Origin of the sequence: Streptomyces sp. TRM68367 (genome assembly GCF_014495685.1) — a bacterium.
GTDB lineage: Bacteria > Actinomycetota > Actinomycetes > Streptomycetales > Streptomycetaceae > Streptomyces.
Genome location: NZ_JACTVI010000008.1, coordinates 1 through 185,067, shown reverse-complemented (window position 1 = coordinate 185,067; position 185,067 = coordinate 1). Strand labels below are relative to the sequence as shown.

The following is a 185,067-nucleotide window of genomic DNA, read 5'->3' as shown; positions in this document are numbered from 1 at the left end:
AATCCCAAACAGGACAGTCGAGACGTCAGTCAGGCGAGGGGTCAGACCCACCAGCGGCGTCACCACGTCACATCCTCACTGTCAGGCGTCGTTGAGGTGCGGATGACCGGCTACGACGTGCTCAAGCAGGTCCAGATGCCCGCCAAGACGGACACGTGCCCGATGCGGGTTCCGGTCGCGCTGCGGGAGGACGGCTCGGTGCACTACCGCGACTACCGCGCCGTCCCCCACGGTCTGACCCTTGGCGCGACGGAGTCCGGCAAGTCCGTCTATCAGCGCAACCTGGTTGCCGGGCTCGCCCCGATGGACGTCGCCTTGGTCGGCGTTGACTGCAAGCAAGGCGTCCAGCTGTTCCCGCTCGCGCGCCGGTTCTCCGCTCTGGCCGACAACCCCGACACCGCCCTGGAACTGCTGGAAGCGCTGGTGACGCACATGGAGGAGGTCTACCAACTGATCCGGGCTGAGCAGCGCATCAGTGTCGCGGTGCCGGATGCGGAGATCGCCGCCGATATCTGGGACCTGCCCGACGACATTCGCCCGGTGCCGGTCGTGGTTCTGGTCGACGAGGTCGCCGAACTCGCCCTGTTCGCCAGCAAGGAGGAGGAGAAGCGGCGTGACCGGATCATCACCGCGCTGGTCCGTCTTGCCCAGCTCGGCCGCGCGGCCGGCATCTACCTGGAGATCTGCGGGCAGCGCTTCGGCTCCGAACTCGGCAAGGGCATCACCATGCTCCGCGCCCAGCTCACCGGCCGCACCGCCCACCGCGTCAACGACGAAACAAGCGCGAACATGGCCTTCGGCGACATCTCACCGGACGCTGTCCTGGCCGCGATCCAGATCCCGGCCGAGACTCGCGGGGTGGCCATCGCCGGTGACTCGACCGGGGGCTGGCACCGCATCCGCGCCCCGCACACCTCGCTGCGCCAGGCCGTGAACACCTGCAACAGGTACGCCGACCGCACCCCCGATCTGCCCGCCCTGGCCGCCTACCGGCCCGCGGTCGCCGCGCTGCCCTCGGACCGGGTGCCGCTGTCCAAGACAGCCCCCGCCACCGCCTGACCTTCCCCTGCTCCACCGGTCGGCGTGACCGCTTCGCGCCAGGTCCCTACCCCCGCCATGCCTCACGACAGGAAGGAACCGTGATGACTCGCCCCGCTCTCCGCGTCGACGCCGTCCTGGTCCAGGCCGTCATCGCCGGGGCGCTGTCCTTCGCCCACCTGCACGACCTGGCCGCCGCTGCCGGACAGGACGGCTGGAAAGCCTGGGCCTACCCGATCAGCGTGGACCTGCTCCTGGTCGCTGCCTGGCGGCGGCTGCGCTCCGACGGGCCGTCCCGGCTGGCCTGGTGCTGGTTCGTGATCGCCCTGGTGGCCTCGCTCGGCGCCAACGTCGCCACCGCCGGACTCCTCGACCTGACCGACGTCCCGGCCTGGCTGCGCATCCTCGTCGCAGCCTGGCCCGCCCTGGCGTTCATGGGCGGCACGCTTCTCGCCCACTCCGCCACAGACCCGGTGCCGGAACCGCCGGCACCCATGGCCCCGGTCACCGAGCCGGACCCTGAGCCGGTTACCGAGACCGAACCCGAGCCTGTTCCTGAGCCGATTCCGGCGGGTGACGACACCCCGGCCCTCCCCGCCGTCGAGCCCGCTCCGGCCGTGCCGGTCCCGGCCGCGCTGGTCGACCATGCCCGCAAGGTCGCCGACGACCACCGCTCCCGCACCGGTACGCCGATCGACACCGACACCCTGCGCGCCCGCCTCGGCGTCCCGCCCCAGCTCGCCGATGCCATCGCCGCCCAACTCGCCTGACATCGACGGGAGACACGCCATGACCAGTGACCCGGCCGACCTGACCGCCGCCGACCACCTCGACGCCGCCCACGAGATGGCCGCCGCGAACCGGCCCCTCCTCGCCCACCTGCTCGCCGAGGAAGCCGCCCGCCGCACCCCTGACCCTGCCACCGCCGCCAGCATCCGCGCCGCCTTCCCCAACCCGGCCCTGACCCGAGAGGAAACCGACTGACATGCCCGCCCGCGACCACTTCCACTCCGTGATGCGAATCGGGCCGGTGCAGATCGGCACCCACCGCGACCGGCGCGGTCAGACCAAGTACGCCGCCGTGTGCACCGCCGACCGGTGCGGCTGGTCCTCCGACTACTCCAGCCAGTCCGCCGCCCAGCTCGCCGCCCGCACCCACCGCTGCCGCGTCCGCTAGGAGGCCGTCCGCCATGGAAGTTCCGCTCTGGCTCGCGCTGCTCGTCGTCGGCTACCTCGGCGTCAAGCTCATCCGCCCGCCCGCCTGGCTCATCGCCGTTCTGCTGCTCGGTGGCTTCCTCCTCGCCGACAGCGTCCTGGCCCCCGCCATCGACACCTTCGTCAAGTAACCGCCCCGGAAGGGAGAACCGCTGATGTTCCGTCCGAAGATCCCGACCATGCCCACGCCGACCGGTCAGGTCACGCCGCCTGTCGTGGTCGAGCCGACCACCGTTGTCCCGGCCGCTCAGACTCCGCCGCCCGCACCGGTTGCCGCGGCCTCGTCCCGGCCGATGGTGCAGTTCACCCCCGGCACCGCGCTCGCCCTCGTCGGCGGCGGTACCGCCGTGGTCCTGGTCGTCGGCGCCGTCCTGGTCTCCATGCTCCTGGCGGTCGCCATCACCGGCGCCTCGGTCGCCGTCTGTGCCGTCGTCCTGCGCTCCCTGCTCGCCTCGGAGATGAAGCGGCGCTGACCGGCCCCCGGAGCGGCCTCAACCGCCAAGTCTCGTCCGCTCCGGGCGCCGTCCCTGTCCGATCTCGCAACCGGAAGGAACACCCAGCATGACGCACCGCACCACATCGACGGCCCGCATCTGCCCGAACTGCGACGGCTTCGCCATCGCCGCCATCACCACCGGCAGCCGCGACAGGCACGGCCACCGGCACACCATCACCGCCAACTGCCCGGCCTGCCACGGCCAGGGCACCGTCCCCGCCCGTGCCCGGGAGAGTGCGCGTGTCTGATGTGCTCGACCCGACCACCCTCGGCGACCTGCTGAGGGTGGCTTCGGCCTCTGACTACGACCGTTGGCATGAGCAGATCCGCCGGACCGGCGGCTGCGCCGACCCCATCCACCTGACCGGCTGGTCCCTGCACAAGGACAAGACCACCGGCGAGACCCTGCACCACTACTCCACCGCGAACGAGCCGGGCGGCCGTCTCCGTGTCGCATGCGGCAACCGCCGCGCGTCCCGCTGCCCGTCCTGCGCCTGGACCTACGCGGGCGACACCTACCACCTCATCCGCGCAGGCCTGGCTGGCGACGACCGCCGCGACATCCCCGCCACTGTCCGGGATCATCCCCGGGTCTTCGCCACCCTCACCGCCCCCTCCTTCGGCCCGGTCCATAACCGGCCCGATCGAGGAGCCTGCCGCTGCGGCACCCACCACGCCGCAGACGCCCCGCAACTCGGTACGGCCCTGGACCCGGCCACCTACGACTACGCGGGCGCGGTGCTGTTCAACAACCATGCCGGGCAGCTTTGGCAGCGCTTCACCAACCGGCTCCGCCGCGAGATCGCCGCCCGCGCCGGCATCACGCAGCGGGAGCTGAAGGAGTGCGCCCGCCTCTCCTACGGAAAGGTCGCCGAGTTCCAGAAGCGCGGCGCCGTGCACTTCCACGCCGTCATCCGCATCGACGGCCCTGACGGACCCGAGACCGCCCCGCCGTCCTGGGCGACGGTCGATCTCCTGGCCGACGCGATCCGTGCGGCTGCCGCGCACTCCTACACCTCGGTCTCCGTACCGGCCGCCGAGGACCAGCCCGCCCGTACCTTCCGCTGGGGCACTCAGCTCGACGTCCGCCCCGTGAAGGCCTTCGGCGACGGCTCCGACATCACCGAACAGGCCGTCGCCTCCTACGTCGCCAAGTACGCCACCAAGGCCGCCGAGAACACCGGCACCCTTGACCGCCGCATCGGCGAACTCGCCGAACTCGACCGCCACGGCGTCCCCGACCACACCCGCCGCCTCATCGAGGCATGCAAGCAGCTCGACCCGCTCTACCCCGACCGGCGCCTGTGGGCCTGGGCTCACATGCTCGGCTTCCGGGGCCACTTCTCCTCCAAGTCCCGCCGCTACTCCACCACCCTTGGCGCCCTCCGCCAGGTTCGCGCCGACTACCGCGCAGCCCAGGAACACGCAGTCCTCGGCCTGGACGACCGGGAGCCGGACACCGTCCTGGTCCTGGCCGACTGGCAGTACGCCGGACACGGCCACACCCCCGGCGAATCCGCCCTCGCCGCCACCATCGCCCGGGATCTCCAAACCAACCGCGAAACCGCCCGCGAAGCCCTACGCGATCAACTCGCTCAGGAAGGAGCCGCAGCATGACCGCTGCCACCCCCGAACTGCTGACGGTGTCGGACGTCATGACGCGGCTCAAGGTCGGACGCTCCAAGGTCTACGACCTGATCCGTACGCACCGGCTGGCCTCCATCAAGATCGATGGGGCTCGTCGCATACCTGCCGACGCCGTGCACGACTTCATCCAGCACCAGCTGGAGGAGGCTGCCTGATGACCAAGCGACGCAGCCGCGGTGACGGCGGGCTCCACTGGGACGAGAAGCGACAGCGTTGGATCGCCACGGCGAACCTCGGCTTCGATCCGAGCGGCAAACGGATTGTGAAGCGGGGGAGTGGCAAGACCAAGACAGAGGCGAAGACCAAGCTCAAGGAGGTGTTGCGGGATCACGAGGATGGCCTTGCGATCGCGCCCACGGGCTACACCGTCGCCGACGCTGTGAACGACTGGCTTGCTTACGGCCTGGCGGGTCGTGAACCGGGCACCGTCGAGAACTGCACCATCCTGAGCCAGAACCATGTGATCCCGGCTCTGGGCGCCCGGAAGCTCCGCGACCTCAGCGCGGAAGACGTCGACCGCTGGCTGGCTGCCAAGGCCCAGACACTCAGTACGCGCACTCTGCAGGCCATCCACTCCTGCCTGAACCGCTCGGTCAAGCGGGCCATGGCGCGGGACAAGGTCAAGCGCAACGTGGTGGAGCTGTGCTCCGTGCCGCAGGGGCAGAAGGGTCGTCCCTCCAAGGCGCTCACCTTCGCCCAGGCCGAGGCGGTGCTCAAGGCGGCCGAGGGGACCTCGATGCTCGCGTACATCGTCGTAGCCCTGCTGACCGGTGCCCGCACGGAGGAACTGCGAGCCCTCACCTGGGACCACGTCTTCCTGAAGGGCCAGCCGGATGCCGACCTGCCGCAGCTTCCGCACATCGCAGTGTGGCGCTCGGTCCGGCGCGGCGGGGACACCAAGACCCGGAAGTCCCGGCGAACGCTAGCTCTGCCGGCGCGTTGCGTCGAGGTCCTGTGGCAGCAGTTCGAGGACCAGGGCTGGGAGCGGCTCGCCGCTGGCGACAGCTGGGAGGAACACGGCTTGGTCTTCTCCTCGGCCGTCGGCAAGCCGCTCGACGCAACCAACGTCCGGCGGGCCTTCCGCCAGGCGCTCAAGGACGCCGAGGGGATCAACGCCGACGAGTGGACGCCCCGGGAGCTCCGGCACAGCTTCGTGTCCCTGCTCTCCGACCGTGGGGTTCCCCTGGAGGAGATCTCCCGGCTCGTCGGCCACTCCGGTACGGCCGTGACCGAGGAGGTCTACCGCAAGCAGATCCGCCCGGTGATCCAGACCGGTGCCGTGGTCATGGACGGCATCTTTAAGCGCGGTCCGGAGCGCTAGAACCTGTCCGTTGGGTTGCGTGACCGCAGGTAGACGCACGTTCGGGGGATCGCGCGATCAGGTTGCGTCGCATGCCTCGGCGACTGACAGCCCCGCGACCGGACACGCTATGAGCATGACCACTCTGCGCTTGCGCTACATCCTCGGACGTTCCGCTGTCGTAGCCGCCCTTGGCATCACCACGGCCATCATGACTGCCACCTCTGCCTCAGCTCTTCCTCAACCTCCCCCGCCTCCTGGCTCCAGTGACTGCGTGATCACCATTGCCCCCAAGTCAGGCGTTCAAGGGCTCTTGTGGGGAGCCGCGTACGGACCCGCAGGGTCAGCCAACTTTCACGCACTCTGCCCATCGAGCTAAGGCGTGTCCGATGAGTGCGGAGGCTGACCCATCGGACAGGCCTCAGTCACGCAGATAGACACGCAGACCAAACAGGTCAGGCACCTACTCACTTGAGTAGGTGCCTGACCTGTTGTTTCTCTGTCGGGGTGGCGGGATTTGAACCCACGACCTCTTCGTCCCGAACGAAGCGCGCTGCCAAGCTGCGCTACACCCCGATCGTCGCTGCTTGTCGCGGCGACGTCGTTTACTTTAGCCCACTGGTGGCTGTAGACGAAATCCCGTTTTTGAGCGGTGGCGGGTGGGGCTGCCGAGGAGGAGTGTGATCGTCACGCCGGTGATCGCCGCCAGGGCGGTCAGCAGGCGGAAAGTGGCGGTCAGGGGATGGCGTACGGGTGCCACCACCGCCGTGGCCGGGACGGGGGACGGCGACAGCGCGGGTGCGCCAGGAACCGCGGGGAGGTCCGGGATGTCCCTGGGTATCGGGGCGGTCATGCCCTCACGCTAGGCAGAATGGGGCATATCGGACTATTTGAGTGGGGTGTTTGGGTGATCCGTCATCACCGCCCGCCGGCCCCCACCGTCGCCGCCCCCCGATCACGCGTCCCGCCCCACCAGCGTCAGCAACGTCGCCTCCGGCGGGCAGGCGAAGCGCACCGGTGTGTAGCGGTTCGTGCCGCAGCCCGCCGAGACGTGAAGGTAGGCCGTGCGGCCCTCCGCCGTGTGCGTGGACAGGCCCTTCACGCGGTCCGTGTCCAGGTCGCAGTTGGTGACCAGGGCCCCGTAGAAGGGGACGCACAGCTGGCCGCCGTGGGTGTGGCCGGCCAGGATCAGGGGGTAGCCGTCGGCCGCGTACGCGTCCAGGACGCGGAGGTACGGCGCGTGCACCACGCCCATCGAGAAGTCCGCGCCGGCCGACGGACCGCCGGCCACCTGCTCGTACCGGTCCCGCTTGATGTGCGGGTCGTCCAGGCCGGTCAGCTCCACCGACACGCCCTCGATCTTCAGCGTGCCCCGGGTGTTGGTGAGGTTGAGCCAGCCCGCGGCGTCGAAACTGTCGCGGAGGTCCTCCCAGGGATTGTGGACCGCTCCTACGGCGGGCGCGTTGCCGTTCAGGCCGTGGCGGCCCTGGGCCTTCTCGATCAGGTAGCGGGCCGGGTTGCGCAGCTTGGGGCCGTAGTAGTCGTTGGAGCCGAAGACGTACGCGCCCGGGAACTCCATCAGCGGGCCCAGCGCGTCCAGGACCTCCGGGACGCCCTCGGGGTCCGAGAGGTTGTCGCCGGTGTTGAGCACGAAGTCGGGGCGCAGGCCGGCCAGGCTGCGCAGCCAGCGCTGCTTCTTGCGCTGGCCGCCGACCATGTGGATGTCCGCGACCTGCAACACGCGCAGGGGGCGCATCCCGGCGGGCAGGACGGGGACCGTCACCCGTCGGAGGCGGAAGGATCGGGCCTCGAAGCCCGCCGCGTAGACCAGTCCGGCGGCGCCAACCGCCGCGATTCCCAGGGGCACTCCGTATCGCGCGCGCATACGCCCCATCGTGTCAGACCCCGGCCGCCGCCTGTGCCGGGCCGCCTCCCACGGTCACCGTTCCCCGAGCCCCTCCGCACGCCCTTCAACCCACCGCCCCAGGGACCTTTCCGCACGCCCCTCAACCCACCGCCCCACGGACCCTTCCGCACGCCCTTAAACCCACCACCCCAGGGACCCTCCCGCACGCCCCTCAACCCACCGCCCCACGAACCCCGCATCAAATCAACAGGCACCTTTCTCCCCGCACCTGCGACAATCGCACCCATGACCACGCTCAAGTCGAAGCTGCAGGATGACCTCAACTCCGCGATCAAGGAGCGCGACGAGCTCCGCTCCTCGACGCTCCGGCTGACGCTCGCCGCGATCACCAAGGAGGAGGTCTCGGGCAAGGCGAAGCGCGAGCTCTCCGACGACGAGGTCCTCAAGGTGATCACCAAGGAGGCCAAGAAGCGGCGCGAGGCCGCCGACGCCTTTGCGCAGGGTGGTCGGGCCGAGCAGGCCGAGCGGGAGAAGGCGGAGGGCGAGGTGCTCGCCGCGTACCTGCCCAAGCAGCTGTCCGACGAGGAGCTGAACGCGATCGTCGCCCAGGCCGTCGAGGAGGCGAAGGCGGCCGGGGCCGAGGGGCCGCGGGCCATGGGTGCCGTCATGAAGATCGTGAACCCGAAGGTCGCGGGCCAGGCCGAGGGCGGCCGCGTCGCCGCCGCCGTGAAGAAGCTGCTGGCCGGCTGACCGACACCGGTCACCGCACCAAACCGGTCACGCACACACCGATCGCCTCACGACACCGGTCGGCCCTACGGCGCCGCCCCCTGCGCAACGCCGGTCACCGACCCGGCCCCACACGGTCACGCCACAACAAGCGGCCCCTTTCCCCTCGTACGCCCACACGGCCGTACGAAGGAAAGGGGCCGCCCGCGTCACCGCGTCGGCCGTCAGCCGCGCCGCCCGCCGTTCCCGTTGCCGCCGCCGTTCCCCTGGCCCTGGAAGAAGCCTTCCGGGAATGTGAACTCGGGCGCCGGGGTGGCGCCGTCGCCGCCTCCGTTGTTGCCGCCGATCAGGCCGCCGATGAAACCGTCGTTCCTGTCGCCGTTGTCGCCGTCGTTGCCCCCGTTGTCGTTCCCGCGGTCCCGCTTGGGCGGGTCGGGGATGTCGACGAGGTTGAAGTCGGGGGCGGGCTTGCCGTCCAGCGCGCCGGTCATCATGTCCCGCCAGATCGGGCCGGGAACCTGGCCACCGAACACCTTGTCGTGCCAGACGCCGCCGATGGTGATGTCGGTCATCTTCCGCTTGTGCGCCGGGTCGCCGACCCACACCGCGCCGGACATGTTCGGCGTGTAGCCCACGAACCAGGCCGCGTAGCGCTCGTCCGTCGTACCGGTCTTGCCGGCGCTCGGGCGGCTGCCGAGGCCCGCTTCCTTACCCGTACCGTCCTCGACAACGCCCCTCAGCAGCGTATTGACGGTGTCGGCGGTGGTCTCGGACATCGCGCGCGAGCAGGTCGACTTCGGCACCGGGAGCGACTTCGTCCGGTCGCCGACCCGCTGGCTGATCGACTCGATGGCGACCGGCGTGCAGTACATGCCGCGCGAGGCGAAGGTCGCGTAGGCGTTCGCCATGGTCAGCGGGGACATCTCCTGGGTGCCCAGGGCGATGGACGGCACCTGCGGCATCTTGTCGCCGTCGGCCCGCTCGACGCCCATCTTCTGCGCCATCGTCGTCACCGGGCAGATGCCGATGTCGCTGATCAGCTGCACGTAGTAGGTGTTGACCGACTTGGCGGTCGCCTCCTTCATGCTGTACGGGCCGACCTCCGACTTGTTCTCGTTGGCGACCTTGGCGGGGTTGTTCCGGTCGTTCACCCACCTCTTGCCGTCGCAGGTCGAGACCGGGCTCGGGTACGCCATCTCGTACGGCGAGGGGTACGACTTCGTCGCAGGCATGCCGTCCTCGATGGCGGCGGCGGCCACGATCGGCTTGAACGTCGAACCGGGCTGGTAGCCCACGCCGCCGCCCATCCTCCGGTCCACGGAGAGGTTGATCTGCGTCTCGTTCTTGCCGAAGCCGTACGGCCGTGACTGCCCCATGGCCAGGATCTTGCCGGTGCCGGGCTCGACGATGCTGGCGGCGGTCGCCACGTCGTCGCTCTTTTTGACGTGGTCCCGGACCGACGCCTGCACCGACTCCTGCGCCTTCGGGTCGAGCGTCGTACGGACCGTCAGGCCGCCCTGGTTCCAGATCTTCGCCCGCTTCTCCTTGGTCTTGCCGAAGACCGGGTCGTTCAGGAAGACCTCGCGGACGTAGTCGCAGAAGAAGCCCGCGCCCTCGACCGCCGTGATGCAGCCGTTCCTGGGCTGGCTGACCTTCAGGCCCAGCGGTGCCTTCTTCGCCTCGTCGGCCTCGGCTTGGGAGACGTCGCCGAGGTCCGCCATGCGCTGCAGGACGACGTTGCGCCGCTTGGTGGCCTCCGCCTCGTCGTTGACCGGGTCGTACCGGCTGGGCGACTGGACGATGCCGGCCAGCAGCGCCGATTCCGGGAGGGTGAGGTCCTTGGCGGACTTGGAGAAGTAGCGCTGGGCGGCGGCCTCGACGCCGTAGGCCTGCTGGCCGAAGAAGGTGATGTTCAGGTAGTTCTCGAGGATCTTCTTCTTGCCCAGTTCCTCCTCGACCTGGATCGCGTACTTCAGCTCGCGGATCTTGCGGCCGATGGTCTGCTGCGTGGCCTGCGCGACCTTCGTCGGGTCGTCGCCGGCCTCCTCGACGAAGACGTTCTTGACGTACTGCTGGGTGAGCGTGGACGCGCCCTCCTGGACGCCGCCGCTCTGCGCGTTCCGGTTGAGGGCGCGCAGGACGCCCTTCAGGTCCACCGCGCCGTGCTGGTAGAACCGCGCGTCCTCGATCGCGACGATCGCCCTCTGCATGTACGGCGAGATGTCCTTGAGGCCGACGACCGTGCGGTCGCGCGAGTAGACCGTGGCGATCTGGCCGCCGTCGGCGTCCAGGATCGTGGTCCGCTGGCTCAGCGGCGGGGTCTTGAGGGTGGCCGGGAGCTCGTCGAAGCTCTCCACGGATCCCTTGGCGGCAAGGCCCAGCGCGCCGACGGCGGGCAGTGCGATGCCCGCCAGCACGGCTCCCGCGAGCACACTGACACCGAGGAACTTGGCGGCCTGCTGCGTGGGCGACAGCCCGCCGCCCGAGCGCTTCTTTGGCATGGGGGCAGCCTAAACCGTACTCATGAACGTTCCGAGGGAACGGTTGTCCGTCGGGGTGGCCCGGCGCCGGATCAGGGGCTGACCGCACGCACCTTCACGGCATGGCAAAGAGCGTGGCCGACCTTCCCGTTCGCCGGACAGGCGTGCAGGCCTTGGCCTAAGCTGCTGTCAACTGTCACAGCAGTGAGGCCACGTATCAATACGTCCGGCGGCCCCGAAACGTTCCGGACTTTCGCTATTTTTTTCGGCGGGACGTGTCCGAATCCGCCTTGTGTGTCATCCGGCGTCCGTTGTGACGCAAGAGGACTGTCCCGGTTTGCCGGGAAAGTTCTCTATGTCGTCAGCTCACTCCCGCGGGTGATCTGCCGCTTACCCATAGTCCGTTCGGGCCATTCAAGATTGGGCCCGAAGGGGGTGTTGCGCTGTGCCCACCTTCCGTAACGTCCTCAACTGGCGGCGGTGAATATGCCGCTGCCGCCGTGGGGGAGCCTCGATTCGGGAGAGGACGGCGCCGGTATGGGCTGGGTAACCGACTGGAGTGCGCAGGCGGCCTGCCGCACTACCGATCCGGATGAACTGTTCGTTCAGGGAGCAGCGCAGAACAGGGCCAAGGCGGTGTGCACCGGATGCCCGGTGCGTACGGAGTGCCTGGCCGACGCGTTGGACAACCGCGTCGAGTTCGGCGTGTGGGGAGGCATGACGGAGCGGGAACGCCGCGCACTGCTGCGCAGGCGGCCCACCGTGACCTCGTGGCGCCGGCTGCTGGAGACCGCGCGCACGGAGTACGAGCGGGGGGCCGGGCTGGTAGCCCTCGACGACGACGAGATGTACGAGAACTACGCGGCGGTCGGCTGAGACCCCGACGGCATTACGGCAGCTCCGGACAGCCGGCCGGCTCGCCCCGGGTCCACGGCGACTCCGGTCCAGGACTGAGGGTTACGGCAGGTCTACGGCGACTCAGGTCCGTCGGTCTGCGGTGTCCGTCGGTCTGCGACGACTGCGGTCCCGCCGGTCTGCGGCGACTCGTTCCGCCAGGTCTGATGCGGCGGATCCGTTCTGTCCGATGTACGGCGGCGGCTCTGGCTTGCCATGACCTGTGGCGGTTCTGGCGGACTTGCGACGGTTTCGCTGGATCTGTTGCAGTTTGGCGGGCACTACGGCAGCTCACGTCCGCGCATACCCACGGCACGGGCCGTCAGTCCCTCGGCAGCTCCGGCCTGTTCGCCGCCAGGCGGCTGCCGATGTTCCGCAGCCCCGCGAGGTCGTGCACATCGCCGGGCAGCGCGGCCACCTCGGTCACCGCGACCTCGGGGTGCAGCGAGGTGAAGCGGTCGCGCGTGCGCTGCTCGCGGGAGAGCAGCTGCATACGATCCGCGTGCAGCCTCAGCAGTCCTGCGGTGAGCCGGTCGACGGGCGGTGCGGAGTCTTCGGCGGCGGGGGAGCCTCCGTCGGGGTCCGCTGGCCCGGAGCTGGGAGATGAGCGGGGGTTTTCTGAACTTCCATACGTGTCGGGGGAGTTACGAAAATCAGCTTTCCCGCTCTCCTGATCCACAATGCGGGACTCCTCAAGATTTTCCGCGGCGGCGAGCGCCCGCTCGGCCGACAGCCGGCCGGCGCCGCTGCCGTGCACCCGGTTGAGCACCAGACCGGCGAGCGGCATGTCCTCGGCGGCCAGCCGCTCCACGAAGTACGCGGCCTCCCGTAGCGCGTCCCGCTCCGGGGCCGCGACCACCAGGAACGCCGTCCCGGGCGCCTGGAGCAGCTTGTACGTCGCGTCCGCGCGCGTGCGGAAACCGCCGAAGGTCGTGTCCATCGCGGCCACGAACGTCTGGACGTCCTTCAGCAGCTGACCCCCGAGCAGCTTGCCGAGCGTGCCGGTCATCATCGACATGCCGACGTTGAGGAACTTCATCCCGGCCCGGCCGCCCAGCTTCGCCGGGGCCGTCAGCAGCCGGATCAGCCGCCCGTCCAGGAACGACCCCAGCCGCTTGGGCGCGTCGAGGAAGTCGAGGGCGGACCGGGACGGCGGCGTGTCCACCACGATCAGGTCCCACTCGTCCCGGGACCGCAGCTGGCCCAGCTTCTCCATCGCCATGTACTCCTGCGTGCCCGCGAAGCCCGCCGAGAGCGACTGGTAGAAGGGGTTGGACAGGATCGCGGCGGCCCGCTCCGGGTCCGCGTGCGCCTCGACGATCTCGTCGAAGGTGCGCTTCATGTCGAGCATCATCGCGTGCAGCTCGCCGTCGCCTTCGATGCCCTTCACCCGGCGCGGGGTGTTGTCGAGCGAGTCGATGCCCATGGACTGGGCCAGCCGGCGGGCGGGATCGATGGTGAGGACCACCACCTTGCGGCCCTGCTCGGCCGCGCGCAGCCCCAGCGCCGCCGCGGTCGTGGTCTTGCCGACCCCGCCCGAGCCGCAGCACACCACGATCCGGGTGTCCGGGTCCGCGAGCAGTGGATCGACGTCCAGCACGCGCGCGGGGGAGAGGTGGTGGGGGCGGGCGGGGTCGTGCGCGGGACCCCGGGGGGAGGACCTGGCCTGGGCCGGGTCCGGACTCATGGCATCCCTTGCTTCCGGACTCATGGCATCCCCTGCTTCCGACTCGTGACGGGCCCGCGCTTCCGGCCCGTGCCGGGCCCGGCCGGGCCGCTCATGACACGCCCTGCTCGCGCAGCTCGGCGGCGAGGTCGTACAACCCCGCCAGGTCCATCCCCTCGGTGAGCAGCGGCAGTTCGTGCAGCGGCAGGCCCAGCTCGGTCAGGGCGGACCGCTGCTCGTGCTCCAGCGCGTACCGCTCGGCGTACTCCTCGGCCTGCGCGAGCAACGGGTCCACCAGCCGCTCGGCGTGCCCGCCGCGCCGCGCCCCGCCGAGCCCGGCCGCCGACAGTGACCGGGCAATGGCTGAACGTGGCAGCCCCCGTACGAGTTCCAGGCCGTCGCCGTCCAACACCTCCGGGCGCACCATGTTGACGATGATCCGCCCCACCGGCAGCCGCGCCGCCCGCAGCTCGGCGATGCCGTCCGCGGTCTCCTGGACCGGCATCTCCTCCAGCAGCGTCACCAGGTGCACGGCCGTCTCCGGCGACTTCAGCACCCGCATCACGGCCTGCGCCTGATTGTGTATCGGGCCGATCTTCGCCAGGCCGGCGACCTCGTCGTTGACGTTCAGGAACCGCGTGATGCGGCCGGTGGGTGGCGCGTCCATGACGACGTAGTCGTACGCGAGCCGCCCGTGCTTGTCCTTGCGCCGGACCGCCTCGCACGCCTTGCCGGTGAGCAGGACGTCCCGCAGACCGGGCGCGATGGTCGTGGCGAAGTCGATCGCGCCGAGCTTTTTCAGGGCCCGGCCGGCGCCGCCCAGCTTGTAGAACATCTGGAGGTAGTCCAGCAGGGCCAGTTCGGGGTCGATGGCGAGGGCGTACACCTCGCCGCCGCCCGGGGCCACCGCGATCTTCCGTTCCTCGTACGGCAGCGCCTCCGTCTCGAAGAGCTGCGCGATGCCCTGCCGGCCCTCGACCTCGACGAGAAGCGTCCGCTTCCCCTCCGTGGCCAGGGCCAGCGCGAGGGCCGCGGCCACCGTGGTCTTGCCGGTACCGCCCTTGCCGCTGACGACCTGGAGCCTGCTCACGCCTTCGAGCCTAACCAGTCCGCGTGCGGGCTACGCGGGAGGCTGTGGACAACATGCGTCCGCAGGCTGTGGACAGCGCGGCTGCGGGCGGCCGCATGAGCCGTTCGGGAGCGGTGCCTGCCGGGGCACTAGAGTCGGCCGCATGACCAAGTGGGAATACGCAACCGTGCCACTGCTCGTCCACGCCACGAAGCAGATTCTGGACACCTGGGGCGAGGACGGCTGGGAGCTCGTCCAGGTCGTGCCCGGGCCGAACAACCCCGAGCAGCTCGTGGCCTACCTGAAGCGGGAGAAGCAGGCATGAGCGCGGTCGAGGCGCAGCTGGCCGAGCTGGGCCTGACGCTGCCGGAGGTCGTGCCGCCGCTCGCCGCGTACCAGCCCGCCGTGCGGACCGGGCCGTACGTCTACACGGCCGGCCAGCTTCCGATGGTGGACGGCAAGCTGCCGGTCACCGGCAAGGTGGGCGCGGAGGTCACGCCCGAGGAGGCCAAGGAGCTGGCCCGGACGTGCGCGCTGAACGCCCTGGCCGCCGTCAAGTCCGTGGCGGGCGACCTGGACCGCATCGCGCGCGTGGTGAAGGTCGTCGGCTTCGTCGCCTCCGCCTCGGACTTCACCGGCCAGCCCGGCGTCATCAACGGCGCGAGCGAGCTCCTGGCCGAGGTCCTCGGTGACAAGGGCGTACACGCCCGCAGCGCGGTGGGCGTCGCGGTCCTGCCACTGGACGCGCCGGTGGAGGTCGAGGTCCAGGTGGAGCTGACGGAGGCGTAGCCCGGAGCGGGGCGGCGAAGATGCGTCGTCGACGAAACTCGCCCGCGCCGCCCCGGTCCCCGGAGGATCGCCAGCCGGTGCCCGTCCGCAGCGGCCGCCCGGCCGTGCCGGTGCCGGAACAGCCGTACGCGCGTACCCGCCCGGGAGGATCCATGCCGCAGACGCCCGCGACCGGCCTCACCCACCGGCTGGTGCCCTCGCCCGCCGGGCGGGTCCACCTGGTGGAGCAGGGCACCGGCCCACTGGTGCTGCTCGTCCACGGATTCCCCGAGTCCTGGTACTCCTGGCGTCACCAGCTGCCCGCCCTGGCCGCCGCAGGCCACCGCGCCGTCGCGATCGACGTGCGCGGCTACGGACGCTCCTCCCGGCCGGACGCGGTGGACGCGTACCGGCTGCGCGAGCTGGTGGCGGACAATGTCGCCGTCGTCGAAGCCCTCGGCGAGAGTTCCGCGGTGATCGTCGGGCACGACTGGGGCGCAACCGTCGCCGCCACCTCCGCGCTGCTGAGGCCCGACGTGTTCCGCGCGGTCGCCCTGCTGAGCGTGCCGTACACCCCGCCCGGCGGGCCCAGGCCGAGCGAGGTGTTCGCGGCGATGGGCGGCGCGGAGGAGTTCTACGTGTCGTACTTCCAGCAGCCCGGGCGCGCCGAGGCGGAGATCGAGCCCGACGTCCGCGGCTGGCTCGCCGGCTTCTACGGCGCCCTGTCCGCCGACACCATGCCCGGCCCCGGCGCCCCGGACCCCCACTTCGTCACCCCTGGCGGCACCCTGCGCGACCGCTTCCCCACCGGCCCGCTCCCGGCCTGGCTCGGCGCGCACGACCTCGACGTCTACGCCGGGGAGTTCGAGCGGACCGGCCTGACCGGCTCCCTCAACCGCTACCGGAACATGGACCGCGACTGGGACGACCTCGCCGACCACCACGGCGCTCCCGTCACCCAGCCCTCCCTGTTCCTCGGCGGTGCCCTGGACGCCTCCACCACCTAGCTGTCCGAGGCGATCGCGGCGTACCCGCGCACACTGCCCGGCCTGACCGCCGCCCACATCCTCGACGGCTGCGGCCACTGGCTCCAGCAGGAGCGCCCCGAGGAGACCAACCGCATCCTCTCCGACTGGCTCGCCGCGCTCCCAGCCTGAGCCGCGCCCCCGCATGACACCCCCGATCAGCACCGGGTGCCACTCGAACATCCGCCCGCCACGGGATAGCCTCCGCCCATGGCGAACGGTCAGTGGTATCCCCCGGAGTGGCCCGACCGCATCCGCGCGCTGGCGGAAGGCACCCTCACCCCGGTCACACCCAAGCGCGCCGCCACGGTCATGCTCCTGAAGGACACCCGCACCGGACCCGTCGTCCACATGCTGCGCCGCCGCACGTCCATGGCCTTCGCCGGAGGCGCGTACGCCTACCCGGGCGGCGGCGTCGACCCGCGCGACGACGACCACCAGGTGCGCTGGGCGGGCCCCACGCGCGCGTGGTGGGCGCGGCGGCTCGGCGTCGACGAGACTGCGGCCCAGGCGATCGTCTGCGCGGCCGTACGGGAGACGTACGAGGAGGCCGGTGTCCTGCTCGCCGGGGCCACCGCCGACTCCGTGGTCGGCGACACCACGGGCGCGGACTGGGAGGCCGACCGCGCCGCCCTGGTCGCCCGGGACCTGTCCTTCGCGGAGATCCTGCACCGCCGCGGGCTGGTCCTGCGCTCCGACCTGCTGGGTGCCTGGACCCGGTGGATCACCCCGGATTTCGAGCCACGCCGCTACGACACGTGGTTCTTCGTGGCCGCCCTCCCGGCGGGCCAGCGCACCCGGAACGCCTCCACGGAGGCCGACCGCACGGTGTGGACCGCCCCGGCGGAGGCCACGGCCGGGTACGACAAGGGCGAGCTGCTGATGATGCCGCCGACCATCGCGACCCTGCGCCAGTTGACGTCGTACGCCACGGCGGCCGAGGCGCTCGCCGCGGCCCCCGAGCGCGACCTGACGCCCGTCCTGGCCACGGCCCGCCTGGTGGACGGCGAGATCGTGCTCTCCTGGCCGGGCCACGACGAGTTCACCAAACACATCCCCACCGGTGGAGCCCCCGCATGACGGACGCAGCAGCCCTTCCCGGCCAGCCACGCGGCGGGGTCCTCTCGGGCCCTGCCACGCCCCGGGCGGTCAACGTCCTGGCGCCCAACGCCTCCGCGATGACCCTGGACGGCACCAACACCTGGATCCTGTCGGAGCCGGACTCCGACCTGGCCGTCGTGGTCGACCCGGGCCCGCTGGACGAAGGACACCTGCGGAACGTCGTCGACACCGCCGAGCAGGCGGGCAGACGCGTCGCGCTGACCCTCCTCACCCACGGCCACCCCGACCACGCCGAGGGCGCCGCCCGGTTCGCCGAACTGACCGGCACGCGCGTGCGTGCTCTCGACCCGGCGCTGCGGCTGGGCGACGAGGGCCTGGCCGCCGGGGACGTGGTGAGGGTCGGCGGCCTGGAGCTGAGGGTCGTACCCACCCCCGGTCACACGGCCGACTCCCTGTCCTTCCACCTCCCCGCCGATCAGGCGGTCCTGACGGGCGACACGATCCTCGGCCGCGGTACGACCGTCGTGGCGCACCCCGACGGACGCCTGGGCGACTACCTGGACTCGCTACGACGCCTCAGGTCGCTCACCGTCGACGACGGCGTCCACACCGTCCTCCCCGGCCACGGACCCGTCCTGGAGGACGCCCAGGGCGCCGTCGAGTACTACCTGGCCCACCGCGCCCACCGCCTCGCCCAGGTCGAGACGGCAGTCGAGGACGGCTACCGCACGCCCGCCGAGGTCGTCGCCCACGTCTACGCCGACGTGGACCGCTCCCTGTGGCCGGCGGCGGAGCTGTCGGTGCGGGCGCAGCTGGACTACCTGGAGGAACACGGCCTCATCTAGTTGTACTGACCCGGGAGGTTGTGGACGCGGCCGGCGGTGGTTGGCCTTTCAGCGCGGTGTGTTCGCGGTGGTGATGGTAGGTGTGCAGCCAGTCGGTGAACGCTTCGCGTCGTTCGGTCTCCGGCCGGCAGGGGCGGGCGCAGCCCCAGGAACTCAGCGCGAACGCTTGGCGAGCCGCTCCACGTCCAGCAGGATCACGGCCCGCGCCTCCAGGCGGAGCCACCCGCGCTGTGCGAAGTCCGCCAGCGCCTTGTTGACCGTCTCGCGGGACGCGCCGACCAACTGGGCCAGCTCCTCCTGCGTCAGGTCGTGGACGACGTGGATGCCCTCCTCGGACTGCACGCCGAAGCGGCGGGAGAGGTCCAGCAGGGCGCGGGCCACACGGCCGGGGACGTCCGAGAAGACCAGGTCGGACATCGCGTCGTTGGTCTTGCGCAGGCGGCGGGCGACGGCGCGCAGCAGCGCGGTGGCCACCTCGGGACGGGCGTTCAGCCAGGGCTGGAGGTCGCCGTGGCCCAGGCCCAGCAGCTTGACCTCGGTCAGCGCGGTCGCAGTCGCCGTCCGCGGGCCCGGGTCGAACAGCGACAGCTCGCCGATCAGCTCGCTGGGTCCGACCACGGCCAGCATGTTCTCGCGGCCGTCGGGGGACGTGCGGTGGAGCTTGACCTTGCCCTCGGTGACCACGTAGAGCCGGTCGCCGGGGTCGCCCTCGTGGAACAGGGAGTCGCCGCGTGCCAGGGTCACCTCACTCATGGAGGCGCGGAGCTCCGCGGCCTGCTCGTCGTCAAGAGCCGCGAAGAGCGGGTTGCGCCGCAGAACGTCGTCCACGAGTTCTCTCCTTGTCGACCTGCTCAGGGGATCTTGCTCCCCGCGTACCAGGGGACCGTGCTCCCCATTTTGCCGGACGGTCCAAACAGTGTGATCTGTCACAAGGATGCCGCACACGTGTCCCGGGGTAAGCGGCAGGGGTCCAATTGGGGGCCGATCGTCAGGGGCCGGGGCGGATGTCAGTGCCGGGCCTTAGGCTGGCCGGGTGTCCAAATCGCCGGTGAGAGCACAGGCCGAGGGGGCTGCGCGGGTGGTTGTACGTCGCGATTCCGCTGTGGGCGAACAGGGCCCCGATGGCGGTAGCAAAACCGCGAAAGAGACAAAGAAGGCGCCGGTGAAGCAGGCGCCGGCCAAGAAAGCGGCCGCTTCCGGGAAGGCGCCCGCGAAGAAAGCGAGCGCGAAGAAGGCGCCCGTGAAGACGGCGGCGGCCAAGAAGGCCCCGGTCAAGTCGGCGGCGCCCGCCAAGAAGGCCGTCGTCGCCCCCAAGAAGGCCACCGCCGCCGTCAAGGGCGTCCCTCCAGCGAAGACCGTCGTCACGCCGCGCAAGGAAGAGTCCCGCACGGCGCTGGTCCGCCGCGCCCGCCGCATCAACCGCGAGCTCGCCGAGGTCTATCCGTACGCCCACCCGGAGCTGGACTTCGAGAACCCCTTCCAACTGGTGGTCGCCACAGTCCTGTCCGCCCAGACCACGGACCTGAGGGTCAACCAGACGACCCCGGCGCTCTTCGCGAAGTACCCCACTCCCGAGGACCTGGCCGCCGCCAACCCCGAGGAGGTCGAGGAGATCCTCCGCCCGTGCGGCTTCTTCCGGGCCAAGACCAAGTCGGTGATGGGACTGTCCAAGGCGCTGGTGGAGGACTTCGGCGGCGAGGTCCCCGGCAGGCTCGAAGACCTTGTCAAGCTGCCCGGCGTCGGCCGCAAGACCGCGTTCGTCGTGCTCGGCAACGCCTTCGGCCGCCCCGGCATCACCGTGGACACGCACTTCCAGCGCCTGGTGCGCCGCTGGCAGTGGACCGAGGAGACCGACCCCGACAAGATCGAGGCCGCCGTCGGCGCGCTGTTCCCCAAGAGCGACTGGACGGACCTCTCGCACCACGTGATCTGGCACGGCCGCCGCATCTGCCACGCCCGCAAGCCCGCCTGCGGCGCCTGCCCCATCGCCCCGCTCTGCCCGGCGTACGGCGAGGGCGAGACGGACCCGGAGAAGGCGAAGAAGCTGCTCAAGTACGAGAAGGGGGGCCTGCCCGGCCAGCGACTGAAGCCCCCGCAGACGTACCTGGACGCCGGCGGCCGGGCGGCGCCGCCGCTGGGCGCAGGATGACGGGCCGGTGGCGGCCGCGCCGGGCGCGGGAACGATCTCGGGGCCGCCGGGCGTTGGATCCGGCAGGACGACGGGGGTGGCGATGACACGCGCGAGCCATACGCGGGGCGCTCCGGTGACGCTCAGCAAAGAAGGCCTGCCGGCCTGGCTGGATCCGGTGGTGCACGCCGTGGAGACGGTGCGGCCGGGCCAGCTGAGCCGCTTCCTGCCCCCGGCGAACGGCGCCGGGCGGCAGTCGGCCGTACTGATCCTCTTCGGGGACGGCGAGCGCGGGCCGGAGCTGCTGCTCATGGAGCGGGCGAGTTCGCTGCGGTCGCACGCGGGGCAGCCGTCCTTCCCCGGCGGTGCCCTCGACCTCGAGGACGGCGACCCGAAGGCCGACGGGCCGCTGCGGGCCGCTCTCCGCGAGGCCGAGGAGGAGACCGGGCTCGACCCTGCCGGCGTCCAGCTCTTCGGCGTCCTGCCCGCGCTCTACATCCCGGTCAGCGGCTTCGTCGTCACGCCGGTCCTGGGGTGGTGGCGCGAGCCGAGCCCGGTCGGCGTCGTCGACCCGAACGAGACCGCGCGTGTCTTCACCGTTTCCGTGGCGGATCTCACCAATCCGGACAACAGAGCCACCACCGTGCACCCAAGCGGTCACCGAGGCCCGGCATTTCTGGTCGAATCGGCCCTGGTGTGGGGATTCACGGCCGGCGTCATCGACCGGTTGCTGCACTACGCGGGCTGGGAGCGCCCCTGGAACCGCGACAGGCACGTCCCGCTCGACTGGCGGTCATGACAGGGTGGGCGCCGTGAACGTGCTGGACATCTTGCTGCTGGTCGCCGCCGTGTGGTTCGCGATCGTGGGCTACCGCCAGGGGTTCGTCGTCGGCATCCTTTCGGTGATCGGGTTCCTGGGCGGCGGCCTCGTCGCCGTCTACGTGCTGCCCGTCATCTGGGACGCGCTGACCGACAACGCGGAGGTGAGCACGACCGCCGCCGTCGTCGCGGTCGTCGTCGTGATCGTCTGCGCCTCCATCGGCCAGGCCCTGACCACCCACCTCGGCAACAAGCTGCGCCGCTACATCACCTGGTCCCCGGCCCGCGCCCTGGACGCGACCGGCGGCGCGCTGGTGAACGTCGTGGCGATGCTCCTCGTCGCCTGGCTGATCGGCTCGGCCCTGGCCGGTACGACGCTGCCGACGCTGGGCAAGGAGGTCCGGGGCTCCAAGGTGCTCCAGGGCGTCTCCAGAGCGCTGCCCGACCAGGCGGACACCTGGTTCGCCGACTTCTCCTCCGTCCTCGCGCACAACGGCTTCCCGCAGGTCTTCAGCCCGTTCTCGAACGAGCCGATCACCGACGTCCAGCCGCCCGACCCGGCGCTCGCCAACAGCGCGGTCGCCACCCGCGCCCAGCGCTCCATCGTCAAGGTCATGGGCACCGCCCAGAGCTGCGGCAAGGTCCTGGAGGGCACCGGATTCGTCTTCGCCGACCGCCGCGTCATGACCAACGCGCACGTCGTGGGCGGCGTCGACGAGCCGACCGTGCAGATAGGCGGGGAGGGCCGCAAGTACGACGCGAAGGTAGTCCTCTACGACTGGCGGCGCGACATCGCCGTACTCGACGTACCGGACCTGCACGCGCCCGCGCTGCGGTTCACCACCGAGGACGCGGGCAGTGGGGACGGCGCGATCGTCGCGGGCTTCCCGGAGAACGGCGCGTACGACGTCCGTGCCGCGCGCGTACGCGGGCGTATCACGGCCAACGGCCCGGACATCTACCACCGCGGCACGGTCCGCCGAGACGTCTACTCGCTGTTCGCGACCGTCCGTCAGGGCAACTCCGGCGGCCCGCTGCTCACCCCCGAGGGCAGGGTCTACGGCGTGGTCTTCGCCAAGTCCCTCGACGACGCCGAGACCGGCTACGCGCTCACTGTGGACGAGATCCAGGCGGACATCACCCGGGGCCGCACCGCCAACCAGCAGGTGGGCAGCGACAGCTGCGCGCTGTGAACCGTACGGGTGTCGTACGACGGGGGAAGGCTCAGCTGCGCGGGTGACGCAGGCGTACCGAGACCCAGCGGGCCCGGCGGCGCAGAATGCGCGGGATGCCCACCCGGAGGTCGCTGCCCGGCAGTTGCGGGGCGCCGCTTCGTTGGTGGGATTTCACACCGCCCGCCGAGCGGCGAGTGCGGCTTGCGTCACTGTAGTCGTGCGTCCAGCCCATACCCCGACGTCTGCCCCTGGCCCAAGGTCGATAACCGCTTCCGGGACGCCCAATCGGCCTATGCGTCAGGCATGTGGCCGTTCGTAGGACAATCGTTCCCGTCCGGATGCCGGGCGCATTGGCGCGGTCACCGAACGGGTTCGCGCCCTTTCGGCCAGGTGAGACGACCAAGTCCCGGGCCGACCGGAATCACCGGTCGGGTTCCGGATCCTTGAGCCAGTTGATGAGCTCGGCGGAGAACGCCACCGGGTCCTCCTCGTGCGGACTGTGCTGTCCGGGGGTAGCCCCCGGGCCCCCGGTCCCGCGCAGCTCAGCCGCGTTTCATCGGTCGGGTTCCGGGTCCCTCAGCCAGTTGATGAGCTCCGCGGAGAACGCCACCGGATCCTCCTCGTGCGGGAAATGCCCGAGGCCGTCGAACAGGCGCCAGCGGTACGGGGCTTCGACGTACTCGCCGGAGCCGGCCGCGCTGCGGGTGCGCAGCACCGGGTCGAGCGAGCCGTGCAGATGCAGCGTCGGCACGCGCACGGGCCGCTTCATGCGGCGGTTGAACTGGATGCCGTCCGGGCGGGCCAGGGACCGCACCATCCAGCGGTACGGCTCGACCGCGCAGTGCGCCGTGGACGGGATGCACATGGCGCGGCGGTACGCCTGCAGCGTCTCGTCGTCCGGCAGGCGCGGGCCCGACCAGTCCTGGATCAGCTCGGCCACGAGCGCGCCGTCGTCCGCGGTGAGCTGCCGCTCCGGGATCCAGGGCCGCTGGAACCCCCAGATGTAGGAGCCCGCGCGGGTCTGTCTGACGTCCCTCAGCATCGCCGCGCGCCAGCGCCGCGGATGCGGCATGGACGCGACCGCGAGCCGCCGGACGAGCTTGGGGCGCATCGCGGCCGCCGTCCACGCCAGATAACCGCCCAGGTCGTGGCCGACCAGCGCGGCGTCCGGCTCGCCCAGGGAGCGGACCACGCCGGTGATGTCGAGCGCGAGGTTGGCGGGGTCGTAGCCGCGCGGGGTGCGGTCGCTGCCGCCGACGCCCCGCAGGTCCATGGCGACGGCCCGGAAACCGGCGTCGGCGAGCGCGACGAGCTGGTGCCGCCAGGTCCACCAGAACTGCGGGAAGCCGTGCAGCAGCAGCACCAGCGGCCCGTCGCCCCGCTCGGCGATGTGGAACCGGGCACCGTTGGCCGCGACGTCCCGGTGGATCACCTCGCCGCCGCCGGGGACGTCGAGCCGTACGACCGAAGCGGGTTGCGCCCAGGGGGTGGTGGCGGGGTCCGTCATGAGGACGAGCGTGCCACAGCCTCGATGGCTTCGGGGGCCCGGTCCTCCAGAGCGGGCGCCGGACGCGGGTGCGGCCGGGCCTTCTGCAGCACGCCCGCGCTCTCCTTCATGGACGCGGCCACCTTCTGCGGGCCCCGGCCCTTCTTGGCCTTCTTCGCGAACACCCGGCCGATCAGCGCCAGCACGCCGGCGACCAGCGCGTTCGCCAGGAAGGACAGCAGGAAGCAGAGCGCGAGGTTCCAGTCGCTCCAGGTGCGGATGCCGTACGCCAGCGCGAAGTTCAGCATCGGCAGCGAGAACACCAGCAGCACGAGGGCCACCGTGAGCACGCCGCCGCTCGTCGCGCCGCGTTTGACGTCCTGCTTGAGCTGCGCCTTCGCCAGCGCGATCTCGTCGTGCACCAGCGCGGACATCTCGGCCGTCGCCGAGGCGAACAGCTGTCCGATGCTGCGTTCGGCGCCGACCGGGCTGCCGTCGGGTGCGCTCATCGCGGTCTCCCTCTTCTGCCTGACTTCTGACTGACTGGGAACGGTCCTGCTTTTGTACCGTTCCGTCAGATCATGCCGGACCGGCGTTCTCATCGCCTGCCCCGCCCGCCACTTCGGCAAGCGCGCGTCGCTCGGCGGCCTTCTCCTCGGCGATCCGGCGGTGCTCGGCGGCCTTGTGCTCGTGGATGACGGCCATTCTCAGGTGGTACTCCGGCTCGTCCTCCTCGTAGATGTCCGGGATGCCGTCGAGGTCCTCGTCGCGCTCCTCGGCCTCGCACAGCTTGCGGTACTTGCCGTTGCGTATCTTCAGCAGCACCGTCGCCAGCAACGCCGCGATCAGCGAGCCCAGCAGCACGGCCGCCTTGACCTCGTCCGTGAGCACCGCGTCGCCCTCGAAGGCGAGTTCGCCGATGAGCAGCGAGACGGTGAAGCCGATGCCGGCGAGCGCCGCCACCGCGAACACGTCCGCCCAGGCGAGGTCGTCACTGAGCGCGGCCCTTGTGAACCGTGCCGTCAGCCACGTGCCGCCGAAGATGCCGAGCGACTTGCCGACGACCAGACCGAGGACGACGCCGAGGGTCTCCGGCTTGGTGAACACATCGCCCAGCGCGCCGCCCGAGATCGACACGCCCGCGCTGAACAGCGCGAACAGCGGCACTGCCAGGCCGGCCGACAGGGGCCGCACGAGGTGCTCGATGTGCTCGCCGGGGGAGTGCGCCTCGCCCTCGTGGCGGTGGCAGCGCAGCATCAGGCCCATGGCGACACCGGCGATGGTGGCGTGGATGCCGCTGTTGTACATCAGCCCCCAGATGACCAGGGCCAGCGGGACGTACACGTACCAGCCGCGCACGCCCTTGCGCAGGAGCAGCCAGAAGACGGCGAGGCCGGCCAGCGCGCCACCGAGCGCGGCGAAGTTCAGGCTGTCCGTGAAGAAGACCGCGATGATCAGGATCGCGAAGAGGTCGTCGACGACGGCGAGGGTGAGCAGGAAGGCGCGCAGCGCGCTCGGCAGGGACGTGCCGATGACGGCGAGTACGGCCAGTGCGAATGCGATGTCGGTGGCGGTGGGCACCGCCCAGCCGGCCAGTGAGCCGCCGCCGGTGGCGCTGGTGAGGGTGTAGACGAGCGCCGGTACGGCCATGCCGCACACGGCGGCGACCACGGGCAGCGCGGCGGCCCTGGGGTCCCGCAGATCGCCCGCGACCAGCTCGCGCTTGAGCTCGATGCCGGCGACGAAGAAGAAGATCGCCAGCAGTCCGTCGGCCGCCCAGTGGGCGAGCGAGAGGTCGAGGCCGAGGGCCGCGGGGCCTATGTGGAAGTGGCTGACGCTCTCGTAGCTGTCGTGCAGTGTGGGGGCGTTTGCCCAGATCAGTGCGGTGACCGCGGCGATGAGCAGCAGCACGCCGCCGACCGTCTCGGTGCGCAGCGCGTCCAAGACGAAGGTCCGCTCCGGCAGGGAGAGACGGCCGAGGAGCTTGCGGGGGGTGGGGCTGGGGGTGCCGGTCGCGGGCAAGGAGACCTCCGGGCTGGTTGAAGGCAGGGCTGAACGCGTGCCGACCAGACTTCCCGGCGCACCTTGCTCGAGGATGGATGCGATTGCGTTGTTTAGCTTAGCTAATGTACGCCGGGGTGCATTCCGGCGGGCTTGACCGAGACGCGCCCTTCACCGCAAACGCGGCCTTCACCGCCGGTCGGTCCTCGTGCGCCGACGCCGGTTTCACTGTGGACGCACGAAGGGCACCCGGCGCAGCGAGTGCCGGGTGCCCCTGTCGCTGCCGCTTCAGTCCTCGCTGGGCGCGGCCGGGAGCTTGGCCTGGATGAGGTCCATCACCGTGGAGTCGGTGAGGGTGGTCACGTCGCCGAGCTGGCGGTTCTCCGCGACGTCCCGCAGCAGGCGGCGCATGATCTTGCCGGAGCGGGTCTTCGGCAGCTCGGCCACCGGCAGGATCCGCTGGGGCTTGGCGATCGGGCCGAGGGTGGCGCCGACGTGGTTGCGCAGCTCGCCGACCAGGGTCTCGGTCTCGGCGGCCGTACCGCGCAGGATCACGAACGCGACGATCGCCTGCCCGGTCGTCTCGTCCGCCGCGCCGACCACGGCCGCCTCGGCGACGGAGGGGTGGGACACGAGCGCGGACTCGACCTCGGTGGTGGAGATGTTGTGCCCGGACACGAGCATCACGTCGTCCACCCGGCCCAGCAGCCAGATGTCGCCGTCGTCGTCCTTCTTGGCGCCGTCACCGGCGAAGTACTTGCCCTCGAAACGCGACCAGTACGTGTCGATGAACCGCTGGTCGTCGCCCCAGATGGTGCGCAGCATCGACGGCCACGGCTCGGTCAGGACCAGGTAGCCACCGCCGCCGTCGGGCACCTCGCCCGCCTCGTCGTCGACGACGGTCGCGGAGATGCCGGGCAGCGGCGTCTGCGCGGAGCCCGGCTTGGTCTCTGTCACGCCCGGCAGCGGGGAGATCATCATCGCGCCGGTCTCGGTCTGCCACCAGGTGTCCACGATCGGCGTCCTGTCGCCGCCGATGTTCTTGCGGTACCAGATCCACGCCTCGGGGTTGATCGGCTCACCCACCGAGCCCAGGACACGCAGGCTGGACAGGTCGAACTTCGCGGGGATGTCGTCGCCCCACTTCATGAACGTCCGGATCGCCGTGGGGGCCGCGTAGAGGATCGTGACGCCGTACTTCTGGATGACCTCCCAGAAGCGGCCCTGGTGCGGGGTGTCCGGCGTGCCCTCGTACATGACCTCCGTCGCGCCGTTGGCCAGCGGCCCGTAGACGAGGTAGGAGTGCCCGGTCACCCAGCCGACGTCGGCCGTGCACCAGAACACGTCGGTCTCCGGCTTGAGGTCGAAGACGGCGTGGTGGGTGTAGGCGACCTGGGTGAGGTAGCCGCCGGAGGTGTGCAGGATGCCCTTCGGCTTCCCTGTCGTCCCGGACGTGTACAGGATGAACAACGGGTGCTCGGCCTCGAACGCCTCCGGGGTGTGCTCGGCGGACTGCCGCTCGACGAGGTCGTGCCACCACACGTCCCGGCCCTCGCTCCAGGCGACCTCCTGGCCCGTACGGCGTACGACGAGCACGTGCTCGACGTTGTCGACGCGCTCGATCGCCTCGTCGACGGCCGGCTTGAGCGGCAGCGGCTTGCCGCGCCGGTAGCCGCCGTCGGCGGTGATGACGACCTTGGCGTCCGCGTCCTGGATGCGGGTGGCGAGCGCGTCGGCCGAGAAGCCGCCGAAGACCACGGAGTGCGGGGCGCCGATGCGGGCGCAGGCCAGCATCGCGACCGCCGCCTCCGGGATCATCGGCATGTAGATCGCGACCCGGTCGCCCTTCTGCACGCCCAGCTCCAGCAGGGCGTTGGCGGCCTTGGAGACCTCGTCCTTGAGCTGGGCGTAGGTAATGGTGCGGCCGTCGCCGGGTTCGCCCTCGAAGTGGATCGCCACCCGGTCGCCGTGCCCGGCCTCCACATGCCGGTCGACGCAGTTGTACGCCACATTGAGGGTGCCGTCCTTGAACCACTTGGCGAACGGCGGATTCGACCAGTCCAGGGTCTCGGCCGGCTCCTTGGCCCAGGTCAGCCGGCGGGCCTGCTCGGCCCAGAAGCCGAGCCTGTCAGCCTTGGCCTGTTCATACGCCTCCGCGGTGACGTTGGCGTTCGCGGCCAGGTCTGCGGGGGGTGCGAACCTGCGCTCTTCACGCAGCAGGTTGGCCAGGCTTTCGTTGCTCACGACATCTCCCTTTCCCAGGGTGTCCGTTGTGTCCCAGGCCACAGCTCATCAGACCCGAGGGCCCGATGACAAGGGCCGACGGCGTATTGGTTTAGACCTGTGTACGGTTTGTTCCCGAGCCGCTCCGGGCGGCCCGGGTCATCCGTACCCACGGACGCCGACCAGCTGTAGTTCAGCCCCTGTAATGCCTTTCACATCCGGGCCGACGCACGGCCGGGGGCTGTGCGCCGTTGGCGGCGGATGCGGTCTTGCATGCGGCGAGGGCGGCACGCGGCGAGGGCGGGCACGTGGCGAGGGCGCGCGTGCACGCGGCGACGACGGGCGCCGCCGGGCTCACGCCGTCAGGTCCGCCGCGTGCACCCGGTCGAACACCGGTCCGCTCCCGTCCGTCTCGGTGAGCAGGTACGCCTGGGCCTCGCCCACGTGGAAGTACATCCCGTGCAGCTCCAGGGCGCCGTCCTTCAAAGCCCGGGCCACCGACTCGTGGGCGCGCAGGTGCTCCAGCTGCTGGACCACGTTGGTCAGGCACAGCTGCTCGACCGCGTCGGCGGGTGACCGCCCGGCCAGTCGGGCCCCCGGGCGGCCGTCGCCCGTGATGCGCTCCAGGCTCGGCCGCCCGTGCCGCAGCCACCGCCTGAGCGGCGTCGGGGCGCCGCCGGGCTCGGAGTTGAGCAGTGCCTGCATGGCACCGCACCCGGAGTGCCCGCACACCGTGATGGACCGCACCGCGAGCACGTCCACCGCGTACTCGATGGCCGCCGCCACCGAGTCGTCGCCGCTCTCCTCGCCGGGCAGCGGCACGAGGTTGCCCATGTTGCGCACCACGAAGAGGTCGCCGGGACCACTGGAGGTGATCATCGACGTGACCAGCCGCGAGTCGGCGCAGGTCAGGAACAGCTGGACGGGCTGCTGTCCCTCCCGGGCGAGTCGGGCCAGCTCGCTGCGGACCAGGGGGGCGGTGTTGCGCTGGAACGCGCTGATGCCGCGGGTCAGTTCACCTCCGTCGGCGGGGGTGTCGGTGCCGGTGCGGGCGTCGGCGTCTGTGTCGGCGGACGTGCCGGACGGCTCGGTGCTGTCCGTCCCGGCCCCGTCGGTCCCGTGCGCGCGTTCGTCGTCGGTCGGTGCGGACAGCGGGCGTTCGCACTGGTGGTTGCGCCAGGCCGTCCAGGGGCTGCACCGGCACTCGGCCGGGTCGGCAGACCCGTCCGTGCCGTCTGCGCTGCGGCGGTGGGCGGGCCCGGTGGGCTCGGCGAGGCGTACGCCGGCGCGGCGGCCGGTGATCTCGACCGTTCCGCCCCGTGCGGTGTGCGTGTTCTGCCAGTCCTGCAGCGTCTCGTACGCCGCGTGGTCCATGAACGACCCGTCCAACTCGACGATGGCGTCGGACCCTTGGGGAACGAGATGCAGGGCCCGGCTGAGCCGCGGCACCGCGAGGAACGTCAACTGGCCTCGTGCATGGACATGATGGACTCCTTCCTTCTCGTCGTGCGTGATCCGGGTGCGGGCGAGGCGGTGCAGGGCGAGGGCGACCGCCGTGGCGATCCCCAGCGCCACGCCCTCCAGGACGCCGACGACCACGACGCCGAGGGTGGTGACGGCGTACACCAGCACCTCGCGGTGGCGGGTCACCGTGCGGATGTGGTGCAGGGACACCATCTGGATGCCGACGGCCATCACCAGGGCGGCGAGCGAGGCGAGCGGGATGAGCTCCAGGAGCGGGACCATCAGCAGCGCGGCGACTACTACCAGAACGCCGTGCAGCATCGTGGAGTTCCGGCTCACGGCACCCGCGCGCACATTCGCCGAACTCCGCACGGCCACGCCCGCAACCGGCAGCCCGCCGAGCGCTCCGGAGGCGATGTTGGCGGTGCCCTGCCCGAGCAGTTCGCGGTCCAGGTCGGAGCGGCCGACGCGGGCGGGCAGACCGGGCCGGGCGGCCACCAGCTTGTCCACGGCGACCGCGCCGAGCAGCGACTGCACGCTGCACACCAGCGTGGTGGTGAGCACGGCGGCGACGATGCCGGGCACCGGGCCCTCGGGCAGTCCGGCCAGGGCGTGGCTGCCCCACGACGGCAGGTCGACCTTGGGCAGCCGCAGACCGGCGAGGGCGGCCGCAGCGGTGGCCCCGGCGACGGCGATCAGCGCGGCCGGGACGCTGCGCAGGAGGCGCCCGACCCGGCCGGGGAGGCGGGGCCAGAGCAGCAGCAGCGCCAGGGTCAGCGCGCTCACCGACACGGAGACCGGGTGGAGATCGGCCAACTGGGCGGGCAGCGCACGGAGGTTGTCGAGGACGGCGCTCTGCGGGGTGCCGCCGAGGACGATGTGCAGCTGGGCGACGGCGATGGTGATGCCGATGCCGGCAAGCATGCCGTGCACGATGGCGGGGCTGACGGCGAGCGCGGAGCGGGCCACGCGCAGGCAGCCGAGGCCGAGTTGGGCGAGTCCGGCGAGGACGGTGATGGCGCAGGTCGTACGCCATCCGTAGCGCTGGATGAGGTCGGCGGTGACGACGGTCAGTCCGGCGGCGGGGCCGCTGACCTGGAGCGGGCTGCCGCCGAGCCGTCCGGCGACGATCCCGCCCACGGCGGCGGCGACCAGGCCGGCCTGGAGCGGGGCACCGGTGGCCAGGGCGATGCCGAGGGACAGGGGGAGGGCGATCAGGAAGACCGCGATCGAGGAGGACACGTCGGCGCCCGCGATGCGGAAGCGGCGGCCGGGTGGCGGGCTGTGGGGCGGATGGGTGCGCTCGGGCCGAATCGGGTCGGTGGCGCGGGCGGGGACGCAGGCTGACATGTTTCCCGTCTCCTCCCGGGCGGCGCGGTCGCGGGTCTTGGTCGCGGCCGTGGGTCACGGCGTACAGCGGCGGGATGCATCAACGCTCGGTAAACGGATCGTAATACAGAGTAAAGGGTGGGCATAGATTTTCCGAGCAAATGGACTAATAAGTCACTCTCCTGAATGAAATGAGGCATTTGATCGGCTGGTCATATTAATTCCTTCTTCTTTCCGTGCGAGCTTGGCGGCGCTGTCGGCCCCCGAGAGAAGGAAGAAGGTGGGCGGAACATGGCCGCCACCCACAGGATCGCCGCGGGCACCGTGATCGCCGCGCTCGGCGCCGCATCGCTCGCAGGCTGTGCGACCGGCACCGACGACTCCCGGAAAGGAGCCCCCGGCCCGCAGCAGGCGCAGCCGGCTCCGGCGCCGAAGAGGGTGGTGCGGCTGATCGGCGACGGCTCGACGGCATACACCGGAGCGCAGCCGCACCTGCCCAGACCCGAACGCCTCAAGCCCGGCCACAAGCCCCCGCAGTTCGTGGTGTTCTCCTGGGACGGCGCGGGCGAGGACGGCCAGAAGCTGTTCTCCCACTTCCGCAAGGTCGCCAAGGCCAACGACGCGACGATGACGTACTTCCTGAGCGGCGTGTACATGCTCCCGGAGGAGCGACGCGACCTGTACCGGCCGCCGCAGCACACACCGGGCCGCTCCGACATCGGCTTCAACGACGAGCAGGGCATCGCCGACACCGTGAAACAGCTGCGGCTGGCGTGGCTGGAGGGCAACGAGATCGGCACCCACTTCAACGGCCACTTCTGCGGCAAAGGCGGCGGGGTCGGCGAGTGGTCGGTCGAGGACTGGAAGGACGAGATCGCCCAGGCCAAGCACTTCGTGAAGACCTGGAAGACCAACACCGGCATGAGGAACTCGGCCCCGCTGCCCTTCGACTACGACAAGGAGCTGATCGGCGCCCGCACCCCCTGCCTGGAGGGCCAGAAGAACTTCATGAAGGCCGCCCGTGAACTGGGCTTCCGCTACGACACCAGCGGCGTCAACAACCAGGTCTGGCCGAGGAAGAAGTATGGCCTGTGGGACCTGTCGATGCAGCTCGTGCCGTTCTCCGGCCACTCCTACGAGCAGCTCACCATGGACTACAACTTCATGGTCAACCAGTCGGGCACAGCCACCCAGGGCGACCCCGCCAAGCACGGGTTCTGGGGCGACCAGATGCGCGACAGCCTGCTCAAGGGCTTCTACCGGGCCTACGACGGCAACCGCGCACCCCTGATCATCGGCAACCACTTCGAGTCCTGGAACGGTGGCACGTACATGCGGGCCGTCGAGGAGGTCATCGAGCACGTGTGCACCAAGGACGAGGTGCGCTGCGTCTCCTTCCGGCAGCTCGCGGACTGGCTGGACGCCCAGGACCCGAAGACCCTTCGCAAGCTGCGCACCCTGAAGGTGGGCGAGGCCCCCGAGAAGGGCTGGGCGTCCTTCCTGGCCGCAAGCCCCGCCCCGGCCCCGAAGGGAGTGCCCGGGGCGCCGGCGGCCCGCCGGTAGCCGACGAGGCGCCGCCGCCGGGCAGGTGTCCGACAGCGGCAATACGACAACGCCGCCGTCGTAGCCGTCAGGCCGGCGCGACGACGCCTTCGCCGAGCACGAAGCCGGGGTCGACCTGCGCCGCCAGGTCGGCCCCGGTGCGCTCGTTGCCCCACGACCGGGCGTTCTTCAGGTGGAAGTGCACCATCTGGCGCGTGTAGCGCTCCCAGTCGCGGTGCTCGTACGCCGCGTCGGCGGTCGTCCGCAGCACGCGCAGCGCGCGGAGGTTCGGCTTCTCCAGGAAGCCGAACCGGGGCGGCCGGCCCTTCTCCATGGCGCGCACCCAGTCCGAGTGCCCGACCGTCACGAGCAGGTCGTCCCCGACCTCGGCGCGGAGGAAGTCGAGATCGTCCTGACCGTGCACCTTGTTGCCGATGACCTTCAGGGCGACACCGTAGCCGGCGGCGTACTCCTTGTACTGGCGATAGACGGAGACCCCCCTCCGGGTCGGCTCGGCCACGAGAAACGTGATGTCGAATCGGGTGAACATGCCGGAGGCGAAGGAGTCCGAGCCCGCGGTCATGTCGACCACGACGTACTCGTCACGGCCGTCGACCAGGTGGTTCAGGCACAGCTCAACCGCTCCCGTCTTGGAGTGGTAGCAGGCGACCCCCAGGTCGGCGTCCGTGAAGGGGCCGGTGACCATCAAACGGACGGCACTGCCGTCGAGTTCCACCGGCCGGGCGCACGCGTCGTAGACCGGGTTGTCCTCGCGCACCCGCAGCAGCCGCGAACCCTCGCCGGGCGGTGTCGTCTTGATCATCGTCTCGGCCGAGGAGATGCGCGGGTTGGAGCCGCGCAGATAGTTCTTGATCAGCGGCAGGTGCTCGCCCATCGCGGGCAGCGCTGACGCCTCCGCCTCGTCGAGGCCCAGCGCAGCCCCCAGATGCTGGTTGATGTCGGCGTCGACCGCGACGACGGGCGCGCCGGCGGCCGCGAGATGGCGGATGAACAGGGAGGACAGGGTGGTCTTGCCGCTGCCGCCCTTCCCCACGAAAGCAATTTTCATGTTCACGAAGAGTAGTGAACTTATAGCTGTATGTGGCGAAGGGGTATGAGGAAGACCACTCCTTCGAGGGGCGTCGGCCGCGGGTGCGTAGGGTCGTCCTCATGAGTACGACAGGCGCGACAGCCGATCCGTTTGCGGCCCTGGGCGCACTGCCCGGCGTGGCCGAGTCCGTGGAGTCCGTGCGCAAGGCCGTGGACCGGGTCTACGGACACCGGGTCATGCGGCGCCGCAGCAACGAGATCACGTCCGAGGCGGCGCTGCGCGGCGCCCGCGGCTCGGCGGCGCTCTCGGGTGCCGACTGGGCCCTGGAAGAGGTGCGCCGGCGCTCCGACTTCCGGGTCGACGACGAGGCGCGGGTCATGGGCGGGGCCCTGCGGCTGACCGCCGAGGCGGGCCAACTGCTGTCCATCTGGCGGCAGTCACCCCTCAGAGTGCTGGCCCGGCTGCACCTGGTGGCGGCGGCGGACCAGGCCGACCAGGTCGGGCGGCCCCGGCAGGAGGGCGAGCCGGTCGACGAGCCGCTGATCGGGCTGCCGCTGCCGAGCGCGGCCGAAGTGTCCGGGCGCCTGGAGGGGCTGTCCGAACTGATCATCGCGGGCAGTTCGGCCCCGGCGCCGGTGATGGCCGCCGTGGTGCACGGCGAACTCCTGGCCCTGCGCCCGTTCGCCTCCCACAACGGCCTCGTCGCACGCGCGGCCGAGCGGATCGTGCTGGTCGGCAGCGGCCTGGATCCGAAGTCCGTCTGTCCGGCCGAGGTGGGCCACGCCGAGCTGGGCCGCGAGGCCTATCTGGCGGCGCTGGACGGCTATGTCTCGGGCACCGCGGAGGGCGTGGCCGCGTGGATCGCCCACTGCGGCCGGGCAGTCGAGCTGGGCGCCCGCGAGTCGACGGCGGTATGCGAGGCGCTCCAGCGCGGGGCGGCGTAATACGGCGTCACGGCGTAACAGGGGCCACGGCGCAACGCGGCCTCACAAAAATGCGGCGGTACGAGAACTCGTACCGCCGCTGGCATGTTCACCGCGTTACCAAGCGTCCTCAGTATGTGCCCATCAGGTCGGGAAACTTTGCCCGTCACCTGGTGTGGCTGGCCCGTATTCGACGGGTCGACGTCGCGTGGGTGCCCGGTGTCCATGCGCGGTCCGTGGGGCCAACTTGCGGTTTATAGGTGATCCTCTCGGATGTCCTTGGTCTCGCGGGCCGTTGAGTCCTTTGTACTCCGGCGCCGGAGTAACCGGAAGGGTCGGCTGCACTTCTTTACTTTTAGGTGCAAAGTGGAATTAGACGGGCGCCCAGGTCAGACGGCCGTCGCCCGGCGCCGGTTCGCGTACCAGACGAGGCCCGCGGTGGCTGCCGCGGCGCCTATCGCGGCGGCCGCGACGAGTGCCGGACGGGGCGGTACGGAGAACGCGGGGATCCGCTGCTTGAGCCGGACCGGACGGTGGAAATCCAGAATCGGCCACCCGCGCGCGAGTGCCTCGCGGCGCAGCGCCCGGTCCGGGTTCACGGCGTGCGGAAACCCGACTGACTCCAGCATCGGCAGGTCGGTCGCCGAGTCGCTGTAGGCGTAGCAACGGGAGAGGTCGTACCCCTCGGACTCGGCCAGCTCCCTGATCGCCTCGGCCTTCGTCGGGCCGTAGGCGTAGTACTCCACCTCCCCGGTGAAGCAGCCGTCGTCGCCCACGACCATCCGGGTCGCGACCACCCGGTCCGCGCCGAGCAGCTCGCCGATCGGCTCGACCACCTCGACACCCGACGTGGACACGATCACCACGTCGCGGCCGGCGGTGTGGTGCTCCTCGATGAGGGAGGCGGCCTCGTCGTAGATGATCGGGTCGATCAGGTCGTGCAGCGTCTCGGCGACGATCTCCTTGACCTGCCGCACGTTCCAGCCGCGGCACAGCGCGGACAGGTACTCGCGCATGCGCTCCATCTGGTCGTGGTCGGCGCCGCCCGTGAGGAAGACGAACTGGGCATATGCGGTACGCAAGACGGCCCTGCGGTTGATCAGACCGCCTTGGTAGAAGGACTTGCTGAAGGTGAGCGTGCTCGACTTCGCAATGACCGTCTTGTCCAGATCAAAGAAGGCCGCTGTGCGGGGCAACGAGTGGTTTTCCACGCCCTTGAGCATAGGGGCAGCCCATTCGGCGTAAGGTGGGCGCGTGGGTTTGCCTGAGAGGGCTCTCGGGTACACCATGGAAGTCACGGATCGTTCGCGACCGTGCTAACCCGGTCCGACTCCTCCCCCCCCGAGTCGGCCGTGGAGACGACCCCCGCTCTCCCCCCCGGCGGGGGTCGTCGCATGTCCAGATGGGTTTTCCCCTTCAGTGCGCGACCGAGGTGCCCTGCCGGTCCCTCTCTCGGCAGTTGGCTTGACATGTGCATGATCCATCACGGCCCGTAGTCGTCGGACTGCTCTGCGGAAGTCGCACAGGGGGCTGCGGCGGTCGCCGGTATGGGTGACGGCGATATTCACAACCACCGAGTTGTCCACAGTTATCGACCAAGATCCACACGATTTCCGGGATCGCTGCACCGTGATTCCAACGCGCTCCGCTCGTGGCGAGTTCCTCGCCGGTTCCGTTTGTCGGGCGCGCATGGCCGGTTTCTGTCGGCCGCTCATATGAAGGCCGGTTGCCGGTTCTTCACACGTTTGGGAATCGCGGGGCCCCACAGGGCCCGAGCGAGAGATGCAGCGAAGGGGGATGGAGACCGTGACCGGAGCACTCACACACGATCCGCCGCCCGCCGCCGGAGGGCGGCAGGGTGGACCACTGATCGTCACCGAGGACGCCGAGCTCCTCGACGACCTGCTGCGCCTGTGCGCGGCGGCCGGCGCCACACCCGAGGTCCACCACGGGGTGCCGGAGCACAGGGACAGCTGGGAGGCCGCACCGCTCGTCCTGGTCGGCGAAGACGCCGCGCGGCGCGTGCGCGGGGCCGCGCGCAGAAGGGGAGTGGTGCTGGTCGGCCGCGACCAGGACGACTCCGGGGTGTGGCGGCGGGCCGTCGAGATCGGCGCCGATCACGTGCTGATGCTGCCCGACGGCGAGCAGTGGCTCGTCGACCGCATCGCCGACGTCGCCGAGGGCGTCGGCCGGCCCGCCCTCACCGTGGGCGTGGTCGGCGGGCGCGGCGGGGCCGGGGCGTCCACGCTCGCCTGCGCGCTCGCCGTCACCTCCGCGCACGAGGGGCTGCGTACGCTCCTCGTGGACGCCGATCCGCTCGGCGGCGGACTCGATGTCCTCCTCGGCGGCGAGACCGCCGAGGGGCTGCGCTGGCCGGCGTTCGCCGCCTCGCGTGGGCGGGTCGGCGGCGGCGCCCTGGAGGAGTCGCTGCCCGAGCTGCACTCGCTACGGGTGCTCAGCTGGGACCGCGGCGACTGCGTCGCCGTACCGTCGCAGGCCGTGCGGGCGGTGCTCGCCGCGGCCCGGCGCCGGGGCGGCACGGTCGTCGTCGACCTGCCGCGCCGGATCGACGACGGAGTCGCCGAGATCCTCGCCCAACTGGACCTGGGGGTGCTGGTGGTGCCCGCCGAACTGCGCGCCGTCGCGGCGGCCGGGCGGGTGGCGTCCGCCGTCGGCATGGTCCTGCGCGACCTCCGGGTGGCGGTCCGCGGGCCCTACGCCCCTGGCCTCGACGACCGCGAAGTGGCCCGGCTGCTCAAGCTGCCGCTGGCGGGCGAGGTGCCGGTGGAGACGGGACTGCTGCGCCCGCAGGAGGGCAAGGCTCCGCCGGGCGCGACCGCGCGCGGGCCGCTCGCCCGGTTCTGCAAGGAGTTCTGGGAGCGGGCTCTGGTGGAGGCGGGTGCCGCGTGAGCACGTTCGCGGGACTTCAGGGCGCACGTGGTGCGCCGGACGCGGCGCCCGCGCCGACGCGGTCCGACGGGAGGGCGCACGCCCGCGTCGGCGGGCCGGAGGAGCGGGCGCACATGCCGGACGGGCTGCTGGACGGCGTACGGCGGTGGCTCGCCGAGAGCGGGGCGGAACCGACACCCGCGCGCGTGGCGCAGGCCCTGCGGGAACAGGGGCGAGTGCTCGGCGATGCCGAAGTGCTGGGTGCCGCCGAGCAGTTGCGGTCGGAACTGGTCGGCAGCGGACCGCTGGAACCGCTGCTCGCCGATCCGTCGGTGACGGACGTGCTGGTGTCGGCCCCGGACCGGGTCTGGGTGGACCGGGGCGGCGGACTGGAACTGACGTCTGTGTGCTTTGCGGACGCGGCAGCCGTACGACGCCTCGCGCAGCGCCTGGCCGCCGTGGCCGGACGCCGCCTCGACGACGCCCGGCCCTGGGCCGACGCCCGGCTGCCCGACGGCACTCGGCTCCACGCGGTGCTGCCGCCGGTCGCCGTCGGCTGCACCTGCCTGTCGCTGCGCGTCGTACGGCCGCGCGCGTTCACGCTCGGCGAACTCGTCGCGGCGGGCACGGTGCCGCCCGGCGGGGACCGGGTGCTGCGGGCACTGCTCGACGCACGGCTGTCCTTCCTGGTCAGCGGCGGCACCGGCAGCGGCAAGACGACGCTGCTGAGCGCGCTGCTCGGGCTGGTCGGGCCGGACGAACGGATCGTGCTCGCGGAGGACTCGGCGGAACTGCGGCCGGACCATCCGCACGTCGTGCGCCTGGAGACCAGACCCGCCAACCAGGAGGGCGCGGGCCTGGTCACCCTCGAGGACCTCGTACGGCAGGCGCTGCGGATGCGCCCGGACCGGCTCGTCGTCGGCGAGGTGCGCGGACCCGAAGTGGTCCATCTGCTGGCCGCCCTGAACACGGGTCACGAGGGCGGCTGCGGCACGGTCCACGCCAACGCCGCCGCCGACGTACCGGCCCGGCTGGAGGCGCTCGGGACGGCCGCCGGGCTCGACCGGGCCGCACTGCACAGCCAGTTGGCGGCTGCGCTGTCGGTCGTCCTGCACCTCGTGCGCGACCGGACCGGGCGGCGGCGGATCGCCGAGGTGCACGTGCTGGAGCGGGACCCGTCCGGGCTGGTGCGGACGGTGCCGGCGCTGCGGTGGGGCACGCAGGCGTTCGCGTACGAGCGCGGGTGGCCGCGGCTGCGGACCCTCTTGAGGGACGAGGCGCGGGAAGCGGGGGAGCGAGTGATGCGTGAACAGGGGACCGAGTCATGAGCGGGACGGCCGGGATGACGTTCGGGGCGGCGGCGGCCTGCCTGGGGGCCGCGGTGTGGCTGCTGGGCGGGGGCAACTCCGGGGCACGGCGGGCGCGGTTGCTGCTCGCGGGCGGCGGAGTGGTCGGAAACGGGCCACCTGCGTGGGAGCGTGCCGCCGACGGGTGGCGGCGGATCCGCGGGCGGCTGCGGGCCGAGTGGTGGTCGCTGGCGGCCGGACTGGTGCTGTCGGTGCTCGGTGCCTCGGTGCTGCCGGTCGTCGCGGGGGCGGCGGGCGTGCCGGCGCTGCGGCGGGTGCGGCTGGGCAGGGCTGCGCGGCGCGCGCGGGAACACCGGGGCGAGGCGGTGATCGCGCTGTGCGGGGCGCTCGCCGGGGAGGTGCGCGCCGGGCGGCAGCCGGGCGAGGCACTGCTGCGGGCCGCACGCGACTCCAGCGGGCTCGGTGACGCGCAGTCGGCGGTGCTGGCGGCGGCGCGGTTCGGCGGGGACGTACCGGGGGCGCTCACGGGCGCTGCACGGCAGCCTGGCGCCGAGGGGCTGCGCGGTCTCGCGGCCTGCTGGCGGGTGGCCGTGGACCAGGGCGCCGGACTCGCCGCGGGCCTGGACCGGCTGGACGCGGCACTGCGCGCGGAACGGGACCAACGCGCCGACCTGCGCGCCCAGTTGGCCGGCGCCCGCTCCACGGCCGTGCTGCTCGCCGCGTTGCCGGCCCTCGGCTTGCTGCTCGGCACCGCCCTCGGCGCCGACCCGCTGCGCGTGCTGCTGCACACCTGGGCGGGACTGGGCTGCCTGCTGGCCGGCGGCGTGCTGGAGGGCCTGGGGTTGTGGTGGGCGCTGCGGATCGTGCGGGAAGCGGAGGCGGCGGCATGAGTGGGGAGGTTGTCCACAGGCTGGGGGTGACCCTGGGGCTTGCGCTGGCGGTCGGCTGGTTGGCCCGGTCGGTGGCGGAGGCCCGGAGCGAGCGCCGGACACGGCGGCGGCTGGCCGAGGTGCTGGCCCTGGGAGCGACGGCCACCGGGCCGCGCCGTGCGGTGCGGATCGCCGTGCGGCGATGGCTCCCCCTGGTGGGCGTGGCGTGCGCCGGGTGGGTCCTGGTCGGCGGTCTCGCCGGTGCCGTGGTCGGTGCGGTCGCGGCGGCCGGGCTGTGGCGGTGGCGAGCGCGGCAGGCAGCCGCCGGCACGGGCGCGGAGACCGGTGCCACCGGCGAGGCTGCCCGGCAACTCCCGCTTGCCTCCGACCTGTTGGCTGCCTGTATCGCGGCGGGTGCCGGGCCGGTGATCGCGGCCCAGGCAGTGGGTGAGGCCCTGGGCGGCCCCGTCGGGGACGCGCTGGCGCGCGGCGCGGCGGAGGTACGGCTCGGCGGTGAACCGGGGGACGCCTGGCGGCGGTTGGCCGCGACGCCGGGCGCCCGGCCGTTGGCCCGGCTCCTGGAACGGGCCGATGTGTCCGGCCTGCCCGCGGCCGCGCCGGTCGCCCGGCTCGCCGCCGATGCCCGCGCCGACTGGGGGCGCGCCGCGACGGCCCGTGCGCGGCGGGCGGCCGTCCTGGTCACCGCGCCGGTGGGGTTGTGCTTCCTGCCCGCGTTCATCGCGGTCGGCGTGCTGCCGGTGGTGATCGGGCTGGCGGACGGCGTGCTGGGAGGGGGTGGTGGATGAGGCGGGGTGCGGGAGAGGCCGCGACGGGTGGATGACGCGGCGAGTGGGACCGGCAGGTGGCCGGTGATCAGCGCCGGAGAGTCGGCGACAGGCAGCAGGACGGCAGGGATCGATCTGCCGACATGACTCGTTCTTACGGGGGTTGAGATGTATCAGGTGGTACGGGCGCGGCTGCGTGCCCTGGTGTGCAGGGTGGCTGCGGCGCGGAGGGACGCGGGGATGGTCACCTCCGAGTACGCGATGGGGATCATCGCGGCGGTGGGGTTCGCGGCGGTGCTCTACAAGGTGGTGACCGGCGGGCCCGTGGGTGCGGCGCTCCAGAACGTCGTGAAGCAGGCACTCGATGGGCGGATGTGAGGCGCGGGGCGGGGACCGGGGGTTCGTGACGGCGGAGTCGGCCGTGGTGCTGCCCGTGCTGGTGGCGTTCGCGATGACGCTGGTGTGCGGGCTGCTCCTGGTGGGGGCGCAGATCAAGTGCGTGGACGCCGCGCGGGCCGCCGCCCGCGCGGCGGCCCGCCAGGAACCGGCCGGCGCGGTCGCGGAGCTGGCCCGCGAGGCGGCGCCGCACGGCGCGAGGGTCACGGTCAGCCGGGATGCCGGCCAGGTCCGCGTGACCGTCGTGGTGCGGCCGTCGATGCCGGTTGGCCGGCCCTTCGAGCTGCGGGAGGAGGCCGTGGCTTCGGTGGAGGGGGTGGTGGAGTGATGAGAGACGGTGCCCTGGACGGGGCCCTCGCCACGGGGCCCCGGGCGGCCGGGGTGCGGCGCTCCGACCGGGGGACGGCAGGTGAGTGCGGCCGTGCGGGCGGGTGCCGACGTGGCCGTGGCCTGGCGGCTGTGTGGTGGCCCGGTTGTGGTTGGGCCGCTGGGTGCCGGAGTGGTCGTGGCTTGGCGGCTGTGTGGCGGTCTGGCTGGGGCTGGGCCGGTGGGCGGCGGGGCGGCGGTCGCTTGGCGGCTGTGTGGCGGTCCGGTCGGCGCTGGGCCCGCAGGTGGCGGAGTGGCCGTGGCCATGCGGCTGCGTCGCGGTCCGACCGGGGCTCCGCCACCGTCTGGAGCGTCGGGGCCATCGCCGTGCTGTGCGTCGTCTTCGGCATTGTGCTGGCGCTGGGGCAGGCCGTCCTGGCCCGGCACCGGGCGGCCGGCGGTGCGGATCTCGCGGCGCTCGCGGCGGCGGACCACTGGGCGGACGGTGCCGCGGCGGCCTGCGGCCGGGCGGACCGGGTGGCCCGGGCGCAGGGCGTACGGCTCGTGCGGTGCGCCCTCGTCGGCGAGATCTCGGACGTGACGGCGGCGTCGGGACGGGGGCCGTTCGCGGTGGAGGTCAGGGCGCGGGCGGGGCCTGCGGCACCGGCGGGAGCGGCTCAGAGGGCGGATCCTGCGGGACCGCGTCCCCGGACGGACTCTGCCGGGCCGGCCCCCCGCGCGGATCCTGCGAAGGTTCCGTCGGCCGTCCCTCGTCCGGCCGCTCCTGCGCCGACCGCGTCCGTGCCGGTTGGACCTGGGGCGCTTGCGCCGTCGCCGGCCCCCTTGCCGCTTCCGCCCCGGCTCGCCGCTCCACGGGCGGCTCCCCGGCCGCCTGCGCCTCTGCAGTCGGCTCCCCAGCCGCCCGTGCACCTGCCGTCGGCCCCTCGGGCGCCGGCCCCTCAGCCGTCGTCTCATCCGCCGTCCGTCCCTCCGGTGCCCCCTCCAGCAGCACCGTGAGCAGGCGTACCGCGCCCCTCTTGTGCAAGGGATCGTTGCCGTTGCCGCACTTGGGGGACTGAATGCAGGACGGGCAGCCGGAGTCGCACTCGCAGGAGGCGATGGCCTGGCGGGTGGCGGTAAGCCAGGCGCGGGCGGTGTGGAAGGCGCGCTCCGCGAAGCCCGCGCCGCCGGGGTGGCCGTCGTAGACGAAGACCGTCGGGAGGAGCGTGTCGGGGTGCAACGGGATGGACACGCCGCCGATGTCCCAGCGGTCGCAGGTCGCGAAGAGGGGCAGCATGCCGATCGACGCGTGCTCGGCGGCGTGCAGGGCGCCGCCGAGGAACTCCGGGTTGATCCGCGCCCGGTCCAGCTGGTCCTCGGTGACCGTCCACCACACCGCGCGCGTGCGCAGCGTACGAGGAGGGAGGTCGAGCTTCGACTCGCCCAGCACTTCACCGGTGATCAGCCGGCGACGCAGGAAGGAGACGACTTGGTTGGTGACCTCGACGGAGCCGTAGCACAGGCGGCCGTCACCCCAGGGGACCTCGATGTCGGTCTCCAGAACGGAGATCGTCGTCGTGTCGCGGGCGACCGTCGAATACGGCGGGCCGGCCTCCTCGACCAGGGCGACGGAGTCCTCCAGGTCCAGTGTCCGCACCAGGTACGTGCGGCCCTGGTGCAGGTGCACCGCGCCCTCGTGGACGGTCGTGTGGGCGGCGCCCGCGTCCACCGTGCCCAGCAGCCGGCCGGTGCCCGCCTCGACGACCTGCACCGGCCGCCCGCCCTCCCCGCGGATGTCGGTCAGGTCGGCGGCACGCTCCCGGCGCGTCCAGTGCCAGGCCTTCGTGCGGCGGCGCAGCAGCTTCGCTGCCTCCAACTGGGGGAGGAGGTCCTCGCACGCTGGGCCGAACAGGTCGAGGTCCTCCTCCGTCAGGGGGATCTCGGCGGCGGCCGCGCACAGGTGCGGGGCGAGCACGTAGGGGTTGTCGGGGTCGAGGACCGTCGACTCCACGGGTTGGTCGAACAGGGCCTCGGGGTGGTGGACGAGGAAGGTGTCCAGCGGGTCGTCGCGGGCGACCAGGACGGCCAGGGCACCCTCCCCGGACCGCCCTGCCCGGCCCGCCTGCTGCCACAGGGACGCGCGCGTGCCCGGGTAGCCGGCGATGACGACCGCGTCCAGGCCGGAGATGTCGACGCCGAGTTCGAGGGCGTTCGTCGCGGCGAGGCCGAGGAGCTCGCCGGAGTACAGCGCGCGTTCGAGGGCGCGGCGCTCCTCGGGGAGGTAGCCGCCGCGGTACGCCGCGACACGCCGGGCCAGTGAGCGGTCGACCTCGGCGAGGCGTTCCTGGGCGATGACGGAGATCAGCTCGGCGCCGCGCCGGGATCGCACGAAGGCGACCGAGCGCACGCCCTGCACGGTGAGGTCGGTCAGCAGGTCAGCGGCCTCGGCGGTGGCCGTACGCCGGACGGGTGCGCCCTTCTCGCCGTGCAACTCGGTCAGCGGTGGCTCCCAGAGGGCGAACACCAGTTCACCACGCGGGGAGGCGTCGTCGGCCACCTCCACCACCGGCACACCGGTCAGGCGCCGGGCGGCCACCGAGGGCTCGGCGGCGGTCGCGGAGGCCAGCAGGAACACGGGCGACGCGCCGTAGCGGGCACACAGACGGCGCAGTCGGCGCAGCACCTGGGCGACGTGCGAGCCGAAGACGCCGCGGTAGGTGTGGCACTCGTCGATGACGACGTACTTCAGCGACTTCAGGAAGGAGGACCAGCGGGGGTGGGACGGGAGTATGCCGCGGTGCAGCATGTCCGGGTTGGTCAGCACGTAGTTGGCGTACTGGCGGATCCACTCGCGTTCCTCGAACGGCGTGTCGCCGTCGTACACCGCGGCGCGCACGGAATTGCCAAGGGGCTGTGAAAGTTCCTTCACCGATCGACACTGGTCCGCCGCGAGTGCCTTCGTCGGGGCGAGGTAGAGCGCGGTGGCGCCGCGGCCGTTCGGAGCACCGGAGCCGTCCAGGAGAGTGGACAGTACCGGGACCAGATACGCCAGGGACTTGCCGGAGGCGGTGCCCGTGGCGACGACGACCGACTCGCCGTCCAGGGCGTGTTCGGCCGCGCGTGCCTGGTGGGTCCACGGATGCTCGATGCCCGCTGCCTGCACGGCTGCGATGACCTCGGAACGGATCCGGTCCGGCCAGACTGCATGGCGGCCCGCACGTGGGGGCAAGTGCTCCGTATGAGTAATGCGCGCAGCCCGGCTCGGCCCTGCGGCGAGCCGGTCCAGGACCGTGCCCGGCGCGGGCCGGGACACGGGGTCCGCCGAGGGTCGATCGGATCTGTGATTCTTGGCCATCGGCACCGAGTGTGTCACTGGCGTGACGGACAATGGGGCCAAGGCGTCGTGCACGCCTGCCGGTAAGTGATTGAATGCCATCGCGGCTGGCGAACCGTCCCGGGGGCTCCAAGCCGAGGTGTCCCGAGGGGCGACCGCTCGATAGCAAGGTGCTGGAGGATCCGTGGACCTGTCCCTGTCGACCCGTACTGTCGGCGATCGTACGGTCGTCGAGGTCGGTGGCGAAATCGACGTATATACCGCGCCCAAGCTGCGCGAGCAGCTGGTCGAGCTGGTGAACGACGGGAGTTTCCACCTCGTCGTCGACATGGAGGGCGTGGACTTCCTCGACTCCACCGGTCTCGGCGTGCTGGTCGGCGGCCTGAAGCGGGTGCGTGCCCATGAGGGCTCGCTGCGCCTGGTGTGCAACCAGGAGCGCATTCTCAAGATCTTCCGCATCACCGGTCTCACCAAGGTGTTCCCGATCCACACCTCGGTCGATGAAGCGGTGGCGGCCACCGACTGATCACCGCACCGGGCCGCGCGCCCGGGGCGGCACAAGTAGACACCGTGGGGGGCTGGGCTGTTGGCGGCCCGGCCCCTCGACCGCACGCCCGTAGTTGCGAGGGGGATTCATGGCCACCGTTGAACTCCGCTTCAGCGCGCTGCCCGAGCACGTCCGCACCGCCCGGCTGGTGGCGGCAGCGGTGGCGCGCAGGGCCGGAGTGGACGAGGCCGTCCTCGACGAGGTCAGGCTCGCCGTCGGCGAGGCCTGCACGCGGGCCGTCGGGCTGCATCAGAACGGCGGTATCTCGGCACCTGTGAAGGTGCTGCTGATCGAGGAGGAGAAACAGTTCTCCATCGAGGTCGGCGACGAGGCACCGCGCTCGGTCCCGGGGGAGCGGGCGCCCGGAAACGGGTCCGGCGACCCCGAGGCGGAGGCCGACGAGGACGAGATGGGCCTCGCGGTCATCAGCGGTCTCGTCGACGACGTCGAGGTCAGCGCCGGGGAGCACGGCGGCCTGATCCGCATGACGTGGCCGACCACGCCGCCGACCGTGCTCGCCTGAACCGCTCATCGCGCACGCGCCTGCGCGACGCCTGCGAAACCGAAGGGCCCCACCTCGTGGGGCCCTTCGCCATGTGCGGCTTGCGGTACCCGCGTTTACAGTGGTTGCTGAGCGGTCCATTACGTGAATTCGTTCACGATCAATCGTGTGATCAATGGGTCATACAGGAATGCTTTCAGGGCATTACCGGGGTGAAGGCCAATTCGATTTCTCGCGCACTGTTTTGATCAGGTTCCGGTACCTACAATCCCGTCCACATCTTGAGCTCAGCCCAAGCGTCAAGGAGGACGAATGGCGGGGCTTTCCATCTCACATCAGTCGGGCCACCCCACACACCTCGCAGCCGCCGTGCTCACCGACGACAACCGCGTCCTCATCGCGGTCTTCGTGGTCGTCGCGCTCGCGGCGCTCGTGGTCGCCGGCATCCTGGTTCGCCAGGTGCTCGCGGCCGGCGAGGGCACCGACAGCATGAAGAAGATCGCGGCCGCGGTCCAGGAAGGCGCGAACGCCTATCTGGCCCGTCAGCTGCGTACGCTCGGCGTATTCGCCGTCGTCGTCTTCTTCCTGCTCATGCTGCTGCCCGCGGACGACTGGAATCAGCGTGCCGGGCGCTCGGTGTTCTTCTTGATCGGCGCGGCCTTCTCGGCAGCCACCGGCTATATCGGCATGTGGCTGGCCGTGCGCAGCAATGTGCGCGTCGCCGCGGCGGCCCGGGAAGCGACACCGGCTCCAGGCGAACCGGAAAAGGATCTCACTCTCGTCTCGCACAAAGCGATGAAGATCGCATTTCGCACGGGCGGCGTGGTCGGCATGTTCACGGTGGGGCTCGGCCTGCTGGGCGCCTCCTGCGTGGTGCTGGTCTACGCGGCCGACGCGCCGAAGGTGCTCGAGGGCTTCGGCCTCGGCGCGGCGCTCATCGCGATGTTCATGCGGGTCGGCGGCGGCATCTTCACCAAGGCCGCCGACGTCGGCGCCGACCTGGTCGGCAAGGTCGAACAGGGCATCCCGGAGGACGATCCGCGCAATGCCGCGACCATCGCCGACAACGTGGGCGACAACGTCGGCGACTGCGCGGGCATGGCGGCCGACCTCTTCGAGTCGTACGCCGTGACCCTGGTCGCCGCGCTGATCCTCGGCTCGGCGGCCTTCGGCGACGCCGGGCTCGCCTTCCCGCTGCTCGTGCCCGCGATCGGCGTGATCACCGCGATGATCGGCATCTTCGCGGTGGCGCCGCGCCGGGCCGACCGCAGCGGCATGACCGCGATCAACCGTGGGTTCTTCATCTCCGCGGTGATCTCGCTCGTGCTGGTCGCCGCAGCCGTCTTCATCTACCTCCCTGGCAGCTACGCCGAACTCGACGGGGTCACCGACGCGGCGATCCAGGGCAAGGACGGCGACCCGCGGATCCTCGCGCTCGTCGCGGTGGCCATCGGCATCGTGCTCGCCGCCCTGATCCAGCAGCTGACCGGCTACTTCACGGAGACCAACCGACGGCCCGTCAAGGACATCGGCAAGTCCTCGCTCACCGGCCCCGCCACCGTCGTCCTCGCCGGTATCTCGGTCGGTCTCGAATCCGCCGTCTACACCGCCCTGCTGATCGGCCTCGGCGTGTACGGGGCGTTCCTGCTCGGCGGTACGTCGATCTTGCTGGCGCTGTTCGCGGTGGCGCTGGCCGGCACCGGCCTGCTCACCACCGTCGGCGTGATCGTCGCGATGGACACCTTCGGCCCGGTCTCCGACAACGCGCAGGGCATCGCCGAGATGTCCGGCGACGTCGAGGGCGCGGGCGCGCAGGTGCTCACCAACCTGGACGCCGTCGGCAACACCACCAAGGCGATCACCAAGGGCATCGCGATCGCCACCGCCGTCCTCGCGGCGGCGGCGCTGTTCGGGTCGTACCGTGACGCGATCCTCACCGGCGCGCGGGACGTGGGCGAGAGGCTCAGCGGAGAAGGCGCCCCGATGAGCCTGATGATGGACATCTCTCAGCCCAACAACCTCGTCGGTCTCATCGCGGGCGCGGCGGTCGTCTTCCTCTTCTCGGGGCTGGCGATCAACGCGGTGTCCCGGTCGGCGGGCGCCGTGGTGTACGAGGTGCGGCGGCAGTTCCGCGAGAGGCCCGGGATCATGGACTACAGCGAGAAGCCGGAGTACGGCAAGGTCGTCGACATCTGCACCAAGGACGCCCTGCGCGAGCTCGCCACACCCGGTCTGCTCGCCGTGTTGGCGCCGATCTTCATCGGGTTCACGCTCGGTGTCGGGGCGCTCGGCGCGTTCCTGGCGGGCGCGATCGGGGCGGGCACGCTGATGGCGGTGTTCCTCGCCAATTCCGGCGGCGCCTGGGACAACGCCAAGAAACTCGTCGAGGACGGCCACCACGGCGGCAAGGGCAGCGAGGCCCATGCGGCGACCGTCATCGGCGACACTGTCGGCGATCCCTTCAAGGACACCGCCGGTCCGGCGATCAACCCGCTGCTGAAGGTCATGAACCTGGTGTCGCTGCTGATCGCACCGGCCGTCATCAAGTTCTCCTACGGCGCCGACGAGAACATCGGCGTGCGGATCGGGATCGCGGCCCTCGCGTTCGTCGTGATCGTCGGCGCGGTCTACGTCTCCAAGCGGCGAGGAATCGCCATGGGTGACGAAGACAACGCCGAGCGGCAGTCCAAGTCGGCCGATGCGGCGGTGGTTTCGTAGCCCCCTGAACCCGGGTCATCGCACAAGTCCCAGCTCAAGGTGCGGGCGGACGGCGCGCGTTTGATGCGCCGTCCGCCCGCTCTGTGTGTTCACACCCCTCGCGTGAGCCTTCTCTCACTTGGTGCAAATGGTTACAAAAAGGTATTAATGAACGCCCGACCGGAGGTTGTCGCCCATCTGGCGTGTATGTTCCGGGGCCGAGAGCCGTGGAAGGGACCAATCCGGTGAACAAGAAGCTCGCGGCCGCACTGTCCGGCGGTGCGGTACTGGTACTGGCGCTGTCCGGATGCGGCGGCGACGAAAACGAGAAGCTGAACTCCTGGGCGAAGCAGGTCTGCGATGCGGTCCAGCCGCAGGCGAAGAAGATCGAGGCCGCCAACGCCGCGATCCAGAGCGAGTCCGCCGAGGACAGCAAGGCGGAAGCCGTCCAGAAGGCGGACTCCCGGGCCTTCCAGGACATGGCCGACGCCTACAACGCGATCGGGGCCGCCGTGCAAAAGGCCGGGGCGCCGGATGTCGCGAACGGCGAGAAGAAGCAGAAGGACGCGGTCAAGGAGCTCAACGGCATCTCCTCGTCGTACGCCGGCCTGAAGAAGCAGGTCGACGCGCTCAACACCAAGGACCAGATCAAGTTCGCCGACGGCCTCAAGGCCATCGCCGGCGAGCTGGACAAGCTGAGCAAGAGCGGAAACGAGGCCCTGAAGGCGCTGGAGGAGGGTGACGTCGGCAAGGCCATGGCCAAGCAGGCCAGCTGCAAGACGGCCACGGCGTCGGCGACGGCCACCCAGAGCTGAGCCGCTCCGCCGCCCAAGGAAGGCGATCGTTCGTCAACCGAAAGAAGTCCCGGTACGCGCGCGTGGCAGGGCTCCGGGCATCGGGGAGCGCCCCGCCGCACGGACACGCACGATGCCGGTCCCGGCCGCCACAATGGTGGGCGTGAGCACTCCCAGCCCCTCCCCGCTGCCCGCCCTGCCCGCCTCCGACCGACCCGACGCCGCCGCCCGGCTCCGGGACGCCCTGCTCGGCGTGTCCTTCACCGCCGACGGACTGCTCGACCTGCTCGGCGCCCCCGCCTATGCCGCGCTGGCCCGCAGCGAAACCGTGCCCGCGCTCCGGGCGACCCGCGGCGACACGCCGCTGGAGACGCTCGTACGGCTGTTCCTGCTCCAGCAGCCCGTGCCGCACGCGCGCGTGGCGGACGTCCTGCCCATGCCGGAGTGCCTGGAGAGCGGGTGGCTGGTCCGGGCCGGTGGGGACGAGGTCGCGGCGACCGTGGACGTCCGTCCGTACGGCGGGCCCGCGGGCGAGGACTGGTTCATCGTGTCCGACCTGGGCTGCGCGGTCGGCGGCGCCGGCGGCATCGGGCGCCGGGACGAACGCGTCGTCCTCGGCATCGGCGGCGCCTCCACGACCCTGGCGGGCATCACCGTGCGTACGGCCGTCTCCTCCGCGCTCGACCTGGGCACCGGCTCCGGCATCCAGGCGCTGCACGCCGCCCAGCACGCCACGCGCGTGACCGCGACCGACGTCAACCCACGCGCCCTGCACATCACCGCGCTCACCCTCGCCCTGTCCGGCGCACCCGCCGCAGACCTGCGCGAGGGCTCCCTCTTCGAACCGGTCCGGGACGACGAGAGGTACGACCTGATCGTGTCGAACCCGCCGTTCGTGATCTCCCCGGGCGCCCGGCTGACGTACCGCGACGGCGGGATGGGCGGGGACGATCTGTGCCGCTCGCTCGTTCAGGGAGCGGGGGAGCGGCTGAACGAGGGCGGGTTCGCGCAGTTCCTCGCCAACTGGCAACACGCGGAAGGGGAGGACTGGCAGGACAGACTCAGGTCATGGGTGCCTCGCGGGTGCGACGCCTGGATCGTGCAGCGTGAGGTGCAGGACGTCACCCAGTACGCCGAGCTGTGGCTCAGGGACGCCGGCGACCATCACGGCGACCCGGCCGAGTACCAGGCGCGGTACGACGGGTGGCTGGAGGAGTTCGAGGCGCGCAAGGCGAAGGCAGTCGGCTTCGGCTGGATCATCCTGCGCAGGACCGGGGCCGCTGTGCCCTCGGTCACCGTGGAGGAGTGGCCGCATCCGGTCGAGCAGCCGCTCGGCGACACGGTCCGCGCGCACTTCGGCCGGCTCGACTACCTGCGGGCGCACGACGACGCGGCGCTGCTCGAAGGGCACTTCCGGCTCGCCCCCGAGATCGTTCAGGAACAGGTCGGGCTGCCCGGCGCCGAGGACCCCGAGCACGTCGTGCTGCGCCAGCATCGCGGCATGCGCCGGGCCACCCGCGTGGACACGGTCGGCGCGGGCTTCGCGGGCGTGTGCGACGGCACCATGAGCGCGGGCCGCATCCTGGACGCCATCGCCCAGCTGCTCGGCGAGGACCCGGTGGTCCTGCGGGACCGTACGCCCGCTCAGATCCGGCTGCTGGTGGAGCAGGGCTTCCTGGAACCGGCGCACTGAGCGGCGGGCGCGGCCGGGCCGGCCTCCGGCCGCCGCTTCCGGAAGCGCCGCGCCACCGTCCGTGCCCGTACCCGCGATGCCGCCCTCCGCCGTGCCCGCGCCGTCAGCTGACCCGACCCCCGGCCATGCCGGCGCCGTCGGATGAGACGTACCCGACATATTCGAGCCGTTTTGGACGCCGCGTCGGGAAACGGACCCGGAGATCCTTTGGAAGATCCCCACGGGCGGACGGGCGCGCTCCGGCGGCGTCGGTGGTCTGGCGTTCATCCGGGGTTCGCCTGGGCGCCGCCCGCGCGTGTCAGCCTCCCGGGGCTGGGCACTCGCGGGCGGGAGGAAGGGGCACGGGAGCCATGGAAGCCGTACCGGCGATCTTCGCTGGAGTGGTGTTCTCCCTGTTCGGAGCGGGTCTGCTGGTGTGGACGGCGACCCGGGTACGACAGCGCAGGCCCGTCGCCCAGGGTATGAGCCCCGTCGCATCGGCGACCGTCGCGAGCCTTGCCGCGGTGGCCACGCTGACCCTCGGGGCGTGGTGCCTGACCCGCCTCTGAAGACCGCGGACGACCTACGGCCGGATCGCACCCCCCGTAATGGGGAGATTGCGCTCCGGAGAGGGCCGAACGTGCTGCTGGGCACTCAGGGCGGCAGGAATGGTGGTAGTCGGGTTACCGTTCGAGTGGCCGTTGCGGGCTTTTCCCGTTTGACACGGGGGCGGGATGTACCGTCACACTCCGCAGCGTCACCATGACCCGACCCCGGGAGCACAGGCCTGGGGAGGCCCCAGCGTCGACCGGAGAGAAGAGCGAAGTTGTCCCCGACCAGCGAGACCGCAAAGGGCGGCCGCCGACTCGTCATCGTCGAGTCGCCTGCCAAGGCGAAGACGATCAAGGGCTATCTCGGGCCCGGATACACCGTCGAGGCGAGCGTCGGGCACATCCGCGACCTTCCCAACGGCGCCGCGGAGGTGCCCGAGAAGTACACCGGCGAGGTCCGCCGCCTCGGCGTGGACGTCGAACACGACTTCCAGCCGATCTATGTCGTCAACGCCGACAAGCGGGCCCAGGTCAAGAAGCTCAAGGACCTGCTGAAGGACTCCGACGAGCTCTACCTGGCCACCGATGAGGACCGGGAGGGCGAGGCCATCGCCTGGCACCTCCAGGAGGTGCTCAAGCCCAAGGTCCCGGTCAAGCGGATGGTCTTCCACGAGATCACCAAGTCCGCGATCCAGGCCGCCGTGGCCAATCCGCGCCAGCTCAACCAGAAGCTCGTCGACGCCCAGGAGACCCGCCGCATCCTCGACCGTCTGTACGGCTACGAGGTCTCGCCGGTGCTGTGGAAGAAGGTCATGCCGCGCCTGTCGGCGGGCCGCGTCCAGTCGGTCGCGACACGACTCGTCGTGGAGCGGGAACGCGAGCGCATCGCGTTTCGTTCTGCCGAGTACTGGGACCTGACGGGCACCTTCGCGACCGGCCGCGCGGGGGACGCGTCAGACCCGTCGTCGCTGGTCGCCCGCCTGCAGACCGTCGACGGCAGGCGGGTAGCGCAGGGCCGCGACTTCGACTCCCTGGGACAACTGAAGAGCGCGAACACCCTCCACCTCGACGAGGCGAACGCCCGCGCCCTGGCCGCCGCCCTGGAGGACACCCAGTTCTCCGTGCGGTCCGTCGAGTCCAAGCCGTACCGCCGCTCGCCGTACGCCCCGTTCCGTACCACGACGCTGCAGCAGGAGGCCAGCCGCAAGCTCGGCTTCGGCGCGAAGGCGACCATGCAGATCGCGCAGAAGCTGTACGAGAACGGCTACATCACCTACATGCGTACGGACTCCACGACCCTGAGCGACACGGCGGTCGCCGCCGCCCGCGCCCAGGTCACGCAGCTGTACGGCGGGGACTACCTGCCGCCGCAGCCGCGGACGTACGCCGGCAAGGTCAAGAACGCGCAGGAGGCGCACGAGGCGATCCGGCCCTCGGGTGATCGTTTCCGCACGCCCGCCGAGACCGGCCTGACCGGCGACCAGTTCAAGCTCTACGAGCTGATCTGGAAGCGGACCGTCGCCTCCCAGATGAAGGACGCGACCGGCAACAGCATCACCGTGAGGATCGGGGGCAGCGCGGCCGACGGGCGGGACGTCGAGTTCACCGCGTCCGGCAAGACGATCACCTTCCACGGCTTCCTGAAGGCGTACGTCGAGGGCGCCGACGACCCGAACGCCGAGCTCGACGACCGCGAGCGCCGGCTGCCGCAGGTCGCCGAGGGCGACCGGCTCACCGCCGAGGAGATCACCGCCGACGGCCACGCCACCAAGCCGCCCGCCCGCTACACCGAGGCGTCGCTGGTCAAGGAGCTGGAAGAGCGCGAGATCGGCCGCCCGTCGACGTACGCGTCGATCATCGGCACGATCCTCGACCGCGGCTATGTATTCAAGAAGGGCACGGCCCTCGTGCCGTCCTTCCTGTCCTTCGCCGTGGTCAACCTCCTGGAGAAGCACTTCGGGCGGCTCGTCGACTACGGCTTCACCGCGAGGATGGAGGACGACCTCGACCGCATCGCGCGCGGCGAGGCACAGGCGGTGCCGTGGCTGAAGCGGTTCTACTTCGGCGAGGGCTCCCACAACGGCGGCGCGGCCGAGGCGGGCAACGGCGACGGGGACCACCTCGGCGGCCTCAAGGAACTGGTGACCGACCTGGGCGCGATCGACGCGCGCGAGGTGTCGTCGTTCCCGGTGGGCCACGACATCGTGCTGCGGGTCGGGCGCTACGGCCCGTACATCGAGCGCGGCGAGAAGGACACCGACAAGCACCAGCGCGCCGACATCCCGGCCGACCTGGCGCCCGACGAGCTGACCGTCGACCTGGCCGAGGAGCTGCTCGCCAAGCCGAGCGGCGAGCGCCCGCTGGGCACCGACCCGGAGTCCGGCCGGCCGATCGTCGCCAAGGACGGCCGCTACGGCCCGTACGTCACGGAGATCCTCCCCGAGGGCACCCCGAAGACGGGCAAGAACGCCGTCAAGCCGCGCACGGCCTCGCTGTTCAAGTCGATGACGCTGGACACGGTGACGCTGGAGGACGCGCTGCGGCTGATGTCGCTGCCGCGTGTCGTCGGCGCCGACGCCGAGGGCCAGGAGATCACCGCGCAGAACGGCCGCTACGGCCCGTACCTGAAGAAGGGCACGGACTCCCGGTCGCTCCAGACCGAGGAGCAGCTCTTCACGATCACGCTGGAGGAGGCGCTGGCGATCTACGCCCAGCCCAAGCAGCGTGGCCGTGCGGCCGCCAAGCCGCCGCTGAAGGAGCTGGGCGAGGACCCGGTCAGCGGCAAGCCGGTGGTCGTCAAGGACGGCCGCTTCGGGCCGTACGTCACCGACGGGGAGACCAACGCGACCCTGCGCTCCGGCGACAGCGTCGAGACGATCACCCCCGAGCGCGGCTTCGAACTGCTCGCCGAGAAGCGTGCGAAGGCGCCCGCCAAGAAGACGGCGAAGAAGTCCGCCGCGAAGAAGGCCCCGGCCAAGAAGGCGGCGGCGAAGAAGACGACCACCGCGAAGAAGACCGCGGCGAAGAAGACGACGACCGCCAAGAAGACGACCGCCAAGACGACCGCGAAGAAGGCGACCGCGTCCAAGGCGGCGGAGGACTGAGCGCCCTTCAGGACGTCCGTCAGGGCCGGCACCGGTAACGTCCTTGGGAACCGGGCCCGTTGAGGGCCCGGTTCGGTGCGCGCGGCGTACGGTGGGCAGTACGCGGGTGTACGCCGGGTTCGCGAAACGAACGGCTTGGTATCGCTTCGGTGTCGGGGCGGGCGTACGTTCGGGCAGGCGCTCCCTGTCAGTGGGTGCCGATAGGCTGAATGCATGACCCGAGCCGAGCAGCCAACGGCCCCTGACAACGCTCCCGACGAGACGCTGGTCGCGGACTCCCGCGAGCGCGCCGTGCGGGCTCTGCTGCGCCAACCGCAGTTGAAGCGCCTGTGGAGCGCACAGCTCGTGAGCGGCGTCGGCGACACCCTGTCCCTTCTGGTGCTGGTCGTCCTCGCCCTTCAGGCGGCGATCGCCGAGGGCTCGTTCGGCGGTGGCTACCGAGGCGTGGCGTTCGCAGTGGCGACCGTTTTCGGGGTGCGCATCCTCGCGACGCTCCTCTTCGGCGCCGTCCTCCTCGGCCCGCTGACGTCGCTCACCTCCCAGGACGGCCCGCTCGACCGCCGCTGGACCATGGTCGGCGCCGACGGTCTGCGGGCGGCGGCGCTCATCATCGCGCCGCTGTGGATCGACTGGATGCCGGGCGACGCCCTGGCCGCCCTCCTGGTCACCGTCTTCGTGATCGGCGTCGCCGAGCGGTTCTGGTCGGTGTCGCGGGAGAGCGCCGCGCCCGCGCTGCTGCCCACCCCGCCGCCCGAGGGCGCGACGGTACGGCCGCTGCCGGACCACATGGACGCGCTGCGCCGCCTGTCGCTGCGTACGGGCTTCGTGGCGATCCCGCTCGCGGCCGCCGCGCTCGTCACCGCGGCGCTGTTCAACAACCTGCTCGGCGCGGGCATCGACTGGTTCGCCCAGCACCAGGCGGCTCTCGCGTCGTACGTCGCGGCCGGACTGTTCGCCGCGTCCCTGTCCCTGCTGACCTTCCTGGATCTGCCCGGCACGCGCACCCCGCGCGCGCGGTCGCCGCTTGAGGGGCTGCGCCGCCCCAAGGCGGGCTCGGTCGCCGACAAGGGCCGCACCGGCGCGATTCCGTTGCTGGTGCCCGCCTGCGCGGCCGTCGCGGGGGCGATCGCGGCAGCCGTCGCCGTCGCCGTGTTGCACGCCAAGGACCTGGGCGGCGGCCCGGTGCTGTACGGCCTGCTGGTGTGCGCGCTGACCGGCGGGGTCGTGGTCGGCATCCGTACGGCGCCCGCGCTGCTGCCCGCCCTGTCACGGCGGCGGCTGATGGCGCTGGCGATCGCCTTCACCGGCGTCGCGCTGTTGGCCGCCGGGCTCGTCCCGGACGTCACCAGCGTGCTGCTGATCCTCGCGCTGGCCGGCGTCGGCGCGGGCGTCGCCGCCAACACCGGGCACACCCTCCTCGACCAGGAGGCCGAGGACCACCGCCGGACGCGCACGACCGAGCACCTGCACGCAGTGGTCCGGGTCTTCGTGGCGCTCGGCGCGGTGATCGCCCCCTTGGTGGCGGCCGGGATCGGCCCGCACCGCCTGGAGAGCGGCAAGTTCGTCTTCGCGCACGGCGGTGCCGCCTTCACCCTCATGCTCGTCGGCGCGCTGCTGCTGCCGGTGGCCGCGCTGGTGCTGGCCAAGGTCGACGACCGCGCCGGTGTGCCGCTGCGGCAGGACCTGAAGGACGCGCTGCTCGGCGGCGACGACCCGGAGCAGGCGCCCGCGACGTCCGGTTTCTTCATCGCCCTGGAGGGCGGCGACGGCGCCGGGAAGTCCACCCAGGCCGAGGCGCTCGCGGAGTGGATCCGCTCCAAGGGCCACGAGGTCGTGCTCACACGCGAGCCGGGGGCGACCCCGGTGGGCAAGCGGCTCCGCTCGATCCTGCTGGACGTCTCCAGCGCGGGCCTGTCGCACCGGGCGGAGGCGTTGCTGTACGCCGCCGACCGCGCCGAGCACGTCGACACCGTCGTACGGCCCGCCCTGGAGCGCGGCGCCGTGGTGATCACGGACCGCTACATCGACTCCTCGGTGGCCTACCAGGGGGCGGGCCGCGACCTGTCCCCCACCGAGATCGCCCGCATCAACCGCTGGGCGACGAACGGCCTGGTGCCGAATCTGACCGTCCTGCTGGACGTCGCGCCGGAGACCGCGCGCGAGCGGTTCACCGAGGCGCCGGACCGGCTGGAGTCGGAGCCGGCCGAGTTCCACGCGCGCGTGCGGTCCGGTTTCCTGACGCTGGCCGCGTCCGACCCTGGCCGGTATCTGGTCGTGGACGCGGGCCAGGAGGCCGAAGCAGTCACCACCGTGATCCGGCACCGGCTCGACCAGGTGCTGCCGCTGTCCGAGGCCGAGATCAAGGCCCGGGAGGAGGCGCGGAAGAAGGCCGAGGAGGAGGCCCGCCGCAAGGCGGAGGAAGAGGCCCGGCGCAAGGCCGAGGAGGAGCGCCTGGAGCGCGAGCGCCAGGAGCAGCTCGCGCGGCTGCGTGCCGAGGAGGAGGAGCGCAAGCGGCGCGAGCTGGAGGAGGCGCAGCGGCGCGAGGCCGAACGGCAGGCGGAGGAGGCCCGGCTGCGCGCCGAGGAGGCGCGGAAGAAGGCCGAGGAGGAGCGGGCCCGGCTCCTCGCCGAGGAGAAGGCCCGGGCCGAGGAGGAGGCCCGCCGCAAGGCCGAGGAGGAACGGCGCCGCGAGCAGGCCGAGGAGGAGGCGCGGATCCGTGTCGAGGCCGAGGCGCAGCGCCTGGAGAAGCAGCGCAAGGCCGAGGAGGCGCTGCTGCGGGCCGAGGAGGCACGGCGCCTGGCGGAACAGGCCGCGTCCGCGGCGGAGGCGGGCCGGAAGCCGACGGCGCCCGCGGCGGACACCGGTCGGCGTGCGCCTTCCGGGCCGACGGCCGCGCCGGATGCGGCGACTGTGCCGACGCCGGTGGTGAAGCCGGGGGACCGGCCCGGTGGGTCGGCCGAGGAGACGACGGTGCTGCGGCCGGTGCGGGATGAGCCGGGCGAGCCCGGGAAGCAGGCGGAGGATCGGACCCGGTCCGAGAACGCCGGTCCCGAGGGCTCCGACTCCGAGGAGACCGCCCAGCTGCCGAAGCCGCCGGCGCCGCCGGGGGAGGCCGACGAGACGGCGGTGCTGCCGCAGGTTCCTCCGGGCGCCGCGGACGAGACGGCCGTCCTGCCGCCGGTGCGTGGCGAGGACCCGGCGAACCGGGTGCCGCCCGGCTTCTTTCGGGACGAGCAGTCCTCCGGGCCCGACGGCTCCGAGGACCGCACCCGCGAGATGCCCCAGGTCGACGCCGACGGCACCCCGCGACGCCGCGAGCGGTCCGACTGGGCCGAGGAGACCCCCCTGGACGATCTGCCGACCCTGGCGGACGAGCTGCTGGGCCCACGGGAGGACGAGTACGACGACGACGGCCCCCGGAGGCGGGGACGCCGCCGCGGCTGACGCGGGCCGGGTGTCCGGCGTTCACTGATGGCCGGGGGTGGGGTCGCGCGGCCCGGCGCTGGCGGGGTGCCTCCCCCACGCTCGAACGAGCTCGCGCGGGGCACCCCCATCGCCCCGCAGCGGCCGGCGTCAACGTACGACCACCTCCGTAGCCGACCTCATCGCCGGGCCGAGGACGGACATCCCCCGGCGCGGCACCGACCCACTCACCGGACCCTGGGTACGGCGCGTACCCCCACAGGAGGCGCTCAGGCCGCCGCAGGCACAGAACACAAACCCGCACCCGACCACTCACCGCGCACACCACCCACCCCCGGCTGTCAGTGCTCACCCCCACAATGGATTCCGCAAGGCTGGACGTGACGGAAGGGCGGCGTGACCCATGAGCGTGTGGGACGACCTGGTCGGGCAGGAGCGGGTGAGCGCGGAGCTCGGTGCCGCGGCTCGGGACGCCGATGCCCTGGTCAGTGCGGTTGCTGCCGATACGCCGTTGCCCGAGGCGTCGAAGATGACGCATGCCTGGCTGTTCACGGGGCCGCCCGGAGCCGGGCACATTCAGGCGGCGCGGGCGTTCGCCGCCGCGTTGCAGTGCGTGAGCCCCGACAGGGCACTCGGCGGCGCCCCGGGATGCGGGTTCTGCGACGGTTGCCACACCGCCCTCATCGGCACCCACGCCGACGTCTCCACGGTCGCCGCCGTCGGCGCCCAGATCATCGCCGACGACATGCGCGACACCGTCCGCAAGTCGTTCACCTCACCCGCGAACGGCCGCTGGCAGATCATCCTCGTCGAGGACGCCGAGCGGCTGAACGAGAAGTCCGCCAACGCCGTCCTCAAGGCCGTCGAGGAGCCCGCCCCCCGCACGGTCTGGCTGCTGTGCGCCCCCTCCATCGAGGACGTCCTGCCGACCATCCGCTCCCGCTGTCGCCACCTGAACCTGCGCACCCCCTCGGTCGACGCCATCGCCGACATGCTCGTACGACGCGAGGGCATCGAACCCGACGTAGCCGCCGCGGCGGCCCGCGCCACCCAGGGCCACGTCGACCGCGCGCGCCGATTGGCCACCGACCCGGCCGCCCGCGAGCGCCGCGCCGCCGTACTGAAGCTGCCGCTCAGGGTCGAGGAGATCGGCAGCGCGCTCAGGGCCGCCCAGGAACTTGTCGACGCGGCGGCGGACGACGCCAAGCAGCTCGCCGAGGAGACGGACGCCAAGGAGACCGAGGAGCTGAAGGCGGCGCTCGGCGCGGCCCAGGGCGGCCGGCTCCCGCGCGGCACGGCCGGCGTGATGAAGGACCTGGAGGACAAGCAGAAGCGCCGCAGGACACGGACGCAGCGCGACAGCCTCGACCTCGCCCTGACCGACCTCACCGCCTTCTACCGCGACGTCCTCGCCCTCCAGCTCGGCTCCCGCACCGCCCTCGCCAACACGGACGCCGACGACGCGCTGGAGCGCCTCGCCCGCACCAGCACCCCGGAGTCCACGCTCCGCCGCATCGAGGCGATCGCCGCCTGCCGCGAGGCCCTCGACCGCAACGTGGCCCCCCTGCTCGCCGTGGAGGCGATGACGATGGCCCTCAGAACGGGCTGAACGAGACCAATCCCTCGAGACCAGCCCCAACAAACGCCACCGCCCCCACGACCAGGCCGTCCCCCAGGGACCAGGCCGCCCTCCCGCCGGGCCAACCGGAACCGGTCGAGCCCACCTCACCCACCCCACCGGAGGTTGACCATGTAACTCGTACGAGGCACAACGTGCACGCACGGCACTCGCTCCGTCGCGGAGAGTTACGCTCGCTGGATGTACACGAGGCGCACCCACCGCAGGCCCCGAACGGCACGTACCGGAGCCACTCTCCTCGCCGCCACCGTGCTGCTCGTCTCCGCCTGCTCCTCCGGCAGCACGACGAGTTCCGCCAGCTCGGAGGCGGAGGCGGCGGCCCTGACCGCGCTGCCCCGGTCCACGCCCCCGGCGCTCGCGACGTACTACGCACAGCGGCCGCACTGGCGCAAATGCGGCGTCCCAGGCTTCCAGTGCGCCACGTTCAAGGCGCCACTGGACTACGCCAAGCCCTCCGCCGGTGACGTCCGGCTCGCCGTCGCCCGGAAGAAGGCCACGGGCCCGGGCAAGCGGCTGGGCTCGCTGCTGGTGAACCCCGGCGGCCCGGGCGGCTCGGCGGTCGGCTACCTCCAGTCGTACGCCGGGATCGGCTACCCGGCCGGCGTCCGCGCCCGCTACGACATCGTGGCCGTCGACCCGCGGGGCGTCGCCCGCAGCGAGCCCGTCGAGTGCCTGGACGGGCGGGAGATGGACACGTACACGCAGACGGACAACACGCCGGACGACGCGAAGGAGACCGGCGCGCTCGTCGACGCGTACCGCACGTTCGCCGAGGGCTGCGGCGCGCAGGCACCGCGGCTGTTGCGCCATGTGTCCACGGTCGAGGCGGCCCGGGACATGGACATCGTGCGGGGAGTGCTGGGCGACCGGCGGCTCAACTACGTCGGCGCGTCGTACGGGACACTCCTCGGCGCGACATACGCCGGGCTGTTCCCGCAGCGGGCGGGCCGGCTGGTGCTGGATGGCGCGCTGGACCCGTCGCTGCCCGCTCGCCGGCTGAACCTGGAGCAGACGGCGGGCTTCGAGAGGGCGTTCCAGTCGTTCGCGAAGGACTGCGCGCGGCGGTCCGACTGCCCGCTGGGCGGCCGGGGCGCCACGCCCGGCCGGATCGGCAGGAACCTCACGGCGTTCTTCGAGAAGCTGGACGCCCACCCCCTCCCCACCGGCGACGCGGACGGCCGCCGGCTGACCGAGTCCCTCGCCACCACCGGCGTGATCGCGGCGATGTACGACGAGGCCTCCTGGGAGCAGGTGCGCGAGGCGCTGACCTCGGCGATGAAGGAGAACGACGGCACGGGCCTGCTCGTCCTCTCCGACAGCTACTACGAGCGCGACGCCGACGGCCGCTACGCCAACCTGATGTTCGCCAACGCCGCCGTGAACTGCCTCGACCTCCCGGCCGCCTTCGACACCCCGGACGATGTCCGCAGGGCCCTGCCCTCCTTCGAGAAGGCGTCCCCCGTCTTCGGCGAGGGCCTCGCCTGGGCCGCCCTGAACTGCGCGTACTGGCCGGTGGCGGCCACGGGGGAGCCGCGCCGCATCGAGGCGAAGGGCGCCGCCCCGATCGTCGTCGTCGGCACCACCCGCGACCCGGCGACGCCGTACCGCTGGGCGAAGGCCCTCGCCCGCCAGCTCTCCTCGGCCCGCCTCCTCACCTACGAGGGCGACGGCCACACCGCATACGGCCGCGGCAGCGCCTGCATCGACTCCGCGATCGACGCCTACCTCCTGCGCGGCACCCCGCCCACGGACGGAAAACGCTGCTCGTAGCCCCGACCACGGCCCCGGAGCCCCGCCCTCCGGGGCCGGTACGGAGCACCCCCGGAAACTGTGTAGACTTACCGACGTTGCCGATCGCACCATAGTGCGGACGGCGTGCCGCCTTAGCTCAGATGGCCAGAGCAACGCACTCGTAATGCGTAGGTCTCGGGTTCGAATCCCGAAGGCGGCTCTATCCCTGACCAGGGAAAACAGCTCGAACAAAGGCCCCCAAGATGATCTTGGGGGCCTTCTGCGTGAGCGGATGGGAACATCCTGGGAACATGCCGTCAGGCAGCGTCCTCGGTGGGAACATCCGGGGCTTCCTCGGCGGTCTCCGGGTCATCTTGCTGCTCATCGTCCGCTGCGGCCTCGCCCTCGGTCTGCGGCTGCGGGATGACGCGCTTGCGTGAGCGGGGCACGACGGACACGGTCGCCTCGGCGGCCTCGCGTTCCACTTCCGCGAGGACGGTGGTGTAGATGTCGGAGGTGACGCGGATCGAGGAGTGGCCGAGCCTGCGTTGGACGGTGACCATGGCCACGCCTGCCCGCAGGGCGAGCGTCGCCGAGCCGTGCCGGAGATCGTGCAGCCGGATCGGCGGCAGGTCGACCTTCTTGTAGAGGCGCTCGAAGCGGTCGGAGAAGTACTGGGGGTGGTACTCCGTGCCGTCCTCAAGGGTGAAGACCCGGCCGCTGTTGGTCCACTCCCCGGTGGATTCGAGCCACTCCTGCTTCTCGGCCTCCTGGCGCCCGCGCCACCACCGCAGCAGGGCGATCGTGTCCTCGTCCAGGGATATGTCGCGGATGTTGTCGGACTTCGGGGTGTCCTCGTGCGGCTCGTAGGCGACAGTGACGATCTCCTCGGTGATGTGGATGACGCCGGCGTCGAGGTCTACCTCTGCCCAGGACAGGGCGCAGGCTTCGCCGCGGCGCAGGCCGAGGAAGGCGATGATGACCCACAGGGGGTAGAGGCGGTCGTAGACCACCGAGTCGAGGAACTTGCCGGTCTGCTCCGGAGTCCAGACCATGACCGGGGAGGGCTTCTTGCCGGTCTTGCGCCAGGCTTCGACGCGGGCGGCGGTCCACTCCAGCGCCTTGGCCTTGCGTACCCGGGGCGTCTGGATCATGGATGCCCAGTTGTCGGTGACCATCCGGCGCTTGCGGGCGTCTTCGACAGCGGAGCTGAGCGCCATCTTGATGCGGTGCTGGGTGGCGGGACCAGTCTGGCGGCGCGGGCGGGCGAGAGCGGCCTTGAGGTGGGCCCTGGCCTCGTTCCACGTCTCGCGCAATTGGGGGTCGCGAGGGGCGGTGGCGTCGCGCCATGCTGCGTGCGCCTTCTTCTCGGCCTCGCGGGCCAGCTGGGCGGCAGCCTGGTTCTTCTCCTTGACCTTGTTCTCGGCCTGGATGGCGGCGAACATCTCCTCGATGTGCCGGGGCCGGAGTTCACGGAGCTTGATGTGGCCGAGATATGGGGTGAAGTACAGGCGTAGGTAGTCCTCGTAGCTCTTCTTGGTGGTGGCCTTGAGGTCGTGCTGGTTGTCGAGCCAGCGGCGCAGGTACTCGCCGACGGTCTCGTCGGACAGGACATCGACTCCGGCCTGTGCGTCCCGGTAGACCTTTTCCGCTGCTGCGGCGGCTTGCTTCTGGGTCTGGAACCCGCCCTTCTTGGGGTGGCGGCGCTTGCCGCCCGGGCCGGCGGGGATCTCGATGGAGTAGTACCAGGAGCCGTGGTCGCGCCGCTTCAGCTTGGGGCACCGCTTCTCCAGGTATCCGATCTTCGGGGTGCCGTCCTCGTTGAGGATGGGCTTGCCCACCTTGTCGGTGAGCGGGCCTTTGCAGGCGCATCGCTTGTAGGTCTTGTCCTCGAACACAGGTCTCCCCTGGGTGGCTGGCTGACTGCCAGCGGTGGTGCGGATGGTGTGCGTCTTGCACTGCGTGGAATTGCAAGATCTTTCTCAAGCCTGTGGGGGCTGTCGGACACTGAGGTAAAGTCGCCCACAAGTTGGCGCGGGGGAGATTGCGACCAACGACATGACTGCTCAGGGAGCGGGCGGGCAGGCTTCCGCCGGAGTGATGGGCCTGGAGGAGCTGCTGTCTCTTCCGGCCACGGTCAATGTGGTAACTGCCAGCCGTGCCCTCGGGATCAGCCGGGACAAGGCGTACGAGCTGATCCGGAACGGGACTTTCCCAGTTCGGACGCTCGCGCTGGGTGGGAAGACACGCGTGCCGACGGCGGAGCTGTGGAAGCTCCTTGGCGTTGAGGGCACGTACGTGTAGCCGTTGTGAAAGGGGTTGCGGCGCAGGTCAGTGCATGCGCAGACATCTGCCTCTTGCAACAGTGTGACCTATCTTCGTTAGCATGAGAGGCGTATCGGGGTCGGCGAAGGCTGGGGAGATTCTGTGCCAAGGTTGTACGGGTTCGCGGATGCCGCGTACAGAAGGCCGAAGGATGACGAGGTGCCGCCTCTGCAAGAGGCCGCGAAACGGCGGGAAGCCGGCCAGCCCTACGAGAAGATCATCATCTGGATGAACGAGGAGGGGCACCGCACAACCCTGGGCAATGAGTGGCGGCCTGCCGCTCTGGCCTCGGTTCTGGATAACCCAGCCATCGCCGGACTCTACGAGGATGAGAAGGGCAACCTGCTGCCCTCCGGAGGGCCGGAGCTGATCCCGCCCGAGCAGTTCCGGAAGATCCGCAAGATGCGGCGCAAGTATCAGCCGGAAGCAGACAGGGCGCCACAGCAGGAGTACCTGCTGAGCGGTGAGCACATGGTGTGCGGTCTGTGTGCCCATCCCCTTGGCGCTGCTCCTTCCAACGCAGGCAGCCGCGGCCACCGCTGCCAGCCGAGCACTAGCCAGCACCCCGGCGGCTGCGGGCGCGTACGGATCAACGCAGACCTCCTGGAGACGTACGTCGCCGAGCATGTGCTGGCCGAGCTGGCCAAGCCCGAGGTCAGTGCGCTGATCGAGCAGGCGCGCGACCAGTTGCTGGCGGAGGCGGCGAAGCTGCGCGAGCGGGCCGATGACGCCAAGCGTCGCCAGAAGCAGCTGGGCGAGGACTACGCGCGCCCCTCGGGCATGTCGCTCCAGGCGTTCAAGGCTGCCGACAAGAAACTGTCGGGGCAGGCCAACGCGGACAGGGCGCGGGCGCGGTTCCTTGAGCGGGTCAAGCACGTGCCCGTGGGGAGCGTGCCGGACCTGGTGCGGTGGTGGAAACACGCGCCGCTGGCGGCGAAGCAGGGTGTCGTTGTGCTGATGCTGGAGCAGATCGCCGTGTACCCGGCCGCGTCCAGGGGCTCGCGCACCGTAGACGCGGACCGGGTCAGCTTGAAGTGGCGCTCGTGGGACACGGCGTCGTCTACGGAAGCGCCATCCGTCTGACGGCACTGTCCTTGACGGCCCGGCGCGTTGCCGATCGGCCGCGAGGCAGGAGGACCCGCTTCGCGACCGTGGGCAGCGTGATTCCCACGGTGACGAAGAGTGCCGCCAGGGCGCCGGTGATGGGCACGATGTGCGTTTCTACGACGGACGGCCAGGCCCATCCCGCGAGGTGGGCGATGGTGAGCCCGGTGCGGGCGCTGGAGTACGCCAGACCCAACACGGACCCCACGGCGGTGACGGCGAGACCGGCAGCTGTGACGGGCCAGCGCGGCCAGGCGGCGCAGGCCAAGAGGGTGTATTGCAGGCTGACAGCGATGGCCATGACGTCCAAGAAGCCGAGGTGCGTCAGCATGAAGGCTGCCGCCGCTTCGTCGCCATGGGGTGCGGAGAACAGCTCTGCGGATGAGGCGCGGATGTACTGGAACTCCCAGACCAGCAGGGCCATGACACAGCCGAAGAAGACGATGTGGGCCACAACGGCTCTGCGCACACCGATGGTTGGCTGCCACCAGCTCACCGTCACGAGTTGCATGCTGAGAATGGTCAGCCCGCTGGTCAGGGCGAACAGGAGAGCGCCCGCACCACCGTGGCCGGTGATGTCGTCCACGGCTGCGGCGACGGGGGGAACCAGAAGGAAGGCACTGGCGAAGGCGCCCGCACACAGCACCAAGCGGGCGCGGCGGGCCATCGGGGACGGCTCCCGGCGTGGGGGGTGGGGAGCGTAGATGAGGTAGGCGGCCGTGGCGAGTGCGATGAGCAGGGCGCTCGCGCTGAAGAGGGGGGTGTCCAAGGGGTTCAGCGTCCTTCCAGATCAGCCGCTGCCCTTTCAGCGGCTTCGCTCAGGCTCAAGCGGCGACGCGGCCGGCCTTCGCGGGGTTGGTCGACGCCAGGGGGCGGTGGGGGGATCGCCGGGACGTCTTCGGGAAGTCCTGCATCCCGGCGCATCTTCCTGAGCATCGACATGACTTCAACGATGTCCTCTATCTTGAGGCCTTGCATTAAGCGCAGTACCTCGCGCGCCTCGGGCCGTTCCCGGTACACGCACAGCGCGGTGAGGTCGTCCCATTCCGGCCCCAGCAGCAGGAACGCGGCCGGGGCGTCGAGCGCCTGGGAGAGTGCGGTGACGGTGGATGACCGAGGGTTACAACTAGAGCCGTTCAGCAGGCTGTTGACCTGGCCGTGGGACACAACTGGTTTGCAGTGATGGGACTTTGACGTCGCCTTTGCGATGTCGTGGGCGCTGGGTGTGAAGCCGTCCGAGTCGCGACGCAGGCGAAACAAGGCGCACAACTTCTCGCTCAGGCTCATGAGTTCGGGCGAGCCCGACGCGTCTGCCATGTCCCCGCTCCTTGTTCAGGCATATGCTCAACGCATAGTAACCGCTTGACATTTACACTACAGCGCAGGTCGGATGGGTTATACGGTTTGGTGGACGGTTTCCGTGAAGGGCTGCGGTGAGCGAGGTGGGCGCCTCGCCGGACCACGTGCCTGCGGCTGAGCGGGCGCGCACGGGAAGTGTCTGGCGGGCGGGTCGCGGTGACGTGCTTGCCGTTTACGGGAGGAATCGCATGTCCGAGCCAGACGAGCGGCGGATCGCTGAGTTGGCCAAGAAGCCTCCGCGCGTGTTCCGGGGAGGAGCAAGCGCGCAGGCGGTGAACGAGGCGCGCAGGGTACTGGAGGCTCAGGCGCTGATCAGCCGTCAGCAGCCGGACGGCGAGGTGCGAGACGACTGACGCTTCAGCGATCGAGATAGGTGACACGGTTGGATCAGTCGTGTATGTTCGGGCCTGCCGGGCGGGTACAGCAGTCGCAGGAACCCTGCACCGGCGGCGTCGCGTGAGCGGCGTCCTTCCCTGCTCCTCGCGGGTGGCCGACCCCCCCGCGCCCCACCCGCGAGGAGCGGCCGTATCGGTGCGGCCATGGGGCAAGTGGATGGGAGCGGAGCCCGCCGCAGTCGCAAGACTGCGGCGGGCTCGCCCCGTTTCTGGGCGCGGCGTGGCGCTGGGGTCCGTGCAGCCACTCGGGCACGCCTCATGCGAAGGAGGCGAATTGAGTTCAGGAATTTGGAATTGAATTCCTGAAATTAAAAAGAATTCCCACTTGCTTTAGCGGTGTATGCGATTAAGATATAAGTGTAAGGAAAAAGGGAAAGCCGAAAAGGATGGCTTTCCAGGGAATTTGAAAGGCGCGGGTAAATGTTCCCCAACCTCAAGGTCTCCGAGATCGCCCCCAACCCCGACCAGCCCCGCAAGTTCTTCGACGAGGCGCAGCAGGAGGAGTTGACGGCCAGCATCAAGGAGAACGGCCTCCTCCAGCCGGTCGTCGTCCGCCCGGTCGAGGGGGCCGAAGTCCCCTACATGCTGATCGCGGGCGAGCGCCGGTGGCGGTCCTGCAAGGCGGCCGGCCTGGAAGTCATCCCGGTCAAGGTCATCGAGGACGCCAGCGAGGAGCAGGCATACGTCCTCAGCATCGCCGAGAACGTCAACCGTTCGGACATGACGATCATGGAGGAGGCCGGAGCGTACGCCGACCTCAAGGCGGCCGGCTGGACCCCGGCCAAGATCGCCAAGCAGTTCGGCAAGACGGAGACCCACATCACCTGGCGCCTCGGCCTGCTCACCCTGCGGCCCGAGGTCGCCGAGATGGTCGACAAGGGCCAGATCAAGAACAACCTGGCCTGGCACATCGCCCAGCTCAACCCGGCCAACCAGATGGTCGCGGCCATGCGGTACGTGCGCGGCGACTTCGACAGCGAGGCCGATGCCCAGCACTTCGCCAACGGCCTGAAGATGATGGAGAAGCAGACCTCCCTCACCGGCGAGGAGGCGCCGTCGGCCGAGGAGCAGGAGAAGCGGAAGAAGGCCAAGGCCAAGGCCAAGGACGGCCTCGGTAAGGCGGAAGAGGTCCTGATCCCGCTGCTGGAGGACCTGGCCGAGAAGAAGCCCGAGGACCTGGCCGTCATCCTCGGCGACGACCTCGCCCGCCACCTGCGGGTTGTCACCCGCCTGCACGCCAAGGTGCAGATGGTGAAGAACATGCTCAGCAAGGCCCAGGGCATCCAGAGGGCCCAGGAGGCCGCGTTCAACAAGGCGGCCGTTGAGGTCCAGCAGGAGGTCGCAGCGAAGAAGGCGGACGAGGAGGCCAAGCCCGAGACGGCCGAAAAGCCCGCCGAGCCGCAGGTCACCGAGAAGGGCGAGGCGAAGGCGGCGGCCAAGCCGCGGCCCACCGCCAGGAAGGCGCCCGCGAAGCCCGCAGCGCGCACTGCGGCCACCACCAAGACCCCGGCGCGGCGGGCGCCCGCCAAGAAGGCCGAAGCGGCGAAGTAGGACGGAGTGGGGCGCGGCGGAGACCGCGCCCCACTCCTCATTGCACAGCGGGCGCAGCCCGGGGTTCCGGGCCGCGCCCGCTGCGCGATGGGTGCTGGAATTGCGGAATTCAGGGAAACTAATTCAGAGTGAATATGTACCTGGCCCAGTAATTCCAATAAGATATAAGTGCAGGAAAGGGAAAGCCCCACAAGATTGGAACTGGGAAAATGACGGAAAATGTGAAACTGGATTCTGTTGGTCTCCACCAGGTCAGGTCGGAGTACGTGGACTGGGGGAGTCAGTCGGCCAGCCCTGCGATCCGTGAGGCGGCGGCGTACCTCTCCTCCCTCATCGTGGAGTCACCCGACCTCGTACCCGGCCCGATCTCGGAAGTCTTCGTGGACCTGGAGGAGACCACGGCCTCCCAGTTCTCCAACGAGACGAACAGGATCCTCCGCCTCACGGCCGACCTTCCAAGCGGCCGGGCGGAATTCGACATCGTCATCCAGTACGCGGCCCCGACCTCCTTCACCTCCCCGTACAAGCAGGAAGGCTAGGTCGGAGTCGGAGGGGGTGCGGGAGTCCGCACCCCCTCCGTCGGCCTGGGTGGAACTACTGGCCGCAGGCGGCGCCGACGAGCGTGCCCGGCCGCTGAGCAGCACGAAAGGAACAGCTGAGTGCTAACCCTGTTCACCAACCGGTTTCAGGCGTTCCAGCCCTCGCAAGGGGTGCCGGTGCGGATCACCCTGGGCGGCGTCCGCTTCAAACTCCCCTACTCCCTCACCCACTCGGTGCGGGAGCTCGCGCCACGTCGGGACTACCTTTCCGCATCGGAACCCGAGTTCACCGCGGCGTACCGGGCCGACCTCGACCAGCTCGGCCCCGAGCGGATCGCGGCGCTGCTTCACCAGATCGCGGGAACCGAGGGCGATCACCGTCTGGTGCTGCTCTGCTTCGAGGATCTGGCCAAGCCGGGCTTGTGGTGTCACCGCAGGGTGTTCGCCTCTTGGTGGAAGGACCGCACCGGCGATGAGGTACGGGAGCTGTCCCCGATGGAGGGCGACCGCTATCGGCAGGGCACCTTGATGTGAGCGCCGCAGCCGCTCCCGAAAGATAGGTGACATTATTTCAAGGAGCCCTGCGCTCCTTGTGTTAGGTTCCAGCGCAGCGCCCGGCCCGGCATCCCGCCGAGGTCGGGCGTTGTCGTTTCCAGGAGGAGAGATGTTCCAGGGCACCATCCCGGCCCCCATGCGCTCCATCGTCCGGGAGACCGCAGGCAGTTGGCCACGTGGCGCGGTGTACGTGCCGTGCTGCGGCAACTTCACCATCGAGCGCAGCGTGGCCGGCATGGGCTTCGAGCTGCACTCCTCGGACGTCTCGATTTACACCAGCGCCGTTGGCCGCTGGCTCACCAAACAGCCCGTAGGCATCCGCCTCCGCGACGAGAGCAAGGATCAACTTCACTGGCTCGCTGATTCGTTGGACGACAGCGTGGGCACCGTCGCCACGATGATGCTCGGCACCCGGTTCCTGGCGAGCGTCGGCCGCGAAGGGCTCTGGCACGAACGAGTCGTGCGCTCCTACCGCGACCAGTGGAAGTCCAAGCACGCGGAGACCGTCGAGCGGCTGTCCGCCTCCGACGTTGAACTGACCTCCTACGAGGCGCAGGACGTGCGTTCCTGGCTGAAGAAGGTCCCACGCGATGCCCCGGTGTGCTCCTTCCCTCCTTTCTACGGTGGCGGCTACGAGAAGCTGTACGAGCCGCTGGAAGCTCACTTCACCTGGGACGCGCCTCAGTACGAGCCGCTGTCGGACGCAGACGTGGTCGACGTGCTCGGCGCGATCACGGACCGCCCGTACTGGCTGACGGCCTCCAACCACGACGTGCCCGAGCTGCACCGTTACCTGCGAGGCGTGATCAAGGCGACCCCGCGCGCCGCTCCCTTCTACGTGTACGCCAGCGAGGCCCGGACCCGGATCGTGGCCCCGCGCCAGCCGATCGAGCCAGTGAAGGTCCCCCGCCTGCGCGAGGGCGACGAACTGGTCCGCCCGCTCACGCTGTCGCTGCTGAAGCCCGGCCAGTTCAACGCGCTGCGCTCCCGTTACCTCAACCCGAAGATCGCACCGGGCGCGGCGAACCTGGCCGTCGCGGTGAAGGACGGCGGCGGACGGCTCCTGGGCGTGTTCGCGATGGCCCCGAGCACGTACACGCCCGACGAGGCGTACGTGCTCTCGGACTTCGCGGTCGCGCCCACCGACTACCCGCGGCTGTCGAAGCTGATCGTGCTCGCGGCCACCAGCGCCGAGGCGCAGTTGCTGTGCCAGCGGGCGTTCTCGCGGCGGATCCGCAGGGTGGCGACGACGGCGTTCAGCAACAACCCGGTGTCGATGAAGTACCGCGGACTGCTGCGGCTGCACAAGCGCAGCCCATCGAACGAGGACGGCTGGAAGTTCCAGCTCCAGTACCAGGGGGCCATGGGCCAGCACACGCTGGCCGAGGCCCTTCAGACGTGGGCGAAGCGGTGGGGCGCCCCGACGACGAAGACGGGAGTCTGACCATGAAGGAGACCACTCGCCTCGCCCCGCCGCAGATGGTGCAAGGCGACCCGCGAACGCTGACACTGCTCGACGTCAACGCGCGGTTCCTGCCACACGAGCAGTTCCGGCAGCTCGTCGCGAACATCCAGCGGGACGGCTGCCTCACCTCGACGCCGCTGGTGTGGAACGACCGCGACACGGGGCGGCTGGTCGTCCTGTCCGGCAACCACCGCACGCTCGCCGCGATCGAGGCCGGCCTGTCGCAGATCTGGTGGATGCAGATAGACGAACCGCTGCCCCGCCAGCGGCAGATCGCTCTCCAGCTCTCGCACAACGCCATCGCAGGCCAGGACGATCCGGCGATCCTCAAGGAGCTGTACGACGAGCTGGAATCGGTGGAGTGGCGGCAGTACACGGGCCTGGACGACAAGGCCCTGGACCTGCTGGAGAAGGTCGACGTCGCCTCTCTCGGCGAGGCGAACCTTGACTTCGCCAGCGTGCAGTTCATGTTCCTGCCCGACGAGCTGGAGCGGGCGGAAGCCGCGTTCGACGCGGCCCGGTCCACGGCGACCGCGGACCAGCGGTGGGTGGCCGGGCTGGAGCAGTACGAGCCGGTGCTCGATGCGCTGGAGACCTCCCGAGCCGCGTACAAGATCGGCAACAGCGCGACGGCGCTCGGCGTGATCCTCGCCGTGTTCGAGCGGCACCTGGGCGAGCTGGCCGAGGGCTGGTTCGACGCGGACTCTGGGGAGGCGACCCGGGCGGGGACGGCGCCGCTGGAGACGGTGTTCGGCGTTCGGGACGTGCCGGTGGAGACGGCCGCCGTCGTACGGGCGGCCATCGACCGGATGGTGCAGGACGGCACCGTGTCGGCCGACGAGCCGTGGCGGGCGCTGGAAGTCCTGGCCGCACAGAACAACTAACGGCCGTCGGCCAGGAGGTGAGCGGTGGCCGAGGACACCGTGGAGTCCTGGGAGCGGCAGAGCGGGGAGTCGGTCCAGGCGTTCGAGGCGTTCGCCGTGTACCGCGATCTCGGCCCAGCGCGGAGTCTGACAAAGACGGCACGCGAGTTGCATAAATCCCGCACGCTGCTGGGCCGGTGGTCGCGGCAGTACGCATGGGTGATGCGGGCCGCGGCCTACGACCGGGAGCAGGACCGCCTGTTCCTCGCGGAGCAAGCGCAGGCGCGGCGGGACATCGCCCGCAGGCACGCGAAGTTGGCGCAAGCCGTGCAGAGCAAGGCAGTCGCGCGGCTCCAGACACTAGACCCGCGGGAACTGTCGCCACCCGAGCTGTTGCGTTACATCCAGGTCGCGGCGGAGATCGAACGGCGGGCCGTGGGCGAGGCACCGGCAGCCGGGACGGTCGAGGACCGGGACCATGGCGCGGACGTGGCCTCACTGTCGGACGAGGAGCGCCGGGCCCGGATGGACCAGCTCCGCCGTGAACTGGAGCGACGGCTGTCGGAGGGCGCGCAGTGAGCTGCGGCCGGGCCAAGCGCCGCATGGTCGAGGGGTTCGCGGACCCGTCGGTAATGAGCGACGAGCAGCTGAAGGCCGAGGTCGCCGCACTGCTCCGCGCCGATGAGCTGTCGGCGCGCAGGTGGGCGTGCGAGGTCCCGAACTGTGACGGGCTGCCCCACGCTGGGTGGCTGCACCACCATGCCCGCGCGGCGCAGCGCCAGCCGCTGTGGCTGTGGACGGTGTGGATGCTGCTCACCGGCCGTGGCTGGGGCAAGTCCCGGACAGCGGCGGAGACGGTCCGGGAGTGGGCGCAGACACCAGGTCTTCAGATCGCGGTGGTGGCGAAGAACGCGACGCTCGTGCGGGACATCTGCTTCGAGTCCCCGAAGTCGGGGCTGCTGTCGGTATTCCCGCCGGAGGAGGTGGCGAAGTACAACTCCTCGCTCGGCGAGACGACCCTGCGGCTGACGAATGGCACGTTGATCCGTGGGTTCGGTGCGGAGACGCCGGACAACCTGCGTGGCTGGGCCTTCGACAAGGCGTGGTGCGACGAGTACGCGGCCTGGTCGCGGCACACCGCGCAAGAGGTCTACGACATGCTGTGGTTCTGCCTGCGAGAGGCGGACACCCCGCAGGTCGTCATCTCCACGACGCCCAAGCCGCTCCCGCACGTCAAGCGGCTCGTCGAGCGCGGCCGGGAGCAGGAAAAGGCGCACCTGGAGGGCGGGGCGCCGCCGCGGTTGGTGTTGACCCGCGGGCACATGCGGGAGAACGACGCGAACCTGTCGGCCGCGGCACGCGAGGAGCTGGAGGAGGAGTACGCCGGCACCCGGCTGGGCCGTCAGGAGCTGTCCGGGGAGCTACTCGAGGACGTAGAGGGCGCGCTGTGGAAGGGCTGGATGCTGGAGGTCGAGGGCTTCCGGCCTCGGCCCGAGCATCTGCCGGACCTCCAGCGCCTGGTGGTCGCGGTCGACCCGGCGACGAAGTCGCACGAGAACGCGGACATGACGGCCTTCACAGTCGCCGGGCGCGGGTATCCGGTGGAGTCGATGTTCGGGGACGACCGGCCGCGCGGGTACCTGCTGCACTGTGAGCAGGAGCGGCACACGCCGACGCAGGCGATGAAGCGGGCCGCGCAGCTGTACCACGAGCACCACGCCGACTGCGTGGTCATCGAGGCGAACAACGGCGGCGACTACTTGCCCGCCCTCCTGGAGCAGGTCGACCCCACGGTGAACTGGCGCATCGTGCACGCGACTCGGGGAAAACGGGCCCGCGCTGCCCCGGCGGCGCAGCTGTACGAGCAGGCCCGAATACACCACGTGGGTTCCGCCCGGGTGTTTGCGGAGTTGGAGGAGCAGATGACGACGTTCGTCGGCCAGGGCGAGACCGAGGACTCACCGGACCTGTTGGACTCGGCGGTGTGGGCGCTGTGGGACTTGTTCCTCGACCCGACGATGCCGCCCCCGCGTGCGGGAGCCGACCGACGTCTCAGCGGTCGCCGGTAGCTCCTTCCACTCGGAGGTACTTCCCGTTCCAGTTCGGGCCAATGATGCGTGGGTCAACAGCAGGTGTCCTCGCTGGTCGGCCCGCTCAGCGGTCCGAACCGGTCGAGATTAGCCGTGTATGACCTGGTCGGTGCCGTGCGGAGTGTCCGCCGCGGCCTTGCCCGGTGTGGTCAACAGGTTTGGTGCCCGGGACGTCAACGCAGGAGGGGGCCGAGGGTGAGCGGGATCGCGGCCCCGCCTGCGATGCCGAGGACGAGGGAGGCGGTGCCGGCGGTGTAGGCGGCTGTGGCGGACCAGCGGCCGAGCGCGGCCTGGGCTTGGGCGGGCTGGTCGCCGGGGGCGAGGCGGAAGAGGGGGGCGAGCCAGCGCAGGTAGTAGAAGAGGGAGGCGACGGTGTTGGCGACGGCGAGGGCGGCGAGCCAGGTGTAGCCGCCGTCGATGGCGGCGCTGAAGACCTCGAGTTTGCCGAGGAAGACGCCGGTGGGTGGGGTGCCGACGAAGCCGAGCAGGCAGACGACCAGGACGGCGGCCAGGCCCGGATGGCGGCGGGCGAGGCCGCGGTAGTCGTCCAGGGTTCGGGCGTGGGGCAGTTCGGTGACGACGGCGAAGGCGCCGAGGTTGGTCAGGGCGTAGGCGGCCAGGTAGAACAGCAGCCCGCGTTGGGCGAGGTCGCTGCGGGTGGCGACGGCGACAGCCATGAGCAGGTAGCCGACCTGGCTGATGGTGGAGTAGGCCAGGAGCCGCTTGACGGAGGTCTGGAAGAAGGCGGCGAGGTTGCCCAGCGTCATGCAGACGGCGGCCAGCACGGCCAGCAGCAGAGGCCAGTTGACGGTCTCCATTGGCAGTGCCTGGTGGACGAGCCGGAAGGCGGCGATGAGCCCGCCGATCTTGGGGAGAGTAGTGACGTAGGCGGCGATCGGGGCGGGGGTGCCGTCGGTGACGTCGGGCACCCAGAAGTGTGCGGGCACTGCGCCGATCTTGAACAGCAGGCCGCCGAGGACGGCGACGAGGCCGAGGGCCACCACCGCGTAAGGGGCAGCGGGCAGCGTCGTGTGCAGCTGGGTGTAGGCGGTCGCGCTGCCGACGCCGTACAGCAGCGCGATGCCGGCGAGCATGGTGGTGCCGAGCACTGCTCCCATCAGGTAGTACTTCATGGCCGCTTCGGTGGCGGGGGCGTCCTTGGCGAATCCGGCGAGCGCATAGGCGGGGACGCTGGCGAGCAGATAGCCGGCGAACAGCATCAGCAGGTCGCTGGCGCCGATCATGGCGAGGGCGCCCGCGGCGGAGAGCAGGAGCAACACGTAGTACTCGCTCTCCCGCTTGTGGCGACGCACGGTCTCCACCGAGGTGGCGAGGATCAGCAGCAGCGCGCCGAGCATGATCAGGCGTCCGGCGTTGGTGGCGGCATCGACGGCGAAGGCGGCGGAGAAGACCATTTGTTCCCGGTCGGTGGCCATCGTGACCGCGGTGGCGACCAGGCCCGTCAGGCAGGCCGCGGCGGCCAGGACTGCGACGGCCCACTGGCGGCGCCGGGGCAGCCAGGATCCGGCGAGGAGGCCGACGACGGCGGCGGTGAGCAGGGCGATCTCGGGCAGGAGTGCGGCGAGGTTCTCGTTCTTCATCGGGTGACCAGTCCCACCAGGGCGCGGCCGGCCGGCTCGATTACGTCCAGCAGCCAGCGCGGTAGGACGCCGATGACCAGGGCCACGGCCAGCAGCGGCACGATGGACACCGCCTCGGCGGGGGCCAGATCACCGAAGCCGCCGGTGCGGATGGACTGCGGCAGCCGCACGGTCCCCAGGAACATCCGGCGCAGGGCCCGCAGGAACAGGGCGGCGGTCAGGAGGATGCCCGTCAGGGCGATGGAGGTGGCCGTGGCCTGGGAGGCGAGGCTGCCGGTGAAGATCTGGAACTCGGCGATGAATCCGGAGAAGCCGGGGATGCCCAGGCTGGCGAACGCGGCGACGGCCGTGACACCGGCGAATCGTGGGGAGGGACTGGCAAGGCCGGAGTAGGCGTCCATGGCGTAGGTGCCGCCTCGGTCGTAGAGCACTCCGGACAGCAGGAACAGCGCGCCGGTGAGCAGGCCGTGGCTGACCATCTGGACGACGGCGCCGGTGACGGCCAGGGAGCGTGCTTGTGCGTCGGTGCCTGCGAGGACACCGGCGGCGCCGACCGCGAGGATGATGTAGCCCATGTGGTTGACGGATGTGTAGGCGATCATGCGTTTGAAGTTCGTCTGGGCCAGGGCGACCAGTGCCCCGTAGACGACCGAGACGACGCCGACGACGATGAAGACCAGCGCGTAGCGGCGCCAACTGTCCGGCAGCATCGGCATGGCGATGCGGACGAAGCCGTAGGTGCCCATCTTCAGCAGGATTCCGGCGAGGATGGCGGATCCTGCGGCGGGGGCGTCGGTGTGTGCGGGCGGCAGCCAGGTGTGGAAGGGCACCGTGGGCGTCTTGACCGCGAGGCCCAGGCCGATCGCCAGCAGCACCAGCGCCGCGTAGGTGCCCCGGCCGGCCAGCGGGTTGGCCTCGGCCAGTTCCACCATGTCGAAGGTGTGGGGGTCGGCGGCCAGGAACAGGCCGATGAACCCGAGCAGCAGGGCGAGGGAGCCGATGAAGGTGTAGAGGAAGAACTTCAGCGCCGCCGCGCGTCCCTGTTCGCCGTGGCCCCAGCCGGCGATGACGAAGAACATGCCGACGATGGACAGGTCGAAGAAGACGAAGAACAGGATCAGGTCCAGGGCGACGAACAGGCCCAGGGACACCGTCTGCAGGAACAGGAACAGGCACACGTAGGTGCGGACCCGGCGGCTCTCGAGCAGCGAGTAGACGGCGACGGCGAGGAAGAGCACGCAGGTGAGGGCGACCAGCGGCAGGGAGAGGCCGTCCACGCCGACGTGGTAGCCGACCCCGGCGCCGGGGATCCAGGAGACCTGCTGCTCGTACTGCAGACCGCCGCCGGTGTCGAACCCGGCCCACAGGGCTATGACCAGCGCCAGATCAACCGCGGCGGTCGCGATCCACACCCCTGTGTACGCGCGGTCGGGCAGGTCGCGCGGCCAGAGCCACAGCACGGCGCACACCAGCAGCGGCAGGAAGACGACGGCGGTCAGCATGGATTACCTCACCAGCAGCAGGATCAGGACCAGCACCGCGAAGCCCACCGCGGCCTGGGCGTAGTACTGGTGCAGCAGCCCGGTCTGCGGACGACGGGCCCACTGGCCGAGCCGACGTGCCCCGGCGGCGACGGCGCTCACGAGTGCGTCGATCCCGCCGTCGTCCACGCGGCCCGCGAGCCGGGCGGCCGCCAGGCCACCGCGCGCCACCTGCCGCACCGCCCCGTCGACGATCCGGTCGTCGAAAGCGGCCGTCGCCCGGGCGAGCCCCATGACGGGCCGGACCACCACAAAGTGCGCGGCCTGCTCAAGACCCAGCCATGCGCCGGCCCACCGGCGTGCTGCGGCCGGGCCGGGAACGGGGCGCGGCCCCCGCCACCAGGCGATCCCCGCGGCGGCGAACGCGACGCCTGCCGACAGGCCCAACTCCCATGGCTGCGGGGACGGCTCACCAGGTGTGCCGACCGCCGAGCGCAGCGCCTCGGAGACATCCGGCAGCGCCAGGACGCCCAACGTCGCGGCGCCGAAGGCAAGCACCAGCAGCGGCGGGCGCATCGCGACGGCGACCTTCCGGGTGCCCTGCTGTTCGGTGTCATAGCGGGAGGCGGCATCGTCCGGCACCGGCCGCAGCACGTACCAGAGGGCTTTGACGCTGTAGACGGCGGAGACGGCGGCAGCGGCCAGCCCGACCGCGTACAGGACGGTGCTCTGCTGGTAGGCGGCGGCCAGGACCTCGTCCTTGGTCGCCCACAGCGACAGCGGCGCCAGCCCGGCCAGTGCCAGCGTGCTGACGGCGAAGCAGGCTCCCACGAGGGGGTAGGAGCGGGCGGCGCCGCACAGTGCGGACAGGTGCTTGGTTCCCAGGGCCGTGAGCCAGGCGCCGACGGCCAGGAACAGCCCGGCCTTGACTGCGGCATGGGCCACCAGGTGCGCGGTGCCGCCCGCCACTCCGGCCGCCCCGGCGGCGAGCACCATGAACCCGACCTGCGCGCAGGTAGAGGCCGCCAGCAGCTGCTTGAGATCCGTTTGCGCGACCGCCACGACGCCCAGCAGCAGCGCGGTGGCAGCCCCGGCCCAGGCGACGAGCAGCTCTGCCCAGGCCGTGGCGGCTAGCAGCGGGTGCAGCCGCAGCAGCAGGTAGGCGCCGGCGGCCACCATCGCGGCCGAGTGCAGCAGTGCCGAGACCGGGCTCGGGCCCTCCATGGCCCGCGACAGCCAGAACGAGAACGGCAGTTGAGCGGACTTGCCGAGCGCCGCCAGAACCACACCCACGGTTGCCACGTGCAGCCACGGCGAGTCCGCAGTAGACAGCGCGTCCAGGTGCAGCGAGCCGACACCGCCCGCCACGGCCGCACCCGCGGCCAGATACAGGCCCAGGTCGGCGGCCCGGGTGGTGAGGAAGGCCGTGTCCGCCGCCCGTACCCGGTGCGGCTCGTACCACCAGAAACCGATCAGTGCCCAACTGGTGGCGCCCATCACCTCCCAGGCCATCAGCAGCAACGCCACCGTGGTCGCGGTGACGGTGACCAGCATGGCCCCGGCGAACAGCAGCATGAGTCCGAAGAACCGGCCCCGGTCCTGCGTACGGTCCAGCTGTCCGGCGGAGAAGACGAGTACGGCGGTGGTGACCGCGGCGACGGTGATCACCATCACGGCGGACAGGCCGTCCACCCGCAGCCCGGCCTCGATCCCCGCGAACAGCGGCGCACTTGCGGTGGGACGGTCCACTGCCGTCGCGATCGCCAGGCCGAGCGTGGCCACCGCGGCGGCCACGCCGACGGCCGGGGCGACCCGGTTGGCCGCCCGCCCTGCCACGGCCAGTACGCCACCAGTGATCAGAGGAATGCCGGCCAGCAGCCACAGCAACGCGCTCATCCTTTGAGGTCCTCGGCCATGTCGGTCATGTCGACCTGGCGGGAACGGAAGATGGCCGTGGTGACGGCGAAGCCCATGGCCATCTCCACGGCCATCGCGACGACAGCGGCCACGACGATCACCTGCCCGCTCGCGGCGGACGGGGCCAGGAAGTGCCAGAACGCGGCGGCGACGACGATGACGGCGCCGATCATCAGCTCGATCCCCATCATGATCATGACGATGGACTGCTGGGACAGCGCGCCGTACAGGCCGATCGAGAACAGGCCCGCGGCCAGGAGGAGGAACAGCTCCAGGATCATCGGCCCACCCCTCCGCCCGCCGGATCCTTGGCCGGGCGCTGATCGAGGTCATCGCCGAACCGGTCGTAGCGGCCCCGGTGGGTGGCCAGAACCGTGGCCGCGACCATCGTGGCCAGCAGGACGAATCCGAGCGTGACCATCGTCAGCATCTGCGCGCCCATCAGCGACTCGCCCACCTGGAAGGTGGTGTCCGGCGGCGCCTTGCCCAGCCGGTCCGGCCACGGTACGGCGAAGATCCCGGCGGCCAGGGCCAGGAAGGTGCCGATGCTGATCGCCAGCGAGCCGCGCTTGTTGTGGACCATGGCCATCGGCATCAGCCCGGCCGGGTTCATCATGTAGGCGATCATGAACACGGCCATGATGACCATCTCCATGACCATCATCAGGACGACGACGACCCCCAGATAGGGCAGCCCGAGCAGGATCACCTCACCGCCGACGAAACACAGCGAGGCCAGCAGCGCGAACGTCACCCGAGCCATGGAGTTGAGGCAGAACACCAGAAAGGCACTGACCAGGGCCAGGACGGCCAGCACCGCGAACACGGCGGCGGACACGGGTCACCTCCTACCGGTTGAGCACGACGAGCGCCGGAACGAGCGCCTGCGCGATGGTGAGCGGGATGAGGACGACCCAGGCGAATTCCACGTACCGGTCGGCGCGCACGGTCGGCATCCGCCGCCGTACCCACACCAGCAGCCCCAGCACTGCAAGGGTCTTGATCAGCGACCAGGCCCAGGCGGGCAGCCCCGGCCCGGCCCCGCCGCCCAGGAACAGCGGCACCGCCATGGCGGCCCCCGCGGCCAGCAGCAGCCAGCGGCCCGCCTGCAGCATCAGCCGGTCGACGCCGGAGGTCTCACCGAGGACGCCGCCCGCGATGTCCCGGTCGGCCGGGTAGCCGAACGGCCCCAGAAAGCTGAACGCCAGTACGCTCGCCAGGTAGACGACGAACGCCACCGGCATCCACACCGCGAACCACAAGCCCTGCTGCGCGGCGACGATGTCGCTCAGGCGCAGTGACTCCGCCCCGGTACCGGCCGAGATCAGGGCGAACATCAGCGGCAGCTCGTAGGCCAGGCCCTGCGCGATGAAGCGGTAGCCGCCGATCAGACTGAAGGCGGCGTTCGGGCCCCAGCCCGCCAGCCACAGCCCGCCCCAGGTCAGCACCTCCATAACGTTGAACCACACCACCCCGACCTCCAGGTCGGCGACCACGCGGTGCCCGAACGGAACGACCAGCACGGACAGCACGGCCGCCACCGGCACGACGAGCACGCCCAGCCGCCACAGCAGGACATCGGGGGCCGGCGTCCGGCGGGGCTGGGCGACCAGCAGCCTGGGCACCTCCAGCAAGGGGCGCAAGGCGGCGGATGCCGTGGCGGGGCGCCCGGCCACGGTGGCGGCCAGCAGGGCGTCGCCCGCGAGTGCGAGCACCGCCAGGATCAGCAGAAGCGCGGGGGCGACGAACAGCGACCACCATGGCGCGACCTCAACCACGGGCCACCTCCGCCGAGCGGGCCGCCAGTTCCTCCGGGTCCGGGTCGAGGCTCGCCACGATGAGCCGTGCCGCCGCCAGCTCCGCACCCTCCAGCAGCCGCGGCAACACCTCGACCAGAGCAGCCGACGGCGGACGCGCCCCGCCCAGCCGGCCGCGAGGACCCTCCTCGCGGCTCGGGTCCAGCACGGAGGCGTCCTCCAGCCTGGCCAGATCGTCCAGCATGGTGGCGAGCCACAGCCGGTAGCGGGCCGGCACATCCCCGTCCGCCCGCGCCGCAGGGCCGCCCACCCCGGCATCGGCCGCGTCGGAAGCCGTCAGCGGGCCGATGCCCCGGGTCAGCCAATACAGCGTGCGCGACCGGCCGACCCGCCGAGCCAGACGCCGCGCCCGCGGCAAAACCACATCCGCCGCCGCGCCGGCGAGGAGGTCGTCACGCAGCCGCCGCGCGGCCGTGGCCTCCGCTGGCCATCCGGCCACGGCAAGGAACCGGCCCAGGCTGTCCAGACGGGCGGCCGCCCGCCGCCGCGCCGCCTCACCGACGCCCACCCGTTCACCCGCGACCGCGCGGTCCCACGGTTCCGACCAGAAGGACGCCACAGCCGCCGCATCGTGCGGCACCGCCATCTCCACCTGCGTCTCCTGGACGACATCGCCCTGCAAGGTGAGACGGAGCGTCAAACCGGACGGCCAGTCAGCCAGGAGCGGACCCAACGGAACATGCAGTTGATCCAGCGTCAGGCCATCGCGGTCCGGCCCCTGCTCGGCCATCGGCAGCCCGGCCGGCATCTCCATCTCCCCGCCGCCGTGACCGCCATGTCCCTCGTGGCCTGAGTGCCCCTGTCCCTCTCCATCACCCTCACCACTGCCGTCGTCATCGCCCCCCTGCTGGTGGTTTGCGTGGCCTTCGCCCCCAGCGCCAGCCTGGTGTCTCTGGTCACCGCGGTAGTGGTCGCCATCGCTGTTGTCACCGTGCTGACGGTCGCCGTGGCTGTCGTCCGCCGCGTCAGGGGAGTTACCCGTATGACCGTCATGGCTGCTGGTGGCAGCGGATTCGGTTCCCGCTCGCTGACCGGCAGCATCAGCCAGCTGTGCGCACGCCGCATCGATGACCCCGGCCACGTCCTCGACCTGCTCCGCGCGCACCCGGGCTCGCGGGGCGGGCATGTCCTGCCACAGCCGGTCGACGGCCTCATCCAGGTCCGGGCAGCGGGGGCCGGCGATGAGCAGGATGTCGGCCTCGGCAGGCGTCAGCGCCAATGGCAGGTCCCGTACACGCAACTCGCGCTCGGCAGCCAGCCGTACCCGCACCCCTGCGGGCATCGTGACCAGCAGCACGCGCGGGCGTATGGCAGCCGCACGCAGCAGCACGGCCGTCAGGTCCATCGCAGCGCGCCCTCCCGCCAGGCATAGATCACCCCGGCCACGAGTACCGCGAGGAAGGTGAACATCTCGATCACGGCGCTCGGTCCCATGGCGGAGATGATCCGGGTCCACGGGTACATGAAGACCATCTCCATGTCGAAGGCGAGGAACAGCATCGTCACCGGGTACCAGCGCACATGAAACCGGCTCACCGCATGCTCAGTCGGCTCCAGACCCGAACCGAACGGCTGAGCGACCAAAGGATCGGACGACACCCGCACCAACCAGGCCACGCCGTAGACCGCACCCACAGCGAGCAGCGCAAATCCGAGCAGCGCGAGCGCGGCCGTGAACCCGTTCACGTCACTGTCCCAGTCAGGTGACATGACGTCGGGGCAACCCCCGCAGGAAGTGGCCGAGTTGCGGCCTTTACCTGACAGTCCGATCCCCTCTTGGTGACCGAAGCGCCGCGTCGCTCAGCCATGGCATGTCCTCCCCTGCCGTGCTTACTCCGCAGGCCGCCCCGGTACCCGCCTGAGGCATCGTCAATCACAGCCCCAGGCCAGACCCAGACTCAGAGCGCCTCGCCGAGCCACGGCCCAGCCCATGCGGCCGGCCGATTGGGGCGAGGGCCGGTGTGCCTGGCTTGTGGGAAGGGCGTCCACCTGTCACGAGGACATCAGCGCAACCATGAGACGTAGGGGTGCCACCACCGCTCGCCCAGACCGCGATCCCCGGATGTCCCGGTTGCCGATGGGCCTGCGCTGTGCGGTGATGCCTGCTCTGATCAGCCCCACAGCACTGGAACAGATCCCGGCAGCGGAACGATGATGCAGCCCAGGTGCGCCCGGGCCGCACCTCCTGCTTCAGCCCAGCGATCCGAGCAGCTCGCGGCACGCCTGCTCGCACCGACGGCACGCGTCCGCGCAGACCCGGCAGTGATCATGCATTCCAGCGTGCCGCTCACACTCGTCCCCACACGCCTTGCACGTCTGTGCACACGCTTCCAGATGAGCCCGCGCGATATTGGCGTCGTAGCCGGTGTGCCGGGACAGCACCCGGGCCGTGGTCTCGCAGATGTCCGCGCAGTCCAAGTTCGTGCGGATGCACTTCCTGAGCTCCGCCACTTGCTCCTCCGACAGGCAGGCATCCGCGCATGCCGTACAAGCCTGCGCACAGGCCAGGCATTCCTCGATACAGCGCGCCAGCTTCTCGCGGTCCACCCTGCCCAGATCGGCCGGGTAGGTCTCCAACATCTCCTTCACCGGAGCAGTCACAAGCATTGCCTCCGTCCGCGCCTCGGGGCCCGCGGCCGGAGGGCCGCCGAACCTTCCCCTGGCATACCTTCGGACGTGTAACACCTCGGCCGCATACCGAAACGCTGCAAGCGCCTGATCCACCCAACCATGCAGGCAGACGGAGCAGGCGGGAGCCTTTTCGCACATCCCCGTCGTCCCAGCGGGAGGGCTCCCGGCGAGGGGTTGCGATGAGGGTGTGCGACGCCGGCTGGTCACCGGCGCCGGACAGCAGTCACAGCCAGCCAGTCAGCCAGGCCCGCAGGTGATGAGCAGCGGCAGCACTGGTGCCGCCACGGCAGCGGAGACGATCCCGAGCCACGTCATACGGTGCGGCCTCGCCTGCGGGTTGAGGACCCGGCGCAGCCGGATCAGCGCACCGGGCCCGCCCGCACCGAAGGCGGCCTGCGGTGCCCGGCCCGCGGCAACCTCGCACATCGCAGAGGCCAGGACCTCACGGGAATACCAGCGCAGCGCCCGGTCGTCCGCGATCATCTCCAGCAGCAGCGCCGTCTGCTCCCTGGCGTGCCGGGCGAGCGGTAGTCCGGGGAAGGCGTGCTCGAAGCCTTGCGTTGCCGCGAGAAAGATGTGATGCCGACACGCGATATGCGCGCGTTCGTGCTCTAGAGCCGCGCGCAGCTGTTCCGCGGAAAGGACGTCGAGCGCACCACGCGTGACGACGATCCGGCGGGAGCGTCCGGGCAGGCAGTACACGCTCGGAGTGTCGTGATCCACAATCGTGGCGCCGTACTCGGGCGCAGGGCGGCCAACCAGGGCAAGCATGTCGAGATGACGGCGCCGGACACGGCGGGTCCGCCACGCCGTACGCAGGAGCCAGCCGATCGGGAGCAACACGATGACAGCCGGGACCAGCGGGAAGGCGGCGTCGGCCGTGGTCGGCCCCGAAGCGTCCGTCGTGGCCGCCGGGAGAAGGCCGCACACGCTGAGCAGTCCGATGAGGCCGTTGTGCCCATGCTGTTCGGAAAGGGTCACGTGGTAGACCGCCAGCGCGGTGGTCACCACGAACGTCACCATCAACCCCTGCCAGGCAAGGACCGCCACGCCCGGGGCGCCATGCGCCCACGTTGCCCGCGCCAGTACATACGGCGCCACGGCACCGACCAGGACGGCGTATCCAGCGAGTGCCAGGGACGTGATCACGTATCGCTCCTCCGCTTCGCCGTACGCAGCGCCGAGCGTAGGGCATCCGCCTCGTCCGCCGAGATCTGCTCGACGAAACTGATGAGAGCGCCAGCCGGGTCAGGGCTGCTGCCGAGCGCCTCCTGCATGAGCGCCGCGGTGTACTGCTGGCGGGTGCAGGTGGGCTCGTACACCCAGGCCCGCCCCTCCTTCTCCCGCCGGAGCATGCCCTTGCGGTAGAGGATGTCGGCGACGGTCTTGACCGTGCTGTAGGCGATGGGGCGCGCTTTGTTGATGTCAATGAGGACATCGCGCGCGGTCGCCGAGCGCCCCCAGGTCCACAGGCGGTTCATGATCTCCGCCTCGAGCTCACCCAGCGGTCGCACGATCGCTCACTCCGCCTCTCGTCTCCGAATGCCCCGGCGTCAACGTGAGTTCATCGTAATCGCCGGGCGCGGCCCGTCCGGCGGCCACGGGCACGGAGCACGCCTCTACGGCGCGCAGGCATCGCGCCAGCGCATGGATCAGCAGAGCAAGCGAGGGGACGGCGAGAAGGGTTGAGCCCGTGCCCAGTACGACAGGGCCCCACAGACCCCGGGGCGACCATCACAGCTTGTTGCAGACCGGACAGCCGACCGCGAACGCGAAAGCGCGGCGACGGCCAGTGCACGCGCGGTGTGAGCCTGGCCGAACGACTCCCCACGACGTGGGATGCCAACTCCACTTGATGACGGTCACCGCAGGAACATGTGCTCCAGCTACCGGACTCAACAGGGGTTTGCGGCCAGGTCATCGAGCAGCCTCACGGAGATCTCCGCGCCTCCGCCGATCGGGTCGGCAGTCGCGAGTGTGACACCGATCTCAGCTTTGAAGATCATTTGTGCTCTCAGCCGATGCGTACACCCCACATGAAGGGCATTCCACTCCGGCTGATCGACTCGTAGCGCACGGTGGCCCCGGGCTTCGGGGAGTGGAGGATCTGTCCGTTGCCGGCGTAGAAGCCGACATGGCTCAGGTCGCTACGCATGATGATGAGGTCGCCCGGTTTGAGGGCACTGAGGGAGTTGATCCGGGTACCGGCATTCGCCTGCGCTTGGGAGGTTCGGGGTATGGAGACACCCGCTTGCCTGTACGCCCAGGAGGTGAGACCGGAGCAGTCGAAGGAATTCGGTCCGGAGGCGCCCCAGACGTACGGCATTCCGACCCTGCTCTTGGCGGCGCTGAAGGCTGCGGCGGCCCGCTGGGAGGCGCTGGCTTCGTCGCCCAGGTCGACCCGCTCGCTGGCTCGGTTGGCGCGCTCCTCCTCGGCGCGGATCCTGCCACGCTCCTCGGCCGTCAGCGTGTTGAGGAGCTTCTGCGCCTTGGCCAGCTTGCCCTGGATCTCCTTCTTCTTGTCCTTCAGCTCCTTGCGAGTCTCTGCCAGGCCCGAGAGTTTCTCCGCGGCTTGGACCCGCTGTTGCTCAAGGATGCGCTGCTTGGATTGGGCCGCCTTGAGCACACCGAGCTGTTGGCTGCTCAGCCGGTCGAGCGCGCTCGCCTTGTCCAGGTAGCCGTCGGGGTCGGAGGAGAGGAACAACTGCACTGACGGGTCGATGCCGCCACTGCGGTACTGCGCGGTGGCAAGCGAGCCGAGCTTGTTTCGGAGAGTGTTGAGCTCGTCTTGGCTGCGGGCCACGGTGTCCTGGAGTTCCTCGGCCTCCTCCTGCAGCTTTTCCTCCCTCTCCTTCGCCCCGTTGTACTTCTCCGTGGCCTGGGTGGCCTCTTCGTAGAGACGGTCGACCTGTGCCTTGACCCCCTTCTTCCTGGGGTCGGGCAGCGGGTCGGCGTGCGCCAACGGTGAGGAGACGGCGACAGCGGCGGCGGTCGCGGTGAACACGGCCGCGTAGCTACGGTTGTTCGGCTGCTTGGGACGACGATGGGACGCCACTGGGGCGAGCTCCTTCTTCCTCAGCCGCCTGCCGGGCGCGGGAGCTCATGACCCGGCTCCGCGCGACCACTGCGGATTCGGCGGTACCTCCGCCGCCACCTCGTCGAGGTGATCGACCGTGCGAAGGTTTAGCCGGGATACTAACTGGCTTAGCTCTTTCGCTTCAATTGCCAGTAGGGACATGTGACACACGGTGCGACCTCGGTAGCTCCCCGCATACCGCGGCCAAGTAGACCGCCCGTCGACGTTCCCCCAGCGAAACGCTCTCGCTCGCTCGAGAGCGCCGAGAGCGCCGGACGGTCTGCGTCCCGTGTGCAGGAAGTCGCGAAGCCCTGCCACGAAACAGGTCTGCGAGAATCGTGCCCACATGTCATGGCCAAAGATTCAAGTCGGCGACCGCTAAGCACTTTAGCGGGAAACGAAGTGGTGGTCGGTGCTCGATCTACGGCAGGCCCCGGAGCCGTCTGTGGTACCGAGGTTGCTGTCCTTCAGCAACCCTTCCAGTTGTGGCGGTCAGTGAGCGTGGCCGTCGTCGTGGCCGGAGTCGGCGGCGGCACCGCCTGTGGGAGGGTTTCGGGCGGGGATGTAGCGGCTGGGGGGTCCGGTTCGTGCGGCTGTTGCTGTTCCGTTTCCTCCTCCGCGCTTCCGTGACTGTGTCCGCCGCCTTCCGGCTGCTCACCCATGCCGGCGGCCACGTAGCGCAGTCCGGCGAAGCTGACCAGGGCGGTCAGCAGGACTGCCAGCCCCATCGGGCTGAAGATGCGTCTCCAGGAGGTCTCCGCGTCCTTGACTGCGTAGGCGACGAAGGAGACCGCTATCCCCAGGGGCACGAGCACGGCGCCGCGGGCCGGGAAGTCCTCGAAGTGCTGGAGGCCGCCGCTGAGCATACCGATGCCGAACGACAGCAGCAGCGACGCGCCGATGACCAGCAGCATCCTCGGCAGACCGGGTTTGTTGCGGGAGAGGAAGATCTCGTTGAGCACGGTAGCGGCGAGGAACACCAGGACGCCGTAGGCCGCGATGCGGGTATAGCGGGCCGGGTCCAGCGGATGGTGGACCACCGCTCCGCTGATGAGTCCGGCGCCGACGAAGTAGCCGACGTAACCGATATAGCGCGCCGGAAGCGAGTTCTTCCGGGCGCGCTGGGCGCGGGCTCGTCGCATGGTTGCTCGGCCGGGTCTGGGGGCGCTTGAGGCGGGCTGCTCGGCGAGGGCGGCGGGAGGCTCTGCGAGTTGGGACAGGGACAACGGGGACTTCTCTTTACGGGACGGGGCGTTGAGGGTGGCCTGGTTAGGGTGCGTCGATGACGCGCAGGGCAAGCCCGGTAACTGGTTTCGGGCCGAACGAGGTCGTTTTGCGGGGCAGCAGCACCCCGGCCCCGGCCAGGTCCCGCACCGTGTCCTCGGTGACTGCCGGCAGCAGGACCGCAGTGCCGGTGCCGGCTGCGGCGACGGCGGCCACAGCCTGACCGGCATCGTGTACATGGCGTATGGCACCTGGCAGATCGGGGACCGACCAGGCACGGTCCAAGAGGAGATGGTCGGTGACGGCTGCGGCAAGTCGATGCCATTGCCGCGGGCGTCCGGTCAGTGCCTCACGCAGCGCCTCGGGGTCAGGGGCGGTGATCGCCCAGGCCCGGCCGGCTCCGGCCAGCACCAGTTCTCCGGGCTCCGGCAGGCGCGGTCCCGGCAGCTGTCGCACCTGGGCCACGTCGGCGGCGGCCACCGCAGCCTTGTCCGGGTCCAGACCCGGCATCACCCGGTGGATCGCCGACAGGCGCAACGGATGGGTGGTGGAGTCGACCAGCAGTGCGAGGCTGCTCCGCCACGGACTCAGCTCATCCCCTTCACTCAACCGCAGGCAGGCCGCGTGGCGGTGGTGCCCGTCAGCGATGAGGGCTCGGCACCGTGACAGACCAGCAGTGATGAGGTCTTGTTCGTCCGGGGCGGTACAGGACCACAGCGTGTGGGTGATCGCGCCAGTACGAGCGGCGGCCACCGGTGGACGCCGGGTGACGTGATCGACGATCTGCGCCGTCGTCGATTCGGTGGACCGGTAGCTCAGCAGCAAGGGTTCCAGCTGGGCGCGCAGGCCGGCCATGGACCGGGCCCGCTGCCTGACCACATGCGGCTGTACGTCCTCGTGGGGCAGCACAGGGCTGGGCGTATCGCGGTTCAGACGCAGTTCACCGATCAGTCCCCGTTGCAGGATCCGGGCGCCGCGCTGCTGCTGGTAGACGTAGAGGGCGGGTCGGGTGTCCCGGACCAGTACGCCGCGTCGCCGCCAGCGGTCGAGCTGCCCGGCGGCGGTCTGCGGGTCGGTGGCGTGCAGCAGCCGGGCGATGTGATGGGGCCGGACACGTAGGGAGCGTGCGCGGGCGGGGCCGATGTCGTCGTACGGCGGGCAGATCACGTTGGACAGGTCACCAACCTGGACCGGGTCGTAGCGCACGGCCTGAAAGGGCAGCAGTTGCAGGCCAGTTGGAGTCGGCAGAGCAGGGGTCGGCATCGATCGCTCCTGGAAGTGGGCGCGGCCGGCCGGAGGAGCGGACGAGGCTGAACTCGTCCGCTCCTCCAGCGCGGCGCTGTCGGTCAGGCCGTCACGGACTCGGGCTGTGCCTCGCGCATTGGCGGCGCCAGGCGGCCGGTGCGGTGCAGCCCGTAGAGGGCGGCGGCGCAGGCCAGGCCGAGCGCGGACAGTGCGATCCACGGGAGCGCGGAGACGCCTGCCGCACGGGCGGCGTCGAGGGCCGCGCCGGTGAGCAGGTTTCCGAGCGTGATGCCGACACCGCAGATGGTGTTGTACAACCCGTAGTGGGTGGCGACGAGTCGGTTACCGGAGAGCCGGACGATGGTGTCCATCTCGAACGGGTAGGCGATCATCGTGCCCAACGCGAGGAGCAGCGCGGAGAGCGCAGGCGGCACGGCCGCGAGCAGCCAGAGCCTCACCCCGCCGTCTGGTACGGGGACCGCTGTGGGCACGAGCAGGGGCACGAACGCCACGCCCATGGTGAGCAGCCCCCATGTAAGAGCCCGCCCCGGCTCCATGCGGGCCTTGCACCAGGCGGTGACCTTGGTTTGGAAGAGGATCGTGCTCAGGCCCGAGACGGCGAAGAGCACCGCCACCGCCACCGTGCCGAAGGTTCCGTCGCCACCCAGGCGCCGCACCTCCAGCGGCAGGGCGAGATAGACCTGGAACTGCATGACGTAGAAGCCGATCATGGCTACCGAGAACAGCAGGAACGGCCGGTTGGCCACGATGCCGCGCCACTGGGACAGCACACTCTGCCGCTGGTCGGCTCCCTTGATGGTCTGTGTGTCGTTGGCGCGGCGGGCGGGCAGGGCGCGGATCTGCACGATGCTCAGCAGAGCGAAGATGCCGGCCGCGGTCAGGCAGGTGACGCGGAAGTCGACGCCGGTCAGCACCATGCCCACCAGCGGGCCGAGCAGGATGCCGGCCTGGTAGAAGACGTTGAACAGGGCGAACGCCTCGACCCGGCGGTCCCCGGCGTCTGCGGCCAGATAGGCGCGTACGGCCGGGTTGAAGAGGGCTCCCGCCAGTCCGGTGGCTGCGGAGGCGGCCAGCAGCGCGGGCAGGGAGTCCACGAGGCCCAGGGTGGCGAAGCCGACGATGCGGAGCACCAATCCGGCGATGATCATCGGCTTGTAGCCGAGTCGGTCGGCCAGGGTGCCGCCGACCAGGAACATGCCCTGCTGGCTGAAGTTCCGCACGCCCAGCACCAGCCCGACGATCCATCCGGCCAGTCCGAGGGTCCCGGACAGATGCGCGGCCAGATAGGGCATCAGCATGTAGAAGCCGAGATTGATGGTGAACTGGTTCACCATCAGCAGCTGGACGCTGCGCGGATAGGAGCGCACCTGCGCGAGGTTCCCCTTCACCGGTTCCCCTCCCCCCGCGTGCCGGACTGAGCGAGCTGCTCGACAGCGTCGGTCCCGAACGACGCGTCACAGTCCGTGTCGGATTCAGCGAGCAGGTCGATCCCCTCGACCTGCTCCGTCCCGTCGGACAGGGTGAGCGGGTCGACCACCGTGGCGCACCGTGTCCAGCAAGTGACCTCCTTCTCGTCCAGGCGGCCGATCACCTCGGGTTCGAGGGGCGGTGGGGAGTCGAGCAGGCCGTGGGCGGCGCAGTAGTCGTCGTCGTAGACGGTGCTCAGGTAACGCTGTGGGCCGTCGGGGAAGATAGTCGCGATCTTGGTGTCCGCAGGCAGAGTGCGGGCCAGCCATCCGGCCACCAGGGCGACCGCACCCACGCTCCACCCACCGGTGGCGTAGTGCGACGCGGCGAGCTGCCGGCAGGTCCACACGGCCTCGGCCGCGGCCACCCAGTGGACTTCGCTGAAGTTGTCGTAGGCGACGTTGCGGGGGTAGATGCTTGAGCCCAGGCCGCGCATCAGCCGGGTACGGGCGGGCTGCCCGAAGATGGTTGAGCCGATGGTGTCGACGCCGACGAGCTTCATCTCCGGGTAGAGGTGCTGCAGTACGCGGGAGACGCCGGCGGAGTGCCCGCCGGTTCCTACGCTGCACACCAGTACGTCGATGGGCCCCAGTTGGGACGCCAGCTCCAGCGCGAGCGGGGTGTAGGCGGTGGTGTTGTCGGGGTTGTTGTACTGGTCCGGGCACCACGAGCCGGGGTGCTGCGCCATCAGCTGCTGAACGCGGTCCCGGCGGGCCTGCTGCCAGCCGCCGGTGGGGTGGGGTTCGGAGACGACGTTGACCTGGGCACCGTACGCGGTCAGCAGCTGCGTCATGGACCGTTCGAGCCCTGGGTCGGTGACCAGGGTGACCGGGTGCCCGTAGACCATCCCCGCCAGGGCGAGCCCCAGGCCGAGGGTGCCGCTGGTGGACTCGATGATTCGGGCGCCGGGGCGCAGATCGCCGCGGGCGCGGGCCTGCTCGACCATGTGCAGGCCGGGGCGGTCTTTGATTCCGCCGGGGTTGAAGCCCTCCAGCTTTGCCCAGAATCCGCGATCAGCGGGGCAGAGGGGCTCGGAAATTCGGAGGACCGGGGTGTTGCCGACGAGCCCGGAAAGGGCGGAGCGGGTGGGGGGTGTGATGTCAGGGGTGATGTGCGGGTGCATCTTCCGCTCTCATTCAATGGTGGTGTGACGGGATGCTCATCTCGCGTGCCGTTCTTCGAACCCGGGGCATGTGACTTGGCCTGGGGCAGCACGCGGCAGCCGCTGTCGAGAGGGGCTGCGAAAGCCTCCGTCTAAATGCGCCACCGACAGACGACGGAGAGGGTGAACCGGCCTGAACGCCGTATCCGGGATCTGCGGCCGTCGGGCCGTGTGGCCTGCATCTGTACGGCCACGACGGCAGTCACTCCAGCCGCCACTCCGGCGAAGGCAGCCAGGGCCGCCGGGTTCGAGAAGAACTGCCTGGCTTGCGGCAGTACATGACTGACCATGTACGGCCCACAAGCAGAGCTGGGGTGCCGATGCGGCCCGTGGGACATCTCGCGCTCGACGGCCTGTGCCTCAAGCGGGAGCTGGCCGGACGACACCGGCGGCCGACCGTGCGTATGGCTGTCGCTGTCATGTGTGGCAGAACAGGCGAACGCCCACAGGAGTAGGCCGCCCAGGATGAAGGCCATCAGCCGGAGCAGCCGCTGGACACTGGCAGCCGGGCCGTCGATGTGAGGGTGAGGAAGGGGGTGGAACGGCATCGTCCCTCCGGGGAGCAGCCGCTTCTCACGGTTGTGGGAGAAAACGGCAGTCAGAGATCAGCAAGGTTCGGGGCAGGCACCGGGATCCCGCTCAGCGCACGGAAGCGCGGCGTACAGGGATCTGCGGTGCCGGGAACTGGCCGCAGCCAGCCGACCCGCCCGAATGGGCAGGGAGGCGACGACCAGTGGGGACGCCGGAATCTAGACCTGCTGAACTACTGAGTCTCTCGAACCCGTGGATGAGGGAAGGGCCGACTCGGGCCGGGAGGGGCCAGACTTCCCCGCCGCATAGGCGTGCGTGGGCGGCGCCCAATCCAGGGGAGCCAGACAAGGAGCGGCCAGTTCAAGCCCTTGCTGCGGCTGGCCGGACACGCATTCCTGAGCCGGATGGGAAGAGCCGTCACCGTGGTGATGGTCGTCAGATGCCGTGACCTCGGGCGAGGGATGCGCGACATCGTCACTGGGTCCGGACCCGCTCGTATGACCTGTGTCAATCCCGATGGATACGTGCACCGGCGCGCCTACACCGGCCGTCGCATGCCCCTCGGCGCTCTCCGCGCTCAGTCCGTGCGTGAACGCGACGCTGAGCAGCAGCGCGGCCAGCCACAGCAGACGCAGCGGACCCGCTGAAGAGCGGGCCCGCAGCAAGCCGGAAGGCGACCAGGCCGTAACCATGCCGTGATGCTAACCGTTGCGCGGAGGCGCGGCACAACTTCCCAGGGAACACAGGGTTAACACGCCGCACATACGCCCCGTACAAGGCGGCGGGGGCAATGTTCCGGATCCCTTTCCTGAAGGGATGAGACGGCAGGTCATCCAGCCCGCCACCTTCCGTAAGGGCTCTCGACGCTGCCAGGCTACGGTTAGTCGTGATCTTCCTCACTGTCCCACTGCCCAGGGCCAGTGCCACTCCACGCCGTGCAACACGTCCGGATCGCTGCCTGTTCGCATTCCGTGCGGGCCCGGTCCGCTCAGGGCTCCGGAGCATCGCCTGCGGACCGGGCGTCGCGGAGGGTGTCGGCCGCGGCGTAAACCAGGGCGGCGGCGATGGTCGTAGCGCCCCACATGCCCCAGGCGCCTGCGGGCGCGTCGGCGCCAAGGAGAACAGGAAGAGGAAGCAGACCGGCCGCGAGGAGGGCGGGGGCCGTGCGGTGGAGGGAGCGGGTCATGTGCGGGGCGTCCCGCCGGTGGCGACGGGTGAGATGGACGGCGCAGGCGGTGGTGGTCACGAATCCGAGAACGATCAGGGCCCAAGCGAGGATTTCCATGTGCGCTCACCTCCGGGCGGCCGACGGCTGGGGCCTGCGCGGCACGGGCCTGTCCAGGTGCCGTACTGCTACAGGCGCACCGCGGCGGCGTTTCGGCCAACAGGGCGGGAGTTGTTCGGCGCAGGTTCCACTGCCCGCCGCACGCGGCGTCCGCCATCACGCCCTCCTGGGCGCTTCTCGGTTGGCGGCTGGTCTGCGCTCGCCGCGAGCGAGGCCGCTCATTCTGTGCTGGTAGGTGGCTGCGTCGATCCGGCCGTGCATCCGTAGGCCGACGCACCATCGCTCAGCGTGTTGCAGAGCGGCTCGCCGGCCCCGAAGACGCGCCAGGGGCGGGCAGCGACTCTCGTTCGGCGTGATCAGGCGCGCAATGTCGTAGACCACCGCCGCAATGATCAGGGTGCCGATCAGCGTGGCTATTACGGCGCTCATGGCGCTCTCCTCGCCGATGCCGTTACGGAGCCGCCCGGGCCCGGCCGTTACGGCCGACCGGATCCGTTCTACTGATCGTGCTTTCGCAGCGGATCGGTCTCGTCCGTGTGCTGGTTCGACTTGCCCTGGCCGCCGTGCATGCCACGCATCATGAAGAACATCATCAGCGGACAGGCGGCGACGATGGCCAGGAGGACAAGGGCTTCAACAGGCACCCCGAGCACCAGGGCGCCGACGAAGGCAATGGCGAGCGCGAGCGCGTACAGACCGTAGTTGCGCTTGTTCGTGTTCATGGCCTCCCCCGAGGGAGAGCGGACCGCAGGGTTTGCGTCCACAGCCAGTATCAGGAGTTGGTGGTTGGGCCGGAGTGCACCGCGTGGCCAGGCGCCGCTACTACTCCTCCCTCGTCAATCTTCCCACGGGCCACCACCTCGCCTGGCTGTATGAGGACGAGGGCCAGGCGCGCGGGAAGTCACCCGCATGGTCGCCGACGACCCGAGCTCCAGATCGGCGCTCTCCTCACCTTCGCCCTTGCGCCGTGCGCTGTATCTGTAATCCGTTGCCGCGGTCCAGTAAACCCCGAGGGGGTATATTGAACGGTCTTCGGGCTCCCACGGGGCCCTGACGGAGGGAAGCCCGGGTGGAGACGGTGGCGACACGGAAGGCCCACGAGGGCGCCGTTCGCTGGGCGCGCGGCGCCGTCATCGCTCTGTTTTCCGCGCTGGCGGTACTGGTCCACCATGAGTCGGCCGCGATCACCGTCTCCTCGGTGCAGTCCGCGCCGCATGCTGGGCATGCCATGCCCGGTATGACCTCCGCGTCGTCCGCCACCGCGATGCCGACGGGCTTTGCCGCCGACCATGCGCATCTGCCCGACGTGCACGCGCCTGCGCACGGCTCGTCCGACAGTGCCTGCGCCACCCTGGGCATACAGCACTGCACCACCGCCAGCATCGACAGTGCGAAGCTCGCCGTACCGTCACCAGTCCACGCCGAGCAGCTCCCCAGCCCGTACCAGGCCGTCACCAGCACGATGCCCGCGCGCACGATCGGCCGCGCACCACCCGACCTGTCGGTCCTCTCCCAACTGCGCATCTAGGCCGGGCCCGACGGCACCCGTGTGCCGTCTTGAGCCCGCGACCAGCAGCGCAACCAGAGAAGAGGACCCATAACCGTGAACAGCGTCAACCGCCGCTCCGTCCTGCTCGCCGGACTCGGCGCCGCCGGTGCGGGCATGCTCGCCGCCTGCAGCAGCTCCGGCAGCACCCCCGCCCTGATCAGCCCCTCCGGCTCTCAAGTCGCCCGCGCCGAGAACAAGCGCGCCGGCAGCGACAGGCAGCACAAGATCACCCTGACCGCCGCGCCCGCCATGCTGGACCTGGGCAGCGGCACCATGGCCAAGAGCTGGGCATTCGACGGCCGGGCCCCCGGCAAGGAGGTGCGCATCGCCGCAGGGGACACTCTGATCGCCGAGCTGGCCAACCAGCTGCCGAACAAGACCGCCACCTCGATCCACTGGCACGGTCTCGCGTTGCGCAACGACATGGATGGCGTGCCGCCCGCCACGCAGGGCCCCGTCCGGGCCGGCGGCAGTTTCACCTACCGCTTCACCGCCGATGCCCCCGGCACCTACTTCTTCCATCCGCACATCGGCGTCCAACTCGACCGCGGGCTGTACGCCCCGCTGATCGTCGAGGACCCGCGCGAGCCGCTGGCGTACGACGACGAGTGGATCGTCGTCCTCGACGACTGGATCGACGGTGTCACCGGCACCCCCGACGAGGTCTTCGCCGAGCTCAAGAAGGGCATGGGCGGCGCGCACGGCAGCTCTGGCTCCAGCAGCACGGAAGGCCACGACATGCATGGCATGGGGGACATGGACGGCGATGCGGCGTCCCCATCCGCCTCTGCCTCGTCCGGTGACATGCCGACGAAGTTCATGCTCATGAGCGCCGAGAGCGATCTCCTCGGCGGCGACGCCGGAGACGTGAAGTACCCGTATCACCTCATCAACGGCCGGATCCCGGATGCCCCGGACGTGTACACCGGCAAGCCCGGCCGCAAGGTCCGCCTACGGATCATCAACGCGGGCTCCGACACCGCCTACCGGGTCGCCCTCGGCGGGCACAAGCTCACCATCACCCACACCGACGGCTTCCCGGTCCAGCACCAGCAGGCGGACGCCCTCCTGATCGGCATGGGCGAGCGGTATGACGTCCTGGTCACGCTCGGCGACGGAGTCTTCCCGCTCGTCGCACTGGCCGAAGGCAAGGACACCAGTGGCCTGGCCCTGGTCCGCACCGGCTCCGGCCGCGCACCGTCCAATACCGTCCGGCCGAAGGAACTCGACGGCATGATCATGGCGGCGTCCCGGCTACGCGCCGACGACGACGTACGGCTGAACTCCGCCAAGAGCGACGTCACGCACCAGGTCAGGCTGACCGGCGGCATGGACAAGTACGACTGGGCCATCAACGGCAAGCCGTTCGACATGGACGATCCGGACGCGAGCCCGATCCTGATCGAGGAGGGTCAGCGGGTGCGGCTGGACTTCGTCAACGACACCGACATGTGGCACCCGATGCACCTGCACGGGCACACCTACCAACTCGGCAGTTCCGGCCCGCGCAAGGACACCTCGATCGTGCTGCCCAAGAAGAAGCTGTCTGTCTTCTTCGACGCCGACAACCCCGGCCAGTGGATGCTGCACTGCCACAACGCCTACCACGGCGAAGCCGGGATGATGGCGAACGTGGCCTACCGGGCCTGACAGGCCGTCTCGCGGCTGGGCGGCACACGGGAGCCCCCTGGTGCCGCCCAGCTCTCTGTCATCCCGGCGGGCACAGCGACCTTGGCGATTCGCGGCTCATCCTCCGCGAGCAGGGTCGGCCTCGGCCGCTCTCCCATTCAGCACGAGGGGCGCAGCCCGGCCAACGTGACGACGACAAGTCGGCGGACGGCTGCTTCGGATGGCAGGTTGCCGGCGGCGCTGAGGGAGTGAAGGCAGTAGTTCGCGAGCTCATCGGGCGCGACATCGTCCCGGAGGTCGCCGGTTTCGGCGACCTCGGCCAGTAGGTCTCGGAACAGGTCGATGAGCTGCTGCTGTGCGTGGGCGACATGCTCAGGACGATGCAGGAGTACTGCGAGTTCTTCGGTGCCGTGGCGCCCGCGGTGGTAGCAGATGAGCGCGTAGTGCTCGAGTACCGCTTCGAGCCGCTCGCCGGCGTCGCCGGGTTGGTCCCGGAGTTCGGCGAGATGTTCCAGGTGGCTGGTGACGTGACGTTCGTGGTGGGCAACCAGGATCGCTTCGACGTCCGGGAAGTACTTGTACAGAGTCGCGCGACCGATCCCGGCCTTCTCAGCGATCTGCGTCATGGTCACCGACATCAGCCCATGCTCGGTCACCAACTGCCAGGTGGTCTCCAGGATCGCCTCGCGCACCGCGTGGCGGTGCGCCTCGATCGTCTCGTTCCACAACTTCGGCACTCGTGCAGTGTACGTGACGACGATTCCGCGACACTTCGACTTGTGATAGACACAATGTATCGTAAAAAGTTGTCCGGAACACCTCGCGCCCCGGAGGAAACCTCATGGCTGACCCGCCCCGCTACCCCGACGCCGACGACGGCACGGGCGTGGAGCCCGACAGTGGATTGCCCTCCAGCGGACCGCCCAGGGCGCCGCGGTGGGTGAAGGTGTCGGGAATCATCGTCGGTGTACTGATCCTGCTGGTCGTGATCGTGAAGCTCACCGGCCTCGGTGGTGATCACGGCCCTGGCCGGCACACAGGTGCCAGCGGCACACCGCCGGCTGCCGTCACAGAAATCCAGGCGATGCCCGGCGGTAACCCGGGCGGCCACGCACCACCTGAGGGCAGCTACTGATGATCATGTCGCCCCGGCTCCGCAAGATTGTGCTCACCACACACGTCGCCACCTCGGTCGGCTGGCTCGGCGCGGTCCTTGCCTACCTCGCCCTCGATGTCACCGCTGTGACCAGCCAGGAAGTCCCGACGGTGCGTGGCGCGTACGCCGCGATGGAGGTGACGGTTCTGTACGTCATCGTCCCGCTGGCCCTCGCATCGGTGCTCATCGGGATCGTCAACGCGCTGGGCACCCCGTGGGGCCTGTTCCGTCACTACTGGGTGCTGGTGAAACTCGCGCTCACCGTCTTCGCCACCATCGTCTTGCTGATAGAGACCCAGACCGTGAGCCGCCTGGCAGAGACAGCAGCGTCCAGTGCCAATCCCCGCGAGCTGCCAGGCACGCTGCTCCACTCCATCGGCGGCCTGGTGGTGCTGGTGATCATCCTGATCCTCTCGGTGTTCAAGCCGCGGGGCGTGACCCGGTACGGGTGGCGCAAACAGAACGAACAACGGCGGAACCAGCGCGCCCGCCCTACGGCGCCCGTTGGGTAGATGCAGCAGCTCCGGACTTCGGCGGAAGCCAACCGACTGATCCCGCAGGCCGCCGGTCCCGGCCCATCCCCGTAGGGCAAGGCCGGGACGACTGCATTGCACAGGGGGTGAGCGATGACGTCAGCGGTTTGCGCCCTGCCGGCGCACATCGGGATCCTCCGTGCGTCCGGGCTTCGTCGCCCGGAAGCCGACTCCCTGTCCCAGAGGCACTCTTCTTCAGGGCAGCCCACTACCTGGTCGGTGGGCGGACGCAACGATCCGGCACGTACTATGGCGCTTAGGTTTTCGTACAGGGAGGCGGCCGGGATGCGGGGCTTCGGCGAGCTCGAACAGGCGATCATGGACGTGGCGTGGGCCGCGGAGACGCCACTGACCGTGCGGGAAGTGCGGGAGCGGCTGAACCGCGACCGGCCGCAGGAGCTGGCGTACAACACGGTGCAGACGGTGATGGAGATCCTGCACCGCAAGGGCTGGCTGTCCCGGGCCAAGGACGGCCGCGCGTTTCGCTACCGGACCACGAAGAGCCGTGAGGAGTACGCGGCCTCGCTGATCGACCAGGTGTGGGCCACCGGTGCAGACCGTACCGCGACGCTGGTGCGGCTGTTCGGCGAGCTGGACGACGCCGAGGTCGCCGAGTTGCGTGCGGCGCTCGCCGCGCGCCGCGAGGGGAGCCGGTCGTGAGGGTGGCCGTTGTACTGCTCGGTTACGCAGTCCTGCTTGGGCTGCTGGCCCCGCCGCTGCTGGCCCGCACCACCTGGGCGGCACGGTCGCCACGGCTGGCGATCTGGGCCTGGCAGGCGCTGACCGCGACCGTCGTGATCTCTGTCGCGCTGGCCGGGCTGGCGCTGGCTGTGCCGACGGTGCCGGTCAGCGGCAGCCTGGCCGATCTGCTGCAGGCGTGCGTGCTGATGCTGCGGGAGCAGTACGCGACGCCGGGCGGCGCGGCGGTGGCCGCGAGTGGCACGACACTGGCAATTGTGCTGGCGGGCCGGGTCGGCTGGTGCCTGGCGGCGGGCCTGCTGCGAGCCCGCAGGGAGCGCCGCGAGCACGCCGGGGTGCTGACGATGGTCGGCCGCGCGCACGCCGGTCTCGGGGTCACTGTGCTGGACGACGACCGTCCGGCGGCGTACTGCCTGCCCGGCCTCGGGCACCGGATCGTGCTGACCTCGGCGGCGCTGGCCGCGCTGGCGCCGCACGAACTGGACGCGGTGATCGCTCATGAGAAGGCGCACATCCGCCAGCGCCACCACCTGGCCTTGGCGTACGCGGAGGCGCTGGAGCGGGCCTTCCCCAAGGTAAGGCTGTTCGCTGTGGCGGCGGATCAGACGCGGCGCCTGGTGGAGATGGCCGCCGACGACGCGGCCACGGCCCGCACCAGTTCGCTCACTTTGGCCACCGCCCTGGTCGAGCTGGCCGGGGCGGGCACGCCCGCGGCCTCGCTGGCGGCCTCCGGCGGCCACGTGGCCGGTCGGGTACGCCGACTGCTCAACCCGCCCCGGCCGCTGCGCCGGGCAGTGGTGTGGGGCGGGGCACTGGTGGCGGGCGCAGTGTTGGCGCTGCCGCTGGTCCTGGCCGCCCAGCCCGCGGTGGCCGCAACGGGCATGAGTACCTGCCCGCTGCCGGACGCGCCCGTCGCGAGCGCGCAGGCTTTCGTCTGATCCCAGCAGGCGACGCTCCCTGTATCTGGTAGGTTCACCATCATCACCTATGCAACTTAGGTATTCGAGGTGGACCGGCCATGCCCACATCCGAGACAGCCACGAACTCCTCTGGGGCCCCTGGTCTGGGCCCGCTGACTGTGCGGATGGCGCTGTGCCCCGGACCCGGGCTCACGCGATAGTGCTGACGCCCGTATCCCGTTGGCTCCCGGCGCTGTCCGGCGCGCGGGGGCTTGTCGCACGGCTGCTGACCGTCGTCCTTGTCGCTGTGGCAGCCGCCACGCTGGTGTGCGGTACTGCGGCGGCAGCATCGATGCCGCCGGGCACGGCGGCGGGCCACGAAGCACAAATCACCCGCGCCCCGTCGTCGGCGGACATGGGCAGCATGGACGGCCGGGCCGTCGCCACGGCCATGCCGGACGGCGCGGCGGCGTGTGAGCAGTGCGCTCAGGACGGCCGCGCGTCCTGCCATGCACCAGTGCCCGATGCGGTCCGTGCCACCTCGCCCGGCCCGCAGCCGGGTGCCACCTCCGGCTGTGGAGAGTCGTATATCCCGGCGCCGAGTGCGCAGGCGCTCCTCACGGACCACCTGACCGGTGTGGTTTCCCGCCCGCCAGACCTTCATCTGTTGCAGCGCCTGCGCGTGTAGGGCATCGGCGGAGCCGGTACGCCCGCTCCGCCCCTGTGCCTCCCACGACCACACACCGCACCGCACCAGTAACAGCAGCGTCGCGCAGCCGATCGCGGCGGAAGAAGGACATCCCATGGGATCCAAGTCGAAAGCCAAGAGCGCGGACCGGAAGGCCCGCATCGCCGAGATGCGCCGCGCCGAACAGGCCCGCGAGAGGCGCAACCGGATCATCGCCATCACCGCCTCCACCGTGATACTCGCCGGCGTCGTCGGCGGCGGCTGGTATCTGCTCGACGCCGCCAACGAGAAGGAGAAGGCCCAGGCCGCCCCGGTCAAGGGCGAGCAGACCTGGTCCGATCTGAGCCAGAACCACGTAAAGACGCAGGTCGACTACCCGATGAGCCCGGCCGCGGGCGGCGACCACCACCGGGTCTGGCTCAGCTGCGACGCCCAGGTCTTTACGAAGGAGGTCAACGAGGAGAACGCCGTGCACTCCCTGGAGCACGGCGCGGTCTGGATCACCTACAACGACAAGGCCGCCAAGGCCGACGTCAAGACGCTGACCGAGAAGGTGACCAGGACCCCGTACTCGTTCATCAGCCCCTACAAGGACCAGTCTTCACCCATAACCCTGACCGCCTGGGGCCACCAGTTGAAGGTGGACAAGGCGTCGGACCCGCGTGTGGACCAGTTCCTGGGCAAGTACGTCCAGGGTGAGCAGACCCCGGAGTCGGGCGCCTCCTGCAGCGGCGGGAGCATGCAGTGACCGAGGCTGACACCACTCGGAGCAGCCCCGCCCGCTGGCTGCCGTACGCCGGAGCCGCGCTCGCCCTGTGCCTGGCCGTCCTCGCCCTGGTGGCGATGACGTCCTCCCGCGCCGATGCCTCGACCCCGGGCGTGGACTCGGCGGACGCCGGGTTCGCACGGGACATGGCGGTGCACCACCAGCAGGCGGTGGAGCTGTCGTTCATCGTGCGCGAGCGCACCGACGACGAGGAGGTGCGCCGCCTGGCGTACGACGTCATCAACACTCAGGCCAACCAGCGCGGCATGCTGCTCGGCCGGCTGGACGCCTGGGGGCTGCCCAAGACCTCGCAGAAGCCGCCGATGGCCTGGATGGACCACGCCATGGACTACCAGCCGCACGACGGGTCCCTGATGCCGGGCATGGCCACCAACGCCGGAACGGACCGGCTCCGGGAGGCCGAGGGCACGGACGCGGAGGTGCTCTACCTGGAACTGCTGACCGCACACCACCAAGGGGGCATCGACATGGCCCAGGGCGCCGCCGACCTGGCCGAGGACCCGATGATTGTCCGGCTGGCCGAGGGCATGGTCCGCGGCCAGCAGTCCGAAATGAAGCTCATGGCCGACATGCTCGCCGACCGCGGCGCGAGCACATCGCAGTGAGAGAAGAGTGGGGAGCCCGCAGGGGCCTGGCTGCCTGCGGCCGTGGGTCAGCCGTGCCCCGCGCGTTCTCGGGAGGACCGCCGCACCGCCATCACGGCCACCAGGGCCACGGCCACCAGCGGCACGGCGGCGGCGTACAGCAGCAGTCCGGTCGGCGTCCCGGTCTCGGGGCCGGTGCGCAGCAGGTCGGCGTGGGCCTGCTGACGGGCGGTCAGCGCCACCAGCAGGGCCAGACCAGCCATGACCACGGGCCAGCGACGCGCCACGTGCAGGTTCAGCCATCGGCCGCTGATCCGACCGGCGGCCTCGCGCAGCAGCACGGCGGCGGCCCCGGCGACGAGCACGACGCTGAGCGGGTTGTAGCGCCACGCCAGGTCGAAGTCGCCGAGCATCGCCGCGTGCAGCCCACGCGTGCCGCCGCACAGCGGCCCCATCACCCCCGCATAGTGCAGGGGCCCGTGCAGGTCCACCGGCGGCAGCCCGAAGACCGCCAACGCCCCGCCCGCCGCGATGCCGACCAGTGCCAGCGGGCCGAGCCACCGGTGCCGGTCGCGCTCTTCCCACACCGGCCGACACGGCGTCCACCGCCGCCCGTACCCGCTCATCCCACCGCCTCCATCCTTCTCCGTCCCTTGGCGGCCACACCGTGCGCGCGTCCGTGCTGGCCACTGTCGGCACCGCGCTGTCCGCTCGCACCCCGCCACGGCACATGGGCGAGCGGTCGCGTGCGGCCGTGGCCCGGCCGCACCGAGAGGCGGGGGCGAGCGCGGGCGGCATGCAGGGTCTGCCGTACACTCCACCCGGACACCTAAAGTACTTAGTTTTTCGCGCAGGTGTGGCATGTCCGCACTGCCTCACACCGGGGATTTTTCATCATGCGCAAGCCCACCGTGCTCGCTGCCGCTCTGACCGCCGTCGCGGCGCTCACCCTGTCTGCCTGCGGCAGCGGGGCCGGGGCGGAGAGCAAGGACACGCCGTTGATTTCCACCGACGCCACCGCCCCCGCGGTCAGGCGGGTGCTGGACCAGCCGTTCACCAAGCCGGACCTGGTCCTGACCGACACTCACGGCAAGGCGTTCGATCTGCGCAAGGAGACCAAAGGCCGCCTGACGTACCTCTACTTCGGCTACACCCACTGCCCGGACGCCTGCCCGCTGACGATGAGCAACCTCGGTCTCGCCTACAAGGACCTGCCCAAGGCCGACCAGGACAAGGTGCGGGTCGTCTTTGTCACCACCGACCCCGAACGCGACACGCCCAAGGAACTCGGCAAGTGGCTGCCCAGCGCCGGGCACGCCGACTTCATCGGCCTGAGCGGCGATTTCGCCACCGTGCAGGCCGCGGCCCGCTCGGTGGCGGTGGGCATGGAACCGGCGACCAAGGACGCCAAGGGCAAGGTAACCGCCACGCACGGCAAGACGGTCCTGGCGTTCTCCCCCAAGGACGACAAGGGGCATGTGCTCTACCACGGCGGGGAGGCCACAGCCGAGGACTACGCCAAGGACCTGCCCAAGCTGCTCAAGGGCCAGAGGCCGTGAACCGCCGCCGCACGGCTGAGTGAGGCACCGGCATCGCCCCGGACTCCCGCGGGTCCCTCCTCGCTCACCATCACCTTCGGCTCGGGGCACAGCTTTTTCACTGCATGAGCCTCACCCCTCGACCGGTGAAGAGCCGAGACCTCACTCTTGCGCCCGGCCACGCGTTGACTTTTGACCCCCGGGCCAGGTTCTAACGTCACTCGTGACAGTGAGAAGTGTCAGGTGAGGGGGATGCCACGGCATGCGCGGTAGGGCGATCGGGCCGGACGGGCGCCGGTGGGCCGGACTCCTCCTGACGGCTCTAGCGGCCGGCGCGGGAGTGTGGGGCTACGTGCAGTCCGACGCGCATCAACTCCACGATCCCGCCCACGCTCTGCAGCAACTCGATCTGCTCTACCTCGACCAGCCCGCCCCGGGCGCGGAAGAACTCGGTCTCGCCCCCGGCCGAGCTGCCGTGGTGGTCTTCTGCCGGACGCGCTGCCCGCTGCCCGAACTTCCACAGGCGCAGGTCGTACGCTCCACGGACGCGCACTTGGCCCGGCGCTATGCGCTGGTGACCGACACTGGGCGGATCGGGCCCGGCTACGCACTCATCGACGCGCGCGGCCAGCTGCGCTACCGCACCTTCGATCCCGGACTTGCCGACCACGAGCAGGAGATCAGGACCCTGATCGAGGGGCTGCCATGAGCCGCCGGGCGTGGATCAGCGCAACTCTGGTCCTCACCATCGAGGTAGTGCTGTATGTGGTTTACACCAGCTACGGCGCTCAGTTCCATTTCTGGCTGCACGGACTGTTTGGCGGCGCCCTCGGCCTCGCTGCCCTCACTGTCGTCCGCATGCTCCCCCGTCATGGCCCCGGCCGGGCCTCGCCGTGGGAATCGGGCTTCCTCGGCCACCTTTACAGCGCGCTGCCGGATCTGCTCTTCCTCGGCTTCGGGGTACTGCACGTGCTCTGGATGGACGTCTTCTCCTTCCACATCACCTTGCACTTCATCCCCGCGCCCCTGTACACGATGCTCGCTGTCTTCGTCCTCACCTTGGCCGCCTACGGTCTGGTCATGGGGCGGCGTCGGTGGTCTGCCGTCGCCGTCCTGGCCGTCGCAGCCGCCGTCGTCGTCATCGCGCTGGCCTTCGCCGCCCCGATTCCGCACAGCGTGCAGCAGATCCGCGACCATCCCGGACTGTCCCTGCTGTGCCCGGTACCTACGCACCGCTGAGAGTCGTTTCTGTGGCGACCACTGCTGGCAGTCTGCCGGGTGAACTCGTGCAGTCGAACGGGCCCCGCAGGGCCCGCCCTGGGCGCGAGTGCACGTGAGGGCCGCTTACGCGGGTTGCTACAGCTTGTTGCGGTTGAACGACGTCAAAAGGCCAGCACCGCGCATCAGGGTTCCGACCTGGTGTTTTCGATGATGTGGCAGACAAGGGCGTTTTCTCCGCGGTCGGCGGCCTCTTCGGCCTGGGCTCGGGCGTGCTGCAGGGTCGTGCGGAGGGCCTGCAGGTCGGCGATACGCCGGTCGATGTCGGCGAGGTGCTGGTCGAGGAGGTCGGTGACGTGGGCGCAGGGCTGTTCGCCACGGCGCTGGAGGTCGAGGATCTCCTTGATCTCCTTGAGGCTGAGGCCGAGGGCCTGGGCCTGGCGGATGAAGCGGAGGACGGGGACGGCCTCGTCGGTGTAGGTGCGGTAGCCGGCGGCGGTGCGCTCGGGCGGGTCGATGAGGCCGTTGGATTCATAGAGGCGGACGGCCTTGGGGCTCAGCCCGGTGCGGGCGGCGATGCGGCCGACGGTGAGCATGACGGTGGCCCTTTCGTGCGAGTGCTGCCAGTCTGCGCTTGACCTTGCCCCAAGGGCAAGGTTTTACCGTCCGATCATGACCGTAGATGAAGGCGACGGCTGTAGGGGCGCGATGGCGGTGACTCCGCTGAGCGGCCGGTGCGCCGAAGTCGTCGAGCGGGCCGAGCACGCCTGCTTCGGGATCAGCCCGTTCAACAGCTACTTCTCAACCGCCCGGATCCGCGAGCTGGCGGCCTGGGGGCTGGAGCGGTTCGAGCGGGTGGACTTCTTCGTGCCAGACGCACCGAGCGCGTACACGTTCGAGGCGCTCGGCTACGCCCCCGAGAAGGCCGCGTGGAAGGCGCGCAGGCAGGGCCAGTACACCCGCAACAAGATCGTCACCGCGCTGGACTCACTCGGCCGGGCCGACGCGGGCAAGCGGGTGCTGGGCTGGGCCGAACTGGAGAGCAATACGGCGTTCGGGCGCCTCCACGAGGGCGGACTGCGCCGGTACGCCGAGGACGCGGACTTCCGGGAAGCCTGCCGGGAGGCCACCGGGTGGGTGCTGGCCGGGAAGCTGCCCGCCGGGCAGGCGCCGGACGAGAAGCAGGTCGAGCACGCGGTGCGTTACTTCCTGGCCGAGTTACCGCTGTTCATCGACACCCCGTCCATCGTCGGCGCCGGCACTTCCGTGTTCTGCTACCACCAGCCGCCTGCTGTCCTGCGCCGCCTGTACGGAGGCGAGCTGACCTGGCGTCCTGCCGCCGGGCAGGGCTTCGCCGTGGTCGCGCCCACCGTACGAGACAAGAGATAAGGAACCGCCCATGGCAACCAGCACGCGGCCCGATGCCGAACAGTCCATAGAACTGGCCATCACCGGGATGACCTGTGCCTCCTGCGTGGCACGGGTGGAACGGAAGCTGGGCAAGCTGCCCGGCGTGAGGGCAACGGTGAACCTCGCGACCGCAACCGCGCACGTGACCCGGGAGAGCCCCGACGTCGGGGTGGAGGAGCTGGTCGCCGCCATCGAGGCCATCGGCTACGGCGCCGAGGTGCCCCGGGCCGAAGCCCCGGCCGCCGAGGAAGAGGCGGTCGACGCCGAGGGCGCACACATCTCCGGGCTGCGCCGCCGCCTGATCGCCTCGACGGTGCTGGGCCTGCCCGTGGTGATCGTGTCGATGATCTCCACCCTGCACTTCCCCGGCTGGGAGTGGATGGCGCTGCTGCTGACCACACCGGTGGTCGCGTGGGGTGCGTGGCCGTTCCACCGGGCGGCAGCCCTGAATCTGCGCCACGGGTCGGCGACGATGGACACCCTGGTGTCGCTGGGGGTGCTGGCCGCCTACCTGTGGAGCGCCGGGACCCTGGCCATGGGCGGGGAGCACCTGTATCTGGAGGTCGCCGTCGTGCTGACGGCGTTCCTGCTGGCCGGCCGGTTCTTCGAGGCGAGGGCCAAGCGGCGGGCCGGGGACGCGATCCGGGCGCTGATGGACCTGGGCGCCAAGGACGTCGCCGTACTGCGCGACGGCACCGAGATACGCATCCCGGTGGAGCGGTTGGCGGTCGGGGACCTGTTCGTCGTACGGCCCGGGGAGAAGATCGCCACGGACGGTGTGGTCGTCGAGGGCGCCTCGGCGGTGGACGAGTCGCTGCTGACCGGGGAGAGCGTGCCGGTGGAGGTCGAGCCTGGCTCGGCCGTGACCGGCGCCACCGTCAACAGTCACGGCCGCCTGACCGTACGGGCCACGCGTGTGGGGTCGGACACCAAGCTGGCGCAGATCGCCGCCCTGGTGGAGCGGGCGCAGACCGGCAAGGCGGCGGTGCAGCGGCTGGCCGACCGGATCTCGGCGGTGTTCGTCCCGGTCGTCATCGCCCTCGCCGTGGGCACGTTCGGCACGTGGCTGCTGACCGGCGCTCCGGCCGCTACCGCGCTGACCGCCGCCATCGCCGTGGTGATCATCGCTTGCCCGTGTGCGCTCGGGCTGGCCACGCCGACCGCGCTGATGGTCGGCACCGGGCGCGGCGCGCAGCTCGGGCTGCTGATCCGCGGGCCCGAGGTATTGGAGTCGACGCGGCGGATCGACACCGTGGTCCTGGACAAGACCGGCACGGTCACCGAGGGCAGGATGCGCCTCGTCGATGTCGTACCGGCCGAGGGCGAGGACGAGCAGGAGTTGCTGCGGCTGGCCGGCGCTCTGGAGGACGCCAGCGAACACCCGATCGCCACCGCCATCGCCAACGTCGCACGCGAGCGCCTCGATTCACTGCCCGCCGTGACCGGCTTCGCCAACACCCAGGGCCGGGGCGTGAGGGGGCAGGTCGAGGGCCGTACGGTCCGTGCGGGACGGGTCGCGTGGCTGGAGGAACACGGCCAGGAACTGCCCGACGGACTCGACCGCGCGCGGAAGGAGGCCGAGGCCGAGGGCCGTACGGTCGTCTTCGCCGCCTGGGAGGGGCGGGTGCGTGGCGCGCTGGTGGTCGCCGATACCGTCAAGGCGACCAGCGCCGAGGCGGTCGCCGACCTCAAGCGGCTCGGCCTCACGCCGGTTCTGCTGACCGGTGACAACACGGCGGCCGCCCATGCGGTGGCGGCCGAGGTCGGCATTGAGAAGGTCATCGCGGAGGTCCACCCCGAGGACAAGGTCGCCGAGGTCCAGCGCCTCCAGCAGGCAGGCCAGGTCGTGGCGATGGTCGGCGACGGCGTCAACGACGCGGCCGCCCTCGCCCAGGCCGACCTCGGTCTGGCCATGGGCACCGGCACCGATGCGGCCATCGCGGCATCGGATCTGACCCTGGTACGGGGTGACTTGCGGGCGGCGGCGGACGCGATCCGGCTGGCCCGCCGCACCCTTCGCACGATCAAGGCGAACCTGTTCTGGGCCTTCGCCTACAACGTCGCGGCGCTGCCACTGGCCGCGCTCGGCCTGCTCAACCCGATGATCGCCGGAGGCGCGATGGCCTTCTCCTCGGTCTTCGTGGTCTCCAACAGCCTGCGGCTTCGCCGCTTCCAGCCGCTGCGCTGAGTCCTGCACGAAGGGAGCCCCGGGCCCTCAGGCTCCGGCGCCCCCTTCCACGTGCTCAGCAGCCCGCCCACCCTGCCGTACATCACCCGTCGGCGGATCCGGGGGCGGGCTTGCGGGCGGCGAGGCGTTCGACGATGCCGAGCGTGAACCGGTCCCGCTGCTCGATCTGAAGTCCTTCCGCCTGGACGCGCCGCAGCGGTCGGCGCATGAAGTGCTCCCCGCCGAGCGGAACGGTGACGAGTTCGAAGAGCCGCTGGATCGCACGGACGGGCCAGGCGGAGCTCGCGATGTGATCCAGCAGCAGAAGCCGGCCTCCGGGCTTGAGCACGCGGCTCATCTCGGCGACGGCTCGCTGGTCGTCGGGGATCGCGCACAGGGACAGGGTGCACACCACGGTGTCGAAGGCGGCGTCGGGGAACGGCAGGGCCTGGGCGTCGGCCTCGCGCAGGTCTGCGGTACGGCCGAGTTCCTCGGCGCGGCGCCGGGCGATGTCCAGCATCTGCGGGCTCCACTCGATGCCGGTCAGCCGGACGTCCGGAGGGTAGAAGGGAAGGTTCAGCCCGGTGCCGATGGCGACCTCCAGGACGTCGCCGGTGGCCTGCGAGCAGACCCAGGTACGGCTCTCGCCGAACAGGGTGCGGTCGAGGAACCGCATCTGCCGGTCGTAGGAGCGGGCATGCTTGTCCCAGTAGCGGCGCAGCCGCTCGTTGCTTTTCGGCTCGGGCACGGTGTCATCCTCTCCGCTGCCGGTCTCTCCCGCCTGTCACAGGTGGCCCGCCGTAGCCCGGCCGAGAGGATTTCCCGGCCAGGCCGCACCGCCGAAACAGTCCTGGCTTTCTGGGCGGTCTCGGGTCAGGGGGCCGGCCGGGCCGTGTAGTCGCCCGCCTGCTGCACCGCCGCGACGAGGGCGGCGGTGTCCACGTCGGCGCCCTCCTCCAGGCGGACGGTGGTGCGTGCGGCGTTCACGTCGGTGGTGGAGGAGCGGACGCCGGGGATGTCTTCCAGCTCGTCGTCGATGAGCAGGCCGCAGCTGGAGCAGTGCATGCCCTCGACGAGGAGCACCAGCTGCTCGCCGGTGTCGGCGGTCTTGTTCTTGCGGCTGAACAGCTTCATCACAGGTCCTTCTTGAAGTCGATGGTGCCGGTCTGCATGCCCATGGCGCAGGAGAAGCGGAGGGTGCCAGGCTTACGGGTGCCCAGGTCGACATTGGTGTCACCGTCACGCTTGACGATCTCTTGGACCCCGAGTTCGGGGATGGTGAAGGCGCGGGCGCAGCCGCCGGAGTCCTTGCCGCGCAGCACCAGCGTGGTCGGCACCCCGGCCTTGGCCGTGAACTGGGTGGGAACGTAGAAGTCTGTCACGGTGAGGGTGATCACCTGCTTGCCGGAGGCGTCGATGCTGACCGGCCCGTCCGACGCCCCCGTACTGCCATTCGAAGGAGTGGGCGCGGCGGCCGCCACAGTCGTGGAACTGGTCTTGAAGGAGACCCAGCCGCCGGCCTGGAGTCCGGATCCGATGGTCCAGGCGGCGACGGCCAGCACCACGACGCCGGTGGCGATGCCCAGGCGGCCGGACAGCGCCCGGCTGGAGCGGCGGAAGAGGTAACCGAGGACGGCGAACAGCGGGGCGGTGCCCAGCACGAACCCGGCCATCACCGCAGCCCCGGCGATCGGGGAGCCCGCGGTGATCGCGAGCAGCTCCATCGACAGCGTCACCCCGCACGGCACCAGTACCGTGGCGAAGCCGACCAGCGCCGGGGTGGCCATCGACGTGGTCCTGGTGCTGCGCCGCGCCAGCCGCCCGAAGGAGGCCGGAGGACGGGGGACGAGCCGGCCCACCGCCTTGACCCCGAAGAGGTCGAGAACGAAGAGCACCATCAGCGCCCCAGCGATGATCAGCAGCACTGCCTGCGCCCGGGGACTGGGCTGCAACGCGGCGCCGAAGATCCCCAGCAGCGCGCCGAGGATCGTGTGGGAGAGCAGCTTCCCGGCGAGGAACGCGCCGACCGGGGCCAGATGCCCGGCCGTCGGCTCTAGGGACGCAGTCGATGCCGCACGCCGGGCCGGGCTCGAACCGGCGGCCGGGGGCCGCTTGTTGGCGGACGAGGAAGATGAGTGAGACGCGCGGGCGGGCATGCGGGCCTGGGCGGGATCGCGGCGGGTGACCGCTCCGGCCAGCAGACCGCCTTGGACGGCGGCGCACGAGGCGCCACCGGCGAGCAGACCGGTGCTGACCCCGGTGATGAGCAAGGTGATGGACGACGGCATGCGTCGTGACTCCTGTTCAGATACGACGGCAGGCGCCCAGAAGATGGGGCTACGGGCGTGCCGAGGCGGACGTGAGCGGTGTCGGAGTCCCACGAGACGGCAGCAGGGCAGCCTCACGGGAGTCGAACCCTCACGTCCGCGACACGCACAACCGGTGCAGATCAGGAGGGGGCATCGCCGGAGGCGGTGCGTGGGGTTGGGCCGTGACGGCCGCGTGGGAACAGGACGTCACCGTCGGCAGACCGGTCAGTACAGGGCCCGGCTGAACGTCGTGTCCGAGGGTGGCCTTGGGCGCCGTGCACTGCTTCTCGGCCATCGGGCAATGCACGCTGTCTCCGGCCGCGTCGGTCGCCATCGCAGGCGCTGCCGCCTGCGCGCCCGTTTCGACGTGCGTCAGGCCGCTGGCCGCGGCCGGAGCGGCCCTCTCCATCGCGGCCATCGAGGAGGGCATCGCCATCGCGGGGCGGGCCAGCCCGGCCAGACAAAGCAGGACAGCGCACGTAAGCAGCGCCCCGGACCAGGCCCGGAGCGGCATCAGCACGCGTCGCGACATGCGCGTCATGCTAAGGCACGGCTACCGGCCGCCTGCTGTGAACACACCGGTCGGCTCTGTCGCTCGCTTGCCCTGAGACGGCAGCATTTTTCATGCCTGGCGCATGCTGCGCAGGAGGGCGTGCGCCGCCCTGCGGCCCGGTGTGCCGGCGATGCCGCCGACGGGCGCGGTGCCCGCTCCAGAGATGACAAGTCCGCGGATCGGTGTGGTGTGGGCGCTGAGGGCGCGCGTGGGGCGCAGGAGGCCGACCTGGTCCAGGCTGACGCCGACGTACATCGGATGCGCGCCCGGCCAGCGCAGCTCGCGGGCCATGTGCTCGGGCGTGCGGATCGTCCGGTTCACCACCGTGTCCGTGAAGCCCGGGGCCCGTTTCTCGACGGTGTCGACCATCCGGTCGGCGAACGCCGCCGCGGCGTTCGCCCAGCCGCCGGGCACCTGGTGGGGCGCGGTCGGGCAGGCCAGGTAGACGGTGTGGTGGCCGGGCGGTGCCAAACTGCTGTCGAGTGCGCTGGGGGTGAAGGCGTAGGTCGGCACCGGGTCCTCAGGCAGGCGTCGTGCGTTCGCCTGGGCGAAGCCGTCCGCGAGGGAGTCGACGCTGTCCACGAAGGACTGCAGGCCGTTCCAGTCCCCTGGCCGGGCCCGCGCGTACCCGGGCAGTGCCGTCGTGGCCAGCAGCACGAGCATCTGGACGGCGTTGCCCCGCCGCGTCGCGCGCAGCGCGTCCGCGACGGGCCCGGTCAGCGGCGGGTCGAGCAGCTCAAGCAGCGCGATCCGGGGGTCGATCGCGGTGAGGACGGCGTCGGTGGTCAGGCGGTCGCCCGATTCCAGCACCACCCCCGTCACGCGGCTGCCGGTGCGCGTGATGCGCTCGACCGCCGCGCCGGTGCGCCACTGCCCGCCGTAACTCTCCAGCCGCTTGGCGAGTGCGTCGATGAGTCCCTGTGACCCGCCGACGGCGTGCCACTGCCCGACCTGGTGATAGAACGCCTGCCACAGGCCGAACAGCGCGCTGCCGGGTTCGTCCGGCGAGGCCGAGGCGTGCGCGGCGAAGGCCGACACCGGCGCTCGTACGAGCTCGCTGCCCAGCCGTTCTTGCAGCACGCGGCCGTACGGCTGCAGGAGCAGCCCGGCGAGCCCGACCGGTCCGCCGTTGCGCGCCAGCGCCTGCACGCCGGCGATCATGTGGCGCGGCAGTCGCCGCAGTTGCCGCGCCCGCCCATAGCCGCCCAGGCCGACGCGCATGGCGGTGATGACCGGCATGGCCTCGTCCATCCAGTCCGCGTAGCGGCGGGCCTCGGCGGGGTCGGCTTCGGCGATCGAGGCGACGGTCCGCTCGATGCTGCGGTGGAACCGCACGATCGTGCCGTCGGTGAAGACCGCGATGGAGAACGGGTCCATCTCGCGGTATTCCAAGCCTGCCTCGCGCAGCCCGAGGTCAGTGACGACGTCGGTCGCGTTGATGATGTTGTGTGCGGCGGAGTGGGTGTTGAAGTGGAAGCCCGGTGCCGGCTCGTCGGTACGCGAACCACCGCCGAGCTTGCCGGCCTGCTCCAGTACCAACACCTCGGCTCCCGCCCGCGCGAGATAGCAGGCGGCCACCAGCCCGTTGTGGCCTCCACCGACGACAGCAACGCGCACGTGCACCTCCGCGAGCCTCGGGCATCGCGGGTACCCCCAGAGCCGAACGGACACTCGCGCCGCTGCCACCCGCCGCACCCGGCCACTTGGCCGCAGACGGAGTCCTCGGCGCGAGGCCTGGCGAGTGGGACACGCCGGGCAAACGGGCGAATTACCGCGCCTGGCCGAGACTGCCCCCGAGTTGGGAGGTATCTGGCTTTCGACCTCTTCGCAGATCGGAGCATCCATGAACCCCCCGATACCCCTGGGTCGCCTGTGCGCGGCCACGCTGATGGCCGCCGGCCTGGCCCTCGTCGGCGCGCCCGCCGCTGTCGCGGACGGTGACACAGGGTTCAGCGAGAAGGAGTTCCTCTCCTCGGCCGTCGACCACCACTTCGGCGGAGTGCACATGGCCGAGATGTGTGTGGACAAGGCGACGCGGGCGGATCTGCGGGGTCTGTGCGGGCGGATCAAGGACACCCAGTCCGAGGACATCACCCGGATGCGGTCCTGGCTGAAGACCTGGTACGGAACGGATGAGACGCCGAGCATGCCCCGGATGTCTCAGCCCATGATGGAGATGATGAACAAGCTGCCCAGCTTGACCGGCCGCACGTTCGATGTGGAGATGTCCCGGCATTTCGTCCACCACCACAGCATGTTCCTGCCCAGGGCGGACAAGTGCCGCAAGCAGGCCGCTCACGGCGAGCTGCGTGCGATGTGCGATGCGATGTACGAAACCCAGTCGCGGGAGATCGCTCAGTTCGAGGCGGTCATCGCCGGACGGCCGGTCACGGTCGACACCGGCCACGGCGCTCTGGCCACAGGGGACACGGACAACCGGACCGACGGCAACGCCGGATGGTTGGCTGCGGCCGGGGCGGCTGCGGCACTGGTGGTCACCCGGCTCACCCGGCGACTGCGCCGCCGCTGAGAGCAAGGGCCGGAGCGTTGAGCGGGCGCGCCGCGCGCACCGTCTGGGCGTTGGCGGCCATGTGGGTGTGGGTGGCCGTTCTCCCGGCCGCCGGCATCCCGGCGCCTCCTGCTGGCCGGGTGTCTGCGCCGGTTCCGCCGGGGCCGACCTCCTCAGCTGCTCTTGGCACGGTGCGGACGCCTGGTACGGCGCCGGTCCGCCTGACGCTTGCCGCGGTGTCGCTCAATGCCGCTGTGCTTCCGGTCGAGCTCGGTGCCGACGGCCGTCTTGGCGTGCCCGAGGACGGGCGCTCGGCGGGCTGGTGGAAGGACACGGCACCGCCGGGCAGCAGGCGGGGAACCACCGTCATCGCCGGGCACGTGGACACCCGCCGCGGGGCTGCCGTCTTCGCCCCCCTCATCCGAGCCAGGACCGGTGATCTTGCCCAGGTCACCACCGCCGCGGCCACGTTCAGCTACCGGGTACGGGCGGTCACGGTACGCCGGGGCGACGCGCTGCCGACGGAACTGTTCCGTACCGGCGGCCCGCCCCGCCTGGTACTGATCACCTGCACCGGGCCCTACCAGCCGGGCAGCGGCTACCGTGACCGGCTCTACATTGACGCACGCGAATCGGCCCGGCCGTGACCGGTAAGACAGACTGCCCAGCCTCCGGGTCCTCTGGCATCAGGGCCCCTCGGCCTCGATGCCTTCGATGATGGGAAGGAAACCCCGGTAGGTCAGGGGGCCGATGGCAATGGCCGCCACGGTTCCGGCTTTGTCCAGGACGTAGGTGGTGGGCACAGCGCGCGGAGCGAACTGCTTGAAGCCCAACAGGGTACGGCTATTGGTGTCATAGATGCTGGGGTAGGGGACGCCGTAATCCTCCTCGAAGGCTTTCGCCGACGACTTGTTGTCCCGGATGTTGACGCCGAGGAACCGCACCCCCAGCGGCTCGGTCTTCTCGGCGAGGCGGACCAGTTCCGGGGCCTCCTTGCGGCACGGCGCACACCACGAGCCCCAGACGTTGATCACGACGACATGGCCGCGCAGGTCGGCGATGTCGATGTGCTCGCCGTCCAGGGTGGTGCCCTTGAGAGCGGGGGCAAGGGTGCGTTCGCCAGGTTCGAAGTACTGCGAGGAGCTGCCCTTCGCCGCGCTCAGCGTTCCGTCGCCGCCCTGCTTGTTCTGGGTGGCGCCGCACGCGGTCAGCGTGCCGGCGGCCACGGTCAGCAGACCGGTCAGGACCAGGCGCCGCGACGGCCCGGCCGGGCGGGGGACGGCGCCGGGCCGTCGCGGAGGGCGGAGGTATTGGCGAGATCGGGGCGGGATGTTCAGCGTGACTCATCCTTGTCCAGCCGCACGGAATGCGCGGAGCGCAGGTCCAGATCGTGGTGGAGCAGCTGGACCTCCTCACGCAGCCGTTTGATCTCCGCATCCGTGCGGTCGGACTCAGCGGTCTCCGCGGTGGTGTGGCAGGACGGCCGGCCGGCCTGTGTCTGCTGCGGCATCATGTGGCAGCCGCGGCCCTGGCGCATCGGCCGGATGCAGAAGAAGTACGTCAGGGCGATGGCGACCGCCGCCAGCAGCGGCGGCAGGAGGGTACCGGTCATCGTGCACGCTCCTCGGCCGACGCCTCGGGCTGCCCGTCCAGCTTGGTGCGCAGGGCGTCGACCTCCTTGCGCAGCGCGGCGACTTCCTGCTCGCGCGGATCGGCGCTGAAGCCCGCGTTTCCGGTGGTCTTGTTCTGACCGGCAGGGGTACCGCCGCGCTGGCGGTTGGCCCGCATCATGAACCACATCATCAGGCCCATGCCGACGGGGCAGGCAAGCACGGCCAGAGCGTAGAAAGCGTCCATCACGGTCTCCTTAAGGTTCTTTACGAGGTGGGGCTGGTCGGGGTGGGGCCGATGGTCGTCGCTGCCTTGAGGGCGCGGCGCAGGCGGCGTTCGGAGAGACGGCCGTAGGAGAAGGGCTCGCCGTTCAGGAGGACGCCGGGGGCGAAGAGCACTCCGGCCTCGGCTCCGAGGCGGCGGCCTTCCTCGCTGGTCAGGTCGATCTCGGTGATGTCCAGGGGGTGGTCGGCGCCGGCCTTCGCCAGGACCGTCTTGGCGTGCTCGCACAGGGCGCAGTCGGCCTGGGTGAGCACAGTGATCCGGTGCGAGGTGGTCATGTCTGCCGTCCCGCATTCAGGTCGGCCAGCAGTTTGTCGACGGCGACATACATGGTGTAGTCCGGGGCGCCGCCGTAGTCCGCACGCCACTGAATCGTGCCGTCGGGCCCGACCAGGATGAAGCTGTGGCCGTTCTTGGAGGTGCCCATCATCCCGTACTCGTTGGTGGTGTAGGTCTTGGAGACCTTCAGGTCCGGGTCGGAGAGCACCGGGGTGGTGATGCCGTCGTCCTTGACCTTGCGCTCGACCAGGCCGGCCGGGTCCGTGGTGATGGACAGCATGGAGTCGACGCCGGCGGCCTTTACCTTCTTCTCTGCCTTTTCCAGGTCGGTGATCTGGTCCCAGCACGGCTGGCAGCCCAGCCCCTCCTGGAAGTACAGCAGCACCGTCTCGCCGCGGTGGTCGGCGAGGCTTTCCGTTCCGCCCGCGCTGGAGGCGAGCGTGAAGCCGGGCGCGGTCTGGCCGATGCCGGGGCTGCCGACGTCGTAGCCTGCGGCAGGGGCCTGTTCGGCCTGCCGGAAGATGACGTACAAGCCCGCCGTGACGGCCATGACGACCGCGGCGACCAGGGCAGTGACGCGCAGCCGCCGCCTGCGGGCCTGCCGCTGCTGCGCGTGCTCGCGCAGCAGCTGGGCCTTTTCGCGACGGGCGGCCTTGGCGGCGCCCTTGGTACCGGGCTTGGGCCCGGGGCGGGTGTCAGCGGCCATCGGTGGGGGCCTCCATCGTGGTGGTGCGGCCTGGGGTCGCGACGGGTGTCGCGGCCGCAGGGACGGATGCGGTGTCAGCGCCGAGCTCCGTACAGCAGGCGGAGTCCCTGGCGCGGGAAGCGGGACGCGCGGTCTCGGTGGCGGGAGTTCCGGCACCGCTGGGCCCGGTGCCCGGGGCGGGGCGCAGGGCGCGGCGGATCAGCAGCGCCAGCACGGCCGCGGCGGTCAGGGCCACGGCCCAGCCCGGCAGCCAGGCCAGCGCGTCGGTGACGCGGGAGGCGGCATGGTCCAGGTCGGCGGCCAGCCGCACCCGCCAGCCCGAGACGGACATGTCCGGGCCCTTCAGGGCGAGCGCCGTCGTGAGCACGCCCATGCCCAGCAGCAGGCCGCCCGCCAGCAGATCGCCCAGCGGCACACTGCGCCGCCAGGACCCGGCCCGTAGCCGTACCCGGCGGCTCTCCAGCAGCCGGGCCGGTCTGCGGTGCCCGCGCTCCCAGGCCAGGGCGATCACGACCAGCGGGGCCACCATGCCCAGCACATAGACCAGCCCGATGCCCAGCGCCGCCGGGAAGGAGCCGCTGGCCCCGGACAGCACGGCCACCCCGGCCAGCACCGGCGCGCAGCAGGCGCTGGCGATCCCGGAGAACGCCCCCAGTCCGTACGCGGCACCGAACCCGCCGCCCCTCCGCGCTGTCCTCCCGGAGGGCATCGGCAGCTTCGGCCGCCACCCGGCCAGCACCGCAAACCCACCGGCCAGCATCAGCGCACCGCCGGTCAGATACACCCACAGGTGATACCGCTGGAGCACGGAGGAGACCGCGGCGGCGCCCAGCCCGATCGGCACGATCACGGTGGCCACCCCGGCACCGAACGCCAGGGTCGCGGCCACCACCCGGCCCCGGGAGCGGAACCCGGTGGCGAAGTACGCCGGCAGCATCACCGAGATACAGCACGGCGCCAGCAGCGCCACCGTCCCGCCGAGGAACGACGCCAGCAGCGTCGTCCCGAACAGCACCTCACTCATCCACGGGCCCTTTCCGGCAGACCACAGGCACGACCGCAGCCACCGACGCAGCCGCGATCACCTATGCAGGTTAGGACCTAAGTTACATAGGAGATAGAGTGCGTGTCGACCGACAGCCCGAACCGCGGCCCCAGTGGCGGCACCCGCCGCATGCCCGAGCAGATAGGGGCCCGTCCCCCGTGGAAAGGCAGCGTCTTGTCCGTCGACATCAGCCAGGTGGTCGGCTCCGGCTCCCTCTTCCTGGCCGCGCCCATCGCGCTGGCCGCCGGAGCGATCACCGTCGCCTCACCCTGCTGCCTGCCCCTGGTCCCGGGCTACCTCTCCTACACCACCGGCATGACCGCCGCCGACGCCCACGCCCAGCAGACTGCTCCCGGTGGCCGGGCCCGAGGCCGGGCGCTGCTGGGCACCGCGCTGTTCGTCCTCGGCTTCGCCGCCGTTTTCACCGCCTACGGCGCCCTGTTCGGCTCGGTCAGCACCCTGCTCCTGGCCCACCAGGACACCGTCATCCGCGTCCTGGGCGTGCTCACCATCGCGCTGGGCCTGATGTTCATGGGCATCCTGGAGCGCATCCCGCTGCTCTCGCGCACCTTCAAGCCGCGGTTCACCCCGCGCGCCGGGCTCGCCGGGGCTCCACTGCTCGGGGTGATGTTCGGCATCGGCTGGACCCCCTGCATCGGCCCCACCCTCGCCGCAGTCCTCTCCCTCTCCCTGACCACCGGCTCCGCCTCGCGCGGCGCCTTCCTCGCCTTCCTCTACGCCGTCGGTGTCGGCATACCGTTCCTGCTGTTCACGCTTGCCCTCGGCAGGAGCATGCGCGCCTTCGCCTTCGCCCGCCGCCACACCCGCACCGTGCTCCGCGTCGGCGGTGCCCTCCTTGTGGCTGTCGGCATCGCCCAGGTCTCGGGCCTTTGGACCCTGATGATCTACGAGATGCAGATCTGGATCAGCGGCTACGAACTCCCCTTGTGAACCGCCCCGGGCGCCGAGCGTCACCTGGCGCCCCTGCTCCGAACCGCCTTAGGTGTTACGTTGGCCAGAGGGCGCCGACAGCAGCCGATCCCCAGCCAGGAGCTGAGAGGAATGTGCGACATGATGGGAACGATGGGCCCCTGGATGATGATCCTTTGGCTGGTCATCGCCCTGGCGGTGCTCGGCCTCGCGGTCGCCGGGGCAGTGTGGCTCGTGCGCTCACGCACCAGCACTCCCAGCCGCTCCGAACTGCCCGGCCGACCGGATCCCGCCCAAGAGGAACTGCGCCAGCAGTACGCCGCAGGCAAGATCGGTCGCGAGGAATACCTCCAGCGCAAGATCGACCTGGAGTAGTAGTTCCGCCCCGTCACGGCCGGCCCAATGCATCAGAGCCCCACCGCAGCGACGACTGCCGGTGTGGCGATCTTGTCACCGAGTCACCACCCTGCATGACCCGCCCCGACATACCGAGTAACAGCACTGCGAGGATCTCCCTGATGGCGCCCTACCGCCGCCCCGTTCTGGCTGCCACAGCCATCCTGCTCACGGCCACGCTGACCGCCTGCGCGAACGGCTCCGCCACCTCGGGCTCCGAGGAACCGTCCGCCTCCGGAGCAGCTGCTGCTGTCAGCCACATCCACGGGCTCGGCATCGACCCAGCCGACGGCCGCCTGTACGTCGCCACGCACGAAGGCGTGTTCGCCGTGGAGGACGACGGCGCCCACAAGCGGGTCAGCGACACCGCCGACTACATGGGCTTCACCGTCGCCGGTCCCAACACCTTCCTCGGCAGCGGCCACCCGGCCGAAGGTAGCGGCGACCACGCCAACCGCGGCCTGATCAAGAGCACCGACGCCGGCAAGACCTGGAAGACCCTCTCCTTGGGCGGGGAAGCCGACTTCCACGCTCTGGAGTACGCCCACAACACCATCTACGGCTACGACAGCACAAACGGCCTGCTGCGCGTCAGCAAGGACGGCGAGAAGTGGGACAACCGCGCCGAACTCGCCGCACTGGACATCGCCGTCAGCCCCAACGACCCCGACGTCCTGCTGGCCACCACCCAGAACGGCATCGCCAAGAGCACCGACGGCGGCGAAACCTTCAACGCGGGCACCGAACCCGTGATGGCCTTCCTCTCCTGGGCCAAGCCGAACGCGCTGTACGGAATCGACCCTGCCGGAGGACTCCACCGCAGCGCCGACGGCGGCATCACCTGGAAGAAGGCAGGTAACGTACCCGGCGGGCAGCCTCAGGCTCTGACCGCCGTCGACGCGGACCGCATTCTGGCCGCCACTCAGGACGGCGTCTACGAATCCCGGAACGGTGGCAAGACCTTCGCCCAGCGTTTGCCGGTGTCCGTATCCGCAGAACACTGAACCCGGCCGGATCGCGACAAGGGCAGACCGGTCGGTGGCGGCTTTTCTCGGCGTGGCGAGGTGTGGTCAGGGTGTACAACAAGCCGGGTGTTCTTCGCCCGTCGGCGCACCGCAGGCCCGCGTCCCGAGCGGCGGCCACCGGCGACGGCGACCGCGGGTCACCTCTCGCTGTCAGTCCTGGTTGTCGGGGATGCGGGCGCAACAGGTCAGGGCGGTGGCGTTGTCCGCTGCCAGCGAGCGGGCCAGCACGATCAGGTCGGCCACGCGTGGGTCGCCGACGGAGTAGCGCAGCTTCTTGCCGTCGCGGCGGGCGGTGACGTAGCCGCAGTCGGTGAGACATGACAGGTGTACCGACACCCGCGACTGGGAGATACAGGCGTACTCGACGCAGTCGGCCGAGGTGCGCTCGCCGCGAAGGATGTACTCCAGGAGCTTGAGACGGGTGGGGTCCGCCAGCGCACGGAAGAACCTCGCCACCGTGTCCAGATGGGTACACGGCACCTCGTGCGCGCCCTCTGCGGCCGAGCGTGCGGGAGCAGTGACGTGATCGGGCATGCGGGCCTCCACGACTGGAACTATCCGCTTAACCGAATAGTATGGCTCCATCGAACTATTCGGTAAAGCGCATAGGAACGGTTCCGGTCCTGCGGACCTGGGCCCCGCGGAGGAGGTGCTGAGGTGAGCACAGCGGAGAACGGTTACGACCTGGCGGTCATCGGCTCCGGCGGGGGTGCGTTCGCCGCCGCGATCGCCGCGCGGCGCAAGGGCCGCTCAGTGGTGATGGTCGAGCGCGCCACCACCGGCGGCACGTGCGTGAACACCGGCTGCGTGCCCTCCAAGGCGCTGCTGGCTGCCGCGGAATCCCGCCGCAATGCCCTGGAGGCCCACCGCTTCCCCGGCATCCGTACCGAGGCCGGCCCGGTGGACTTCGACGCGCTGATCGACGGCAAGGACAAGCTGGTCCAGGAGATGCGGGCGGAGAAGTACACGGACCTGGCCGCCGAGTACGGCTGGGAGGTACTGCCCGGCACCGCCCGTTTCGCCGGCGACTGGGACAACCCTGTGCTGGAGGTCGCCCTGGCCGATGGCGACCGCCGCCGGATCGAGGCCGCCCACTACCTCATCGCCACCGGCTCCGCTCCGTGGGCGCCCCCCATCGACGGGCTCGATGACGCCGGCTACCTGACCTCCACCACCGCGATGGACCTGGACGTACGGCCGGAGAGCCTGCTGGTCCTGGGCGCCGGGTACGTCGGCCTGGAGCAGGCCCAGCTGTTCGCCCGCCTGGGCAGCAACGTCACCGTGGTGGCCCGCAGCCGCCTGACCTCCAGCGAGGAACCCGAAATCTCGGCCGCCCTCGAGGACGTCTTCACCGACGAGGGCATCACCGTCCACACCCACACCCGCATCAGCGCCGTGCGTCGGGAAGCCGACGGGATCCTGGCCACCGCCCGCACCGTCGACGGCCGGGAGCTGGAACTGCGCGCCGCCGAACTATTGGTGGCCACCGGCCGCCGCCCGGTCACCGACGGCCTCAGCCTCGACATGGTCGGGGCCACCACCGGCGAGCGCGGCGAAGTCGTCGTCGATGAACACCTGCGCACGACCAATCCGCGGATCTGGGCGGCCGGTGACGTCACCGGGCACCCCCAGTTCGTCTACGTCGCCTCCGCCCACGGCGCTCTCATCGCCGACAACGCCTTCGATGGCGCGCAGCGCACGCTCGACTACCACCATCTTCCGCGGGTCACCTTCACCACCCCGGCCATCGCCTCCGCCGGGCTCACCGACGCCCAGGCCATCGCCCAGGGCTACACCTGTGACTGCCGCGTGCTGCCGTTGGATTACGTACCCCGTGCGCTGGTCAACCGCGACACCCGCGGCCTGATCAAGCTCGTCGCCGACGCCGGCACCGGCCGCCTGCTGGGTGCGCACGTCCTGGCCGACGGCGCCGGCGATGTGATCGCCACCGCCGTGTATGCGCTGGCCAACCGTATGACCGTGCAGCAGATGGCCGACCTGTGGTGCCCGTATCTGACCATGGCCGAAGGGTTGAAGCTGGCCGCTCAGACCTACACCCGCGATGTGGCCAAGCTGTCCTGCTGTGCCTCCTGAGCAACGCCGGAGGGAGAAAGTGGTGGCGTCGATCAACGGAAGGCAGCGGACGCACCGGATGACGGTCGGGGAGCTGTCCCGCCGCACCGGCGTGCCGGTCAAGACCCTGCGCGAGTACACCGACCTCGGACTGATCTACACCCTGGGCCGCAGCGCATCGAACTACCGGCTGTTCGATACCGACGCCCTGTGGTGCGTGCACTGGGTCGGCGAACTACGCAGCCTGGGCTTGACCGTCGCCGAGATCCGCGAACTGACCACCGCCTGGCAGGGCGGCGACGGCCAGCCGACCGGCCGGCGCCTGGCACAGCTGCTGGACCGCTCCCGCACACGGCTTGAGCAGCGCATCGCCGCCCAGCAGCAGATGCTGCACCGGATCGAGGAATTCAAGTCCGAGCACCAGGCTGATCTGGCGGAGGGCGACTTCTGCTGGGCCGGTGATCCGCGCTGCGCCAGCCGGACTTGACCCTCACCCCGGGGTCAGACCCTACGGTCCCAGGCATCGGACCAACCCCGCCCCCATCGAGGGCCCGGAGGAAGGAACCACCACCGTGGACACCGACACCCGGCAGTTCGCCGACCGCTTCACGACCTCGCTCAGCAACGCCCCCGGCCTGCGGATGTGGCTGGTACGCCCGCTGCAGACGCTCCTCGCAGCCGGACACCCGGTCACCATCGAGCAGCTCGCCGCCCGGGCCGGCCGCCCCGCCCAGGAGATCCGCGAGGCGCTGGCCGCCATGCCCGACACTGAGTACGACGCCGAGGGCCGCATCATCGGCTACGGGCTCACCTTCAACCCCACCCCGCACCGCTACGAGGTGAACGGCCGCACCTTCTACACCTGGTGCGCCCTGGACACCCTGGCCTTCCCCGCCATTCTCGGCCACACCGCCCAGGTCACTTCCCCCTGCAGGGCCACCGGAGAGCCGGTGCGCCTGACCGTGACCCCGGACGGGCCCAGGGAGGTGGAACCGGCCACCGCCGTCGTCTCGCTCGTCACTCCAGACGCGCCCACCTCAGTGCGTATCTCCTTCTGCAACCAGGTTCACTTCTTCACAAGCCCCGACGCCGCCAAGGACTGGCTCACCGAGCACCCTGACGCGAGGGTTCTGCCCGTCGCGGAAGCCTTCGCCGTCGGTCGGCCCATCATCGAGGAGATTCTGGCCAGCGACACCTCGTCCGACTGCTGCTGACCTGTCCATGCGGACGGCCGGGCCGGTGACCCGACACCGCCCGGCCACGGCCCGAGCAGGGCGAGGGATGTTCGGCCCGGTCCGCTTCGGGTACCCGCGAAAGGCCCAACACAGAGGATGGCACGGCCGTGAAAACCACCAACCTGCTCACCGACGCCGCCATCGCCCCGGTCGCCGGATACGTAGCCACGAAGGCAATGGAGCCGGTGAGCATGCAGCTCTACCGGCTCGAATCCGAAGAAGACCGCAAACGGGAGGACGCCGCCCGGCCCGGCCCGCCATTCCAGATCGCCGCCGAGAAGACCCTCGGCCTGCTCGGCATCCACCCTCAGGGGACGGCACGGGAGAAAGCCGGAATGGCCTTCCACTACGGGCTGGCCATCAGTTGGGCACCTGTCTACGCGCTGCTGCGCCGCACCACCGGACTGCACCCCGCCCTCGCGGGAGTGACGACAGGAGCGGCCATGTCCCTGATCGTGGATGAGGGCCTGACCCCGGTGCTCGGCTTCTCCGCCCCCAACCGGGCCTACCCGACGGCCACCCACCTGCGCGGCATCACCGCCCACCTCGTCTACGGCCTGGCTGTCGCCGCCGTCACCGAGACCGCCTGGGCGGTGACCCGCCGCCGTCCCTGACCTCCCACACACCGCAGCCCGGGGCCGGTCGCCGTCGGCTCGCTGGCACACCACTGGAAGACGCCCATCCGGATCGGGCGGGTCAGGCCAGGGAAACCGCACCGTTCCGGCGGATTCTTGCGCAGTGGCAGGGCCAGGGCACCACTGAGCGGTGGCCAGGCCCCGGACGCGGCAGGTTGTCACTCGGCAGCTTCAGGAGACCTTGGTCATCTCCTGGCCGCAGCAGCAGGTCGGATTGCGGTCTCCGCCCTGTCCGGGAGCGGCGCCCTTGGTGACGGTGACCTCACAGCCGCAGCTGTCGTCCGGGCAGCGGTAGACCTCGCCCTCGCGGAACGGCATCCCGTTCACCTCCTTGTTCGCTTTGTCATCCGGTGTGAACGACGTTAGAACCTGGCCCCAGGGGCAAGGTCAAGGCGAGAAGGCGCGATCGTGGCGAGGCAGTGGCCTGAGCATCGGGCAGGCCGTCGAGGCGGTCGGGCTGACCCGCAAGACGGTGCGCGTTCCACGAACCCCGAGGGTTGCTGCGCCAGCCGAGCGCAGCATGGCCGGATACCGGTTATACGACGACTCCGACGTGGAACTGCTGACCTTCATCTGCCGCGCCCGCACCTGGGCCTGCAGCGTGCCCGCGCGTCAGTCACCCGCGCGGCTTGACTTCGGGTAGTGGGCAGGGCAGGGGGTCCGCTGCGTCACTCGGCTTCGGATGGCACGGAAGTGGCATGACAGTGGCATGAGCCCGATGGTTGGCGACGCGGACGAGGCGCAGATCCAGGCGGCGGCTGAGGCGCTTCGTGTGCGGCGCGCGGAGCTGTTCGGTGAGGTCCGTACCCCTGTGCCGGCGGCTCCGGCCGGGCGTGGCCCGTCGCGGACGACGCCTTCACCGAAGCCGGGAGCGGCTGGGCTGGAGATGGCTCGTCGCCGCGGTCTCGTCCCGGAGTTCAGCGACGCCCGCTGAACGGGCGAGCACTACAAATTCACCGTGCGGGCTGCGTGGTCATCGAGGCGAACAAGGCGCTGGCGGCGACTACCTTTCGGCCCTGTTGGAGCAGGTGGACCCGACGGTGAACTGGCGGATCGTTCACGCGACGCGCGGGAAGCGGGCGCGGGCGGCTCCGGCCGCGCAGTTGTACGAGCAGGCGAGAGTGCATCACGTTGGCTCGGCGCGGGTGTTTGCGGAGCTTGAGGAGCAGATGACGACGTTCGTCGGGCAGGGGGAGACGGAGGACTCGCCGGACCTGCTGGACTCGGCGGTGTGGGCGTTGTGGGATCTGTTCCTGGATCCGACGATGCCGCCTCCGCGTGCCGCGAACGATCAGAGAGTGAAGGGGCGTCGGTAGGCTGTCTTGGCGCGTGCCTGCACTATCCATTGCGTGACCGAGCGAGAAGCAGGCGTTGATCAGCCGAGATAAAGAGTCACATTATCTGCGGAAAGTTTCCTTTTCTCCCTGTCGTTGGCGGTATCATCATGGCGACTTGATCAAAAACAAACATTGTGCAGACTGGAAGGGGAATAAAAAGCGTGGAAATTGTAATTCCGAGCTGCATTGATATATACTCTCTCTAGATTCACTCCCATTCGATATGTAATCCATGGCGCTCCGAGGTTGAACATGACAGATTTCCGCGAAATTACGCCTCCTCTTCAGGAGAGGACGGCAGAGGTCTATGAGGGTGACGCCTATGACCTCATGGAAAAGATTCCTGCGGAATCTGTCGACCTGATCATTACGTCCCCTCCTTACTGGGGTCTCCGCACATACGGCCTTGACCACAATGAAGAAATTCTGCGCGAGTGGGAAGCCGAGGGCGGCAGTAAAGAGGAGGCCCCGCCGTACGATTGGTATCGGCTGCATGGGGGGTGCTTGGGGCTGGAGCCGCTGCCGGAGTGGTACGTAAGTAACCTGGTTGAGATCTTCCAGCGCGGTGCCTCCGCCTTGAAGCCGGGCGGTAGCATGTGGATCAATATCGGGGACACGTACTTTGCTCGCTGGTCGAGCATTCGGATGGACGGTCGGCAGGGCCTTGGCGATAATCCGCGAATGCGCAGGAAGACCCCCATGGGTGGGTTCCGGCAGGAGAAGCAGATGCTGCTGATTCCAGCACGGTTCGCAATCGCCATGCAGGATAAGCGGTGGATTCTCCGGAATGACCTAATCTGGGAGAAGCGGAACGTGCCGCCACGCCCAGAAAAGGACCGTCTCCGACTGGCGCACGAGCACTTCTTTCACTTTGTGAAGCGCCCGAAGGAAGGGCGGGCGAAGTACTACTACGATCTTTCTGCCGTGGAAGACGGGGCTCGCGATGTCATCCAAGTGAACGCTGCGCCAGGGTCGGACGGGCACTCGGCAACCTTCCCTGTGAAGCTGATTGAGCCTCGAATCTTGAGCTCGTGCCCACCTAATGGCCTCGTCTTGGATCCGTTCTGCGGTACGGGCAGGTCGCTTGCGGTGGCTGTCAAGAACGGTCGCCGCGCTATGGGCTTTGAAATCACTTCGAATTTCTCGGCTTCTGCCCGAGGCAACGCCACGAACTTGAACTTCGCTATCGAGGCCGCTGACGAGGCGGATCTCCCTCCTCAGAGAGATGGCGACCCGCAGTCTCAATTGTTCTAGATCGTGAACAGGCCCTGCTGATTGGGTGGCGCCTTCTTCCGGGCTTTGGCTACGAAGTCCGAACGAAGGCCGCTGCCCTCTCTGCTCGAAGTAAAGGCTTCGATATAGCTCGATAGCGTGGTACGTGTGGATTCGACCAGAGAAAGGCTCAGCTTGCCTTCCGAGTCCAAGTCGCCAGTGTATTCGAACCCGGCAAAAGTGATATCCCAGGGTTCGCCGTCTTCGACCGGGGTGAAGTCAACCCTCGCTCTGAGTTGTTTCAGGATGCTGTGCTGCATGATGACATACAGGGGCACATCTATTTGCTTGAGGTACTCCCCTTTTTCGGCCACCTGAGTTGCTAGGCGCTTGTAGACGTTCCCCGTATTTACGCCGTAGTCAACCTTGTCGTGCTTGCGCTGTTGGCGTTTGGCGTCTGCGGTGAAATATGCACGCCAGTTCTCGGTGTCACCTTTCTTCCATGCTTCCAAGGCTGGGCCGACGCCACCGCCCCGCAAGTCGATCGACTGTGTTTCGATGGCGATGATGCGAGTTCCATCCGGGGCGGAAGGGTCGTCGGAGAAGGCGACATAGTCGATGTTGCGCTTCGGTGTGCTCGTGGCCGTAACTTCGGAAACCACCGTTACGTCGGCGCTGCCGAAGTAGTCGGTCACTGCCCAGTTCACGGGCGGCCCGTCCAGACGGTGGTCACAAACGGCGTACGTCTTTTGCTCCCCTTTATCCCACGAGGCGGCATAGGTCACTGAACAGTAACCGAGGTGGTATTGCTTTTCCTTCTCGCACAGGCCGCCGGCGAAGGGGCACGCTGCCTCGCTCCATGCCTTAGCGGCGGCAGGCGCGGCGCTGTCGTGGGGGAATCCGAAGACTTCGACGATGGGAAAGACAGTTCCTCGCGTGCTCCGACCGTTACTCTGCACCATCCCGACATGGTAGCCGCAGCAGTGCGCCCTCAAGACGCCCGTTACTTCTAGCACTTGAGCCCCGGCTCGGATGTGGTTCGTCTTCCGGGTGCCGTGATCGCAGCTCGCTTGAGACCGGCGACTACGCTGAGGGGCGCGCGGGGCCAACGTTCCTGGAGGGGACCCGTGGGCCTGCGCAAGTTCGTGATCGATGCCTGGTCGTGGCTGAACTACAAGCCGGTGATGGCGGATGCCGGCCGACCGGCGAGCCAGGCGTTCCCGGAGTTGGCGGCTTCGTGGCTGCCGCCGCATGAGTTGCGCAGGCTTGCGGCATACAAGGTGCTCGCCTCGTACGACAACAACCAGGCCGGACAGCTCGCTGCGGCTGGGGGCGACGAGGCTGCGCTGGAGCGGCGTGAGCTTGGCGATGCGGCGAACCTGGTCGACACGGCGCTCGGCTACCTGCTCGGGTCCGACCAGAAGATCGCGGTGGCTGGCGCCGAGCACGCTGACGAGGAGTCGCCGGAGTCGGGGGCGACGGAGGCCGCGGCGGTTCAGGAGCGGCTGCGGAAGTGGGCTGAGAAGGAGCTGCTGTCGCTGCGGATCCAGCAGGCGGAGCGTACGGCTGCACTGCTGGGCGATGGCGTGTACGTGCTGGCGTGGAATCCCGAGAAGCAGCGTCCGACGCTTCAGGTCGAGGACCCTGGGTTCTTCTTCCCGCAGTGGAACGACGACCAGGACCAGGACTTCCCGAGCCGGGTGCATCTGGCGTGGGAGCTGCCAGAGGACAAGGACGCGGGGTTGAAGGCCCGGGTGCGGCGGGTGACGTACGAGCTGGGCCCGATCTCCGAGGACGGCAGCGTCGTACGGAACTACCCGTGGGAGCTGGGTCGGGCGTCGAGCGTGACGTGTTACTTGACGGATGCCGAGTGGCTTTTGGAGGACCTCAAGCGCGGGCAGACGCTGGACCGGCTGCCGATGGACAAGGCCGTGTTCCGGGTACGGCCGGACGGGACGGAGCTGAACCGGCTGGATCTGGTGATCGACTTCGTGCCGGTCATCCACATCACGAACACGATCCCGGATGCCGGGGAACACTGGGGGCGGTCCGTGCTCGCTCGTGTGCTCCAGGGCTTGGACGAGCTCGCTGCGACGGATTCGGACAGCTCGGCCGCGAGCGCGACGACGGGCACGCCGATCATCGGGTTGGCGGGGGCGCGGCTTCCGGTGGACCGGTCGGGCAGGCCAGAGAAGCTGAAGGTGGAGGCTGGCGCCGTGTGGCAGCTTGGCGACAGCGGGCGCATGGACGCGCTGGACACCTCGCCCCAGCTGGCAGAGCTGCGGGCTCGGGTCGAGCATCTGTTGGACCGGATCGCGGCGAACTCGCGGATCACGGCGGCTGGGTTGGGCACGCTGGACGCTGCGGAGGTGCCGTCGGGGTACGCGTTCAAGCTGGCGCTGGCGCCGCTGGATGCGCTGGTGGGAATGATGCGCTTGGCTCGGGAGCACAAGTACCGACTGCTGCTGAAGTTCGTACAGAGGCTGTACCAGGCCGGTCGCGCGGAGGGCTGGGCGGCTGGGGAGTCGTTCCCGGCACGGCTGGCGTGGGCGCCACACACGCCGACGGACCGGGCTGCGGTTCTGGACGAGGTCGTCACGGCGTACGGGGCGGGTGTGATCTCGTTGGAGACAGCGGTGCAGATGCTGTTGGACGCGGGCTATCCGATCGACGACGCCTCCCAGGAGGTAGCGCGTATCCGCGCAACGGCCGTGGAGGCGGCGACGCGGCGAGCGGATCCGGACGAGCAGGAGACGCAGACCGAGGACGATGCCGATGCGGCAGAAGAGCCGGGGCGAGTGCTTGAACGTGTCGGCGGCCGGAGCACGTAGGGGCGAGGCGCGCTGTCAGTGGCGCTGACGGCGCCGGTGGCTACACTGATCGTCAGCGCGGGGGCGCGCACTGGAGGAGTTGTATGGTCCGGCCCCTGCCGAAGAACGGCCCCGTCGGCTACCGCCGTGATGGGCGGCCGATCTACCCGATACTCGGAGCCTCCTCAGAGGACGAGATGAACGATCACCTGGACGACGCTGGTGACGGCGGCGGCCAGGAGCAGCAGGTGACGGTCACCCAGGACCGGTTGGGCAAGATGCTCACCAGGGAGAAGGCGCAGGGTGAACGCGCTGCGATCAAGCGCCTGTTGGCATCTCTGGGCTTCGACACGCCGAAGGCGTTGACGGAGTTCGTCACCGAGCAGCGAGAGGCCGAGCAGGCCGCGCTGTCGGAGGTTGAACGCCGCGAACAGGCGGCTGCTGAGCGGGAGTTGCAGGCGGCTCGCCGTGAGGAGCTGGCCGCCGAACGGGAGCGGGCGGCGCTGCGCCGTGCGGCTCTGGTGGCACTGGGCGCGTCCGGCGATGACCTGGTGGATGCGGAGCGTCTGCTGGCGACCGATGACGAGGACGCGGACGACGCGCAGATCCAGGCGGCGGCGGAGGCGCTTCGGGCGCGGCGCCCGGAGCTGTTCGGCGATGTTCGTACGCCGCCGGTGCCGGCGGCTCCGGCCGGGGCTCCGGCCGGGCGCGGCCCGTCGCGGACGACGCCGCCCGTGAAGCCGGGCGCGGCCGGGCTGGAGATGGCCCGTCGCCGCGGTCTCGTCCCGGAGTTCAGCGACGCCCGCTGAACCGGCGAGCACTGCACAGCACTGTGGGGACCACGCCCCCTCAACTTCGTGGACGGCACTGCCCCCATGGGCGGTGTGCGGAAGCTGACCGCATCGTCCATGGAGACAACAGCATGACCATTCAGCCCGTTTCGAAGTCCGAGTACACGACCGCCAACCGTGAATGGCTGGCCTCTCTGCACGGCACGGACTCGACGGACACGATCACCCTCGACCTGAACCTGTTCGCCGAAGGCGTGCACTACCAGTGCGGGGACGGCTGCGAGCCGTACGGCCGGGTCTTCTCCGGCGTGCCGGTGGGCAAGGTGGCCGAGTCGAAGCTGTACGGCCCGTACGACCCGGAGGCCACCTGTGGCCGCCAGGTCCTGCGCGGCTTCATCGTGGCGGAGGCGCCGTTCGCGCCGGGACAGACCCGTGTGCCGGCCGCGCTGCTGTGGCACGGCGCGGTGAAGGCGTCGAAGGTCCCGGGCGGTATCGACGTGTCGCAGCTGGTGTGGCACCCGCGGGCCGCGCTGGTCCGCTTCGTGTGAGCGGGGCCTGAGCTGTGACGATTCAGGACCTGTTGAAGGACGTCTCGGCGGTAGACCTGACGACGTTCGCCCGCGCGATACCCAGCCCGAAGGACTTCCTGCTCACCCAGTCGATCTTCCCGACGATGGTGCTGCCGGAGGTCAAGTGGCGGGTCAAGGACTCCGGCCGGTACGTGAACGTCGCGAAGTACCGGGCGTTCGACGCGAGCGTGCCGTTCGCGACCCGTGAGGCGTGGCAGACCTCCCGCGAGGGTGCGCTGCCCGCCCTCGGGCAGAAGCTCGTGGTGGGGGAGCAGGAGCAGATCCTGCTGGAAGCCTCGCGGGGCTCGGATCAGGACCGACTGATCGAGCTGCTGTACGACGACGTCGAGCGGCATGTGGAGGCGATCCGGTCGCGGCTGGAGCTGGCCGCCGGCGACGTCCTGGCCGACGGCCGGTTCTCCCTGGTGCAGGAGAACGGGCTGACGCTGGAGGTGGACTGGAACGTCCCCGCGGAGAACATGCCGGTCGCCGCGCGGCCGTGGTCGGATCCGGAGTCGGATCCGATCGCGGACGAGCTGCGGTGGATCCAGCACCTGGACGACATCGGCGCCCCGGAACCGGAGCAGGTGGTCACCAGCCGGAAGGCGTTCAGTTTCTTCGCGGCGAACAACGCCTACCGGGCGGCCTATTACGGGTCGGTGAGTCCGTCGACGACGCCGACAGCGACGCTGACCCCGCAGCAGATCAACGTGGTGCGCGGTAACTACGGCCTGCCGCCGGTGACGTTCTACAAGGCGCAGGTGCGTGTGGACGGCAAGCCGCGCAAGGTGCTGCCGGAGGACCTGTGGATCCTGGTACCGCCGGACCGTGAGAAGTGGGCGCAGACCATGCTCGGCGTGACCGCCGAAGCCCTGGTGCTGTCGCGTGGGTCGAACCCGGAGATCATCCGGGAGGACGCCCCGGGCCTGATCATCACCCGAGGTGTGCAGGACGACCCCGTGCAGATCTGGACCAAGGGCGCCGCGGTCGGCATGCCGGTCATGCACACTCCGGACGCCCACATCGTCGCGAAGGTCCTGTGATGCCGGGACGCCGACTGATCGCCGCGGTGTACGTGAAGGACCCAGCCACCCACGAGGACCTGATCCTCCTGCCGGGCGAGAGCCCGCCGCCGGAGATCGCTGCGCTGGTGACGAACCCAGACGCCTGGGACACCCCGCCGAGCGACGACTCCGAGCCGGAACCGATCGCCATCGGTGAGCCCGATCCGACCGGAGGCACAGCCGGATCCGGCCAGGAGCAGGGAGACGCCGGCGGGGAGGGCACGAAGAAGTCCCCGTCGCGGCGGACACGCTCGTCCTCCGCGTAATACGCTCACTCGCACGGCCCGGAGCCAGCATCCCCCGTCTGGCTCCGGGCCGTGCCTCGTTTCGAGGGATGTGAACCCGGTGGACGAGTTCCAGCGGTCATGGCTACTCGCCCAGCTCGGTCCGGACACCGACCCGGCCGACCTGGAACGCCGCTTCTTCCGACTGAGCTCGGTGCGGGCGGTCGCGCTCGAGGTCCTCGGCGAGCGGCGCGCCAAGCTCCTGGCCGATCCGCTGAAGGTCACCGTCGACAACGTGGTGACCATGGACCTTCAGGAGAACCTGCGCGGTCTTGAACGGCAGATCGAGCAGGTACGTCAGGCCCCGGCGCCGGACGACCCCGAAGATGAGGGCGAAGCAGCGGAGGCGGTGATGACGGTCACGTGGTTGGCCCCAGCGCGTCACTACCGGTAGGTGAAGCGGGAGATCACTACGCCGTGGCCCAGTAGTCCTTCAGCGTCTCGCTCGGCCCAGGTAGTCGGTTGCCCGCGTTTCCAGAGCATCGAAGTCAGACGACAGCCCTATCCAGCAAGGCGTCGAGCTGAGTGGCAGTGGCCGCGGGGTCTGTCGTGTGGTGGATGGTGCGGATACCAAGTGCTTCGGCTGGGGGCAGGTTCTCGGCGTGGTCGTCAACGAAGATGCACTCGGGGCCGGTCAGTTCGAGTGCTTCCAGTGCCCGCTGGTAGATGACCGATGACGGCTTCCGTACGCCTTCTCGTTCGGAAAGGATCACAGCGTCGAATGCGTCCTCCCCCATGCCGAGCGCCTCATACGGGTTGTAGGGCTCCAGGCCGAAGCTGTTCGAGAGCATCGCCACCTTGATCCCCGCGGCACGTGCCCGATCGGCGGCCGCGACGATGGCTGGCTCTGGCCGGAGGTTGGCCAGGGCGCGGCGCATGAGGTCAGCGGAGTCGATGCCGAGGATTCCGCCGATGACCCGGTTCCAGTCCTCCTGGGTAGCTTCGCCGACTTCGAGTGCGGAGTACACTCGCACGCCTTCCGGGTTCACGTTGAGGGCGTGGAAGTAAGCGCCGGGCTCAAGTCCTTCGGAGCGTTCGAAGGCCTCGCCGTTGAGCCGCATCCGCGTGGTGAGGACTCCGCCGAAGTCGAGGATCAGGCCACGGTAGGAGGAGGACAAAGGAACTCCTTGCGAAGCAGGCGTCGTACGGAGGTCCTCCGCCGGTTTCGGGGAGGACCTTTGAGCGCCCCCGCGAGGGGGGAGAGACATCCAGTATCCCCCTCTGGATGGCGAACGGGCCTACGCTGGATCTGAGTGACCAACCGACGTGGAGAACAGGTTGATCTATGTTAAATGCACGCGAACTACTCACTATCGGGCAGCGAGTTAAGTACTTTCGCGAGCGGCGGGGCCTGTCACAGAAGGGCCTCGGCGAGCTGATCGGCCGCTCGGAGAACTGGGTCTACAAGGTAGAGCACGAGCAGATCCCGATCGACAAACTCTCGTTGCTGTTTGAGCTCAAGAGGGTGCTGCGCTGCGACCTTGAGGATCTGACGGGCGGTTTCCTGTCCAGCCTCGGCACCGGTCTGGACTCGGAGCACGAGCATGTCCCCGAGATCCGAAGCGCCCTGTCTCTGCCCTCCTCCCTCCTGCCCACCGCCATGGGCGCAGTGAGCGTCCAGGACTTCAAGGAGTCCGTCGACGACGCCTGGAATGTCTACGAGACGCAGGCCAAGGATCGCTACCAGGACGTCGGGGGCCGCCTGCCCCAGCTCCTGCGTCAAGGGCACGCGGCAGTGCGCGAGGCGAGCGGCGACGACGAGCAAGTGGCACTGCGTCAGCTCATCAGCCTCTACGGCCTCCATCAGATTTTCCTGCGCCGCGTTGGTGAGCCGACTCTCGCAAGGGTCGCGGCCGACCGCGCCTTGTCCCTTGCAGACAACACCGGTGACCCGGCCCTCATGGCGGCCGCCGCCTGGAATCTGTCCTGCGTCCTCACGTCCGCCGGCGAAGTACATGACAGCGTGGAACTCGCGCGTCAGACGATCGCGAACTGTGCACCGACAGACGACTCGTCGGCCGAGCACTGGTCGGCGTACGGAGCCCTGCATTTGCAAGCGGCGGTCGCCGCTGTCCGCGCGACCAAGGGTCCGGTTGCTTGGGACCTGTACCGCGGGGCAAGGGAAGCTGCCGCGCGCGTGGGATCGGACCGCAACGACTGGCACACGTGCTTCGGCCCTACGAACGTCGCAATGCACGAGGTCCACCTGACCGCCGAGGAAGGTAACGCTAGCGAGGCCCTTCGTCTGGCGGACACAGTGGAGATCAACCCGGAACTCCCGCTGGAACGTCGCACCCGGTACTTGATCGAGGTCATGAACTGCAACCGGATCCAGCGTGATGACTACGCAACCGTGCATGTGCTCACCAAGCTCAAGGCGCAGTCACCTGAGGAGATCGTGTTCTCCCCGCTGGTTCGGGAAGCGGTGACTGACCTACTCAAGCGCGAGAAGCCGCTGTTCCGGGACGACCTGCGGGCGGTGGCCACCCACATCGGTATCGCGGCCTGACCCGTTTGGGACCCTTAACTTTGGGTTCTGTCCCTGAACCCCAGTCAGCCCTGAATTGGAATCAGGGGTGATCTCGCCAAATGGCCCTACGTTGATGCGTCATGACGAAGGGTCACCTTTCGGGAGAGCCTTCTGCTGCGCCCTTACCTGCCTTGCGGGTTGAGCGAGCGGAGGGCCGTCCCGTGCACCACACGCAGGCGGGCCGGATCGCGGTTCCCCTCACCGTGACACGCGGGAGGGAGATCGTAGAAGACGTGCCGCTCGTCCTTACGGCCGAGCAGATGGAGCACTTCTACGAGGAAATCGGAGCAGTCCTCTACCCGCGCCGTCCGTCTGAGCCGGCTCCGGCCGCAGGGGCGGCGTCATGACTGCCCCACGCCGGACAGCGGCTGACCGCGTTCGGCGGCTCGCCCTCGCTGACGCTGCTGCTTCCCCCACCTCGGGCAGCGAAGACATCCGACCGCCTCTGCTCTCTTCTCTGCCGTCGCAACGCGGTCGTCGCGCGGCGCTGCTCTCCTCAATCGCCTCGCACAGCTCGTGCGCACCTGAGTATGGCTGTGAAGCAGGGAGTCTCCCGTGACGCACAGAGTGAGTGCCGCTCTTTCCTTTCCCCTGTCAGGAGGGCGCACAACTGAAGCCGCCGCCCCTCTGCCTGAGACGAGACTTGGCAATGAGGGTGCGACAGAAGAGGGCCTTCGTCTTCCCCGGCCGCAGCGATTCGCACGCAGTTGGCCGCTTCAACGAACGGCTGTACGGCTCGCCGCGATCCATGCACGAACCTGGCTCGCGACGTGGCGTTGGGCTGGGGACCAGGACGATGCGCTCCGAGTCGTGATGGAACTGGTCAGCAACGCGGTCAAGCACGTCACAGATCCTCCGCCAGACGGTGAGGTTGAACTCGTCCTGTCCATGACCGAGGACGAGGAACTGCTGATCGATGTCTCGGACCCGGCCCCGAAGTTGCCGGGATTCGAGGCCGCGCTCTCGGCCGGCGCGTGCACAGGGCTCGGGATGGTCCGGCTGTTGGCGGAGGACATCACCTGGGGCACCCCCGATATCGAGCGGGGCAAGACCGTCCGGGTGCGCATGCTGCCAGCCCCTGCGTGATGCGCCGCCGGGTTCCGTCGGTCCCTGTTCTTGCTGGCTTGCCGTAACCAACTGTTGAGGAATTCCCTATGTCTGACCGCGTGTCCCCCACCCGCCCGGTCACGCACCGCCGCCGTAGACAGCACCGCCCGCCGATAGACCACTACGTTCTGGAGCAGGTTCGGGCGGCGGTCGCCGCTCCGCTGGTGCTCATCCTGTCTGTGCTGGGCGGTGTCGTCATCGTCTGGCAGACCGCTCATGTCCCGACGGGGCCGCTTCTGACCGCATTAGCTGGAGGACTGCTGGCGGCTGCCGGGCTCGGGGCTGTGCGGGCGAGGGCGGCGTCATTCGCTCTTGAGCGGGCGCATGAGGCGCAGTTGCAGCGGGTCACCGAGGCGGTGTCCGCGGTGGAGAAGCTGGTGGTGTGGACGGCAGAGGAGCTGTGCCGGGGCGCCACGCCGCCCATCCCCGAGAGCCTTCCGCCACTGGAGGATGCGGGCCCTGCCGATGAGGCGGTGGCCCTGCTGAGCGAGGTCCAGGTGCAGGCTGTTGCCGCCCTGATCCGAGTGCGCGACGAATCCAAGTCGGCGGTGCTGCTGTCGATGCAGCATCAATTCTCCAAACGTGAGCACGCCCTCATCGACCGGGCGTTGGCGATGCTCGATCGTCTCCAGGACCTGACCGAGGACCCCGACCAGCTGGACACGCTCTACAAGCTCGATCACCTGGTGACGAGGATGCGGCGCTGGGTGGAGAGCAAAGCCGTGGTCGCCGGACAATCGCTGCGCAGTGCTCGGGAGCCCGTGAACGTGGTGCAGGTTCTGCGGGGCGCGAACCAGGAGATCATGCACTACTCCCGGGTGAACGTCGCAGCCGCCACGGTGGGTGTCGAACTCGGTCTTCCCCGCCATGTCGGACCGGACCTGACGCACCTGCTGGCCGAACTGGTCGAAAACGCAACGCAGTTCTCCGACCCGGCGACCAAGGTGCAGGTGCGGGCTCAGCAGGTGGCCAGGGGTCTGGCGATCGAGGTCGAGGACCGCGTCGCCATCCCCATGCGGCCGAACGACCGGGAGCGGTGGAACCGTCTTCTGGCGGACCCCGATCGGATCGACGTGAGTGCTGAGGTCAGCGCGGGAAGGCTCGGCCTGCTGACCGCCGCGTTGATCGCCCGCAACTACGGCATATCCGTCGAGTTGAAGGAGAACTCGACCGGGGGGACGACCGCCCTGGTCGTCGTCCCGAACCGGCTGCTGGTGGCGATAGCGGCCCCCGTCGACGCCGCCGCATTTCCTATGGTGCCCGTTGCACCGCCGCAGGCAACGCTCTCGCAGGCTGCGGGGGCGGCGCGGAGCGGCGGAGGGCAGTCCGCTCCTCCAGACGTTCGGTCAGTGTCGGCCCCTGGAGCCGGGCAGGCGGCCGGGGCTCCTCGGCTGCCCCAGCGTGTGGTGGGTGAGTCACCGCAACGGCCCTCCCGGCCCAGGCCATCGGCCACGGCCCCGCGTTTCGGCCTGGCCGGTGCATTCCAGCAGAACTTCAAGGCCGCCAGTGCCCAGGACCGATCTTCCCCCGCAGCCCGGCCTGATGCCTCCGGTCCACCCGTGCCGCCAAGCGTGCACCCCTAACCCCCCATGGCGCCGGCCCCGTTGCCGGAGGCCGGTCCGTTATCGGCAGGAGCGATTCCCATGACCTACGACACGACTCATCAAGGCGACGGCAGCGTGACAGTTGCCGTGCCCGGGCCGGACGCCCGAAAGCAGATGGGCGGCCTGCTCAAGGACTTCGTCCAGAATGTTCGCGGTGTCACGCACGCGCTGCTGATCTCGCGTGACGGGCTGAATCTGGTGGACAGCGAGATCCACAAGGACTTCTCCGACAGGTGGGCCGCGACCCTGGGCACTCTGGCGTCGTTGTGCGAGAGCATCCCGGGCCCAACCGGCGGCAGTAAGGGACTGAAGCTGGCAGTAGTCGAGCGCGAGGACGCCCTGATCTTCGCGTCGATCGCCGGGACCAGCGCGGCCTTCCCGAACCAGCCGGGCAACACCCTCGGCGTGGTCGACACCGTGCTCGCCGTCATCGCCGAGCCTGACGCCGACGCTGGAGCGGTGGGATACGAGATGGGCATCCTGGTAGACCGCTTCGCGTCGTACATGGTCGAGCCCGTGCGCAGTGCCTGATGAGCAGGCCCGGTCAGTACACCCCGTCATCCACCGCACCCAGCCCGGCGTTCGTACGGCCCTACCTCGTGACCCGGGGCCGTACGCAGGCCCGCCATTGGCTGAGCCCGGAGACCGTATTGGAGGCCGGGGACGGCAGAGCAGGCCCGCAACTGATGGAGGGGGAGTATCAGCAGATCGTCCTGCTGTGCCGGCAGCGGCGCCGGTCGGTGGCCGAACTGGCGGGCACCATCCGCCTTCCGCTCTCCGCTACCCGCGTCCTGATCTCCGACCTCGTCGACGCCCGCGTACTGGTGCTCCCTGTCACCAACGCCTACACACCCCCGGACTCCCCCGACTCCCCGACGGGGAACCGCCCGACCCGACAGCTCATGGAGGCACTCCGTGCCGGTCTCGAACGCATGCCAGCCTGATTCGGCCACTGCTGCTCATACCGGTGCCGCCGTCAAGCACGTCGGCGGCCCCGCCGTGCTGAAGATCCTCATCGCCGGGGGATTCGGTGTCGGCAAGACCACCACCGTGGGCGCGATCAGCGAGATCGAGCCGATCTCCACCGAGGAGTACCTGACCCAGGCCAGCACCCCCACCGACCCGCTACACGGGGTAGAGGCGAAGAGCACCACCACGGTCGCCTTCGATTTCGGCCGCGTCAGCTTCGACGTGCCGATGCCGATCGAACTGATGCTGTTCGGCACACCTGGCCAGGACCGGTTCATGGACCTCTGGTACGACCTGGCCCGCGGTGCCGTCGGCGCGGTCGTGCTGGCCGACACCCGCCGCTTGGACACCAGCTTCGACGCGGTCACCTTCTGCGAACAGGCCCAACTGCCGTTCATCGTGGCCGTCAACGAATTCGACGGCGCACACCGTTACCCCCTCGACGACATCCGCCAAGCCTTGGGCCTGGCCTCCCATATCCCCGTAGTGCCCTTCGACGCCCGCGTGCCCGCAGCGGTCGTCAAGATCCTGCTCTGCCTCGTCGACCACGCACTCGCCCAAGCTCCCGCCGACCCCACCCCTTTGGACGCCTGATGACACAGCACACTCACGCCGCCAACCCGCCCGCACTCGCCCGCCGCAGGCCCGGCTTACAGCCTGTCCCCGCGCAGCAGGATTTGATCATCCCGAAGCCCGGCACGGTCACCTTGGGCCAGGTGACCGTCAGCGGGGTCCAGGCTCAAGAGGCAGCCGAGCACCAGGCCCGCGTGGAACTGATCCAGCGCCTGGGACTGCCCACCGGACCGGATGACCTGATGGACCAGTTCGCGGACCATCTCGCCGAAACGACCGGCATGCTCTACGGCTTCGTCAACCTCTTCCTCGGCGTACAGACGTTCGTCGGCCTGCACAATCCCTCGCCGGACAGCGGTCATTTGATCCTGGGCCGCTCAATGAGCCGCGATCACGGCTGGTGCCCCGCCGTCGTCAAGCGGAAGAAGGCGCTGCCTTTGCCTGACGTCCACGCCTCACCCCGATTCTCGGGCAACTTCGTGGTCGACGCGGTGGGCATCCGCTCCTACTTCGGCGCCCCACTGATCCACGCCGAGACCGGGATCACGCTGGGCACCGTGTGCACGATCGACCCCGAAGCCCGCCCCCGCAGCGACGCACGACGCCTCCTCGAGGTCGTGAAGGACGGCGGCAACGAGGTCCTGCACGCCCTCACATCAGGCACTGCCGCGCGCTGAGTTCCGCCACGCCGCCCCCCACCCGGCGCCCCGACGTCCGGGGACCCGGCCGCACCCGCCTTGCGACCCCACACAGGGATAGGGAGACGACCATGCCCACCACCGATGCCACGCCCCTGGCGCTTCGCCCGTATCTCACCGCTGACCACGAGCAACTGTGGGCTGAAGCAGAGAAGTTCGCTGCTGACCACGTCGCACCCTGTGTGCCGCGCATGGAAGCCTCCCCGCACGAGGTGGAGCGTGAGCTGCCCCAACTGATGTCCGAGCGCGGCTGGTTCGGGGTGACCATCCCCAGGCAGTACGGGGGGATGGGGGCCGGGCATGTCGCCAAGACGGTGCTGATCCACCGCCTCGCCATGGTGTCCGCGGCCACGGCGGCGATCCTCCAGGCCACCCTGATCCCCGTCGGCGCCCTGACCCACTGGGGCACGGTCGAGCAGAAGCAGAAGTGGCTTCCGCAGGTGGCCGACGGGACGGTGCTGTTGTCCATCGCAGTCACCGAGCCGGACGCCGGCGGTCACATCGGGGGCATCGAGACCGTCGCCGAGCTGGCGGGGGACGAGTGGGTCATCACCGGCGAGAAGATCCACATCGGCAACAGCCACATCGCAGGGCTCCACGTTGTCGTCGCGCGCACAGCCCCGCCCGGTGTCGCCGCTTCCCAGGCCCTGACCGCGTTCCTGGTTGAGAACCACAGCGCGGGGCTGACTGTCGCTGCACACCGGGCGCGGCTGGGCCTGCACGGTTTCTCGGCCGGGCGGCTGGTCCTGGACAGGGTCCGCATACCCGCGGCCAACGTGCTCGGCGAGGTCGGCCAGGGCCTATACGTAGCGCAGAGCAGCAGCATTCTCTACGGCCGCCCCAACCTCACCGCCGTCAGCCTGGGCATCCACGAAGCACTCGTCGAAACCACGGCGCACTTCCTGAGTAACCGGCCCCGCTACGACGGATACCTGTCCGACCAACCGGTCGTCCAAGACCGCCTCGGCGAGATGCAAGGCCGCCTCCAGACCGCCCTGACCACGGCCTACAGTGCCGTGCACCTCCTCGACCACCGAGTGGCCTGCGACAGCCAGCTCATCGGCGCGAAGCACACCGGCCACCATCTCGCCGCCCTGACCGCACGGGATGCGATGGAACTGCACGGCGCCCACGCCCTGGACGCCGACTACAAGCTCCAGCGTCTGTTCCGGGACATCCAGCACACCTACCCGCCCGCCGGTACTGGAGAGTTCCAGCGTATCCACCTCGCCAGGGCAGCCCTTGGCCAAGACCTCATCCAGTGGTCGCAGCGACTGGCCGCCGAAGCCTCCTGGGCCCGCCCGGATCCGACCGCCGCCTGACGCCCGTGCGCGGCAGCCCCGTTGTCATCCACTGCCGCGCACGGGTCCAACATCCTGTCGTCGAACGAACACCGTTCCCCCGCTCGGCGACGGGCATAGTCCTTCGTTTCCCGGGCGGACGGTGGCTCAGGAAACGAAGGGCAGCTTCCGGCCCTGTGCTCGCCGTGCGTGGGGTGCTGCGGTACAGGGCCGGAAGCGCGCCACCGGCGGAACGGCGCTGGGGCCGCACAGAGCCGACGCCCAGACCAGCCAGCGTTCCCCCGACTCCCGATGTCGCATCCGCCCTTCTACTACCTTCCGATATGAGGCCACCGACTCATGTGCGAGCACCAACCTCCGTGCCCATCAGCCGACTCTTCCGACCGAGAGGCCGCCCGTCTGGTGGCCGCATTCCCTGAGCAGGGCTGGTGTGTTAACTGCACCTTCTTGAGGTCGTTGGGCACTGCGATGTCCGACTGCCCAAGGAGTTCTGTGTGACGTCGCACCTGCGCAACCAGCTGATGGAGGGGCGGGCTGTTCTGCCCCGCGTCGGCTCGGTCGTTCAGCTGGAGACCCAGCACCCGGCGTACGCCGTACTCGACCCCGCTGGAAGCCCGGTCGAGTCGGTGACGCCCTACCTGCGGGACCTCGCTCTGAACGACAACAGCCCAGAAACCAGCCGTAGTTACGCCAATGACCTGCTGCGGTGGTTCCGGTTCCTGTGGCTCTTGAACGTGACCTGGGACAAGGCAACGGAAGGGGAGGTGGCAGTGATAGTGGGATGGCTTCGTACGGCACCGAATCCGCAGCGCCGCCGCACCCGGCCGGATGCGCCGCAGCCCGGCTCGGTCAACCCCCGCACCGGCAAGCGGTACCTCAAGGCCGGCTATGCCCCGGCAACGATCAACCACGCCCTGACTGTGGTGGCCAGCTTCTACGACTTCCACCGCGACCTGGGCAAAGGGCCGTTGATGAATCCGGTGCCGGTCTCGGAGGCACGGCGCCGGGCTCTGGCCCACCGCAGTCCGACGGAAGCCGTGCCGGCCTTCCGCCGCTCCCGTCTACGTCAGCGTGTCCCGGCCACCGAGCCCCGGGCCATCCCGGACGCGATGTGGGACGAGTTCTTCGCCGCCATGAACCACGACCGGGACCGCGCCGCGGTGCTGCTCTACGTCTCCAGCGGCGCCCGCGCTTCGGAGCTGCTCGGAGTCACCCCGGCCGACGTCGACTGGCCGGCCCAGATCGTCTACGTCGTCTCCAAGGGCACCAAGCTGCGCGAGCCGATCCCGGTGAGCCCGCAGGCCCTGGTGGTGCTGGCTGCCTATCTCGACGCGATGGGCATGCCCGCTCCTCACGAGCCGGTCTTCCGCACCCGCCGAGGCCCGGACAAGCCGCTCACCTACTGGGCGATGCGGCGCGTCATCCAGCGAGCCAACGACCGGCTGGGCACGAACTGGAGCCTGCACGACCTGCGGCACACGGCCGCCGAGAGGATGGCGAACGACCCGAACCTGACCCTGGTCGAGGTCAGGGCCATCCTGCGGCACGCGGACCTGGCCACCACCGGCCGCTACCTGCACGCCCGTGTCGAGGACCTCTTCGACGCCCTTCAGGCGCACTACCAGCGCCCTCGCCTCCAGCCCGCCATCGCTCCCGGCTACGACCCGGACGACTTCAGGGCGGTGTTCGGTGGCTGACCTCAAGACCTTCACCGCCCGCAACCGCCGCGTCGACTACAGCGGCGACGAGCCGTTCGTCCCCGCTCCTGTCACGCGGTTCGCCGGCGCGGAGCTGAAGGCGGCACCGGCGCCGCTGCCCAGCACACCGCCGGGTCCCTTCGGGGACCTCTCCCGGGCCCCGGCCTCCGAGATCCTGCGCATCGTCGAGCGGGTCACCAAGGGCCAGCCGAACCCGGGGCGCCGGCGGATCGCCGTCCGGCGGGTCTTCTCCGTCCTGGAGGAGATGCCTGGCGACACCTGGCAGGAGAAGTGGCAGGCCAGCGGCTTCGACGACGAAGGCGCCGAGTCGGTACGCGTCCTGGCGCGCGAGGGCGACCGCGTTGACAGTGCGGATCTGATCGCCGGGATCAAGTTGGCGTTCTGCCTGCGGGTCGTCCGGCCGTCGATCTCCGGCTTCCGCGCGAACAGGTTCCGGGACTACCCGCAGAGATTTCGCGAACTCCAGCCCGATCCGCTGCTGGAGAAGTTCTTCACCGCGGCAGACGCCTTCGACTTCCACCACATGCACCGTGTCCGGGCGAAGTTCGATCTGACCGCTGCCCTGACCACGGGGGGCATCGCGCTGGAGGACCTGACGCCGTCTGCGTTGCTGCACTTCGGCATGGAGTCCAAGCGGCTCGGAGTGACCCACGGCAGCAAGGCAGGGGCGACCCGTTTCGCGGGCCTGGGCACCTGGCAGGTGCTGCACCAGATGGGCCACTTCCCGCCCGGCACCCCGCCGACCCTGCGGGCCTACGTCTATCGCGGCCAGCTCACCGTCACCCAGCTCGTCGACCGCTACCCCATCCAGCACCAGGGCGTCCGCCAGCTGCTGATCGACTACCTGACCCGGCGCCGGGCCGGCACCGACTACACCACCATCACGGCCCTGGCCCGCCAGCTCGCGAACACGTTCTGGGCCAAGATCGAGAAGATCAACCCGGGACAGCAGGACCTGGCGCTGAGCCCCGAGGTCTATGACCAGTGGCGCGAGGCCATCAAGCGGTGGGACCGCGACGAGCGCCGCACCCGCGCGGACGACTCCGGCATCCTCCTGGCCGTCCGCGCCCTCTATCTCGACCTGCACAGCTGGGCCATCGACGAGCCCGAGCAGTGGGCCCAGTGGGTCGTTCCCTGTCCGATCCGGCCGAAGGAACTCAAGGGGTTCGCCAAGCGCAAGCGGGAGGTCCACCAGCGGATGTCCGACCGCATCCGGGTCCGCCAGCCGCTGCTGCCTACCCTGGTCGCGCACGTCGAAGGTCGCTACGAGCACTTGACGGGCCTGCTCAAGAAGGCCCGCGCGGTCGTGCTCGGAGCAACCTTCGAGCACGACGGGCACTCCTACCGGCGCACGGACAGCGACCGCGATCGCACCTGGGCCAAGAGCCAGGACGAGCCACCCGTCCGCGTCACCGACGAGGACGGGCAGGTCCTCAACGTCACGCTCACCGAGGACACCGCGTTCTGGGAATGGGCCGGCCTGGAGATCCTGCGACACAGCGGCATCCGCGTCGAAGAGCTCTGCGAGCTCACCCATCTGAGCATCCGCCAGTATCGGCGCCCGAGCGACGAGGTCATTGCCCTGCTCGTCATCGCCCCGTCCAAGAGCGAGCGCGAGCGCGTCATCCCGATGTCCGCGGACCTGTTCCACGCGGTCGCCCAGATCATCCGCCGCCTCACCCCCGACGGTCGGCCGGTCCGCTTGCTCAACCGCTACGACCCTCACGAGAAGACCTGGTCAGAGCCCATGCCGTTCCTCATGCAACGGCAGAACGGCACGCAGCGATCAGTGATCTCCCCGACCACGTTCATCCACATGTTCGCCCGCAGCTGCGAGGAACTCGCCGAGACCCACCGGGCCTTCGCCGACATGACCTTCACACCGCACGACTTCCGACGGCTCTTCGCCACCGAGATCGTCAACGGCGGCTTGCCCATCCACATCGGCGCCGCCCTGCTCGGCCACCTGAACCTCCAGACCCTCCAGGGCTACGTCGCGGTCTTCGCCGAGGACATCGTCGCCAACTACCAGCGGTTCCTGAACCACCGCCGATCGCTCCGCCCGGAGATCGAATACCCCGAGATCACGCCCGAGGAGTGGGCCGACTTCGAGGAGCACTTCGACAAGCGCAAGGTCGAACTCGGCAACTGCGCCCGCCCCTACGGCACCCCCTGCAACCACGAACACGCCTGCATCCGCTGTCCGATGCTCCAGGTCAACCCCAAGATGCTGCCCCGACTAGCGGAGATCGAAAAGGACCTCCTCCTGCGCCGCAAGCGGGCCCAGGAGGAGCACTGGCTCGGCGAGGTCGAGGGCATCGACTCGACCCTGGCCTTCCTCCGCGCCAAGCAAGCCGAGGCCGCACGCCTTGCCAAGAGGACCGTCGCCAACCTCGGCATCCCACGCCCCCGTCCCGATTCCACTGGAGCCTGACCCGTGCTACCCGCCGATCCGCTCTTCAACGAACTGAGACACGCGAGCGAACCTGGTCCACTCCTCTTCAGCCAGCGCACCAGTGCGTCCAACCAGTACGCCCAGAGCGGCCAAGCGGAAGATCAACGCCCGCAAGAGCATCTGCGCACCCTCGGCGCCGGGGACCGCCGAGTCCACCAGGTGGAGTCCAACCCGGTGATAGAGCAGGCCATCGACCACCACGATCGCATCCGCATAGGCAACCGGTCGCCAGTACGGCGAGAAGTCAATGATCGCGGGGGCATGGCCAGGCGCGAAGAGAACGTTCCCCGTCAGGTCGCCGTGAATGAGCTGAGCACGCGCGTCCACGGGTTCCCGGAATGCCTGCAGCCTGGCGACCAACTGGCTTACCGGCTCGGGTACTTCCGTTGTCGTCTCGCCCCAAGCAACTCGATCAGCCACCGCCCACGGATGCTGGTGCACGTCCAGTCGATCAGGTCGTGGCACGTCCCGCAGGGCCTCGTGGAAGGCTCTACCCGCAGCCAACAGGGAATCCCATCTACCGGCAGGCCCTGGCTCGCCCATCAGAAATCGGGTCGCCGCCCATCCCTCGACGACGTAGCCGCCACTCACGGAGCGCAGAAATCGCGGGACACGAAAGCCCCGTTGCCCCTGCAGACCGTCCATCAGCCGCGCAGTCCACTCCACGTCCGCGCTGTCACCGGCTGGTTTCAGCACAACATCGCCTACTCGGACACTCTGCCCCTGACCTCCTTCGAGCGGCTCAGGCCGTCCAGTGAGCTGGAACGCCTTCAGAACGGAAGAAGGCGGCAAGGCTGTGTCAGTCGCAGGAGTCACACCATGCATCCTTCAGTACCGACACGGCCTCACGCATCCGCGTTTCAGGAGACCTGCTCACGCCTCCGCTCCGTCCCTTTGGGTGAAGTGCAGAGAAGGTGGCGGCTGTGCAACGGCGTTCTCCTCTTCGAGGACAGCGGGAAGTTGCTGCCGGACGGACAGATCGTTGCTCCACGCCGAGTTGCTTCGGCTGGTATGGGGGCGATATGACCGGCCTATCCCGAATGATCGATCGTCACGGCAAGGCCTCACTGGCCCAGTGCGGCGTCGAGATACGCCTGCACCGGTTCGAAGAGGCCGTACGGAACGTACTCGGGAATCTGTGCATGCCGGACCCACGCGACTTCGGCCAGCTCTTCGTCGTCCGCGACGTAGGGGGTCCCGGACTCTACAGCGCAGGCGACGTACGACATGCTTCGGCCAGTCTTGGGGTGGACCCGCTCTCCGAGGAGCTTGAGCGCGGTCACCTTCATGCCGACTTCTTCGCCGGTCTCGCGCACGGCTGCTTCCTCACGGCTCTCGCCTGGCTCGATCTCGCCCGCCGGGAACTGCCACGACAGCTGACCTTCCGCGACGCGGCGACGGACCATGAGCACGGCACCGTCCTGGACCACGATCGCGGCTGCGATGCCCGGCCGCTCTTCTGTCGTCTGCTCGGTCATGCGTCTTCCTCCAGTGCCGCCAGGATCGGCGGGTAGATCGTGTCGGCGGAAATGAAGCGGCCCACCGCATTCTTCGGTACCCAGGTCACATCTACGTTCTCAACCACGTCGCTGTTCGTCGCGTCCCCCGCCAGGTACTCGCAGAGGAAGTACACGCACTGCACCCCCGTCACCGGATGGAGGCGCTCACCGAGACTTCGCCGTACAGCACAGTGCACGCCCGTCTCGTCCAGCGTCTCGCGGACCGTCGCGGTCTCCGGTCTGACTCCCGGCTTGATGACGCCGGCGGGGAACTGCCATGTGATCCCGGAGGCGTCGTCGCCGCGACGGCAGACCAGGAGGACCTCCTCGTCACGAACGACGACTGCGATCGCGACGCGCAGGGTCTGTGGCTGCGGCCCCGAGGCTTCGGTGCTCTTGCTGCTGGGTCTCACGACCAGCAGAGTGAACCGCTGCCGGACCGTGGCTGGCGCGCTCTCGAAGACCGCGTCCAGGAGCTGCTGCATCTCCGAGCGCGGTTCCACGTCTGGGTCCGAGTGCCAGGTGGCAACCGTTCGGGTTGAGATACCCAAGCGGTCAGCGAAGGCCTCGTTGGTCAAGCGGAGGGCAGATTGGAGCATGCACGCACGGTGGCCGGTCCAAACGTCGATCACTTCCATCGCGGAGCCTCACGGATCGGGTCGGCAGGGTGCATGGTCAATGTGCCGAAGCTGCACGCTCGTTGCACTGGCACTTCATGGCGAGGCGATGCGATCACGGGTTGACTCTCAGTTGTGCCAACCGAGACCCCGCGATCCGCCTCACGTATGCCGGAGTGGCGAGCCTGCAGCCGCCTGAGCATGGTAGGCGGAAGTCCCCTTGTAGATCAGCAAGTTGGCTGGCGCTCCTGCGATCTTGGCGTGATGACACGCCTTGAGAGCCACCTGAACCGCCGACCGGGGTGGGCCGTCACGACGGAAGCCCCGGACGGCAGCCGGCCCGTGTCTGCCCCCCGTCGGGCACGGGCCGGCACCTCAACATCGGAAGCGGGATCGGCGGTGTCCAAATGAGGACCGAGGCATCGGCGCGCAGGAGGCGGCGCCGGGAGACGGGTGGGGACCATCTTTCGACTATCGAATCGCCACATAAGAGGAGTGGATCAGCGCCGAGGTCGGTAGCCCAACTGCCAGCAATGATCAGCCATTCGAGCGCAGGTAACCTCAGTCCCTGACGCGCTGAAAGTCCGTCACGTCACCCGCGGAAGAGATGAGAAGGGAACCATGGCGCAGGATCAGGAACAGAAGGTGGAGCGCACGCTTGTGCTCCTCAAGCCCGACGCGCTCGTACGGGGCTTCGCCGGGAAGATCATCGCCCGGTTCGAGGACGCGGCGCTCAAGGTCGTCGGCATCAAGATGAGGCAGATGGACGCCGAGTTCACCCGGCGCCACTACTTCGATCTAGAAGAGCGACTGGGTGCCGAAGTGTACGAGTTCACTGCTCGATTCATGCAGCAGGGACCCGTCATCGCTCTGGTACTCGAAGGCTTCGACGCTATCGCCACCGTGCGAAAGATCGTGGGCAGCACGTACCCGAACGAGGCTCCGGCCGGCACGATCCGGGGCGACTTCTCGCACTACAGCAAGGGGGCCAGCGTCGTATCCGGCAAAGCGGTTGCCAACCTCGTGCACGCTTCCGGCAATGCGGAGGAGGCCCAGCAGGAGGTGGAGCTGTGGTTCGACAAGGACGAGCTGCACGACTACCGCACGCTCGCGGAGATCTACACCTACTGAGCATGGCGACGTCACCCCACGCGCTTCGCCGCGTTGAGCACTACCTGGCACCACCGTTAGCAGAGAGGGCACCATGACCAACCAGACCCGCGCCGCTTCCGTCCAGGAGCTGGAGTCGACCTTCCAGCAGGAACTGGCGACCGACCGGTGGGCGGCGGCGGAGAGCGCCTATGCGCTGGCCTCCCGTCATCGGGAGGAAGGCGACTGGGAGAAGTCCCGCGAATGGGTGAAGCAGTGCCTCCAACTTCTGGAGGGTTTCCCCGCCGACACGATGGAGCAGGTCGCCACCAGGCGCACGTCCGTCGGCGGCGTCGCACTGCCGAACTACCTTCACGATGGCGTCGTGCGTGAACGCTTCGGCGAGCTTGCCTGATCTTTCCCCGGACCGCTAAGGCGGCGGTGCGCACACAGAGTCCGCTGTCCGCACCGCCGCTGTACAACCTCATACGCCACTCCCTACCGAACCAGCCGTGTGCCACTCGCGCAGGTTCGGGTGGATCAGCCATGCCTGAAGAAGGGACCAGACCCTTGCCCGTAGAGATCGAGATGCGCGCCCGATTCGACGCGGAGGCCCACGACCAGCTCGTTGCCCGACTGGAGCAGGACGGCACCGACCTGGGCTGCGACGACAAGCACATCTACTTCTACGTCCTGCCGGACCAGCTCCTGAAGGTCACGGACAACACCGCCGCTGGGACGGCGAAGATCACGCTCAAGCACAGCAAGATCGGCCAGGGCGTGGCGTTCCCCGAGACGGAGTTCGCCATCGCTCGCGAGGACGTAACTGCGGCCGTGCGGGTCTTCAATGCACTGGGCTTCGAGCCCCAGATGCACCAGGCGTTCAACCGGCGCCACAACTACCGCTTCCGAGGCGTGGAGATCGCCGTCAAGTGGAGCGAGGCATGGGGGCATCACGCCGAGTTCGAAGTGCTGCTGGACGACAACGCGAGCGACGCCGCCCGGCAGGAGGCGACTGACCGCATCTTCGCTGTGGCCAAAGAGCTAGGGGTCAGGTTGATGACTGAGCAGGAGCTGGCCGACTTCACCGCTGCGTTCGAGGCGGATGAACAGGCCCGTAAGGCCGCCCCTGCGGAGATCGAACCCCAGACCTGACCGTTATCCGTCTTTCCGACACACCGAGGGGGTAGGCCCGATGAGCACCACCCCGCCGGCCGACAGCCTGGTCGAGCTGGCTGCACGTAAGCAGCTTCCGCACCACCAGTTCATGGATCACGCCACCGTGCGATGGATCGAGGCCAACCGGCCGAACTTCCCGGACGCTCCGACGTACGAGCTGCGGGCCGCCTCACAACGACTCCTCTACCGGTCGGCCATCCCCATCACGTGGATGGCCGAACCGAGGCTCGCTGACTCGCTGCACGGTATCCGCCACGCCATGCGGACCGCCGCGCTGGCCGCGCTCCTCGCAGAAGCCACCAGCCTGTCCGAGGAGGACACGGCCACGCTGATCGTGGCAGCAGCGGTCCACGACTGCCGCCGTCTGCACGACAAGGACGACCGCGGCCACGGAGCCCGGGCTGCGGTGTGGCTTACGGACAACGCCGACGCGGTGTGGGCGCACTTCCACCTGACCGCCACTCCCCGACACATCGCTGCTGCGGCGACCGCGGTGCGCCTGCACGATGTGCCGTACGCCGCCTACACCACAGACGACAGGACCGACCACAACCAGGCCGAGGGAATCACCGACCTGCTCAAGGCAGCCGACGCCCTCGACCGCTACCGGCAACCGAAACGGCCCTGGTGGCCGGACAGCTCGCTGGTACGCACCGCAGCCTTCAACGAGCTACGGGCCACGGCATTCGAACTCGTCGTGGCGTCGGAAGCGGCGCACCTTGCCGGCCTCGACAGCACGGACTCCGTGTTCAAGGCGCTGGAGCAGCGGGGGTTAGTCAGCTGATGGACATCCGCGACGGCTACCACCTGTGGGCCGACGCCCACGCCTTCTTTGACTCCCCGCTGATCTCCAGCACTCCCGATCACACAGACCCCTTGGGAGAGCAGTCCGCCGCATGGGAGACCAGGCTGGCAGAAGAAACGCCCAACGGCACCCTGCTGCGTGGCAACGCCCTGTTCGACGCCCTCAACGGATCCGGGCCGCTGTACCTGCTGCACGTCACCCACGCGCTCGAAGAGATCAGCCAGCACGGCTTCCTCTACCCCTCCGGAGGCTGCCTGGTCGGCAGCATCTACTGCGCGCCACTGACTGCCAACGGCAGCGGATTTCGCATGCACAACCTGGCCGAGTACGTCCTGACCAAGGAAGCACCTGCCTTCGTGGCGAAAGTTGGGACGCCTGGCCGGACACCGACTCCGCTGATCTTCGAGATCACCCGTCCTCGACGCGCCTACCGCGGACTCGCAGGAGTGGACTACCTGCGCCTCGGCTCGATCCACCTGAGTATCTACACCCATCTCGAATACCTGCTGTCTACGGCCGAGAGGTACGAGCTTCGCGAGACGGTCGTCAGCCGCGTCAAGAACTCAACCAGCTTCCTCGCGCTCGCTGCGGCGATCGTCTACGAGGGTGCCGACGTCGCCCCGGCCGTGTTCCTGGAGCTGCTGGACGAGACGATCCCCCGCCTGCCGATCCTCGGTTACCTGTACTTCGAGGCGCTGGCCGAATACCTGATGCTCCACTCCACCAGCGAGCACACCAAGAGCCTGGCGGCCCGGGGAGAACTCAACAACTGGCTCTACAAGGACATGCTGTTCGCCACCCTCGGCATGGCCGGTAAGTTCGACTTGGCGAAGTTCAGGCCACCCCCGGCCGGGTTCGAGGAGCTCCTGAAGCAGGTCGACGCGACCGTGGACGCCGCGGATGCCCGAGCGTATCTCCGCGACCGCATCAGCTACCTCGTTGCCGCCAGACTGTTCACGCCCGGCCAGGTGCCGGACGCATGGCACCACACCCGCTGGGAGTTCGACAGCCTCGCCGCCCACCTGGGCCCGCTCCTTGGACACCTGATCCACCGAGAGCTGCGGACCTTCGGGCGCTATCCGGACTTCTACTTCTACTTCGACCAGCACAAGGCGCTCCAGGCGTGGAACTACTGGAACCACATGGACATCTTCGCGCCCTTCAACGGCACGATGCCCAAAGGTGAGGTCGGCATCAACCCTGCCTACCCGGACCTGGAGTACAGCATCTGGCGGGCCGAGCAGGACGACGCTGGCCGCGTCCACCCCGTCGAGCAACTGAACCTGACCATCGCGCCGCGTCTTGTGGACATCAAGTACACGCTGATGCGCAACAACAAGTGGTCGGTCCCCGAGCCCTCAGTTAGCTGACCTTCACAGGGAGCCCGTATGACCGCGCACCTCTCCGCGCCCTCGCTCGACCTCCTCGCCGAGCAGATCGCCGCCCTACTCCAGGAGCCCTCGACCACCCACGGTCTCGCCCGCACCTTGCGTGCCGCCGCCAAGGAAATCGAGATCAGCCGCTATCACCACACCAGCAGCCGGGCATGGCCGAACGGGCGTATCGACATAGCTCCCGAGAAGGTCCAGATCGGAGGTGGCGCCCACCGGATCGACGGCTTTTACAACATCGACGCCGTGCCGCCCGCTGATCTGCTCTGGGACATCCGTGAGGGCATCCCGCTGCACGACGACAGCGTCCAGTTCATGTTCTCCGAGCACTTCCTGGAGCACATCGACTACCCAAACTCCGCCAAGCACTACGCCCGAGAGGCACACCGCGTGCTCGCCCCGGGCGGCCGGCTCGTCACAGGCGTTCCCGACGCCGCGTTCGTACTCCGTCACTACCCGGACAATCCGAGCCTCTCCGAGGAGATGATCGAGCGGTGGTACGCCAAGCGTGACTGCCTCGGCGACATCAACACCTTCCTCGACCTGATCAACTACGTCTTCCGCGACCAGGATGACGATCCCACCTACACGCCACACCTCTGGGCGTACGACCGCGAGAAGCTGACACAGATGTTCACGGAGGCCGGCTTCCGGACCGTGGAGCCGTGGGGCTTCGACCCCACGATCGCCAACCCGAAGCGGCAGTGGGGCAGCGTGTACGTCATCGCTACGAAATAGCCGACGGACGCCCCGAGAGCAGCCGTACTGACGACGCTGCCAGGACCTGACCGTCAGGCCGCAGGGCGACGGAACGGGGGGCAACCTTCAGTCGGGAAACCTCATAAGCCACAACCGCCACAGGCGTCGGCGTTTCGGCCAGCTTCGGCCCGCACTGGAGCCATACGGCACCGCGACCCCGCGTTCGACGCCGCCAGATTCCGGGCCAGTGCGTAGTCCGGAATCGAGCGCGTTCGATTCGCTCGCAGCCTCGTTGAGCCTGGCACCGCGACACCGCCCAGGTGCCGCAACAACCGCACAGGAGGGACGCAGTTGACCGCCACTGACACCCCGATCGAAGCCCCGCAGACGCCCCCTCCACCACCCCCAGCGACCATCTCGTTCGAGAGCAACTACGGGAAGAACCCGCTGGGAGAGGCCACTTTCGCAGCCATGTGTGCCCGGCTGCCCAGCGTGTTGCGGCAGACAGCACAGATGGCCTGGGCCATCGACAGGCTGGCCGTCATCCTGCTCGTGGTGTGCCAGGTGCTCACGGGCGTCGCCGCGGCCGTAGTGCTGGCGTCCACTGCAAAGGCCATGCAGCATCTCGTCGGCGACGAGGCTGTGTCCGAACGGCTGCACGCAGCCTTTCCCGCCCTCCTGGTCATCACCGCAGCGGTCGCCGTTGGCCGAATCTCCAGTGCGCTGTCCTCCTACGGTGACGGCCGAATCAGCCCCGGGCTGATCACGGCAGCCGACACTGCGCTGGTCGAGGCTGTCTGCCGCGTGGAAGCCTCCGCCTACAGCGAAGACGGTTTCGCCAACCGGCAGGAAGCCGCTGAAGTCGGCGTCTCGCGCACCACGATGATGGTTAAGGACGCGCAGCGGTTCACAGCTGCTTTCGTCCGTATGATCGCCGCCAGCGGAGTCCTCGCGGCGCTGCACCCCTTGATGCTGCCGTTGCTACTCCTGGCTGTCGTGCCCGCGGGCCTCGGTGCCGTGCTCTCCGCCCGAGTCGACTACGAGACGCACTACGCCAACGTCGGTGACCGCAACGTACGAGGCATGATGCGCTGGTGGGCGACCACCTCCCGACACGGCGACGAAGTCCGTGCCAACGGCATGACCGACTACATCGTGTACTGGTACCGAACTCTGTCCAAGCGCATCGACCAGCGCACCCTTACTGCTGCTCCCCGCATGCTGCGCATCGTGCTGGCCACCTCGGCTCTCGGCGGCATCTTCCTTCTCGCCACCTGGGCCACCCTCGCCTGGCTGGCCGCCACCGGACGCCTGGACCTGGCCATCGCCGCCACAGCAGTCGTCGCCGTCCAGACTTCCTTGGCCGCCTTGTCCCAGCTCGTCATCAACGGCGCCGCGCTGTTCCACACCTCCCTCTACCTCGCCGACATGCGCGCCTTCCTCGACCTCGCCGCCGAGCGCGCTCCCAAGCGCGGCGAGGTGAAGATCTCCGCGCCGGTCGAAGAGATCCGTCTGGAGGAGGCTGCCTACTGCTACCCCGGCAAGGAGCGGCCGGCCGTCGACCGCGTCTCCCTCACTCTGCGCCGGGGCGAGATCCTGGCGATCGTTGGTGAGAACGGCTCCGGAAAGTCCACCCTCAGTCGGCTGATCACCGGAATCCTCCTACCCGACAAGGGCCGCGTGACCTGGGACGGAGTCGATCTGGCCTCTGCAGCCCCGAGCAATGTGTGGGCGCACACCGGCTTGGTCCCGCAGATTTTCGCTCAGTGGCCCCTGCGTGCCCGGGAGAACGTGACGCTCGGGCAACCCCGCACCTTCAACGACGATCCCGTGTGGGAGGCCATCGACGCCGTCGGCATGCGCACCGCGATCGAAGAGCTGCCCAAGGAACTGGACACACTGCTCGCCCGAGAGTTCTTCGGTGGCTCCGAACTCTCCGGTGGGCAGTGGCAGAGATTGGCCTGCTCCCGTGCGCTGTACCGGCGCTCGGAACTGTTGATCCTGGACGAGCCCACCTCGCAGATGGACCCGCGCGGTGAGCACGACATCTTCGAGGAGATCAAGAGCATCGCCGCAGACCGCATCACGGTGGTGGTCACCCACCAACTCGAAAACACCAAGATCGCCGACCGGATCATCGTCATGCAAAACGGCCGGATCACCGAACAGGGCCGATACGACGAACTCGCCAACGGCGGTGGGCTCTTCGCAGAACTCCTCGCCCTGGCCAAGGACCGCTGATACCCGACCAAGCCCACGGTGGGCGGACGTCACCCCTGCCGTGAACGCTCGCTGTAGCGGGCCTGCGCCGCGCCCTGAACAAACTGTGTGAGGAGGCCGGCGCAGCCGCCCGCGATTATGGCGACGATGATGCCGCCTGTTGCGATGTCGGGCGTGCTGACGATGATCGCGATGGCGACGGCGCAGGTGACGATGATCCCAAGTGGCCTGGTCGGCCCGCGGTACCACCACGGCGTACCTGCCCCCACGGGCGCCTCCCTGTCCACGTGCCCGATTGCGTAGGCATCGTACTGGCAGGGCTGTCCGACAGCAGTTTTAGCGTCGACTGAATGGAGCACAACGAAGAGGACCTTCACAGCGTACGGATAACCGCCCGCGGTCCGAAGGCCGCGATCGAGGTCGACGGACGGCGGGTGGACCCGGGCGCTTTCAAGGGCTACGCGATCAGTCACCATGAAGGGGAGCCCCCGCAAGTCCTCCTGTATGCCGGGGACTACGCCGAGACGGTCTTCGAGGGCCTGGCCCGTGTCTCGGTTGCTGACGCTTCCGATCCGGGCCCGGCGGCCGCGGTCTTCCTGGCGGCGATCGACGCCGAGGAACTGGAACGCTCGGCGCTGGCCCGGCCTGACCTCGGTACCGGCCCGCAGTCGCTGACGCAGGCGATGCTCCTCCAGCTCCAGGAGTGGGCTCATGGCGTTTGACGTGGACGGCGCGCGTCGTGTCGTCGGCCGCATCCTCGACGACAAGTTGGAATTGTGGCGCGACAGCGCAGGCCGCGCGGACGATGTGCTCGACGAGTCGACGGGCCAGCTGATCCCTCCGGCGCCGGACGAGGTGCTGGTCTGGGATGGGCTGGGCGCGGTGATGCCGTGGGGGCGCCCGGCGATCACCAAGCGGCTGGACGGTGCGGTCGTCCATGAGCCGCCGACCACGGACTACCAGGCGGTGCTTCCGGTCCAGGCGCCGGAGTTGAGGCCTGACGATGTGGTGCGCGTCGCGGGTTCGGTGCGGCCCGGCGGTCCGCGCGACCCACAGCTCGTCGGCAAGCGGTTCCGGGTCTCGGACCAGCACATCGGCACCTACAGTGTGGTCCGCATCGTGCGAGTTCAGGTGATCGACTGATGGCCCTGGCGAACCCGCACCCGAACGCCCACCCAGACGCGACCGCGTTCCGTGATCCGATCGCGCTGGCCGCAGCCCTGGCGCGGATGGGTCCGGCTGCCCGCGCCCGCACGCGGACGATCACCCGGCACCACGCGATGCTGCTGCGGGTCCGGATCCAGCGCAACGCCAGCGGCAGGCCGGGGCCGAATGTGATCACCGGCCAGTACCGGGCGTCGTGGGATGTACGGGTGAGCAGCAGCGGTGGGCAGGTGACGGCGGAGGTGTTCACCGATGCCCCGCAGGCGCGGAGGCTGGAGTACGGCTTCGTCGGCGTCGACTCCCTCGGCCGGCACTACCGGCAGCCGCCGTACCCGCACGTCGAGCCTGCCTTCCGTCAGACCGAGCCCGCGTTCATCCAGGCGCTGGAGGACGGAGTGCTGCCGTGAGCGCACCTCGGCTGCCGGTGACCCGGGCACTGGCGGCGCTGATCGAGAAGGCGACCGGCCGCCCGTGCGGTATCGGTGAACTCCCGCGCGTTCAGATGGAGTCCGGGGAATGGGAGCCTGCGGATGTGCCGTACACCGTGCTCGACTCCCTGCCCGGGGAGTTCAGCGGCCCGCCGCTGGAGGACTGGCACGCGGACGCTGCGTGGGGCTACCAGGTCACCTCGGTCGGGGAGCGCGGAGACCAGGTCGAGTGGCTCGCCGACCGTGTTCGCGACGGTGTCGTCGGCCGCCGTGACGGCGAGTGGGCCTACGACCTGCGCATTCCTCAAGGCCGTGTGATTGACCGGGAGTTGGATCACGACGCCGGAGGAGAGCCCTCCGTGTCGGCGGCAGGCGCTATCGTGTCCTACGTACAACGGTTCACGATCACCGTGACACCCACCTGAACACGCTTCAGGTTCCTCACCGCGGAGGCCCGCGCGGACGCTAGGCCCCAGGCCAGGCGAACCCCCTTTGAACCTCAAGGGGCAGGGCCTCGGCACGGGACGCTGCCCCAGAAGTGGGAGCGGACCTGTGTCCCTGACGAAGCCGTCCACGAACAAGCCGGCCGCCCAGACTCGATTCCTCCGGCGCGGCATCTCCAAGATCTACTGGCTCAAGAAGGTCGACAACCCGGATCGGCCGACCCGTAAGGAGATCTCCGAGCCCAACCGGTTCGACCTGACCAAGGCGGTCAGCGACATCGAGGGCTGGGCGCTGGAGAACGAGCCGATCGAGACCCCGGACATGGGGACGACCTTCAATTCTTCGATCCCGGGCAACGACAAGGCCGAGAGCAGCTCCCTGACCTTCTACGAGGACCGGTTCTCCGACGACATCGAGCAGGAGTTGCCCAAGGGCGCCCAGGGCTACGTCGTCTTCCTCCGCAAGGGCGACATCCCCGGCTCCCGGTCGGTCGACGTGTTCCCCGTCCAGGTCGCCACCCGCGCCGCGACGTATTCGACCGGCAACGAGGCCGCCAAGTTCCAGGTGACCTTCACCGTCACCGAGGAGCCCTCGCTCGACGCGCCGGTGCCCGAGGCGATTCCCCCGCGCCCCCTGCCCACGCCGGTCGAGGACTGCGACGACGAGGACGGCCACCACGATCACGACGGTGACCACGTCGACGTGACCGTCGTGAGCACCACCAAGACCGCTGCCACGGTCCGCGAGCACAGCGACGAGGGCTGACCATGTCGCGTCCCGCACCGGCCAAGCGGCCGCCGTCCCCCTCCGCCGCATCGGCGGAGGGGGCGTGGGCGGCCAAGATGGACCGCCTTCGCCGCCGCGCCCGGCCACAGAACAAGCTCCGCATCTGCGACGACGACCCGCTTCGCCAGCGGTTCGAGGAGACCGAGCAGGCCGCCCGGAGAGCCCGGTTCGTCGCCGAGGCCAACCCGGGCGACGAACAGGCAGGCCAGCGAGCCGCCGACGCTGCCGCTGCGCACGACGACGCCCGAGCCGCGCTGGATGCCGCGTCGGACTTCCTCACCTTCCGTGCTCTGCCGCGTCCGGTGCTGGAGGACTTGATCGCCGACCATCCGCCGACCGAGCAGCAGACCGAGGAAGGCGCGATCTTCAACCCGGACACGTTCCCCGCGGCGCTGGTCTCGGCGGCCTCCGTGGACGGCATGAGCCGCGAGGAGGCCGAGGAACTGCTGAACGGCTGGTCGGCGCCGGACGCCAACGCCCTGTGGGACGCGGCCTGGCAGGTCCAGCAGGAAAGCCGGGTGGAGCTGGGAAAAGACTGAGCCGCGATGCGCAGCTGCGCGCCGAGCTGGAGCTGTGCGAGCGGTACCGGATCCCGCACTCGCAGTTCCTCGGCGGCGACGGCCGTTGGACGGAGCTGGACCGGGCCAAGGCGCTGGCGTGGGCGCAGTGGCAGCGGTCGGTATGCCCCGAGTGCCACACCCGCCTGGAGGAGTGGGACGACAAACGCGGCGGTGACCCCCACGCCTACGTCACCGACACGCTGCGCTGCCCCGGCTGCGAGCTGATCGAGCAGGAACGCGACCACGTCCCCACCGACCGCTCCGGCTACGGCGTGAAGATCCAGCTCCTGCCGCGCGCCCACCACCACGAACACCCCTGAACAGATCCCGCACGACGATGTAAGGAGGCCCGCTGCGGTGGCCGGGTTCACCCTGACCGTGGCGATGCGCGCCGAGGTCCGCGACCTGATCGCGGGAACGCGTGCTGCCTCCGGCCAGATGCGGACCCTCGCCGACCGCACCGACGCCGCCCACCGCACCCTCGCCCGCCTGGACGCGCAAGGGGCCAGCCTCACCAGCCAGTTCGCCGCACTCAACCGTTCCGCCCGCGCGGCCGTCGGCGAGCTGAACCGGATCACCGCCCGCGCTTCGGCCGCCCGCGCCAGCCTGCGGGCAGCCGGGGACGACGGCGCCCGCTCCATGTCCCGCCTCCAGCGCGCCGTGGCCGGCGCGGGCAGGCGAGGCATCTCCACGACCAACCTCCTTGCCGGTGGCGGTCTGCTGCTCGGCGCGGGAGAGATGGTCGAGGAGGGCAACCGCTACCAGCGGCAGATGAACCTCTTCCGCGCAGTCACCTCGGCCACGGCCAGCCAGATGAAGCGGGCTGCCGTCGAAGCGCAGGAACTCGGCAACGACCTCTCGCTGCCGGGATCGACCGCCGCGGACGCCGCCGAGGCCATGGTCGAGCTGAGCAAGGCCGGCTTCCGGGCCGATCAGTCGATCGACGCCGTACGCGCCTCGCTCCAACTCGCCTCGGCCGCCGACGTCAACGCCGCCACGTCGGCCAAGTACTTGGGCGACATCATGGACCAGTACGGCCTAGGCGCGGATCAGGCGGCCAAGGCGTCGGACACACTGGCATCCACGGCGAACAACGCCTCCGGCTCCATCACCGACATCTACTACTCGATGCGGTACGCCGGGCCGGTCGCCAACGCCCTCGGCGTCTCCCTGGAGGACACCGCGGCCGCGGTCGGCATGCTCGGCAAGGCTGGCATCCTCGGGCAGACGGCGGGCACGAGCCTGCGCGGGATCTTCGCGAACCTCGCAGCCCCCACCCCGAAGATGCGCGGCGCGCTCAAGGACCTGGGGATCGAAGCCTGGGACGCCCAGGGGCAGTTCCGCGGGCTGCGCGTCGTGATCGACGGTCTCGCCAAGGCCGAACACGACCTGTCCCAGAAGGACTTCGCCGCAGGCGTCACGCAGGCGTTCGGGAAGCCCGCGCTCAGCGGTGCTGTCGCGCTCGCCCACCAGGGCACCGAATCCTTCGACGACCTGTCGATGGCCGTACGGCAGACCGGCGCTGCCGCGTCCATCACGGCCTCGCGCGGCCAGGGCCTGGCCGGTGCGATGGTGCAACTGCGCACCCAGGCCCGGCAGAGCGGTCTCGCGCTCTACAACGGCATGGCCCCCGGCCTCGAATACGTCACCCGCCTGCTGACGCGCGGGTTGGCCGGCGCGACGCCGTACCTGACGACCGCGCTGGAGTACGGCCGCAACCTCGCCGTCCTGTACGGCCCGGATCTCAAGGCCAAAACTCAGGACGGGCTCGGCGGCCTGATCGACGAGGCGAAGAGTTTCGTCGGCCCACTCAAGGAGCTCGGCGAGGACGCTCTCGCCACTGGCCTGAACCTCCTGATCAACGCCGCCCAGACCCTGGGCGAGGTACTGAGCAACGCGGCCGACGGCGCCGAGCCCATCGTGTCCGCCGTGTCCGACCTGGGCGCGGAAGGCGGAGCGGCGGCCGGCACGCTCGACATCATCGCCACCGTCGCCAACGTGGCCATGGACGCGGTCTCGGGCCTGTCCCTCGTCCTCGTGCCGATCGGGCACATCGTCGGCGGTCTCGTCAGCGCCTTCGGTGCGCTGCCTGGCCCGATCCAGTCGGCTGCCCTGGCCATGCTGCTGTTCCGCCGCGTCCAGCCGACGCTAACCAACATCGCCAGCACGGTCAGCGGGCCGGTGCGCAGCGGGTTCCAGAGCTTCGCCCAGCAGATGCGCGTCCAGCAGGCTCTCGCGGCCTCCGCGGGTGTGTCGGTGTCGCGGTACGGCGCCGCGTGGGCCGTGGTACAGGCTCGCGTCGGTTTCCTCGGCAACATGACGGCGGCGTTCCGCAGCGCGAACGGCGCTGGGGTGACGTTCATGGGCACCCTGAACGGCATTGGCCGCGCGGCCGGTTCGGGCCTGCGCTCTACTCTCGGCGGTATCAGCAGCGCGCTCGGCGGACCGTTCGGGATTGCCATGGCCGCTGTGTCCGTCGGCCTGGGGCTGCTGGCTTCCCGCCAGCAGCGTGCCGCACAGGCCGCGGCCGAGCACCAGCAGCGCATCTCCTCACTGACCTCGGCCCTGCGCGAGTCCGGCGGGCAGATCGACAGCAACGTGCGCCAGCAGGCCGCCCAGATCCTGCTGGACACCAAGACCAGCCAGGGCCAGCTCACCAAGGTCATGGACCAGGCCGGTGTGCCGCTCGCGACGCTGACCGATGCCTACCTCGGGCAGGGGACGTCGCTGGAGGCCCTGCAGAAGCAGCTCATGGCCACCGCCAACTCCCACCGCGCGTACCGGGACGTGGCGGCTGGCAAGGCGAGCGTTCTCGACTACACCGATGTCGGACAGCAGTACAAGGACGCCGCTGACGCTCTCGGCAGCGTCAAGGGCGAGATGGCCGAGTCGATCAAGAATGCCCGGGATCTGGCAGCCGCGACCAAGGGGGCCGGGGACGGCACCTCCGCCTACGACCGGCTCAAGGCCGCCGTGGGCGGACTGGCCGACGAGACCGCCGACGCCGACACCCGCACGCGCGCCCTCAAGAGCGCACTCGACCTGCTCTCCGGCGGCCAGATTTCGCTCCAGGCCGCGCAGGCGAAGGTCAACTCCGCCGTGCTCGATCTCCAGGAGGGCGGCCAGGATGTCAGCCGAGACCAGGGATACGGCGGCAGGCAGCTCGTCAACGAGGACAAGACCCTCAACACCACGACGAGGAACGGACAGCAGCTCTACACCCAACTGACCGCACTGTCCGATGCTGCGGCCGATGCCTCAGTGGCGACCTACGACCTGGCCCTGCGCAACGGCGAGGAGCTGCCGGCGGCGCTGGCCAAGGCCCGCGGTGAGATGAGCCGGGCCCGCACCGAAGCGATCAAGGCCGCCCAGAGCTACGGACTGACGCGTGCCCAGGCCGAAGGGGTCGCCGACAGCCTTGGCCTGCTGCCGTCGAAGGTGTCGCTGCTGCTCCAGACCAAGGGTATGGACAGCACGCTCGCGAACCTGATCGCGGTCCAGGCGGAGTTCCAGCGGCTGCCGAACGCCAAGACGATCAAGGTCGACTCGCTGAGCGACGGCGCGCAGCAGAAGTTGCGCGAGCTCGGCTTCACTGTGAAGACGGTGCCCGGCACGCGGCAGATCAAGATCACCGCTCCGACTGCTGCCGCCCGCAAGAGCCTCGACGGACTGATCGACAAGCTCGGCCAGACCCCGAACAGCAAGAACGTCCGAGTGTCGGCGCCGACTGCCGCAGCCATCAGGAGTCTGGAAGCGGTGCAGGCCAAGATCAGGGCCACCCCAGGAGCGAAGTCCGTCACCGTTCGGGCGCCCACGGCGCAGGCCCGTAAGGAGCTGGAGGCGCTGGGCTTCAGGATCGAGAAGGTCCCGGGGACGAAGAACGTCAGGGTGACCGTGCCGACCAGCGGCCCCCGTAAGGCCGCTGACTCCATTCAGCGGCGCATCGACGCGTTGCGCGGCAAGTCGGTGACCGTCACGACGCGCCACGTGAGCGTCTTCTCGTCGCTCGGCGACGGCTCCGAGGCTGCTGACGCCCTGCGTCAGCAGGCCGAGAACCTGCGCAGGCGGGCCAACAAGCAGGCCGACGGCGGTGTCGTCGACTATTTCGCCGACGGCGGGGTCACCGGCCCCGGCCGCCGTGAGCAGCATGTTGCGCAGATCGCCCCGGCCGGGAGCTGGCGCATCTGGGCGGAGCCCGAGACTGGCGGCGAGGCGTATGTGCCGATGGCGCCGTCGAAGCGCGACCGCAGCAAGGCCGTCGTGGAGGAAGTCGTCGGCCGCTTCGGCGGGCAGGTCGAGTGGTTCGCCAACGGCGGCGTACGGGGTCGCAGCAGTCGCGACTACAGCCCGGTGTTGGCCAGTTCTTTCCAGCGGGCCCGGAGCTCGGAGGTCATGGCGGGCGTGGTCCGTGCCTTCGACATCCGCACCGGCAGTGACCGCGCCCGTACCCGCGTGGTCGATGCCCGCGGCGGTGGGCGCGTCCAGGTCGTCGTCGTGCGCGAGCAGCAGCCGCTGATCGGCTCCATGCCGGTCACGGTCACCGACAGCTCCGCCACACCTGAGCAGATCGGCAACGAAATGATGCGCAACCTGCGTAACGCGCAGCGTGGCGGGAGGGTTTGACCTTGACCACACCAACCAAGCAGCCCCGCATTGAACTGGCCCCGTGGCAGTACGAGATCGGCGGTTTCGTCTTCGGCCACGGCACCAACATCCCGGTCGGGGACATCGAAGGGCTCGGCTCACCCGCCACCCGTCCACAGGATGTGGATAACCCAACCGGGGACGGCACCTCTCCGGGGCAGGACTTCTACGGCACCCGCACCCTGCGGTTCGAGGCCGGCATCAAGACACCCGGTGACCCCGTCAAGGCCGCCGATCTGCTGGCCCGACTGGAACTGGCCCTCGACGACCCGGCCGCCCGCATCCGGCCCGACGGCCGCCACGTGCTGCGCGGACGCTGGCCCGGACACCGCACCCGCCGCATGTACGGGCGCATGCGGCGTGCGGAGGCGACCAGCACCACCACGGCGATCAACGGGTGGATACCGCTCGACCTCGAATTCGTCGGCACCGACCCGCGCTGGTACGACGACGAGCTGTCGACTCTGCTGTTGGGCCTCGACCAGGCTGCGGAGCACCAGAGCCCCGACCGCACCGTGGACCAGACGCTGTGCGCGCCCGAAGACTGCCACCGCGCGGACCCGGACGACCGTCCTGGGTGGATCACCAACCACGGCAACGTGCCGACCTGGCCCAGCATCCGCATCCACGGCCCGGTCACGAACCCGCGCGTCTGGAACACGGTCACCGGCCGTGTCCTGGAACTGCGCCTGGCGCTGCGTGCCGGGGAGTGGGTGGAGATGGAGACCCGGCCCAGCACCTGCTGGGCCCTGCGCAATGGCACGGTCAACGTCGCGAACGACCTCACCCCGCCCTCGCGCCTCGACCTGTTCGCCCTCCCGCGGGGCCGCTCCGAGATCGGCTGGAGCGGCGACGACCCCACCGGCACCGCGCGCCTCGAGGTGTCGTGGCGGTCGGCGTACACCGCCCTGTGAACGGAGAACACCAGTGACCCTTGTCCAGCCCCCGATGATGGTGAACGGCGGCAACCACTCCGCCCGCGCCCTGCGCCTGATGATCCGCGACCTGACGCGCGGCCGCCAGGGCATCGCCGAGGCCGGTGACCTCAAGGTCCGGCCCCTGGAGACCCCCGGCGCCGGGGTCCGCGTCGGCGACGGCTCCGCCCTGATCCACGGTGTACGCCCGTGGCAGGGGGCCTACACCCAGACCAACATCGGCGACGCAGTGGTCGACGTCCCGCCGACCGGGCCATTCGCCCGCACGGACCTGCTCGTCCTGCGCGTCGAGGACCCCGAGTACGAAGGCAAACGCGATCCCCGCCGGGAGGACATCGGCTACTTCCACCTCGTGAAGGGCGTCGACCAGGACGCGACCGTGCTGCGGGAGATGACCGCCATACCCCTGGCCCGCATCACCCTGCCCCGCAACACCGCCGCGGTCACCGCCGGCATGATCACCGACCTGCGGCGGCTCGCCAATCCGCGCACCGAGCGGACCCTTCACACCGTGCACCCGACCGACACGGAGAAGGTGCCCGCCCAGCACGGCCAGTGGGCGAATTGGCCCAAGGAAGCCGCCTGGGACCTGGACATCCCTGTGTGGGCGACCAAGGCCACGATCGTGGTCACCCTTTCCGGCCTGCGCGCCGAGGCCGGCAGCATCTACGCCGAACTGCGCACCCGCCTGGGTGAGCACAACGCCCCGCCGACCGTCGTCGACGACGACGGCACCACCACGCGCCGCGCCGGCGTGGTGCTTGCCGACACCTTCACCCTGCCTCCGGCGTACCGGGGCACTCGCCAGCGTCTGGCGGTGCAGATCAACCAGATCGACAAGTACGGCGATGGCGACCTGGCCGTGGCCAAGGGCACCACGGTGACCGCCGAATTCCAGTTCACGGAAAGCCCGGTGTGATGCCCGACTACCGCTACATCCTCGCCCGAGCCGCCACCGGCGAGGTCCTGCACTGGAACCTGCCGCTGACCGAAGTCGAGTTCGGGCCGGAGAAGTCCGGACCGGGCTCGCTCAGCGCGGCCCTGAACCCCACCTTCGGCCGCAGGATGAGCGACATGCTCGACGACGCCGGGGACACCGTGATCCTCGTCGAGCGGAACTCAAGGCTGCTGTGGGGAGGGCTGCTGTGGCGGGCCGAACCGGAAGGCCCCAAACTGCCCGTCGAGGCATCCGGGTTCACAAGCTACCTGCACCGCCGCTTCGACCTGCACGGCAACCTAGGCGGGCGCGGCCCGTACATCGAGGCCGACCCATGCCAGGTCATCCGCGACGTGTGGGCGTACGCGCAAGAACAGCCGGACGGGGACCTGCAGGTCGTCGTGGACGACACGAAGTCGACGGCGAAGGTGGGCACGGCAAAGGACCCCTACACCACCTCCAAGTCCGACCCCCGCAACCTGGGGGAGATCGTGGACGAGATGGCCGACATCGATGACGGCCTCGAATGGACCGAGACCGTCACCTGGGTCGGAGGCCTCGCCCAGCGGCGCATCGTCCTGGGCGCTCCCAGACTGGGCAGACGCCGCGAGGACCTGACGTTCACCACTGGTGCCAATGTGGTCGGCGAGCCCCAGGTCATCAAGGACGCCGACTCCTACGCCCAGTGGGTCATCGGCCTCGGCGCCGGAGAGGGCACGAAGCGCAAGGTCGTGGTCGACGGTGTCCGCAACGGGCGGCTGCGCCTGGAGCACAAGCTGGAGACCAGCGAGAAGGACGAGACCAAGATCAAGCAGCGCGCCCGCCGCGAACGGCTGGCCCGGCAGATCCTGCCGACGCTCACCGAGCTGGAGATCACCGACCACCCCGCGGCCCCCATCGAGGCGCTGCGCGTCGGCGACGACGTTGGCATCCGGCTGCACGAGCCGCACACCGCGTACGAAGGGTGGAACCGCATCGTCGGCTGGACCGTACGGCCCGGTGAAGGGGAGACCCCGGAGCGCGTGACGCTGAAGCTGGAGCGCACGATCAAGCCGGAGGAGAGCGGCGACGAGACGGAGGCGGTGTAGATGCCGGACACCATCGCCGAACTCGCGCGCCGCATGGCCGCTCTGGAACGGCGCGTCACCGTTTTGGAGCGGGCCCGGCGCGCACCGTACCCGCCGTGGCGCAGCCTGCCGCTCACCGGAGAAACGGCGGTCCCCGACACGGCGCAGCCGCCGCAGATCCGCGCCAACCCGTGGAACACGCTGGAGTTCAGCGGCCGGATCGGCCTGCCGGAAGGCCGGGCCGTAGACCAAGCTGTCGTCGCCCTCCTGCCGGAGGGCTTCTGGCCCACCGTGTCCCGCACGGTCCCCGTCGCCTCCGATGCGGCACGCCGTGAACTCCATCTCGACATCGATCCCAAGGGCCAGGTGACCTTGCGGGTTCAGGACGGCGGCAGCGTGAAAGCCACCTGGCTCAGCCTGGACAGCGCCTCGTGTCGCACCGACAGCGACGACGAGTAGAGGCCGCCCAACCGCCTTACCCGGCACGCAGGGTCGATGCCGCTGGGTAGCATGACAACCGGGTGACCCTCCACCCATGCTTCGCAGCCAACTCCCGAGGGACCGGCCCGCATCAGCAGGGCCCGGCCGACTGCCATACGGCGCAGGGGAGAAGGCGAAGCGAGCGTGGCAACTCCGTTGAGCGCGGACAAGTTTCTGTCCGTGCTGAAGCACGCGGGCCTCGGCGTCGTCGAGCACGGCAAGTGGCGCACCCACAACCGAAACACCCACGGCAACTGGGGCCCCGTGAACGGGGTGATGATCCACCACACCGGCCCGTACTCGTCCGAGGCCGACATGGTGGAGCTGTGCCGCGTCGGCTACCAGGACCTCCCCGGGCCGTTGTGCCACGGGGTGATCGACCGCTCCGGGACGATCCACCTGGTCGGTTACGGCCGGACCAACCACGCCGGCATGGGCGACACCGATGTCCTGCTCGCCGTCATCGCGGAGAAGAAGGCCCTCCCGCGGGACAACGAGGCCGACACCGACGGCAACCGGCACTTCTACGGCTTCGAGTGCATCAACACCGGCAGCCAGACGTGGCCTTCCGCACAGCTGGACGCGATGGCCCGCGCTGCCGCGGCCGTTTGCCGGGCTCACGGCTGGAACGAGCACAGCGTCATCGGTCACAAGGAGTGGCAGCCCGGAAAGCCGGATCCGGGCGGCATCGACATGGACGACTTCCGCGCCCGCGTCGCCCGCTACCTCGAGGACGACGGCGAGACGCCGGACAAGCCCAGGCCGAAGCCCACCCCCAAGCCGAAGCCGAAGCCCAGGCCGAAGCCGGTCCCGAAGTACGCCGCGTACCCCGGCAGGGACTTCTTCCGCGACGGCCGGTCGTCACCGGTGATCGAGGCGATGGCGAAGCGGCTGATCGCGGAGGGCTGCGACTCCTACGACACCACGCCCGGCCCGGTGTGGAACGACGCGCACCGCCGTTCGTACGCCGCCTACCAGATCAAGCGCGGGCACCACGGTGCCGCAGCCGACGGCATCCCCGGCCCGCAGACGTGGGCGGCGCTGCGCGTGCCGCGCGCAGCCGGCACTACCGACATGACGCCCACCGCCCCGGAACAGGTGCACGACCCCATGCCGCAGGCCCTCGCTGACATAGCGGAGCGGACCATCGCCACCTACGTTCAGTCGGTCCTGGGCCTGATGGCTGCCTCCAGCACCACCGATCTGGTGTCGCTCTCCGCGTGGCAGGCCGCAGCCGTGGCCGCGATACCCGCGGGCCTGTCGGCGCTGAAGTCCACGCTCGGCACGGTCCTCGGACGCGCCGGCACGGCGTCCTGGCTGTCGAGCAAGCATGACCCGGCCACCCCCAAGTACTGACGCGCAGCAGAGACGAGGAGGCACCAGTGCCCGAGGGAGAGATCGCGCTGGCTCTCGCCGAGCTGCGCAGCGCCTTGGAAGTCGGCCTTGCCCGCATCGACGGGCAGCTGGCGCTGCTCGTGCAGCGCAGTGACCAGACGGACAAGGCCGTTGAGGACTTGGAGCAACGGGTGGCCTCCCTGGAGAAAGGGAGGTGGCCGCTGCCGACCATCACCGTCCTAGCCTCCGTGACGGCGGTGGCGGTGACGGTACTCGGCGTGCTCCGGGGCTGAGGCAGCAGTCCCCCGTCACAGCGGTGGTGTCCGACACCGCACCTAGCGTCGGAGCATCACTCGCTTCTACCCGTGACCTGGGGGTCTTCATGGATACGACGCACCTGCTCGTGACCGACTTGGAGGTGGACACCGCGCTCGCGGAACCGTCGGTCCCGCTCGCCATCCGCACGGTCTGGCAACTGCTGCGCGAGTCGGACGTGCGGCTCAGCGAAGCCGTCGCCCTGGACGTGCCGGACGTAGAACTCACGGACCGCGTGGTCGTGCTCCGCGAGACCAAGGAAGGCGGAGTATTCGAGGCCGACGTCACCTCGGCCACGGCGACCCAGCTGGATGAGCTGATCGGTACCAGGCAGAGCGGACCGGTGTTCACCATCGGCGGCCGGAGGCTGCGCGCCGACGAAGTGGCGGCCACGTTCCGGAAGGTCACGGGGAAGAGCGTGCACGCCTTGTGTTTCACCCGGCAGGTCCGCAGTCACCGGGAGACGGACCGCCCAACGCTCGTTGAGCGGGCCGCGCCTGGCCAAGGGTCGACGAAGCCCGCGTAGCTGGAGAGCGCGGGCAAAGAGATGGCCCCCGCCAGAGCGGGGGCCAGTTGGCCCTCTTGGAGAAAGACCGCTACCTACGATAACAGCGCCCCTCGCGGCGGCCGGCGGTGCGGTGTGGCTACCCTCTTGCGTCGGCGCGCGCAAGGAAACAGCGGAGGACGGGGCGATGGATCTGCCAAAGCCGTATCTGGTGGGACACCAGGAATTCGCTGCCCTGTATGGGGTCGAGGCGCAGATGGTGTCGCAGTGGCTGCACCCCAGCCGCGGCGTCCTGGACCCGGTGACCGCCATCGTCGTCTCGGGGGTGCGCTACTGGCCGCTGGGGTTCGCATGCCGCTTCGGGCGCACGACGCCCCGGCCGAAGTTGCTGGACGTCCGCTACAAGGAACGGCTCATCGCGGAACAGGGCGAGGGCTGGGAAGCCGATACTCGGGACCAGCTGCCCCCGATCGTCGGCCAGCAGGAGATCATCGAGCTGTTCCACCTGCCGTCCCAGGGCACTCTGGCGACGCGTATCGCTGCGGGCAACTTCCCAGAGGAGGACTGGCTGTTGTCCGGGTCGATGCTATGGCTCCTGGACACGGTGCTCGGTGCGGTGCCCGAGCTGCGCGCCAGAGCGCGCAGCCTGGCCTGGGACGTCGACGACCAGGTGGCGGCTGCTCTGCGAGAGGGCACCTACGACGGCCCGGGATCGAAGGTCCTGGCGCGGGGGCGGTACGCGCGAAAGGGCCTCTGACCTGCGCAAACACTGTACATAGAGCCCGAATGCGAATAAGATATGAATACATCCCCTCGAAATGGGGCCATTCGCAAAGGAGGTAAGCGTGCAGCTTGTGCATGCGCCCGTCGGTGGCGGCGTCGCCGTCATGGAGGCGTCGGAGATTCTGCTCTTCGAAGTCGCTCTGTCGCGCTACGTACTGGAGAATCCGAACTCCAATCTCGCAGTCCGCATGCTCGCGGACGTCTCCCGCACCAACGAGGAGCGGGAGGCGCGTATGGAGGATCTGGCCGAGGGTGTCGCTGAGGCGCGACCGTGACGGCGTGAAGTCGGGCCTGCTGTAACTGGGGTTGATCACTTGGCGGTCCATCCCTCAAGATAGGTGACACATTTCGAGTCGTTCTTGAGGTGGTGGGGCATGGAAGGCGTCCAGGACGAGATACCTGGCCTGGTGATCCACACAGTGCGGCAGCCCGACGGCCAGGCGGCCACGATCCAGGCGCAGTTCGAGGCGTTCCACCGGCTCAACCCCTGGGTGTTGCGCGCGCTGGAGAGTCTGACGGCCAACTACCTCAGGCGCGGCGCCACCCGCGTCGGCATCGGGATGCTCTTCGAGGTGCTGCGCTGGCGTTACGCCACGGCCACCGAAGGCGACGAGTTCCGCCTCAACAACAACTTCCGCAGCCGGTACGTCCGGCTCCTCATCGAGCGCCACCCCGAATGGGCTGGCGCCTTCGAGGTCCGCAGCCTGCGGACCGACTGACCTCTTGGAGAGATCGTGACCGATGAACCATCCGCCGAGCCCGCTGCCCTGGAGGGCACGGTGGTCGAAGCGGCCCAGGCGGCCAGCCCGTCCGTCCCGGCGAGCGCCATCGTCCTGCGCGCCGATCAGGACGAGTTCGACCACAAGCAGCTCTCGACGCTGGCCCTGATCAGCCCTGGCCTGGCTGGCGCCCCGCGCGGCCATCTGGCCATGTTCTTCCACTACTGCGTCCGGACCGGCCTTGATCCGTTCGCGCGTCAGATCTACATGATCGGCCGCACCAACTGGAAGGCGGCCGACAACCCTGACGAGCCCGAGAAGACGTGGACGATCCAGACCGGGATCGACGGCTTCCGCACCGTTGCCCACCGGGCGGCGGCGAAGGCCGGGGAGCCCATCTCCTACGAGGACACCGTCTACTACGACTCCGAGGGCAACGCCCACGACGTCTGGCTGTCGAAGGCCTACCCGGCCGCGGTCAAGGTCACCGTCCTGCGCGGCACCGCGCGTTTCCCGTTCATCGCGCGCTGGGACGAGTTCGCCCCGACGTACTACGACCGCAAGAGCGGTGCGTATGTCGTGGCGAAGATGTGGCAGCAGATGCCCGCCCACATGCTCCGCAAGTGCGCCGAGGCTGGCGCGCTGCGCATGGCCGCGCCGCAGGACCTGTCCGGCGTGTACGTGGACGAGGAGATGGAGCGGGCCGACGCCGAAGGCGTCGTCCGTGAGGCGGAGGAAGCGACCCGGCGCCTGCGTGCGGCAGCCGGGCTTGAAGCGGGCAATGGCGCAAGCGACGGCGCGAGGGACGAGCCCGGCGGCGACTCCGGGGCCAGCGACCAGGACACGAGTGCGGCGAAAGCCGCGCCGAGGAAGCGGGCACGTCCCGCGAAGAAGGAGGCCCCGGCGCCGCAGCAGGGCTCCGGCCCGGACTCCGAGGAGGCGCCGGCCGCGGCGAAGCGCGCCCCGCGCAAGCGGGCCACCGCGTCCCGCCGCGCCGCCTCCTGACCACTGCCCCCACCCTGCCGCCCGCGGTCGGCGGGCGGCATCCCCCTAGCCTCTTGGAGACCATCGTGACCACCATGGCCATCGCGTCTGAGCGGCCCGTCAGCCTGTGGCCTGCCGCTCACGCGGCGGACGCACGCCGTCCCCGCTCTTTGCAAACCAAGATCGGCGCGAGTGACACCGTGTGTGCGCGACGCGCCGGATACCTCCTGCACGGCCGCACCCCCACCGACGGCGGCGAGAAGCGCAAAGCGATCCTCGGCACCTGGCTGCACGAAGGCGCGCTCGACGCAGTCCGCAACGAGTACGGCTGGATCATTGAGCGCCGTGTCGAGGACGACACCATCCGAGGCCACATCGACGCCGTCCAGCTCGACGGCCGCACCGCCTCCCGGCTGCCGAAACGGCTGCGCCCGAGCCTCCCGGCCGAGGAACTGACCGTGGAGGACATCAAGACCAAGAGCACCTTCCAGTGGGACAACATCCTGCGGTACGGGGCCAGTGACGCCGAACTACGCCAAGTCCTGCTCTACGCAGACTTGCTGCGCACCGAAGGCTTCGCCGACATCGACGGTCAGCGGCAGCTCGCCCGTCTCGGCCCGCTGCCCGTCGGCCGCATCCGCTTCCGGTTCCTCAACCGCGACTCGGGCGAGGACCACGTCCAGGAGATGCCCTTCCACGCCGAGCGGGCGCAGGGAGCGCGCTGGTGGGTCGAGCAGGTGCGCGCCGCCGAGACGCCAGAGGACCTGCCACGCACCTTTCCCGGACCGGGTCTGTCCGCGATCTGCGACAACTGCCCCTTCAAGACGGCCTGCTGGGGCCCGGCCATCGCCGGGCACCGCCCGCAGAGCATGCTCATCCACGACGACGCCGAGCGGGAGCGGGCACTGGCCGAGTACGTCGAGGTGACCGAGCAGATCAAGCCGCTCAAGGACCGTCTGAAGGTGCTGCGCGCCAAGCTCGACGGCTCCGAGGCGGGCGTGTACGGCGACAACGAGCTGTCGTGGAGCGGCGGCAACCCGACCAAGGTCGACGACGTGGACGCCATGGTCGCGCTCTTCAAGCAGGCCGGGCTGCCAGTACCGATGACACCCGACACGACGGTCATGAAGGCCCAGCTCACGGCGGCCGGCCTACCCGTACCCGTGCGCCTCGACCACGAGCGACGCACCGCCGTGAGCATCAACGTCACCGCGCGCAAGAAACCCTGACCCGCACCTCCGGCAAGGGGCGGGACTGCCGTAGGTCCTGCCCCTGCCCCAGTGCGGCCCAAATCCGAACGGAACGCGGAAGAGGTACTGGTGAGCATCCAGCTGATGGTGGTGGCGGCCTACCTGCCGAAGGAGGTGATCAACCAGACGCAGAAGCTGGTCCTGATGAAGATCGCGGACTCTGCCGACGACCAGACACGTCTGGCCCGTCCGGGCCTTGAGCGGATGATGGCGTGGGCGGGAGTGGGGGAGAAGCGGGTCATCGGGGTCGTCACGGAGCTGGTCGGCCTCGGCCTGGTCGAGCGCACCGAGGTCGGCCGTGTCGGGCGGCGGGCCGAGTACCGGGTGTTTCCACATGGTGTGCCCCCGATTCCGTCGACCGAGGAGCTGATCGAGTGGCGGCGTGGTGCGCGGCGCGCGCCGACGAATTCCAGGCTGGCCCGGAAGGTGACGCGGCGTAAGCCGTCGGCGGCAGCCCGCACCCAGCAGGACGTGGCCGCGCGGGAGGAGACACGTGCCTTGGACGGGGCGCGAGAGGAGGGAGGGTTTCCCCAGGGAAACCCTCAAGACGGGCCGGGGAGGGTCTCCCCAGGGAAACCCAGTGGGTTTCCCCACGGAGACCAAGAGGGTTTCCCCAGGGAAACCCCTTCTCTTCCTTCTCCTTCCTACTTCCTTCCTTACCCCCCTACCCCAGGGGCGGGCGCTGCGCGGGAGGCGGAGGAGCACGCCGAGGATCCGCCGTCGTCCGGCTGTCCGGCACATCCGCAGCCTGCCGCCAACTGCCGTGCGTGCGGGACGAACCCGCGGGCCCGTCGCGAGCGGGCGCAGCGCGAGGCCGCCGAAAAGGAGCGCATCACCCAGCAGGAGTGGCTGAGGGAATTCTTCGCCGAGCAGGAGCGGCGTGTGGCCGAGACCGACCCGCAGGCGCTGGAGATGGCCCGCCAGCGGGTGCGCGAGCTGGCCCGCCTGGGCCGCACACGACGTCCCAACTCCGATGGCAGATAAGCCGCTTCATAGATCGCCAACATTGACGCTTCGTTGTACGCGAATAAGATATAAATATCGGTTCGAAACCCCTTCGAACCCGAACCTCTTGGAGAAGCACATGAACGCCACCGCAGACCGCGACCCCGCAGAGACGGTGCACGTCGTCGTGGCCGAGGTCGTCCACGGCCCGCACGCCGCCCCCATCTTCGGCGAGGGGCTGTTCTGCTCCGTCGGCTGCGCCGGAGTCGGCGTGTACCAGCTGACGCACTCGATCAGCGTCAGCAAGCAGGGCGCCGCCTTCGTCCTGCGGCGCCACGGCCGCCCCGTCGGCTGCGTCGTCACCAGCAGCGGGCAGATGTGGCTGGTACAGGCCCTCGCCTCACACGAACTGCCCGCCCTTGGGTGAACGCATGGCCTGAGATAGGTCACATGTCTGCAATCGTGGGCGCCTTTGTGAAGGCGCCCGCCCGCAACACCCCTCTTGGAGCCCCACATGACCACGCTCGCACCACTGCCCGACCACACCCTTCGGACCGACCCGCTGTGGCTTCAGCTCTTCCGCAGCTACTGGCACGTCATCACGCCGCTGCGCTACCTCGGCTGGATCACCGACATCGACGTCACCGACCAGTTCTTCATCCGTGCGGATATCGGTGACGGAACGGAGCTGGTCGTCGCCACCGAACACGGACTGCCCGCCGACCCCGCCGAGGTGACCGGCTGGCGCGTCATGCGCCGGGACATCGACAACCCCGGACGCCACACCGTCCTGTACGACTCCGTGCCGGGCGGCCCGCAGCGCCATTGCCACGCGGGCCTGCTGCCGATGTTCGCGCGCATCGACGCGCTGAACGCCCCCCGGCCCACGCACCGGCTGACCACATCGGCCACGTACTGCGCTCCGTACGGCCTCACCACCACCCAGGGCGGAGCAAGCGAGACGCCCGGGATGGCCGTCGCCCGCTACTTCGAGTGGTGCCAGCACCTGACGGCCGCCGAGGGATACCAGCGCGTCTGGGAGCGCCCCGAGCAGGACGGCTACCCGCTCGCCGTGCTGGAGAAGGACGGCTACATCGCCACCGTCCGCGTCACGCGCAGCACTGAGACGGAGGGCGCCTGATGACTCTCCACTACCTCAGCGGCATCCAGCTCCTGCGCCTGGCCGACGAGGCCAAGGCCCGCGCCCTGTACGCCGACGTCATCGAGGCCCTCGAACAGCACTGCACGGACGTCGGCGTGGACTGGTGCGGCAACGAGCTGAACATCACCGTCCCGCTCACGGACGACGGCGAGCAGTTGGTGACGATCGCGGGCCGCAGGTCGCTGCCCTGGCACGACGACCGCAGCGAGATCGGCGGCTGGAAGGCCGAGCACATCGACAACACGCACGGCACGTCCAAGGTCATCTACGACACCACGACCGGCGAGGGCGAGCCGCCCGGCGACATGTCCCTCGAACCTCTCGCCGAGGAGGTCGGCGCGTACGTCAACGGCTGGCGCCATGCCTGCTGAGGAGCTCGGCCGGTGACCTGGCTGCTGCTCCTCCTGCTCCTGGGCCTTGCGGCGTTCATCGCCCTCGGCATCGAGGACAGCCGCCACCACCGCGCGCTCCGCGCTCCTGATCAGTCCTGACCACGGCCGCCCGGCCCCAGCCACCGGGCCGGGCGGCCCGCACCTTGGAGACCACCCCACTTGTCCCGCGCCATATCCCTGCTCTGCGGAGCGGGCGGAGACGCCCTCGGCTTGAAGGAGGCCGGATTCGACCCGATCCTCGGCATCAACCACTGGCAAACCGCCATCGACACCTTCGAGCACAACCTTCCCGGTGCCACCGGCCGATGCGCTGACATCCGCAACTACCCCATGCGCTGGCTGCCCAAGGCCACCATCATGTGGGCCTCGGTCATCTGCACCGAGATCAGCCCGGCCGGCGGGAAGAAACGCCAGCCCGACCCCGCGCAGGAAGCCCTCTTCGAAGAAGAGGAGCAGTGGCGGCAACTGCCGCCGGAAGCCTTCGAGATGACCCGGGCCACGGCGTGGTGCGTGCTGCGCGCCGCAGAGGCCAAGCGGTTCCCGTGCGTCGTGGTCGAGAACGTCGTGGAGTTCGCGACGCAGTGGGACCTGTTCCCCGAGTGGATCAGGTCCATGAAGAAGCTGGGCTACCGCGTACAGATCGTCTCGGTGTCGTCCGCGCACATCGGGTCGGAGACCAACGGGTACGCGCCGCAGTGGCGCGACCGCATCTACCTTGTGTTCACCCTGACCAGCGTGCGCCGCCCCAACCTGGCGCCGCGCCCGCTGGCGTACTGCATGTCGTGCGGCAGGGACGTGAAGGCACGGCAGAGCTGGCGCGACCCGAAGGTCAAGGTCGGCAAGTACCGTGCCCAGTACGACTACCGGTGCCCGAACACCAGCTGCGGGCATGCCCTGGTCGAGCCGTATGTGCGCCCGGCCTCGGACATCATCCTGTGGGACGACATCGGCACCCGCATCGGCGACCGCGACCGACCTCTCGTCGAGAACACGATGCGGCGTATCGAAGCAGGCCGGGCCAAGTACCCGTACCAGCCGAGCGTCATCACCCTCACGCACGGCAAGGACGGCACGGACCGGGCCTTCATCCCCTTCGAGCGGCCGCTTCCGGTCCGCACCACCAAGATCGGCGAAGCCCTCCTCGTGCCGGTCGGCGGTTCGTGGAACGACACCGCGTACCCCGTCGACGGACCCATGCGTACGCGGACCACGCGGGAGAGCGAGGCTCTGGTCACGGTCGACCCGGCGCCGTTCATCGTGGAGTACCGCAACAACTGCGATGCCTCGCCCGTGACCGAGCCGCTCAGCACCCTGGCCACGGCCCGCCACCACGGCCTGGTCGTCCCCGGCGGCGTCGTCCCGGCCCGAATCCGCAACACCCTGGTCATCCCCTACCGCAGGGGCAACACGCCCAAGAACGCCGGCGAGCCCCTGCACACCCTGTCCACCCGCGACTCGGCCGCCGTCGTGCACAACGCGTCAGCGATCGAGGACTGCTACTTCCGCATGATCAAGCCGCGCGAGCACCTGTCGGCCCAACGCTTCCCCGACACCTTCGAGCCCGTCGGCAACCAGGCCGAACAGACCCAGCAGGCCGGCAACGCCGTGAGCGTCAACGTCGCCCGCTTCTTCGGCGAACGCCTCATGCCGGTCCTGACCTGACCACCCCAGAAGAAGAGGAGAACACCGCTATGACCCCTGTCATATCCGATCCGCTGGACGTCCTCGCCCAGCAGCGTGAACAGCTCGATATCGAGCGTCGCCGCATCCAGAAGGCGCACTGCCTGGCCGTGCTCGACCACATCTCGGCAAAAATCCGCCGCGCCTGCCCCGACGCGGAATACGTCGGCTTCGCCTACCACGGCAAGACGCGTGAACTGGACCTCCTCGGCGTGCTCGGCGAGCAGACCAGCCCGCTCAGCGGCTTGCCCTGGCTGTGGGAGAAGAGCGACGAGGAGCATCGCCTCACCGAGCTCGCCGCAGAGATCGAAGTCGATGTCCAGACCGCTCTTGAACCCTTCGACTCCCCGGCCTGGGCCACCGTGCGACGCAACTCCGCGAGCGACGGAAACCTCTGGCTGGTCGAGCTGCCCCCGCCTGACCGGGCAGCGCGCATTGCCGGACTGGTGCGCGAGCACCACCCGGAGGCCACCGCCATCGTCGTGGACGGCCGCAGCGCCGGAGGCCGAGTCATCGCAGTGATAGAGGGCGTCTCCGATGAGGGCACCGACAACCTTGCCCGGCGGCGCTGGACACGCGAGTGCGACGACTCCCTGACCCGCCTGGTCGCCCAGGTCTTCGCGCTACCGGCCCTGGCAGACCGCCATCTCGTGCCGACCGACGGCCGCTACACCCACCCCGACGGCAGCACCCCCAGCGACCGCGTGCGCCTGATGCCGCTGCCGCCGACCCCATAGCCGCCACGGAGATCGGATGAGCGGCCCTGGGTGGGCCAGCGAGGCACCGTGCGCCGGGGACACGCGCTTCACCCCCGACAACGCGACCGCGGACTCACTCAGCAAGCCGGAGATGCGCAGACTGCTGGCCGTGTGCCAGCAGTGCCCTTTCCGGGCGCAGTGCATCGCTCTGGTCAAGCCGAGCGGCTCCCTGTTCGACGGGATCTGCGGCGGACGGCTGTGGCTCGACGGCGAAGTCCGCGCCACCTGCGAGGGCGCTCACCCCGGCGAGCTCAAAGAAGGCGCTGCACCTATCACGCACGGCACTCCGGCCGGGGCTCGCGCCCACAACCGACGCGGTGAACCGGCCTGCTCCCTGTGCAGGGAGGCCGGGCGGCTTGACCAGGCCCGCCGACGCGAGCGAAAGCGTGCCTCCGGCCCGTAAGTACCCCTTTCAACCCCCTTCTTGGAGAGACATGTTCACGATCAAGGCGGACGCCCTGTCCGCCATCCTCGACAAGGTCGCCCCGCACCACCTCAAGGCGCGCGACACCGACGACCTGGACGTGGTCGTCCTCGACTGCACCCGCAACCGGCTCCACGCCGTCGGCGCCGGAGCACGCACGATCGCCGTCGCCCGCACACCGATCGAGAACACCGCGCAATGGACGGCCCCCATCGACTACGACGAGGCCATCGCGCTGCGCGCCTGGCTGGACACGTCCGACCACGTCCATGTGGAGCACACCCTCGACAGCGGCCGCCCGCTGCTGCGCTTCACCGAGGGCCCAGCGCAGATCACCATGCCCGTCGCCACCGACGCGCCCGAGCTGCCCTGGCGGGACATCGTGCGTCTGGAGGCACACACGCCGCTTGCCGAGCCGCGCGTTGTACAGATCAGCTCCGAGGATCTCGCCCTGTGGGAGGCGGCAGGCCAGGACATCGAGATCTGGCCCGCCGCGGGGGCGGCGGCGTTTGTCGTCACCTCGGGCCCTGACTTCATCGGCGTGCAACTGCCCCAGCTCGAAGCGCCGGACGCGAACCCGCTGGACGGCTGGACTGCGTCCCTGCGCACGCGGTGGTTCCTGCACGAGGGCCTGCCCTACGAAGTGGGGGCCGGCTACGCGGACCGCTGGGGGATGGTGTGGCGCATCGTCGCCCGTCCCGCGCCGGGGCAGGAGCCGACGGCCGTCTCTGCCGACCCGTCCGCCGCCGCGCTGCCGCTGTCGGTGGTACTCAACGCCGGCGGTCCCCTCCTGCGCGTCTCTGCATGACCTCTATCCAAAGATAGGTGACACTTGTGGAACTGATAGAGGAGATCTCGGCGGATGAGTGCGCTGCGCTCGATGCGACCGCCTTGGAAGGCGATCCAGGCTTCGGCCTCCACGCCCTCCCCATCGCATGGCGAGCCCTCCCCACCCAGCCCCGCCCCGCACCCCAACTGCCCAGTTCTGTATGCGAAGTGAAGGGAAATCAGTGAACAAGGCCCAGCTCATCCAGGCCGTCGCCGCCAAGGGAGGCCGCCAGCTCTCGCCGACCGAAGCCGTGGAGATCGTTCTCGACGTCGTGGTGCGCGCCGTCGTCGCGGGCGACCCCGTCTCAGTCACCGGCTTCGGCTCCCTCACCCCCCGGCACCGTCCGGCACGCAAGGCACGCAACCCGCAGACCGGCGACAAGGTGACGGTCGCCGCCTCCCGCGTCGTGAAGTTCCGCCCCGGCGCGCGGTTCCAGGACCTGCTGACGCAACGCCGACCGATGCCCGAGTCCGGCAACTGCATCCAGAAGGACCCCAAGACACCCCGCCCGTAACCCTGCACATCACGTCGCCGCCCCGGTGTATGCGCCGGGGCGGCGACCGCACGAAGGACTCACGATGAACCACCCTGTGGGAGCCGAGATAGAAGCCACCGCCCAGTGGCTGGAGCAACGCGGCGCCAACGGTGCGGCCAATGTCCTGCGCCGCGTCGCCCACCAACGCGATAGGGCGCGCGACCGGGAGGACGACGCACTGGCCCGCGCGTACCGCTACCGCCTGGCCTGGCGCTCGGCACGCCGACGTGCCGAGCACCACGCGGCCGGCGCCTCTGAACTGTCGCGGCAACTGGCCAAGTTGGAGTACCTGTTCAGCGGGAAGGCGCGGCCGTCGGCTCAGCCCGTGCAGGAGGTCTACCGCGAAAACGCCATGATGCGTACCGATCTGGCGCGTTTCCAGAACCTGGTCGAACGCGCGGGCTGGATGCCCGACGCCGAACCGCGCCGCCTGTGGCGCTGGCGCAACGGCTGGTGGGAACTGGCCTACCGCAAGAGGAACCCGAAGGACGGCTACCACGACTCCGGGTGGTACCTGTGGGGTCCGGTCGCAGGATGCTTCGGCGAGTGGACGGCCGGACTGAAGGCCGATGCCACCACCGAAGCCGACCGGCTGATCACCAAGCACCTCTCCGCCCAGGCGGAGGCCGAGCGGTGAACACCCAGCCCCAGAGCGCGCCCGTCACGCTGCCCAGCGTGCAGGCCCAAGGGGAGTGGCAGCCGCGCGTTATCGGCCTCGACCTGTCCCTGACCTCGACAGGGATCGCGGGAACGGATTGGGCGCTGGCGGCCCGGCCGGGAAAGCGGCGCAGTCACGAGCGGCTGGACTGGCTGCTCGCGGCCGTCGCGGTGTGCGTGAAGGACGGCGCGGACCTGGTGGTGGTCGAAGGTGCGGCGTACGCGCAGGGCGGGCAGGCCGGACATCACGAACTGGCTGGCCTGTGGTGGCTGGTGACGCAGTTCCTGTGGCGCCATCGCATCCCGTATGCCGTGGCCAACCCCCACCATCGCACCATCTACGCGACCGGGCGGGCGAATCCTGCGCAGCACCTTCCCCGCAAGGAACGGTCCCGCGTGGCCAAGGGCATGGTGCGCAGCGTGGCGGTCGAGCGGTACGGCGTCGAGTGCGAAGGCCCGGGCCGCTACGACCAGGCCGACGCCACGATCCTCGCCGCGATGGGCCTCGACTGGCTCGGCTATCCGACGGTCCCGGTGCCGGACACCCATCGGCGGGCCCTGGAAGCGGTGCAGTGGCCCGACCTCATCCCGCCTGCTTCGAATTAGTGGAATTGAATTGCGGAAAATAAATGCGAATTCGAATGGGTGGATATTGCTTTTGGGGTATTTGCCATTAAGATATAACTAAGAAATTCGGAAAACATCCGAATCGGAAAGGGGACTGGAAATGCGAATTCAGAACAACGGCTGCGGCTGCGAGTGCAACCGGCCCGGCGGCTTCTGCGGAGGCTGCGGCCACGCCGGATGCGGCAGCCGACGCAGCTAGGCACCACCAGACCCCGAGCTCACTCCGCGCCCCCGGCCCATGGCCGGGGGCGCACCCATACGCGCAAGCGCCCTCTTGGAGACCACCGCATGACCTACACCCGAGGAATTCAGACCCTCGCCAACCACATCGGCACAGAACCCGAATACGTCGCCCGCGCCCTGCGCACGGCATCCCGCGCCCACGCCGTCATACGAGCCAACCAATTCCAGCACATGACCGACGAGCAATTCCGGCGCCTCATGGGCGGCGACCGCCATGTTGTCGCCGTCGTCGCGAACCTCGCCCTGCGCTTCGCCGGGCGCATCGAGGACGCGCTGCTCCTCATGGACATCTACCACGCCAGCCAGGGCACCAAGCCGCCCCGGCAGGTCATCCGCAAGGGCGTCGGAACGCTCCCCGAGCACCACGACCACCCCCACATCCAGCAGGTCATCCGCATCCTCGACGCCGCCGGACTGCCTCCCATCGTCACCGACGGCACATACCAACTGCGCCCCGGCTTCCAGGTCCTGCCCACCTGCGACGAGTTGCCCGGCTGGGTCCTCATCGCCCCCGACCCGGACTGTGACGACCGCACCGGCTTCGCCGGTGGCCGGCTCGGCTACCTCGCCGTCATGCGCTGGGCCGGATGGGGCGTCATCACCGAACCCATGCCCGCAGGGCTGTGGGCCGTCGTCCACCCCGACTACCGGAACGACCCCTTCCCCTCCTGACCCTTCCAATCCACGGACGCCCGGCTTGGCAAGCGAGCCGAGCCGGGCGCCCGACGAAAGAAAGGCTCACGACACCGTGAAGCTCCCGGTGGACGACGAAACCCTGCAGGCCTGGTCCAAGCTCCTCGCTCTGACCGAAGAGCAGATCGCCACCACTCTCCAGGAGATCGAGAAGACGCTGCGCATCGGCTACGCGCACCGCCCCACCTCGCTGCGCGACTTCAGCTTCGAGGAACTCATCGCCGACATGGACGTCGACGAGCTGGCCCTGATGTTCCTGGCCACCGGCCTGCGCCAGGCCGGACACCCCGATGCCGCCGACGCCGTCGAGATACGCGGCATTGCAGCCCGACTCCAGGCCCACCCCGAGGCCGACTGAACGCCGACACCGCATCCCATCGCCGCCCCGGCCGCGCCCCGCGCACCGGGGCGGCCCCATGCGCGCACCCAGAGGAACCGCATGTCCGACGACGACATATTCCTGCCGCGAGCCGCCGCACCTGTTGCGGCCCGGCCCGCACCGAGCTGGACGAAGAAGGCCCCGCCCAAGTCCAAGGCCGCCGTACGCGGTTCCGTCAAGACGACCTGGCGGAAGGCCTTCGCCCCACGCGACCCGCACGAGCACGCCCGCAAGATCGCCGAGAACGTCATCGACGCCTGGTACCAGAGCTACGGCGGCAGCAGCATCGACGTTCCCATCGGCACCGTTGCCGCGCTCGCGCTCCTGCGCCAGCCGCCGGAGACCGGCAACGGCCTGGCCGACTGGATCATCAACCGCCAGCCGCACGAACTGCCCCAACTCTTCAAGGAGATCTACCTCGGCCACTGGATCAAGCGCCCCGACCTGATCGACCGAGCCGTGCGCCTGCACGACTGGGCCTGGAACCCCGACCCCGACCCCCAGCAGCTCCGCGCCGTCCAGGCCGTCACCCACCGCGCCCTCAACCAGGGCCTGTTGGACCTCACCGGCCACGACGACCCGTACATGCGCTCCGAGTCCGACGTCCTCAGCCCGCTGCTGACCGGCCTGCGCCACAAGAGCGACAAGAAGTGGCGCGGCGAGTACCACACGCCGGCCAGCGTCACGGACCTGCTGGCCAACATGCTCGTCGACAAGGACTTCGCCCAGCCCAACATGGCAATCCGCGAACCCGCGGTCGGCTCGGGCACCATGCTCCGCTCCGTCGCCCAGCGGCTGCGCGACCTCGGACTCAACCCGCACGACTACCTCTGGTACGGCAACGACATCGACGCGCTCGCCGCGGCTTGCGCCGCCGTCAACGCGATCATCTGGGACCTCGGCCCCAAGTGCTTCATCGGCTGCGCCGACTCCCTCGCCCTCGAGGACGGCGGCTACGCCCAGACACTCACCGAAGCCAAGGACGCCTTCGAACAACGCGACAGGTACGTCGACACCGCGAACAGCATCGTCGCTTCCCGCCGTGCCTTCCGCCTCCTGGATCAGCTCATGTCCAAGGAGCCAGCCGCTGTATGAGCGATGAGCACGACCTCGTTCGCCCCCGTGCGACCCCTGCACAACCCAGACGCCGGCCGTCCTTCGCGCAGCCCAGGCCCACCGGCGCCACCCACCCGGTCGACCAGCTCGCCCCCGACCTCGAACCGCCGTGGAACAAGGAGGACACAGACACCCCCGACCGCACCGCCACGTACACCCACCCCGACGGCCACCGCATCGGCCTACGCCTCCAAGGCAGCGACCTGATCATCCAGACCTGGATCACCGCAGGGCCCGAACTTCCACCGATCCCTGACGGCACCGACATCGAGCAGGCCGAAGCCCAGGCCGCCAATGACGCCCGCCTGCAACCCGGCCGCACCTGGCACACCACCGTCGCCACACGTCACGTCGACGACCTACCAGCCACAGTCGCCTCCGTCGTACGCAACCACCTCATGCTCGCGCTCACCAACAAGCCCAAGAAGGTCCGACTCACCTCGGACGACAAAGCCGACCCCGGCACCAACACCCCCGATAACCAGCGGCCCACCACCGACTCGAAGGAGACCGAACGATGACCACGCCACCCAGCCCTCCCCAGATTGACAGCCCTGGCGAGTTCGCCCAGGTTCTGCCCTTCCTGCTCGGCCACCAGCCCGAGGACTGCATCGTCCTCCACGGCGTCACCAACACCGGCACCGGACCAAGCATGGTCCTGCACCTCCCCGACGATCCCGCCACCTGGCAGGCAGCGGCCGAAGCAGGCGCCCGCAAGTTCCACGCGATCCACGACCATGGACGCTTCGACATCAACGACATCGTTGTCTTCCTGTGCCGCACCCCACGCTACGGCCAGAGCCCAGAAGAGACGGTCGAGGACCTGTGGCCCCTCGGCCAGCGGCTTATCGATACCTTCGCCGACCTCCGCCGCGCTCCCGTCAAGTGGGTTATCGCCCTCGTCGACAACCGCTGGTGGTCATACGAGTGCCCCTATCCCGGATGCTGCGAGGGCGAGCCGATCCCCGGCCCCGACGACCCCAACAGCGTCACTGCCCAACTCATCCGGCTCGGCCACACCCCCGGCCGCAGCAGCAGCGAGATCACCAAGGAATTCCAGCCCAGCATCCCGGATGACCCCTCACACCTGCTCCGAGCCCTCGACAACGAGAGCACCGCTTGGGCCCAGCTATGCAGCGGAGCGCCCGCTGAGCTGGACGCAGCCCTACAGCCCACCCACGCGCTCCTGGAAACCACGATGCGGGACTTCCGCGAAGGCGCCACCGAGATAGCCGACGACATAGCAGCCCGGCTCATCCACGGCCTCCACGACGAGTGGCTCATGGACCACGGCCTCGAATACATCGAGGACGACGACCTTCCTCATGCCCGACGTCTGTGGGCTGCCCTCGCTCGCCGCTGCATCCCGCCCTACACCGACGCCGCCATACCCGCACTCACCCTCCTCGCCGCAGTCGCCTGGCGACAGGACGACATCCCCACCGCACGCCACGCGCTCAGGCAAGCCCTCACCGCCGACCCCGAATACAGCCTCGCCGAAGCCATAAACGGAGCCATCAACAGCGGAGTCGACGCCACAAGCCTCCTCCCCATCGCCCGCAAGGCGAAGGCCGAGCGCCATACCCGCGCCCAGAGCAACGACCACCACGCGAACTGAACAACCAGCCCCCGCGGCCCCGGCGCCCCGCCGGGGCCGCAGCAAGCAGAAAGACCCGAGCATGACCACCCCGGCCACATCCGTCGTCTGGCTTCGCCCCGAATTCCAGGGCCGTGAGAACGAGCTGGTCCACCTCGCCGGCGCAGCCGCCCTCGTAGGCGTCACACGCTCCACCGTCAGCAACTGGGCCAAGCGCCATGCCAACTTCCCCAAGATCGCGCTGCTGATGGGCATAGGCGCCGGGCGCGCGAAGTACGTCCCCCGCAACGAGTTCCTCGACTTCGCACGCGTGCAGCTGAACAAAGAGCTTGGCGCCGCCCGAAAGACGGGGTCTCACCGACCCGCAGCCGTCATCCGATCCGAACAGATCGCCCACCACGAACGACAGATCACCCGACTCACGGAACTGGAGAAACGACAGGCGAAGACTCTGGCGGACACGCGGCGCGCCCTGCGTAAGCACCGTGCGCGCCTCGCACAGGCCCGTCAGAGGCTGGAGACCGAGATCGCGGCGGTCCGCACTCTCGAACAGGCAGACGTAGCGGCGGACATAGACCCCACAGCATCACCGGACGGACGCGTGGCGGCGGGGTAGTCTGTGAGAACGCGGCTGACCTGCGAAAACGGTCACCGGCTCGGCCCCGGGCACAGGGGAAGTGAGCCCGCGTTCATCTCGATGCCGGTGCGAAGCTCCCCAGTTCGAGCCCCTGCTACCACCTGCGACGTCGTCTTTCACGACAGCTCTGCGGCTCCTACGTGGGAACCAGATGGGAACCTCGTGGGAACGGAAGGATCAGGAAAGAGGCAGCAAGACCCGGTAGGGCTCAGCTACGACACCCGTTCTGACCTGCTGTTTTTCGAAGATCTAGCAACTGTTGAGCAAGATCAAGATGGTCATGTGCTGACTCGTAATGCGTAGGTCTCGGGTTCGAATCCCGAAGGCGGCTCCAAGGAACGCCGCAGGTCAGGCCTCTGACCTGCGGTTTCTTCGTTTTCTTGACCTTGGAATGTGCGTGCCGAGGGCTTCTTGAGGCTGTGCATGTAATGCGTAGGTCAGAGGTTCACTATCTGGCAGTGATTGCGTGCCTGTGATCCGGTTACGTGGTTCTGACCTGCGGTTTTCTTATGTGTTGCTGAATGGCTGGACAGTATCCGCAGAGGGTGGGGTGGCCAAGTGGTGGCCATCTGTGCGGCGTCGGTGCATGGGGCGGATTGCGGCGCGGGTGGTAGTCGCTGATCGCGGTGCCATGGTTTTGTCGACTCCCTACAGCATCATCCGAACGTCGCGTTAGGTCAGGCGGCGGCGCGTCCACCAGACGCAGAGGATTCCGAGGCTGAGGGCGAGGCCGAGGTAGATCCCGGTCTCGGTCCACTGGAGGGCCCAGAAGTTGTCGGCGGGGTGGTAGGTCACGCGCTGGTGGTAGTCGGCCTTGGCGAGGGCGGAGATGCAGGTCTTCAGTGAGTCGCAGTAGGTGTAGGCCGGCGGCATGCCGGTGGCGGTGTGGCCAGAGGCGTCCAGGGTCGGCTCGGAGACCAGGCGCGAGGAGAGCACGACGCTCTCATCTCCTGGTCCGTGATGGAATTCGTGAGCTGTTCGAGGAACTCCCCGCGGGATTGGGGTCCCCCGCTCGAGCGAAGGCGCACGCTGCCGTAGGGGGCCGGCCCTCACGGTGACCGGACGGTCGGAGGACTCGTCGGTGTTCGGAACGGTGCGCGGGTGCCACGAGTTTCGCCGTCGGCTGGTAGCCGGGGGAGGGCGCTCACGCGACGGAACCCGAACTCCAGCCCTCCATCAGCTGCTCGGGCCCGTAAGTCGCCGTCAGTCCCTCCACCGTGAACCCGGAGCGGGACACCGCGACCAGCGGAGTGTCCTCGTCTGCACCGGGTACGGCCAGGGCGTCCCGGGCCAGCGCGGCCAGGGCTCCGCGACCCAGCAGCGGTTCGGGGCGGTAGTCGTGGGTCCGCCGCTCGGGCATGCCCGGCATCATCGGCAGCACGGGCTGGGACCGGTCCAGCGCCTGGACCTGCGACTTCTCGTCCACGCAGAGCACCACGGCCCGCTCGGGCGGGTTGTGGTAGAGCCCGACGACATCGACGACCTTCTCCACGAACTGCGGGTCGGTAGAGAGCTTGAAGGAGTCCTGCAGATGCGGCTTGAGGTCGAATTTCTTCCAGATGCGTCCGATCGTGGACTTCGACAGGCCGCTGTGTTCGG

At 69.7% G+C, this 185,067-nt stretch carries 193 protein-coding genes, 2 tRNA genes and 5 pseudogenes; 138 read left to right on the top strand and 62 right to left on the bottom strand.

Annotation, left to right across the window (positions count from 1 at the left end; translation table 11 throughout):
- The 10 genes from H8R17_RS09085 to xerC all read left to right on the top strand — a co-directional run.
- Positions 1-1,059, top strand: a 1,059-nt coding sequence (locus tag H8R17_RS09085; RefSeq protein ID WP_399476473.1) for an FtsK/SpoIIIE domain-containing protein, incomplete at its 5' end; no start/stop codon positions are given.
- An 83-nt stretch (positions 1,060-1,142) separates the two neighbouring features.
- Complete coding sequence (locus H8R17_RS09080) at positions 1,143-1,808, top strand: DUF2637 domain-containing protein (RefSeq protein WP_187822621.1); 666 nt, start codon at positions 1,143-1,145, stop codon at positions 1,806-1,808.
- Between the two features lie 19 nt (positions 1,809-1,827).
- Entirely contained in the window at positions 1,828-2,022 is a 195-nt protein-coding gene (locus H8R17_RS09075) for a hypothetical protein (protein WP_187822620.1), read from the top strand.
- A 1-nt stretch (position 2,023) separates the two neighbouring features.
- Positions 2,024-2,215, top strand: a complete 192-nt coding sequence (locus H8R17_RS09070) for a mobile element transfer protein (protein ID WP_187822619.1) — start codon at positions 2,024-2,026, stop codon at positions 2,213-2,215.
- Between the two features lie 13 nt (positions 2,216-2,228).
- Positions 2,229-2,384, top strand: a complete 156-nt coding sequence (locus tag H8R17_RS09065; RefSeq protein ID WP_020270385.1) for a hypothetical protein — start codon at positions 2,229-2,231, stop codon at positions 2,382-2,384.
- A 24-nt stretch (positions 2,385-2,408) separates the two neighbouring features.
- Positions 2,409-2,726, top strand: coding sequence for a SpdD-like protein (locus H8R17_RS09060; RefSeq protein ID WP_187822618.1), 318 nt, complete (start codon positions 2,409-2,411; stop codon positions 2,724-2,726).
- A gap of 88 nt (positions 2,727-2,814) precedes the next feature.
- Positions 2,815-2,997: a hypothetical protein gene (locus H8R17_RS09055; protein WP_187822617.1), complete on the top strand. Its 183-nt coding sequence runs from the start codon at positions 2,815-2,817 to the stop codon at positions 2,995-2,997.
- Positions 2,990-4,366, top strand: a complete 1,377-nt coding sequence (gene repSA / locus H8R17_RS09050; protein ID WP_187822616.1) for a replication initiator protein RepSA — start codon at positions 2,990-2,992, stop codon at positions 4,364-4,366. The genes H8R17_RS09055 and repSA overlap by 8 nt, the downstream gene beginning before the upstream one ends.
- Positions 4,363-4,551: a helix-turn-helix domain-containing protein gene (locus H8R17_RS09045; RefSeq protein WP_187822615.1), complete on the top strand. Its 189-nt coding sequence runs from the start codon at positions 4,363-4,365 to the stop codon at positions 4,549-4,551. Before repSA ends, H8R17_RS09045 begins: the two co-directional genes overlap by 4 nt.
- Positions 4,551-5,717 carry a tyrosine recombinase XerC gene (gene xerC / locus H8R17_RS09040; RefSeq protein ID WP_187822614.1) on the top strand — a complete coding sequence of 389 codons (1,167 nt, stop codon included), beginning with the start codon at positions 4,551-4,553 and terminating at the stop codon, positions 5,715-5,717. The genes H8R17_RS09045 and xerC overlap by 1 nt, the downstream gene beginning before the upstream one ends.
- Positions 5,718-6,198: 481 nt before the next feature.
- Here xerC and H8R17_RS09035 read toward each other — a convergent pair.
- The 3 genes and pseudogenes from H8R17_RS09035 to H8R17_RS09025 form a co-directional block, all read right to left on the bottom strand.
- Positions 6,199-6,272 (bottom strand) — tRNA-Pro (locus tag H8R17_RS09035).
- A gap of 79 nt (positions 6,273-6,351) precedes the next feature.
- Positions 6,352-6,549, bottom strand: a pseudogene (locus H8R17_RS09030) (integral membrane regulator); the annotation flags it as partial.
- A gap of 102 nt (positions 6,550-6,651) precedes the next feature.
- Positions 6,652-7,581: a metallophosphoesterase gene (locus H8R17_RS09025; protein ID WP_187822613.1), complete on the bottom strand. Its 930-nt coding sequence runs from the start codon at positions 7,579-7,581 to the stop codon at positions 6,652-6,654.
- A gap of 267 nt (positions 7,582-7,848) precedes the next feature.
- Here H8R17_RS09025 and H8R17_RS09020 point away from each other — a divergent pair, with 267 nt between their 5' ends.
- Positions 7,849-8,313 (top strand): GatB/YqeY domain-containing protein, encoded by a 465-nt coding sequence (locus H8R17_RS09020; RefSeq protein ID WP_187822612.1) that lies wholly within the window; start codon positions 7,849-7,851, stop codon positions 8,311-8,313.
- Between the two features lie 203 nt (positions 8,314-8,516).
- On the opposite strand, the gene H8R17_RS09015 is transcribed toward H8R17_RS09020, so the two are convergent.
- The gene (locus H8R17_RS09015) at positions 8,517-10,793 is read right to left on the bottom strand and encodes a transglycosylase domain-containing protein (protein WP_187822611.1); all 2,277 of its coding nucleotides are present in this window, start codon (positions 10,791-10,793) and stop codon (positions 8,517-8,519) included.
- 516 nt (positions 10,794-11,309) lie between these two features.
- Here H8R17_RS09015 and wblA point away from each other — a divergent pair.
- Positions 11,310-11,648, top strand: coding sequence for a transcriptional regulator WblA (gene wblA / locus H8R17_RS09010; protein WP_187822610.1), 339 nt, complete (start codon positions 11,310-11,312; stop codon positions 11,646-11,648).
- A 340-nt stretch (positions 11,649-11,988) separates the two neighbouring features.
- Here wblA and H8R17_RS09005 read toward each other — a convergent pair whose 3' ends face one another.
- Positions 11,989-13,353: an ArsA family ATPase gene (locus tag H8R17_RS09005; protein WP_187822609.1), complete on the bottom strand. Its 1,365-nt coding sequence runs from the start codon at positions 13,351-13,353 to the stop codon at positions 11,989-11,991.
- 91 nt (positions 13,354-13,444) lie between these two features.
- Positions 13,445-14,422: an ArsA family ATPase gene (locus tag H8R17_RS09000; protein WP_187822608.1), complete on the bottom strand. Its 978-nt coding sequence runs from the start codon at positions 14,420-14,422 to the stop codon at positions 13,445-13,447.
- Between the two features lie 142 nt (positions 14,423-14,564).
- On the opposite strand from H8R17_RS09000, the gene H8R17_RS08995 reads away from it, so the two are divergent.
- The 5 genes and pseudogenes from H8R17_RS08995 to H8R17_RS08975 all read left to right on the top strand — a co-directional run bounded on the left by H8R17_RS08995 (position 14,565) and on the right by H8R17_RS08975 (position 18,101).
- The gene (locus tag H8R17_RS08995) at positions 14,565-14,726 is read left to right on the top strand and encodes a DUF4177 domain-containing protein (RefSeq protein WP_003975360.1); all 162 of its coding nucleotides are present in this window, start codon (positions 14,565-14,567) and stop codon (positions 14,724-14,726) included.
- The gene (locus H8R17_RS08990) at positions 14,723-15,190 is read left to right on the top strand and encodes a RidA family protein (RefSeq protein WP_187822607.1); all 468 of its coding nucleotides are present in this window, start codon (positions 14,723-14,725) and stop codon (positions 15,188-15,190) included. The genes H8R17_RS08995 and H8R17_RS08990 overlap by 4 nt, the downstream gene beginning before the upstream one ends.
- 152 nt (positions 15,191-15,342) lie before the next feature.
- Positions 15,343-16,326: pseudogene (locus tag H8R17_RS08985) on the top strand (alpha/beta fold hydrolase).
- Between the two features lie 78 nt (positions 16,327-16,404).
- Positions 16,405-17,274: an NUDIX hydrolase gene (locus H8R17_RS08980; RefSeq protein WP_187822606.1), complete on the top strand. Its 870-nt coding sequence runs from the start codon at positions 16,405-16,407 to the stop codon at positions 17,272-17,274.
- Positions 17,271-18,101 (top strand): MBL fold metallo-hydrolase, encoded by an 831-nt coding sequence (locus tag H8R17_RS08975; protein ID WP_187822605.1) that lies wholly within the window; start codon positions 17,271-17,273, stop codon positions 18,099-18,101. Before H8R17_RS08980 ends, H8R17_RS08975 begins: the two co-directional genes overlap by 4 nt.
- 153 nt (positions 18,102-18,254) lie before the next feature.
- Here the strand turns inward: H8R17_RS08975 and H8R17_RS08965 are convergent, their stop codons facing one another.
- Entirely contained in the window at positions 18,255-18,929 is a 675-nt protein-coding gene (locus H8R17_RS08965) for a Crp/Fnr family transcriptional regulator (protein WP_020129286.1), read from the bottom strand.
- Positions 18,930-19,263: 334 nt separating this feature from the next.
- Here H8R17_RS08965 and nth point away from each other — a divergent pair, with 334 nt between their 5' ends.
- From nth to H8R17_RS08950, 3 genes are all read left to right on the top strand, one after another.
- On the top strand, positions 19,264-20,250 hold the full coding sequence (gene nth / locus H8R17_RS08960) for an endonuclease III (protein WP_187822604.1): 987 nt from the start codon (positions 19,264-19,266) through the stop codon (positions 20,248-20,250).
- Between the two features lie 82 nt (positions 20,251-20,332).
- Complete coding sequence (locus tag H8R17_RS08955; RefSeq protein WP_187822638.1) at positions 20,333-21,028, top strand: CoA pyrophosphatase; 696 nt, start codon at positions 20,333-20,335, stop codon at positions 21,026-21,028.
- Positions 21,029-21,041: 13 nt separating this feature from the next.
- Positions 21,042-22,241: a MarP family serine protease gene (locus H8R17_RS08950; protein WP_187822603.1), complete on the top strand. Its 1,200-nt coding sequence runs from the start codon at positions 21,042-21,044 to the stop codon at positions 22,239-22,241.
- Between the two features lie 31 nt (positions 22,242-22,272).
- Here H8R17_RS08950 and H8R17_RS46530 read toward each other — a convergent pair whose 3' ends face one another.
- From H8R17_RS46530 to H8R17_RS08925, 6 genes are all read right to left on the bottom strand, one after another.
- On the bottom strand, positions 22,273-22,455 hold the full coding sequence (locus tag H8R17_RS46530; RefSeq protein ID WP_262505120.1) for a hypothetical protein: 183 nt from the start codon (positions 22,453-22,455) through the stop codon (positions 22,273-22,275).
- 321 nt (positions 22,456-22,776) lie between these two features.
- The gene (locus H8R17_RS08945; protein ID WP_187822602.1) at positions 22,777-23,730 is read right to left on the bottom strand and encodes an alpha/beta fold hydrolase; all 954 of its coding nucleotides are present in this window, start codon (positions 23,728-23,730) and stop codon (positions 22,777-22,779) included.
- On the bottom strand, positions 23,727-24,218 hold the full coding sequence (locus H8R17_RS08940; protein ID WP_187822601.1) for a phage holin family protein: 492 nt from the start codon (positions 24,216-24,218) through the stop codon (positions 23,727-23,729). Before H8R17_RS08940 ends, H8R17_RS08945 begins: the two co-directional genes overlap by 4 nt.
- Before the next feature lie 70 nt (positions 24,219-24,288).
- On the bottom strand, positions 24,289-25,731 hold the full coding sequence (nhaA, locus tag H8R17_RS08935) for a Na+/H+ antiporter NhaA (protein ID WP_187822600.1): 1,443 nt from the start codon (positions 25,729-25,731) through the stop codon (positions 24,289-24,291).
- Between the two features lie 267 nt (positions 25,732-25,998).
- Positions 25,999-27,954: an acetate--CoA ligase gene (gene acs, locus H8R17_RS08930; RefSeq protein ID WP_187822599.1), complete on the bottom strand. Its 1,956-nt coding sequence runs from the start codon at positions 27,952-27,954 to the stop codon at positions 25,999-26,001.
- Between the two features lie 333 nt (positions 27,955-28,287).
- Positions 28,288-30,747, bottom strand: coding sequence for a SulP family inorganic anion transporter (locus H8R17_RS08925; RefSeq protein ID WP_187822598.1), 2,460 nt, complete (start codon positions 30,745-30,747; stop codon positions 28,288-28,290).
- Between the two features lie 270 nt (positions 30,748-31,017).
- Here H8R17_RS08925 and H8R17_RS08920 point away from each other — a divergent pair, with 270 nt between their 5' ends.
- Positions 31,018-32,289 (top strand): hypothetical protein, encoded by a 1,272-nt coding sequence (locus H8R17_RS08920; protein ID WP_187822597.1) that lies wholly within the window; start codon positions 31,018-31,020, stop codon positions 32,287-32,289.
- Positions 32,290-32,356: 67 nt separating this feature from the next.
- Here the strand turns inward: H8R17_RS08920 and H8R17_RS08915 are convergent, their stop codons facing one another.
- A complete protein-coding gene (locus H8R17_RS08915; protein ID WP_187822596.1) occupies positions 32,357-33,337 on the bottom strand; it encodes an ATP-binding protein in 981 nt (326 codons plus the stop codon).
- A 101-nt stretch (positions 33,338-33,438) separates the two neighbouring features.
- Here H8R17_RS08915 and H8R17_RS08910 point away from each other — a divergent pair, with 101 nt between their 5' ends.
- The gene (locus tag H8R17_RS08910) at positions 33,439-34,263 is read left to right on the top strand and encodes a Fic family protein (protein WP_187822595.1); all 825 of its coding nucleotides are present in this window, start codon (positions 33,439-33,441) and stop codon (positions 34,261-34,263) included.
- A 368-nt stretch (positions 34,264-34,631) separates the two neighbouring features.
- On the opposite strand, the gene H8R17_RS08905 is transcribed toward H8R17_RS08910, so the two are convergent.
- Positions 34,632-35,465: an HAD family phosphatase gene (locus H8R17_RS08905; protein ID WP_187822594.1), complete on the bottom strand. Its 834-nt coding sequence runs from the start codon at positions 35,463-35,465 to the stop codon at positions 34,632-34,634.
- Positions 35,466-36,039: 574 nt separating this feature from the next.
- Between H8R17_RS08905 and ssd the strand changes: the two genes are divergently transcribed.
- From ssd to H8R17_RS08870, 7 genes and pseudogenes are all read left to right on the top strand, one after another.
- Positions 36,040-37,152: a septum site-determining protein Ssd gene (gene ssd, locus H8R17_RS08900; RefSeq protein WP_187822593.1), complete on the top strand. Its 1,113-nt coding sequence runs from the start codon at positions 36,040-36,042 to the stop codon at positions 37,150-37,152.
- A 113-nt stretch (positions 37,153-37,265) separates the two neighbouring features.
- A complete protein-coding gene (locus H8R17_RS08895) occupies positions 37,266-38,459 on the top strand; it encodes a TadA family conjugal transfer-associated ATPase (RefSeq protein WP_187822637.1) in 1,194 nt (397 codons plus the stop codon).
- Positions 38,456-39,328 carry a type II secretion system F family protein gene (locus tag H8R17_RS08890; RefSeq protein WP_187822592.1) on the top strand — a complete coding sequence of 291 codons (873 nt, stop codon included), beginning with the start codon at positions 38,456-38,458 and terminating at the stop codon, positions 39,326-39,328. The genes H8R17_RS08895 and H8R17_RS08890 overlap by 4 nt, the downstream gene beginning before the upstream one ends.
- Positions 39,325-40,113, top strand: coding sequence for a type II secretion system F family protein (locus tag H8R17_RS08885; protein WP_187822591.1), 789 nt, complete (start codon positions 39,325-39,327; stop codon positions 40,111-40,113). Before H8R17_RS08890 ends, H8R17_RS08885 begins: the two co-directional genes overlap by 4 nt.
- 147 nt (positions 40,114-40,260) lie before the next feature.
- Positions 40,261-40,470, top strand: a complete 210-nt coding sequence (locus tag H8R17_RS08880; protein WP_187822590.1) for a DUF4244 domain-containing protein — start codon at positions 40,261-40,263, stop codon at positions 40,468-40,470.
- Complete coding sequence (locus H8R17_RS08875; RefSeq protein ID WP_187822589.1) at positions 40,457-40,816, top strand: TadE family type IV pilus minor pilin; 360 nt, start codon at positions 40,457-40,459, stop codon at positions 40,814-40,816. Before H8R17_RS08880 ends, H8R17_RS08875 begins: the two co-directional genes overlap by 14 nt.
- Before the next feature lie 251 nt (positions 40,817-41,067).
- A pseudogene (locus tag H8R17_RS08870) lies at positions 41,068-41,463 on the top strand (Rv3654c family TadE-like protein); the annotation flags it as partial.
- Here H8R17_RS08870 and H8R17_RS08865 read toward each other — a convergent pair.
- Positions 41,432-44,230, bottom strand: coding sequence for a DEAD/DEAH box helicase (locus tag H8R17_RS08865; protein ID WP_262505119.1), 2,799 nt, complete (start codon positions 44,228-44,230; stop codon positions 41,432-41,434). The pseudogene H8R17_RS08870 and the gene H8R17_RS08865 sit on opposite strands and share 32 nt — an antisense overlap.
- A gap of 82 nt (positions 44,231-44,312) precedes the next feature.
- Here H8R17_RS08865 and bldG point away from each other — a divergent pair, with 82 nt between their 5' ends.
- The 11 genes from bldG (at position 44,313) to H8R17_RS08810 (ending at position 61,008) form a co-directional block, all read left to right on the top strand.
- Entirely contained in the window at positions 44,313-44,654 is a 342-nt protein-coding gene (gene bldG / locus H8R17_RS08860; RefSeq protein WP_005475923.1) for an anti-sigma factor antagonist BldG, read from the top strand.
- Between the two features lie 109 nt (positions 44,655-44,763).
- On the top strand, positions 44,764-45,198 hold the full coding sequence (locus H8R17_RS08855; protein WP_187822588.1) for an ATP-binding protein: 435 nt from the start codon (positions 44,764-44,766) through the stop codon (positions 45,196-45,198).
- Between the two features lie 291 nt (positions 45,199-45,489).
- Entirely contained in the window at positions 45,490-47,895 is a 2,406-nt protein-coding gene (locus H8R17_RS08850) for a sodium-translocating pyrophosphatase (RefSeq protein WP_187822587.1), read from the top strand.
- 224 nt (positions 47,896-48,119) lie between these two features.
- Positions 48,120-48,689: a small secreted protein gene (locus H8R17_RS08845; protein ID WP_316959352.1), complete on the top strand. Its 570-nt coding sequence runs from the start codon at positions 48,120-48,122 to the stop codon at positions 48,687-48,689.
- 133 nt (positions 48,690-48,822) lie between these two features.
- Positions 48,823-50,361: a class I SAM-dependent methyltransferase gene (locus H8R17_RS08840; RefSeq protein ID WP_187822636.1), complete on the top strand. Its 1,539-nt coding sequence runs from the start codon at positions 48,823-48,825 to the stop codon at positions 50,359-50,361.
- Positions 50,362-50,711: 350 nt separating this feature from the next.
- The gene (locus H8R17_RS08835; RefSeq protein ID WP_187822585.1) at positions 50,712-50,909 is read left to right on the top strand and encodes a hypothetical protein; all 198 of its coding nucleotides are present in this window, start codon (positions 50,712-50,714) and stop codon (positions 50,907-50,909) included.
- Between the two features lie 257 nt (positions 50,910-51,166).
- Positions 51,167-53,995 (top strand): type I DNA topoisomerase, encoded by a 2,829-nt coding sequence (topA, locus tag H8R17_RS08830; RefSeq protein ID WP_187822584.1) that lies wholly within the window; start codon positions 51,167-51,169, stop codon positions 53,993-53,995.
- Positions 53,996-54,208: 213 nt separating this feature from the next.
- Positions 54,209-57,439, top strand: coding sequence for a dTMP kinase (gene tmk / locus H8R17_RS08825; protein WP_187822583.1), 3,231 nt, complete (start codon positions 54,209-54,211; stop codon positions 57,437-57,439).
- Between the two features lie 382 nt (positions 57,440-57,821).
- A complete protein-coding gene (locus tag H8R17_RS08820; RefSeq protein ID WP_187822582.1) occupies positions 57,822-59,027 on the top strand; it encodes a DNA polymerase III subunit delta' in 1,206 nt (401 codons plus the stop codon).
- A gap of 210 nt (positions 59,028-59,237) precedes the next feature.
- The gene (locus tag H8R17_RS08815; protein ID WP_187822581.1) at positions 59,238-60,827 is read left to right on the top strand and encodes an alpha/beta hydrolase; all 1,590 of its coding nucleotides are present in this window, start codon (positions 59,238-59,240) and stop codon (positions 60,825-60,827) included.
- Between the two features lie 107 nt (positions 60,828-60,934).
- Positions 60,935-61,008, top strand: a tRNA-Thr gene (locus tag H8R17_RS08810).
- Between the two features lie 97 nt (positions 61,009-61,105).
- On the opposite strand, the gene H8R17_RS08805 is transcribed toward H8R17_RS08810, so the two are convergent.
- Positions 61,106-62,686 carry a tyrosine-type recombinase/integrase gene (locus H8R17_RS08805; protein ID WP_187822580.1) on the bottom strand — a complete coding sequence of 527 codons (1,581 nt, stop codon included), beginning with the start codon at positions 62,684-62,686 and terminating at the stop codon, positions 61,106-61,108.
- Positions 62,687-62,846: 160 nt separating this feature from the next.
- On the opposite strand from H8R17_RS08805, the gene H8R17_RS08800 reads away from it, so the two are divergent.
- Both H8R17_RS08800 and H8R17_RS08795 read left to right on the top strand, forming a co-directional pair.
- Positions 62,847-63,092 carry a helix-turn-helix domain-containing protein gene (locus tag H8R17_RS08800; protein ID WP_316959351.1) on the top strand — a complete coding sequence of 82 codons (246 nt, stop codon included), beginning with the start codon at positions 62,847-62,849 and terminating at the stop codon, positions 63,090-63,092.
- 132 nt (positions 63,093-63,224) lie between these two features.
- On the top strand, positions 63,225-64,196 hold the full coding sequence (locus H8R17_RS08795) for a recombinase family protein (RefSeq protein WP_187822579.1): 972 nt from the start codon (positions 63,225-63,227) through the stop codon (positions 64,194-64,196).
- Here H8R17_RS08795 and H8R17_RS08790 read toward each other — a convergent pair.
- Positions 64,174-64,986: a hypothetical protein gene (locus H8R17_RS08790; RefSeq protein WP_187822578.1), complete on the bottom strand. Its 813-nt coding sequence runs from the start codon at positions 64,984-64,986 to the stop codon at positions 64,174-64,176. The two genes, H8R17_RS08795 and H8R17_RS08790, sit on opposite strands and share 23 nt — an antisense overlap.
- A 5-nt stretch (positions 64,987-64,991) precedes the next feature.
- Entirely contained in the window at positions 64,992-65,534 is a 543-nt protein-coding gene (locus tag H8R17_RS08785; RefSeq protein WP_187822577.1) for a hypothetical protein, read from the bottom strand.
- Between the two features lie 230 nt (positions 65,535-65,764).
- Here H8R17_RS08785 and H8R17_RS08780 point away from each other — a divergent pair, with 230 nt between their 5' ends.
- The 8 genes from H8R17_RS08780 to H8R17_RS08745 all read left to right on the top strand — a co-directional run bounded on the left by H8R17_RS08780 (position 65,765) and on the right by H8R17_RS08745 (position 73,013).
- A complete protein-coding gene (locus tag H8R17_RS08780; RefSeq protein ID WP_187822576.1) occupies positions 65,765-65,929 on the top strand; it encodes a hypothetical protein in 165 nt (54 codons plus the stop codon).
- Positions 65,930-66,391: 462 nt separating this feature from the next.
- The gene (locus H8R17_RS08775; protein ID WP_187822575.1) at positions 66,392-67,522 is read left to right on the top strand and encodes a ParB/RepB/Spo0J family partition protein; all 1,131 of its coding nucleotides are present in this window, start codon (positions 66,392-66,394) and stop codon (positions 67,520-67,522) included.
- Positions 67,523-67,788: 266 nt separating this feature from the next.
- Entirely contained in the window at positions 67,789-68,061 is a 273-nt protein-coding gene (locus H8R17_RS08770) for a hypothetical protein (protein ID WP_187822574.1), read from the top strand.
- A 120-nt stretch (positions 68,062-68,181) separates the two neighbouring features.
- Positions 68,182-68,595, top strand: a complete 414-nt coding sequence (locus tag H8R17_RS08765; protein ID WP_187822573.1) for a DUF488 family protein — start codon at positions 68,182-68,184, stop codon at positions 68,593-68,595.
- Between the two features lie 130 nt (positions 68,596-68,725).
- A complete protein-coding gene (locus H8R17_RS08760) occupies positions 68,726-70,060 on the top strand; it encodes a hypothetical protein (protein WP_187822572.1) in 1,335 nt (444 codons plus the stop codon).
- A gap of 2 nt (positions 70,061-70,062) precedes the next feature.
- Positions 70,063-70,965, top strand: a complete 903-nt coding sequence (locus H8R17_RS08755) for a ParB N-terminal domain-containing protein (RefSeq protein ID WP_187822571.1) — start codon at positions 70,063-70,065, stop codon at positions 70,963-70,965.
- 24 nt (positions 70,966-70,989) lie between these two features.
- A complete protein-coding gene (locus tag H8R17_RS08750; protein ID WP_187822570.1) occupies positions 70,990-71,523 on the top strand; it encodes a hypothetical protein in 534 nt (177 codons plus the stop codon).
- Positions 71,520-73,013, top strand: a complete 1,494-nt coding sequence (locus tag H8R17_RS08745) for a terminase large subunit domain-containing protein (RefSeq protein WP_187822569.1) — start codon at positions 71,520-71,522, stop codon at positions 73,011-73,013. Before H8R17_RS08750 ends, H8R17_RS08745 begins: the two co-directional genes overlap by 4 nt.
- A 194-nt stretch (positions 73,014-73,207) precedes the next feature.
- On the opposite strand, the gene H8R17_RS08740 is transcribed toward H8R17_RS08745, so the two are convergent.
- The 19 genes from H8R17_RS08740 to H8R17_RS08655 all read right to left on the bottom strand — a co-directional run bounded on the left by H8R17_RS08740 (position 73,208) and on the right by H8R17_RS08655 (position 93,214).
- The gene (locus H8R17_RS08740; protein ID WP_187822568.1) at positions 73,208-74,635 is read right to left on the bottom strand and encodes an NADH-quinone oxidoreductase subunit N; all 1,428 of its coding nucleotides are present in this window, start codon (positions 74,633-74,635) and stop codon (positions 73,208-73,210) included.
- A complete protein-coding gene (locus H8R17_RS08735) occupies positions 74,632-76,137 on the bottom strand; it encodes a NuoM family protein (RefSeq protein WP_187822567.1) in 1,506 nt (501 codons plus the stop codon). Before H8R17_RS08735 ends, H8R17_RS08740 begins: the two co-directional genes overlap by 4 nt.
- A 3-nt stretch (positions 76,138-76,140) precedes the next feature.
- Positions 76,141-78,012: an NADH-quinone oxidoreductase subunit L gene (locus tag H8R17_RS08730; protein ID WP_187822566.1), complete on the bottom strand. Its 1,872-nt coding sequence runs from the start codon at positions 78,010-78,012 to the stop codon at positions 76,141-76,143.
- Positions 78,009-78,314, bottom strand: coding sequence for an NADH-quinone oxidoreductase subunit K (locus tag H8R17_RS08725; protein ID WP_187822565.1), 306 nt, complete (start codon positions 78,312-78,314; stop codon positions 78,009-78,011). Before H8R17_RS08725 ends, H8R17_RS08730 begins: the two co-directional genes overlap by 4 nt.
- Positions 78,311-78,871 carry an NADH-quinone oxidoreductase subunit J gene (locus H8R17_RS08720; RefSeq protein WP_187822564.1) on the bottom strand — a complete coding sequence of 187 codons (561 nt, stop codon included), beginning with the start codon at positions 78,869-78,871 and terminating at the stop codon, positions 78,311-78,313. The genes H8R17_RS08725 and H8R17_RS08720 overlap by 4 nt, the downstream gene beginning before the upstream one ends.
- Before the next feature lie 10 nt (positions 78,872-78,881).
- Complete coding sequence (locus tag H8R17_RS08715; RefSeq protein ID WP_316959350.1) at positions 78,882-79,811, bottom strand: NADH-quinone oxidoreductase subunit H; 930 nt, start codon at positions 79,809-79,811, stop codon at positions 78,882-78,884.
- Complete coding sequence (locus H8R17_RS46525) at positions 79,804-81,195, bottom strand: hypothetical protein (protein ID WP_262505118.1); 1,392 nt, start codon at positions 81,193-81,195, stop codon at positions 79,804-79,806. Before H8R17_RS46525 ends, H8R17_RS08715 begins: the two co-directional genes overlap by 8 nt.
- The gene (locus H8R17_RS08710; RefSeq protein WP_187822562.1) at positions 81,186-81,536 is read right to left on the bottom strand and encodes an NADH-quinone oxidoreductase subunit A; all 351 of its coding nucleotides are present in this window, start codon (positions 81,534-81,536) and stop codon (positions 81,186-81,188) included. The genes H8R17_RS46525 and H8R17_RS08710 overlap by 10 nt, the downstream gene beginning before the upstream one ends.
- 504 nt (positions 81,537-82,040) lie before the next feature.
- The gene (locus H8R17_RS08705) at positions 82,041-82,457 is read right to left on the bottom strand and encodes a four-helix bundle copper-binding protein (RefSeq protein WP_187822635.1); all 417 of its coding nucleotides are present in this window, start codon (positions 82,455-82,457) and stop codon (positions 82,041-82,043) included.
- Between the two features lie 261 nt (positions 82,458-82,718).
- Entirely contained in the window at positions 82,719-83,630 is a 912-nt protein-coding gene (locus tag H8R17_RS08700; protein ID WP_187822561.1) for a M56 family metallopeptidase, read from the bottom strand.
- A complete protein-coding gene (locus H8R17_RS08695) occupies positions 83,627-83,995 on the bottom strand; it encodes a BlaI/MecI/CopY family transcriptional regulator (RefSeq protein ID WP_187822560.1) in 369 nt (122 codons plus the stop codon). The genes H8R17_RS08700 and H8R17_RS08695 overlap by 4 nt, the downstream gene beginning before the upstream one ends.
- A gap of 500 nt (positions 83,996-84,495) precedes the next feature.
- Entirely contained in the window at positions 84,496-85,536 is a 1,041-nt protein-coding gene (locus H8R17_RS08690; RefSeq protein ID WP_187822559.1) for an NlpC/P60 family protein, read from the bottom strand.
- A 488-nt stretch (positions 85,537-86,024) separates the two neighbouring features.
- Complete coding sequence (locus H8R17_RS08685; RefSeq protein ID WP_187822558.1) at positions 86,025-86,699, bottom strand: hypothetical protein; 675 nt, start codon at positions 86,697-86,699, stop codon at positions 86,025-86,027.
- Positions 86,700-86,826: 127 nt separating this feature from the next.
- Positions 86,827-88,044 (bottom strand): DUF1015 domain-containing protein, encoded by a 1,218-nt coding sequence (locus H8R17_RS08680; protein ID WP_187822557.1) that lies wholly within the window; start codon positions 88,042-88,044, stop codon positions 86,827-86,829.
- A gap of 83 nt (positions 88,045-88,127) precedes the next feature.
- Positions 88,128-89,435: an MFS transporter gene (locus tag H8R17_RS08675; RefSeq protein WP_187822556.1), complete on the bottom strand. Its 1,308-nt coding sequence runs from the start codon at positions 89,433-89,435 to the stop codon at positions 88,128-88,130.
- Positions 89,432-90,637, bottom strand: coding sequence for a PLP-dependent cysteine synthase family protein (locus tag H8R17_RS08670; RefSeq protein WP_187822555.1), 1,206 nt, complete (start codon positions 90,635-90,637; stop codon positions 89,432-89,434). Before H8R17_RS08670 ends, H8R17_RS08675 begins: the two co-directional genes overlap by 4 nt.
- A 1,558-nt stretch (positions 90,638-92,195) precedes the next feature.
- On the bottom strand, positions 92,196-92,492 hold the full coding sequence (locus H8R17_RS08665; RefSeq protein ID WP_187822554.1) for a hypothetical protein: 297 nt from the start codon (positions 92,490-92,492) through the stop codon (positions 92,196-92,198).
- 156 nt (positions 92,493-92,648) lie between these two features.
- The gene (locus H8R17_RS08660) at positions 92,649-92,921 is read right to left on the bottom strand and encodes a hypothetical protein (protein ID WP_187822553.1); all 273 of its coding nucleotides are present in this window, start codon (positions 92,919-92,921) and stop codon (positions 92,649-92,651) included.
- Between the two features lie 68 nt (positions 92,922-92,989).
- On the bottom strand, positions 92,990-93,214 hold the full coding sequence (locus H8R17_RS08655; RefSeq protein WP_187822552.1) for a DUF2933 domain-containing protein: 225 nt from the start codon (positions 93,212-93,214) through the stop codon (positions 92,990-92,992).
- Positions 93,215-93,570: 356 nt separating this feature from the next.
- Here H8R17_RS08655 and H8R17_RS08650 point away from each other — a divergent pair, with 356 nt between their 5' ends.
- Positions 93,571-94,020, top strand: coding sequence for a hypothetical protein (locus H8R17_RS08650; protein WP_187822551.1), 450 nt, complete (start codon positions 93,571-93,573; stop codon positions 94,018-94,020).
- A gap of 75 nt (positions 94,021-94,095) precedes the next feature.
- The gene (locus H8R17_RS08645; protein ID WP_187822550.1) at positions 94,096-95,691 is read left to right on the top strand and encodes a multicopper oxidase family protein; all 1,596 of its coding nucleotides are present in this window, start codon (positions 94,096-94,098) and stop codon (positions 95,689-95,691) included.
- 137 nt (positions 95,692-95,828) lie between these two features.
- On the opposite strand, the gene H8R17_RS08640 is transcribed toward H8R17_RS08645, so the two are convergent.
- Positions 95,829-96,362: a TetR/AcrR family transcriptional regulator gene (locus H8R17_RS08640; protein WP_316959349.1), complete on the bottom strand. Its 534-nt coding sequence runs from the start codon at positions 96,360-96,362 to the stop codon at positions 95,829-95,831.
- Positions 96,363-96,511: 149 nt separating this feature from the next.
- Here H8R17_RS08640 and H8R17_RS08635 point away from each other — a divergent pair, with 149 nt between their 5' ends.
- The 6 genes from H8R17_RS08635 to H8R17_RS08605 all read left to right on the top strand — a co-directional run bounded on the left by H8R17_RS08635 (position 96,512) and on the right by H8R17_RS08605 (position 101,037).
- Positions 96,512-96,805, top strand: coding sequence for a hypothetical protein (locus tag H8R17_RS08635; protein WP_187822548.1), 294 nt, complete (start codon positions 96,512-96,514; stop codon positions 96,803-96,805).
- Positions 96,805-97,338, top strand: a complete 534-nt coding sequence (locus H8R17_RS08630) for a DUF2269 domain-containing protein (RefSeq protein ID WP_187822547.1) — start codon at positions 96,805-96,807, stop codon at positions 97,336-97,338. The genes H8R17_RS08635 and H8R17_RS08630 overlap by 1 nt, the downstream gene beginning before the upstream one ends.
- A gap of 306 nt (positions 97,339-97,644) precedes the next feature.
- On the top strand, positions 97,645-98,019 hold the full coding sequence (locus H8R17_RS08625; protein ID WP_187822546.1) for a BlaI/MecI/CopY family transcriptional regulator: 375 nt from the start codon (positions 97,645-97,647) through the stop codon (positions 98,017-98,019).
- Positions 98,016-98,996: a M56 family metallopeptidase gene (locus H8R17_RS08620; RefSeq protein WP_187822545.1), complete on the top strand. Its 981-nt coding sequence runs from the start codon at positions 98,016-98,018 to the stop codon at positions 98,994-98,996. The genes H8R17_RS08625 and H8R17_RS08620 overlap by 4 nt, the downstream gene beginning before the upstream one ends.
- A 764-nt stretch (positions 98,997-99,760) precedes the next feature.
- Positions 99,761-100,393 (top strand): DUF3105 domain-containing protein, encoded by a 633-nt coding sequence (locus tag H8R17_RS08610; protein WP_187822543.1) that lies wholly within the window; start codon positions 99,761-99,763, stop codon positions 100,391-100,393.
- A complete protein-coding gene (locus tag H8R17_RS08605) occupies positions 100,390-101,037 on the top strand; it encodes a DUF305 domain-containing protein (protein WP_316959348.1) in 648 nt (215 codons plus the stop codon). The genes H8R17_RS08610 and H8R17_RS08605 overlap by 4 nt, the downstream gene beginning before the upstream one ends.
- 47 nt (positions 101,038-101,084) lie before the next feature.
- Here the strand turns inward: H8R17_RS08605 and H8R17_RS08600 are convergent, their stop codons facing one another.
- Positions 101,085-101,642 (bottom strand): DUF2752 domain-containing protein, encoded by a 558-nt coding sequence (locus H8R17_RS08600; protein ID WP_187822542.1) that lies wholly within the window; start codon positions 101,640-101,642, stop codon positions 101,085-101,087.
- Between the two features lie 270 nt (positions 101,643-101,912).
- Between H8R17_RS08600 and H8R17_RS08595 the strand changes: the two genes are divergently transcribed.
- From H8R17_RS08595 to H8R17_RS08585, 3 genes are all read left to right on the top strand, one after another.
- Positions 101,913-102,575, top strand: a complete 663-nt coding sequence (locus H8R17_RS08595; RefSeq protein WP_187822541.1) for an SCO family protein — start codon at positions 101,913-101,915, stop codon at positions 102,573-102,575.
- A gap of 241 nt (positions 102,576-102,816) precedes the next feature.
- Entirely contained in the window at positions 102,817-103,263 is a 447-nt protein-coding gene (locus H8R17_RS08590) for a hypothetical protein (RefSeq protein ID WP_187822540.1), read from the top strand.
- The gene (locus H8R17_RS08585) at positions 103,260-103,793 is read left to right on the top strand and encodes a hypothetical protein (protein ID WP_187822539.1); all 534 of its coding nucleotides are present in this window, start codon (positions 103,260-103,262) and stop codon (positions 103,791-103,793) included. The genes H8R17_RS08590 and H8R17_RS08585 overlap by 4 nt, the downstream gene beginning before the upstream one ends.
- A 164-nt stretch (positions 103,794-103,957) precedes the next feature.
- On the opposite strand, the gene H8R17_RS08580 is transcribed toward H8R17_RS08585, so the two are convergent.
- Positions 103,958-104,368 (bottom strand): heavy metal-responsive transcriptional regulator, encoded by a 411-nt coding sequence (locus H8R17_RS08580; protein ID WP_187822538.1) that lies wholly within the window; start codon positions 104,366-104,368, stop codon positions 103,958-103,960.
- A gap of 76 nt (positions 104,369-104,444) precedes the next feature.
- Between H8R17_RS08580 and H8R17_RS08575 the strand changes: the two genes are divergently transcribed.
- Both H8R17_RS08575 and H8R17_RS08570 read left to right on the top strand, forming a co-directional pair.
- A complete protein-coding gene (locus H8R17_RS08575; RefSeq protein ID WP_223124799.1) occupies positions 104,445-105,161 on the top strand; it encodes a tRNA-dependent cyclodipeptide synthase in 717 nt (238 codons plus the stop codon).
- Positions 105,162-105,171: 10 nt separating this feature from the next.
- Positions 105,172-107,370, top strand: a complete 2,199-nt coding sequence (locus H8R17_RS08570) for a cation-translocating P-type ATPase (RefSeq protein ID WP_187822537.1) — start codon at positions 105,172-105,174, stop codon at positions 107,368-107,370.
- Between the two features lie 82 nt (positions 107,371-107,452).
- On the opposite strand, the gene H8R17_RS08565 is transcribed toward H8R17_RS08570, so the two are convergent.
- The 5 genes from H8R17_RS08565 to H8R17_RS08545 all read right to left on the bottom strand — a co-directional run bounded on the left by H8R17_RS08565 (position 107,453) and on the right by H8R17_RS08545 (position 111,828).
- A complete protein-coding gene (locus H8R17_RS08565) occupies positions 107,453-108,097 on the bottom strand; it encodes a methyltransferase domain-containing protein (RefSeq protein WP_316959347.1) in 645 nt (214 codons plus the stop codon).
- 125 nt (positions 108,098-108,222) lie between these two features.
- The gene (locus tag H8R17_RS08560; RefSeq protein ID WP_262505117.1) at positions 108,223-108,483 is read right to left on the bottom strand and encodes a cation transporter; all 261 of its coding nucleotides are present in this window, start codon (positions 108,481-108,483) and stop codon (positions 108,223-108,225) included.
- Positions 108,483-109,637: a sulfite exporter TauE/SafE family protein gene (locus H8R17_RS08555; RefSeq protein ID WP_187822536.1), complete on the bottom strand. Its 1,155-nt coding sequence runs from the start codon at positions 109,635-109,637 to the stop codon at positions 108,483-108,485. The genes H8R17_RS08560 and H8R17_RS08555 overlap by 1 nt, the downstream gene beginning before the upstream one ends.
- A gap of 130 nt (positions 109,638-109,767) precedes the next feature.
- A complete protein-coding gene (locus tag H8R17_RS08550) occupies positions 109,768-110,190 on the bottom strand; it encodes a hypothetical protein (RefSeq protein ID WP_187822535.1) in 423 nt (140 codons plus the stop codon).
- A gap of 90 nt (positions 110,191-110,280) precedes the next feature.
- Positions 110,281-111,828, bottom strand: coding sequence for an NAD(P)/FAD-dependent oxidoreductase (locus tag H8R17_RS08545; RefSeq protein WP_187822534.1), 1,548 nt, complete (start codon positions 111,826-111,828; stop codon positions 110,281-110,283).
- 226 nt (positions 111,829-112,054) lie between these two features.
- Here H8R17_RS08545 and H8R17_RS08540 point away from each other — a divergent pair, with 226 nt between their 5' ends.
- Together H8R17_RS08540 and H8R17_RS08535 are read left to right on the top strand one after the other, a co-directional pair.
- Positions 112,055-112,741 carry a DUF305 domain-containing protein gene (locus H8R17_RS08540; RefSeq protein ID WP_187822533.1) on the top strand — a complete coding sequence of 229 codons (687 nt, stop codon included), beginning with the start codon at positions 112,055-112,057 and terminating at the stop codon, positions 112,739-112,741.
- Positions 112,742-112,956: 215 nt separating this feature from the next.
- The gene (locus H8R17_RS08535; protein WP_187822532.1) at positions 112,957-113,367 is read left to right on the top strand and encodes a class F sortase; all 411 of its coding nucleotides are present in this window, start codon (positions 112,957-112,959) and stop codon (positions 113,365-113,367) included.
- Between the two features lie 39 nt (positions 113,368-113,406).
- On the opposite strand, the gene H8R17_RS08530 is transcribed toward H8R17_RS08535, so the two are convergent.
- The 6 genes from H8R17_RS08530 to H8R17_RS08505 all read right to left on the bottom strand — a co-directional run bounded on the left by H8R17_RS08530 (position 113,407) and on the right by H8R17_RS08505 (position 116,622).
- Positions 113,407-113,946, bottom strand: coding sequence for a thioredoxin family protein (locus H8R17_RS08530; RefSeq protein WP_187822531.1), 540 nt, complete (start codon positions 113,944-113,946; stop codon positions 113,407-113,409).
- Between the two features lie 107 nt (positions 113,947-114,053).
- On the bottom strand, positions 114,054-114,332 hold the full coding sequence (locus tag H8R17_RS08525) for a hypothetical protein (protein ID WP_187822530.1): 279 nt from the start codon (positions 114,330-114,332) through the stop codon (positions 114,054-114,056).
- Positions 114,329-114,577, bottom strand: coding sequence for a hypothetical protein (locus H8R17_RS08520; protein WP_187822529.1), 249 nt, complete (start codon positions 114,575-114,577; stop codon positions 114,329-114,331). Before H8R17_RS08520 ends, H8R17_RS08525 begins: the two co-directional genes overlap by 4 nt.
- A 20-nt stretch (positions 114,578-114,597) precedes the next feature.
- Positions 114,598-114,891: a glutaredoxin family protein gene (locus H8R17_RS08515; protein ID WP_187822528.1), complete on the bottom strand. Its 294-nt coding sequence runs from the start codon at positions 114,889-114,891 to the stop codon at positions 114,598-114,600.
- Entirely contained in the window at positions 114,888-115,598 is a 711-nt protein-coding gene (locus H8R17_RS08510) for a peroxiredoxin (RefSeq protein ID WP_187822527.1), read from the bottom strand. The genes H8R17_RS08515 and H8R17_RS08510 overlap by 4 nt, the downstream gene beginning before the upstream one ends.
- On the bottom strand, positions 115,588-116,622 hold the full coding sequence (locus H8R17_RS08505; protein WP_262505115.1) for a cytochrome c biogenesis CcdA family protein: 1,035 nt from the start codon (positions 116,620-116,622) through the stop codon (positions 115,588-115,590). Before H8R17_RS08505 ends, H8R17_RS08510 begins: the two co-directional genes overlap by 11 nt.
- A 102-nt stretch (positions 116,623-116,724) precedes the next feature.
- On the opposite strand from H8R17_RS08505, the gene H8R17_RS08500 reads away from it, so the two are divergent.
- The 3 genes from H8R17_RS08500 (at position 116,725) to H8R17_RS08490 (ending at position 118,973) form a co-directional block, all read left to right on the top strand.
- Entirely contained in the window at positions 116,725-117,594 is an 870-nt protein-coding gene (locus tag H8R17_RS08500) for a cytochrome c biogenesis protein CcdA (protein ID WP_316959346.1), read from the top strand.
- Positions 117,595-117,714: 120 nt separating this feature from the next.
- Positions 117,715-117,948, top strand: a complete 234-nt coding sequence (locus H8R17_RS08495; RefSeq protein ID WP_223124798.1) for an SHOCT domain-containing protein — start codon at positions 117,715-117,717, stop codon at positions 117,946-117,948.
- 143 nt (positions 117,949-118,091) lie between these two features.
- The gene (locus tag H8R17_RS08490) at positions 118,092-118,973 is read left to right on the top strand and encodes a F510_1955 family glycosylhydrolase (protein ID WP_187822526.1); all 882 of its coding nucleotides are present in this window, start codon (positions 118,092-118,094) and stop codon (positions 118,971-118,973) included.
- 171 nt (positions 118,974-119,144) lie between these two features.
- On the opposite strand, the gene H8R17_RS08485 is transcribed toward H8R17_RS08490, so the two are convergent.
- The gene (locus H8R17_RS08485) at positions 119,145-119,528 is read right to left on the bottom strand and encodes a helix-turn-helix transcriptional regulator (RefSeq protein ID WP_187822525.1); all 384 of its coding nucleotides are present in this window, start codon (positions 119,526-119,528) and stop codon (positions 119,145-119,147) included.
- Positions 119,529-119,651: 123 nt separating this feature from the next.
- Here H8R17_RS08485 and merA point away from each other — a divergent pair, with 123 nt between their 5' ends.
- The 4 genes from merA to H8R17_RS08465 all read left to right on the top strand — a co-directional run bounded on the left by merA (position 119,652) and on the right by H8R17_RS08465 (position 122,916).
- Entirely contained in the window at positions 119,652-121,088 is a 1,437-nt protein-coding gene (gene merA / locus H8R17_RS08480) for a mercury(II) reductase (protein ID WP_187822524.1), read from the top strand.
- 22 nt (positions 121,089-121,110) lie between these two features.
- Positions 121,111-121,554, top strand: coding sequence for a MerR family transcriptional regulator (locus tag H8R17_RS08475; protein WP_316959345.1), 444 nt, complete (start codon positions 121,111-121,113; stop codon positions 121,552-121,554).
- 85 nt (positions 121,555-121,639) lie between these two features.
- Positions 121,640-122,281 carry an organomercurial lyase MerB gene (gene merB, locus H8R17_RS08470; protein WP_187822523.1) on the top strand — a complete coding sequence of 214 codons (642 nt, stop codon included), beginning with the start codon at positions 121,640-121,642 and terminating at the stop codon, positions 122,279-122,281.
- Positions 122,282-122,409: 128 nt separating this feature from the next.
- Positions 122,410-122,916 (top strand): DUF1440 domain-containing protein, encoded by a 507-nt coding sequence (locus H8R17_RS08465; RefSeq protein ID WP_187822522.1) that lies wholly within the window; start codon positions 122,410-122,412, stop codon positions 122,914-122,916.
- A 192-nt stretch (positions 122,917-123,108) separates the two neighbouring features.
- Here H8R17_RS08465 and H8R17_RS08460 read toward each other — a convergent pair whose 3' ends face one another.
- Positions 123,109-123,255 carry a hypothetical protein gene (locus H8R17_RS08460; RefSeq protein ID WP_187822521.1) on the bottom strand — a complete coding sequence of 49 codons (147 nt, stop codon included), beginning with the start codon at positions 123,253-123,255 and terminating at the stop codon, positions 123,109-123,111.
- A 34-nt stretch (positions 123,256-123,289) separates the two neighbouring features.
- Here H8R17_RS08460 and H8R17_RS49140 point away from each other — a divergent pair, with 34 nt between their 5' ends.
- The 4 genes from H8R17_RS49140 (at position 123,290) to H8R17_RS08440 (ending at position 125,528) form a co-directional block, all read left to right on the top strand.
- On the top strand, positions 123,290-123,580 hold the full coding sequence (locus H8R17_RS49140) for a MerR family transcriptional regulator (protein WP_223124797.1): 291 nt from the start codon (positions 123,290-123,292) through the stop codon (positions 123,578-123,580).
- A 66-nt stretch (positions 123,581-123,646) separates the two neighbouring features.
- Positions 123,647-123,871: a hypothetical protein gene (locus tag H8R17_RS46520; RefSeq protein ID WP_187822519.1), complete on the top strand. Its 225-nt coding sequence runs from the start codon at positions 123,647-123,649 to the stop codon at positions 123,869-123,871.
- A complete protein-coding gene (locus H8R17_RS45630; RefSeq protein ID WP_316959353.1) occupies positions 123,771-124,253 on the top strand; it encodes a hypothetical protein in 483 nt (160 codons plus the stop codon). Before H8R17_RS46520 ends, H8R17_RS45630 begins: the two co-directional genes overlap by 101 nt.
- A gap of 273 nt (positions 124,254-124,526) precedes the next feature.
- Positions 124,527-125,528 carry a site-specific DNA-methyltransferase gene (locus H8R17_RS08440; RefSeq protein WP_187822517.1) on the top strand — a complete coding sequence of 334 codons (1,002 nt, stop codon included), beginning with the start codon at positions 124,527-124,529 and terminating at the stop codon, positions 125,526-125,528.
- On the opposite strand, the gene H8R17_RS08435 is transcribed toward H8R17_RS08440, so the two are convergent.
- Complete coding sequence (locus H8R17_RS08435) at positions 125,525-126,448, bottom strand: NotI family restriction endonuclease (RefSeq protein WP_187822516.1); 924 nt, start codon at positions 126,446-126,448, stop codon at positions 125,525-125,527. The two genes, H8R17_RS08440 and H8R17_RS08435, sit on opposite strands and share 4 nt — an antisense overlap.
- Positions 126,449-126,613: 165 nt before the next feature.
- Between H8R17_RS08435 and H8R17_RS08430 the strand changes: the two genes are divergently transcribed.
- From H8R17_RS08430 to H8R17_RS08405, 6 genes are all read left to right on the top strand, one after another.
- A complete protein-coding gene (locus tag H8R17_RS08430) occupies positions 126,614-128,317 on the top strand; it encodes a hypothetical protein (protein WP_187822515.1) in 1,704 nt (567 codons plus the stop codon).
- A gap of 83 nt (positions 128,318-128,400) precedes the next feature.
- A complete protein-coding gene (locus H8R17_RS08425) occupies positions 128,401-129,105 on the top strand; it encodes a hypothetical protein (protein ID WP_187822514.1) in 705 nt (234 codons plus the stop codon).
- 113 nt (positions 129,106-129,218) lie between these two features.
- Entirely contained in the window at positions 129,219-129,635 is a 417-nt protein-coding gene (locus H8R17_RS08420; RefSeq protein WP_187822513.1) for a head decoration protein, read from the top strand.
- 14 nt (positions 129,636-129,649) lie between these two features.
- Complete coding sequence (locus H8R17_RS08415; RefSeq protein WP_187822512.1) at positions 129,650-130,699, top strand: major capsid protein; 1,050 nt, start codon at positions 129,650-129,652, stop codon at positions 130,697-130,699.
- Positions 130,699-130,986 carry a hypothetical protein gene (locus tag H8R17_RS08410; RefSeq protein WP_187822511.1) on the top strand — a complete coding sequence of 96 codons (288 nt, stop codon included), beginning with the start codon at positions 130,699-130,701 and terminating at the stop codon, positions 130,984-130,986. Before H8R17_RS08415 ends, H8R17_RS08410 begins: the two co-directional genes overlap by 1 nt.
- A 79-nt stretch (positions 130,987-131,065) precedes the next feature.
- A complete protein-coding gene (locus tag H8R17_RS08405; protein ID WP_187822510.1) occupies positions 131,066-131,398 on the top strand; it encodes a hypothetical protein in 333 nt (110 codons plus the stop codon).
- Positions 131,399-131,492: 94 nt separating this feature from the next.
- Here H8R17_RS08405 and H8R17_RS08400 read toward each other — a convergent pair whose 3' ends face one another.
- Positions 131,493-132,122, bottom strand: a complete 630-nt coding sequence (locus tag H8R17_RS08400; RefSeq protein ID WP_262505114.1) for an HAD-IA family hydrolase — start codon at positions 132,120-132,122, stop codon at positions 131,493-131,495.
- A 167-nt stretch (positions 132,123-132,289) separates the two neighbouring features.
- On the opposite strand from H8R17_RS08400, the gene H8R17_RS08395 reads away from it, so the two are divergent.
- From H8R17_RS08395 to H8R17_RS08350, 11 genes are all read left to right on the top strand, one after another.
- Positions 132,290-133,513, top strand: a complete 1,224-nt coding sequence (locus H8R17_RS08395) for a helix-turn-helix domain-containing protein (RefSeq protein WP_187822508.1) — start codon at positions 132,290-132,292, stop codon at positions 133,511-133,513.
- A 576-nt stretch (positions 133,514-134,089) separates the two neighbouring features.
- Positions 134,090-134,620 (top strand): ATP-binding protein, encoded by a 531-nt coding sequence (locus H8R17_RS49135; protein ID WP_399476447.1) that lies wholly within the window; start codon positions 134,090-134,092, stop codon positions 134,618-134,620.
- A gap of 68 nt (positions 134,621-134,688) precedes the next feature.
- Positions 134,689-136,224, top strand: coding sequence for a sensor histidine kinase KdpD (locus tag H8R17_RS08385; RefSeq protein WP_187822506.1), 1,536 nt, complete (start codon positions 134,689-134,691; stop codon positions 136,222-136,224).
- A 60-nt stretch (positions 136,225-136,284) separates the two neighbouring features.
- Positions 136,285-136,776 (top strand): roadblock/LC7 domain-containing protein, encoded by a 492-nt coding sequence (locus H8R17_RS08380; RefSeq protein ID WP_262505113.1) that lies wholly within the window; start codon positions 136,285-136,287, stop codon positions 136,774-136,776.
- Positions 136,776-137,189, top strand: coding sequence for a DUF742 domain-containing protein (locus H8R17_RS08375; protein WP_187822505.1), 414 nt, complete (start codon positions 136,776-136,778; stop codon positions 137,187-137,189). Before H8R17_RS08380 ends, H8R17_RS08375 begins: the two co-directional genes overlap by 1 nt.
- A gap of 55 nt (positions 137,190-137,244) precedes the next feature.
- Positions 137,245-137,808, top strand: a complete 564-nt coding sequence (locus H8R17_RS08370) for an ATP/GTP-binding protein (protein ID WP_187822626.1) — start codon at positions 137,245-137,247, stop codon at positions 137,806-137,808.
- The gene (locus H8R17_RS08365) at positions 137,808-138,464 is read left to right on the top strand and encodes a GAF domain-containing protein (protein ID WP_187822504.1); all 657 of its coding nucleotides are present in this window, start codon (positions 137,808-137,810) and stop codon (positions 138,462-138,464) included. The genes H8R17_RS08370 and H8R17_RS08365 overlap by 1 nt, the downstream gene beginning before the upstream one ends.
- Positions 138,465-138,556: 92 nt before the next feature.
- The gene (locus H8R17_RS08360; protein WP_187822503.1) at positions 138,557-139,807 is read left to right on the top strand and encodes an acyl-CoA dehydrogenase family protein; all 1,251 of its coding nucleotides are present in this window, start codon (positions 138,557-138,559) and stop codon (positions 139,805-139,807) included.
- 318 nt (positions 139,808-140,125) lie between these two features.
- Positions 140,126-140,284, top strand: a complete 159-nt coding sequence (locus tag H8R17_RS49130) for a DUF5999 family protein (RefSeq protein WP_223124795.1) — start codon at positions 140,126-140,128, stop codon at positions 140,282-140,284.
- Positions 140,281-141,483 (top strand): tyrosine-type recombinase/integrase, encoded by a 1,203-nt coding sequence (locus tag H8R17_RS08355; protein WP_316959344.1) that lies wholly within the window; start codon positions 140,281-140,283, stop codon positions 141,481-141,483. Before H8R17_RS49130 ends, H8R17_RS08355 begins: the two co-directional genes overlap by 4 nt.
- Positions 141,476-143,938, top strand: a complete 2,463-nt coding sequence (locus tag H8R17_RS08350) for a tyrosine-type recombinase/integrase (RefSeq protein ID WP_187822502.1) — start codon at positions 141,476-141,478, stop codon at positions 143,936-143,938. Before H8R17_RS08355 ends, H8R17_RS08350 begins: the two co-directional genes overlap by 8 nt.
- Positions 143,939-143,944: 6 nt before the next feature.
- Here H8R17_RS08350 and H8R17_RS08345 read toward each other — a convergent pair whose 3' ends face one another.
- Positions 143,945-144,604 carry an aminoglycoside phosphotransferase gene (locus H8R17_RS08345; RefSeq protein WP_262505110.1) on the bottom strand — a complete coding sequence of 220 codons (660 nt, stop codon included), beginning with the start codon at positions 144,602-144,604 and terminating at the stop codon, positions 143,945-143,947.
- 174 nt (positions 144,605-144,778) lie between these two features.
- On the opposite strand from H8R17_RS08345, the gene H8R17_RS49125 reads away from it, so the two are divergent.
- Positions 144,779-144,985: a DUF5999 family protein gene (locus tag H8R17_RS49125; protein WP_223124794.1), complete on the top strand. Its 207-nt coding sequence runs from the start codon at positions 144,779-144,781 to the stop codon at positions 144,983-144,985.
- Positions 144,986-145,023: 38 nt separating this feature from the next.
- Here the strand turns inward: H8R17_RS49125 and H8R17_RS08340 are convergent, their stop codons facing one another.
- Complete coding sequence (locus tag H8R17_RS08340) at positions 145,024-145,437, bottom strand: NUDIX hydrolase (protein WP_187822500.1); 414 nt, start codon at positions 145,435-145,437, stop codon at positions 145,024-145,026.
- A complete protein-coding gene (locus H8R17_RS08335) occupies positions 145,434-146,096 on the bottom strand; it encodes an NUDIX hydrolase (protein ID WP_187822499.1) in 663 nt (220 codons plus the stop codon). Before H8R17_RS08335 ends, H8R17_RS08340 begins: the two co-directional genes overlap by 4 nt.
- Positions 146,097-146,696: 600 nt before the next feature.
- On the opposite strand from H8R17_RS08335, the gene H8R17_RS08330 reads away from it, so the two are divergent.
- From H8R17_RS08330 to H8R17_RS08300, 7 genes are all read left to right on the top strand, one after another.
- Positions 146,697-147,206, top strand: a complete 510-nt coding sequence (locus H8R17_RS08330) for a nucleoside-diphosphate kinase (RefSeq protein WP_187822498.1) — start codon at positions 146,697-146,699, stop codon at positions 147,204-147,206.
- Positions 147,207-147,279: 73 nt separating this feature from the next.
- Positions 147,280-147,579, top strand: a complete 300-nt coding sequence (locus tag H8R17_RS08325) for a hypothetical protein (RefSeq protein WP_187822497.1) — start codon at positions 147,280-147,282, stop codon at positions 147,577-147,579.
- Positions 147,580-147,734: 155 nt separating this feature from the next.
- A complete protein-coding gene (locus H8R17_RS08320) occupies positions 147,735-148,319 on the top strand; it encodes a CYTH domain-containing protein (RefSeq protein WP_187822496.1) in 585 nt (194 codons plus the stop codon).
- Positions 148,320-148,359: 40 nt separating this feature from the next.
- Positions 148,360-149,127: a hypothetical protein gene (locus H8R17_RS08315; RefSeq protein WP_187822495.1), complete on the top strand. Its 768-nt coding sequence runs from the start codon at positions 148,360-148,362 to the stop codon at positions 149,125-149,127.
- Positions 149,127-150,518: a hypothetical protein gene (locus H8R17_RS08310; protein ID WP_187822494.1), complete on the top strand. Its 1,392-nt coding sequence runs from the start codon at positions 149,127-149,129 to the stop codon at positions 150,516-150,518. Before H8R17_RS08315 ends, H8R17_RS08310 begins: the two co-directional genes overlap by 1 nt.
- Positions 150,519-150,536: 18 nt before the next feature.
- A complete protein-coding gene (locus H8R17_RS08305) occupies positions 150,537-151,277 on the top strand; it encodes a methyltransferase domain-containing protein (protein ID WP_187822493.1) in 741 nt (246 codons plus the stop codon).
- Positions 151,278-151,589: 312 nt separating this feature from the next.
- The gene (locus tag H8R17_RS08300) at positions 151,590-153,479 is read left to right on the top strand and encodes an ATP-binding cassette domain-containing protein (RefSeq protein WP_262505109.1); all 1,890 of its coding nucleotides are present in this window, start codon (positions 151,590-151,592) and stop codon (positions 153,477-153,479) included.
- Positions 153,480-153,508: 29 nt separating this feature from the next.
- On the opposite strand, the gene H8R17_RS08295 is transcribed toward H8R17_RS08300, so the two are convergent.
- Entirely contained in the window at positions 153,509-153,727 is a 219-nt protein-coding gene (locus H8R17_RS08295; protein ID WP_187822492.1) for a hypothetical protein, read from the bottom strand.
- An 81-nt stretch (positions 153,728-153,808) separates the two neighbouring features.
- Between H8R17_RS08295 and H8R17_RS08290 the strand changes: the two genes are divergently transcribed.
- From H8R17_RS08290 to H8R17_RS08110, 37 genes and pseudogenes are all read left to right on the top strand, one after another.
- Positions 153,809-154,180: a hypothetical protein gene (locus H8R17_RS08290; RefSeq protein ID WP_187822491.1), complete on the top strand. Its 372-nt coding sequence runs from the start codon at positions 153,809-153,811 to the stop codon at positions 154,178-154,180.
- Positions 154,170-154,601: a DUF6093 family protein gene (locus tag H8R17_RS08285; protein ID WP_187822490.1), complete on the top strand. Its 432-nt coding sequence runs from the start codon at positions 154,170-154,172 to the stop codon at positions 154,599-154,601. The genes H8R17_RS08290 and H8R17_RS08285 overlap by 11 nt, the downstream gene beginning before the upstream one ends.
- The gene (locus tag H8R17_RS08280; RefSeq protein ID WP_187822489.1) at positions 154,601-155,029 is read left to right on the top strand and encodes an HK97 gp10 family phage protein; all 429 of its coding nucleotides are present in this window, start codon (positions 154,601-154,603) and stop codon (positions 155,027-155,029) included. The genes H8R17_RS08285 and H8R17_RS08280 overlap by 1 nt, the downstream gene beginning before the upstream one ends.
- Positions 155,026-155,475 (top strand): hypothetical protein, encoded by a 450-nt coding sequence (locus tag H8R17_RS08275; protein ID WP_187822488.1) that lies wholly within the window; start codon positions 155,026-155,028, stop codon positions 155,473-155,475. The genes H8R17_RS08280 and H8R17_RS08275 overlap by 4 nt, the downstream gene beginning before the upstream one ends.
- A 127-nt stretch (positions 155,476-155,602) precedes the next feature.
- Positions 155,603-156,259: a hypothetical protein gene (locus H8R17_RS08270; protein ID WP_187822487.1), complete on the top strand. Its 657-nt coding sequence runs from the start codon at positions 155,603-155,605 to the stop codon at positions 156,257-156,259.
- 2 nt (positions 156,260-156,261) lie between these two features.
- On the top strand, positions 156,262-156,819 hold the full coding sequence (locus H8R17_RS08265) for a hypothetical protein (RefSeq protein WP_187822486.1): 558 nt from the start codon (positions 156,262-156,264) through the stop codon (positions 156,817-156,819).
- Positions 156,762-157,160: a hypothetical protein gene (locus H8R17_RS08260; protein WP_187822485.1), complete on the top strand. Its 399-nt coding sequence runs from the start codon at positions 156,762-156,764 to the stop codon at positions 157,158-157,160. The genes H8R17_RS08265 and H8R17_RS08260 overlap by 58 nt, the downstream gene beginning before the upstream one ends.
- A gap of 37 nt (positions 157,161-157,197) precedes the next feature.
- Complete coding sequence (locus H8R17_RS08255) at positions 157,198-161,463, top strand: phage tail tape measure protein (protein ID WP_187822484.1); 4,266 nt, start codon at positions 157,198-157,200, stop codon at positions 161,461-161,463.
- Positions 161,464-161,465: 2 nt separating this feature from the next.
- A complete protein-coding gene (locus H8R17_RS08250) occupies positions 161,466-162,398 on the top strand; it encodes a phage distal tail protein (RefSeq protein WP_187822483.1) in 933 nt (310 codons plus the stop codon).
- Positions 162,399-162,411: 13 nt separating this feature from the next.
- Positions 162,412-163,338, top strand: coding sequence for a hypothetical protein (locus H8R17_RS08245; protein ID WP_187822482.1), 927 nt, complete (start codon positions 162,412-162,414; stop codon positions 163,336-163,338).
- Positions 163,338-164,444 (top strand): hypothetical protein, encoded by a 1,107-nt coding sequence (locus tag H8R17_RS08240; RefSeq protein ID WP_187822481.1) that lies wholly within the window; start codon positions 163,338-163,340, stop codon positions 164,442-164,444. Before H8R17_RS08245 ends, H8R17_RS08240 begins: the two co-directional genes overlap by 1 nt.
- On the top strand, positions 164,445-164,882 hold the full coding sequence (locus H8R17_RS08235) for a hypothetical protein (protein ID WP_187822480.1): 438 nt from the start codon (positions 164,445-164,447) through the stop codon (positions 164,880-164,882). It begins immediately after the preceding gene.
- A 165-nt stretch (positions 164,883-165,047) separates the two neighbouring features.
- Positions 165,048-165,962 (top strand): annotated as a pseudogene (locus H8R17_RS08230) (peptidoglycan-binding protein); the annotation flags it as partial.
- Between the two features lie 323 nt (positions 165,963-166,285).
- On the top strand, positions 166,286-166,531 hold the full coding sequence (locus tag H8R17_RS08225; protein WP_187822478.1) for a hypothetical protein: 246 nt from the start codon (positions 166,286-166,288) through the stop codon (positions 166,529-166,531).
- An 89-nt stretch (positions 166,532-166,620) separates the two neighbouring features.
- Entirely contained in the window at positions 166,621-167,079 is a 459-nt protein-coding gene (locus H8R17_RS08220; protein WP_187822477.1) for a hypothetical protein, read from the top strand.
- 166 nt (positions 167,080-167,245) lie between these two features.
- Positions 167,246-167,815, top strand: a complete 570-nt coding sequence (locus H8R17_RS08215) for a hypothetical protein (protein WP_187822476.1) — start codon at positions 167,246-167,248, stop codon at positions 167,813-167,815.
- An 88-nt stretch (positions 167,816-167,903) separates the two neighbouring features.
- Positions 167,904-168,116: a hypothetical protein gene (locus H8R17_RS08210; protein WP_187822475.1), complete on the top strand. Its 213-nt coding sequence runs from the start codon at positions 167,904-167,906 to the stop codon at positions 168,114-168,116.
- A gap of 99 nt (positions 168,117-168,215) precedes the next feature.
- Positions 168,216-168,560, top strand: a complete 345-nt coding sequence (locus H8R17_RS08205; RefSeq protein WP_262505108.1) for a hypothetical protein — start codon at positions 168,216-168,218, stop codon at positions 168,558-168,560.
- Positions 168,561-168,575: 15 nt separating this feature from the next.
- Positions 168,576-169,565 (top strand): phage recombination protein Bet, encoded by a 990-nt coding sequence (gene bet / locus H8R17_RS08200; protein ID WP_187822474.1) that lies wholly within the window; start codon positions 168,576-168,578, stop codon positions 169,563-169,565.
- A 74-nt stretch (positions 169,566-169,639) separates the two neighbouring features.
- On the top strand, positions 169,640-170,773 hold the full coding sequence (locus H8R17_RS08195) for a PD-(D/E)XK nuclease family protein (RefSeq protein ID WP_187822473.1): 1,134 nt from the start codon (positions 169,640-169,642) through the stop codon (positions 170,771-170,773).
- Positions 170,774-170,863: 90 nt separating this feature from the next.
- On the top strand, positions 170,864-171,778 hold the full coding sequence (locus tag H8R17_RS08190) for a helix-turn-helix domain-containing protein (protein ID WP_187822472.1): 915 nt from the start codon (positions 170,864-170,866) through the stop codon (positions 171,776-171,778).
- A 100-nt stretch (positions 171,779-171,878) separates the two neighbouring features.
- On the top strand, positions 171,879-172,166 hold the full coding sequence (locus H8R17_RS08185) for a hypothetical protein (RefSeq protein WP_187822471.1): 288 nt from the start codon (positions 171,879-171,881) through the stop codon (positions 172,164-172,166).
- A gap of 87 nt (positions 172,167-172,253) precedes the next feature.
- The gene (locus H8R17_RS08180; RefSeq protein WP_187822470.1) at positions 172,254-172,880 is read left to right on the top strand and encodes a hypothetical protein; all 627 of its coding nucleotides are present in this window, start codon (positions 172,254-172,256) and stop codon (positions 172,878-172,880) included.
- Positions 172,880-173,272: a hypothetical protein gene (locus tag H8R17_RS08175; protein ID WP_187822469.1), complete on the top strand. Its 393-nt coding sequence runs from the start codon at positions 172,880-172,882 to the stop codon at positions 173,270-173,272. Before H8R17_RS08180 ends, H8R17_RS08175 begins: the two co-directional genes overlap by 1 nt.
- Before the next feature lie 180 nt (positions 173,273-173,452).
- The gene (locus tag H8R17_RS08170; RefSeq protein ID WP_187822468.1) at positions 173,453-174,955 is read left to right on the top strand and encodes a DNA cytosine methyltransferase; all 1,503 of its coding nucleotides are present in this window, start codon (positions 173,453-173,455) and stop codon (positions 174,953-174,955) included.
- Between the two features lie 29 nt (positions 174,956-174,984).
- A complete protein-coding gene (locus H8R17_RS08165) occupies positions 174,985-175,710 on the top strand; it encodes a hypothetical protein (RefSeq protein ID WP_187822467.1) in 726 nt (241 codons plus the stop codon).
- A 16-nt stretch (positions 175,711-175,726) separates the two neighbouring features.
- Entirely contained in the window at positions 175,727-176,134 is a 408-nt protein-coding gene (locus H8R17_RS08160) for a hypothetical protein (protein ID WP_187822466.1), read from the top strand.
- Between the two features lie 31 nt (positions 176,135-176,165).
- Entirely contained in the window at positions 176,166-176,963 is a 798-nt protein-coding gene (locus H8R17_RS08155; protein WP_187822465.1) for a hypothetical protein, read from the top strand.
- Positions 176,964-177,165: 202 nt separating this feature from the next.
- Complete coding sequence (locus H8R17_RS08150; RefSeq protein WP_187822464.1) at positions 177,166-177,498, top strand: HU family DNA-binding protein; 333 nt, start codon at positions 177,166-177,168, stop codon at positions 177,496-177,498.
- 64 nt (positions 177,499-177,562) lie between these two features.
- Complete coding sequence (locus tag H8R17_RS08145; RefSeq protein WP_187822463.1) at positions 177,563-178,156, top strand: hypothetical protein; 594 nt, start codon at positions 177,563-177,565, stop codon at positions 178,154-178,156.
- A complete protein-coding gene (locus H8R17_RS08140) occupies positions 178,153-178,782 on the top strand; it encodes a hypothetical protein (RefSeq protein WP_316959343.1) in 630 nt (209 codons plus the stop codon). Before H8R17_RS08145 ends, H8R17_RS08140 begins: the two co-directional genes overlap by 4 nt.
- A gap of 309 nt (positions 178,783-179,091) precedes the next feature.
- Positions 179,092-179,718, top strand: coding sequence for a hypothetical protein (locus tag H8R17_RS08135; protein WP_187822462.1), 627 nt, complete (start codon positions 179,092-179,094; stop codon positions 179,716-179,718).
- A 76-nt stretch (positions 179,719-179,794) separates the two neighbouring features.
- On the top strand, positions 179,795-180,097 hold the full coding sequence (locus tag H8R17_RS08130) for a hypothetical protein (RefSeq protein WP_187822461.1): 303 nt from the start codon (positions 179,795-179,797) through the stop codon (positions 180,095-180,097).
- Between the two features lie 81 nt (positions 180,098-180,178).
- On the top strand, positions 180,179-181,213 hold the full coding sequence (locus H8R17_RS08125) for an N-6 DNA methylase (RefSeq protein WP_187822460.1): 1,035 nt from the start codon (positions 180,179-180,181) through the stop codon (positions 181,211-181,213).
- The gene (locus H8R17_RS08120; RefSeq protein ID WP_187822459.1) at positions 181,210-181,755 is read left to right on the top strand and encodes a hypothetical protein; all 546 of its coding nucleotides are present in this window, start codon (positions 181,210-181,212) and stop codon (positions 181,753-181,755) included. The genes H8R17_RS08125 and H8R17_RS08120 overlap by 4 nt, the downstream gene beginning before the upstream one ends.
- The gene (locus H8R17_RS08115) at positions 181,752-182,852 is read left to right on the top strand and encodes a DUF4192 domain-containing protein (protein ID WP_187822458.1); all 1,101 of its coding nucleotides are present in this window, start codon (positions 181,752-181,754) and stop codon (positions 182,850-182,852) included. The genes H8R17_RS08120 and H8R17_RS08115 overlap by 4 nt, the downstream gene beginning before the upstream one ends.
- Before the next feature lie 61 nt (positions 182,853-182,913).
- Entirely contained in the window at positions 182,914-183,447 is a 534-nt protein-coding gene (locus H8R17_RS08110) for a hypothetical protein (protein ID WP_187822457.1), read from the top strand.
- Between the two features lie 693 nt (positions 183,448-184,140).
- Here the strand turns inward: H8R17_RS08110 and H8R17_RS08105 are convergent.
- Positions 184,141-184,404 carry a hypothetical protein gene (locus H8R17_RS08105; protein ID WP_187822456.1) on the bottom strand — a complete coding sequence of 88 codons (264 nt, stop codon included), beginning with the start codon at positions 184,402-184,404 and terminating at the stop codon, positions 184,141-184,143.
- Between the two features lie 394 nt (positions 184,405-184,798).
- Positions 184,799-185,067, bottom strand: a pseudogene (locus tag H8R17_RS08100) (IS630 family transposase); the annotation flags it as partial.

Excerpts from the sequence above, each read along its gene's own strand:
- H8R17_RS09080 (WP_187822621.1), top strand. The coding sequence starts at position 1,143 with ATGACTCGCCCCGCTCTCCGCGTCGACGCCGTCCTGGTCCAGGCCGTC.
- H8R17_RS09075 (WP_187822620.1), top strand. The coding sequence starts at position 1,828 with ATGACCAGTGACCCGGCCGACCTGACCGCCGCCGACCACCTCGACGCC.
- H8R17_RS09070 (WP_187822619.1), top strand. The coding sequence starts at position 2,024 with ATGCCCGCCCGCGACCACTTCCACTCCGTGATGCGAATCGGGCCGGTG.
- H8R17_RS09065 (WP_020270385.1), top strand. The coding sequence starts at position 2,229 with ATGGAAGTTCCGCTCTGGCTCGCGCTGCTCGTCGTCGGCTACCTCGGC.
- H8R17_RS09060 (WP_187822618.1), top strand. The coding sequence starts at position 2,409 with ATGTTCCGTCCGAAGATCCCGACCATGCCCACGCCGACCGGTCAGGTC.
- H8R17_RS09055 (WP_187822617.1), top strand. The coding sequence starts at position 2,815 with ATGACGCACCGCACCACATCGACGGCCCGCATCTGCCCGAACTGCGAC.
- H8R17_RS09045 (WP_187822615.1), top strand. The coding sequence starts at position 4,363 with ATGACCGCTGCCACCCCCGAACTGCTGACGGTGTCGGACGTCATGACG.
- xerC (WP_187822614.1), top strand. The coding sequence starts at position 4,551 with ATGACCAAGCGACGCAGCCGCGGTGACGGCGGGCTCCACTGGGACGAG.
- H8R17_RS09025 (WP_187822613.1), bottom strand. The coding sequence starts at position 7,581 with ATGCGCGCGCGATACGGAGTGCCCCTGGGAATCGCGGCGGTTGGCGCC.
- H8R17_RS09020 (WP_187822612.1), top strand. The coding sequence starts at position 7,849 with ATGACCACGCTCAAGTCGAAGCTGCAGGATGACCTCAACTCCGCGATC.
- H8R17_RS09015 (WP_187822611.1), bottom strand. The coding sequence starts at position 10,793 with ATGCCAAAGAAGCGCTCGGGCGGCGGGCTGTCGCCCACGCAGCAGGCC.
- wblA (WP_187822610.1), top strand. The coding sequence starts at position 11,310 with ATGGGCTGGGTAACCGACTGGAGTGCGCAGGCGGCCTGCCGCACTACC.
- H8R17_RS09005 (WP_187822609.1), bottom strand. The coding sequence starts at position 13,353 with ATGAGTCCGGACCCGGCCCAGGCCAGGTCCTCCCCCCGGGGTCCCGCG.
- H8R17_RS08995 (WP_003975360.1), top strand. The coding sequence starts at position 14,565 with ATGACCAAGTGGGAATACGCAACCGTGCCACTGCTCGTCCACGCCACG.
- H8R17_RS08990 (WP_187822607.1), top strand. The coding sequence starts at position 14,723 with ATGAGCGCGGTCGAGGCGCAGCTGGCCGAGCTGGGCCTGACGCTGCCG.
- H8R17_RS08980 (WP_187822606.1), top strand. The coding sequence starts at position 16,405 with ATGGCGAACGGTCAGTGGTATCCCCCGGAGTGGCCCGACCGCATCCGC.
- H8R17_RS08975 (WP_187822605.1), top strand. The coding sequence starts at position 17,271 with ATGACGGACGCAGCAGCCCTTCCCGGCCAGCCACGCGGCGGGGTCCTC.
- H8R17_RS08955 (WP_187822638.1), top strand. The coding sequence starts at position 20,333 with ATGACACGCGCGAGCCATACGCGGGGCGCTCCGGTGACGCTCAGCAAA.
- H8R17_RS46530 (WP_262505120.1), bottom strand. The coding sequence starts at position 22,455 with ATGGGCTGGACGCACGACTACAGTGACGCAAGCCGCACTCGCCGCTCG.
- H8R17_RS08945 (WP_187822602.1), bottom strand. The coding sequence starts at position 23,730 with ATGACGGACCCCGCCACCACCCCCTGGGCGCAACCCGCTTCGGTCGTA.
- H8R17_RS08940 (WP_187822601.1), bottom strand. The coding sequence starts at position 24,218 with ATGAGCGCACCCGACGGCAGCCCGGTCGGCGCCGAACGCAGCATCGGA.
- H8R17_RS08925 (WP_187822598.1), bottom strand. The coding sequence starts at position 30,747 with ATGTCAGCCTGCGTCCCCGCCCGCGCCACCGACCCGATTCGGCCCGAG.
- H8R17_RS08920 (WP_187822597.1), top strand. The coding sequence starts at position 31,018 with ATGGCCGCCACCCACAGGATCGCCGCGGGCACCGTGATCGCCGCGCTC.
- H8R17_RS08915 (WP_187822596.1), bottom strand. The coding sequence starts at position 33,337 with ATGAAAATTGCTTTCGTGGGGAAGGGCGGCAGCGGCAAGACCACCCTG.
- H8R17_RS08910 (WP_187822595.1), top strand. The coding sequence starts at position 33,439 with ATGAGTACGACAGGCGCGACAGCCGATCCGTTTGCGGCCCTGGGCGCA.
- H8R17_RS08905 (WP_187822594.1), bottom strand. The coding sequence starts at position 35,465 with ATGCTCAAGGGCGTGGAAAACCACTCGTTGCCCCGCACAGCGGCCTTC.
- ssd (WP_187822593.1), top strand. The coding sequence starts at position 36,040 with ATGGAGACCGTGACCGGAGCACTCACACACGATCCGCCGCCCGCCGCC.
- H8R17_RS08895 (WP_187822637.1), top strand. The coding sequence starts at position 37,266 with ATGCCGGACGGGCTGCTGGACGGCGTACGGCGGTGGCTCGCCGAGAGC.
- H8R17_RS08890 (WP_187822592.1), top strand. The coding sequence starts at position 38,456 with ATGAGCGGGACGGCCGGGATGACGTTCGGGGCGGCGGCGGCCTGCCTG.
- H8R17_RS08885 (WP_187822591.1), top strand. The coding sequence starts at position 39,325 with ATGAGTGGGGAGGTTGTCCACAGGCTGGGGGTGACCCTGGGGCTTGCG.
- H8R17_RS08880 (WP_187822590.1), top strand. The coding sequence starts at position 40,261 with ATGTATCAGGTGGTACGGGCGCGGCTGCGTGCCCTGGTGTGCAGGGTG.
- H8R17_RS08875 (WP_187822589.1), top strand. The coding sequence starts at position 40,457 with ATGGGCGGATGTGAGGCGCGGGGCGGGGACCGGGGGTTCGTGACGGCG.
- H8R17_RS08865 (WP_262505119.1), bottom strand. The coding sequence starts at position 44,230 with ATGGCATTCAATCACTTACCGGCAGGCGTGCACGACGCCTTGGCCCCA.
- H8R17_RS08855 (WP_187822588.1), top strand. The coding sequence starts at position 44,764 with ATGGCCACCGTTGAACTCCGCTTCAGCGCGCTGCCCGAGCACGTCCGC.
- H8R17_RS08850 (WP_187822587.1), top strand. The coding sequence starts at position 45,490 with ATGGCGGGGCTTTCCATCTCACATCAGTCGGGCCACCCCACACACCTC.
- H8R17_RS08840 (WP_187822636.1), top strand. The coding sequence starts at position 48,823 with ATGGTGGGCGTGAGCACTCCCAGCCCCTCCCCGCTGCCCGCCCTGCCC.
- H8R17_RS08835 (WP_187822585.1), top strand. The coding sequence starts at position 50,712 with ATGGAAGCCGTACCGGCGATCTTCGCTGGAGTGGTGTTCTCCCTGTTC.
- tmk (WP_187822583.1), top strand. The coding sequence starts at position 54,209 with ATGACCCGAGCCGAGCAGCCAACGGCCCCTGACAACGCTCCCGACGAG.
- H8R17_RS08820 (WP_187822582.1), top strand. The coding sequence starts at position 57,822 with ATGAGCGTGTGGGACGACCTGGTCGGGCAGGAGCGGGTGAGCGCGGAG.
- H8R17_RS08815 (WP_187822581.1), top strand. The coding sequence starts at position 59,238 with ATGTACACGAGGCGCACCCACCGCAGGCCCCGAACGGCACGTACCGGA.
- H8R17_RS08800 (WP_316959351.1), top strand. The coding sequence starts at position 62,847 with ATGACTGCTCAGGGAGCGGGCGGGCAGGCTTCCGCCGGAGTGATGGGC.
- H8R17_RS08785 (WP_187822577.1), bottom strand. The coding sequence starts at position 65,534 with ATGGCAGACGCGTCGGGCTCGCCCGAACTCATGAGCCTGAGCGAGAAG.
- H8R17_RS08780 (WP_187822576.1), top strand. The coding sequence starts at position 65,765 with ATGTCCGAGCCAGACGAGCGGCGGATCGCTGAGTTGGCCAAGAAGCCT.
- H8R17_RS08775 (WP_187822575.1), top strand. The coding sequence starts at position 66,392 with ATGTTCCCCAACCTCAAGGTCTCCGAGATCGCCCCCAACCCCGACCAG.
- H8R17_RS08760 (WP_187822572.1), top strand. The coding sequence starts at position 68,726 with ATGTTCCAGGGCACCATCCCGGCCCCCATGCGCTCCATCGTCCGGGAG.
- H8R17_RS08755 (WP_187822571.1), top strand. The coding sequence starts at position 70,063 with ATGAAGGAGACCACTCGCCTCGCCCCGCCGCAGATGGTGCAAGGCGAC.
- H8R17_RS08740 (WP_187822568.1), bottom strand. The coding sequence starts at position 74,635 with ATGAAGAACGAGAACCTCGCCGCACTCCTGCCCGAGATCGCCCTGCTC.
- H8R17_RS08735 (WP_187822567.1), bottom strand. The coding sequence starts at position 76,137 with ATGCTGACCGCCGTCGTCTTCCTGCCGCTGCTGGTGTGCGCCGTGCTG.
- H8R17_RS08730 (WP_187822566.1), bottom strand. The coding sequence starts at position 78,012 with ATGAGCGCGTTGCTGTGGCTGCTGGCCGGCATTCCTCTGATCACTGGT.
- H8R17_RS08725 (WP_187822565.1), bottom strand. The coding sequence starts at position 78,314 with ATGATCCTGGAGCTGTTCCTCCTCCTGGCCGCGGGCCTGTTCTCGATC.
- H8R17_RS46525 (WP_262505118.1), bottom strand. The coding sequence starts at position 81,195 with ATGGACCTGACGGCCGTGCTGCTGCGTGCGGCTGCCATACGCCCGCGC.
- H8R17_RS08705 (WP_187822635.1), bottom strand. The coding sequence starts at position 82,457 with ATGCTTGTGACTGCTCCGGTGAAGGAGATGTTGGAGACCTACCCGGCC.
- H8R17_RS08685 (WP_187822558.1), bottom strand. The coding sequence starts at position 86,699 with ATGCGACGAGCCCGCGCCCAGCGCGCCCGGAAGAACTCGCTTCCGGCG.
- H8R17_RS08680 (WP_187822557.1), bottom strand. The coding sequence starts at position 88,044 with ATGCCGACCCCTGCTCTGCCGACTCCAACTGGCCTGCAACTGCTGCCC.
- H8R17_RS08670 (WP_187822555.1), bottom strand. The coding sequence starts at position 90,637 with ATGCACCCGCACATCACCCCTGACATCACACCCCCCACCCGCTCCGCC.
- H8R17_RS08665 (WP_187822554.1), bottom strand. The coding sequence starts at position 92,492 with ATGGAAATCCTCGCTTGGGCCCTGATCGTTCTCGGATTCGTGACCACC.
- H8R17_RS08660 (WP_187822553.1), bottom strand. The coding sequence starts at position 92,921 with ATGAGCGCCGTAATAGCCACGCTGATCGGCACCCTGATCATTGCGGCG.
- H8R17_RS08655 (WP_187822552.1), bottom strand. The coding sequence starts at position 93,214 with ATGAACACGAACAAGCGCAACTACGGTCTGTACGCGCTCGCGCTCGCC.
- H8R17_RS08635 (WP_187822548.1), top strand. The coding sequence starts at position 96,512 with ATGGCTGACCCGCCCCGCTACCCCGACGCCGACGACGGCACGGGCGTG.
- H8R17_RS08630 (WP_187822547.1), top strand. The coding sequence starts at position 96,805 with ATGATCATGTCGCCCCGGCTCCGCAAGATTGTGCTCACCACACACGTC.
- H8R17_RS08625 (WP_187822546.1), top strand. The coding sequence starts at position 97,645 with ATGCGGGGCTTCGGCGAGCTCGAACAGGCGATCATGGACGTGGCGTGG.
- H8R17_RS08610 (WP_187822543.1), top strand. The coding sequence starts at position 99,761 with ATGGGATCCAAGTCGAAAGCCAAGAGCGCGGACCGGAAGGCCCGCATC.
- H8R17_RS08600 (WP_187822542.1), bottom strand. The coding sequence starts at position 101,642 with ATGAGCGGGTACGGGCGGCGGTGGACGCCGTGTCGGCCGGTGTGGGAA.
- H8R17_RS08595 (WP_187822541.1), top strand. The coding sequence starts at position 101,913 with ATGCGCAAGCCCACCGTGCTCGCTGCCGCTCTGACCGCCGTCGCGGCG.
- H8R17_RS08590 (WP_187822540.1), top strand. The coding sequence starts at position 102,817 with ATGCGCGGTAGGGCGATCGGGCCGGACGGGCGCCGGTGGGCCGGACTC.
- H8R17_RS08585 (WP_187822539.1), top strand. The coding sequence starts at position 103,260 with ATGAGCCGCCGGGCGTGGATCAGCGCAACTCTGGTCCTCACCATCGAG.
- H8R17_RS08580 (WP_187822538.1), bottom strand. The coding sequence starts at position 104,368 with ATGCTCACCGTCGGCCGCATCGCCGCCCGCACCGGGCTGAGCCCCAAG.
- H8R17_RS08575 (WP_223124799.1), top strand. The coding sequence starts at position 104,445 with ATGACCGTAGATGAAGGCGACGGCTGTAGGGGCGCGATGGCGGTGACT.
- H8R17_RS08570 (WP_187822537.1), top strand. The coding sequence starts at position 105,172 with ATGGCAACCAGCACGCGGCCCGATGCCGAACAGTCCATAGAACTGGCC.
- H8R17_RS08560 (WP_262505117.1), bottom strand. The coding sequence starts at position 108,483 with ATGAAGCTGTTCAGCCGCAAGAACAAGACCGCCGACACCGGCGAGCAG.
- H8R17_RS08555 (WP_187822536.1), bottom strand. The coding sequence starts at position 109,637 with ATGCCGTCGTCCATCACCTTGCTCATCACCGGGGTCAGCACCGGTCTG.
- H8R17_RS08550 (WP_187822535.1), bottom strand. The coding sequence starts at position 110,190 with ATGTCGCGACGCGTGCTGATGCCGCTCCGGGCCTGGTCCGGGGCGCTG.
- H8R17_RS08540 (WP_187822533.1), top strand. The coding sequence starts at position 112,055 with ATGAACCCCCCGATACCCCTGGGTCGCCTGTGCGCGGCCACGCTGATG.
- H8R17_RS08525 (WP_187822530.1), bottom strand. The coding sequence starts at position 114,332 with ATGACCGGTACCCTCCTGCCGCCGCTGCTGGCGGCGGTCGCCATCGCC.
- H8R17_RS08520 (WP_187822529.1), bottom strand. The coding sequence starts at position 114,577 with ATGGACGCTTTCTACGCTCTGGCCGTGCTTGCCTGCCCCGTCGGCATG.
- H8R17_RS08515 (WP_187822528.1), bottom strand. The coding sequence starts at position 114,891 with ATGACCACCTCGCACCGGATCACTGTGCTCACCCAGGCCGACTGCGCC.
- H8R17_RS08510 (WP_187822527.1), bottom strand. The coding sequence starts at position 115,598 with ATGGCCGCTGACACCCGCCCCGGGCCCAAGCCCGGTACCAAGGGCGCC.
- H8R17_RS08505 (WP_262505115.1), bottom strand. The coding sequence starts at position 116,622 with ATGAGTGAGGTGCTGTTCGGGACGACGCTGCTGGCGTCGTTCCTCGGC.
- H8R17_RS08495 (WP_223124798.1), top strand. The coding sequence starts at position 117,715 with ATGATGGGAACGATGGGCCCCTGGATGATGATCCTTTGGCTGGTCATC.
- H8R17_RS08490 (WP_187822526.1), top strand. The coding sequence starts at position 118,092 with ATGGCGCCCTACCGCCGCCCCGTTCTGGCTGCCACAGCCATCCTGCTC.
- H8R17_RS08485 (WP_187822525.1), bottom strand. The coding sequence starts at position 119,528 with ATGCCCGATCACGTCACTGCTCCCGCACGCTCGGCCGCAGAGGGCGCG.
- H8R17_RS08460 (WP_187822521.1), bottom strand. The coding sequence starts at position 123,255 with ATGCCGTTCCGCGAGGGCGAGGTCTACCGCTGCCCGGACGACAGCTGC.
- H8R17_RS46520 (WP_187822519.1), top strand. The coding sequence starts at position 123,647 with ATGAGCCCGATGGTTGGCGACGCGGACGAGGCGCAGATCCAGGCGGCG.
- H8R17_RS08440 (WP_187822517.1), top strand. The coding sequence starts at position 124,527 with ATGACAGATTTCCGCGAAATTACGCCTCCTCTTCAGGAGAGGACGGCA.
- H8R17_RS08435 (WP_187822516.1), bottom strand. The coding sequence starts at position 126,448 with ATGGTGCAGAGTAACGGTCGGAGCACGCGAGGAACTGTCTTTCCCATC.
- H8R17_RS08425 (WP_187822514.1), top strand. The coding sequence starts at position 128,401 with ATGGTCCGGCCCCTGCCGAAGAACGGCCCCGTCGGCTACCGCCGTGAT.
- H8R17_RS08420 (WP_187822513.1), top strand. The coding sequence starts at position 129,219 with ATGACCATTCAGCCCGTTTCGAAGTCCGAGTACACGACCGCCAACCGT.
- H8R17_RS08410 (WP_187822511.1), top strand. The coding sequence starts at position 130,699 with ATGCCGGGACGCCGACTGATCGCCGCGGTGTACGTGAAGGACCCAGCC.
- H8R17_RS08395 (WP_187822508.1), top strand. The coding sequence starts at position 132,290 with ATGTTAAATGCACGCGAACTACTCACTATCGGGCAGCGAGTTAAGTAC.
- H8R17_RS08385 (WP_187822506.1), top strand. The coding sequence starts at position 134,689 with ATGTCTGACCGCGTGTCCCCCACCCGCCCGGTCACGCACCGCCGCCGT.
- H8R17_RS08380 (WP_262505113.1), top strand. The coding sequence starts at position 136,285 with ATGACCTACGACACGACTCATCAAGGCGACGGCAGCGTGACAGTTGCC.
- H8R17_RS08375 (WP_187822505.1), top strand. The coding sequence starts at position 136,776 with ATGAGCAGGCCCGGTCAGTACACCCCGTCATCCACCGCACCCAGCCCG.
- H8R17_RS08365 (WP_187822504.1), top strand. The coding sequence starts at position 137,808 with ATGACACAGCACACTCACGCCGCCAACCCGCCCGCACTCGCCCGCCGC.
- H8R17_RS08360 (WP_187822503.1), top strand. The coding sequence starts at position 138,557 with ATGCCCACCACCGATGCCACGCCCCTGGCGCTTCGCCCGTATCTCACC.
- H8R17_RS49130 (WP_223124795.1), top strand. The coding sequence starts at position 140,126 with ATGTGCGAGCACCAACCTCCGTGCCCATCAGCCGACTCTTCCGACCGA.
- H8R17_RS08345 (WP_262505110.1), bottom strand. The coding sequence starts at position 144,604 with ATGGACGGTCTGCAGGGGCAACGGGGCTTTCGTGTCCCGCGATTTCTG.
- H8R17_RS49125 (WP_223124794.1), top strand. The coding sequence starts at position 144,779 with ATGCATCCTTCAGTACCGACACGGCCTCACGCATCCGCGTTTCAGGAG.
- H8R17_RS08340 (WP_187822500.1), bottom strand. The coding sequence starts at position 145,437 with ATGACCGAGCAGACGACAGAAGAGCGGCCGGGCATCGCAGCCGCGATC.
- H8R17_RS08335 (WP_187822499.1), bottom strand. The coding sequence starts at position 146,096 with ATGGAAGTGATCGACGTTTGGACCGGCCACCGTGCGTGCATGCTCCAA.
- H8R17_RS08330 (WP_187822498.1), top strand. The coding sequence starts at position 146,697 with ATGGCGCAGGATCAGGAACAGAAGGTGGAGCGCACGCTTGTGCTCCTC.
- H8R17_RS08325 (WP_187822497.1), top strand. The coding sequence starts at position 147,280 with ATGACCAACCAGACCCGCGCCGCTTCCGTCCAGGAGCTGGAGTCGACC.
- H8R17_RS08315 (WP_187822495.1), top strand. The coding sequence starts at position 148,360 with ATGAGCACCACCCCGCCGGCCGACAGCCTGGTCGAGCTGGCTGCACGT.
- H8R17_RS08310 (WP_187822494.1), top strand. The coding sequence starts at position 149,127 with ATGGACATCCGCGACGGCTACCACCTGTGGGCCGACGCCCACGCCTTC.
- H8R17_RS08305 (WP_187822493.1), top strand. The coding sequence starts at position 150,537 with ATGACCGCGCACCTCTCCGCGCCCTCGCTCGACCTCCTCGCCGAGCAG.
- H8R17_RS08290 (WP_187822491.1), top strand. The coding sequence starts at position 153,809 with ATGGAGCACAACGAAGAGGACCTTCACAGCGTACGGATAACCGCCCGC.
- H8R17_RS08285 (WP_187822490.1), top strand. The coding sequence starts at position 154,170 with ATGGCGTTTGACGTGGACGGCGCGCGTCGTGTCGTCGGCCGCATCCTC.
- H8R17_RS08280 (WP_187822489.1), top strand. The coding sequence starts at position 154,601 with ATGGCCCTGGCGAACCCGCACCCGAACGCCCACCCAGACGCGACCGCG.
- H8R17_RS08265 (WP_187822486.1), top strand. The coding sequence starts at position 156,262 with ATGTCGCGTCCCGCACCGGCCAAGCGGCCGCCGTCCCCCTCCGCCGCA.
- H8R17_RS08240 (WP_187822481.1), top strand. The coding sequence starts at position 163,338 with ATGCCCGACTACCGCTACATCCTCGCCCGAGCCGCCACCGGCGAGGTC.
- H8R17_RS08235 (WP_187822480.1), top strand. The coding sequence starts at position 164,445 with ATGCCGGACACCATCGCCGAACTCGCGCGCCGCATGGCCGCTCTGGAA.
- H8R17_RS08220 (WP_187822477.1), top strand. The coding sequence starts at position 166,621 with ATGGATACGACGCACCTGCTCGTGACCGACTTGGAGGTGGACACCGCG.
- H8R17_RS08215 (WP_187822476.1), top strand. The coding sequence starts at position 167,246 with ATGGATCTGCCAAAGCCGTATCTGGTGGGACACCAGGAATTCGCTGCC.
- H8R17_RS08205 (WP_262505108.1), top strand. The coding sequence starts at position 168,216 with ATGGAAGGCGTCCAGGACGAGATACCTGGCCTGGTGATCCACACAGTG.
- H8R17_RS08195 (WP_187822473.1), top strand. The coding sequence starts at position 169,640 with ATGGCCATCGCGTCTGAGCGGCCCGTCAGCCTGTGGCCTGCCGCTCAC.
- H8R17_RS08185 (WP_187822471.1), top strand. The coding sequence starts at position 171,879 with ATGAACGCCACCGCAGACCGCGACCCCGCAGAGACGGTGCACGTCGTC.
- H8R17_RS08180 (WP_187822470.1), top strand. The coding sequence starts at position 172,254 with ATGACCACGCTCGCACCACTGCCCGACCACACCCTTCGGACCGACCCG.
- H8R17_RS08175 (WP_187822469.1), top strand. The coding sequence starts at position 172,880 with ATGACTCTCCACTACCTCAGCGGCATCCAGCTCCTGCGCCTGGCCGAC.
- H8R17_RS08165 (WP_187822467.1), top strand. The coding sequence starts at position 174,985 with ATGACCCCTGTCATATCCGATCCGCTGGACGTCCTCGCCCAGCAGCGT.
- H8R17_RS08160 (WP_187822466.1), top strand. The coding sequence starts at position 175,727 with ATGAGCGGCCCTGGGTGGGCCAGCGAGGCACCGTGCGCCGGGGACACG.
- H8R17_RS08155 (WP_187822465.1), top strand. The coding sequence starts at position 176,166 with ATGTTCACGATCAAGGCGGACGCCCTGTCCGCCATCCTCGACAAGGTC.
- H8R17_RS08145 (WP_187822463.1), top strand. The coding sequence starts at position 177,563 with ATGAACCACCCTGTGGGAGCCGAGATAGAAGCCACCGCCCAGTGGCTG.
- H8R17_RS08135 (WP_187822462.1), top strand. The coding sequence starts at position 179,092 with ATGACCTACACCCGAGGAATTCAGACCCTCGCCAACCACATCGGCACA.
- H8R17_RS08125 (WP_187822460.1), top strand. The coding sequence starts at position 180,179 with ATGTCCGACGACGACATATTCCTGCCGCGAGCCGCCGCACCTGTTGCG.
- H8R17_RS08120 (WP_187822459.1), top strand. The coding sequence starts at position 181,210 with ATGAGCGATGAGCACGACCTCGTTCGCCCCCGTGCGACCCCTGCACAA.
- H8R17_RS08115 (WP_187822458.1), top strand. The coding sequence starts at position 181,752 with ATGACCACGCCACCCAGCCCTCCCCAGATTGACAGCCCTGGCGAGTTC.
- H8R17_RS08110 (WP_187822457.1), top strand. The coding sequence starts at position 182,914 with ATGACCACCCCGGCCACATCCGTCGTCTGGCTTCGCCCCGAATTCCAG.